210 protein-coding genes, 2 tRNA genes and 1 other RNA gene (2 of these 213 running past the window's edge) are annotated in these 224,618 nt (G+C 65.0%); 102 read left to right on the top strand and 111 right to left on the bottom strand.

The annotated features are described in order from the left end of the window. On the top strand, nt 1-160 hold the 3' end of the coding sequence (locus AC1RKI_RS02075; protein ID WP_492794027.1) for an SCO family protein. It extends 455 nt beyond the left edge of the window; the window shows 160 of its 615 coding nt (coding positions 456-615); its start codon lies off the left edge, out of view; it ends in the stop codon at nt 158-160. 176 nt (nt 161-336) lie between these two features. Here AC1RKI_RS02075 and rpoH read toward each other — a convergent pair whose 3' ends face one another. Next, a complete protein-coding gene (gene rpoH, locus AC1RKI_RS02070; protein ID WP_150982479.1) occupies nt 337-1,272 on the bottom strand; it encodes an RNA polymerase sigma factor RpoH in 936 nt (311 codons plus the stop codon). Nucleotides 1,273-1,616: 344 nt separating this feature from the next. On the opposite strand from rpoH, the gene AC1RKI_RS02065 reads away from it, so the two are divergent. Beyond that, nucleotides 1,617-2,489: a pirin family protein gene (locus AC1RKI_RS02065; protein ID WP_061957233.1), complete on the top strand. Its 873-nt coding sequence runs from the start codon at nt 1,617-1,619 to the stop codon at nt 2,487-2,489. Nucleotides 2,490-2,554: 65 nt separating this feature from the next. Here the strand turns inward: AC1RKI_RS02065 and ybiB are convergent, their stop codons facing one another. The 5 genes from ybiB to AC1RKI_RS02040 form a co-directional block, all read right to left on the bottom strand. Continuing rightward, a complete protein-coding gene (ybiB, locus tag AC1RKI_RS02060; RefSeq protein ID WP_244786601.1) occupies nt 2,555-3,544 on the bottom strand; it encodes a DNA-binding protein YbiB in 990 nt (329 codons plus the stop codon). 115 nt (nt 3,545-3,659) lie between these two features. Continuing rightward, entirely contained in the window at nt 3,660-4,463 is an 804-nt protein-coding gene (locus tag AC1RKI_RS02055; RefSeq protein ID WP_061957269.1) for an ABC transporter ATP-binding protein, read from the bottom strand. 14 nt (nt 4,464-4,477) lie between these two features. Continuing rightward, nucleotides 4,478-5,398 (bottom strand): nitrate ABC transporter permease, encoded by a 921-nt coding sequence (gene ntrB / locus AC1RKI_RS02050; RefSeq protein WP_061957231.1) that lies wholly within the window; start codon nt 5,396-5,398, stop codon nt 4,478-4,480. A 73-nt stretch (nt 5,399-5,471) separates the two neighbouring features. Further along, nucleotides 5,472-6,773 (bottom strand): CmpA/NrtA family ABC transporter substrate-binding protein, encoded by a 1,302-nt coding sequence (locus AC1RKI_RS02045; protein WP_061957230.1) that lies wholly within the window; start codon nt 6,771-6,773, stop codon nt 5,472-5,474. A gap of 404 nt (nt 6,774-7,177) precedes the next feature. Further along, entirely contained in the window at nt 7,178-7,813 is a 636-nt protein-coding gene (locus AC1RKI_RS02040; RefSeq protein WP_150982480.1) for an ANTAR domain-containing response regulator, read from the bottom strand. Between the two features lie 163 nt (nt 7,814-7,976). On the opposite strand from AC1RKI_RS02040, the gene AC1RKI_RS02035 reads away from it, so the two are divergent. Both AC1RKI_RS02035 and maiA read left to right on the top strand, forming a co-directional pair. After that, nucleotides 7,977-8,678 (top strand): fumarylacetoacetate hydrolase family protein, encoded by a 702-nt coding sequence (locus AC1RKI_RS02035; RefSeq protein ID WP_492794031.1) that lies wholly within the window; start codon nt 7,977-7,979, stop codon nt 8,676-8,678. A gap of 7 nt (nt 8,679-8,685) precedes the next feature. After that, a complete protein-coding gene (gene maiA / locus AC1RKI_RS02030; RefSeq protein ID WP_492794334.1) occupies nt 8,686-9,330 on the top strand; it encodes a maleylacetoacetate isomerase in 645 nt (214 codons plus the stop codon). A gap of 65 nt (nt 9,331-9,395) precedes the next feature. On the opposite strand, the gene AC1RKI_RS02025 is transcribed toward maiA, so the two are convergent. The 3 genes from AC1RKI_RS02025 to ftsY form a co-directional block, all read right to left on the bottom strand. Next, nucleotides 9,396-9,998 (bottom strand): hypothetical protein, encoded by a 603-nt coding sequence (locus AC1RKI_RS02025; protein ID WP_150982483.1) that lies wholly within the window; start codon nt 9,996-9,998, stop codon nt 9,396-9,398. A 228-nt stretch (nt 9,999-10,226) separates the two neighbouring features. Then, the gene (locus tag AC1RKI_RS02020; protein WP_244786607.1) at nt 10,227-10,922 is read right to left on the bottom strand and encodes a hypothetical protein; all 696 of its coding nucleotides are present in this window, start codon (nt 10,920-10,922) and stop codon (nt 10,227-10,229) included. 85 nt (nt 10,923-11,007) lie between these two features. Continuing rightward, on the bottom strand, nt 11,008-12,261 hold the full coding sequence (gene ftsY / locus AC1RKI_RS02015; protein ID WP_492794034.1) for a signal recognition particle-docking protein FtsY: 1,254 nt from the start codon (nt 12,259-12,261) through the stop codon (nt 11,008-11,010). 192 nt (nt 12,262-12,453) lie between these two features. Here ftsY and AC1RKI_RS02010 point away from each other — a divergent pair, with 192 nt between their 5' ends. The 5 genes from AC1RKI_RS02010 (at nt 12,454) to AC1RKI_RS01990 (ending at nt 16,976) form a co-directional block, all read left to right on the top strand. Continuing rightward, nucleotides 12,454-13,869: a M16 family metallopeptidase gene (locus tag AC1RKI_RS02010; RefSeq protein ID WP_407648868.1), complete on the top strand. Its 1,416-nt coding sequence runs from the start codon at nt 12,454-12,456 to the stop codon at nt 13,867-13,869. A 9-nt stretch (nt 13,870-13,878) separates the two neighbouring features. Then, nucleotides 13,879-15,243, top strand: coding sequence for a M16 family metallopeptidase (locus tag AC1RKI_RS02005; protein ID WP_492794036.1), 1,365 nt, complete (start codon nt 13,879-13,881; stop codon nt 15,241-15,243). Nucleotides 15,244-15,317: 74 nt separating this feature from the next. Continuing rightward, a complete protein-coding gene (gene rsmD, locus AC1RKI_RS02000; protein ID WP_222156656.1) occupies nt 15,318-15,950 on the top strand; it encodes a 16S rRNA (guanine(966)-N(2))-methyltransferase RsmD in 633 nt (210 codons plus the stop codon). A 213-nt stretch (nt 15,951-16,163) separates the two neighbouring features. After that, entirely contained in the window at nt 16,164-16,649 is a 486-nt protein-coding gene (gene coaD, locus AC1RKI_RS01995) for a pantetheine-phosphate adenylyltransferase (protein WP_011515175.1), read from the top strand. 66 nt (nt 16,650-16,715) lie between these two features. Then, entirely contained in the window at nt 16,716-16,976 is a 261-nt protein-coding gene (locus tag AC1RKI_RS01990) for a YfhL family 4Fe-4S dicluster ferredoxin (protein ID WP_101679986.1), read from the top strand. Between the two features lie 110 nt (nt 16,977-17,086). Here the strand turns inward: AC1RKI_RS01990 and pth are convergent, their stop codons facing one another. From pth to AC1RKI_RS01955, 7 genes are all read right to left on the bottom strand, one after another. Continuing rightward, nucleotides 17,087-17,683, bottom strand: coding sequence for an aminoacyl-tRNA hydrolase (gene pth, locus AC1RKI_RS01985; protein ID WP_061957263.1), 597 nt, complete (start codon nt 17,681-17,683; stop codon nt 17,087-17,089). 162 nt (nt 17,684-17,845) lie between these two features. Further along, entirely contained in the window at nt 17,846-18,463 is a 618-nt protein-coding gene (locus AC1RKI_RS01980; RefSeq protein ID WP_061957224.1) for a 50S ribosomal protein L25/general stress protein Ctc, read from the bottom strand. Between the two features lie 178 nt (nt 18,464-18,641). Further along, nucleotides 18,642-19,595 (bottom strand): ribose-phosphate pyrophosphokinase, encoded by a 954-nt coding sequence (locus tag AC1RKI_RS01975; protein ID WP_061957223.1) that lies wholly within the window; start codon nt 19,593-19,595, stop codon nt 18,642-18,644. A 94-nt stretch (nt 19,596-19,689) separates the two neighbouring features. Continuing rightward, a tRNA-Gln gene (locus tag AC1RKI_RS01970) sits at nt 19,690-19,766 on the bottom strand. A gap of 63 nt (nt 19,767-19,829) precedes the next feature. Beyond that, the gene (ispE, locus tag AC1RKI_RS01965) at nt 19,830-20,708 is read right to left on the bottom strand and encodes a 4-(cytidine 5'-diphospho)-2-C-methyl-D-erythritol kinase (RefSeq protein ID WP_244786613.1); all 879 of its coding nucleotides are present in this window, start codon (nt 20,706-20,708) and stop codon (nt 19,830-19,832) included. After that, a complete protein-coding gene (gene lolB / locus AC1RKI_RS01960) occupies nt 20,705-21,319 on the bottom strand; it encodes a lipoprotein insertase outer membrane protein LolB (protein WP_150980165.1) in 615 nt (204 codons plus the stop codon). The genes ispE and lolB overlap by 4 nt, the downstream gene beginning before the upstream one ends. Before the next feature lie 102 nt (nt 21,320-21,421). Beyond that, nucleotides 21,422-23,281 (bottom strand): tetratricopeptide repeat protein, encoded by a 1,860-nt coding sequence (locus AC1RKI_RS01955; RefSeq protein ID WP_227458299.1) that lies wholly within the window; start codon nt 23,279-23,281, stop codon nt 21,422-21,424. Between the two features lie 285 nt (nt 23,282-23,566). On the opposite strand from AC1RKI_RS01955, the gene mutM reads away from it, so the two are divergent. The 3 genes from mutM to mutY all read left to right on the top strand — a co-directional run bounded on the left by mutM (nt 23,567) and on the right by mutY (nt 28,129). Beyond that, nucleotides 23,567-24,511, top strand: a complete 945-nt coding sequence (gene mutM, locus AC1RKI_RS01950; RefSeq protein WP_492794041.1) for a bifunctional DNA-formamidopyrimidine glycosylase/DNA-(apurinic or apyrimidinic site) lyase — start codon at nt 23,567-23,569, stop codon at nt 24,509-24,511. 375 nt (nt 24,512-24,886) lie between these two features. Then, entirely contained in the window at nt 24,887-26,830 is a 1,944-nt protein-coding gene (locus tag AC1RKI_RS01945; protein WP_061957220.1) for a dynamin family protein, read from the top strand. Nucleotides 26,831-26,977: 147 nt separating this feature from the next. Next, nucleotides 26,978-28,129 (top strand): A/G-specific adenine glycosylase, encoded by a 1,152-nt coding sequence (gene mutY / locus AC1RKI_RS01940; RefSeq protein ID WP_492794044.1) that lies wholly within the window; start codon nt 26,978-26,980, stop codon nt 28,127-28,129. Nucleotides 28,130-28,164: 35 nt separating this feature from the next. On the opposite strand, the gene AC1RKI_RS01935 is transcribed toward mutY, so the two are convergent. From AC1RKI_RS01935 to AC1RKI_RS01885, 11 genes are all read right to left on the bottom strand, one after another. Further along, on the bottom strand, nt 28,165-28,818 hold the full coding sequence (locus tag AC1RKI_RS01935; protein WP_150980147.1) for an LON peptidase substrate-binding domain-containing protein: 654 nt from the start codon (nt 28,816-28,818) through the stop codon (nt 28,165-28,167). A gap of 58 nt (nt 28,819-28,876) precedes the next feature. Further along, a complete protein-coding gene (gene rapZ, locus AC1RKI_RS01930; RefSeq protein WP_061957217.1) occupies nt 28,877-29,752 on the bottom strand; it encodes an RNase adapter RapZ in 876 nt (291 codons plus the stop codon). A 119-nt stretch (nt 29,753-29,871) separates the two neighbouring features. Continuing rightward, nucleotides 29,872-30,204, bottom strand: coding sequence for a PsiF family protein (locus tag AC1RKI_RS01925; protein ID WP_061957216.1), 333 nt, complete (start codon nt 30,202-30,204; stop codon nt 29,872-29,874). 212 nt (nt 30,205-30,416) lie between these two features. After that, the gene (gene hprK / locus AC1RKI_RS01920) at nt 30,417-31,388 is read right to left on the bottom strand and encodes an HPr(Ser) kinase/phosphatase (RefSeq protein ID WP_008650955.1); all 972 of its coding nucleotides are present in this window, start codon (nt 31,386-31,388) and stop codon (nt 30,417-30,419) included. 61 nt (nt 31,389-31,449) lie between these two features. After that, entirely contained in the window at nt 31,450-31,905 is a 456-nt protein-coding gene (gene ptsN / locus AC1RKI_RS01915; RefSeq protein WP_061957260.1) for a PTS IIA-like nitrogen regulatory protein PtsN, read from the bottom strand. A 482-nt stretch (nt 31,906-32,387) separates the two neighbouring features. After that, entirely contained in the window at nt 32,388-32,741 is a 354-nt protein-coding gene (hpf, locus tag AC1RKI_RS01910) for a ribosome hibernation-promoting factor, HPF/YfiA family (protein ID WP_019449655.1), read from the bottom strand. Between the two features lie 50 nt (nt 32,742-32,791). After that, a complete protein-coding gene (locus AC1RKI_RS01905; protein WP_061957215.1) occupies nt 32,792-34,273 on the bottom strand; it encodes an RNA polymerase factor sigma-54 in 1,482 nt (493 codons plus the stop codon). A 132-nt stretch (nt 34,274-34,405) separates the two neighbouring features. Next, entirely contained in the window at nt 34,406-35,206 is an 801-nt protein-coding gene (lptB, locus tag AC1RKI_RS01900) for an LPS export ABC transporter ATP-binding protein (RefSeq protein WP_150980146.1), read from the bottom strand. A gap of 19 nt (nt 35,207-35,225) precedes the next feature. Continuing rightward, entirely contained in the window at nt 35,226-35,873 is a 648-nt protein-coding gene (lptA, locus tag AC1RKI_RS01895; RefSeq protein ID WP_061957213.1) for a lipopolysaccharide transport periplasmic protein LptA, read from the bottom strand. A gap of 65 nt (nt 35,874-35,938) precedes the next feature. Continuing rightward, on the bottom strand, nt 35,939-36,565 hold the full coding sequence (gene lptC, locus AC1RKI_RS01890) for an LPS export ABC transporter periplasmic protein LptC (RefSeq protein ID WP_061957212.1): 627 nt from the start codon (nt 36,563-36,565) through the stop codon (nt 35,939-35,941). A 3-nt stretch (nt 36,566-36,568) separates the two neighbouring features. Further along, nucleotides 36,569-37,552, bottom strand: coding sequence for a KpsF/GutQ family sugar-phosphate isomerase (locus tag AC1RKI_RS01885; protein WP_061957211.1), 984 nt, complete (start codon nt 37,550-37,552; stop codon nt 36,569-36,571). Nucleotides 37,553-37,712: 160 nt separating this feature from the next. Between AC1RKI_RS01885 and AC1RKI_RS01880 the strand changes: the two genes are divergently transcribed. Then, a complete protein-coding gene (locus AC1RKI_RS01880) occupies nt 37,713-39,689 on the top strand; it encodes a monovalent cation:proton antiporter family protein (RefSeq protein ID WP_061957210.1) in 1,977 nt (658 codons plus the stop codon). Between the two features lie 93 nt (nt 39,690-39,782). Here the strand turns inward: AC1RKI_RS01880 and AC1RKI_RS01875 are convergent, their stop codons facing one another. After that, a complete protein-coding gene (locus tag AC1RKI_RS01875) occupies nt 39,783-40,205 on the bottom strand; it encodes a ribbon-helix-helix domain-containing protein (RefSeq protein WP_061957209.1) in 423 nt (140 codons plus the stop codon). Between the two features lie 45 nt (nt 40,206-40,250). Then, a complete protein-coding gene (locus AC1RKI_RS01870) occupies nt 40,251-40,829 on the bottom strand; it encodes a DJ-1/PfpI family protein (protein ID WP_061957208.1) in 579 nt (192 codons plus the stop codon). Between the two features lie 129 nt (nt 40,830-40,958). On the opposite strand from AC1RKI_RS01870, the gene AC1RKI_RS01865 reads away from it, so the two are divergent. After that, on the top strand, nt 40,959-41,531 hold the full coding sequence (locus AC1RKI_RS01865) for an adenine phosphoribosyltransferase (RefSeq protein WP_061957207.1): 573 nt from the start codon (nt 40,959-40,961) through the stop codon (nt 41,529-41,531). Between the two features lie 128 nt (nt 41,532-41,659). Next, a complete protein-coding gene (locus AC1RKI_RS01860) occupies nt 41,660-43,336 on the top strand; it encodes a Na/Pi cotransporter family protein (RefSeq protein ID WP_492794051.1) in 1,677 nt (558 codons plus the stop codon). A 46-nt stretch (nt 43,337-43,382) separates the two neighbouring features. On the opposite strand, the gene uvrA is transcribed toward AC1RKI_RS01860, so the two are convergent. Then, entirely contained in the window at nt 43,383-46,250 is a 2,868-nt protein-coding gene (gene uvrA, locus AC1RKI_RS01855) for an excinuclease ABC subunit UvrA (RefSeq protein ID WP_492794053.1), read from the bottom strand. Nucleotides 46,251-46,624: 374 nt separating this feature from the next. Between uvrA and AC1RKI_RS01850 the strand changes: the two genes are divergently transcribed. Together AC1RKI_RS01850 and AC1RKI_RS01845 are read left to right on the top strand one after the other, a co-directional pair. Beyond that, nucleotides 46,625-47,905 carry an MFS transporter gene (locus AC1RKI_RS01850; protein ID WP_227458281.1) on the top strand — a complete coding sequence of 427 codons (1,281 nt, stop codon included), beginning with the start codon at nt 46,625-46,627 and terminating at the stop codon, nt 47,903-47,905. 235 nt (nt 47,906-48,140) lie between these two features. Then, on the top strand, nt 48,141-48,674 hold the full coding sequence (locus AC1RKI_RS01845) for a single-stranded DNA-binding protein (protein ID WP_061957203.1): 534 nt from the start codon (nt 48,141-48,143) through the stop codon (nt 48,672-48,674). 106 nt (nt 48,675-48,780) lie between these two features. Here the strand turns inward: AC1RKI_RS01845 and arsH are convergent, their stop codons facing one another. The 6 genes from arsH to AC1RKI_RS01815 form a co-directional block, all read right to left on the bottom strand. After that, entirely contained in the window at nt 48,781-49,545 is a 765-nt protein-coding gene (gene arsH / locus AC1RKI_RS01840) for an arsenical resistance protein ArsH (RefSeq protein ID WP_492794056.1), read from the bottom strand. Further along, on the bottom strand, nt 49,542-49,964 hold the full coding sequence (gene arsC / locus AC1RKI_RS01835) for an arsenate reductase (glutaredoxin) (protein ID WP_150980140.1): 423 nt from the start codon (nt 49,962-49,964) through the stop codon (nt 49,542-49,544). The genes arsH and arsC overlap by 4 nt, the downstream gene beginning before the upstream one ends. A gap of 9 nt (nt 49,965-49,973) precedes the next feature. After that, complete coding sequence (gene arsB / locus AC1RKI_RS01830; protein WP_492794058.1) at nt 49,974-51,047, bottom strand: ACR3 family arsenite efflux transporter; 1,074 nt, start codon at nt 51,045-51,047, stop codon at nt 49,974-49,976. 121 nt (nt 51,048-51,168) lie between these two features. Beyond that, a complete protein-coding gene (locus tag AC1RKI_RS01825; protein ID WP_150980138.1) occupies nt 51,169-51,498 on the bottom strand; it encodes an ArsR/SmtB family transcription factor in 330 nt (109 codons plus the stop codon). Nucleotides 51,499-51,553: 55 nt separating this feature from the next. Then, a complete protein-coding gene (locus AC1RKI_RS01820; protein WP_061957198.1) occupies nt 51,554-52,348 on the bottom strand; it encodes an IclR family transcriptional regulator in 795 nt (264 codons plus the stop codon). Next, on the bottom strand, nt 52,345-53,124 hold the full coding sequence (locus AC1RKI_RS01815; protein ID WP_061957197.1) for an IclR family transcriptional regulator: 780 nt from the start codon (nt 53,122-53,124) through the stop codon (nt 52,345-52,347). The genes AC1RKI_RS01820 and AC1RKI_RS01815 overlap by 4 nt, the downstream gene beginning before the upstream one ends. A gap of 257 nt (nt 53,125-53,381) precedes the next feature. Here AC1RKI_RS01815 and AC1RKI_RS01810 point away from each other — a divergent pair, with 257 nt between their 5' ends. From AC1RKI_RS01810 to AC1RKI_RS01795, 4 genes are all read left to right on the top strand, one after another. Continuing rightward, nucleotides 53,382-54,341, top strand: coding sequence for an MBL fold metallo-hydrolase (locus tag AC1RKI_RS01810; protein WP_150980136.1), 960 nt, complete (start codon nt 53,382-53,384; stop codon nt 54,339-54,341). Nucleotides 54,342-54,438: 97 nt separating this feature from the next. After that, nucleotides 54,439-56,187: an FAD-dependent oxidoreductase gene (locus tag AC1RKI_RS01805; protein WP_492794061.1), complete on the top strand. Its 1,749-nt coding sequence runs from the start codon at nt 54,439-54,441 to the stop codon at nt 56,185-56,187. A 17-nt stretch (nt 56,188-56,204) separates the two neighbouring features. Further along, nucleotides 56,205-56,420, top strand: a complete 216-nt coding sequence (locus AC1RKI_RS01800; protein WP_492794063.1) for a DUF2783 domain-containing protein — start codon at nt 56,205-56,207, stop codon at nt 56,418-56,420. Nucleotides 56,421-56,654: 234 nt separating this feature from the next. After that, on the top strand, nt 56,655-57,563 hold the full coding sequence (locus AC1RKI_RS01795) for a glutamate/aspartate ABC transporter substrate-binding protein (protein WP_061958671.1): 909 nt from the start codon (nt 56,655-56,657) through the stop codon (nt 57,561-57,563). Nucleotides 57,564-57,585: 22 nt separating this feature from the next. Here the strand turns inward: AC1RKI_RS01795 and AC1RKI_RS01790 are convergent, their stop codons facing one another. Then, a complete protein-coding gene (locus AC1RKI_RS01790; protein WP_227458266.1) occupies nt 57,586-58,482 on the bottom strand; it encodes a MurR/RpiR family transcriptional regulator in 897 nt (298 codons plus the stop codon). Nucleotides 58,483-58,678: 196 nt separating this feature from the next. Here AC1RKI_RS01790 and AC1RKI_RS01785 point away from each other — a divergent pair, with 196 nt between their 5' ends. From AC1RKI_RS01785 to AC1RKI_RS01775, 3 genes are all read left to right on the top strand, one after another. Continuing rightward, the gene (locus AC1RKI_RS01785; protein ID WP_244786641.1) at nt 58,679-60,004 is read left to right on the top strand and encodes an aspartate aminotransferase family protein; all 1,326 of its coding nucleotides are present in this window, start codon (nt 58,679-58,681) and stop codon (nt 60,002-60,004) included. Between the two features lie 10 nt (nt 60,005-60,014). After that, nucleotides 60,015-60,860, top strand: coding sequence for a beta-keto acid cleavage family enzyme (locus AC1RKI_RS01780; RefSeq protein WP_227458264.1), 846 nt, complete (start codon nt 60,015-60,017; stop codon nt 60,858-60,860). Nucleotides 60,861-60,930: 70 nt separating this feature from the next. Next, a complete protein-coding gene (locus AC1RKI_RS01775) occupies nt 60,931-62,130 on the top strand; it encodes a pyridoxal phosphate-dependent aminotransferase (protein ID WP_150980130.1) in 1,200 nt (399 codons plus the stop codon). Between the two features lie 17 nt (nt 62,131-62,147). Here AC1RKI_RS01775 and AC1RKI_RS01770 read toward each other — a convergent pair whose 3' ends face one another. The 5 genes from AC1RKI_RS01770 to AC1RKI_RS01750 are packed head-to-tail and all read right to left on the bottom strand — an operon-like array spanning nt 62,148 to nt 67,482. After that, nucleotides 62,148-63,632, bottom strand: coding sequence for an efflux transporter outer membrane subunit (locus AC1RKI_RS01770; protein WP_492794067.1), 1,485 nt, complete (start codon nt 63,630-63,632; stop codon nt 62,148-62,150). Nucleotides 63,633-63,647: 15 nt separating this feature from the next. After that, entirely contained in the window at nt 63,648-64,811 is a 1,164-nt protein-coding gene (locus AC1RKI_RS01765; protein WP_150980129.1) for an ABC transporter permease, read from the bottom strand. Next, entirely contained in the window at nt 64,808-65,818 is a 1,011-nt protein-coding gene (locus AC1RKI_RS01760; RefSeq protein ID WP_061958664.1) for an ABC transporter ATP-binding protein, read from the bottom strand. Before AC1RKI_RS01760 ends, AC1RKI_RS01765 begins: the two co-directional genes overlap by 4 nt. Beyond that, complete coding sequence (locus tag AC1RKI_RS01755) at nt 65,815-66,786, bottom strand: HlyD family secretion protein (RefSeq protein WP_061958663.1); 972 nt, start codon at nt 66,784-66,786, stop codon at nt 65,815-65,817. The genes AC1RKI_RS01760 and AC1RKI_RS01755 overlap by 4 nt, the downstream gene beginning before the upstream one ends. A 21-nt stretch (nt 66,787-66,807) precedes the next feature. Then, nucleotides 66,808-67,482, bottom strand: coding sequence for a TetR/AcrR family transcriptional regulator (locus tag AC1RKI_RS01750; protein WP_061958662.1), 675 nt, complete (start codon nt 67,480-67,482; stop codon nt 66,808-66,810). 265 nt (nt 67,483-67,747) lie between these two features. Between AC1RKI_RS01750 and AC1RKI_RS01745 the strand changes: the two genes are divergently transcribed. Continuing rightward, entirely contained in the window at nt 67,748-69,127 is a 1,380-nt protein-coding gene (locus AC1RKI_RS01745) for a carbohydrate porin (protein ID WP_492794335.1), read from the top strand. A gap of 75 nt (nt 69,128-69,202) precedes the next feature. Here AC1RKI_RS01745 and queF read toward each other — a convergent pair whose 3' ends face one another. Both queF and ilvA read right to left on the bottom strand, forming a co-directional pair. Next, entirely contained in the window at nt 69,203-70,036 is an 834-nt protein-coding gene (gene queF, locus AC1RKI_RS01740; RefSeq protein ID WP_061958659.1) for an NADPH-dependent 7-cyano-7-deazaguanine reductase QueF, read from the bottom strand. Between the two features lie 8 nt (nt 70,037-70,044). Next, nucleotides 70,045-71,580, bottom strand: a complete 1,536-nt coding sequence (gene ilvA, locus AC1RKI_RS01735) for a threonine ammonia-lyase, biosynthetic (protein WP_061958679.1) — start codon at nt 71,578-71,580, stop codon at nt 70,045-70,047. Nucleotides 71,581-71,766: 186 nt separating this feature from the next. Here ilvA and otsB point away from each other — a divergent pair, with 186 nt between their 5' ends. Genes otsB through AC1RKI_RS01720 form a run of 3 tightly spaced genes read left to right on the top strand, consistent with a single transcriptional unit; the run spans nt 71,767 to nt 75,851 of the window. Next, entirely contained in the window at nt 71,767-72,561 is a 795-nt protein-coding gene (gene otsB, locus AC1RKI_RS01730) for a trehalose-phosphatase (protein WP_150980162.1), read from the top strand. Nucleotides 72,562-72,611: 50 nt separating this feature from the next. Continuing rightward, nucleotides 72,612-74,426: a glycoside hydrolase family 15 protein gene (locus AC1RKI_RS01725; protein ID WP_061958678.1), complete on the top strand. Its 1,815-nt coding sequence runs from the start codon at nt 72,612-72,614 to the stop codon at nt 74,424-74,426. Nucleotides 74,427-74,456: 30 nt separating this feature from the next. Continuing rightward, on the top strand, nt 74,457-75,851 hold the full coding sequence (locus tag AC1RKI_RS01720; RefSeq protein ID WP_061958657.1) for an alpha,alpha-trehalose-phosphate synthase (UDP-forming): 1,395 nt from the start codon (nt 74,457-74,459) through the stop codon (nt 75,849-75,851). 105 nt (nt 75,852-75,956) lie between these two features. On the opposite strand, the gene AC1RKI_RS01715 is transcribed toward AC1RKI_RS01720, so the two are convergent. The 8 genes from AC1RKI_RS01715 to AC1RKI_RS01680 all read right to left on the bottom strand — a co-directional run bounded on the left by AC1RKI_RS01715 (nt 75,957) and on the right by AC1RKI_RS01680 (nt 84,177). Next, the gene (locus tag AC1RKI_RS01715; RefSeq protein ID WP_244786651.1) at nt 75,957-76,577 is read right to left on the bottom strand and encodes a nucleotidyltransferase family protein; all 621 of its coding nucleotides are present in this window, start codon (nt 76,575-76,577) and stop codon (nt 75,957-75,959) included. After that, entirely contained in the window at nt 76,574-77,641 is a 1,068-nt protein-coding gene (locus AC1RKI_RS01710) for an XdhC family protein (RefSeq protein WP_492794071.1), read from the bottom strand. The genes AC1RKI_RS01715 and AC1RKI_RS01710 overlap by 4 nt, the downstream gene beginning before the upstream one ends. Continuing rightward, nucleotides 77,614-78,207, bottom strand: coding sequence for an SRPBCC family protein (locus AC1RKI_RS01705; protein ID WP_492794073.1), 594 nt, complete (start codon nt 78,205-78,207; stop codon nt 77,614-77,616). Before AC1RKI_RS01705 ends, AC1RKI_RS01710 begins: the two co-directional genes overlap by 28 nt. After that, entirely contained in the window at nt 78,198-79,457 is a 1,260-nt protein-coding gene (locus AC1RKI_RS01700) for a vWA domain-containing protein (RefSeq protein ID WP_492794075.1), read from the bottom strand. The genes AC1RKI_RS01705 and AC1RKI_RS01700 overlap by 10 nt, the downstream gene beginning before the upstream one ends. A gap of 1 nt (nt 79,458) precedes the next feature. Continuing rightward, nucleotides 79,459-80,355, bottom strand: a complete 897-nt coding sequence (locus tag AC1RKI_RS01695; protein WP_061958653.1) for an AAA family ATPase — start codon at nt 80,353-80,355, stop codon at nt 79,459-79,461. Between the two features lie 94 nt (nt 80,356-80,449). Then, the gene (locus AC1RKI_RS01690) at nt 80,450-81,250 is read right to left on the bottom strand and encodes an FAD binding domain-containing protein (RefSeq protein WP_227458249.1); all 801 of its coding nucleotides are present in this window, start codon (nt 81,248-81,250) and stop codon (nt 80,450-80,452) included. A gap of 14 nt (nt 81,251-81,264) precedes the next feature. Beyond that, nucleotides 81,265-83,649, bottom strand: a complete 2,385-nt coding sequence (locus tag AC1RKI_RS01685) for a xanthine dehydrogenase family protein molybdopterin-binding subunit (RefSeq protein WP_492794078.1) — start codon at nt 83,647-83,649, stop codon at nt 81,265-81,267. Between the two features lie 12 nt (nt 83,650-83,661). Beyond that, nucleotides 83,662-84,177, bottom strand: coding sequence for a (2Fe-2S)-binding protein (locus tag AC1RKI_RS01680; RefSeq protein ID WP_061958676.1), 516 nt, complete (start codon nt 84,175-84,177; stop codon nt 83,662-83,664). A 255-nt stretch (nt 84,178-84,432) separates the two neighbouring features. On the opposite strand from AC1RKI_RS01680, the gene AC1RKI_RS01675 reads away from it, so the two are divergent. The 16 genes from AC1RKI_RS01675 to AC1RKI_RS01600 all read left to right on the top strand — a co-directional run bounded on the left by AC1RKI_RS01675 (nt 84,433) and on the right by AC1RKI_RS01600 (nt 103,863). Next, a complete protein-coding gene (locus AC1RKI_RS01675) occupies nt 84,433-85,011 on the top strand; it encodes a YqaA family protein (protein WP_150980121.1) in 579 nt (192 codons plus the stop codon). Nucleotides 85,012-85,190: 179 nt separating this feature from the next. Then, complete coding sequence (locus AC1RKI_RS01670; RefSeq protein WP_492794080.1) at nt 85,191-89,165, top strand: DUF3683 domain-containing protein; 3,975 nt, start codon at nt 85,191-85,193, stop codon at nt 89,163-89,165. 102 nt (nt 89,166-89,267) lie between these two features. Further along, nucleotides 89,268-89,702, top strand: a complete 435-nt coding sequence (locus AC1RKI_RS01665; RefSeq protein WP_227458245.1) for an HIT family protein — start codon at nt 89,268-89,270, stop codon at nt 89,700-89,702. Nucleotides 89,703-89,870: 168 nt separating this feature from the next. Continuing rightward, nucleotides 89,871-91,781, top strand: a complete 1,911-nt coding sequence (locus AC1RKI_RS01660; protein WP_492794082.1) for an ABC transporter ATP-binding protein/permease — start codon at nt 89,871-89,873, stop codon at nt 91,779-91,781. 70 nt (nt 91,782-91,851) lie between these two features. Further along, nucleotides 91,852-92,268, top strand: a complete 417-nt coding sequence (locus AC1RKI_RS01655) for a gamma-butyrobetaine hydroxylase family protein (protein ID WP_150980118.1) — start codon at nt 91,852-91,854, stop codon at nt 92,266-92,268. Between the two features lie 21 nt (nt 92,269-92,289). Further along, complete coding sequence (gene ubiE, locus AC1RKI_RS01650; protein WP_061958646.1) at nt 92,290-93,021, top strand: bifunctional demethylmenaquinone methyltransferase/2-methoxy-6-polyprenyl-1,4-benzoquinol methylase UbiE; 732 nt, start codon at nt 92,290-92,292, stop codon at nt 93,019-93,021. A gap of 50 nt (nt 93,022-93,071) precedes the next feature. Continuing rightward, nucleotides 93,072-94,058 carry a Tim44 domain-containing protein gene (locus AC1RKI_RS01645; RefSeq protein WP_492794084.1) on the top strand — a complete coding sequence of 329 codons (987 nt, stop codon included), beginning with the start codon at nt 93,072-93,074 and terminating at the stop codon, nt 94,056-94,058. A gap of 102 nt (nt 94,059-94,160) precedes the next feature. Beyond that, nucleotides 94,161-94,844, top strand: a complete 684-nt coding sequence (locus AC1RKI_RS01640; RefSeq protein WP_061958645.1) for a ubiquinone biosynthesis accessory factor UbiJ — start codon at nt 94,161-94,163, stop codon at nt 94,842-94,844. A gap of 74 nt (nt 94,845-94,918) precedes the next feature. After that, nucleotides 94,919-96,496 (top strand): ubiquinone biosynthesis regulatory protein kinase UbiB, encoded by a 1,578-nt coding sequence (gene ubiB, locus AC1RKI_RS01635; RefSeq protein ID WP_061958644.1) that lies wholly within the window; start codon nt 94,919-94,921, stop codon nt 96,494-96,496. A gap of 278 nt (nt 96,497-96,774) precedes the next feature. After that, the gene (locus AC1RKI_RS01630) at nt 96,775-98,211 is read left to right on the top strand and encodes a high affinity choline transporter 1 (protein WP_061958673.1); all 1,437 of its coding nucleotides are present in this window, start codon (nt 96,775-96,777) and stop codon (nt 98,209-98,211) included. A 249-nt stretch (nt 98,212-98,460) separates the two neighbouring features. Then, nucleotides 98,461-98,802: an FmdB family zinc ribbon protein gene (locus tag AC1RKI_RS01625; protein WP_150980114.1), complete on the top strand. Its 342-nt coding sequence runs from the start codon at nt 98,461-98,463 to the stop codon at nt 98,800-98,802. Nucleotides 98,803-98,816: 14 nt separating this feature from the next. Next, nucleotides 98,817-99,521, top strand: a complete 705-nt coding sequence (locus AC1RKI_RS01620; RefSeq protein ID WP_061958643.1) for a DUF502 domain-containing protein — start codon at nt 98,817-98,819, stop codon at nt 99,519-99,521. A 48-nt stretch (nt 99,522-99,569) separates the two neighbouring features. Then, on the top strand, nt 99,570-101,378 hold the full coding sequence (gene aspS / locus AC1RKI_RS01615) for an aspartate--tRNA ligase (protein WP_061958642.1): 1,809 nt from the start codon (nt 99,570-99,572) through the stop codon (nt 101,376-101,378). A gap of 196 nt (nt 101,379-101,574) precedes the next feature. Next, the gene (locus AC1RKI_RS01610) at nt 101,575-102,528 is read left to right on the top strand and encodes a hypothetical protein (RefSeq protein WP_490713997.1); all 954 of its coding nucleotides are present in this window, start codon (nt 101,575-101,577) and stop codon (nt 102,526-102,528) included. A gap of 106 nt (nt 102,529-102,634) precedes the next feature. Beyond that, nucleotides 102,635-103,111 carry a dihydroneopterin triphosphate diphosphatase gene (nudB, locus tag AC1RKI_RS01605; protein WP_492794087.1) on the top strand — a complete coding sequence of 159 codons (477 nt, stop codon included), beginning with the start codon at nt 102,635-102,637 and terminating at the stop codon, nt 103,109-103,111. Next, nucleotides 103,108-103,863 (top strand): endonuclease/exonuclease/phosphatase family protein, encoded by a 756-nt coding sequence (locus AC1RKI_RS01600; RefSeq protein ID WP_061958639.1) that lies wholly within the window; start codon nt 103,108-103,110, stop codon nt 103,861-103,863. The genes nudB and AC1RKI_RS01600 overlap by 4 nt, the downstream gene beginning before the upstream one ends. Nucleotides 103,864-103,878: 15 nt before the next feature. On the opposite strand, the gene mobB is transcribed toward AC1RKI_RS01600, so the two are convergent. Then, on the bottom strand, nt 103,879-104,391 hold the full coding sequence (mobB, locus tag AC1RKI_RS01595; RefSeq protein ID WP_492794089.1) for a molybdopterin-guanine dinucleotide biosynthesis protein B: 513 nt from the start codon (nt 104,389-104,391) through the stop codon (nt 103,879-103,881). 94 nt (nt 104,392-104,485) lie between these two features. On the opposite strand from mobB, the gene clsB reads away from it, so the two are divergent. From clsB to AC1RKI_RS01560, 7 genes are all read left to right on the top strand, one after another. Beyond that, nucleotides 104,486-105,835 (top strand): cardiolipin synthase ClsB, encoded by a 1,350-nt coding sequence (gene clsB / locus AC1RKI_RS01590; RefSeq protein ID WP_492794091.1) that lies wholly within the window; start codon nt 104,486-104,488, stop codon nt 105,833-105,835. 388 nt (nt 105,836-106,223) lie between these two features. Then, complete coding sequence (locus AC1RKI_RS01585; protein ID WP_008645958.1) at nt 106,224-106,814, top strand: TetR/AcrR family transcriptional regulator; 591 nt, start codon at nt 106,224-106,226, stop codon at nt 106,812-106,814. 86 nt (nt 106,815-106,900) lie between these two features. Next, entirely contained in the window at nt 106,901-108,688 is a 1,788-nt protein-coding gene (locus AC1RKI_RS01580) for an acyl-CoA dehydrogenase C-terminal domain-containing protein (RefSeq protein ID WP_492794093.1), read from the top strand. Nucleotides 108,689-108,856: 168 nt separating this feature from the next. After that, complete coding sequence (locus AC1RKI_RS01575; RefSeq protein ID WP_492794095.1) at nt 108,857-111,283, top strand: 3-hydroxyacyl-CoA dehydrogenase/enoyl-CoA hydratase family protein; 2,427 nt, start codon at nt 108,857-108,859, stop codon at nt 111,281-111,283. Between the two features lie 21 nt (nt 111,284-111,304). Next, nucleotides 111,305-112,504: an acetyl-CoA C-acyltransferase gene (locus tag AC1RKI_RS01570; RefSeq protein ID WP_061954707.1), complete on the top strand. Its 1,200-nt coding sequence runs from the start codon at nt 111,305-111,307 to the stop codon at nt 112,502-112,504. Nucleotides 112,505-112,627: 123 nt separating this feature from the next. After that, nucleotides 112,628-113,584, top strand: a complete 957-nt coding sequence (locus AC1RKI_RS01565) for a DegV family protein (protein WP_227458229.1) — start codon at nt 112,628-112,630, stop codon at nt 113,582-113,584. A 38-nt stretch (nt 113,585-113,622) separates the two neighbouring features. Then, complete coding sequence (locus AC1RKI_RS01560) at nt 113,623-114,399, top strand: enoyl-CoA hydratase (protein WP_150980107.1); 777 nt, start codon at nt 113,623-113,625, stop codon at nt 114,397-114,399. Between the two features lie 78 nt (nt 114,400-114,477). Here AC1RKI_RS01560 and AC1RKI_RS01555 read toward each other — a convergent pair whose 3' ends face one another. Next, nucleotides 114,478-114,882, bottom strand: coding sequence for an acyl-CoA thioesterase (locus AC1RKI_RS01555; RefSeq protein ID WP_061954713.1), 405 nt, complete (start codon nt 114,880-114,882; stop codon nt 114,478-114,480). 113 nt (nt 114,883-114,995) lie between these two features. Here AC1RKI_RS01555 and AC1RKI_RS01550 point away from each other — a divergent pair, with 113 nt between their 5' ends. The 4 genes from AC1RKI_RS01550 to AC1RKI_RS01535 all read left to right on the top strand — a co-directional run bounded on the left by AC1RKI_RS01550 (nt 114,996) and on the right by AC1RKI_RS01535 (nt 119,802). Further along, entirely contained in the window at nt 114,996-116,888 is a 1,893-nt protein-coding gene (locus AC1RKI_RS01550) for an ABCB family ABC transporter ATP-binding protein/permease (protein ID WP_492794097.1), read from the top strand. Nucleotides 116,889-117,080: 192 nt separating this feature from the next. After that, entirely contained in the window at nt 117,081-118,139 is a 1,059-nt protein-coding gene (locus AC1RKI_RS01545; protein WP_150980105.1) for an ABC transporter substrate-binding protein, read from the top strand. Then, nucleotides 118,136-119,026 carry an ABC transporter ATP-binding protein gene (locus AC1RKI_RS01540; RefSeq protein WP_084003889.1) on the top strand — a complete coding sequence of 297 codons (891 nt, stop codon included), beginning with the start codon at nt 118,136-118,138 and terminating at the stop codon, nt 119,024-119,026. The genes AC1RKI_RS01545 and AC1RKI_RS01540 overlap by 4 nt, the downstream gene beginning before the upstream one ends. Before the next feature lie 2 nt (nt 119,027-119,028). Next, the gene (locus AC1RKI_RS01535) at nt 119,029-119,802 is read left to right on the top strand and encodes an ABC transporter permease (RefSeq protein WP_061954719.1); all 774 of its coding nucleotides are present in this window, start codon (nt 119,029-119,031) and stop codon (nt 119,800-119,802) included. A 19-nt stretch (nt 119,803-119,821) separates the two neighbouring features. Here the strand turns inward: AC1RKI_RS01535 and AC1RKI_RS01530 are convergent, their stop codons facing one another. Next, nucleotides 119,822-120,280, bottom strand: coding sequence for an Lrp/AsnC family transcriptional regulator (locus tag AC1RKI_RS01530; protein ID WP_061954721.1), 459 nt, complete (start codon nt 120,278-120,280; stop codon nt 119,822-119,824). 60 nt (nt 120,281-120,340) lie between these two features. Beyond that, the gene (locus AC1RKI_RS01525; protein ID WP_061954723.1) at nt 120,341-120,877 is read right to left on the bottom strand and encodes a cysteine dioxygenase family protein; all 537 of its coding nucleotides are present in this window, start codon (nt 120,875-120,877) and stop codon (nt 120,341-120,343) included. Nucleotides 120,878-121,057: 180 nt separating this feature from the next. On the opposite strand from AC1RKI_RS01525, the gene AC1RKI_RS01520 reads away from it, so the two are divergent. From AC1RKI_RS01520 to AC1RKI_RS01495, 6 genes are all read left to right on the top strand, one after another. After that, entirely contained in the window at nt 121,058-122,017 is a 960-nt protein-coding gene (locus AC1RKI_RS01520; protein ID WP_492794101.1) for a LysR family transcriptional regulator, read from the top strand. A gap of 129 nt (nt 122,018-122,146) precedes the next feature. After that, nucleotides 122,147-123,454: a Glu/Leu/Phe/Val family dehydrogenase gene (locus tag AC1RKI_RS01515; protein ID WP_061954727.1), complete on the top strand. Its 1,308-nt coding sequence runs from the start codon at nt 122,147-122,149 to the stop codon at nt 123,452-123,454. A 319-nt stretch (nt 123,455-123,773) separates the two neighbouring features. Beyond that, complete coding sequence (locus AC1RKI_RS01510; RefSeq protein ID WP_061954729.1) at nt 123,774-124,673, top strand: glutamate/aspartate ABC transporter substrate-binding protein; 900 nt, start codon at nt 123,774-123,776, stop codon at nt 124,671-124,673. Between the two features lie 65 nt (nt 124,674-124,738). After that, nucleotides 124,739-125,467, top strand: a complete 729-nt coding sequence (locus AC1RKI_RS01505; RefSeq protein WP_061954731.1) for an amino acid ABC transporter permease — start codon at nt 124,739-124,741, stop codon at nt 125,465-125,467. Nucleotides 125,468-125,478: 11 nt separating this feature from the next. Further along, a complete protein-coding gene (gltK, locus tag AC1RKI_RS01500) occupies nt 125,479-126,162 on the top strand; it encodes a glutamate/aspartate ABC transporter permease GltK (protein ID WP_061954733.1) in 684 nt (227 codons plus the stop codon). Next, complete coding sequence (locus tag AC1RKI_RS01495; protein WP_061954735.1) at nt 126,159-126,893, top strand: amino acid ABC transporter ATP-binding protein; 735 nt, start codon at nt 126,159-126,161, stop codon at nt 126,891-126,893. The genes gltK and AC1RKI_RS01495 overlap by 4 nt, the downstream gene beginning before the upstream one ends. A 181-nt stretch (nt 126,894-127,074) precedes the next feature. On the opposite strand, the gene AC1RKI_RS01490 is transcribed toward AC1RKI_RS01495, so the two are convergent. Continuing rightward, nucleotides 127,075-127,905 (bottom strand): class II glutamine amidotransferase, encoded by an 831-nt coding sequence (locus AC1RKI_RS01490; RefSeq protein ID WP_061954944.1) that lies wholly within the window; start codon nt 127,903-127,905, stop codon nt 127,075-127,077. 128 nt (nt 127,906-128,033) lie between these two features. On the opposite strand from AC1RKI_RS01490, the gene AC1RKI_RS01485 reads away from it, so the two are divergent. The 5 genes from AC1RKI_RS01485 to rnpB all read left to right on the top strand — a co-directional run bounded on the left by AC1RKI_RS01485 (nt 128,034) and on the right by rnpB (nt 132,653). Continuing rightward, nucleotides 128,034-129,107, top strand: a complete 1,074-nt coding sequence (locus AC1RKI_RS01485) for a tartrate dehydrogenase (protein WP_492794105.1) — start codon at nt 128,034-128,036, stop codon at nt 129,105-129,107. Continuing rightward, nucleotides 129,104-130,399 (top strand): glycerate kinase type-2 family protein, encoded by a 1,296-nt coding sequence (locus tag AC1RKI_RS01480; RefSeq protein ID WP_150980103.1) that lies wholly within the window; start codon nt 129,104-129,106, stop codon nt 130,397-130,399. Before AC1RKI_RS01485 ends, AC1RKI_RS01480 begins: the two co-directional genes overlap by 4 nt. Before the next feature lie 56 nt (nt 130,400-130,455). Then, nucleotides 130,456-131,490: a dihydroorotase gene (gene pyrC / locus AC1RKI_RS01475; protein WP_492794106.1), complete on the top strand. Its 1,035-nt coding sequence runs from the start codon at nt 130,456-130,458 to the stop codon at nt 131,488-131,490. Nucleotides 131,491-131,495: 5 nt separating this feature from the next. Further along, the gene (locus tag AC1RKI_RS01470) at nt 131,496-132,299 is read left to right on the top strand and encodes a DUF3025 domain-containing protein (RefSeq protein ID WP_492794108.1); all 804 of its coding nucleotides are present in this window, start codon (nt 131,496-131,498) and stop codon (nt 132,297-132,299) included. A gap of 12 nt (nt 132,300-132,311) precedes the next feature. Beyond that, an RNA gene (gene rnpB / locus AC1RKI_RS01465) (RNase P RNA component class A) lies at nt 132,312-132,653 on the top strand. 63 nt (nt 132,654-132,716) lie between these two features. On the opposite strand, the gene AC1RKI_RS01460 is transcribed toward rnpB, so the two are convergent. Then, nucleotides 132,717-133,139 (bottom strand): OsmC family protein, encoded by a 423-nt coding sequence (locus tag AC1RKI_RS01460; RefSeq protein ID WP_061954946.1) that lies wholly within the window; start codon nt 133,137-133,139, stop codon nt 132,717-132,719. Between the two features lie 778 nt (nt 133,140-133,917). On the opposite strand from AC1RKI_RS01460, the gene rplM reads away from it, so the two are divergent. The 5 genes from rplM (at nt 133,918) to erpA (ending at nt 136,813) form a co-directional block, all read left to right on the top strand. After that, entirely contained in the window at nt 133,918-134,346 is a 429-nt protein-coding gene (gene rplM, locus AC1RKI_RS01455) for a 50S ribosomal protein L13 (RefSeq protein ID WP_061954745.1), read from the top strand. Nucleotides 134,347-134,358: 12 nt separating this feature from the next. Then, the gene (gene rpsI / locus AC1RKI_RS01450; RefSeq protein ID WP_061954747.1) at nt 134,359-134,751 is read left to right on the top strand and encodes a 30S ribosomal protein S9; all 393 of its coding nucleotides are present in this window, start codon (nt 134,359-134,361) and stop codon (nt 134,749-134,751) included. A gap of 332 nt (nt 134,752-135,083) precedes the next feature. Continuing rightward, the gene (locus AC1RKI_RS01445) at nt 135,084-135,773 is read left to right on the top strand and encodes a DUF6776 family protein (protein WP_223505650.1); all 690 of its coding nucleotides are present in this window, start codon (nt 135,084-135,086) and stop codon (nt 135,771-135,773) included. A gap of 19 nt (nt 135,774-135,792) precedes the next feature. Beyond that, the gene (locus AC1RKI_RS01440) at nt 135,793-136,374 is read left to right on the top strand and encodes a bactofilin family protein (protein ID WP_492794111.1); all 582 of its coding nucleotides are present in this window, start codon (nt 135,793-135,795) and stop codon (nt 136,372-136,374) included. A 70-nt stretch (nt 136,375-136,444) separates the two neighbouring features. Next, nucleotides 136,445-136,813, top strand: coding sequence for an iron-sulfur cluster insertion protein ErpA (gene erpA, locus AC1RKI_RS01435; protein WP_061954753.1), 369 nt, complete (start codon nt 136,445-136,447; stop codon nt 136,811-136,813). A 66-nt stretch (nt 136,814-136,879) separates the two neighbouring features. On the opposite strand, the gene AC1RKI_RS01430 is transcribed toward erpA, so the two are convergent. Both AC1RKI_RS01430 and AC1RKI_RS01425 read right to left on the bottom strand, forming a co-directional pair. Further along, nucleotides 136,880-138,034 (bottom strand): anhydro-N-acetylmuramic acid kinase, encoded by a 1,155-nt coding sequence (locus AC1RKI_RS01430; protein WP_492794113.1) that lies wholly within the window; start codon nt 138,032-138,034, stop codon nt 136,880-136,882. Between the two features lie 4 nt (nt 138,035-138,038). After that, nucleotides 138,039-139,433, bottom strand: a complete 1,395-nt coding sequence (locus AC1RKI_RS01425) for a M23 family metallopeptidase (protein WP_061954757.1) — start codon at nt 139,431-139,433, stop codon at nt 138,039-138,041. A gap of 215 nt (nt 139,434-139,648) precedes the next feature. On the opposite strand from AC1RKI_RS01425, the gene tyrS reads away from it, so the two are divergent. Genes tyrS through AC1RKI_RS01405 form a run of 4 tightly spaced genes read left to right on the top strand, consistent with a single transcriptional unit; the run spans nt 139,649 to nt 142,781 of the window. Then, nucleotides 139,649-140,890, top strand: a complete 1,242-nt coding sequence (gene tyrS / locus AC1RKI_RS01420) for a tyrosine--tRNA ligase (protein WP_061954760.1) — start codon at nt 139,649-139,651, stop codon at nt 140,888-140,890. A gap of 10 nt (nt 140,891-140,900) precedes the next feature. Then, a complete protein-coding gene (gene dtd / locus AC1RKI_RS01415) occupies nt 140,901-141,371 on the top strand; it encodes a D-aminoacyl-tRNA deacylase (RefSeq protein WP_061954761.1) in 471 nt (156 codons plus the stop codon). 35 nt (nt 141,372-141,406) lie between these two features. Next, nucleotides 141,407-142,054 (top strand): YbhB/YbcL family Raf kinase inhibitor-like protein, encoded by a 648-nt coding sequence (locus tag AC1RKI_RS01410; protein ID WP_061954948.1) that lies wholly within the window; start codon nt 141,407-141,409, stop codon nt 142,052-142,054. A gap of 52 nt (nt 142,055-142,106) precedes the next feature. Continuing rightward, a complete protein-coding gene (locus tag AC1RKI_RS01405) occupies nt 142,107-142,781 on the top strand; it encodes a histidine phosphatase family protein (RefSeq protein ID WP_492794116.1) in 675 nt (224 codons plus the stop codon). A 9-nt stretch (nt 142,782-142,790) separates the two neighbouring features. Here the strand turns inward: AC1RKI_RS01405 and AC1RKI_RS01400 are convergent, their stop codons facing one another. The 17 genes from AC1RKI_RS01400 to AC1RKI_RS01320 form a co-directional block, all read right to left on the bottom strand. Beyond that, nucleotides 142,791-143,528, bottom strand: a complete 738-nt coding sequence (locus tag AC1RKI_RS01400; RefSeq protein WP_061954766.1) for a queuosine precursor transporter — start codon at nt 143,526-143,528, stop codon at nt 142,791-142,793. Between the two features lie 125 nt (nt 143,529-143,653). Further along, the gene (locus tag AC1RKI_RS01395) at nt 143,654-144,241 is read right to left on the bottom strand and encodes a BPSL1445 family SYLF domain-containing lipoprotein (protein ID WP_061954768.1); all 588 of its coding nucleotides are present in this window, start codon (nt 144,239-144,241) and stop codon (nt 143,654-143,656) included. Nucleotides 144,242-144,300: 59 nt separating this feature from the next. Further along, on the bottom strand, nt 144,301-144,933 hold the full coding sequence (locus AC1RKI_RS01390; protein ID WP_492794118.1) for a hypothetical protein: 633 nt from the start codon (nt 144,931-144,933) through the stop codon (nt 144,301-144,303). A gap of 162 nt (nt 144,934-145,095) precedes the next feature. Then, on the bottom strand, nt 145,096-146,163 hold the full coding sequence (gene ruvB, locus AC1RKI_RS01385) for a Holliday junction branch migration DNA helicase RuvB (RefSeq protein ID WP_150980095.1): 1,068 nt from the start codon (nt 146,161-146,163) through the stop codon (nt 145,096-145,098). Between the two features lie 60 nt (nt 146,164-146,223). Further along, complete coding sequence (gene ruvA, locus AC1RKI_RS01380; RefSeq protein ID WP_061954774.1) at nt 146,224-146,805, bottom strand: Holliday junction branch migration protein RuvA; 582 nt, start codon at nt 146,803-146,805, stop codon at nt 146,224-146,226. A 52-nt stretch (nt 146,806-146,857) separates the two neighbouring features. Beyond that, entirely contained in the window at nt 146,858-148,027 is a 1,170-nt protein-coding gene (locus AC1RKI_RS01375) for a glycerophosphodiester phosphodiesterase (protein ID WP_227458194.1), read from the bottom strand. A gap of 91 nt (nt 148,028-148,118) precedes the next feature. Continuing rightward, entirely contained in the window at nt 148,119-148,664 is a 546-nt protein-coding gene (gene ruvC / locus AC1RKI_RS01370) for a crossover junction endodeoxyribonuclease RuvC (RefSeq protein WP_061954778.1), read from the bottom strand. A 108-nt stretch (nt 148,665-148,772) separates the two neighbouring features. Then, nucleotides 148,773-150,347, bottom strand: a complete 1,575-nt coding sequence (gene purH / locus AC1RKI_RS01365) for a bifunctional phosphoribosylaminoimidazolecarboxamide formyltransferase/IMP cyclohydrolase (RefSeq protein ID WP_492794121.1) — start codon at nt 150,345-150,347, stop codon at nt 148,773-148,775. Nucleotides 150,348-150,363: 16 nt separating this feature from the next. Continuing rightward, nucleotides 150,364-150,597 (bottom strand): Fis family transcriptional regulator, encoded by a 234-nt coding sequence (locus tag AC1RKI_RS01360; protein WP_061954782.1) that lies wholly within the window; start codon nt 150,595-150,597, stop codon nt 150,364-150,366. Next, nucleotides 150,594-151,661 carry a tRNA dihydrouridine synthase DusB gene (gene dusB / locus AC1RKI_RS01355; RefSeq protein ID WP_061954784.1) on the bottom strand — a complete coding sequence of 356 codons (1,068 nt, stop codon included), beginning with the start codon at nt 151,659-151,661 and terminating at the stop codon, nt 150,594-150,596. The genes AC1RKI_RS01360 and dusB overlap by 4 nt, the downstream gene beginning before the upstream one ends. Nucleotides 151,662-151,851: 190 nt before the next feature. Next, the gene (locus AC1RKI_RS01350) at nt 151,852-153,099 is read right to left on the bottom strand and encodes a UbiH/UbiF/VisC/COQ6 family ubiquinone biosynthesis hydroxylase (protein WP_492794123.1); all 1,248 of its coding nucleotides are present in this window, start codon (nt 153,097-153,099) and stop codon (nt 151,852-151,854) included. After that, nucleotides 153,077-153,553, bottom strand: a complete 477-nt coding sequence (locus tag AC1RKI_RS01345; RefSeq protein WP_150980091.1) for a hypothetical protein — start codon at nt 153,551-153,553, stop codon at nt 153,077-153,079. The genes AC1RKI_RS01350 and AC1RKI_RS01345 overlap by 23 nt, the downstream gene beginning before the upstream one ends. After that, entirely contained in the window at nt 153,550-154,947 is a 1,398-nt protein-coding gene (locus tag AC1RKI_RS01340) for an aminopeptidase P N-terminal domain-containing protein (RefSeq protein ID WP_492794125.1), read from the bottom strand. Before AC1RKI_RS01340 ends, AC1RKI_RS01345 begins: the two co-directional genes overlap by 4 nt. A gap of 95 nt (nt 154,948-155,042) precedes the next feature. Beyond that, complete coding sequence (gene murU, locus AC1RKI_RS01335; protein WP_492794127.1) at nt 155,043-155,750, bottom strand: N-acetylmuramate alpha-1-phosphate uridylyltransferase MurU; 708 nt, start codon at nt 155,748-155,750, stop codon at nt 155,043-155,045. Further along, entirely contained in the window at nt 155,747-156,070 is a 324-nt protein-coding gene (locus AC1RKI_RS01330) for an AzlD domain-containing protein (protein ID WP_492794129.1), read from the bottom strand. The genes murU and AC1RKI_RS01330 overlap by 4 nt, the downstream gene beginning before the upstream one ends. Beyond that, nucleotides 156,067-156,759, bottom strand: coding sequence for an AzlC family ABC transporter permease (locus AC1RKI_RS01325; RefSeq protein WP_211922722.1), 693 nt, complete (start codon nt 156,757-156,759; stop codon nt 156,067-156,069). Before AC1RKI_RS01325 ends, AC1RKI_RS01330 begins: the two co-directional genes overlap by 4 nt. Before the next feature lie 87 nt (nt 156,760-156,846). Continuing rightward, on the bottom strand, nt 156,847-157,905 hold the full coding sequence (locus tag AC1RKI_RS01320) for an aminoglycoside phosphotransferase family protein (protein WP_492794131.1): 1,059 nt from the start codon (nt 157,903-157,905) through the stop codon (nt 156,847-156,849). Between the two features lie 182 nt (nt 157,906-158,087). On the opposite strand from AC1RKI_RS01320, the gene AC1RKI_RS01315 reads away from it, so the two are divergent. The 5 genes from AC1RKI_RS01315 to trpS are packed head-to-tail and all read left to right on the top strand — an operon-like array spanning nt 158,088 to nt 165,074. Beyond that, nucleotides 158,088-160,565, top strand: a complete 2,478-nt coding sequence (locus AC1RKI_RS01315; protein WP_244786697.1) for an LPS-assembly protein LptD — start codon at nt 158,088-158,090, stop codon at nt 160,563-160,565. 9 nt (nt 160,566-160,574) lie between these two features. Further along, a complete protein-coding gene (locus tag AC1RKI_RS01310) occupies nt 160,575-162,047 on the top strand; it encodes a peptidylprolyl isomerase (RefSeq protein ID WP_061954801.1) in 1,473 nt (490 codons plus the stop codon). 18 nt (nt 162,048-162,065) lie between these two features. Beyond that, the gene (gene pdxA, locus AC1RKI_RS01305) at nt 162,066-163,154 is read left to right on the top strand and encodes a 4-hydroxythreonine-4-phosphate dehydrogenase PdxA (RefSeq protein ID WP_061954803.1); all 1,089 of its coding nucleotides are present in this window, start codon (nt 162,066-162,068) and stop codon (nt 163,152-163,154) included. Between the two features lie 3 nt (nt 163,155-163,157). Continuing rightward, on the top strand, nt 163,158-164,000 hold the full coding sequence (gene rsmA, locus AC1RKI_RS01300) for a 16S rRNA (adenine(1518)-N(6)/adenine(1519)-N(6))-dimethyltransferase RsmA (protein WP_061954806.1): 843 nt from the start codon (nt 163,158-163,160) through the stop codon (nt 163,998-164,000). A 45-nt stretch (nt 164,001-164,045) separates the two neighbouring features. Beyond that, on the top strand, nt 164,046-165,074 hold the full coding sequence (trpS, locus tag AC1RKI_RS01295) for a tryptophan--tRNA ligase (RefSeq protein ID WP_061954808.1): 1,029 nt from the start codon (nt 164,046-164,048) through the stop codon (nt 165,072-165,074). Nucleotides 165,075-165,148: 74 nt separating this feature from the next. Here the strand turns inward: trpS and AC1RKI_RS01290 are convergent, their stop codons facing one another. The 10 genes from AC1RKI_RS01290 to AC1RKI_RS01245 all read right to left on the bottom strand — a co-directional run bounded on the left by AC1RKI_RS01290 (nt 165,149) and on the right by AC1RKI_RS01245 (nt 175,637). Next, the gene (locus tag AC1RKI_RS01290) at nt 165,149-166,054 is read right to left on the bottom strand and encodes a DMT family transporter (RefSeq protein ID WP_244786699.1); all 906 of its coding nucleotides are present in this window, start codon (nt 166,052-166,054) and stop codon (nt 165,149-165,151) included. Nucleotides 166,055-166,065: 11 nt separating this feature from the next. Then, nucleotides 166,066-166,473, bottom strand: coding sequence for a lactoylglutathione lyase (gloA, locus tag AC1RKI_RS01285; RefSeq protein ID WP_061954812.1), 408 nt, complete (start codon nt 166,471-166,473; stop codon nt 166,066-166,068). A 182-nt stretch (nt 166,474-166,655) separates the two neighbouring features. Beyond that, complete coding sequence (locus AC1RKI_RS01280) at nt 166,656-167,528, bottom strand: M48 family metallopeptidase (RefSeq protein ID WP_492794135.1); 873 nt, start codon at nt 167,526-167,528, stop codon at nt 166,656-166,658. Next, on the bottom strand, nt 167,525-168,286 hold the full coding sequence (locus AC1RKI_RS01275) for a lysophospholipid acyltransferase family protein (RefSeq protein WP_150980082.1): 762 nt from the start codon (nt 168,284-168,286) through the stop codon (nt 167,525-167,527). Before AC1RKI_RS01275 ends, AC1RKI_RS01280 begins: the two co-directional genes overlap by 4 nt. Continuing rightward, nucleotides 168,283-168,897, bottom strand: coding sequence for a D-glycero-beta-D-manno-heptose 1,7-bisphosphate 7-phosphatase (gene gmhB / locus AC1RKI_RS01270; RefSeq protein WP_061954818.1), 615 nt, complete (start codon nt 168,895-168,897; stop codon nt 168,283-168,285). The genes AC1RKI_RS01275 and gmhB overlap by 4 nt, the downstream gene beginning before the upstream one ends. 29 nt (nt 168,898-168,926) lie before the next feature. Then, on the bottom strand, nt 168,927-171,050 hold the full coding sequence (gene glyS / locus AC1RKI_RS01265) for a glycine--tRNA ligase subunit beta (RefSeq protein WP_492794137.1): 2,124 nt from the start codon (nt 171,048-171,050) through the stop codon (nt 168,927-168,929). Between the two features lie 30 nt (nt 171,051-171,080). After that, the gene (locus AC1RKI_RS01260; protein ID WP_341247830.1) at nt 171,081-171,713 is read right to left on the bottom strand and encodes a hypothetical protein; all 633 of its coding nucleotides are present in this window, start codon (nt 171,711-171,713) and stop codon (nt 171,081-171,083) included. Continuing rightward, nucleotides 171,710-172,657 carry a glycine--tRNA ligase subunit alpha gene (gene glyQ / locus AC1RKI_RS01255; protein WP_061954823.1) on the bottom strand — a complete coding sequence of 316 codons (948 nt, stop codon included), beginning with the start codon at nt 172,655-172,657 and terminating at the stop codon, nt 171,710-171,712. Before glyQ ends, AC1RKI_RS01260 begins: the two co-directional genes overlap by 4 nt. Nucleotides 172,658-173,103: 446 nt before the next feature. Further along, on the bottom strand, nt 173,104-174,753 hold the full coding sequence (gene lnt, locus AC1RKI_RS01250) for an apolipoprotein N-acyltransferase (RefSeq protein WP_492794139.1): 1,650 nt from the start codon (nt 174,751-174,753) through the stop codon (nt 173,104-173,106). After that, nucleotides 174,750-175,637 (bottom strand): CorC family transporter, encoded by an 888-nt coding sequence (locus AC1RKI_RS01245; RefSeq protein ID WP_061954826.1) that lies wholly within the window; start codon nt 175,635-175,637, stop codon nt 174,750-174,752. Before AC1RKI_RS01245 ends, lnt begins: the two co-directional genes overlap by 4 nt. Nucleotides 175,638-175,822: 185 nt before the next feature. Between AC1RKI_RS01245 and AC1RKI_RS01240 the strand changes: the two genes are divergently transcribed. The 4 genes from AC1RKI_RS01240 to AC1RKI_RS01225 all read left to right on the top strand — a co-directional run bounded on the left by AC1RKI_RS01240 (nt 175,823) and on the right by AC1RKI_RS01225 (nt 178,321). Further along, complete coding sequence (locus tag AC1RKI_RS01240; protein ID WP_492880736.1) at nt 175,823-176,419, top strand: PAAR domain-containing protein; 597 nt, start codon at nt 175,823-175,825, stop codon at nt 176,417-176,419. Next, nucleotides 176,416-177,279: a DUF6402 family protein gene (locus tag AC1RKI_RS01235; protein WP_492794144.1), complete on the top strand. Its 864-nt coding sequence runs from the start codon at nt 176,416-176,418 to the stop codon at nt 177,277-177,279. The genes AC1RKI_RS01240 and AC1RKI_RS01235 overlap by 4 nt, the downstream gene beginning before the upstream one ends. A 44-nt stretch (nt 177,280-177,323) precedes the next feature. Continuing rightward, entirely contained in the window at nt 177,324-177,722 is a 399-nt protein-coding gene (locus AC1RKI_RS01230) for a hypothetical protein (protein WP_492794146.1), read from the top strand. Nucleotides 177,723-177,919: 197 nt separating this feature from the next. Then, a complete protein-coding gene (locus AC1RKI_RS01225; RefSeq protein ID WP_227458149.1) occupies nt 177,920-178,321 on the top strand; it encodes a hypothetical protein in 402 nt (133 codons plus the stop codon). A 113-nt stretch (nt 178,322-178,434) separates the two neighbouring features. Here the strand turns inward: AC1RKI_RS01225 and ybeY are convergent, their stop codons facing one another. The 5 genes from ybeY to AC1RKI_RS01200 form a co-directional block, all read right to left on the bottom strand. Further along, nucleotides 178,435-179,178, bottom strand: a complete 744-nt coding sequence (gene ybeY, locus AC1RKI_RS01220) for an rRNA maturation RNase YbeY (RefSeq protein ID WP_150980075.1) — start codon at nt 179,176-179,178, stop codon at nt 178,435-178,437. A 2-nt stretch (nt 179,179-179,180) separates the two neighbouring features. Beyond that, a complete protein-coding gene (locus AC1RKI_RS01215) occupies nt 179,181-180,176 on the bottom strand; it encodes a PhoH family protein (protein ID WP_061954834.1) in 996 nt (331 codons plus the stop codon). 6 nt (nt 180,177-180,182) lie between these two features. Next, a complete protein-coding gene (gene miaB / locus AC1RKI_RS01210; RefSeq protein WP_492794149.1) occupies nt 180,183-181,535 on the bottom strand; it encodes a tRNA (N6-isopentenyl adenosine(37)-C2)-methylthiotransferase MiaB in 1,353 nt (450 codons plus the stop codon). 66 nt (nt 181,536-181,601) lie between these two features. Further along, nucleotides 181,602-181,997: a hypothetical protein gene (locus AC1RKI_RS01205; protein WP_061954838.1), complete on the bottom strand. Its 396-nt coding sequence runs from the start codon at nt 181,995-181,997 to the stop codon at nt 181,602-181,604. A gap of 234 nt (nt 181,998-182,231) precedes the next feature. After that, nucleotides 182,232-183,920 carry a ClcB-like voltage-gated chloride channel protein gene (locus AC1RKI_RS01200; RefSeq protein WP_492794150.1) on the bottom strand — a complete coding sequence of 563 codons (1,689 nt, stop codon included), beginning with the start codon at nt 183,918-183,920 and terminating at the stop codon, nt 182,232-182,234. A gap of 239 nt (nt 183,921-184,159) precedes the next feature. On the opposite strand from AC1RKI_RS01200, the gene AC1RKI_RS01195 reads away from it, so the two are divergent. Together AC1RKI_RS01195 and AC1RKI_RS01190 are read left to right on the top strand one after the other, a co-directional pair. Further along, entirely contained in the window at nt 184,160-185,821 is a 1,662-nt protein-coding gene (locus AC1RKI_RS01195; protein WP_492794152.1) for a DEAD/DEAH box helicase, read from the top strand. A gap of 24 nt (nt 185,822-185,845) precedes the next feature. Continuing rightward, nucleotides 185,846-186,892, top strand: a complete 1,047-nt coding sequence (locus AC1RKI_RS01190; protein ID WP_061954844.1) for a serine/threonine protein kinase — start codon at nt 185,846-185,848, stop codon at nt 186,890-186,892. Nucleotides 186,893-186,977: 85 nt separating this feature from the next. Here AC1RKI_RS01190 and AC1RKI_RS01185 read toward each other — a convergent pair whose 3' ends face one another. The 8 genes from AC1RKI_RS01185 to AC1RKI_RS01150 form a co-directional block, all read right to left on the bottom strand. Continuing rightward, entirely contained in the window at nt 186,978-187,424 is a 447-nt protein-coding gene (locus tag AC1RKI_RS01185; RefSeq protein ID WP_150980070.1) for a universal stress protein, read from the bottom strand. A gap of 211 nt (nt 187,425-187,635) precedes the next feature. Further along, nucleotides 187,636-189,303 (bottom strand): pyridoxal-dependent aspartate 1-decarboxylase PanP, encoded by a 1,668-nt coding sequence (panP, locus tag AC1RKI_RS01180; RefSeq protein ID WP_492919034.1) that lies wholly within the window; start codon nt 189,301-189,303, stop codon nt 187,636-187,638. Between the two features lie 112 nt (nt 189,304-189,415). Further along, on the bottom strand, nt 189,416-190,036 hold the full coding sequence (locus tag AC1RKI_RS01175) for a response regulator transcription factor (RefSeq protein ID WP_150980069.1): 621 nt from the start codon (nt 190,034-190,036) through the stop codon (nt 189,416-189,418). A gap of 242 nt (nt 190,037-190,278) precedes the next feature. Next, nucleotides 190,279-190,355 (bottom strand) — tRNA-Met (locus AC1RKI_RS01170). 195 nt (nt 190,356-190,550) lie between these two features. Continuing rightward, nucleotides 190,551-192,248 carry an MFS transporter gene (locus tag AC1RKI_RS01165; RefSeq protein ID WP_061954856.1) on the bottom strand — a complete coding sequence of 566 codons (1,698 nt, stop codon included), beginning with the start codon at nt 192,246-192,248 and terminating at the stop codon, nt 190,551-190,553. 317 nt (nt 192,249-192,565) lie between these two features. After that, entirely contained in the window at nt 192,566-192,898 is a 333-nt protein-coding gene (locus AC1RKI_RS01160) for a DUF4212 domain-containing protein (protein WP_061954858.1), read from the bottom strand. Continuing rightward, on the bottom strand, nt 192,895-194,469 hold the full coding sequence (locus AC1RKI_RS01155) for a sensor histidine kinase (protein WP_150980067.1): 1,575 nt from the start codon (nt 194,467-194,469) through the stop codon (nt 192,895-192,897). The genes AC1RKI_RS01160 and AC1RKI_RS01155 overlap by 4 nt, the downstream gene beginning before the upstream one ends. Before the next feature lie 12 nt (nt 194,470-194,481). Then, nucleotides 194,482-195,171, bottom strand: coding sequence for a response regulator (locus tag AC1RKI_RS01150; protein ID WP_061954862.1), 690 nt, complete (start codon nt 195,169-195,171; stop codon nt 194,482-194,484). A 245-nt stretch (nt 195,172-195,416) separates the two neighbouring features. Between AC1RKI_RS01150 and recA the strand changes: the two genes are divergently transcribed. The 8 genes from recA (at nt 195,417) to AC1RKI_RS01110 (ending at nt 203,985) form a co-directional block, all read left to right on the top strand. After that, nucleotides 195,417-196,478, top strand: a complete 1,062-nt coding sequence (gene recA / locus AC1RKI_RS01145; RefSeq protein WP_061954864.1) for a recombinase RecA — start codon at nt 195,417-195,419, stop codon at nt 196,476-196,478. 79 nt (nt 196,479-196,557) lie between these two features. Further along, complete coding sequence (recX, locus tag AC1RKI_RS01140; RefSeq protein ID WP_492794157.1) at nt 196,558-197,043, top strand: recombination regulator RecX; 486 nt, start codon at nt 196,558-196,560, stop codon at nt 197,041-197,043. 328 nt (nt 197,044-197,371) lie between these two features. Further along, a complete protein-coding gene (locus AC1RKI_RS01135; RefSeq protein WP_061954868.1) occupies nt 197,372-198,043 on the top strand; it encodes a DUF2889 domain-containing protein in 672 nt (223 codons plus the stop codon). Between the two features lie 87 nt (nt 198,044-198,130). Beyond that, the gene (gene sucC / locus AC1RKI_RS01130; RefSeq protein WP_061954869.1) at nt 198,131-199,297 is read left to right on the top strand and encodes an ADP-forming succinate--CoA ligase subunit beta; all 1,167 of its coding nucleotides are present in this window, start codon (nt 198,131-198,133) and stop codon (nt 199,295-199,297) included. 58 nt (nt 199,298-199,355) lie between these two features. Further along, nucleotides 199,356-200,237 carry a succinate--CoA ligase subunit alpha gene (gene sucD, locus AC1RKI_RS01125; RefSeq protein WP_061954871.1) on the top strand — a complete coding sequence of 294 codons (882 nt, stop codon included), beginning with the start codon at nt 199,356-199,358 and terminating at the stop codon, nt 200,235-200,237. A gap of 316 nt (nt 200,238-200,553) precedes the next feature. Beyond that, nucleotides 200,554-201,249, top strand: coding sequence for a TerC family protein (locus tag AC1RKI_RS01120; protein WP_061954873.1), 696 nt, complete (start codon nt 200,554-200,556; stop codon nt 201,247-201,249). A 274-nt stretch (nt 201,250-201,523) separates the two neighbouring features. Next, complete coding sequence (locus AC1RKI_RS01115; RefSeq protein WP_084003891.1) at nt 201,524-202,054, top strand: pilin; 531 nt, start codon at nt 201,524-201,526, stop codon at nt 202,052-202,054. A 131-nt stretch (nt 202,055-202,185) separates the two neighbouring features. Beyond that, nucleotides 202,186-203,985, top strand: coding sequence for a PglL family O-oligosaccharyltransferase (locus AC1RKI_RS01110; protein WP_492794161.1), 1,800 nt, complete (start codon nt 202,186-202,188; stop codon nt 203,983-203,985). A 107-nt stretch (nt 203,986-204,092) separates the two neighbouring features. On the opposite strand, the gene AC1RKI_RS01105 is transcribed toward AC1RKI_RS01110, so the two are convergent. The 3 genes from AC1RKI_RS01105 to moaC form a co-directional block, all read right to left on the bottom strand. After that, nucleotides 204,093-204,614: a glycine zipper family protein gene (locus tag AC1RKI_RS01105; RefSeq protein WP_061954878.1), complete on the bottom strand. Its 522-nt coding sequence runs from the start codon at nt 204,612-204,614 to the stop codon at nt 204,093-204,095. A gap of 640 nt (nt 204,615-205,254) precedes the next feature. Next, nucleotides 205,255-205,680 (bottom strand): hypothetical protein, encoded by a 426-nt coding sequence (locus AC1RKI_RS01100; RefSeq protein WP_150980063.1) that lies wholly within the window; start codon nt 205,678-205,680, stop codon nt 205,255-205,257. A gap of 228 nt (nt 205,681-205,908) precedes the next feature. Then, the gene (gene moaC, locus AC1RKI_RS01095) at nt 205,909-206,388 is read right to left on the bottom strand and encodes a cyclic pyranopterin monophosphate synthase MoaC (protein WP_492794163.1); all 480 of its coding nucleotides are present in this window, start codon (nt 206,386-206,388) and stop codon (nt 205,909-205,911) included. Nucleotides 206,389-206,593: 205 nt separating this feature from the next. Here moaC and AC1RKI_RS01090 point away from each other — a divergent pair, with 205 nt between their 5' ends. Next, nucleotides 206,594-208,330: a beta-barrel assembly-enhancing protease gene (locus AC1RKI_RS01090; RefSeq protein WP_492794336.1), complete on the top strand. Its 1,737-nt coding sequence runs from the start codon at nt 206,594-206,596 to the stop codon at nt 208,328-208,330. A 52-nt stretch (nt 208,331-208,382) separates the two neighbouring features. Here AC1RKI_RS01090 and AC1RKI_RS01085 read toward each other — a convergent pair whose 3' ends face one another. The 6 genes from AC1RKI_RS01085 to AC1RKI_RS01060 all read right to left on the bottom strand — a co-directional run bounded on the left by AC1RKI_RS01085 (nt 208,383) and on the right by AC1RKI_RS01060 (nt 212,757). Beyond that, nucleotides 208,383-208,952 (bottom strand): DUF2946 family protein, encoded by a 570-nt coding sequence (locus tag AC1RKI_RS01085; protein ID WP_150980060.1) that lies wholly within the window; start codon nt 208,950-208,952, stop codon nt 208,383-208,385. 12 nt (nt 208,953-208,964) lie between these two features. Continuing rightward, nucleotides 208,965-209,981, bottom strand: a complete 1,017-nt coding sequence (locus tag AC1RKI_RS01080; protein ID WP_061954890.1) for a hydrolase — start codon at nt 209,979-209,981, stop codon at nt 208,965-208,967. Between the two features lie 17 nt (nt 209,982-209,998). Further along, nucleotides 209,999-210,439, bottom strand: coding sequence for a YybH family protein (locus AC1RKI_RS01075; protein WP_061954892.1), 441 nt, complete (start codon nt 210,437-210,439; stop codon nt 209,999-210,001). Between the two features lie 9 nt (nt 210,440-210,448). Then, complete coding sequence (gene waaF / locus AC1RKI_RS01070) at nt 210,449-211,471, bottom strand: lipopolysaccharide heptosyltransferase II (RefSeq protein WP_150980059.1); 1,023 nt, start codon at nt 211,469-211,471, stop codon at nt 210,449-210,451. A 115-nt stretch (nt 211,472-211,586) separates the two neighbouring features. After that, the gene (locus tag AC1RKI_RS01065; protein WP_061954896.1) at nt 211,587-211,781 is read right to left on the bottom strand and encodes a zinc-finger domain-containing protein; all 195 of its coding nucleotides are present in this window, start codon (nt 211,779-211,781) and stop codon (nt 211,587-211,589) included. A 55-nt stretch (nt 211,782-211,836) separates the two neighbouring features. After that, entirely contained in the window at nt 211,837-212,757 is a 921-nt protein-coding gene (locus AC1RKI_RS01060) for a branched-chain amino acid transaminase (RefSeq protein WP_061954898.1), read from the bottom strand. Between the two features lie 128 nt (nt 212,758-212,885). Between AC1RKI_RS01060 and AC1RKI_RS01055 the strand changes: the two genes are divergently transcribed. The 5 genes from AC1RKI_RS01055 (at nt 212,886) to AC1RKI_RS01035 (ending at nt 220,278) form a co-directional block, all read left to right on the top strand. Continuing rightward, nucleotides 212,886-215,813, top strand: coding sequence for a DEAD/DEAH box helicase (locus tag AC1RKI_RS01055; protein WP_492794167.1), 2,928 nt, complete (start codon nt 212,886-212,888; stop codon nt 215,811-215,813). 258 nt (nt 215,814-216,071) lie between these two features. After that, on the top strand, nt 216,072-217,580 hold the full coding sequence (locus AC1RKI_RS01050; protein ID WP_244786732.1) for an amidase: 1,509 nt from the start codon (nt 216,072-216,074) through the stop codon (nt 217,578-217,580). A 42-nt stretch (nt 217,581-217,622) separates the two neighbouring features. Next, nucleotides 217,623-218,945, top strand: a complete 1,323-nt coding sequence (locus AC1RKI_RS01045) for an MFS transporter (protein WP_244786734.1) — start codon at nt 217,623-217,625, stop codon at nt 218,943-218,945. Between the two features lie 212 nt (nt 218,946-219,157). Continuing rightward, nucleotides 219,158-219,958 carry an AzlC family ABC transporter permease gene (locus AC1RKI_RS01040; RefSeq protein ID WP_061954904.1) on the top strand — a complete coding sequence of 267 codons (801 nt, stop codon included), beginning with the start codon at nt 219,158-219,160 and terminating at the stop codon, nt 219,956-219,958. Beyond that, entirely contained in the window at nt 219,955-220,278 is a 324-nt protein-coding gene (locus AC1RKI_RS01035; protein ID WP_061954906.1) for an AzlD domain-containing protein, read from the top strand. Before AC1RKI_RS01040 ends, AC1RKI_RS01035 begins: the two co-directional genes overlap by 4 nt. Here AC1RKI_RS01035 and AC1RKI_RS01030 read toward each other — a convergent pair. Continuing rightward, nucleotides 220,275-221,450, bottom strand: coding sequence for a helix-turn-helix transcriptional regulator (locus AC1RKI_RS01030; protein WP_492794170.1), 1,176 nt, complete (start codon nt 221,448-221,450; stop codon nt 220,275-220,277). The two genes, AC1RKI_RS01035 and AC1RKI_RS01030, sit on opposite strands and share 4 nt — an antisense overlap. Nucleotides 221,451-221,572: 122 nt before the next feature. After that, nucleotides 221,573-222,679 carry a helix-turn-helix transcriptional regulator gene (locus AC1RKI_RS01025; RefSeq protein WP_061954908.1) on the bottom strand — a complete coding sequence of 369 codons (1,107 nt, stop codon included), beginning with the start codon at nt 222,677-222,679 and terminating at the stop codon, nt 221,573-221,575. 382 nt (nt 222,680-223,061) lie between these two features. Between AC1RKI_RS01025 and AC1RKI_RS01020 the strand changes: the two genes are divergently transcribed. Then, entirely contained in the window at nt 223,062-224,258 is a 1,197-nt protein-coding gene (locus tag AC1RKI_RS01020) for a phosphoglycerate kinase (protein ID WP_061954910.1), read from the top strand. An 89-nt stretch (nt 224,259-224,347) separates the two neighbouring features. After that, nucleotides 224,348-224,618, top strand: partial view of a pyruvate kinase gene (gene pyk / locus AC1RKI_RS01015; protein ID WP_061954912.1) — the 5' portion only. 1,172 nt of this gene lie beyond the right edge of the window; 271 of the gene's 1,443 nt are visible here — the first part of the coding sequence; the start codon lies at nt 224,348-224,350; its stop codon lies beyond the right edge, outside the window.

Genomic DNA, 224,618 nt, shown 5'->3' with positions numbered 1-224,618 from the left:
CTACTACGCCAAGGTGCCCGGCACGTCTCCCGAAAACTATACGGTGGACCACTCCGCCGGCAGCTACGTGTTCGACCAGAACGGTCAGTTGCGCCTGTTCCTGCGCCACGGCCAGGGCCCCGAGCCGATCGCGCATGACCTCAAGGCGCTGATGTCCTGAAGCGGCCGGCAGGCGGGTGCGGAGCCGCCGGCAAGCGGCTTGCACGCTCCGACGCCCGTTGAGCGCCGAGGCCCGCGATGTCCAGCCCAGCGCCCGATGAGCGGCCCCATACGCCGCCTCACAAAGCAAAAACGCCGGTCGATCGACCGGCGTTTTTCGTCTGGCAAGGGCAAGGATCAGGCAAAAGCGGCCAGCGCACCCTTCATCTTCTTCATCGCAGCCGATTCGATCTGGCGGATCCGTTCGGCCGATACGCCGAATTCGTCGGCCAGTTCATGCAGCGTGGCGCCGCCCGAGCCGTCGTCGTTCACGTCCAGCCAGCGGGCCTCGATGATGCGGCGGCTGCGCGGGTCCAGCTTGGTGAGCGCTTCCTCCAGGCCTTCTACCTGCAGACGGTCCTGGCGCTTGGCCTCGAGCACCTTGGTAGGCTCGTTGTGGTTGTCCGCGAGATAGGCGATGGGAGCGAATTCTTCCTCGCCGTCGTCGATCTGGCCCTCAAGCGCCATATCGCCACCCGACATGCGGGTCTCCATCTCCATCACTTCTTCGGGCTTCACATTGAGCTCGCGCGCCACGGCTTCAATCTGCTCGGGCGTGAAAGTGTGGGCGCCCTGCTTGTGACTGCGCAGGTTGAAGAACAGCTTGCGCTGGGCCTTGGTGGTCGCCACCTTGACCATGCGCCAGTTCTTCAGCACGTACTCGTGGATCTCGGCCTTGATCCAGTGCATGGCATACGACACCAGCCGCACGCCCTGTTCCGGGTCGAAGCGCTTCACGGCCTTCATCAGGCCGATATTGCCTTCCTGGATCAGGTCCGCGTGGGGCAGGCCATAGCCCAGGTACTGGCGGGCGATCGACACCACCAGGCGCAGGTGGGACATCACCAGACGGCGGGCTGCATCGACCGAATCGTTGTCGCGCAGATCGCGCGCAAGGCGAAGCTCTTCCTCGGCGGTGAGCATCGGAATACGATGGACGGCCTGGATATAGCTGTCCAAATTGCCCAGCGTGCCCGGAAACGTCAGCGCAAAGCTGTTCGCGGCAGCACTCTTGGGCGCCGTCGGCAGACGGCGGGAAACCTGGGTTTGATCGGCAGACATGACTGCGTTCACTATGACTCCTTTCGCATCCGGCGGTGGGTTGCCGGTGTGCCCCCTCTGGGACACGCATTGCAACGCATATTAGCACTCGAACCGGACGAGTGCTAAGTTAGAGGAGCTACAAGGTTGATAGTTCCAGCTCATCGAAATCTATTTTCGCATAGCTTCTCACATAGCCCTCCCAAAGTCGGATTCCAGATCCCATAAGGGCTGGCGGGCCACAGCCGGTCAACAGGAAGTTTAGAGGGCCAATCCGTCCATCGGTTTCATACGAATTCACGTCAAATTCGGGATGAAGAATTGCTGGATTCGCTACACTGAAGTTGTTTCGCCGCCTCATTTCCGGAGATGCCTTCATGTCTGCTATCGAACACTTGCTAAAGCCGCATGTGCGGGACATTGGCGAGTTCACAGTTCGCCGCCTGTTGCCCGCCGCCACCACCCAGACGGTCGGTCCGTTTATTTTTTTCGATCATATGGGGCCCGTCGCGATGGAGCCGGGACAGGGCATGGATGTGCGCCCGCATCCGCATATCGGTCTGGCGACGGTCACATACCTGTTCGAGGGCGAAATCATGCATCGCGACAGCCTGGGCAGCGAACAGGTGATCCGTCCCGGCGACGTGAACTGGATGACGGCGGGGCGCGGCATCACCCACTCCGAACGCTCGCCGACGGCTGCGCGCGAGGCGGGACCGCGCTTGCATGGCATCCAGACCTGGGTGGCGCTGCCGAAGGCGCATGAGAACGATCCGCCGTCGTTTCACCACCATCCTGGCGCCACGCTGCCCAAGCTGGAACTGCCGGGCGTGCGCATGACGGTGATCGCCGGCGATGCATTTGGCGCCGAGTCGCCGGTGCGCGTGTACAGCCGCACGCTCTATGTCGCCATCGAGATGGATGCCGGGGCGAGCCTGGTGATCCCGCCCGAACACGTGCAGCGCGGCGTGTACCCGGTGGACGGCAATCTCGAGCTCGATGGCGAAACGCTGCCCGCCGAACACCTCGTGGTGCTCACGCCGGGCGAGCAGGTGACGCTTACGGCGACCATTCCGTCGCGCGTGATGTTGCTGGGCGGCGATCCCACGGACGGCCGGCGCTTCATCTTCTGGAACTTCGTGGCCAGCAGCAAGGAAGCGATCGAGGAAGCCAGCCAGCGCTGGCAGGACGACCAGTTTCCCCACGTGCCGGGCGAGACCGAGCGGATTCCGCTGCCGGTCCGCAAATAGCGCCAGATCCACCGCGCGGCGGACGGCCGCCGGGGCCGACCGGAAAGCCTGGGCGCGACGCGACGCTAGACCGGGCTGGCCCAGGCCACGCGGGTGGCCTGCTTCAGGCATTCCTTGATCGTGTCGATCTGCGTGACGATGGGCGCGGGCACAGGCACCGTGCCGTCGAGCACCTTGCGGATCCACGCCGCGGTGTCTGCCACATCGGTGCCCGCGGGAAGTTCGGGGACCTCGCCGATCGATCCGCTGGTCGGGTCGACCATGGTCCGCTGGTGCCCATCGTGCAGCCAGTCGATGCGGCCGCTGCGGCGCGCATCGGCGACCACTTCGCCCTCGGTGCCGCGCGCAAGCAGCACGTTGGCGGGCTCGTGCGAAAAATAATCGGTGAGCGTTTCGCGATATTCGGGGTGCGTGTAGCTGTAGAGCCGCAGCGCCTCGGCCGGCGTGTGCGCGCCCACCGGCTGCAACATCTTGACGATCGTGTGCGACGAATTGCGCAGGCCGATGATCGCGCGCTTGTCGAGCAGCGTCGACAGCGCCGGCGACAACACATCGATCGGCAACACCGCCAGCGGATGCGAGGCATCGCGCAACTGGTCCTGCGCGGCGCGCGTGGTGGCGCACAACGGCACGCCCAATGCCTCGAACAGCGCCATGCTGGTCACGCGGCCATGAAACGCGCGCGAGCCGTGCACCAGCGTCGGCACCCCGTCGCGCGCCAGCAGCAGCGCCAGCAGCGGCACCAGGTTGGGCTGCTTGCGTGCGCCGTTATAGCTGGGGATCACCACCACGGGGCGGTCGGGCGGGGCGGCAAGCGGCAGGCAATGCCGATGCGCCGCCTCGAGCATCCCGGCCAGCTCGTGCGGTGCTTCGCCCTTGATGCGGTACGCCATCAGCACGGCGCCCAGTTCGATATCGGACACGCGGCCCGCCAGCATCGCGTCGAACAAGGTCTGCGCTTCTTCGCGCGGCAGCGCGCGGGCGCCATTGACGCCGCGTCCGATTTCCTTGATGTACCTGGCGGCCGAAAATGGCGCGGCGGGGGTGGTGGTCATGATGGTGCGGGATTCGTGGGGTTGGGGTTCATGATAGCGCCAGCCGCATTGCTTCGGCCAACGCCACCGCTCCGCACCGCCGGGCATGCATGGCCCGGACCCCGCCCGGACGAGCTCAGGCCGCTTCCTGCAACGCCGGATTGCGCTGCTTGCGATACAGGAAGTCCAGCACGGCGGTGCGGCACGCGTGATACGTCCGGTCGTCGGCAAGTGCCACGCGATCGCGCGGCCGCGCAATATCGACGCTGAGGATTTCCCCGATCGTGGCCGCGGGGCCGTTGGTCATCATGACGATGCGGTCCGCCAGCAGCACGGCTTCATCGACATCGTGCGTGACCATCACCACCGTGCTGCGCGTGCGGGCGACAATCTTGATCAGTTCGTCCTGCAGATGAGCGCGCGTCAGCGCATCGAGCGCGCCGAACGGCTCATCCATCAGCAGCACCTTCGGCTGCATGGCCAGTGCGCGCGCGATGCCCACGCGCTGCTTCATGCCGCCCGAGATTTCATGCGGATATTTGTTCTCGGCATGGGTCAATCCCACCAGCGACAACGTGTCATGCGTGCGCGCCTTCAGCTGCGCCTTGCTTTCGGTGGCGCCAAATACGCGCTCGACGCCCAGGTGAACGTTCTCGAAGCATGTCATCCACGGCAACAGCGAATGGTTCTGAAACACCACCGCGCGTTCCGGCCCGGGCCCGGAGATTTCGCGCCCCGCGCAGATCAGCGCGCCGGTGCTTGGCGTGGTCAGCCCCGCAAGCAGATTCAGCAGCGTGGACTTGCCGCAGCCCGAGTGTCCGATCAGCGTGATGAACTCGCCTTCGGCAATCGACAGGTTGATGTCGCGCAGCGCAACAAATGGGCCCTTGCGGGTCTTGAAGGTTTGCCCGACGTCTTCGATGCAGACGAATTTTTCCATGATGTCCATCCCGCTCAGGAGTTGCCGTAGCTGAAGCGGCGCGCCAGCGCCAGCAGCAGATGTTCGAGCACCAGGCCAACCACGCCGATGATGAAAATGGCGATGACGATGTGCTCGACCTTGAGGTTGTTCCACTCGTCCCACAGCCAGAAACCGATGCCGGTGCCGCCGGTCAGCATCTCGGCCGCGACGATCACCAGCCACGCGGTGCCAATCGACAGCCGCACGCCGGTCAGCATGTAGGGCAGCACGGCCGGGAACAGCACGCTGCGGAAGATCTTCCACTCCGAAAGATCGAGCACGCGCGCCACGTTCAGGTAGTCCTGCGGCACGCGCGTGACGCCCACCGCGGTGTTGATGATCATTGGCCAGATCGAGCAGATGAAGATGGCCCAGATCGCCGCGGGATTGGCGGCCTTGAACAGCAGCAGGCCGATCGGCAGCCATGCCAGCGGAGACACCGGACGCAGCAGGCTGATGACCGGCGCGGCCATCGCGTTCAGGAATGCGAAGCGCCCCAGCAGGAATCCCGCGGGAATGCCGATCACCGCAGCCAGGCCGAAGCCCGCGGCCACGCGCGCCAGCGACGCCAGGATGTTCCATCCCACGCCCTGGTCGTTGGGGCCGTTGCGATAGAACGGATCGGCAAACAATGGCACCGCGGCATCCCAGGTGGCGCCTGGCGTCGGCAATGACGGGATCAGCGTGGCGATGCCGTGCCACACCAGCAGGAACAGCACGAAGCCGACCAGCGGCGGCACGCATTTCAGCACCATGGCGGCCAGCGCGGCGCGGCGCGCGGCCTGCTTTTCCTGCGCCGCCAGCTCGACCGCGCGGCGGCGCGTCTGTTCCTTGGCGTCGGTGTCGATCATTTCCACGGGGGTGTCGGCACGCATGGCAGGACCTTCCGAAGAAGTTTGGGCGATGGCATTCACGGCAAGCTCCGGTAATGGGGAGTGGCCCGTCGCGCCCACGCAGGGCGTCGATGGGCCACGATGAACCGATGGGTCAGGCCTTGATCTTGAAACCGTCGGCGTAGGCCTTCGGGTCGCGGGTTGCGTCCCAGGTCACGCCGTCGATCAGTTTGGCGCTACGGAAATCGCTCTTGGGCAGCGGCACCTGCGCGGCGGCGGCGGCCTGCTTGTACACGTCGATGCGGTTCACCTGCCTGGCCACGGCGAGGTAGTCCGGATGCTCCTTGAGCAGCCCCCAACGCTTCTGCTGCGTCAGGAACCACATGCCGTCCGACAGGAACGGATAATTCGCCGCGCCGTCCTGGTAGAACTTCATGGCATCCGGGTCGTCCCAGGTCTTGCCCAGGCCATTGCTGTAGCGGCCCAGCATGCGGTCCAGGATGATGTCCATATCGGTGTTGACATACGATTTCGCGGCGATCGTCTCGGCGGTCTTGCGGCGATTCGATGCAGAGGCGTCGATGAATTTCGACGCTTCGAGGACTGCCGCGGTCATCGCGCGCGCCGTGTTGGGATTTTTCTGCACGAAATCTGCGGTGGTGCCGAGCACCTTTTCCGGGTGGTCCTTCCAGATCGCCTGGGTGGTTTCCGCCGTGAAGCCGATCTTGTCGGCAATCGCGCGCGCGCCCCAGGGCTCGCCCACACAAAACCCGTCCATGTTGCCCACACGCATGTTCGCCACCATTTGCGGCGGCGGCACGGTGATCGCCTTGGCGTCCTGCATCGGATTGATGCCGTTGGCGGCCAGCCAGTAGTAGAGCCACATCGCGTGCGTACCGGTCGGGAAGGTCTGCGCGAACACGTACTCGCGCTTTTCCTTTGCCATCAGCGCTTTCAGGCTGGCGCCGTCGCGCACACCCTTTTCGGCCAGTTTCGACGACAGCGTGATGGCCTGGCCGTTGTGATTCAGGTTCATCAGCACCGCCATGTCCTTCTTCGGGCCGCCGATGCCGAGCTGCACGCCGTACACCAGCCCGTACAACACATGCGCGCCGTCGAGTTCGCCATTGACGAGCTTGTCTCGCACGGCGGCCCACGACGCTTCCTTGCTCGGCGTGATCTTGATGCCGTACTTCTTGTCGAGCCCGAGTGTAGACGCCATGACCACGGATGCGCAGTCGGTCAGCGGAATGAAGCCGATCTTCACCTCGGTCTTCTCGGGCGCATCGGAGCCGGCAGCCCATGCGCCGCTGCGTACCAGCGGATCGACCAGCGTCATCACGCTGGCGCCGGCGAGGGTCGCCAGCGCGCGCCGGCGGCCGTGGCTCGCGGGCGTGACGTCGGCCGCAGCCTGCTCGGCGGCGGTGGGCTTGGCAACTTTGAGGCGAGAGGGCATTGCGATGGCTCCGAAAAAGAAAAGCGTCCCGAGCCGCGGCCCACCTTCGCCAGAAAGTAGGGTGCGATTCAGGACGCCGTTGTCCGATGCATCGCGCTCATCGTTGAGCGCGTGCACACAAGTTGTTGGTTCCAGTCACTGCGCGGCCGTCGTTGGCCGTGTCCTGCCTAACGCAAGCGTTGTGCCATGCGCGTGGCGGTGCACAATGCGCGCGCCGCGAAGGCGAATTCCCACTTGGAAGGCGCAAAGCTTGTCGACGGTGCCGACGCGGACCCGGGCCGGGGCATGCACCGATCCAGTCCTTTCCGAAAACGTGCGTCCGGCGGCGGCGGCCTCGCGCCAGAGTTGTGCACTGCACCGGGCGCGTGCGCACGCGCCGAGGCGCGTAGCCGCTTACTGCGAGATCAGCCCATCACATCGATCACGCGCTGGGCGGCTTCCACGAGCTTGATGCCGCGTTCCATGGCCATCGACCGCAGCCGCTTGTACGCCTCGTCCTCGCTGATTTCGCGGGTCTGCATCAGCAGGCCCTTGGCGCGCTCAACCGTCTTGCGCTCGGCCAGTTTGAGCTTGGTGGCATCGAGTTCGGCGCGCAGCTGCTGGTCGAGCTCGAAGCGCGCATAGGCGACGTCCAGAACCGTCTTGACGCGCTCGGCGCGCAGGCCGTCGACGATATAGGCCGTGATGCCGGCCGACAGCGCCGCCTTGATGCGTTGCGCGTCGTCGTTGTCGGTAAACAGCACGATCGGCCGCGGCGCGTGCTGGGTGGAAACGCAGACATGCTCGATCGTGTCGCGCGCCGCCGACTCCGACGCGATGATCACCAGATCGGGCTGCGAGGCCGCGATCACGTCTGGCAGGCGCAGATCGGCGTCGACGGTCTGCACTTCGGTGAAGCCGGCGCGCGCCAGCCCCGCGCGGATCGTTTCCATGTTGAGCGGATCGACGTCATGCGGGTCCCGCACGAGCAGGATCCGCAGCGTGCGGGACGCGGCGGCCGGCGGTGCGCTGGGCGAGGGGGGCGGATGGCGGCGGGTCATGGCGGTCGCTTGTTTGCGATGCAACACGCAAGATTCGCGCCGGGTTTGCCTCCCCTGTATGCCGCCGTATTCAAGGTGTATGCTTTGGCCCTGCCGCGTCTCACCCCCCCCCCGAATGCGCAGGCGCGGCATCCCATCGAAAAAGAGAAAGCTGGAGATTTGGATGACCGAGTTCGTATTTGCCCCACAAGCCCCCGTTGGTGTGCCGGTGCGAGGCAGCAACGCAAGCTTCCCCGTGCGTCGCGTCTATTGTGTGGGCCGCAATTACGCCGCGCACGCCCGTGAAATGGGCTCGGACCCCGATCGCGAACCGCCGTTCTTCTTCTGCAAGCCGTCTGACGCGGTCAGCTATGTCGCCGACAACACCGAAGGCGCATTTCCCTACCCGCCGGGCACCAGCAACTGCCACTACGAAGTGGAACTGGTGGTTGCCATCGGCAAGGGCGGCAAGGACATTCCGGTGGAACAGGCCGCCAGCCATGTGTACGGCTATGCGATCGGCCTGGACATGACGCGCCGCGACCTGCAGAACGAATCGAAGAAGACTGGCCGCCCCTGGGAAACCGGCAAGGCCTTTGACAAGTCCGCGCCGATCGGTCCGATCGTGCCGGTGTCCGCGATTGGCCATCCAGAGAAAGGCGCCGTGACGCTGGCAGTCAATGGTGTGGAAAAGCAGCGCGGCGATCTGTCCGATCTGATCTGGTCCGTGCCGGAAATGGTGTCCTATCTGTCCAGGTTGTTCGAGCTGCAGCCGGGCGACCTGATCTACAGCGGCACGCCCGAGGGCGTTGGCCCGGTGGTGAAGGGCGACGTCATGCAGTGTCACATCGCCGGTGTGGGCGACCTGACCGTGAAGGTGGTGTGACGCGATGCTGGAGCTCTACAGCTACTTCCGTAGCTCGGCATCGTTTCGCGTACGGATCGCGCTGAACCTGAAGGGCCTGCCCTACACGTACAAGGGCGTGCATCTGCTCAAGGATGGCGGCATGCAGTTGAAGCCGGCGTACCGCGCACTCAACGCCGACGGCGTGGTGCCGACGCTGGCGGTCGACGGCAAGCCGCTGATCCAGTCGATGGCGATCATCGAATATCTGGACGAAACGCATCCGGAGCCGGCGCTGCTGCCGAAGGATCCGTTCGATCGCGCCGTGGTGCGCGGCCTCGCGCAGGAAATCGCGTGCGAAATCCATCCGCTGAACAATCTGCGCGTGCTGAAGTATCTGAAGCACGAACTGAAGGTTGCGGAGGAGGCCAAGGACGCCTGGTATCGTCACTGGATCGAACAGGGCTTTGCATCGCTGGAGGTCAATCTGGCACAGCTTGGCCGTGTGGGACGCTACGCGTTTGGCGACACGCCGACGCTGATCGACCTGTGTCTGGTGCCGCAGGTGTTCAATGCGCAGCGTTTCAACATCGACGTGGGTGCCTACCCGACGATTGCGAAGATCCATGCCGCGTGCATGGAGCTGGACGCCTTCCAGAACGCGGCGCCCGGCGCGCAGCCCGATAGCGAGTAGCAATAGATCGTAATGCGCGCGGCGCTTGCGTGCTTCGGCAGCGATGTATCGAAGGATGCAAGCGCCTATTGGCGATGCGTGCGGGCAGGAGCGACGCGCCGTCCGATCGGCGCCACAGGCAACGTCTGGTACAGCCGAATGCGTTTTGGCGCGATGGGGCCTCGGACAATGACTTCCTCTGTATAGCGGGCGCAATGCATGGCATAGCTGGCGCGCGCCTCGCAGAAAAAGTATCGCTCCGAAGGGTGGATCGCTTTCAGGTATTCGGCAATTAGCGGCGACTTCAGATTCATATCCGTCCACCGATCGAAGCTTTCATAATGCATGTTGGCACTGAGCCTGGGATAAGTGAATCCAAGGCTGGTTGTGACCTCGATGTGCTCGAGCTTTCGGATGTCGATCTGGTAGGCGTAGACAGGACAGTCACGGAACAGCTCGTCGTCCGGGAATATTGAATGTTGATACGACGGCTGCTCGACGCGTTCGCCACTGCGCCCAAGAATTCTCTCCATCGCATAGGAAATCAGGCCGAGCACCGACTTCGCTGTGTAAACCGTATTGTGGCCATATATCTGATTGTCCCAGTCGTTGGGGCTGCCGGTGATGCCGTCGCGAAGAATGATCTCCGGGCCTCTGGTGTCCAGCCGATATACGTTGTGAATTGCCATCGTTGATACAGACTCCGCAAATAATCAAATATCAGCAATTTCCGAATTGAATAAGCCGTGAAATTGCCCTTGTTGCGTAAAGCGGATCCGCTGTCGCGCAACGCGGGAGATGATTGGTTGCGCGGGTCATCATGGCAATGACCGTTTTCCTAATTTGCGCGGCAGTGCAGCGACGTGCGACGGATTCAAACGTTGGCGGTATGGCGAGCGACCGCGCGCCAGGTTGCGTTATCCGACGCGATGCGCGGATTGGCCGACGCGTCGACCGATCGGCATTACCGGCAATGTCTGGTACAGGCGAATGCGCTTTGGCGAAATTGGGCCGCGAACGATCACTTCCTCGGTATAACGGGCAGCCTGCAGTGCATAGCTGGCACGCTCGCGGCAGAAGTCCCGCCTGTCGGATAATGGAATATTGGGAAGGAGCTTGGCAATGGCCGGCGACTTCAGATTGACGTCCTGCCATCGTTCCGTGTTCTCGTAGTGCATCTCCGCGTTCAGGGTCGGATAGCTAAATCCCAGGCTTGTTGTCACCTCCACGTACTCAAGCTTGCGGATATCGATTTCGTACGCAAAGACGGGGCGGTCACGGAACAGATCCGCCGCTTGAAACACTGCGCTCTTGTCCCATGGATCCTCCACGCGCTCGCCGCTTCGGCCGAGAATCCGCTCCATGGCATAGGAGATCATGCCCAGCACCGATCGCGATGCGAAAACGGTGTTGTGCCCGTACAGGGCATTGGTCCAGACGTCGTTGGTTCCCACGAAGCCTTCGCGGAGAATGATCTTTGGATCCCTGGTGTCAAGTCGATATACGCGTTCGAGTGTCATGGTCTGAAAGCCTTCGCAACAAATGGCCAATATCAGCATCTTCAATATCAAACGGATACTGAAAATGCGCTCGTTGCGGAAGGCGATCACCATGCATTGCGCAACCAATCGAATGATTGGTCGCGGGGGTCGTCATTGCAATGACCCTTTTACTAATTTGCGCGTCTACCGTGTCGGCTTACCCTAGCAGTGCCTCAGCGAATTCTTCGGCATTGAAAGGCTGCAGGTCTTCCACCTTTTCGCCCACGCCGATGAAGTACACGGGCACTGGACGTTGCCGTGCGATGGCCGCCAGGATGCCGCCCTTCGCGGTGCCATCCAGCTTGGTCACGATCAGGCCGGTCAGGCCCAGCGCGTCGTCGAACGCGCGCGTTTGCGACAGCGCGTTCTGGCCAGTGTTGGCGTCGATCACGAGCAGGCACTCGTGCGGCGCGGTTGGCATGGCTTTGCCGATCACGCGCTTGACCTTCTTTAACTCTTCCATCAGGTGCAGTTGCGTCGGCAGCCTGCCGGCGGTGTCCGCCATAACGATGTCGATCTTGCGCGCGCGTGCGGCATTCACGGCGTCGAAGATCACGGCGGCCGGGTCGCCGCTTTCCTGCGCCACCACGGTCACGTTGTTGCGCTCGCCCCAAATCGTCAGCTGTTCGCGCGCGGCGGCGCGAAACGTGTCGCCAGCGGCCAGCAGCACGGACTGGTGGTACGACTGGAAGTGCTTGCAGAGCTTGCCGATGCTGGTGGTCTTGCCCGCGCCGTTCACGCCCGCAATCATCATCACCAGCGGTTGCTCGCGGCCAAGCTCCATGGTCTTCTCGAGCGGCTTGAGCAGTTGGACCAGCAGATCCTTCAGCGCGCTCTTCACGCCGTCGGCGGTTTCGATGCGTTCGGCCTTCACACGGCGGCGCAATTCGCCCAGCAGATACTCGGTGGCCTCGACGCCGGCGTCGGACATCAGCAGCGCGGTTTCCAGTTCCTCGAAAAGCGCCTCGTCCACCTTCACGCCGACGAACAGCACGCCAATGTTGCGGCTGGTCTTCGACAGGCCGGCCTTCAGCCGCGACATCCAGCCACGCTTGGCTTCGGCCGAGGGCGGCGGCGGCGGCGTCAGTTCCATTTCCTCGATCACCGGCGGTACATAGGCTACCGGCGCGGGCGGGGGCGGTGGAACCTGGGCCGGCACCGGCACCGGTGTTGGTACCGGCACCGGCGTTGGCACTGGAACCGGCGTGGGTGCCGGAGTTGGAACGGGGGCCGGGGCAGGCGCAGGGATCGGCGCCGGCGACGGAACTGGCGCGAGCACAGGTGTCGCGGCGGGAAGTGCTGCAGGGGCGGCGGTCGGCGTCGCCTCGGCCGCGGGAGCGGGTGTGGCTGCCGGCGGCTCGGCGGGCGCAGGAGCCGGGTCGGCCTTGCGCTTCTTCCAGAAACTAAACATTGGGAAAGGGGTCAATACCCCGGTAGAATCAATCGCCAAAATTCTAGCAGACGGGGTCGCATGAACCATTGCGCTGACTTGTCCGGGCCGGACGCCAACCGCGCCGAGCCGATTTGCACAAACGCCGGTTTTTTTTCGCGGCGCATGATTTCTACAGTTGCCGCCGTCCTGTTTGCCGGTCCATTGGCTGGCATGGCCGTCGCGCAGACATCGGCGCAAGGCGCCGCGCAGCCCACGCGCGCCACCACGCCGCAGGGGCCGCCCACGGGCATGGCCAGCGCCGGACAGGTGGGCCAGACCGAGGCCAACACTACGGAATTCCGGCTGTCCAACGGCATGCGGGTCATCGTCAAGGAAGACCATCGCGCGCCGACCGTCGCGCATCAGATCTATTACCGCGCTGGCGGCACCGATGAAGTCAGCGGCACCACCGGCGTCGCCCACATGCTCGAACACATGATGTTCAAGGGCACGCCGAAAGTGCCCGTGGGCGAGTTCTCGCGCCAGATCGCATTGCTGGGCGGACGGGAAAATGCGCTGACCAACCGCGACTTCACGCTTTACTACCAGCAGATCGCCAAGCAATACCTGCCGAAGATGATGGAGCTGGAGGCCGACCGCATGGCCAACCTCATCATCAAGAAGGAAGAATTCGAACGCGAGATGAAGGTGGTGATGGAGGAGCGGCGGCTGCGCACCGACGACTCCCCCCGCGGCACCGTCTATGAGCAGTTGTTGGCCACGGTCTACACGGCCATGCCGTACCGCCATCCGGTGATCGGCTGGATGGACGACCTCGTCAACATGCGCGTCGAGGATGTGCAGAACTGGTACAAGACCTGGTACGTGCCCAACAACGCGCTGCTGATCGTGACCGGCGACGTCAAGGCTGCCGAGGTGCGGGCGATGGCCGAGCACTACTACGGCAAGCTCAAGCCGCGGCCGCTGCCGCTGCGCAAGACGCAACTCGAAGCCGAGCAGAAGGGCATTCGCCGCATCTGGGTGAAGGCGCCAGCGGAAAACCCGTACATGGTGATGGCCTACAAGGTGCCGCGCCTGCACGATGTCGAAAAGGACGTCGATCCGTACGCGCTGGAAGTCCTGTCGGCCGTACTCAACGGTTACGACAATGCACGCCTGACGCGCGAACTGGTGCGCGAGCAGCGCCTGGCCGACGATGTCAACGTGGGCTACGACAGCATCAATCGCAACGAATCGATCTTCGTGCTCGATGGCACGCCGGCCAACGGCCATACCACCGATGAAATCGAGAAGGCGTTGCGCGAGGAGATCCAGCGCATCGCCAGAAACGGCGTTTCGGAGGAAGAGCTCAAGCGCGTCAAGGCGCAGGTGGTGGCCGGCCAGATCTACAAGCGCGACTCGGTATTCGGACAGGGCATGGAGATCGGCGTGGCCGAGATCTCGGGCATTTCCTGGCGGCAGATCGATCGCATGCTCGACAAGATCAAGGAAGTCACGCCCGCCCAGGTGCAGGCCGTCGCCAACAAGTATTTCAACGACGACAACCTCACCGTGGCGACGCTGCTGCCGCAACCGATCGATCCCAACAAGCCCAAGACCGCAGCGCCCGAAGGCCTGCGTCACTGAGGAGCAACGATGTCCCTGTCCGTCATGACGATTGCGTCCCCACGCCTGTTGCGCCGCCTGGCCGGCGCCGCCTGCGCGGCGGCCGCTTTGCTGGCCGGCACCGTTGCGCACGCCGCCATTCCGATCGAAAGCTGGACGGCTTCCACGGGCGCCAAGGTGTTCTTCGTGCCGAGCCCATCGATCCCGATGCTCGACGTCAATCTCGATTTCGACGCCGGCAGCCGCTACGACCCACCCGGCAAAGCCGGACTTGCCACGCTGGCCGCCGCGCTGCTGGACAAGGGCGCCGGCGCGCAGGATGGCCAGCCGGCGCGCAATGAAGCGCAGATTGCCGACGCCTTTGCCGATACCGGCGCCGATTTCGGCGGCGCGGCGGGCGGCGATCGCGGCGGCATCGGCTTGCGAACGCTGACCGCATCGCCCGAACGTGAGCAGTCGCTCCGTCTGGCCGGGCAGCTGATCAAGGCGCCGACGTACCCGGAAGCGGTGGTGGCGCGCGAGAAGCAGCGGCTGATCACGGCGATCCGCGAGGGCGATACGCGCCCCGGCGTGATTGCCGACAAAACGCTGTCCAAAGCCATCTATCCGTCGCATCCGTACGGCATTTCGGCCACGCCGGAATCGGTCGGATCGATCACGCGCGATGACCTGGTCAAGTTCTGGCGCGACAACTATTCCGCCAAGCGCGCCGTGATCACGTTGATCGGCGCGATCGATCGCAAGCAGGCCGAGCAGATTGCCGAGGATCTGACGCGCGGTTTGCCGGAGGGCGTCGCGTCGCCGAAGCTGCCGGACGTGCAGATGTCGATCCCGGCCAGCGAAAAGCGTATTCCCCACCCCGCGCAGCAGGCCAGCGTGGCGCTTGGGCAGCCTTCCATCGCCCGTGGCGATCCCGATTACTTTGCGCTGCTGGTCGGCAACTACGTGTTGGGCGGCGGCGGCTTCAGTTCGCGGCTAACCGATCAGGTGCGCGAGAAGCGCGGACTCACCTACGGCGTGGACAGCTATTTCGCGCCGTCCAAGCAGCCGGGGCCGTTCAGCATCACGCTGCAGACGAAGAAGGAAAACACCGATGAGGCGCTTGGCCTGGTGCGCAAGATCCTGGCCCAGTTCGTCGCCGACGGCCCGACCGACACCGAGCTGCGCGCCGCCAAGGACAACCTGATCAACGGTTTTCCGCTGCGCATCGATAGCAACCGCAAATTGCTGACCAACGTCGCGAATATTGGCTGGTACGGCCTGCCGCTCGACTATCTGGACACCTGGACCGCGCAGATCAACAAGGTCACCCGGGATCAGGTCCGGGCTGCGTTCCAGCGTCATGTGCACCCTGAGGCCATGGCCACGGTCATTGTCGGCGGCCCGGAAAAGTGACGATTACTACCTGACTGTGGGCCCGGCCACGCCGCTTTGCTGTATCGCGGCGTGGCAGGCTCTACAATCACGGCATGAATTCGCAATCCCGACCTTCGCCCGCACCGCGCGGGCGAACTTCTGTGCCCCGCCAGGCGCCTGCGCAGGTGCGTATCATCGGCGGCCGCTGGAAACGCTCGCTGCTTCCCGTACTGGAAGCCGAAGGGCTGCGCCCGACGCCCGATCGCGTGCGCGAGACGCTGTTCAACTGGCTTGGCCAGGATCTGACCGGTTTGACCTGTCTGGATCTGTTTGCCGGCTCCGGTGCGCTGGGCATCGAAGCCGCGTCGCGCGGCGCGGCCGCGGTGACGCTCGTCGAAGCCAATCCCCGCGTAGTGCGCCAACTGCGCGACAACCTGTACCGGCTCGACGCATCGCAGGTGAAGATCATGCAGGCCGATGCGTTTGCCGCTGCGGCGCAAATGCCGGCAAACAGTGTTGACGTGGTGTTTCTCGATCCTCCCTTCGCGGAAGACTGGATCGGCCCCGCGCTCGAGCATGCGGCGCGGCTGACGCGGCCAGGTGGGGTGGTCTATGTCGAATCCGACAAGCCGTTGATCGGCGCCGATGCTCCTGTGCCGGCCTCGCTCGAAATCATCCGCCACGCGCGTGCCGGCGCCGTTCATTTCCATCTGCTACAGCACCGGAGTGCAAACGGCGCGGATTGAGGCCGAGTCGTATGATGACCGCCAGGCGGTTTGCCGCGCCGGCCAAGCGTTTGCGGGTCTGCTGCATTGCCGCAAGCAAGCCATCGCGCGGCCTTCCAAATACTGCATTTGGGGTTACACTACGCCGCTGCTGATTGTCCAACGCCCGTCACGCAAGCACTTGAAAGCGGCCCCGTTTGCGGGCCGGCAACGGGCAGCCCCTAAGGAGGAAACATGGTCGTCGCCGTCTATCCCGGTACTTTTGATCCCATGACCCGGGGACACGAGGATCTCGTTCGTCGTGCGTCGAACATCTTCGATGAACTCGTGGTCGGCGTGGCGCACAGCCCCAACAAGCGCCCGTTCTTCTCGCTTGAGGAACGCATCGGCATTGCGCGCGAAGTGCTGGGCCACTATCCGAATGTCCGAGTCGAAGGTTTCTCAGGGCTGCTAAAGGATTTCGTCCGCAAGAACAATGCGCGCGTGATTGTGCGTGGGTTGCGTGCAGTGTCGGATTTCGAATACGAGTTCCAGATGGCCGGCATGAACCGCTACCTGCTGCCCGACGTCGAGACGATGTTCCTCACGCCGTCGGACCAGTATCAGTTCATTTCGGGCACCTTCGTGCGCGAGATTGCGGTGCTCGGCGGCGACGTCAGCAAATTTGTCTTTCCCTCCGTGGAGCGCTGGCTTCAGGAGAAGATTGGCAAAGCGGAATAAAATAGAGCCTTCGACTCCGTCGACGTGGCCAGTCCGGGCGCGGGCGGGTTGCAGGAAGGAAATATCATGGCGCTACTGATCACCGACGACTGCATCAATTGCGACGTTTGTGAACCCGAGTGCCCGAACGAAGCCATTTCGATGGGGCCCGAGATCTACGAGATCGACCCCAACAAGTGCACCGAGTGCGTCGGTCACTTCGATGAACCGCAATGCCAGCAGGTTTGCCCGGTGGCATGCATTCCGAAGGATCCGAACCGCATCGAGTCGCATGAGGTGCTGATGCAACGCTATCGGCTACTCACCGCGGCCAAGCACGCGGCCTGACGTCGCGAACGGTTGCGGCGCTTCGTTCCGGCCCCCCACAAGCAAGCAGAAACAAAAAACCCCGCGAGACCGAGCGTCTCAGCGGGGTTTTTTCATGCCGCCAGCGGCGCCTAGCGGCCCGTGTGCAGCTCCATCATCGCGCGCTCGCTCTCGCCGCGTGCCAGCAAGCCGAGCGGCCCGATGGTGCGGTCGATGGCTTCGTCGATCGCCTGCTGTTCTTCCTTGCGCGGCGGCTTCAGCACAAAATTGACCACGTCTTCACGTCCGCCGGCGGCGCCGCCCGGTGCATTGCGCGGATGCCCCACGCCGATGCGCAGGCGCCAGAAATCCTGGGTTGTCAGGTGTGCGGCAATGTCCTTGAGACCATTGTGGCCGCCCGAGCCCCCGCCACGCTTGAGCTTGACCGATCCCGCAGGCAGGTCCATTTCGTCGTGGGCCACCAGGATCTCGTCAGGCAGGATTTTGTAGAAGCGCGCCAGCGAGACGACGGAGAGGCCGGAGCGATTCATGAAGGTGGACGGCTTGAGCAGCCATACGTCCTGATCCCACAGCCTTGCCCGGCCGGCCAGACCATGAAATCGGCCTTCCACGCGCAGTGTGGTGCTGCCCATGCGGGCGAGCTGGTCGACCAGCCAGAAACCGGCATTGTGCCGGGTGGCTTCGTATTCCGCCCCGGGATTGCCGAGGCCGACGATAAGCTTGATCATGCGTGCAAAACGGAAGTCGGGTCGCGAGAGCCGCGACGCAGGCGACACAGGATACGCGAAAAATCCGCGCCAATGCCGGTGCGAAAAAAAACCGCCGGCGAACCGGCGGTTTCTATCGATGCACAAGCGGCGAGGCCGCTACGGCATCTGCTGCGGTGAAGCTTAAGCAGCCGGCGTTTCGCCAGCTTCGCCACCTTCGGCGGCTTCCGACGACTGGGCGCCGGCCGGCAACGAGATGTTGGCGATGGCGGGGTTGTCGTCGCCATGGGTGATGGCGGTGACGCCCTTCGGCAGCTTCAGGTCCGACAGGTGGATCGTCTGGTTCAGTTCGGCGTTGCCCAGATCCACTTCGATGAACTCGGGCAGGTCGGCCGGCAGGCACGACACTTCCAGGTCGTTCAGGATGTGGTTGACGATACCGTGGCCCAGCTTCACGCCAGGAGCGCTTTCCTGGTTCATGAAGTGCAGCGGCACCTTCACGTGGATCTTGTCCGAAGCCGACACGCGCTGGAAATCAACGTGCAGGACCAGCGGCTTGAACGGGTGCAGTTGGAATGCGCGCAGCAGAGCCTTTTCGCTCGTGCCACCCACTTCCAGATCCAGGATCGACGAGTGGAACGCTTCCTTCTTCAGGGCGTGCCACAGGGCGTTGTGATCCAGTTCGATCATCTTCGGCTCGGCGGCGCCGCCGTAGATGATGCCAGGCGTCTTGCCCGAATTGCGCAGGCGGCGGCTCGCACCCGTTCCCTGTACGCTACGCTCGAAAGCGATAACTTTCATGTTCAACTCCAGATGTGAATAAGGCTGTCCGCGACCAGACAGCCTTGACGGAAGCAATACGGCACATAGGCCGTACCGCTTGAATCACATTGGCCACCCGAAGGCGGCCAATGCGGTAAAGCCCAAAATTCTAGCAGAAATTTGCCTGAACCGGACCCGAGGGCCCGGTCGTGCCTTGTCAGGCGTCGGCAAACAGCGACATGATCGAGTCGCCCTTCACGATCCGTGTGAAGGTCTCGGCCAGCAGCGGTGCGGTGGATACTTGGCGGATCTTGCCGGACTGGCGGGCTTCGTCGGACAGCGGAATCGTGTCGCAGACCACCACTTCGTCCAGCGCCGAGGCGGCGATACGTGCCGCCGCGCCGCCCGACAGCACGGGGTGCGTGCAGTATGCGAACACCTTCAGCGCACCGCGTTCCTTGAGCACCTGGGCAGCCTTGCACAGCGTGCCGCCGGTGTCGATCATGTCGTCCATGATGACGCAGTTGCGGCCGGCCACTTCACCGATGATGTTCATCACCTCGGAAACATTGGCCTTGGGACGACGCTTGTCGATGATGGCCAGGTCGCAGTCGAGTTGCTTGGCAAGCGCGCGCGCGCGCACCACGCCGCCGACGTCCGGCGAAACCACCAGCAGGTCGCCGTAGTTCTTCTCGCGCAGATCGCCCAGCAGCACTGGCGAAGCGTAGATGTTGTCGACCGGGATATCGAAGAAGCCCTGGATCTGGTCCGCGTGCAGGTCCATCGTCAGGACGCGTTCCACACCGGCCACTTCCAGCATGTTGGCTACGATCTTTGCCGAGATGGCGACGCGCGCCGAACGCGGGCGACGATCCTGGCGGGCATAGCCGAAATAGGGCATGGCGGCGGTGATGCTACGTGCCGACGCGCGCTTGAGCGCATCGACCATCACCATCAGTTCCATGAGGTTGTCGTTGGTCGGCGCGCAGGTGGACTGCAGCACGATGACGTGCTTGCCGCGAACGTTTTCCTGGATTTCTACCTGGACTTCACCGTCGGAGAAACGGCCGACCAGAGCTTTGCCCAGCGGAATGCCGAGGTGCTGTACGACAGCCTCCGCGAGTTTGGGGTTGGCATTGCCGGTAAATACCATCAAGCCTTCGACGCTCATTCGGGGCACCTGTCTTGCTGCTGGGGGAGCTTTGCGCCATCGGCAATTGCCGATGACGAATTTTTGCATGTCGCTAGGACACTATAGGAAGTAATGGCAGGGGAGGAAGGATTCGAACCCTCGCATGCCGGAATCAAAATCCGGTGCCTTGACCAGCTTGGCGACTCCCCTACACAACCTTTATCGTCTGTCGCCGCACCGAACTTTACTTCAGGACTGCGCCAAACGAAAACCTTAAGCGAACGCTGCGAGCGGGTGATGCGACAGACTTCTCACACACCTGCCATCCCATTCGGGCGGCAACCTTTCCATCACTCTCTGCGCATCCTGCTCGTGTTCGAAACGGGCAAATACGCAGGCTCCGGAACCGGTCATCCTTGCATGCGGACTATATTCTGTCAGCCATTCAAGGGCTCGGGCAACTTCGCCGAATTTCGCTGTTGCTATCGCTTGCAAGTCGTTGCGACCGAAAGCGAATTTGTTTGTGCAAGCAGCGAAGTCCGCAACTATAAAGACCGGCGAATTCCTTGTCAAGCGGTGGTCCGAAAAAATTGCTGCAGTCGGTACATGCTGGCGCGGGTGGATCACGACGAACCAGCTTTGCGGCAGGTCAACCGCCGTCAGTTCTTCGCCCACGCCCTCGGCAAACGCATTCTGTCCGAAAACGAACACCGGCACGTCGGCGCCCAGCGTCAGGCCCAGCCGCATCAGTTGCTCGCGCGGCAGGTTCACGCCCCACAGACGGTTCAGCGCCAGCAGCGTAGTGGCGGCATCGGACGACCCGCCGCCGATGCCGCCGCCCATCGGGAGAATTTTCTCGATCTCGATATCCACGCCGAATGGCGTGCCGCTGGCCCGCTGAAGCGCCCGCGCCGCCCGCACTACGAGGTCGGTATCGGCCGGCACGCCGGGAATGTCGGTGGTGCGCGCGATCATGCCGTCGTCGCGCCGGCGAAAGTGCAGGGTGTCCGACCAGTCGATCAGTTGGAACACGGTTTGCAGCGTGTGATAGCCGTCGGGGCGGCGGCCCGTGACATGCAGGAACAGATTCAGCTTGGCGGGCGCGGGGCAGTCGCGCAGTTCCGCGGGCGGCAGATCGATGACGGCGGTCATGGCTTGTTCTCCGGATCGATCACGAGCCGCACCGACAGCGGGGCGTCGTTGCCGTCGCGCGCCATGTCGATACGCCGCGGCAGTGTGGATGGCGCTGCGCTGCCTTCGGGCGCGTCCTGCCAGGCCACGTAGCGCACGGTCCAGCCGTTCTGGCGCAGTGTGTCGGGGCGCCCGCTGGCATCGCGCGTGACCTGCGCCGGCGTGCCGGACGCGGCGCGGCCGTGCAGCCAGTCGCGCATCCCCGAAACGGGCAGGGAAAAGCCGAGCGACTGCTCCATCAGGCTGTCCACCTCGGGGGCGTTGCGGGGTTTTTCGTTGGGCAGATCGAGCGTCGCGCCGGACGGCGTGCTGGTGACGATGGCCAGCGTCTGCCCCAGCGGCGACACGAGATCGAGCCGCACATTGCGGCCTTGCTCTTCCCAGCGGAAGTTGCCTTGCACGCCTTCGCTGCGGCCATAGCGCGTGTAGTTGGCGGCGAAGCGCCCGGTGTACTGCTCGTTGCGCGCCGATTCAGTGGCCTCGAAGCCGCGGGTCGGGGTGATGCTGGCGCAGCCGGCAAGCCAGAGCGGCGCAGCCACGCAAAGCAGGGCCAGGCGTCGTGATCGGAGCATGGTCATGGAGCGGTGGATAAAGGGGAGTATTGCGGCGCCATAGCGATGGAACGAAGCGCCCGGGCATGTAGCCCGGGCGTGCGCATGATACGCAAGGCGCGATTACTTCGACAGCAGCAGGTTCTGGTTGTACCGACGCAGCGTGTCCATCAGCGTCTGGTTGTCGGGCTCGACCTTGGCGGCTTCGGTCCAGGTCTTGCGCGCTTCTTCCTGGTTGCCCATTTGCCATAGCACTTCGCCCAGATGCGCGCCGATTTCGGCCTCGGGCGCCTTGGCGAAAGCGCTCTTGAGCAAGTCCGCGGCGGGCTGCAGTTCGCCCTGGCGGTACTTGACCCAGGCCAGGCTGTCCATGATGTAGGGGTCGTCCGGGCCGAGTTCGGAGGCGCGCTCGAGCAGCTTGCGGGCCTCGGGCAGGCGTTCATTGCGGTCGGCCAGCGAATAGCCAAGCGCGTTGTAGCCCTGCTTTTGCTCGGGTTGCAGCGCGATGACCTTGCGCAGCCCGCGTTCCATGCTGTCGTAGCGCTTTTCGCGTTCGTCGAGCATTGCGAGTTCGTAGATCCAGTCGGCGTTGTCGGGCTCCGCGTTGACGCGTTCGTCGAGCAGCTTGCGCGCGCGGTCGTAGGCCTTGCCTTCGAGCAGCGCGCCGACTTCCGCCTGGCGTATCGCGGTCATGCGCTGGCTGCGCTGGTCGGGATCGGAGATGTCCTCGGCGTCGGCAAGCAGTTCGCCGAACACGGCCTGCGCGTCGTCGAGCTTGCCCATGCGAGCCAGTAATTGGCCGCGTTTGGCCTGCGCCGCGAGCGCCAGTCGGCTGTCGTCGATCCGGTCGAGCCAGTCGATCGCGGTCGGGTAATCCTTTCTTTCCTCGGCGATCTGCGCCAGATACTGAAATGCAACGTCCGGATTGGCGGCCGGCGACTTCTCGGCCATCTGCAGGTATTCCTTCAGATAGCGCTCGGCATCGTCGTAGTTGCGCGCCTGCAGGCTGGTCAAGCCCAATGCCAGCGGCACGCGCGGATCGGTGGGCGCCACCTTGCGCAGCGATTCGAATTCCGCGCGCGCGGCCTGCATGTCGTTCTTCTGCAGATACAGCCGCGCCAGCGTGATATGGCCGTTGACCGACGACGGCGACTTGGCCAGGAACCGCTTCATGACCTCGATCGATTTATCCGGTGCGGACTCGGCCTGCAATTCGGCCGACATCAGCGCGGCGGGTTCGAGATCGGGCTTGATGCGCAGCGCCTGTTCGAGCTCCGTCAGCGCCCCCGCGTTGTCGCCCGCGGCCTCGCGCGCACGCGCCAGGGCCAGGTGCGTATCGGCCAGCTTGGTGTCGTTGGCCGTGATGCGCTGGAGCACGCCCACCGCGCCGGTGGGATCGCTGGTGCGCGACAACTGTTGCTGCATGAGAAGGATTGCGTCGCCGCGATGGCCCGCCGGGGCGGCGGCCAGTTGCTGGATCAGCAGCGGTTCGGCCTCTTCCCATCGGGCGTTGAGCACCAGCAGCGTCGACAGGACCTGTCTGGCGGCTGGCGATTTCGGCGCCAGTTCCGCCCACAGTCGCGCGGCGTCGAGCGCCTGCTGCGAGACGCGCGCATTGAATGCGATCTCCGTGGCGCGCTGGGCCATGCGCGGATCGCGCGTCTCGCGCGCCAGATCCATGTAGGTGCGGTACGACGGGCCGACCAGCCCGCGCTGCAACGAGATTTCCGCGGCCAGCACGCGATAGAGGATATCGGGCGTCAGCGCGACGTTGGGCAGCGGCGTACGCGCCGACTTGGCGGACTGCGAGGGCGCCGGAACGTCGATGACTTCGTCATCGTTCTGGGCCACCTTCGCCGGTGCCGCGTGGGCCAGCGACAGCGAAGCCATGGCCAGGCACGCAGCCACACCCAAGGCGCGCGCATGGCGCCGGAAACGGGCCGCGGGCGAAGCCGTCGGGCCGAGGGCAAAAAAAACTTTCATCGGCGAAGATTCCGGGCGCGTGGCCTGAGGGGACAAATAGTGGTCCAGCATGAAATCGATGCTCCGGCGCACGAGGGCGTAGAACTGGATGGAGGCATTGTAGCCTGCCGCTACAATGCGCTGCTTGCCCCGCAAGGCGCTTACGTATGGGAACCCGCACAATGCGGACCGCCCGGCAGGAAATTCCCTGCCATCTTGGAGCGTGCCAGCGGGCGATAGGTTCTGTCAGGTTCAGTCGGAGCATCCGCACGCGAGGTCGGATGCACGCCGGGAGACACGGGCGCGATGCCAGAATTGCCGGAAGTCGAAGTCACGCGGCGCGGGTTGCTGCCGCATGTGGTGGGTCGCCGCATTGCCCAGGTGACGGTGCGTCATCGCGGCTTGCGATGGCCCGTGGAGCCCGAACTCGAAGCGCGCCTGATCGGCCGCCTGATTGGGCGGATCGAACGGCGCGGAAAATATCTGCTGCTGGAATGCCTGCCCGCGCCCGCGCTGGCAGCCGAACCGGAACGGCCGGCCGACGCGTCCGCTGCGCCCGATGGGGGTGACTCCGCAGCCGGCGCCACCGGCTGGCTATTGGTGCATCTGGGCATGACAGGCACGCTGCGCGTCTATCCGGACCCGCCGGCAGCCGGCGCACACGATCATCTGGACCTGTTGCTGGCTGCCGATGAACGCGCGGGCCGCGGCGACACCGCCGCCGGGGCTGCCACGCTGCGTTTCCGCGATCCGCGCCGCTTTGGCGCCATCATCTGGACCCCGCTCGCGGAGTCGGCCCTTTCCGAACATCCGCTGCTGCGCCGGCTGGGCGTCGAGCCCTTCGATCCGCGCTTTGACGGCGCGTGGTTCCACCGGCTCACGCGCGGCCGTACGGTGGCCATCAAGCAGGCGCTGCTGGCCGGCGACATTGTGGTCGGCGTGGGCAATATCTATTGCTCGGAAAGCCTGTTCCGCGCGGGAATTCGACCGACCACGCCGGCCGGCCGCATCAGCCTGCCGCGTTACGAGCGGCTGGCATCTGCCGTGCGCGAGACGCTGGCCGAGGCCATCGCACGGGGCGGCAGCACATTGCGCGATTTTGTCGGCAGCGACGGCAGCAGCGGCTATTTCCAGCTCGACTGTTTCGTCTACGACCGCGCCGGCGAGCCGTGCCGCGTGTGCGGCACGCCAATCCGCCAGATCGTGCAAGGGCAGCGCTCGACCTTCTATTGCCCGCACTGCCAGCGCTGACCAGCGCGGTTTTACCAAGCCGCATATGGCCCCGCACACCACGATCGGGAGCAGGAGCGGCGGCGCTTCGTCGCGAGGCCGGGGCGTACTCCGCGATGGCGATTGCGTGAAGAAATATGGCAGCTTCGTGCCGCCGATGGCTCGGCGCAACACTCTCGATACATCAACGCGACAAGGGGCGTGAATTCCACAAAATCCGCCCGGAAACCTGTATCGTGTGCGCAGTCATAAAAAGTTACAAAAAGTGCCGGATCGATCAATTCGACAAGGATTTCCGGCACGGCGACCGGCTTCGGGTCCGATGGGTCAACGGATGCGCCCGCAGCCGGCCGCGCGATACGCGCCCAAAACCATAATCCGAACAGCGAATCCCTCATGACGAGCCTCGCCCACCAATTCGAACAATATGGCGCCTGGAGAACCGGGGTCCTTCAGTCGCTTGCCGAATTCCAGTCCTGGCTGCAACAGTGCGATCTGCATGACGCCACCGCGGACGACCGCGCGCAACGCATCCAGAGCGTGCTCAAGAGCGACCGTCTCAAGGTGGCCTTCATTGCCGAGTTTTCGCGCGGCAAGAGCGAGCTGATCAACGCCATCTTCTTCGCCGATTATGGTCGCCGTATTCTGCCGTCTTCCGCAGGCCGTACGACGATGTGTCCGACCGAGCTGCGCTACGACGAGAACGAGCCGCCGTGCATCCGCCTGCTGCCGATCGAAACACGCCTGCAGGACGCCTCGACGGCCGATTTCATGGAGCCGGGCTCGCCCAATTCGCACTGGACCACCGTGCCGCTGGACCCATCCTCACCCGAGGGCATGCTGGCGGCGTTCCAGCATGTGGTGGAAACGACGCGCGTGACGCCCGCGATGGCCGAGTCGCTGGGCCTTTACAACGAGAACGATCCCGATGCCGCGTATTCGGTCGATGCCGACGGCATGGTCGAAATTTCGCGCTGGCGTCATGCCGTCATCAATTTTCCGCACCCGCTGCTGCGCCAGGGGCTCGTCATTCTCGATACGCCGGGCCTCAATGCGATCGGTACCGAGCCTGAACTGACGCTGCGGCTGATTCCCGATGCCCATGTGGTGGTGTTCGTGCTGGCCGCCGATGCCGGAGTGACCAAGAGCGATCTGGCGCTGTGGCGCAGTCATGTCGGCGCCGGGCATCGGCGCGGTTGCCTGGCGGTGCTCAACAAGATCGACGGCCTGTGGGATCCCCTGAAGTCGTCGCCCGAGATCGCCGCCGAAATCGAGCGGCAGGTGCGCAGCACGGCGCAGACCCTGGGCATCGAGGAACGGCGCGTGTATCCGGTGTCCGCGCAAAAGGGGCTGGTAGCCAAGGTCACGCACGATCCGGCGATGCTGGTGCGCAGCAACCTGATGCAGTTCGAGCACGTGCTGTCCGATCAGTTGATTCCGCAGCGTCGCGAGATCGTCGCCGATCAGGTGCAGCGTCTGGTGCAGGACATGTCGCGCGGCGCGCAGCAACTGCTGCAAAGCCGCCGCCGCGATATCGTCGAGCAACTGTTCGAATTGCGCGGCCTGCGTGGCAAGAACCACGCGATGGTCAAGCACATGCTGATGCGCGTGCAAAGCGAGAAGGAAGAATTCGAGCAGAGCATCGCCAAATTCCAGGCCCTGCGCCTGGTGTTTGGCCGGCATAGCGCCGACATCATCAAGAGCCTGCAGTTACGCGACGTGCGCCGCACCATGCGGGACAAGCGCGAGCAGATGAAGGAGCGCTTTTTCTCGCGCGGCCTGCGTGAGGACATGGAGGCGCTGTTCGCGCAACTCACCGCTCTTATCCGCGATGCCGACCAGAAGATCGCCGGCCTGCATCAACTGGTGGACAGCATGTATCGGCGCTTCAATGCCGAGCACGGTTTCACGCTGCCTTCGCCGATGCATTTCGTGACCGCGCGCTACGCCAGCGAATTGCAGGAAACGCTGGCGCTGGTGAACGCGCATTTCGGCACCGTGAACATGCTCACGCGCTCGCGCCCGCAACTGGTACAAAACGCGTTCGCCACGATGGCCAGCCGGGTGCTCGACAATTTTCGCGATCTCAATCGCGATATCGAAATCTGGTTGAAATCGGTGATGACGCCGCTGGAAGCGCAGGTGCGCGAACACCAGAAGCAACTGCGTCGTCGTGTGGATTCGATCGAACGCATCCACGAGGCAACCGACACGCTGGAAAGCCGTATCGCCGAGTTGGAGGAAGTGCTCAACGGACTGGACGAGCGCAGCACGAAGATCGAATCGTTCACGCGCAAGCTGATCGAGCAGCCGGTGGAATCCGCGGCGCGCGCGGCGTGAGTGCGACGGGCGGATATTGCCGCCCATTGCCCATATGCCTGTAGCCGAAGCGCTTGTGGCTTGCCCGCGCGCGGATCGCGCAACGGTAGTTGGTATCATGTGGCGCCGCCGTGCGAGCGGCGCCTTTTCTTTTCCCCGATCCCCGCAATGCCCCGCAAGTCTGCCGCTGTTCCCGTGGTCAACGAAGAGTCCGCCGTGCCGGCCGATTTCGGCATGCGCGTGGTTGCCTGGCAGCGCCAGCATGGCCGGCATGATCTGCCGTGGCAAAACACGCGCGATCCGTATCGCATCTGGCTGTCGGAGATCATGCTCCAGCAGACGCAGGTCGCGGCGGTGATCGAGTATTTCCAGCGGTTTATCGCGGCGCTGCCGACCGTCGCCGCGCTGGCGCAAGCCCCGGCTGATCAGGTCATGGCGCTATGGGCGGGCCTTGGCTACTACTCGCGCGCGCGCAATCTGCATCGCTGCGCCAAGGCTGTGATGGACGACCATGGCGGCGTTTTTCCTACCGATCCGGCGGTGCTCGTGACATTGCCCGGGATTGGGCGGTCCACGGCTGCCGCGATCGCGGCCTTCAGCGCAGGCGTGCGCACGCCGATCCTCGATGGCAACGTCAAACGCGTATTTGCGCGCGTGTTTGGGATCCACGGCTATCCCGGCGAAAGGGCGATCGAGACGCGCATGTGGGCGCTGGCCGAACAGGCGCTGCCGCCTGCGGGGCCAACCCAGGCCGAAGACATGGTGGCCTACACGCAGGGTTTGATGGATCTGGGCGCGACGATTTGCTCGCGCGGCAAACCGCAGTGCCTTGCAGATCCCGACGCGTGCCCGCTGTCGTCCGATTGCGTGGCGCGCCGCGACGGCCTCACCGCCGTGTTGCCCACGCCGAAGCCGCGCGCCGCCATCCCCGAACGCAGCACGGTGATGGTGATCGTGCGCCACGACAGGAACGTGCTGGTGCAGTTGCGTCCCGACAGCGGCATCTGGGGTGGGCTGTGGAGCCTCCCGGAAATCGCCGTGAACGCCGTGCCGTTCGATCCCGAGCTGGCCGAGGACGCCGCGCTGGCCATGGCGCAGCGCTTCGGCAACGCGGCGCGGGCCTATCTGGCTGGCGAGCTGACGCACGTCTTCACGCATTTCCGCCTGCTGATTCGCGCGATTCGCGTGGATCTCGATTCGGCCGCGCCGCATATTGGGAGCGACATTCGCTGGCTGTCGCTCGACGATCTCGATGCGCTTGGCACGCCCGCGCCGGTGCGACGTCTGCTCGAGGATCAGGCCAGGATCGGTTTGTTCTGAGCGTCGTCCGCACCCTGCGTGGCGGGCTTCGCCGCTCAGACGATATGGTGCTGGCGCATGAAGCGGTGGACGATTTCGATGCGCATGCCCGCGTCCGGCAATTCCATCAGCATCTGCTTGGCCTTGAGCGGGACGGGCAATAGTTCGCACAAGCGGTTGGCGACCCAGCTCGGATCGTCCCACAGGTACGGTTCGGCGAATGGCAGCCGCGACTTGTCCGGGAATTCGCTATGCATCGATGTAACGATGCGCCGCAGCGCCGCCAGGCATTCGCCTAGCAGTTCGAGCTTGCAGTCGATGACATCGTCGGCAAGAAGTTCCGCTTCGGCCACCAGCAGGCCGTCGTCGCGCGTGACATGCGACAGCACGCGAAACCGCTGGCGGCCGCGTGTTTCGATCAGCAGAACGCCAAGCTGCTCCATGTTGCAATCGACGATTTCCGCCAGGCAACCAACTGGCTCTGGCTGCGTCGGGTGGCCCGGCCGCGCCACTTCCTCGCCGCTGGCGATCAGGCAGACGCCGAACGGAGCGCCATCGCGCATGCAATTGCGCACCATGTCCACATAGCGCTTCTCGAAGACGCGCAGCGGCAGGCGGCCGTCCGGGAACAGGACAGTGTTGAGGGGGAACAGCGGCAGCGCATCCAGATTGGATGGAATCGGTGCGGTGTCGGCGCCAGGTTTCGACATGCTATGCCACTCCGGTGGCGGGACGGCGCAGGCGCGCCATCCTTCTCAGGTACGCGAATCAGCCGCTGTGGGCCATCTCGCGGTGTCTGACCAGCACATTACCATGCGCCCGGAAATAGTTGGCGAGTCTTTCGGCGATGAATACGGAGCGATGCTGACCGCCCGTGCAGCCGATGGCCACGGTCAGGTAGCTGCGGTTGTCGGCGATGAAACTCGGCAGCCACTTCTCCACGTAGGCGCGGATATCGTCGGCCATGGCAAGCACCATCGGCTGGCTCTGCAGGAAATCGATCACCGGCGCGTCGCGGCCCGTGAGCGGGCGCAGCGCAAGGTCGTAGTACGGGTTGGGCAGCGATCGAACATCGAAAACGAGGTCGGCGTCGCTCGGCACGCCGTGCTTGAAGCCGAACGACTCGAATAGCAGCGTCAGCGGCTGGCTGTCGTTCTGCAGCAGTTCCTTGATCCAGCTGCGCAGCACATTTGTGCGGACATTACTGGTGTCGATGCGGTGCGCCGATTCCGCCAGCGGGCTCAGCAGCGTGCGCTCCATCTCGATGGCTTCGATCAGCGACGTATCGTTGGGCGTGCCCGGCTGGCTGGCCGATTCGACGCGCGTGGAAAGCGGATGGCGGCGGCGCGTTTCGGAATAGCGCTGCACCAGCGCATCGGTGTTGGCGGTCAGGAACAGCACCTGCACCTGGTGATTTGCGGAAAGCTCGCGCACGGTGTCAGGCAGGCGGGCCAGCGATTCGCGGCTGCGAATATCGGTGGCGACGCCCAGATGCGTGTAGCCCTGGTCGGCCAGATAGGTCGTCAGATCGGGGATGAACTGTGCCGGCAGGTTATCGACGCAGTAGTAGCCCGCATCTTCCAGGACGTTCAGGGCGACCGACTTGCCGGAGCCGGAAATTCCGGTGATAAGAATGATCCGCATAGCGACGCAAGGATAGCACCGCGACGTGGCTGCGTCATGACAGTCTGTTGGAAGCAATCATGGCGAATCGCACAGGATTCGCCATGGTTACTAGAGAAAACTGCCAGTTTTGCCAGAAATCATGCAGCTGGCTTCGCGGACAGGCAGTCGCTCATGCTCTTCTTGTAATCGTCGCCTTTCTTGCCCTTGTTCTGCTTGCTGCAGGCGGACATCTTTTCCTGCTGGGTCTTAGGCTCGGCGGCGGCCGGGGCGCTACCCGACAGACAATTGCTCATGCTTTTCTTGTAGTCGTCGCCCTTCTTGCCCTTGTTCTCCTTGCTGCAGGCCGACATCTTTTCCTGCTGCGCCGTCTTTGCGGATTTTTCGGCGGCCGGAGCGGAAGCGCTCTGGGCAAACGCGCCCGTGGCGAACAGCGGGGTCACCAGCACACACATCGCGATCAGTTTTTTCATGCTTCTCTCCTGGCTGTGGAAACACATCGTGGCCGCGCGCCATGGTCGTGAGGGCTGGCTGGCGGTATCGGACTGGACTCGCGCCCATTACAGCACACAACGGCGCGCATCCCCAGGCCGTTGACGCGCGGCCCGCCAGGCCTTGTAAGCAAATGAAAACGCCCGCGTGGAGCGGGCGTATGAAAGATGCCGACGAGCGGATCGGCGCGGCCTCAGAGCAGTCTGCCCTGGCCGCGCGACACCACGTCGGCCTGCATGGCGGCGCGCTGGCGGTCCATGAAATCGCGCAATGTGTCGATGCCGCGCAGGCGCAGGATCGTGTTGCGGACTGCAGCTTCGACCAGCACGGCGAGATTTCGACCGGCCGCCACCTGGATCTTCACCATGTGGATCGGCAGGCCAAGCACGTCAAGGTACTGGGAATCGAGCGGCAGCCGCTCGAATTCGCCGTCGTTGCGGCGCACCAGCTGCACGACCAGCTTCAGCTTCATTTTCCGGCGCACCGCCGTTTCACCAAAGATCGTCTTGATATCGAGCAGGCCCAGGCCGCGCACCTCGAGCAGGTTCTGCAGCAGCGGCGGGCAGCGGCCTTCGATGAAATCGGGGCCCAGTCGCACGAAATCCACCGCGTCGTCGGCCACGAGGCCGTGCCCGCGCGAGATCAGTTCCAGCCCGAGTTCGCTCTTGCCGAGCCCGGATTCGCCCATGATCAGCACGCCCATTCCCAGAATGTCCAGGAATACGCCGTGCATCGTCACGCGCGGTGCGGAAATGCGCGACAGATACAGGCGCAGATGGTCGATCACGGCCGCCGACGACACCGGCGTCGTGAACAACGGCGTGGACGAGCGCGTGCAGCGCAATTCCAGGTCCGGCGGTGGCTCCATGCCATCGGCCACCACCAGGAACGGCGGCTCCAGCAGGATCAGTTCGCCCATCTGGCGCTTGCGCGGCTCGTCGTCAAGCCGCTGGTAATAAAGGATTTCGGGTTTGCCAAGCACCTGGATCCGGTTCGGGTGGATCAGGTTCAAGTGGCCGACCAGATCGGCCGCAGAGGTGGCTTCGCGGGCAAATTCGACGTCAAAGGCGCGATCGGCTCCTTCCAGTCCGGCGACCCACGAGAGTTTGATGTCGGCTGCGTTGTCGTCAAAGATCGACTGCGAGGTGACGCCGGTGAGTTCCATGCGGGATGACTTTCTGGAAGGGGACGGTGTGCTCAGGGAGCCGGAACGGCGAGCCGCGGGATCAGGGGTGCCATTCGGTAAGCAACTGGTGAACGGCCTCCGGCGTCGGCAATGTCGCCAGGCCCTCGCGCATTTCGCGGTCCGATAACAACTGGGCAATTTCCGAGAGGATTTCGAGGTGCTGCTGGGTGGCCTGTTCCGGCACCAACAGGAAAATCAGCAGCGATACCGGCTTGCCGTCGGGCGATTCGAATGGAATGGGCTCGGCCAGCCGCATGAATCCTGCCAGCGGTTGCTTCAGACCCTTGATGCGGCCGTGCGGAATGGCCACGCCCGCGCCGAGGCCGGTGGAACCGAGCGATTCGCGAGCGAAGAGATTATCCGTGACGGTGGCCCGGGCCACGCCATGGTTGTTCTCGAACAGGAGCCCGGCTTGCTCGAAGACGCGCTTCTTGCTGGTGACGGTGACGTCAAGGTTGATATTGCCGGGTGGCAACAATTTGGCCAAACGATTCATGGGCGATGCACGAGAAGTCAGGGTGGCGAACCGGCGCGCATGAACCGTCCCGCCGAATTGGGCAAACAGGATATCGAGTGCTATGGAATAGACGCCCGCATTGGAGCGTCCGGCCATTATAGAGCAGGGCTGCAGCGCACTTGTGCGATGCAGTGCCGGCGTCGCGTGTGGTGCCGCGATATTGCCAGCCGGTTTGCCCACCCGTTGGGTGCCGGCACATCGCAGGGTCATTCGCCTTGCGCTTTTCGCCGGACAGCCATCGGGACCGTTCTGCCGTTGTATTTGTATGGCGCAGCATACACCGAGCCGCGCGAGATGCGAACACCCCGGATGCATCAAATGCTGCTGGCCGTGGTTTCGCGGTAACGGACCGAATTTCTGCCTCGCCGAAACCCGGGAATCAAAAAAGCCGCGCAGATGCGCGGCTTTGCTCTCTTCCTATCGATCCTCTAAGGGGCAACTTTTAGTGCGTTGCCGCCGCTTTATTGTTGCTGTAGTTGCGCGGCTGCCATTTGGTACTTGACCGCCTCACGGTCGTGGCCTTGCACGCGGTCCTTGTAGCGGATCACTTGCCGATCGAGCTTGTCGACCAGACAGTCGATGGCCGCGTACAGGTCTTCGTGATGCGCTTCGACAAAGATGTCCTTGCCCTTGAGATGCAGGTTGATTTCCGCGTACTGACGCCGGTCCTTTTCCTTATGGTTATCGACAGATAGCAGCACACTCACGCCAATGACCTGATCGAAATGCCTGACAATTCGCTCCAGTTTCGTTTCCACGTACTCACGCAACGGCGGCGTGATGTCGAGGTGGTGTCCACTGATCTTGAAGTTCATAGCGCTTCTCCTTCTGAAAGAGCCGCACCAGGCAGGCGGTTGCGGCTCGGCTACAAAGACTTGCGGAGATTGACTGCGGGGATCTTCAGCGCTTCGCGGTATTTGGCCACAGTGCGGCGTGCAACCACGAAACCCTGCTCGCCCAGCAATTCGGCGATGCGGCTGTCGGAAAGGGGATTCCTGGGGTCTTCGGCTCCTATCAGTTGCTTGATCAGCGCGCGGATCGCCGTGGAGGAGGCCGCACCGCCCGTCTCGGTGGAGACGTGGCTGCCAAAGAAGTACTTCAACTCGAAAGTACCCATTGGTGTGGCCATGTATTTGTTCGTAGTCACCCGGGAAATGGTCGACTCATGTAAACCGAGTGTATCGGCAATTTCCCGCAAAACCAAGGGGCGCATTGCGATTTCCCCGTGCGAGAAAAAGTTCTTTTGACGCTCTACGATTGCCTGCGCCACACGCAGGATCGTATCGAAACGCTGCTGGATGTTCTTGATGAGCCACCGCGCCTCCTGGAGCTTCTGCTGCAGTCCCGCCGCACCCGCTTCGCCTTTTGCACCGCGCAAGATTTGCGCGTACATGTCGTTGATGCGCAGACGCGGCATGACATCGGGATTCAGGTGCGCAATCCACCCGTTTCCACTTTTGCGCACAAATACGTCCGGCACCACAAAATCCGCTTCCGGGCGGCTATAAGCATGCCCCGGATACGGCGCAAGCGACCGAATCAACTCATGCGCGGCCTTTAATGCAATTTCGTCAACCTGGAGCGCTTTCTTGAGCCGCGTGTAGTCGCGCACGGCCAGCAGTTCCAGGTGATGATTGACGATAGACAACGCCAACTCGCGCTGCGGATGCTTCAAACGCCGCAACTGCAGACTCAGACACTCAGCCGCGTTGCGCGCGCCCACGCCGGGCGGATCAAAGCTCTGCAGCAACGTCAGCATGGCGTGCACTTCATCGACTTCGAATTCGAGTTCCTCGGGGAGTTCCCCGCAGATTTCCTCGAGCGACGCGCTCAGGTAGCCGTCGTCGTCGAGCGATTCGATCAGGAAGATAGCCAGGCCCTTGTCGCGTACCGAGATTTTCAGCGGCGTTAGCTGCTCCATCAGGAATTCGCGCAGCGTGGGATCGGCCTCGCGCAATTGCATCGGCGTTTTTTCGTCATCGTCACCCTGCGGACGTCGCGCGAAATCGTCGAGGCTCCAGTCGCTGCCGTAGTCTTCGCCGCCGGAATCGCCGTAACTGTCGTCCTCACCACTTGCCTGGCTGTCCTGCCGATCGTCGCCATTGGCCTTGGGCTCCGAGGGAGCCGGCGCGGGTGCGCTCTGCAGGTTCACGGAGCCATCGGCCGACACCCGCAAGGGGCTTTCGATCCAGTCGTTTTCGCGTTCCAGCAGGGGGTTTTCCGTGAGGGCCTGCTCGACCTCTTGCTGGAGTTCCAGCGTGGAAAGCTGCAGCAGCCGGATCGACTGCTGCAGTTGCGGTGTCAGGGCAAGATGCTGTGAAAGGCGAAGCTGAAGCGAAGGTTTCATGCGACCTATTCTATGCGCATCTTTCCGATGTTGGAACGGAAATTGCTGTCGTCTATCGCTTCGACTTCGTGATCGCCAACGGCTAGTTGACGAAAGCGCGGGAAGATTTTCCGCGCTGTCGGACAACCGGCATTACATGCGGAAGTTTTCGCCCAGGTAGACGCGCCGCACGGACTCGTTGGCGATGATTTCCTCGGGCTGCCCGGCGGCCAGCACCGTACCTTCGCTGATGATGTACGCGTGGTCGCAGATACCGAGCGTTTCGCGCACATTGTGGTCTGTGATCAGCACGCCGATATTGCGTGCCTTGAGGAAACTGACGATGCGCTGGATTTCGCCCACGGCGATCGGGTCCACGCCGGCAAACGGCTCGTCGAGCAGGATGAAGCGCGGCGCGGAGGCCAGCGCACGCGCGATTTCCACGCGGCGGCGTTCGCCCCCGGACAGCGACAGCGCCGGATTATTGCGCAGATGCGCAATCTGGAGATCATCGAGCAGCGAATCCAGCCGGCGGTCGATCTCGGCTTTCGAGAGGGGCTTGCCGTTTTCGCGCTGCAGTTCCAGCACGGCGCGGATGTTTTCTTCCACGTTCAGCTTGCGGAACACCGACGCTTCCTGCGGCAGATAGGACAGCCCCATGCGCGCACGCTCGTGAATCGCCAGGCCGCTGATGTGCTCGTCGTCGAGCACGATATCGCCTTCATCCAGCGCCACCAGGCCGACGATCATGTAGAACGATGTGGTCTTGCCGGCGCCGTTCGGCCCCAGCAGTCCCACCACCTCGCCGCTCTTGACGTCGAGCGACACGTCCTTGACCACCGTGCGCGAGCCGTAGCGCTTTTTCAGGTGGCGCACGATCAGCGTGCTGCTGTCGGCGCGGACGGCGGATGCGGAAGACGGGGCAGAGGCGGCGAGCGTGGCGGTATCGTTCATCTGGGGCTGTCTGGGGCGTTCAGGGCTTGGCTGGCGTGTCGGAGGGCTTCAGGTTCAGCGGCGCGCCGGCCGCGGCGGGTGCGCTGGCGTCGGAGCGGGGCGAAAGCACGGCGCGTACGCGGCCCGACGAATTGCCGGCCGCGGTGTTGCTGTCGCCGCCCGTGGCGGTATAGAACTCGTTGCGGCTGTCGTACGTGATCACGGCGCCGCGGATTTCGTCGATGATCTTCGCGCCCACGCCCGACACGCGGGCCGCGCGCGCATGGCCTATCAGCTTGTTGATTTCCGACTTGCCGTCGTATTCGATGCGATCGCCCCAGCCGTCGATGTATTCGTCCACGCCGTCGCGCTTTTGCCGGATATAGGCCTGACGGCCGGGCTTGGCGGTGGCGATCGCGTACTGATACCCCTCGGGGTCGGTGCGCAACTCCGCGGCGTCCGACTTCAGGACCATGGTGCCCTTGGTCAGCACTACGTTGCCGGTGAGCGTGTAGATCTGCTTGACGTCATCGTAGCTGGCGTTGTCGGCTTCGAGCACCAGCGGCTTGCCCTGGTCGGCGCGTTCGGCTAACGCCGGCATGGCCAGCGTCAGGCCAAGGGCGGCGATTGCCGCCACCAGGGCGGGCGCGATGCGGCGACAGGACGATGTCGTCAAGGGAGCGGTCATGTTAGGGCGAGTGGTGAGATAAGGACGGCGGCGACCCTGCGGCGACGAAGCGCGGCGCCTGCGGATCATTGGGCCGGCGGCCGTCCCGGCGAATTCATGATGATGGTGCCGTGCACGTTACCCAGCAATTGTACTTCGCGGGTGACGTTGTTGAAGATCAGGCCGTTGGCCGTCATCACCGAGGGCCCGCGCGTCAACTGCACGGCCTTGTCGGTCTTGACGATGTCGTCGTTGACCAGCAATTGAAAATATTGCGACGCGGCGGTCATGCGCGGGTCCTTGGCCGGATCCACGCCGGCCTGGCGCACGATGAACGCATCGCCGTACAGGTCGATGATGGACCCTTCGGCGTTCATGACGCCGCGCTTTGCATTGGCCGTGACCGGCGGGCGATCGGGCTGGTACGCACGCATGGCCGGTGTGGTGACGTCGTAGGTCTGGTCGTCCTCGTAATGGATCATCTTCACGCCCGTGAAGCGTATCTTGGTGGAACCGTCCACGGCCAGTTCGGTCGCGGAGAAGTTTTCCATCCAGTAGTCGGGCTCGTGGCGCTTGATGCGCGACTGCTCGACATCCTCGCGTGGCGAATTCAGCTGTACCAACCAGAACGTGGCGCCCGCGACGATGGCCATCAGCAACAGCGGCAACAGCCGCAGGATCATGCCGGTGAGTCGGGACAGGAAGTCCTGCATTGCCTAGATGACCTTTGCGCGCGTCAGGTCATGAATATGAAGCGCTCCCACCAGGCGGCCGTCGCCATCGACGACCAGCAGCTGGTTGATGCGGTTCGTTTCCATGATCTGTACGGCTTCCACGGCGAGCTGGTCCTGATGCACTGTGCGCGGATTGCGATGCATGACCTCGCCGATCGGCACGGTCTTCCAGTCGCACGAAGTTTCCAGCAGGCGGCGCAGGTCGCCGTCGGTGAAGACGCCCACGGCGCGGCCGTCAGGATCCACCACGGCGGTCATGGCCATGCCCTTGCGCGTGATTTCCATCAGCGCCTGCGCCAGCGGCGTGCTTTCTCGCACTTCCGGCACGGCGTTGCCGCTACGCATGACGTCGCGGACATGGGTCAGCAGCTTACGGCCCAGCGCGCCGCCCGGGTGGGAACGCGCGAAGTCTTCCTCGCCAAAGCCGCGTGCGTCGAGCACCGCCACCGCGAGCGCGTCGCCCAGCGCCAGGGCGGCCGTGGTGCTGGCCGTCGGCGCCAGATTCAGCGGACATGCCTCCTGGGCCACGGCGCCGTCCAGGTGAGCGTCGGACAGCTTGGCCAGATTCGAAGCCGGATTGCCGGTAATCGAGATCAGCCCCGCGCCGATACGCTTGACGATCGGGATGATCGACAGCAGCTCGGCGGTTTCGCCGGAATTCGAGAACGCGATCAGCACGTCGTCACGCGTGATCATGCCGAGGTCGCCATGGCTGGCCTCAGCCGGGTGCACGAAGAACGATGGCGTACCGGTGGAGGCGAGCGTGGCCGCCACCTTGCGGCCGATGTGGCCCGATTTGCCGATACCCGAAACGACCACGCGGCCGGTGCAGGCAAGGATCAACTCGACGGCTTTGGTAAATGCAGGCGTCAGGCGTCCGGCCAGCGCGGAAACCGCGTCGGCCTCGATCTGAAGAGTGTGGCGGGCGAGCCGGAGTGCTCGATCCGCATCGAAATTGGCTATCATGGCGCTGGAGTATACCAACGAATGCGATGGCGTCTGACCGCGGCAATCCGACGCGCGGACCGCGACGACCGCCGTGCTTGCCGTCTTTTGCCGGCGGGGCGCAGATGCCGGCTCGGCGCGCGTGCCCGGCTGGTTCTTTCAAAGCTGCCGAACCCGCCGAATGCATTCTCCGCTGGAACTGACCCTTGTGCTGCTGGCCGCCGCCGTTTTCGGCGTGGTGGCCTTCCGCATGCTGCAACTGCCGCCGATGCTCGGATATCTGGCGGTGGGCATTCTGATCGGCCCTCACGCGCTGGGCCTGGCCAGCGACTCCGGGCAGACCAAATATCTGGCGGAATTCGGCGTGGTTTTCCTGATGTTCTCGATCGGGCTCGAATTCAGCCTGACCAAGCTGCGCGCCATGAAGCGCCTGGTGTTCGGGCTAGGCGCGTCGCAGGTCGCGCTGTCGATGCTGGCGGTGATCCCGGCCAGCTGGATGTTCAACTGGCTGTTTCCTCTGTCCTGGCAGGCTTCAGTGGCGCTGGGCGGCGCGCTGGCGATGTCGTCCACGGCGATCGTCGTGAAAATGCTGTCCGAGCGCGTTGAACTGGAAAGCGAACACGGCCGCAATATCATCAGCGTGCTGCTGTTCCAGGATCTGGCGGTGGTGCCGCTGCTGATCATCATCCCGGCACTTTCGCGCGATCCGGGCGACCTCGCCTATGCGCTGGGGCTCGCCACGATCAAGATCGTGGTGGCGCTCGGCGTCATTTTCTTCCTCGGCCAGCGCCTGATGAGCCGCTGGTTCCATGTCGTGGCCGCGCGCCGCTCGCAAGAGCTGTTCATGCTGAACCTGCTGCTGGTGACGCTGGGCATGGCCGCGCTGACCGAGCGGCTGGGGCTGTCGATGGCGCTGGGCGCGTTCATGGCCGGCATGCTGATTTCGGAAACGCCTTACCGCCATCAGGTGGAAGAGGACATCAAGCCGTTCCGCGACGTGCTGCTGGGGCTGTTCTTCGTCACCATCGGCATGTTGCTCAATATCCGCGTGGTGGTCGATCACATCTGGCTCGTGCTGGGCCTGCTGGTGCTGCCGATCCTGTTCAAGCTGCTGATGATCGCGGGGCTGGCGCGACTGTTCGGCTCGCGCCAGGGCGTGGCGATCCGCACCGGCCTCGGATTGGCGCAGGCGGGCGAATTCGGCTTCGTGCTGCTGAACCAGATCGATGGCATGGGGCTGGTCGATCCAGTGCTGATCCAGGTGATCCTGGCGTCGATGCTGTTGTCGATGCTGGCCGCGCCGTTCCTGATCCAATACAGCGATGCCATCGTGCTGCGCTTTGCCGCCAACGAATGGCTGATGCAGTCACTGAACATGACGCGCATCGCGGCCCAGAGCCTGCAGACCGAAAAGCACGCGATTATCTGCGGCTACGGCCGCTGCGGGCAGAACCTGGCGCATATGCTCGAGCGCGAAGGCATCACCTATGTCGCGCTCGATCTCGACCCGGATCGCGTGCGCGACGCCGCCGCCGCGGGCGACACGGTCGTGTATGGCGACGCCGGCCGCCGAGAATCGCTGATCGCCGCAGGCATCCATCGCGCCGCGCTGGTCGTGATCACCTATGCCAACACGCCGTCGGCCATAAAAGTGCTTCATCACGTACAGGAACTGGAGCCGGCAATGCCCGTGATCGTGCGCACGGTGGACGATTCCGAGCTCGACGCGTTGCAGAAGGCCGGCGCTACCGAAGTTGTGCCCGAAATTATCGAAGGCAGCCTGATGCTGGCGTCGCACGCGCTGGTACTGCTTGGCGTGCCGATGCGGCGCGTGGTGCGCGGCGTCCAGCAGGCGCGCGATGCGCGCTACAGCCTGTTGCGCGGCTACTTCCACGGGCGCGACGACGAGGAAGACATGATCGAGCGCGAATCGGTGCGCCTGCACGCGGTATCGCTGGGGGCCGAGCACACCGCGGTGGGGCGGCGGCTTGGCGCGCTGGCGCTGGAGCGGATTGGCGTCGAGGTGACGGCTGTGCGCCGCCGGGGCATTCCGGCCTTCGATCCGCAGCCGGAAACGGTGCTGGAACCGGGCGATATCGTCGTCATGCGGGGCACGCCGGAAGCGCTCGAGTCGGCCGAACAGCGGCTGATCGGCTGAACCGGGCGGGCCAAAACACGCGACCTGAATACGTGAACCCCGGCCAAGCGCGCCGGACCTGCGGCGCCGATGCGATCCACTGCGACGTCCGGATCAGGCGTTGCGAGTTTGCCGGGCAGATCGTTCGGATGGGATCTTGCGCCGCGGGCTCGCGCCGTCGACCCACGACGGCGGTAGGCTGTCGAGCACCGCGCGCGCGTCGAGTGACCGGATCGGCACCCCTGTATCTGACGGGATACGCCCCTCGTTCTGCAGCAGCAAATAGCGCATGCAGCACACACGAAGGAACGACGCGAAGTTGGCCGACAGCGACGCTTCACCGCGATGTTCGGCCAGTTCGTCATGCAGGCGCGTCAGCAACTGGTTGACGCTCATGCCGTCGCGCTGGGCCAGTTCCTCAAGCACTTCCCAGAACAGCGTTTCCAGCCGGATGCTGGTCGCCACGCCGTGCAGCCGCAGCGAGCGCGACTGCGTCTGGTAGGACTCGGGATTGGCCCGGATAAAGATTTCACACATGGAAACTCCCGTGCGTCGCGGCCGGCCGGCCGCGATCGGAAGCCTCTACTCTACGATCCGCGTTCCCAGCACGGCAAGAAATTGCGCCAGCCAAGCGGGATGCGCGGGCCACGCCGGCGCGGATACCAGATTGCCGTCCGTGTAGGCCTGGTCCACCGGAATGTCGGCGTACTTGCCGCCGGCCAGCCGCACTTCGGGCGCACAGGCGGGATAGGCCGAACAGGTGCGGCCTTCGAGCACGTCGGCGGCGGCCAGCAGCTGGGCGCCGTGACACACCGCGGCGATCGGCTTGTTGGCCTTCGCGAAGTGACGCACGATCTCGATCACGCGGTCGTTCAGGCGCAGGTATTCCGGCGCGCGGCCGCCCGGGATGACCAACGCGTCGTAGCTGGCCGGGTCGATGTCGGCAAACGTGGCGTTCAGCGTGAAGTTGTGGCCGCGTTTCTCGGTATAGGTCTGGTCGCCTTCGAAATCGTGGATCGCCGTGGCGCAATGATCGCCAGCCTTTTTGTCGGGGCAGACCGCGTGGACCGTGTGGCCCACCATCTGCAGCGCCTGGAACGGCACCATGGTTTCGTAGTCCTCGGCGAAATCGCCAACCAGCATGAGAATCTTCTTTGCCATTGCGGTCTCCTGTATGGTTACGGGTTGCGGGCGTGGCCCGCAGCCAGACCATTGTGCGGCGCTGATGCGGCGCGCGGGTGGTAACCCGTTACCGCATCAGGCACGACTTTTTCTTCGACAGATTCCCCCATGGCAGATTCCATTATCCAGTCCCCCGAGCTCGGCGATGTCACCGGCTACCTGCGTGACCGCATCCGTACGGTGCCGGACTGGCCGCAGCCGGGTGTGCAGTTCCGCGACATCACGCCGTTGCTTCAGAACCCCAAGACGCTGCGCGTGCTGATCGACGTGTTCGTGCATCGCTACATGGACCAGCAACTCGATCTGGTGGCCGGCATCGACGCGCGCGGTTTCATCCTGGGTTCGATCATCGCGTACGAACTGAACCTCGGCTTCGTGCCGATCCGCAAGAAGGGCAAGCTGCCATTCCAGACCGTGGCCGAGGAATACGAACTCGAATACGGCAGCGCTACCGTCGAGATCCACGCCGACGCCTGCAAGCCCGGCGACCGCGTGCTGCTGATCGACGACCTGATCGCCACCGGCGGCACGATGATGGCAGGCCGCAAGCTGCTGGAGCGCCTGGGCGCCACGGTGGTGGAGGGCGCCGCGATTGTCGATCTGCCCGAGCTGGGCGGCTCGCGGCTGCTGCACGCCAGCGGGCTGCCGCTGTTCACCGTCTGTAATTTCGGCGGTCACTGATTGCGCCCGTTTGCGTCCGTTTGCCCGGTGTGACAGGGGGGCGCATAATGCCCGCTTGATAACAACGCGATGACCGGGCTGCACGCCTCGCGCCTGCCCTGCCGGCACCGGTCACAAAGGGACGCACAATGGGCGTATTGCTTCATCTTCTGTCTGGCGTGGCGCTCCTGGTCTGGGGCACCAATATCGTCAAGGTCGGCATTCTGCGCGTGTACGGCGCTAACCTGCGCCACGTACTCTCCGTCAGCGTATCGAACCGGTTCACGGCGTTTGCCGCCGGGCTGGGCGTGACGGGGCTCGTGCAGAGCAGCAATGCCACCGCCGTCATCGTCAGTTCATTCGTCGGCCAGGGCCTGATCGCCGTGGCGCCGGCGCTCGCCATCATGCTCGGCGCCAACGTCGGCACCGCCATGATGGTGCAGGTGTTCTCGCTCGATCTGTCGTGGCTGTCGCCGCTGCTGATCTTCGTCGGCGTGATCCTGCACCTGACGTGGAAGGGCAGCAAGGCCGGACACGTGGGCCGCGTGCTGATCGGGCTGGGCCTGATTACGCTGGCGCTGGAACTGATTTCGATCGCCACGCGCCCCGTGGTGCAGGCGGCCGGCGTGAAGGTGCTGTTCGGTACGCTGACCGGCGACGCCGCGCTCGACATGCTGATCGGCGCGTTCCTGACAATCCTCTGCTATTCCAGTCTGGCCGTGGTGTTGTTCTGCGGTGCGCTGGCATCGGCCGGCGTGGTGTCGATCCACGTGGCGCTGGCGCTGGTGCTGGGCGCGAATCTCGGCTCGGGGATTTCCGCGCTGCTGACCACGTCGGGAAACAACCAGCCGGGCAAGCGCGTAACGCTGGGCAACCTGCTGTCGCGACTGCTGGGATGCGTGATCGCCTTGCCGCTGCTGAACCAGGCTGAAGACCTGCTGGCGCTGATCGGCGGAGAGCCGCAGCGCCTGATCGTCAATTTCCACCTGCTGTTCAACGTGGCGCTCGCGGTGCTGCTGATTGGCGCCACGGCGCCGCTGGCGCGCCTGTGCGAGGCGATTCTGCCGGGCCGCAACACAGGCGACAGCCAGGTCACGCCGCGCCATCTCGATGCCGCCGCGCTGTCCACGCCGACGCTGGCCCTGTCGAACGCCGCGCGCGAAGTGCTGCGCATCGGCGATCGTGTCGAACAGATGCTCGACAACATGCTGCGCGTGCTGCGCACCAACGATGTCAAGCTGGCCAACGCCACGTGCCGCATCGACAACGAGGTGGACGATCTGTACACCGCCATCAAGCTCTACCTCACGCAGATCAGCACAGAGGCGCTCGACGAGCAGGACGGCCAGCGCTGGACCGAAATCATCTCGCTGACCATCAACCTTGAACATGCGGGCGACCTGATCGAGCGCGTGATCGTCGACGCCAAGGAAAAGAAGATCGCGCACAACCTGGCGTTTTCCGAGGCGGGCATGCAGGAAATCGCCGAGATGCACAGCCGCGTCGTCGCCAATCTGCGCCTGGGCCTGTCGGTGTTCCTGACCGGCGATATTCGCAGCGCGCAGCAATTGATGGCGGAAAAGGCCAACTTTCGCGATCTGGAGCGCCAGTACGCGCGCTCGCACCTGCGGCGCGTGGCAGTGCAGACGGTGGAAAGCATCGAGACCAGCTCGCTGCACCTGGACGTGATCAGCGAGCTGAAACGGCTCAATTCGCTGTTCTGCGCGACCGCGTATCCGGTGCTGGAAAAGGCGGGCATGATGAATCGCAGCCGCATGAAGGACGAGCCGGACGCCAAGCTGGGCAGCGTGGCGCAAGCGCGCTGATGGCGGAGGGCGTGTTGAACGCGCGGCGTGCCCCGGCGTGCGGCGCTTACTTCTTGCGCTTGAGCAGCGGCGCCAGATATTTGCCGGTGAAGCTCGCCTTGCTGGCCGCCACGGTTTCCGGCGTGCCCTTGGCGATCACCAGGCCGCCGCCGGCGCCGCCTTCCGGGCCCATGTCGATCAGCCAGTCGGCCGTCTTGATGACGTCGAGATTGTGCTCGATGATCACGACCGTGTTGCCGTGGTCGCGCAGTTTCTGGATGACCTTGAGCAGCAGCTCGATATCGTGGAAGTGCAGGCCGGTGGTCGGCTCGTCCAGGATGTACAGCGTGCGTCCGGTATCGCGTTTGGACAACTCCAGCGACAGCTTCACGCGCTGGGCCTCGCCGCCCGACAGCGTGGTGGCCGACTGCCCCAGGCGGATGTAGCCCAGCCCCACGTCTAGCAGCGTCTGCAGCTTGCGGCGCACCATCGGCACGGCGCTGAAGAATTCATGCGCCTGTTCGACGGTCAGGTCGAGCACCTCGGAAATCGCCTTGCCCTTGTACAGCACTTCCAGCGTTTCGCGGTTGTAGCGCTGGCCATGGCATACGTCGCACGGTACGTAGACGTCAGGCAGGAAATGCATTTCCACCTTGATGACGCCGTCGCCCTGGCAGGCCTCGCAGCGGCCGCCCTTCACGTTGAACGAGAAACGGCCCGGATCGTAGCCGCGCTCCTTGGCCGCAGGCACGCCGGCAAACAGTTCGCGGATCGGCGTGAACAGCCCCGTATAGGTGGCGGGGTTCGAGCGCGGCGTGCGTCCGATCGGGCTTTGGTCGACGTTGATGACCTTGTCGAAATGTTCGAGTCCTTCGATGCGGTCGTGCGGCGCCGGTTCGGCGGTCGATCCATACAGATGCCGCGCCACCGCGTTGTACAGCGTGTCGTTGATCAGCGTGGACTTGCCCGAACCCGATACGCCGGTGATGCACGTCAGCAGCCCGACGGGAATCTCGGCCGACACATTGCGCAGGTTGTTGCCCGTGGCGTTGACGATGCGCAGCAGCTTTTCCGGGTCGGGCGCGGTGCGTTTGGCCGGCACTTCGATGCGGCGCTGGCCAGACAGATACTGGCCCGTCAGCGACGCCGGCGACGCCTCGATCTGGTCGGGCGTGCCTTCGGCCACGATCATGCCGCCATGCACGCCCGCGCCGGGGCCGATGTCGACCACGTAGTCGCAGGCGCGGATCATGTCTTCGTCGTGCTCCACCACCAGCACCGAGTTGCCGATGTCGCGCAGATGCTTGAGCGTGCCGATCAGCCGGTCGTTGTCGCGCTGGTGCAGCCCGATCGACGGTTCGTCCAGCACGTACATCACGCCGGTCAGTCCCGAGCCGATCTGCGAGGCCAGGCGGATGCGCTGCGCCTCGCCGCCCGACAGCGTATCGGCGCTGCGCTCCAGCGACAGATAGTCGAGCCCCACGTTGTTCAGGAAATTCAGCCGCGCGGTGATTTCCTTGACGATCTTGTCGGCAATCTCGCGCTTGGCGCCATGCATGTTCAGCGTGAGGAACCACGTCAGCGCGTCGCGCAGCGGCCAGCCGTTGACCTCGTAGATCGCGCGCGCGTGCTCGTCCTCGCCGATCTTGACGTGGCGCGCTTCGGTGCGCAGCCGCGTGCCATGGCAGGCCGGGCACGCCTGGTTGTTCTGGTACTTGGCCAGTTCCTCGCGCACGGCCACGGAATCGGTTTCGCGGTAGCGCCGTTCCAGGTTCGGGATGATCCCTTCGAACGCGTGCTCGCGGACCGTGGTGCGGCCGCGCTCGTTGATATACGTGAAAGGAATCTCGGTCTCGCCCGATCCGTGCAGCACTACCTGCTGCACTTCGGCCGGCAGGTCCTCGAACGCGGTTTCGGTGTCGAAATCGTAGAACGCAGCCAGGCTTTGCAGCATCTGGAAATAGAACTGGTTGCGGCGATCCCAGCCCTTGATCGCGCCCGATGCCAGCGACAGGTTCGGAAAGGCCACCACGCGCTTCGGATCGAAGAACGTGATCTGCCCCAGACCATCGCAGCTAGGGCACGCGCCCATCGGATTGTTGAACGAGAACAGGCGCGGCTCCAGTTCCTGCAGGGAATAGGAGCAGATCGGGCAGGCAAAGCGCGAACTGAAAACATGTTCGTGGCCCGTGTCCATTTCGAGCGCGATCGCGCGGCCATCGGCCAGCCGAAGCGCGGTTTCGAACGATTCGGCCAGGCGCTGCTTGATGTCGGCACGCACTTTGACGCGGTCGACCACCACTTCGATCGAGTGTTTTTCGGTCTTCTTGAGCTTGGGCAGCGCGTCGACTTCGTAGACCTTGGCCTGCGCCTCGTGCGCGGTGCCGCCGCCCGAGCGGATGCGAAACCGCACGAAGCCCTGCGCCTGCATCGAATCGAACAGGTCGGAATGCTCGCCCTTGCGGTCGGACACCACCGGCGCCAGGATCATCAGCCGCGTGTCTTCCGGCAGCGCCAGCGCGGCGTCCACCATTTGCGACACGCTCTGGGCCTGCAACGGGATGTTGTGGTCGGGGCAGTAAGGCGTACCGGCGCGCGCGTACAGCAGGCGCAGGTAATCGTGGATCTCGGTGACCGTGCCCACCGTGGAGCGCGGATTGTGGCTGGTGGCCTTCTGCTCGATCGAGATGGCCGGCGACAACCCTTCGATCAGGTCGACGTCGGGCTTTTCCATCAGTTGCAGAAACTGGCGGGCGTAGGCGGACAGCGATTCCACGTAGCGCCGCTGACCCTCGGCGTACAGCGTGTCGAACGCCAGCGACGACTTGCCGGAACCGGACAGGCCCGTGATCACCACAAGCTTGTTGCGCGGCAGGTCCAGGTTGATGTTCTTCAGGTTGTGGGTACGTGCCCCACGGATCTTGATTTCTTCCATATCCCGTTCGTTTGCCCGGTGTCCCGCGGCCTGCCGAATGCAGGGCGGTCCACGGCAACCTAAAAGTGCCGTACGCAACGCCTGGAGTGCCCACGAAGGGCGCCACGCCTGCCGCTGCGCGCCTTGGCGGCCGCCCGCAGCGTTCACGGGTGACCAGGGAGGCGCGAGAAGCAAACCTGCTAATATACCGAACTTCGGTTTCCGGGGTTGCCCGGCACCAGGCAGACTTGAGATAACGCGATGCCGCCAGTGTTGCGGACATCACCGCAGACTCTGCCGAATGGGTGTCTGCCCGGTCTGACAAGGCAACTTCCAGGCGGCAGGGCTTTGCCCAGCATCCGGGCCGAACGCGCCAGAATTCACTCACGACCGCAATGCCGTCGATCCCCCCTTCCTCGCAGCCTCCATCGCCCGCCAACGGGTCCGTTCATGCGTCCGCCCATGCGGAACCCGTGCGCGACCGCATGACCCGCGGCGAACTGCGCGCCAGTCTGTCGCTGGCCAGCATCTTTGCCCTGCGCATGCTGGGCCTGTTCCTGATCCTGCCCGTGTTCGCGGAATTCGCGCGCACGCTGCCCGACGGACACGACGCGCAGCGGGTGGGCATCGCCATGGGTATCTATGGCCTGATGCAGGCGTTTCTCCACATTCCGCTGGGCTGGCTGTCCGATCGCATCGGGCGCAAGCCGGTGATGGTGGGCGGGCTGCTGCTGTTCGTCGCCGGTGCGCTGGTCGCGGCGTTCTCCGACACGCTGACCGGCATCACAGTTGGCCGCGCCATGCAGGGCATGGGCGCCATTTCGGCAGCCATTACCGCATGCATTGCCGACCTCACGCGGGAACGGCACCGCACCAAGGCGATGGCGATGGTCGGCGGCAGTATCGGGCTGACTTTCGCGCTGTCGCTCGTGATTGCGTCGCCGCTACTGCATGGCATCGGCATGTCCGGCATTTTCGGGCTGATGGCGGTGCTCGGCCTGGTGGCCATCGGCGTGACGATTTTCCTGGTGCCGACACCGCCGCCGCCGCATCCGGTGCAATTGCCGTTCCGCAGCGTGCTGCTCAATCCGGACCTGATCCGCATGAACGTCGGGGTGCTGGCGTTGCACTCGAGCCAGGTGGCGATGTTCATGGTGGTGCCGGCCATGCTGCGCGACGCAGGCATGCCGCTGGACCAGCATTGGAAGGTCTATCTGCCGGTGGTGCTGGTGTCGTTCGTGCTGATGCTGGCGCCCATGATGGCGGCCGAGCGCCACGGCAAGGTGCGCCCGGTGCTGCTGGCCTCGGTGGCGCTGATGACCGCCGTCCAGCTGCTGTTTGCCACCGTGCATGGGCTGTGGCCGATCGTCGGCGTCCTGCTGCTGTTTTTCGTCGCGTTCAACGTGCTGGAAGCCATGCAGCCGTCGCTGGTGTCGCGCTATGCCGCGTCCAGTCGTGGCGCTGCGCTGGGCGTCTATAACACCACGCAATCGCTCGGCCTGGCGCTGGGCGGCGTGGCCGGCGGCTGGCTGCTCAAGCACGAAGGCCGCCCCGCAGTGTTCGTGGGCTGCGCCGTGGTGCTGATGCTGTGGCTTATAATCGCGTGGAGCATGAAGGCGCCGCCGGCTCGTGCCAGTGGCGAAAAAAGCGGTGGCACCTCGGCAGTTGCGGCTTAGACACAACTTTCCACATCTCCGCAAAAATCCGAAACGCTTTTTCCCGATATCGGCGGTAGCATTCCACACGCGCCCAACGGATCTTCCGAACGGCGCGTGATGTCGTTTACGGTGGTCGTTCCGTGGCGCCTGCGGCCTTTCGGCTTCCCCCATTTTTTGCGAATCCTGTATTGCTGCAGGTTCGCGTTACGTTTAACGCCGCGCTGAAAGGGCGCGGTCCCTGGAGAACTTCTACATGGCATCGGTCAACAAAGTCATTCTCGTCGGTAACCTGGGCGCCGACCCGGAAACCCGCTACATGCCCAGCGGCGACGCTGTGACCAATATCCGACTGGCGACGACCGACCGCTACAAGGACAAGCAGAGCGGCGAGTTCAAGGAAGCCACCGAATGGCACCGCATCGCCTTCTTCGGCAAGCTGGCCGAGATTGCCGGCCAGTACCTGCGCAAGGGTTCCTCCGTCTACATCGAAGGCCGCATCCGCACGCGCAAGTGGCAGGATCAGTCCGGCCAGGAAAAGTACAGCACCGAAATCGTGGCGGACCAGATGCAGATGCTGGGTGGCCGGCAGAGCGGCGGTGGCGGTGGCGGCGATGAAGGCGGTTACGGCGGTGGCGCGGGCGGTGGTGGCGGATACAGCCGCGAATCGCAGGGCGGCGGCCGTGCCCCGGCCGGCGGCGCGCAGGGCGCCCAGGGCGGCGGTCAGCGCCGCCAGCAACCGGCGCCGTCGAACGGTTTCGAAGACATGGACGACGACATTCCGTTTTAACCGTTCTGAAACCTGGTTAGCTAACCAAACCTGCAAACAAAAACCCCGCCTGGTGTGCGGGGTTTTTTGTTTCTTGATGGGGTGCCTGGGAGCGGCGGTACGTGTGTTATTCCACTTCGCCGCTATCGCTGTCCCCGGTCTGGGCGTCGCGTTCGTGATGCATGGCTGCGGCGGCCAATGCCGTGGCGTTGGCGGGTGCGGCCTCTTTGCGCTCGCTGTAGCGGTCGGTCAGATAGTCGCTGCGATCGCGCAGCAGCAGCGTGAACTTGTAAAGCTCCTCCATGACGTCGACCACACGGTCGTAGTAGGACGACGGCTTCATCCGGCCGCTGTCGTCGAACTCCTGATAGGCCTTGGCAACCGACGACTGGTTCGGGATCGTCACCATGCGCATCCAGCGTCCCAGCACGCGTAGCGCATTGACGGCGTTGAACGATTGCGACCCGCCGCACACTTGCATCACGGCCAGCGTGCGGCCCTGGGTCGGCCGGATCCCGCCGATTTCGAGCGGCAGCCAGTCGATCTGGTTCTTGAACACGGCGGTCAGCGTGCCGTGGCGCTCAGGGCTGCACCAGACCTGTCCTTCGGACCACTCCGACAGCTTGCGCAACTCCACCACCTTCGGATGATCGGCCGGCACGCTGTCCGTCATCGGCAGGCCGTGCGGATCGAACACGCGGGTCTGCGCGCCGAAGTGTTGCAGGATCCGTTCGGCTTCCAGGACAAGCAACCGGCTGTAGGAAGTCTCGCGCAGCGATCCGTAGAGCAGCAGGATGCGGGGCGGGTGAGTGCTCACGCGCGCCGGTTCCAGCTTGCGAAGGTCGGGCGTGTCGAGCACCGCGGGCACGACATTCGGCAGCTCGGCGATCATCGGATTCTCCGGCCTTGCGCGTCGATCACGGCCTCGCCGTCTTCCTTGGTATAGGCGCCCTGTTGCGGCGCCGGCAGGATGTCCAGCACGCGCTCCGAAGGCCGGCACAGGCGCACGCCCAGTTCGGTGACCACGAACGGCCGGTTGATCAGGATCGGGTGGGCAAGCATCGCGTCCAGCAACGCCTCATCGTCCAGTGCCGGGTCCCCGAGACCCAGTTCGGCATAGGGCGTGCCTTTCTCGCGGATCGCTTCTCGCACGGTGAGCCCTGCGTCGCGGATCAATGCCTGCAGCGTCGGCCGGTCGGGCGGCGCGCTCAGATACTCGATGACGATGGGTTCGATGCCCGCGTTGCGGATCATGGCTAGCGTGTTGCGCGACGTGCCGCACGCGGGGTTGTGATAGATGGTGACGGTCATGAGGATGCCTCAACGCGATTCGTACGATTCATACCAGTGCTGCGACCGGTTGACGACACCGACGACAAACAGCATCACCGGTACTTCGATTAGCACGCCGACGACGGTGGCCAGCGCCGCGCCCGATTGAAAGCCGAACAGGCTGATGGCGGTAGCCACGGCCAGCTCGAAAAAGTTGCTTGCGCCGATCAGCGCCGACGGACCGGCCACGCAGTGGGCCACGCCGAGCTTGCGGTTGAGCAGATACGCCATGCCGGAGTTCAGCAGCACCTGGATCAGGATCGGCACGGCCAGCAGCACGATGATCAGCGGCTGCTCCACGATCGCGTCGCCCTGGAAGCCGAACAGCAGGACCAGCGTCGCAAGCAGCGCGGTGATCGAATACGGGCCCAGCGCGCCGACCACGCGCCGGTATGTGGCGTCGCCGCGCGCCAGCAGCGCCTTGCGGATGACCTGCGCGATCAACACCGGCACGACGATATAGAGCGCGACCGAGGTGATCAGCGTGTCCCACGGCACGGTGATCGACGACAGGCCAAGCAGCAGCGCCACCACCGGCGCGAACGCCACGACCATGATCGCGTCGTTGAGAGCCACCTGCGAGAGCGTGAAATACGGGTCGCCCTTGCAGAGCTGCGACCAGACAAAGACCATTGCCGTGCACGGCGCCGCTGCCAGCAGGATCAGGCCGGCGATGTAGCTGTCGATCTGGTCGGCCGGCAGCCAGCCCGCGAACAGATGGCGCACGAAGATCCAGCCCAGCAGCGCCATCGAAAACGGTTTGACCAGCCAGTTCACGAACAGCGTCACGCCGATGCCGCGCCAGTGGCCCGCCACCTGTCCCATCGCGCCGAAATCGATCTTAATCAGCATCGGAATGATCATGATCCAGATCAGCACCCCAACCGGCAGGTTCACCTGAGCCACTTCCATTGCGCCGATTGCGTGAAAAACGCCGGGCAGCCATTGGCCGAACAGAATCCCGGCGACGATGCACAGCGCAACCCAGACCGTCAGATAGCGCTCGAAGAATCCGATGGCGCTCGGTTGCGCCATCCCGGCGGCTCGCTCGGCCGTGCTCATCGCGCCGGCTCCACGCCGTTATTGCGCCTCTCCTTCAGGATGGCGTTGCGATCGCGTCCATGCAGCGGAAGTTTCACAAACTGGCTGCAAGTCTGGTTGGACATGGGCATGGGGGCGATCATCAGGACTCCGCGCCAACGGAGCAGCGCGATATCGGCGAGCACGGATTGCCGCCGCAGCAGTTTTCCGTGAGATAGCCAAGCAGGTCGTTCATGGTCTCGAAGCGCGCCATGTAGATGATCGATCGCCCTTCCTGGCGACTGGCAAGCAGCCCGGCGCGGTGCAGTTCCTTGAGGTGGAACGACAGCGACGAGGCCGGCGTCTCCATCAGTTCGGCGATGCGGCCCGCGGGCAGCCCATCGGGACCTGCCTGCACGAGCAAACGAAAGACAGCCAGCCGGACGGCGTGGGCAAGCGCGGCAAGCGCTTCAAGGGCGTGATCGGTTTCCATTATTCGAATATATTCGAATAATGGAAACGTTGCAATCGCGGGTTTGTGACGCGGTTCAGGAGGTGGGGGCCGCCGCGCCGAAACGCCATGACAGCCGTTGCGCTGATTGCCTGAGCAGGCGCGCCACATCGCCATCGAGCGTGCTGTCGAAACTGCCACTGCTGCCCATCACGGCGATTACAAGCGCCACGGCACCGGTGTGATCGAACACCGGCGCGGCCAGCGTGTCGATGCCGGGGACCGGTCGGCTTTCGGCGTTGTCGACGCCATGGGCGCGAATCCGCGCCATGCGCGCCGCCAGTTCTGCCCGGGCGGTCGCATCGGCGCGCACGCCTGCCATGCGGATGGCGTCCTGTGCCAGCGCCTGCTTCAGCGCATCTTCGCCGAGGTGCGCGGCAAAGGTGCGGCCCATCGCCGTGTTGACCATCGACAAGACCGTACCGACGCGCAGGCTGACATGCTGCGGCCGCAGTGCTTCTTCGAGCCGGATCACGGTGGGCCCCAGCGGGCCCAGAACGGCAATGGCCGCGGACAGGCCCGTGGCGTGCGCCAGGGCGACGATCTCGGGCTCGGCCTCGCGTGCGGGCGATAGCCGTTGCAGGGCGATCAGGCCAAGGTCGAGGCCCAGCGTGCCCGCTTCGAAATCGCCATCGGCATTGCGCGACAACAGGCCGATCTTCTGCAGGCTGACAAGATGGGGAAACGCCTTGGCCGGCACCATGCCTGCGGCGCGCGCCAGTTCGCCAAGCGAGAGCGGTCGCGCCGCATCGGCCAGCGCGGCCAGCAGTTGTCCGGTGTTGTCGAGCGACTGAATGCCGCGCCGGGATTTGTTGTCGACGAACTCGCTCATGTTTGATCCATCGCATGCGCGATCTCGTCGCGCACCGCCAGCAGCGCGCGCGCCACCGGGCCTTCCCAGTCGACATCGATCACCCCGGTCGACCCGATCACCGTCAAGACCAGTCGCAAGCTGCCCGAGGTGTCCATCAGCGGCGCTGCCAGGCTGCTGACGGCGGGGCTCGGCGAATCGATGCTCCGCTCGATCCCGCGTGCGGCGATGATCTCTACGCTTCTGCGAAACGCGGACAGCGGCTGCGGCGACGCCGCGGTCCATTGCTGCTGCCACAGCGCCAGCCATTGCGATTCGGGCTGAAACGCGCAATAGGTGCGTCCCGTTGCGGTGGCGGCCAGCGCCATCACGGTGCCCACGTGCAGATTCACATGGAGCGGACTGCCGGCTGCGGCGTAATGGACGATGGTCGGCCCCTGCGGCGTGGGCAGGCTTATGGCGACATTGCAGCCCGTTTGCGCGGCCAGCGCCTGCACGCGTGGCACCGCAGCGCGCCACGCCGGGTCATGTTCCAGATGCAGCATGCCCAGCCGTAACGCCAGCGGACCGGGCTCGTAGCCGCCATCGATGTGATCGCGCTTGATGAGCCCCAGGCGGGTCAGGCTGACCAGATAGGTGTGCGCCTGTGCGGGCGCCAGTTGCGCCGCACTGGCCAGTTCGGCCAGCGCCAGTGGGCGGCGTGCATCGGCCAACGCCTGCAGCAGCCGGCCGCTCACTTCCACGCTCTGGATGCCGCGTTGGGTTTTGCCGGCGGGTTCGCCTGGGGGTCGTGCCATAGCGTGCGTCGTGCCTCGGAAAGAGTGCCGGGCGAGTCGGAAAAGTCCAGATGGTAATCGAACCCTCCGGGGGGCGAGTCGCGTCCGGCGCATATCGATGCGAACCGCTTGAGGGTTTTCCCCGGGGCCTTGACGAAACGAGGGGTCTCGCTTCCGATATTTATCCAATGGCAAGATCGTTTGTCATTGACTAAAAATAGCACTCTTCCTAAGATTCCTCTACGCCGATCCCCAACCACGACAATTACGAGACAGACATGGCAAAAGCGTTTGCGTCCCAGGCCGACCTGGAAGCCAAGCAGATCACTTTCACCCAACTATCCGAAAACGCCTATGCCTACACGGCCGAGGGCGATCCCAATTCCGGCGTGATCGTCGGCGACGACGGCGTGATGATCATCGACACCACCGCGACGCCGGCGATGGCCCGCGACCTGATCGCGCGCATCCGCACGGTCACGGACAAGCCGATCAAGTACGTGGTGCTGTCGCACTACCACGCGGTGCGCGTGTTGGGCGCGTCGGCGTACTTCGCCGAGGGCGCGCAGCAGATCATCGCCAGCCGCGGCACCTACGAGATGATCCTGGAGCGCGGCGAAGCCGACATGAAATCGGAAATCGAACGCTTTCCGCGCCTGTTCGCCGGCGTGGAAACGGTGCCCGGCCTGACGTGGCCTACGCTTGTATTCGATCGCGAGATCACGCTGTTCATGGGCAAGCTGGAAGTGCGTATCGCCCATCTGGGCGCAGGCCATACCAAGGGCGATACAGTGGTCTGGCTTCCGCAGCAAAAGGTGCTGTTTTCCGGCGATCTCGTCGAATACGACGCCGCGTGCTATTGCGGCGACGCGCAGCTCGAACAATGGCCAGCCACGCTCGACGCGCTGGCCGCGCTGCAGCCCGAAAAGCTGGTGCCCGGCCGCGGCCCCGCGCTGACCACGCGCGCCGACGTGGCCAAGGGACTCGCCTACACCAAGGATTTCGTCACCACGCTGCTGCAGGCCGGGCGCGAGGCGGTGGCTGCAAAGATGGATCTGAAGGCCGCCATGGCGCATACGCGCAAGGCGATGGATCCGAAATTCGGTCAGGTATTCATCTACGAACATTGCCTGCCGTTCGATGTGTCGCGCGCGTATGACGAGGCGTCGGGCGTTACCCATCCGCGGATCTGGACGGCCCAGCGCGACCAGGAAATGTGGACAGCGCTGCAGCAATAGCGCGACCGTTTGTCGATCCCGTTCCGCAACGTACGGAACGGGCGCCAGCGCACCACGCGCACCACGCGCGCCAGAACGAACGTGGACCGGAGACACCATGAGCAGCACCGAAGCCGATATCGACTATCAGCGGCAGACCTACGATTACGCGCCCTGTGCGGAACAACGCGCGGACCACGTCGCCGCCGACCCGCATCCGGTCGTCGTGGTTGGCGCGGGGCCGGTGGGGCTCGCTACGGCCATCGACCTGGCCCGGCACGATGTGCCGGTGGTGCTCGTCGATGACGACTGCGCGCTGTCCACCGGCTCGCGTGCGATCTGCTTTGCCAAGCGCACGCTCGACATTTTCGATCGGCTTGGCTGCGGCGACCGCATGGTCGACAAGGGTGTGCGCTGGCATCTGGGCAAGGTTTTCATGCGCGACCGCCAGGTCTACGCGTTCGACCTGCTGCCCGAATCGGGTCATCAGCGTCCCGCCTTTATCAATCTGCAGCAGTACTACGTCGAGGGCTATCTGCTCGATGTGGCGCGCGGCATGCCCAATATCGAGATCCGCTGGAAGAGCCGTGCCGTGGCCGTGCAGCAACATGCCGATCATGTCGCGCTGACGATCGAGACGCCCGATGGCGACTACGTGCTGCGCGGCCGCTACGTGGTTGCGGCGGACGGGTCGCGCAGTGCGCTGCGCAAGCTGCTCGGGCAGGAAAGCCACGGCCACACGTTTCGCGATCGCTTCCTGATTGCCGATGTGAAGATGGACGCGCCATTCCCGGCCGAGCGCTGGTTCTGGTTCGATCCGCCGTTTCATCCGAATCAATCAGTGCTGCTGCATCGCCAGCCCGACAACGTCTGGCGCATCGATTTCCAGCTCGGTTGGGACGCCGACCCGGCGCTCGAGAAAGCGCCGGAACGCGTGAAGGCGCGCGTGCAGGCGCTGTTGGGGGCGGACGTGAAGTTCGAGCTGGAATGGGTCAGCGTCTACACGTTTTCATGCGTGCGCATGGACACCTTCCGGCATGGCCGCGTGCTGTTCGCGGGCGATGCGGCGCACTGCGTGTCGCCGTTCGGGGCGCGCGGCGCCAATAGCGGCATACAGGACGCCGAAAATCTCGCATGGAAACTGGCCTACGTGCTGCAAGGCAAGGCGCCTGACAGCCTGCTCGACAGCTACGCCAGCGAACGCGAGTTTGCCGCCGACGAGAACATCCGCAACTCGACGCGCTCCACCGATTTCATCACGCCGAAAAGTGCGGTCAGCCGCGTGTTCCGCGACGCGGTGCTGACGCTGGCGCGCGACCATGCCTTTGCGCGGCAACTGGTCAACAGCGGGCGCTTGTCAGTGCCCGCGGTGCTGCATGATTCGCCGCTCAATACCGCCGATGCGGACGGATTCTCGGGCGCGATGGCGCCAGGCGCCGCATGCGTCGACGCGCCGGTTGCCGGCGAGGAAGGCAAGCCGTGGCTGCTGCCGCATCTCGGCGATGGGTTTGTCGCGCTGATCTTCGGCGCGCCGGCCGGGCTCGATGCGTCGGCCACAGAAGCCTTGCGCCAGCTGCAGCACGGCGATATTCCGCTGCGCGTGGTGTTCGTCACCGACGCGGCCATTCAGGCATCGGCGCAGGCGTGGCCCGGCGCCGTGGTGCTGCGCGATGTCGAAGGCCTGGCTGCGCGGCGTTATGACGCGCGCGCTGGCACGTGTTATCTGATCCGACCCGATCAGCACGTGTGCGCGCGCTGGCGCGGCGTCGACGCGCGGCGCGTGGCCGAGGCGCTGGCCCGCGCCACCGGCAACGCGGCCTCGGCGGCGCGGCAGTCTGCCCAGGCGCCAGCACCGGCGTTGGCCTGATTGCAAGGAGACCGGCCATGCCGCTGAATACCGCCCCCAATCTGTCCCGTCCCGACGACTTCTACGAAGCACTGATCGACATGCATCGCGATCTCGACGATGCGCAGAGTCAGGCCGTCAACGCGCGGCTGATCCTGCTGCTGGCCAATCACATTGGCGACTTCGATACGCTGCGCGAAGCGATGCAACTGACGCGCGACGCCGCCGCCGAACCCGTCACCGCCGCGCCCTGAAACGGCCGCGGCAGTCCCGTCCCAGATCCCGTTCCCACCCGCCGCCGCCGCACCTTGGCGGCGCACCATCGCGCCGCGCCTTCCAACATATTCCCCAAAGCCGGGCGTGCATGCTCGCGGGCAGGGCGCGCGCCGGGAAAAACCATTTGTTTCATGGTTATCCATGATGGAACACTTGTTGCTCGATGACTAGCATTGCAACAGCTGATGCTTTCATTCAACAGGAGTCTTTCCATGAAGCAGTCCGTTTCGATCCGTGTCGCCGCGCTGATGGCGATGTCGTTGGGCGCCGGGTCCGCCCTGGCCGTCGATGTGGCTGCGAGCCCCACGCTCAGCAAGATCAAGTCGTCCGGGGCCATTTCGATCGGGCATCGCACCTCGTCGATTCCGTTTTCGTACTACGACGCCAACCAGAAGGTGATCGGTTTCGCCCAGGATATTTGCGATCGCGTGGTCGACGCCGTGAAGAAGGAAACCGCCACGCCGAACCTGCAAGTGCGCATGGTGCCGGTCACGTCGCAAAACCGCATGTCGCTGGTGCAGAACGGCACTGTCGATCTCGAATGCGGCGTCACCACCAACCTGAAGGCGCGCCAGCAGCAGGTGGCGTTCTCGACCACGTATTTCGTTGCCGGTACGCGCCTGCTCGTGAAGAAGGGCAGTCCGGTGCACGATTTCGGCGATCTCTCGGGCAAGAACGTGGTGACCAACGCGGGCACCACGTCGGAGCGCATCCTGCGCAGGCTGAACGACGAAAAGGGCGCGAATATCACGATCCAGAGCGCCAAGGACTATGGCGAATCGTTCCTGATTCTGCAGTCGGGCCGCGTGGCGGCGTTCATGATGGACGACGTGCTGTTGTCCGGTTCCCGCACGCTGGCGCCGAATCCGAACGACTGGCAGGTGGTCGGCACGCCGCAATCGTTCGAGGCCTATGGCTTCATGATGCGTCGCGACGATCCCGGCTTCAAACAGGTGGTCGACGGCGCAATGAGCGGTCTGATGCGCAGCGGCGAAATCAACACGCTGTACGCGAAGTGGTTCCAGAAACCGGTGCCGCCGAAGAACCTGTCGTTCGACCTGCCGCAGAGCGAGCAGATCAAAAAGGCCTACGCCACTCCGAACGACGAGGCGTTCGAATAAGCGAATAGACGAACAAGCGCGGTCAGCGACGGCCTTCGGGCAAATAGGCGCCGGTGCGGTGGAGCTGACCCTCGGTCTGCTCCAGCGCGCGGATCGCGCCCTTGCCCTTGCGCGCCAGCAGCTGTTCGACCAGCGCTTCCACCATCGTCACGCCCGAGGTGATCGACGGAAAGAACGACGGGCTGTCGATCGCGAACAGCAGCGTGCAGTCGGCCTCGAGCGCGATCGGCGCCACCGTGCTGTCGGTTAGCGCGATCACCTTGCATCCCGCGTCGCGTGCGGCGGTGGCCACGCGCAGGCTTTCCTGCGAATACGGCGCGAAGCCTGCCACCAACACCGCGTCCTTGGCGCCGAGCGCGCGCAGTTCCATTTCCAGCGTGCCGGCGTCGCCGCGAATCAGCCTGACGGAACTGCGGAACAGCCCGTAGATATAGTGAAACGTGAACGCAATCGGAAAGCACGAGCGGAAGCCGGCCACGTGCACGGTGGGCGCGGCGGCCAGCAGATCGGCAGCGCGCGGCAGCGCGTCGGCATTGTTGGCCAGCAGCGTGTCGAGGTTGTGGTGCTGAACCTCGATCATCTCCGCAAGCATCTTGCTCGATCCGCTTTCCTTAACCACCTTGCGCGCGCGCCGCGCATAAGGCTGGCTGCCGTTTTCGCGCACGGCCGCGACGAACAGCTCACGCAACGCTTGCCATCCCTCGAATCCGAGCGATTGCGACAGCCGCACCAGCGTGGCGGGCTGCACGCCGGCGCTTGCCGCCACCTTGCGCATCGACTGGATGGCGATATCGCGCGGATGATCGAGCAGATATCGCGCGCCGCCCTGAAATTGCGCGCTGAGATTGGGAAACTCGGCCCGAAGCTGGCTCATCAGCGCATCGAGGGACTGCGGCGGGGTGGCGAAATCGGCGGACATCGGCGTTTGCGAAAGATGGAATGAAACGATTGTTGCACAGGTTGCCGCCCGCTTCACGCCAACGGCGGTCGGCGCATATGTTTCTTTGAATCAGCAAAATGAAACAATTGTTGCGTACCCGAAAGGTTGTTCCTATACTCGCACCTGTCTGGCGTAGTGCTGCATTCCGGCTGCGCCCTAGTTGCCTCTCCAAACCATGACGCACGTATTCCACCGTAATCCCAAGCAAACCATGCCGGTCGCCGTTGGCGGCAGCGGTATCGAACTGATCGACAGCAATGGGCGCCGCTATCTGGACGCTTCGGGCGGCGCGGCAGTGTCGTGTCTCGGACACGGGCATCCGCGCGTAATCGAGGCGATCAAGGCGCAGGTCGATACGCTTGCGTACGCCCACACGTCGTTCTTCACCACGGAAGTGTCCGAGACGTTGGCACGCACCCTGGCCGAGGCCGCGCCCGGCGATCTGAATCACGTCTACTTCGTCTCGGGCGGATCCGAGGCGGTTGAGGCGGCGCTGAAGCTGGCGCGCCAGTATTTCGTGGAGATCGGCCAGCCGCAGCGGCGTCACTTTATCGCGCGCCGCCAGAGCTATCACGGCAACACGCTCGGTGCGCTGGCCATCGGCGGCAACGCGTGGCGACGCGAGCCGTTCCTGCCGCTGCTGGTGCCCGCCTATCACGTGTCGCCGTGCTACGCCTATCGCGACCAGGCCGCGGGCGAGACCGACGCCCAATACGCGCAGCGCCTTGCTGACGAACTGGAAGCCAAGATCCTCGAACTGGGACCGGACGCCGTGGCCGGCTTCGTCGCCGAGACAGTGGTCGGCGCCACGGCGGGCGCGCTGCCCCCGGTGGGCGATTACCTCAAGCGCATCCGCGCCGTGTGCGACAAGTACGGCGTGCTGCTGATCCTTGACGAGGTGATGTCGGGCATGGGCCGTACCGGCTACCTGTTCGCGTGCGAAGAGGACGGCGTGACGCCCGATATCGTCACCATTGCCAAGGGTCTGGCCGCGGGCTATCAGCCGATCGGCGCGATGTTGTCGACGTCGCGCATCTTCGATGCCATTGTCGGCGGCAGCGGCTTCTTCCAGCACGGCCACACCTATATCGGCCACGCCACGGCGTGCGCGGCAGCGCTGGCCGTACAGCGCGTGATTGCCGAGGACAGATTGCTCGACAACGTGCGGGCGCGTGGCGAGCAACTGCGCGCGCGTCTGCGCGAAGCGCTCGGCGCGCATCCCAATGTCGGCGACGTGCGGGGCCGCGGCCTGTTTGTCGGCGTGGAATTCGTGGCGGACCGCGCCAGCAAGGCGACGCTCGACCCAGCCCGCAAGACGCACGCGGCACTCAAGCGCACCTGCATGGAAAACGGTCTGCTCGTCTATCCGATGGGCGGCACCGTCGATGGCGTTCATGGCGATCATGTCTTGTTTGCACCGCCGTTTATCTGCACGCCGGCCGATATCGACAACATCGTCGACCGCTTCGTGCAGTCGGTGAACCAGGTCCTGCCAGGCTGAGGATCGTTCCATGCAAAGCGAAACCCTGCGCCGGCCGTTTGCGCTGGCTGTGGCGCCCAATGGCGCACGCAAGACGCATGTCGATCATCCACGGCTGCCTGTCACGCCCGACGAGCTGGCGCAGTGCGCACGCGAATGCGTCGACGCCGGCGCGGCCATGATCCATCTGCACGTGCGCAAGGCTGACGCCACGCACAGCCTGGAAGTGGCCGACTACGTGCCCGCCATCGCGGCGGTGCGCAAGGCAGTCGGCGATCGACTGGTGCTGCAGCTCACTACCGAAGCCGTGGGCATCTATCGGCCGGCACAGCAGATCGCAACGGTGCAGGCATTGCGCCCGGAGGCCGCGTCGGTTGCCGTGCGCGAGCTGGCGCCCGACGACGCGGCATTGCCTGCCGCTGCGCAGTTCTTCCAGTGGATGCATCGGGAACACGTCGTGGCGCAATACATCCTGTACGACGCCGACGACGTGCGCCGTTACGCCGCGCTGCGCGCCAGCGGTGCGATTCCCGAAGGACGCCACTGGGTGCTGTTCGTGCTGGGGCGGTATTCGGCGGGTCAGAAATCGTCGCCGTCCGATTTGCTGCCGTTCCTGGCGGCCTGGACCGAAGCGGGTCTCGACCGCAGTGGCACGCAATGGGCCGTGTGCGCGTTCGGCAGGCAGGAGGCCGATTGTGCGGCCGCTGCGGTGATGCTGGGCGGCCACGCGCGCATCGGCTTCGAAAACAACATGACGCTGCCCGACGGATCGATGGCGCCCGACAACGCCGGGCTGCTGCGCGCGGTGCGGGCACCGCTGCAAAGCCTTGGCTATGCTGCGATGACGGCCGACGAGCTGCGCGGCGCGTTGGCGTAGCGCAAGGCAGCGGGAGCGGCTGGAATCCGGTACGCTTGGCGCTTCATCCGTTTTCCGCCCAGGAGTGCCGATGTCCGTCAGCCCGTCCCGCCAGTCTTCCACCACCGAGGCCGCGCCGCTGGCGCGCGATATCGTGCACGGCTTGCGCGCCTCGCGCATCCGCGAGGTCGCCAACGCCGGCATCGGCCTGCCCGATGTGCTGCCCTTCTGGTTTGGCGAATCGGATCAGGTCACGCCGCAGTTCATCCGCGATGCGGCCGCCCAGGCGCTTGCCGGCGGCGCGACGTTCTATACGCACAACCTCGGGATCGCCCCGCTGCGCGCCGCGTTGTCCGACTACGTGAGCCGCCTGCACGGCGCGACGCCGGTCGACCACATTGCCGTGACCAGCGCGGGCGTGAATGCACTGATGCTGGCTGCGCAGCTGGTAGCGGGACCAGGCGACCGCGTGGTGGCAGTCACGCCGCTGTGGCCGAATCTGGTGGAGATTCCGCGCATTCTCGGTGCCACAGTGGAAACGGTCACGCTCGACTTCGGCGCCGACGGCTGGACGCTCGACGTCGACAAGCTGCTGCGCGCGCTGACGCCTGGCACGCGCGCGGTGATGATCAATTCGCCGAACAATCCGACCGGCTGGGTGATGTCGCGCGCGCAGCAGCAGGCCGTGCTCGACCATTGCCGCCGCCACGGTATCTGGATCATCGCGGACGAAGTCTACGAGCGCCTCTACTACGGGCGCGAGGGCGGCGTTGCGCCGTCTTTCCTCGATATCGCCAGCCGCGATGAGCGTGTGATCGCCGTGAACTCGTTTTCCAAGGCGTGGCTGATGACGGGCTGGCGGCTTGGCTGGATGGTGCTGCCCGCATCGTTGCTCGACGATCTCGGCAAACTGGTCGAGTACAACACCTCGTGCGCGCCTTCGTTCGTGCAGGAAGCGGGCGTCGTTGCCGTGCGCGATGGTGAGGCCTTTACGCAGGATCTGGTGCAGCGGCTGCGCACGGCGCGCGATCATCTGGTGGCCGCGCTGTCGGCGCTGCCCGGCGTCGAGGCGCACGCGCCGGACGGCGCGATGTACGTGTTCTTCCGCCTCGCCGGTGCGGCCGACAGCCTGTCGCTATGCAAGCAGCTGGTGCGCGACGCCCGGCTGGGCCTCGCGCCGGGCAGCGCATTCGGCGATGAGGGCGAAGGCTTCGTGCGATGGTGCTACGCCTGCGACGTGGCGCGCCTCGACGAAGGCGTGCGCCGCTTGCGCGCGTTTCTGGCCGGCTGAAGGCGACCCACGCGCACCTACTCGATCGCGCCCGGCGTTTCCTGCGTGTTCCACCATCCGCCGCCCAGCGCCTGCATCAATGCGGCGGAATCGGCCAGCCGCGCGGCGCGGGCCTGCGACAGATCGAGCGCGGCCTGGCGCGCCTGCCGTTCCGCATCGATGACGGTGAACTGGCTGACGCCGCCCAGCCGGTATTGCGCGCTGACGATGGCCAATGTGTCGCGCGTCTGCCGGGCGTTGTCGGCGCGGGCCTGCAGCGTCTGCGCATCGGCGTCGAGCGCGCGCAGCGTGTCCGCCACGTTCTGCAGGCCCTGCAATACCGCTTGTCGATATGCGCCCAGCGATTGTTCGTATGCCGCTTCCTTGGCGCGCTTTTGCGCGCGCAACTCGCCACCATGAAACACCGGCTGCACCACCCCGGCGGCGAGGCTCCAGATGTTCATGCTGTTGAACAAATCGCGCGCGCGCATTTCCTGCGTGCCGCCGCTGGCAGTCAGCGTGATCTGCGGATAGAGATTCGCCGTGGCCACGCCGATATTGGCCGATGCCTGATGTAGCAGCGCTTCGGCCGCGCGAATGTCCGGCCGGCGGCGCGCCAGTTCGGACGGCAGGCTAAGCGGCAGCGTGTCCGGCAGGTGCAGGTCTTCGAGCGTGAATGCGGGCAGTTGCGCGCTGGCCGGCGTCTGTCCCGCGTAGACGGCCAGTTGATGGCGCGTGGCATCGAGCTGCTGCGCAAGCGCCGGAATCAGCGCCTGTGTCTGCGCCAGTTCCGCTTGCTGGCGTTGCACGTCGACGCGCGCCACGCCGCCCGCTTCGAGTCGCGCCTGAAGGATGCCGAGTTGCCGCTGTTGCGCCTGTGCGATGGCGGTCGTGTCGGCCAGTTGCGCGCGCAGGCTGGCCTCGCGGATCGCCGCGGTGGCCACATTCGCGGCCAGCGAAAGGCGCGCGGCTTCGAGTTCGAAGCGTTGGTAATCGACCGTCGCCTGCAAGCCCTCCAGTTCGCGGCGCTGTCCGCCGAACAGGTCGAGCGCATAGGAAACCTGCACGCTGGCATTGAACAGCGTGAACGGCCCGGGGCTGGGAAACTGCGTGATGCCGACCGACGTCAGATCCACCTGCTGGCGCGTGGCGTTGAGCTTGGCGTCGACCTGCGGAAACTGCGTCGCACCCGTGCGCGCGGCCAGGTTTTCCTGGGCCTCGCGCAAGCGCGCCTGCGCCTGGGCCAGTGTCGGACTATTTGCCAGCGCGACGCGGATCGTCTCGTCCAACTGCGGATTGCGGAACAACGCCCACCATTGCCGCGGAATATCGGCCGTGGCCAGCGTCTGCGTGGGATATCCGGCCGCGCTCATCTGCGCGGGCTGGGTGCTGGCCGTGTAGCGCGCGTCCGTGGTCGGTTCGGGCGTGCGGAAATCGGGGCCCACCGTGCAGCCGCCGAGCAACAGCGCCATCGCCGCCGCAATCGTCGCCATCGACATGTTCAAGGTTGGATGAGTGCGCATGCCAGGGCTCTCCCGTCAGTCGAGCGTGCGCTTGTAGAAGCGCACCGCAATCGCCATGATGAGCACCGTGAACAATGCCACGGGCCATACGTTGGGCCACAGTTCCGTCCAACCGCTGCCCTTGAGCATGATGCTGCGGATCATGCGGTTGAAATACGTCATCGGCAGCACGTTGCCGATCCATTGCGCCCAGCGCGGCATACCCGCGAACGGAAACATGAAGCCCGAGAGCAGGATGTTGGGGAGGAAATAGAAGAACGTGAGCTGCACCGCCTGCAACTGATTGCTGGCCAGCGACGAGAGCGTGATGCCCACGGTCAGGTTGGCCGCGATGAACAGCAGCGCAGCCAGATACACCGCGACTACCGAACCCAGGAACGGCACGTCGAAGACGAAGTGCGCGGCCAGCACGATGATGGTGGCCTGCACCAGCCCGATGAAGATGTACGGCACGATCTTGCCCGAGATGACCTCGATCGGCTGCACCGGCGTGGCCAGCAGGTTTTCCATCGTGCCGCGCTCGCGTTCGCGCGTCATCGCCAGGCCGGTCATCATCACCATCGTCATGGTCAGGATGGTGCCCATCAGGCCCGGCACGATGTTGTATTGCGTGATGCCTTCCGGGTTGTAGAGCCGCTGCACATTGACATCGAACGCGGGCTTGCCGCCTGCCAGCGGTGCCAGCGCGCCTTTCAGGTCGATCCGCGCGACGGTGCCCGGCAATTGCGCCAGCGCCGCGATCGCCGGGCCGGTGGCGGACGGATCGGTAGCGTCGGCTTCCACCAGGATCGATGGCCGGTCGCCGTGCAGCAGCCGACGCGAAAAATCGGCCGGGATGCTGACCACGAACTGCACATCGCCGCGCAACAGCGCCTCGCGGCCGGATTGCTCGTCGGGCATTGTGCGGACGATCTTGAAGTACGTGGTGTTCTCCATCGCGGCGAGGAACGTGCGCGAGAAATCGCTGTGCTCGGCCACGATCACTGCTGTCGGCATATGGCGCGGATCGCTGTTGATGGCAAAGCCGAACAGCAGCAACTGCACGATCGGCAGGCCGACGATCATGCCGAACGTCACGCGGTCGCGGCGCAGTTGCAGGAATTCCTTGAGCACGATGCTCCACCAGCGCTGCACGGAAAACGCGGAATGCCAGCGCGATGGCTGCCGTGGCGCGTTCATGACGGCTCCCGGGTGTCGTGCGGCCGGCTCCGCCCAGCCCGCGCGGCCGGCTTGCCGGCGCCCGCAGTGGCCATGTTGTCCTGTGCGCCGCCCATCATGTAGATGAACACGTCTTCGAGGCTGGTCTGCGCTGGCGTGATCCGATGATTGGCGCCCGCGGCCTGCCTGAGCGTCTGTTCGAGCAGCGCGGGGTCCTTGCCGGTGACGTGCAGCGCGGTGCCGAACGCCACGGTCTGGTCGACGCCGGGCTTGCCTTGCAGTTGCGCGGACAGCGCGGCCAGGTTTTCGCCTTCCACGCTCCATGTGCTCAGATGCTGGCTGGCGACCACCTCGTCCGATGTGCCTTGCGCCAGCAGCTTGCCGTACGCGATATAGGCAAGCTTGTGGCAGCGCTCGGCCTCGTCCATGTAGTGCGTGCTGACCAGCACCGAGATGCCTTGCGCCGCCAACTGATGCAGCTGTTCCCAGAAGTCGCGGCGCGCTTTCGGGTCCACGCCCGCCGTGGGCTCATCGAGCAGCAACAGCTGCGGCTTGTGCAGCAGGCACGCGGCCAGCGCCAGCCGCTGCTTCCAGCCGCCCGACAGCGAGCCCGCCAGCTGTTCGGCGCGAGACTGCAGCCCCAGGTCTTCCAGCGCACGATCCACGACGTCGCGGCGGTTGGCCATGCCGTAGACGCGCGCGACAAAATCGAGGTTCTCGCGGATCGACAGATCTTCCCAGTAGGAAAAGCGCTGCGTCATGTAGCCGACGTTGCGCTTGATCTGCGCCGCTTCCTTGATGATGTCGAATCCTAGGCAGGTGCCCGACCCCGAATCGGGGGTCAGCAGGCCGCACATCATGCGGATCGACGTGGTCTTGCCGCTGCCGTTGGGGCCAAGGAAGCCGAAGATCTCGCCGCGCGCCACCTGCATGGTCAGATCGTTGACCACGTGCTTGTCACCGAAGTGCTTGTTCAGGTTGTGCACATCGATCGCCAGGCCGCCCTGGCCGTTTGCCGCGGCCGTCATGATGACGCCACCTCTACCGGCTGGCCCGGACGCAGTTTCGGGGCGTCGGCCGTGGCGGGGCGGGCCTCGATCAGGAATACCAGTTTGCGCCGCGTTTCGTTGCTATAGATGACCGGGGGCGTGAACTCGGCTTCGTTCGACACGTAGGTGATCGTGGCAGCGACGGGTGCCGCGCAACCGTCGCAGCGGATGCTGACCGCCTGGCCATTGCGCAGCGATCCCACCACAGCCTCCGGCACATAGAAGCGCACCTTGACGTTGCCCGGCGGCAGCATGCGCACTACGGCGCTGCCGGCCGGCACCCATTCGCCGGGGCGAAACGGCACGTCGTAGACCAGGCCCGCCACGGTGGCGTTGACCGATTTGCGCGACAGCTTCCATTCGGCCTGCGCCAGCGCTGCGCGCGCGGCCTCCACTTGCGCGCTTTGCGCGGCCAGTTGGTCCTTGCGGCCGGGCAGGCGCGCGACGTCAATATCGCGCTGCAGTTCGCGCACGCGTGCCGCGTCGGCGTCGGCGGTGGCGCGGCTTTCGTCGAGCTGCGCTTTCGAGATGCCGCCGATCTCGAACTGCGCTTCGTCGCGCTTGCGCTGCGCGGCGCTGCGATTGGCCTGCGCCTGCGCCTGCAGCAGTTGCGCGCGATTGACGTCGACTTCCACCGGGCGCTTGCCGGTCTGGATGTCGGCCAGTTGTGCCTGCGCCACGCGCACCTGCTCGGCGGCCTGCTGGCGCGCGGCGCGTTCGTCATCCGATTCCAGCGTGAACAGCGGCGCGCCATTGTCGACCTGCTGGCCTCGGTCGACGGCAAGCTTTTCGAGCCGGCCCGCGAACGGCGACGCCACCGCGACGAATTCCCCTTCGACATAGCCCTGCCAGGTCGTGGTCTTGTCGTTGCTGCAGGCAGCGAGTAGCGGCACGGTCATCGCGGCCAGAAGCAGGGGCCAGGCGCGGTTCGGGACGGGAAGCATCATGCGGGCTCCGGGATACCAGGTTCAGGCAGGGTTCTTGGGCGGCGCGGACAGGCCGTGGCCCAGCAGGGCGGTGACGTGGCGCACCAGCGTGTCGGTGTCGATGTCAGCGGCGCCGGGCAAAGCACGCCAGATATGCGTGGTGGCCAGCGGCAACAGCGTCAGTCCGATCAGCGACACCATCACCAGCGCGGGCTCCAGGTCGGGATTTAGGCGGCCCTGCGCATGGGCGGCCGCCAGCGGATTGATGATCAACTGCGCGCGTTGCAGGGCCACCCGCTGCAACAGCCGCTCGCGCAACTGGCCCTCGGTGCCGACGATCTCGCGGATCCACAGGCCCGGAAACCATGGCGTGGCCGACGCGGTGCGGATCAACTGACCGGCCAGCGCCTGGATGCGTGCGACGGGGTCGGGCGGACCGGCCTGGAGCGTCCCGAAGACATGCTCGATCAGCGGCTGCAGCCGTTCTTCGAAGATCGCGTCGAGCAGCGCGTCGCGGTCGCCAAAGTAGTAATGGACCAGCGCGGGCGTGACGCCAGCCCCGGCGGCGATGGCCTTGGTCGACGTCGCCGCCACGCCGTGGCGGGCAAACAGCGTGACGGCGGCGTCGATCAGGCGGTCGCGCTGGCCGGCGTCGGCTGCCTGCGCGGCAGGGCGGCCAGGGCGGCGCGGTGGATCGGGTGGCGTGCGAGCAGGCATCGGAACCGGTTCAGATACGTCGAAGTCAGCGAATTCCGCTCAATATTAATTTTCGAATTAATTAATACAAGATCCGTTACAACGTCGGCTTGGCTTCACCGGCACGTGTTGATAAAGCAAGCGTTGGAGGAATGCTGCAACGCAGCAAAGCGAGGTAGACATGTCATGTGGGCTTGGCTATGCTCGCGCCTGTCCAGAAGGGTGCCCGTGGTTGGTGCATCCGCATCCCGGGTTTCCTATGCTGCGTTTCCGTTTCCTGGCCGCCATGCCGCGGCCGCGCCCTCGCTTTGTCCGTCACCTCGCCGCCTGCATCGTCGCGAGTACGGCATTGCCGTGGGCGGCCCAGGCGCAGGAAACGACGGCCGTGAACCCGCCTGCGGCCAGCGTGCCGCTCGTCAACGATCTGGAAAGCCCGTTCGCTTTCCACGGCCAGACCACCTACATCTGGCAGCGCAAGCCGTCGTTCGGCGCCGCGTACTCCGGGGAAAACAGCCTGACGCCGAATCGTGCCAAGAGCTATTCGTTCACCGCCACGTTTGACCTGGGCCTGCGGCTCTGGAAGGGAGCCGAATTCCACCTCAACCCCGAGGTGGCACAGGGCGTGCCATTTTCCGAGTTGCACGGCATGGGCGGCCTGTCCAATGGCGAACTGGCCAAGACGGCCAGCACGAGCCCCAAGGTCTATCGCGCCCGCGCCTTTATCCGGCAGTACTGGGGCATGGGCGGCGGCGAGGAAACGCTTGAGGCCGATTTCAACCAGTTCGCGCGTACCGTCGACAAGCAGCGCGTCGTGCTGACCGCCGGCAACTTCGGCGTGATCGATGTGTTCGACGTGAATCCCTATGGGTCGGACCCGCGCACGCAATTCATGAACTGGTCGTTCATGACGCACGGCTCCTGGGATTACCCGGCCGATTCGCGCGGCTACGACTGGGGCGCGGCCATCGAATACATCGGCGATGGCTGGTCGGCGCGCTTCGGGCATTTCCTGCAGCCGCAGGAATCGAACGGCCGCGCGCTCGACACGCGGCTGTTCGAGCACTACGGCCAGATGCTGGAACTGGAAAAGCGCTATGCCATCGCAGGCCGCCCAGGGCAGGCGCGGCTGCTGCTGTGGCGGAACAAGGCCAACATGGGCGCCTTCAACGATGCGATCGCATTCGGCCAGGCCAACGGCGTGACCCCCGATGTGGGCGAAGTCCGCCGCGAGCACACCAAGACGGGGGTGGGCGTTGCGCTGCTGCAGGAAGTGGCCGACGGCGCCGGCGTGTTCGTGCGCGCCAACTGGTCCGATGACAAGACAGAAACTTACGCGTTCACGGAAATCGGCCGGCAGGTGTCGGGCGGCGGCACGCTCAAGGGCGCGTCATGGGGCCGTCCCAATGACGAACTGGGCATTGCGGTGGCGGTGAACATGCTGGGATCATCGCACCGCAGCTACCTGGCCGCCGGCGGACTGGGCGCGTTCCTTGGCGATGGCGCGCTGCGCTATGGGCCAGAACAGGTCTTCGAGATCTACTACAGCATTGCCGTGTGGAAGACGCTGAGCCTGAGCCCGGATTTCCAGTATGTGCGAAACCCCGGCTACAACCGCGATCGCGGACCGGCCAAATTCATCGGCATCCGCGCGCACGCGGAGTTCTGAGCGACGCGCGTTGCGCGGGATCCCGCGCAACGCAGTGACGGCGAGGGCGGCAGGAAACGCCTGCCGGTGCGGTGCTTACTGCCGCGCGTTGCGCCGGTTATCGGGCCACGGCGTGTTGAAGTTGGTGCGGAACGGGTTGATGTCGAGCCCGCCGCGACGTGTGTAGCGCGCGTAGACCGCAAGTTTTACCGGCTTGCACATGCGCATCACGTCGGTGAAGATCCGCTCGACGCATTGCTCGTGAAACTCGTTGTGGTTGCGGAACGAGATCAGATACTTGAGTAGGCCTTCCTGGTCGATCGGTGCGCCCACGTAGCGGATCTGCACGCTGCCCCAGTCGGGTTGCCCCGTCACCAGGCAGTTCGACTTCAGCAGATGCGACACCAGCGATTCCTCCACGGGCGACTCTTCCTGATCGGCCTTGAGCAGCGTCGGGTCCGGCTCGTAGATGTCGGTCTCGATGTCGAGCCGGTCCAGCAGCAGGCCGTCCAGTTCGCCCATCTTCTGCGTGCCCAGATCGGCCTCGGTCACCAGCCGCACCTGCACCGTGCCGCCCGTGGCCGCCGAGACATCGCGCTGGAGCATCTGCTGCAGCGCTTCGGCCGATGCCAGCTTGGTCTGGTTGAACGAATTCAGATACAGCTTGAACGACTTCGATTCGACGATATTCGGCGTATCGGCCGGAATGATGAACGTGGCCAGCGCCACCTGCGGCTTGCCCTTGAGATTGAGCCAGGACACCTCGTAGGCATTCCAGATGTCGACGCCAAAAAACGGCAGCGCCTTGCCTTCATCGAGGCCGATTTCCGTGCGCTTGGCCTGGCGCGGAATCGGAAACAGCAGGGTGGGATCGTATTCGGTCTTGTAGGCCGAGGCCTTGCCTAGCGGCGAGTGCTCAGGAAGCGTCATGATTCGATTCAGGACAGGAACAGCTTGTAGACGGGATTGTCGGTCTCGTCCCAGTGTACGTAACCGAGCGTGGAAAGGAAGCTGCGGAATGCGCGCTTCTCGTTTTTCGGCACCTGGATGCCGACCAGGATGTTCGAGGTGTCGGCGCCCTGGTTGCGGTAGTGGAACAGGCTGATGTTCCAGTTCGGGCTCATGCTCGACAGGAAACGCATCAGCGCGCCCGGCCGCTCGGGGAATTCGAAGCGATACAGCAGCTCGTCGTGCGCCAGCGGCGAATGGCCGCCGACCATGTAGCGGATGTGCTGCTTGGCCAGCTCGTCATTGGACAGGTCCAGCGTGTCGAAGCCGTGGCGGCGGAAATTGGCGGCGATCTTGTCGCTTTCCGCGCGGCTGGCGATCTGCACGCCCACAAAGATATGCGCCACGCCGGTGTCGGCGATGCGGTAGTTGAACTCGGTCACGCTGCGCGTGCCAACCTGCTCGCAGAAGCGCTTGAAGCTGCCGCGTTCCTCGGGGATCGTCACGGCGAAGATCGCCTCGCGCGCTTCGCCCACCTCGGCGCGTTCGGCCACGAAGCGCAGGCGGTCGAAGTTCATGTTGGCGCCGCAGGCGATCGCCACGAGGTGCTGGTTCTTGAGCTTTTCGCGCGCGGCGTAGGCCTTCAGGCCCGCCACGGCCAGCGCGCCGGCCGGTTCCAGGATGCTGCGCGTGTCCTGGAAGACATCCTTGAGGCCCGCGCAGATTGCGTCGGTGTCGACCAGGATGATGTCGTCGACCAGCTCGCGCGTAATGCGGAAGGTTTCCTTGCCGACCAGCTTCACGGCGGTGCCGTCGGAGAACAGGCCCACGTCCTTCAACTCGACGCGCTTGCCGGCGTCGATCGAACGCTTCATCGCGTCCGAATCGTAGGTCTGCACGCCAATCACCTTGATCTCCGGGCGCACGGCCTTGACGTACGACGCGATGCCGGAAATCAGGCCGCCGCCGCCGATCGCGACGAAGATCGCGTGGATCGGGCCCGGATGCTGGCGCAGGATTTCCATCGCGATGGTGCCCTGGCCGGCAATCACGTCGGGATCGTCGAACGGATGGATAAAGGTCAGCTTGTGCTTCTTTTCCAGCTCGGCCGCGTGCAGGTAGGCGTCGCTGTACGAATCGCCGTGCAACACGATCTGCACCCATTCGCCGCCGCGCTCGCGCACCGCGTCGATCTTCACCTGCGGCGTGGTGGTGGGCATCGCGATGATCGCCTTGCACTGCAGCCGCGCGGCCGAGAGGGCCACCCCCTGCGCATGGTTGCCGGCCGATGCCGCGATCACGCCGCGCTTGAGCTCTTCCGGCGCGAGGGACGCCATCTTGTTGTACGCGCCCCGCAGCTTGAACGAGAACACGGGCTGGGTGTCCTCGCGCTTGAACCACACCGCATTATTGGTGCGCGCCGACAGCGCGCTCGCATAGGTAAGCTCGGTTTCCTGGGCCACGTCGTACACCTTGGCGGTCAGGATCTTCTTCAAATAGTCGGGCTGGGCTGGGGTGCGGGTCATGTCTGCGGTTGCCACGGCGCGGTGGCAAAAAAAGCCGGAAAAATCGGCGGAAAGCGCCAATGATAATGGATGGCGCACGGGCGGCCCCGGCCAACGGGTCCGCAACGCAAACGTGCCGCAAAGGCCACTGTTGTAGGACAGCGCCCGGTGGACGCTCGTCAAATCGACGTGTTACGGTTTCACGCGATGCCCCCGCTACCTCTTATCGAACCCAATACCGCGCTGTTTCTGGACTTCGACGGCACGCTGGCGGACCTCGCGCCGCGCCCCGAGCTGGTGCAGGTCGAACCGGAACTGGTCGGCACGCTGCGTGCGCTGCATGTCTGCCTCGATGGCGCGCTGGCGATTGTCTCCGGCCGGCCCGTGGCCGAGCTCGATCACTTCCTGCAGCCGTTGCGCCTGCCTGCCGCGGGCGTGCACGGCGCGGAATTCCGTAACGGCGCCGAGCGCATCGTGCGCCCGCCGGCGCCCGGCATCGGCCCGCTACTGCCCCATCTGGAGGCACTTGTGGCGCGCCATCCGGGGCTGCAGCTCGAACGAAAATCGGTCGCCGTGGCGATTCATTACCGGCAGGTTCCGGAACTCGAACCGCTGGTGCGCGCGGCCGTGGCCGACGTGCTGCGCGATGCGGTCGGCCTGGAAGCGCTGCCCGGCAAGATGGTGGTGGAAATCAAGCCGGCCGGCGTCGACAAGGGCGGTGCGATTGCCACGTTCATGCGTTCGCCGCCGTTTGCCGGCCGCCTGCCCGTGTTCGCCGGCGATGACGTCACCGACGAAGCCGGCTTCAGCGTGGTACGCGAACTTGGCGGCATCGGCGTGCTGGTCGGCCAGCGCGCCACCGCCGCATCGGTCAGCGTGACAGGGCCTGCCGCCCTGCGCAGCTGGCTGCACCGTTGTGCGCATGCACTGACTCAGCAGATGGCGCAGCGCAACGGTCAGCATTCCCTCTCACCCCCATCGCCAGACAGGGAGGACCTGTAGTGAGTGAACCTGCCAACCTCAACCCCACGGTTGCCACCGAGGCGCCCGCGATCAACACCGATTCGGACGATTCCTGTCGCCAGGCCGAACCGTCGCTGTCGCTGGGCATGATCGGCAACTGTGCGTTTTCCGCGCTGGTGGATGGGCGCGGACGCATCGTGTGGTGCTGCATGCCGCGCTTCGACGGCGATCCGGTGTTCAACGCGTTGCTGGACACCAGCGAGAACGCCGGGCATTTCAACATCGAGATCGAAGACTTTCATGAGGCCACGCAGTGGTACGAGCCGAACACCGCCGTGCTGCGCACGCGGCTGATCGACCGCCATGGCGGCTGCCTCGAGATCACCGATTTCTGCCCGCGCTTTTTCCGGCTCGGCCGCTACTTCCGGCCGCTGACGCTGGTGCGGCGCATCCGGCCGATCCACGGCGCGCCGCGCGTGCGCGTGACCGTCGCGCCGCGTTTCAACTGGGGACGCACCAAGCCGCAGGTCACGCGCGGCAGCAGCCACGTGCGCTACGTCGGCGAGGACATGACACTGCGCATGACCACCGATGCGCCGCTGGCCTACGTGCTGTCGCAGACGCCGTTCCTGGTCACGCGCGGCTACAACTTCATCCTCGGGCCCGATGAAACGCTGACGCACAGCGTGGAAGACATCGCGCGCGATTTCGAACAGGAAACCACCGCGTACTGGCGCCTGTGGAGCCGCCGGCTCGCGGTGCCGCGCGAGTGGCAGGAAGCGGTGATCCGCGCTGCCATCACGCTGAAAATGTCGCTCTACGAGGAAACGGGCGCGATCGTGGCGGCGATGACCACCAGCATTCCCGAGGCGCCGGGCAGCGGACGCAACTGGGACTACCGCTACTGCTGGCTGCGCGACGCGTTTTTCGTGGTACGCGCGCTGAACAGCCTGTCCGAAGTCGGCACGATGGAAGACTATCTGCGCTGGCTCTCGAACGTGGTGATGCAGTCGCAGGACGGCCATATCCAGCCCCTCTACGGCATCGGGCTGGAGCGCGAACTGCCCGAAAGCATCCTCGACCACTTGGGCGGTTATCGCGGTATGGGCCCGGTGCGCGTCGGCAATCAGGCGCAGGAACACTTTCAGCACGATGTCTACGGCAACGTGGTGCTGGCCGCTGCGCAGGCGTTTCACGACCACCGCCTGCTGTTTCGCGGCGGTCCCGCCGAATTCCGCAGGCTCGAGGACGTGGGCGAGCAGGCGGTGCGCGTGTTCGGCACGCCCGACGCGGGCATGTGGGAATTGCGCACGCGTGCGCGCATTCACACCTCGTCGGCGCTGATGAGCTGGGTGGCGTGCGACCGCCTGGCCAAGATCGCCGTCAAGCTCGAACAGCCCGCGCGCGCCGCGTACTGGCACGACCACGCGCATCGCATGAAGACGCGCATTCTTGAGGAATCGTGGAACGAGCAGCGGCAGGCCTTCGCCGAGAGCTTCGGCGGCAAGGAACTGGACGCCAGCGTGCTGCTGATGGCCGAGGTCAACTTCATCGACCCGAAGGATCCGCGCTTCGTCTCGACCGTGAAGGCGCTCGAGGAATCGCTGTGCGATGGGCCATACATGCGGCGCTACGAGGCACCGGACGATTTCGGCAAGCCCGAGACGGCCTTCAATATCTGCACCTTCTGGCGTATCGACGCGCTGGCCCGCATTGGCCGGCGCGAAGAGGCGCGCGAGATCTTCGAGGCCATGCTGGCCGCGCGCAATCCGCTTGGATTGCTCTCGGAGGACACACACCCGATCACCGGAGAGATGTGGGGCAACTTCCCGCAGACCTATTCGATGGTCGGCCTGATCAACGGTGCCATGCGGCTGTCGGCACCCTGGGACACCGTGATCTGAAGAAAGGATTGGCAACCACACAACGTACATATGGGCAGACTAGTAGCGGTATCGAACCGGGTCGCGGATCCGCGCAACCATGCGGCGGGTGGGCTTGCAGTGGCGCTCTCCGAGGCGCTCAACAAGACTGGCGGCCTGTGGTTCGGCTGGAGCGGAAAGGTGGTGGACGCGGCGCACGGCGGCACGCCAGGCGAAGGTGAACTGCATCAGACGCAGGCTGGCAACGTGACGCTGGCCACCGTGGACCTGAGCCGCGAGGATCACGATTCGTATTACCTCGGCTATAGCAACGGCGTGCTCTGGCCGGTGCTCCACTATCGCGTGGACCTGGCCGATTTCGATTCGGGCGGCAACCTGAACGCCTATCGGCGCGTGAACCAGCTGTTCGCGCGCAAGCTGGCGCCGCTGCTCAAGCCCGACGACGTGATCTGGATCCACGATTACCACCTGATCCCGCTGGCTTCGGAACTACGCGCCATCGGCTGCGGCCAGCGCATCGGATTCTTCCTGCACGTCCCGTTGCCGCCGCCGCTGATCCTGGCAGCCATTCCGCAGCACGAATGGCTGATGCGCGCGTTGTTCGCGTACGACCTGCTGGGTTTCCAGAGCCAGGCCGATCTCGATCATTTCTCGCGCTATGTGCAAGGCGAGGCGGGCGCCGAGCCGATGGGCGAATATCGCTTCCGCGCTTTTCATCGCACCGTGCGCGCACAGGCGTTTCCGATCGGCATCGATGTGGACGAATTCATCGAGCTGGGCCGCGAATCGGACGCGACCGAAACCTACGAGATGATGCGCGGCCAGTACTCGACGCGGCGTCTGCTGCTGGGGATCGACCGGCTCGATTATTCCAAGGGCCTGCCGCAGCGGCTCAAGGCGTTCCAGACCCTGCTGGCCGAGTATCCCGAGAACCGGTCCAGCGCCACGCTGATCCAGATCGCCGCACCGTCGCGCGAATCGGTCGATGCGTATGCTGACCTGCGGCGCGACATGGAAGGCATCACGGGCGCGATCAACAGCGAATACGGCGAACTGGACTGGATGCCGGTGCGGTATATCCACCGCTCGACCTCCCGGCGCCGGCTGCCGGGGCTTTGCCGCGCCAGCAGCGTGGCGCTGGTGACGCCGCTGCGCGATGGCATGAATCTGGTGGCCAAGGAATATATCGCCGCGCAGGATCCCGACGATCCGGGCGTGCTGGTGCTGTCGCGCTTCGCCGGCGCCGCCGAACAGCTCAAGGAAGCGCTGCTGGTCAATCCGTACGACACGCGCGCCACGGCGCAGGCGATTCAGCAGGCGCTGCACATGCCGCTGTCGGAACGCCGCGCGCGTCATCAGAAATTGCTGGAACGGATTCGCCAGCAGGATGTGCACTGGTGGAGCAGCGAATACCTGCGCGCGTTGATGGATACGGACGGGGGTTGACCGGTCGCTGAACGCAGGCTAAGGGCGCCTTGGGCCAAGGTGCAGTCGCGTCGCTTGATGAGCGCGTTGCCGGCGCCTGTGGCTCCGGCAGGCGTTCGCTGCCGCCTAGCGCAGTGGACTGGGCGTCAGATCCGCCGGTGTGTCGATATCGCGGAACGCGCCGTCGTCCTCGGTCAGCACGCGCGTGACCGGCTGCGTTTTGAGCAGCGCGCGAGCGCCTTCGTCGCCATCGAGCCGCAGCAGTTCGTCGCGCCACGCCGCGCCGAAACCGACCGGATGGCCGCGCTGTCCGTTGCGCCACGGCGCGGCAATGGTGTCGCGCGCGGCGATCGTCAGCGCCACTGCGCGCACCAGTTCCATCGACAGCCATGGCATGTCAGCCAGCGCCACCACCCAGCCGCGTGCATCGGCGCTGGCCGCCACGCCGGCCCGCAACGCCGCGCCCATGCCTGCCTCGGCTGCGGCGGACTCGATGACCTGGCAGCCGCCGCGTCGCAATTCTTCCGCCAGTTCCGGCTGTCCGGGACGCACCACCGCAATCGAGTTCGGCAGTCCGGCCGCCAGCGTGCGCGCGCTGCGCCAGGCCACCGTGCGGCCGTCCGGCATTTTCTCCAGGAGCTTGTTGCGCAAGCCCTGCGGATCAAAGCGGCGACCGAATCCGGCGGCCAGCAGGATGCCGGTTGGCAGGTCGGTCTGCGTCAGCGCGGGGCGGGCGGGTTTGCTCATGACGACGTCGCGGAAGTGGTTGTCGCAGTAGGCGACGCCTGCGACGGGATCGGGCATTCGGCCTCGCCCGCCGCGATCTCGCGTGCGGCCTTGGCGCCTTCCACCTGCAGGATGTCCGGCAGCGATACGTGGTTCTTCGCGGCGATCACTTCGGCCAGCACCGAGATGGCGATCTCGGGCGGCGTGCGGCTGCCGATATAGATGCCGACGGGACCATGCAGGCGCGCCAGCTGCTGGTCGGTCAGATCGAATTCCTTGAGGCGTTCGCGCCGCGCCTGGTTGTTGCGGCGCGAACCCAGCGCGCCGACATAGAACGCGGGCGTGCGCAGCGCTTCCATCAGCGCCAGATCGTCGAGCTTGGGATCGTGCGTGAGGGCGATGACCGCGCAGCGTTCGTCGAGCTTCATTTCCATCACGGTGTCGTCGGGCATCGTGCGCACCATGGTCACGCCGGGGATATCCCAAGTTTCCGTGTATTCCTCGCGCGGGTCGCACACGGTGACCTGGAATCCCAGCCCCACCGCGATCTGGCACAGATACTTCGACAACTGGCCCGCGCCGATCACAAGCATGCGATAGCGGGGGCCGTGAATCGTCAGCAGCGTCTTGCCGTCGAACGACAGGCCATCGGCCGCTTCGGCATGCGCGAGCGTGGCGCGCCCGCTGGCCATGTCGAGCGAGCGCGCGACCAGCCGGCCGCCTTCCACGGCTGCGAGCAATTCGGCAATGCCGCTGTGCGCCGCCAGCGGCTCGGCCACGAGTTCGATCGTGCCGCCGCAGGGCAGGCCGAAGCGGTGCGCTTCCTCGGCGCTGATGCCGTATTTCATCGCTTCCGGGCGTGTGGCCCGGATGCCTTCGCGATGCACGCGATAGATGATGTCGTCCTCGATGCAGCCGCCCGATACCGAGCCGACCACCAGGCCGTCGTCACGCACCGCCAGCATGGCGCCTTCCGGACGTGGCGACGAGCCCCACGTTCTAACCACCGTTACCAGCAATACGCCATGTCCTTCTTGCTGCCACTTGACGCTGCTCTTCAGGACTTCGAGATCCACGCTGTCCATGATCGTTTCCGCTTCTTTTCCTGATTCTCTTCGCCGCCCGCGTCACTGTCGCCGGCGGCCCCGTTGCTCTGGGTATCGTTGTTGTCACTGTGCGGCGCTTCGCTGTCGCCGTCGTTGCCACTATCGTTGCCGCCCACCGCTTCGGTGAAGCGCGCAAAGAACGCGTCGGCCATCTTGCGCGCAGCGGCATCCACCAGGCGCGAGCCGATCTGGGCGATCTTGCCGCCCACCTGCGCCTGCACGACGTAGGTCAGCAGCGTCTCGTCGCCTTCGGGCGCCAGCGTCACGTTCGCAGAGCCCTTGCCGAATCCGGCCGCGCCGCCCTGTCCGTCGAACTGGATGGTGTAGCTGTCGGGCGCGTGGATGTCCTGCAACGCCATGCGTCCCTTGAAGCGCGCCTTGACCGGCCCGACCGCCGCGGTCAGCACCAGTTGATAGGCGTTTTCGCCATCGGGCTCGATGCTCTCACATCCGGGGATACATTGCTTGAGCAGCGCCGGGTCGTTCAGCGCTTCCCATGCCACCTGTTGCGGCACCGGCAGGCGTTGGGTCTGGGTCATTTCCATGGCGGGATTCCTTTGCCGAGGCTGGTTTGTCTCACGGGTGGAACGGCGCGCCGGGTGCCGGGGTCTGCCAGCAGCGATTCCAGCGCGAAAAGACTTTCGAGGTTGTGCGCCGGCCGCAGCGCATCGACATGCGGCAGGATGGCCTGCATGCCGCGCGCCTGTGGCGAAAACCCCGCATAGCGCAGCAGCGGATTGAGCCACACGATGCGATGGGCGAAGCGGCGCAGCCGCGCCATTTCCTGATCGAGCAATTCGATATGTTCGAGATCGATGCCATCGCTGACCAGCAGCACCGTGGCGCGGCCCGACAGCGTGCGGCGCGCCCACTGGCGGTTGAACGCGGCGAGTGCGGCGCCGATGCGGGTGCCGCCGGCCCAATCGCGTACCTGTTCGGTGATCAGCGTCACGGCCTCGTCGGGATCGCGTTCGCGCAATGCGCGCGTCACGTTGGTGAGCCGGGTGCCGAACAGGAACACATGCATGCGTTCACGCGATTGCATCAGCGCATGGCAGAAGTACAGCACCGCGCGCGAGTATTGGCTCATCGATCCGGAAATATCGAGCAGCAGCACGACCGGCGGCTTGCGTTCGGCATGCTTGCGGAATTTCCAGCGCAGCCATTCGCCGTGCTGACGCACCGCCAGTCGTGCGCTCGCGCGCAGGTCGGCGTGCGTGCCGCTGGCGGCCGCGCGCAGGCGCCGGGTGCGCTGCAGCGCCAGGTGCGCGCGGCGTGTGCGCACCAGATGCTGCAGCGCGCGCCATTCTTCGGCGCCCAGCGTTTCGAAATCGCGGCTGGCCAAGCGTTCCTGGCCGGAAAAGGTCAGCGGCGCGGTGAAGTGTTCCTCGCGCGGCGGCTGGGCCGGTTTCGGCGTCGACGGCTGCCGTGCGGCCAGCGCATCGGCCAGGCGATTGCTGCGTTTGGGCGGCGGCGCGCCCGCATCCACGCGCGGCAGCAGCATCGCGCGCAGCTTGCCTTCCCAGTCGGGATCGCGCCAGAACAGGTCGAAGGCCGCGTCGAACAACGGCCGTTGCTCGGGCCCGGACAGCACCAGCGCGGCCAGCGCGGCGCGTACTTCGGCGCGCGTGCCGATGTCGACATGCCGCAGCGCGTCGAGCGCATCCACGGCATGCGCGGGCGACAGGCCGAAGCCCGCACCGCGCAGCAGCCGCATGAAATGCGCGACATTGCGCGCCAGCATCGGCAGCGCGTGCGGCGCGGCCTGGCGGACGATCGGTGCGGCGTGCGCCATATCAGGCAGAAGCCGGCGCGGCGGCAAGCAGTTCGGCGATCGTGGGTCCATCTGCGCGCGCCAGGTCGTCCTGGTACTTGAGCAGCACGCCGAGCGTGTCGCGCACCGATTGCGGATCGAGTTCGGTCACGCCGAGCGCCGACAGCGCGCGGCACCAGTCGATCGCTTCGGCGATACCGGGCGCCTTGAACAGGTCGATGCCGCGCAGCCGATGGATGAAATCGACCGCCTGGCGCTGCAGCGCAGCCGCCGCTTCGGGCGCGCGCGCGGCCACGATCTGCAGCTCGCGATCGCGCTCCGGATAGCCCATCCATTGATAGAGGCAGCGGCGCTTGAGCGCGTCATGCACCTCGCGCGTGCGGTTCGACGTGATCACGATCAGCGGCGGCCGTTCCGCGCGCACCACGCCGACTTCGGGAATCGACACCTGGTATTCGGACAGCACTTCGAGCAGGAAGGCCTCGAACGGTTCGTCGGCGCGATCGATTTCGTCGATCAACAGCACGCGTGGCATGCCCGGCGCGGCCGGGTCGGGCAGCAGCGCTTCGAGCAAAGGCCGTTTGAGCAGAAAGTCGTCGTGATAGAGCGACTGCTGTTCGGGCCGCTCGCCGCGTGCTTCAGCGAGCCGCAGCGCCATGATCTGGCGCGGATAGTCCCATTCGTACAGCGCGCTGGCGGCATCGAGCCCTTCGTAGCATTGCAGCCGCAGCAACCGCGTGCCAAGCATGCCGGACATCGCGTGGGCCAGCGCGGTCTTGCCGACGCCGGGTTCGCCTTCCAGGAACAGCGGGCGCTGCATGCGCAACGCGAGATACAGCACCGTGGCGGTCTCGCGATCCGCGAAATACTGCTGCCGGGCCAGCAGCGCGAGGGTATGGTCGATCGAGGTGGGAAGCATTGAGTCCGAGGTTCGCGATGACGGCTGTGAAGCGCGCCCGCGCCCTTTTTCCGAACGGCGCCTGGAAAAAGGGCGCAGGGCGCGGCGCGGCTGGCTACCCCTTCGATGCCTGCTCCACCGCGCGCGACGCCAGCACCGGAATCAGATGCGCGCGATACGCCGCGGACGCATGCAGATCCGCATTAAGCCCGGCAGGATCGATCTTCACTGCGCGCGCCGCCGCCGGCGTGAAACTGGCCGCGAGCGCCTGTTCCAGTGCAGTCGAGCGAAATACGCTGTCGGCCGCGCCGGTGACAGCCACGCGCACCGTGCCGCCAGTGCGCGCCACCATCACACCAACCAGCGCGAAGCGCGACGCCGGATTGCGGAACTTGATGTAGGCGGCCTGATCGGGCGATGGAAAGCGCACCGCCGTGATCAGTTCGTCGGGTGCCAGCGCGGTTTCGTAGAGGCCCTTGAAGAAGTCATCGGCGGCGATCTCGCGACGGTCGGTGACCACCGTGGCGTTCAGCGCCAGCACCGCGGCGGGATAGTCGGCGGCCGGATCATCGTTGGCCAGCGATCCGCCGATCGTGCCCATCGCCCGGACCTGGCGGTCGCCGATACCGTTGGCCAGCACCGCCAGCGACGGAATGCGCCGGCGGACCTCGGCATTGGCCGCGACGTCGGCATGGCGTGCGGCGCCGCCGACCACCAGTGCGTCGCCTTCCACGCGGATGTCGGCCATGCCGGGAATGCGCGCCACATCGACCAGCATCGACGGAGCGGCCAGCCGCAGCTTCATCGCCGCGAGCAGGCTCTGGCCGCCAGCCAGGAATTTCGCATCGCCATCGGCCTTGAGGCGGGCCACGGCGGACTTGGCATCGGCGGGCCGTTCAAACTGAAATGCGTACATGTCGATCTCCCCGGTTACGACGCACTGGATTGCGCGGCCTGGATGGCCTGCCACACGCGGTGGGGCGTGGCGGGCATCTGTATGTCATGCACGCCAAGCGGCGACAACGCGTCCACCAGCGCGTTGATGAACGCGGGCGGCGACCCGATGGCGCCTGCTTCGCCGCAGCCCTTTACGCCCAGCGGATTGTGCGTGCATGGCGTGCCTTGAGAGGTTTCCACCGTGAAGTCGGGCAGGTCGCCCGCGCGCGGCATCGCGTAGTCCATGTACGAGCCGGTCAGCAACTGGCCGCTGTCGGGATCGTAGATGCATTGTTCGAGCATCGCCTGTCCGAGGCCCTGGCCGATGCCGCCGTGCACCTGTCCTTCCACGATCATCGGATTGATGATGTTGCCGAAATCGTCGACCGCCACGAACTTGACCACCTGCGATTCGCCGGTATCGGGATCGACTTCGACTTCGCAGATGTAGGCGCCGGACGGATAGGTGAAGTTGGTCGGATCGTAGAAGGCGTTTTCGTTCAGGCCCGGTTCGAGCTTGTCGAGCGGGTAGTTGTGCGGCACGTAGGCGGTCAGCGCCACTTCGCCAAAGGTCTTGGTGCGGTCGGTGCCGGCCACGCGGAACACACCATCGCTGAATTCGATGTCGGTGTCGGACGCTTCCAGCAAATGCGCCGCAATCTTCTTGGCCTTGGTCTCGATCTTGTCGAGCGCTTTCATGATGGCCGATCCGCCCACCGCCAGCGAGCGCGATCCGTACGTGCCCATGCCGAACGGCACGCGTCCCGTATCGCCGTGCACGACCTCCACCGCATCCAGCGCAATGCCGAGGCGGTCTGCCACGATCTGCGCGAAGGTGGTCTCGTGGCCCTGGCCGTGGCTGTGCGATCCCGTGAACACCGTCACCGTTCCGGTCGGATGCACGCGGATCTCGCCCACTTCGAACAGCCCCGCGCGCGCGCCGAGCGCGCCGGCAATATTGGAAGGCGCCAGCCCGCAGGCTTCGATGTAGCAGGAATAGCCCAGACCGCGCAGCTTGCCGCGCTGGCGGGCGGCGTCGCGCCGGGCGGGAAAGCCGGCCACGTCGGCCAGTTCCTCGGCGCGCGCCAGGCAGGGCTCGTAGTCGCCCGTGTCGTAGGTCAGGCCGACCGGCGTGGCGTACGGGAAGGTGCGGATGAAGTTCTTGCGGCGCAGCGCGGCCGGGTCGGTGTTGGTTTCGCGCGCGGCGGCCTCGACCAGCCGTTCGACCACATAGGTGGCCTCGGGCCGGCCCGCGCCGCGATATGCGTCGACCGGTGCCGTATTGGTGAACACGGCCTGCACTTCCGCATAGATCGCGGGTGTGGCGTACTGGCCCGCGAGCAGCGTGGCGTAGAGGATGGTCGGCACGCTGCTGGCGAAGGTGGACAGGTACGCGCCCATGTTGGCGACCGTATGCACGCGCATCGCCAGGAACTTGCCGACCGCATCGAGCGCCAGTTCGGCACGGGTCACGTGATCGCGCCCGTGGGCGTCGGTCAGGAACGACTCGGACCGCTCGGCCGTCCACTTGACCGGGCGGCCGACCTTCTTCGACGCCCAGGTCAGCGCGACGTCTTCAGGGTAGAGAAAGATCTTCGAGCCGAAGCCGCCGCCGACGTCGGGCGCGATGATGCGCAACCGCGATTCGGGCAGCCCCAGCACGAACGCGCCCATCAGCAGGCGTTCCACATGCGGGTTCTGGTTCGACACGTACACGGTGTAGGCGTCGTCCTGGCGCGTGTAGCTGGCGTTGACCGCGCGCGGCTCGATCGCATTCGGGATCAGCCGGTTGTTGACGATCTCCAGCGTGGTCACATGCGCGGCCTTGGCGAACGCCGCGTCGGTGGCGGCCTTGTCGCCGTGACCCCAGGTATAGCAGGTGTTGGCGGGCACATCGTCGTGCACCAGCGTCGAAGCCGCGGCGGCCTCGGCGGGGTTCACCACGGCGGGCAGTTCCTCGTAGTCGACGTCGATCTTTTCCGCGGCGTCGCGTGCCTGCTGCACCGATTCGGCGATCACCAGCGCCACCTGGTCGCCCACGTGGCGTGCCTTGCCGTGCGCCAGCGCGGGGTGCGGCGGCTCCTTCATCGGCGAGCCGTCGATGCTGTGGATCAGCCAGCCGCAGGGCAGGCCGCCGACCTTGTCGGCCGCCATGTCCTCGCCAGTCAGCACGGCGATCACGCCGGGCGAGGCGAGCGCTTCTTTGGTATCGATCGAACGAATGCGCGCGTGAGCGTGCGGCGAGCGCACGAAATACGCGTAGCTCTGGTGCGGCAGCGTGACGTCGTCGGTGTACTGGCCGTTGCCGGTGAGGAAGCGATAGTCTTCCTTGCGGCGCACGGATGCGCCGATCAGCGCCTGTTTGTCGGGTGCGTTCATGACGGGCCTCCCTTATTCGGCGCTGACCGCGGCGCGCTCGCCGCGCTGCGCGGCGCCACCAGCCTGCATCGCGGCCTGCCCCTGCTGCACGGCGCGCACGATGTTGTGATAGCCGGTGCAGCGGCACAGGTTGCCGTCGAGCTGCTCGCGGATCGCCTGCGCATCGGCATTGGGCTGCTGCGCCAGCAGCGACGTGGCCGCCATCACCATGCCGGGCGTGCAAAAGCCGCATTGCAGGCCGTGGCACTCGCGGAATGCCTGTTGCATCGGGTGCATTTCGCCATTGGCGGCAAGGCCCTCGATGGTGGTCACGCTGGCGCCATCCGCCTGGAGCGCGAGCATGTTGCAGGACTTCACCGCGCGGCCGTCCAGATGCACGGTGCAGGCGCCGCACTGGGCGGTGTCGCATCCCACATGGGTGCCGGTCAGGCGAAGCTGCTCGCGCAGAAACTGAACCAGAAGGGTGTTGGGTTCGACCTGGGCGTCAACGGGCTTGCCATTGACCGTCAGGCGGATGGGAATTGCCATGCTTGTCTCCATGTGGGTGGTGCGCGCATGGCCAGCTCCGCCGATCCCGATAATGACGACTGCGCGGGACAGGCCACGACGCGGTACTGCCGCTTGGTTGAGACGGCTATTTCGTGATATTGGTGCTGCCGGGTTTGCCCCATCGACGCGGCGCGATGAACGAATCGCCGCAACAGGCTCTAACAGTTAATCACAAAACCTGGGGTGTCGCCATGCGGGTTACTCTGCGCTTCGCCGCCCTCTGTTATCCGACGCATGGAAGCCTTTATCGACTGGCTGTTCGACACGATTGCACTGCCCAAGGTAGGGCTGCCGGCCATTTTCGTGGTCAGCCTGGTGTCGGCCACGTTGCTGCCGCTGGGGTCCGAGCCGGCCGTGTTCGGCTATGTGAAGCTGAACCCGCAGATGTTCTGGCCCGCCGTGATCGTGGCCACGGCCGGCAATACGCTGGGCGGCGCGATCGACTGGTGGCTGGGCTACGCGGCCAAGCTGGCGCTGGTGCGCTACCGCCAACGGCGCCAGCATCACCAGCATGAACTGGAACACGCCGCGCACCGCCCGCATCCGCGCAAGCGCCAAAAGCCCAAGCTGGACGCGAAATATTTCCGCTGGATGCGCCGCTATGGCCCGCCGACCATGCTGCTGTCGTGGCTGCCCGGCATTGGTGATCCTTTGTGCACGTTGGCCGGTTGGTTGCGCATGCCGTTCTGGCAAAGCCTGGGCTACATGGCGATCGGCAAGTTCCTGCGCTACCTGATCATGACCGGGAGTTTGCTGTGGATTCCCGACTCGTTCTGGCACGGCGTGGGGGAGGCGATCCGCCAGTGGTTCTAGAAGATTCGCCAACAGCATGAATTGCATGCAAAGCGCGAAGATCCCGGATCGATTCAGGGGTTATTCGGGCAAAAGGCGAATGGTGCGGTGCAGCGAAACAGGGCGTTGCAGTACAATCGCCCTTTAATGACGAAAATCCGCGCACTGTCCCCGTGCGCAGCTTCGAAGCGGTCCCGCCCATGAACGCCCCACTCGTGCTCGACGCCAAGCTCGCAGCGCAGGACGCCCCGCCGCGCCTGCGCGAGATCCCCTATAACTACACGTCGTTTTCGGATCGCGAGATTGTTATCCGGCTGCTGGGCGAAGAAGCCTGGCGCATTCTCGACGAATTGCGCGGCGAACGCCGCACCGGCCGTTCGGCCCGCATGCTGTACGAAGTGCTGGGCGACATCTGGGTGGTGCGCCGCAATCCGTATCTGCAGGACGACCTGCTCGAAAATCCCAAGCGCCGCCAGATGCTGGTCGGCGCGCTGCACCATCGCCTGAGCGAAATCGAAAAGCGCCGCGCCGCCGATCGCGCCGAGCACGCCGAGCCCGCCGCCGAAGACCGCTCGCACCGCGTTGAGCAACTGGTGGCGTTCGCCAAGCAGGCGATCGAATCGTTCAAGACCGAATTCGCCGAAGCCTATGCGTTGCGCAAGCGCGCGCAGCGCGTGCTGGGCAAGGTTACGCAGAAGGACAACATCAAGTTCGACGGACTGTCGCGCGTGTCGCATGTGACCGACGCCACCGACTGGCGCGTCGAATATCCGTTCGTGGTGCTGACCCCGGACACCGAGGAAGAGATCGCCGGGCTGGTCAAAGGCTGCTTCGAACTGGGCCTGACCATCATCCCGCGCGGAGGCGGCACCGGTTACACCGGCGGCGCCGTGCCGCTGACGCCGTTCTCGGCCGTCATCAACACCGAAAAGCTCGAACAGCTCGATCCGGTCGAGATGTCCGACCTGCCCGGCGTTGCGCACAAGGTGGCGACGATCTTCTCGGGCGCCGGCGTGGTGACGCGCCGCGTGGCCGACGCGGCCGACAAGGCTGGCCTGGTGTTCGCGGTCGATCCCACGTCGATCGATGCTTCGTGCATCGGCGGCAACGTGGCGATGAACGCGGGCGGCAAGAAGGCCGTGCTGTGGGGCACGGCGCTCGACAACCTGGCGTGGTGGCGCATGGTCGATCCCGAGGGCAACTGGCTCGAGATCACGCGCATGGACCACAACCTGGGCAAGATCCACGATGTGCCGGTCGCCACGTTCGAACTGAAGTGGTCGGACGGCAATCGCAAGCCGGGCGAGAAGGTGCTGCGCACCGAAACGCTGGCCATCGAGGGCCGCAAGTTCCGCAAGGAAGGGCTGGGCAAGGACGTCACGGACAAATTCCTCGCGGGCCTGCCGGGCGTGCAGAAGGAAGGTTGCGACGGCATCATCACCAGCGCGCGCTGGATCCTGCACCGCATGCCGCGCCATGTTCGCACGGTGTGCCTCGAATTCTTCGGCCAGCCGCGCGACGCGATTCCAAGCATCGTCGAAATCAAGGACTACCTCGACGCCGAATCGAAGCGCGAAGGCGGCGCGATCCTGGCGGGGCTGGAGCATCTGGACGAACGCTATCTGCGCGCGGTGGGATACGCCACGAAGAGCAAGCGCAATGCGTTTCCGAAGATGGTGCTGATCGGCGATATCGTCGGCGACGATGAAGACGCCGTGGCGCGCGCCACCTCGGAAGTGATCCGCATGGCCAACGGCAAGAGCGGCGAAGGCTTTATCGCCGTCAGCCCCGAGGCGCGCAAGAAGTTCTGGCTCGATCGCTCGCGCACCGCGGCCATCGCGCGCCACACCAACGCCTTCAAGATCAACGAAGACGTGGTGATTCCGCTGCCGCGCATGGGCGAATACACCGACGGCATCGAGCGCATCAACATCGAGCTGTCGATCAAGAACAAGCTCAAGCTCACCGACGAACTCGAAGCGTTCTTCGCGCGCGGCAACCTGCCGCTTGGCCGCAGCGACGACGCCAACGAGATTCCCAGCGCCGAACTGCTGGAAGACCGCGTGCAGCACGCGCTGACGCTGCTGCGCGAAATCCGCGCGCGCTGGCGCTATCTGCAGGATCATCTCGATACGCCGCTGGCGGCGGCGCGCGCGTCGCTGATCGGGCACGGTTTGGGCCTGCTCGGCCCCGCGTTCGAACAACGCCTGCAGGTGCAGCCCGATGCGGCGGTGTTCCATCTGCTGCAGGACCGCACCATTCGCGTGAGCTGGAAAACCGAGATCCGCGCCGAGCTGCGCAAGATCTTCAACGGCGGCGAATTCAAGCCGATCCTCGACGAAGCGCAGAAGATCCACAAGCAGGTGCTGCGCGGCCGGGTGTTCGTCGCGCTGCACATGCATGCTGGCGACGGCAACGTTCACACCAACATTCCCGTCAACTCCGACGACTACGACATGCTGCAGGACGCGCACCGCGCGGTGGCCCGCATCATGGCGCTGGCCCGTTCGCTCGATGGCGTGATTTCCGGCGAGCATGGCATCGGCATCACCAAGCTCGAATTCCTGACCGAAGCCGAGATCGGCGAATTCCGCGACTACAAGCAGCGCGTCGATCCGCAAGGCCGCTTCAACAAGGGCAAGCTGCTGCCCGGCGCGGACCTGCGCAACGCGTACACGCCGTCGTTCGGCCTGATGGGGCACGAGTCCATCATCATGCAGCAGAGCGATATCGGCGCGATTGCCGATAGCGTCAAGGACTGCCTGCGCTGCGGCAAGTGCAAGCCGGTGTGTGCTACGCACGTGCCGCGCGCCAACCTCCTGTACAGCCCGCGCAACAAGATCCTGGCGACGTCGTTGCTGGTGGAGGCGTTCCTGTACGAGGAACAGACGCGCCGCGGCGTGTCGATCAAGCACTGGGACGAATTTTCCGACGTGGCCGATCACTGCACCGTGTGCCACAAGTGCGTGACGCCGTGCCCGGTCAAGATCGACTTCGGCGACGTGTCGATGAACATGCGCAATCTGCTGCGCAAGATGGGTCAGAAGAAATTCAACCCGGGCACCGCCGCGTCGATGTTCTTCCTGAACGCGACCAACCCGCAGACCATCAATCTGGCGCGCACGGCCATGATGGGCGTAGGCTACAAGGCGCAGCGCCTGGGCAACGAACTGCTCAAGAAGCTGGCCAGGAAGCAGACCCAGCATCCGCCCGCCACGGTCGGCAAGCCGCCCGTGCAGGAGCAGGTGATCCACTTCATCAACAAGAAGATGCCGGGCAACCTGCCCAAGAAGACGGCGCGCGCGCTGCTGGACATCGAGGACAACGAGATCGTTCCGATCATCCGCAATCCGAAGACGACCACGGCCGAAACCGAGGCCGTGTTCTACTTCCCGGGCTGCGGGTCGGAGCGATTGTTCTCGCAGGTGGGGCTCGCCACGCAGGCCATGCTCTGGCACGTGGGCGTGCAGACCGTGCTGCCGCCGGGTTACCTGTGCTGCGGCTATCCGCAGCGCGGCAACGGCCAGTACGACAAGGCCGAGAAGATGGTCAGCGACAACCGCGTACTGTTCCACCGCGTGGCCAATACGCTGAACTATCTCGACATCAAGACCGTGGTGGTGAGCTGCGGCACCTGCTACGACCAACTTGCCGGCTACGAATTCGACAAGATCTTCCCGGGCTGCCGCATCATCGACATCCACGAGTATCTGCTCGAAAAGGGCGTGAAGCTCGAAGGTGTCACGGGTACGCGCTACATGTATCACGATCCGTGCCACACCCCGATCAAGACCATGGACCCGACCAAGCTGGTGAACGACCTGATGGGCGGCAACCAGGGCGGCGGCAAGATCGAGAAGAACGAACGCTGCTGCGGCGAATCGGGCACGCTGGCGGTGACGCGGCCGGACATCTCCACGCAGGTCCGTTTCCGCAAGGAAGAGGAAATGCGCAAGGGCGCCGACAAGCTGCGTGCCGACGACTTTGGCGGCGATGTGAAGATTCTCACCAGCTGCCCGTCGTGCCTGCAGGGCCTGTCGCGTTATAACGAGGATGCGTCGGTGACAGCCGACTACATCGTCGTGGAGATGGCCAAGCATCTGCTGGGGCCGGACTGGATGCCCGATTACGTGGCCAAGGCAAATGCCGGCGGCATCGAGCGGGTGCTGGTGTAACCGACCGCGGACGGCGGCGCCCAGCGTGCCGCCGCTCGCGATGCGCATCCCGTTCTGCGGCGCGGGAGCGTGCGCGGCAGCTTCGCCCTTTCAGATATCTCGATGAAACGAATTCCCAATTGTCCGTTGTGCGAAGCCGATGGCGGCGAGCTGGTCTGGATGGGGGACCGCGCGCGCGTGATCCTGGTCGAGCGCGACCGTTTTCCGGGATTCTGCCGCGTGGTGTGGAACGACCACGCCGCTGAACTGACCGATCTCGACGATGCTGACCAGGCCTGGCTGATGCGGCTGGTGGCGCGCGTCGAGCGGCTGGTGCGCGAGGTCATGACGCCGGACAAGGTCAACCTCGCCGCGCTGGGCAACATGGTGCCGCATCTGCATTGGCACATCATTCCGCGCTATCGCTGGGATTCGCATTTCCCCGAGGCCGTCTGGGCCGCGCCGCAACGCGCCGCCGATCCGGCGCGGATCGCCGAGCTGGCCAGCCGGCTGCCGGCGCTGCGCACCGCGCTCGCGGCGCTCGACACCGCCGATTGACCGGCCCGCGCAGCGCGCTTGTCCTCCCTCCTGCAAGATTCCCCGCGGCCTTGGTAAAGTGCCGTTGCAGTCTGGTACGGAACCCGCCATCGTGGTGGCGCGTCTGACACCGGTCGAACAACAACACGCCCGCCGGCGCACCGTGCGGCGGGCCAAACCGCTGGCGCCATGTCTTCCACACCGTCGTCCGTTATCGTGCCCGGCCCCGCAGTCCCAGCCGAGGCACTCAAGAACCAGAGCCGGCTGCGCCTGGCCGCTACCTGGGCGCTGATCAAGCCCTACTGGAAATCCGATGACCGCAAGGCGGGCGTCGGCCTGCTGCTGTTGGTGGTGGCGCTGAACCTGGGCATCGTCTATATCAACGTGCTGCTCAACGAGTGGAACCGCGTGTTCTACAACGCCATCGAGCAGCGCGACTACGCGTCGTTCAAGCTGTTGCTGGTGCGGTTTTCCTGGATCGCCGCGGCCTTCATCGTGCTGGCCATCTCGCGCCAGTATTACCAGATGATGCTGCAGATGCGCTGGCGGACGTGGATGACCGGCACGTTCCTGCAGCGTTGGCTCGGCCACCAGGCGTACTACCGCATCGAGCAGACCCATGCCACCGACAACCCCGACCAGCGGCTGGCCGACGATCTGCGCCAGTTCACCGATGGCGCGTTGTCGCTGTCGATGGGCCTGCTCAATTCGGTCGTGACGCTGGTGTCGTTCATCGGCATTCTGTGGACCGTGTCCGGGCCGATCAGCCTGGCGCTGGGCGGCGTCGATCTGACTATTCCCGGCTACATGGTGTGGTTTGCCATTGCCTATGCGGTGGTTGGCTCGCTGATTGCCCACTTCGTGGGGCGTCCGCTGATCGGCCTGTCGTTCCAGCAGGAACAGTACGAGGCAAATTTCCGTTTCATGCTGGTCCGGCTGCGCGAAAACAGCGAGCCGGTGGCGCTGTATCGCGGCGAGCCGACGGAGGAAGCAGGGCTGCGCGCGCGGTTTGAACGCATCCGCGCCAACTGGAACCAGTTGATGCGCTATACGCGCCGCCTGACATTCGTGAATTCGGGCTATGGGCAGTTCGCGATCATCTTCCCGCTGCTGGTTGCCGCGCCGCGGTATTTCTCCGGCAAGCTCACGCTGGGCGGCCTTATGCAGATCAATTCGGCCTTCAGGGAGGTGCAAGGGGCGCTGTCGTGGTTCGTGGACAGTTACGCGACGCTGGTGGGATGGAAGGCGGCGGCCAACCGGTTGATCGATTTCCAGGAAGCCATTCGTGTGGCCGAACGCCAGGATCTGACACCCGAAGGCCCCGGCGACGTCGAGGTCGTGCCGGCCGCCGATCCGGCGCAAGGCGACGTGACGGTCAGCGGCCTGGCCCTGGCGCTGCCGGTGCGAGGCGGCACGGACGTGGACGCAGAAGGCGTCGACCCGCTCCATCATCCGGGAGTGCGGCCGTTGGTCGCGCCGTTCTCGCTGTCGATCGCCCCGGGCGAGCGCTGGCTCGTGAACGGGCCGTCGGGGTGCGGCAAGAGCGTGCTGTTCCGCGCGCTGGCGGGCATCTGGCCCTATGGCAGCGGGCGTATCACCGTGCCGCATCGGCGCATGCTGTTTCTGCCGCAGCGCAGCTACCTGCCGATCGGCACGCTTGCCGACGCGTTGTCGTATCCCGACGCCGGCAATGTTCATTCGCGCGAGACGATGGTCAACGTGTTACACCAGGCGCGGCTGGGCATGCTGGCGCGACACCTGGACGTGTTCGACAACTGGTCGCTGCGGCTGTCGCCCGGCGAACAGCAACGGCTGGCCTTTGCGCGCGCGCTGCTGCAGAAGCCCGATTTCCTCTTCCTCGACGAAGCCACCAGCGCGCTCGACGAGGACACCGAACGCGCGATGTACCAGCTGATGGTGCAGGCGCTGCCCGATGCGGCGATCGTCAGCATTGCGCACCGCAGCACCGTTGCGGCCTTCCATGACCGCAGGCTGCGCTACGTGCCGGTCGGCGATGGCGCGGACGAAAGCGGCGCGGGGCCGCGGGATGGGCAAGGCGAGGGCGGTGGAGTAAGCTATCGGGTCGTACAAGACGCGTGACGGCGACCGTTCTGCCCCCAGTCGCTCCCATGGCACAGAGCGGCGCGCGGACGGCGCCGCGCCCCTGATCATGGCTGGCCTGGAAAAAGACACCCCACACCCCACCGCGCTGACCGTCCACACGCAATCGCGCGTGCTGGAAATCGGCTTCGACAACGGCCGCGCCTGGCGCCTGCCGTTCGAGTTGCTGCGCGTATACTCGCCCTCCGCGGAAGTGCAGGGCCACGGCCCTGGCCAGGAGACGCTGCAGACCGGCAAGCGCGGCGTCGGCATCGCGGCGGTGGAACCGGTAGGCAACTACGCCATCCTGATTCGCTTCGACGACGGCCATGACACCGGCATCTACAGCTGGGAACTGCTGTACCGCCTGGGCGACCAGCAGGATGCGTTGTGGGCGGACTATCTGAAGCGGCTCGAAGTCGCCGGCCTGAACCGCGATGATCCGATGCCCGCCGCGGGCGGCCATGGTTGCGGTCATCACCACTAAATTCAGCCCTGGAGTTTGAGAATGAGCGAGACCCACTTCGGGTTCGAGAAAGTCGACGAAGCGGAAAAGGCCGGCAAGGTTGCCGGCGTATTCCATTCGGTGGCTGCCAAATACGATGTGATGAACGACCTGATGTCCGGCGGCATGCACCGGCTCTGGAAGATGTTCACTATTGCGCAGGCCAACGTGCGACCCGGCCAGAAGGTACTCGATATCGCCGGCGGCACCGGTGATTTGGCCAAGGCGTTCGCCCGGCAGGCGGGCCCGACCGGCGAGGTCTGGCTTACCGATATCAACGAGTCGATGCTGCGCGTGGGACGCGACCGCTTGCTGGACAAGGGCGTCGTGACACCGGTGGCGCTTTGCGACGCTGAAAAGATCCCGTTCCCGGACAACTATTTCGATCTGGTGACCGTGGCGTTCGGGCTCCGGAACATGACGCACAAGGACCGCGCGCTGGCCGAGATGCGCCGCGTGGTCAAGCCGGGCGGCAAGGTGATGGTGCTGGAATTCTCCAAAGTCTGGAAACCGCTCGAAAAAATCTACGACGTCTATTCTTTCAAGGTGCTGCCGTGGCTGGGCGAGCGCGTCGCCGGGGATGCCCCTAGCTATCGCTATCTGGCGGAATCGATCAGAATGCATCCGGACCAGGGTTCACTTGTACGCATAATGGAACAAGTTGGACTGGAAAAGGTCGAATACTTCAATCTGACGGGCGGAGTAGTGGCGCTCCACGTTGGAAGAAAGTATTAATTCGCCATGTTCGGCTAATAATGGCCGAAAATGACAGGGGATCGCAGATAATGTCTTCTTTTCGTGGAAAATTCCTGGCTATTGCGCTGATGGCGACAATTGCCCTCGGGGCGGCGGTCGACGCCAATGCGAAGCGCCTTGGCGGCTCGCGCAGCATCGGCAAGCAATCGTCGTCGGTGACGCAGCAGCGCCAGAGCGCGCCGCCGCAGCAGAACACCACGCCGGCCCAGCCGGCACAACAGGCCGCGCCTGCCGCGGCCGGTGCTGCGGGCACTGCCGCCGCGGCGGCGCCCAAGCGCAACTGGGGCGGCATGCTGGGCGGTCTGGCGGCCGGTCTGGGCCTTGGCTACCTGCTGTCGCACTTCGGTCTGGGTGGCGCAGCGGCCAGCTTCCTGGCCAACGTGATCATGATTGGCGTGATCGCCCTGATCGCACTGTGGCTCTACCGCAAGTTCCGTGGCGGTTCGGCCCGTTCGCAGACGCCCGCTTACGCCGGCATGGGTAACGGCAGCGCGTCGAACGCAGGCTATGGCGGCGCCAGCCGCCAGGCCGAGCCGACCTTGCGCCAGGCGGAAACCCCGGTCTTCAACGGGGCGGCATCCAATCCCGTGATGGGCGGGGCGGCTGCCGGTGCTGCGGCTTCCGTTGCGCAGCCATGGGGCGTTCCGGCCGATTTCGATACCGAAGCCTTCCTGCGCAACGCCAAGGTGCACTATGTTCGGCTGCAGGCCGCGTGGGACGCCGGCAATCTGGACGACATCCGCGAATTCACCACGCCCGAGATGTTCGCCGAGATCAAGATGGATCTGACCGAGCGCGGTGCGCAGCCCAACAAGACCGATGTCGTGACGCTCGATGCGCAATTGCTTGGCATCGAATCGACGCCGACGCAGCATATCGCCAGCGTGCGTTTCTCGGGCATGATCCGCGAGAACGCGGGCGAGGCCGCGCAGCCGTTCGGCGAGGTCTGGAACCTGGCCAAGTCGACGTCCGGGGACGGCGGCTGGCTGCTGGCCGGGATCCAGCAGGAATCCTGAAGCGGGCCCGTCCTGCCGCGACATGGATGACATGAAGCGGCGGGCGAGTAGCTTAGAATGGAGGCCCACGTGCGCGTGGGCCTTTTTTTGTTACCGGACGCCATGAACGCTTTGCCGACACCGCTGGCCGCGCCAATCGTCGCCGCACTGAATCACCTGATCGAACAGGAACCATGGGCCTGCAGCCTGCTGGCGCCGTTTGCGGGCCGGGTCGTCCGCTACGACGCGGCGGCATTTTCACTGTCGCTCAACGTGACCGCGCAGGGCGGTGTCGAGCAGGCGCCAGCGGGATCGGAAGCGGCCGTCACGTTGATCGTGCCGCTGCAGCAGTGGCCGCTGGTGGCAGCCGACGTGGCCGAAGGCGGTCAGGCCGCGGCCATGCGTCATGTGCGCATCGAAGGCGATGCCGAACTGGCCAACGTGGTGTCGACGCTGGCGCGCAACCTGCGTTGGGATGCCGCCGAAGACCTGTCGCGCGCGTTGCGCGGTGTGATGGGCGGCCCAGTCAGCGACAGCGTGGCGCAGCGCGTGGTCGAGGGCGCACGCCAGGTGCACGAAAGCGCCACGCGGGTGGGCCGCGCGCTGATCGACAACGTCACCGAATACCTGCTCGACGAGCAGCCGACGCTGGTGCGGCATGCCGCACTGGACGAATTCAGCAGCGATGTGGCGCGTCTGCGCGACGATCTGGCGCGGCTGGAAAAGCGGCTCGAACGCCTGGAGCGGTCGGCAAGCCAGACGCCGGGAGCGGGTTCCCCGGGGTCGCTGCCATCGGCCCACCGCTGAACGCCGGCCGATGATTGCCGCCATGTTGCTTTCCGTCGCCGCGTCGCGCGGCGTTGTCTTCTGAAGATCCCCGCATGACCCGCCTGCTGCGCCTCTGCAAGATTATTTTCATCGTTCTCTACTACGGGCTCGATGAACTCGTGCTGTCCGGTTTCAAGAGCCGGCGCATCAAGTTTCTGGTGCGCGTCATCACCATCGGCCGCAAGCTCGAATTGCCACGCGGCGAGCGTCTGCGCCTTGCCCTGACCGCGCTGGGGCCGATCTTCGTCAAGTTCGGCCAGGTGCTGTCGACGCGCCGCGACCTGATGCCTCCCGACATTGCCGACGAACTGGCCAAGCTGCAGGATCAGGTGCCGCCGTTCGATTCGGCCCTGGCGGTCCGGATCATCGAGAAGTCGCTGGGCAGGCCGCTCGATTACCTGTTTGACAACTTCGAGCACCAGCCGGTGGCCAGCGCGTCGATCGCACAGGTGCACTTTGCCACGCTGCGCGGCGGGCCCAACCACGGCCGCGAGGTGGCCGTGAAGGTGCTGCGGCCCGGCATGCTGCCGATCATCGACAGCGATCTGGCGCTGATGCGCGACATGGCCACGTGGCTGGAGCGCGTCTGGGTCGACGGCCGCCGGCTGAAGCCGCGCGAGGTGGTGGCCGAGTTCGACAAGTACCTGCATGACGAACTCGACCTGATGATCGAGGCAGCCAACGCCAGCCAGCTGCGCCGCAACTTTGCCGACAGCAACCTGCTGTGCGTGCCGGAGGTGTTCTGGGACTGGTGCACGAGCAGCGTGTTCACGATGGAGCGGATGCACGGCATCCCGATTTCCCGTACCGAATCGCTGAAGGCGGCTGGCGTCGACATGCACAAGCTGGCCGAGGAGGGCGTGGAAATCTTCTTCACGCAGGTGTTCCGCGACGGCTTTTTCCACGCCGACATGCACCCGGGCAACATCCTCGTGTCGGTGCAGCCGGAGACGTTCGGGCGCTATATCGCGCTCGATTTCGGCATCGTCGGCGCGCTGTCGGAATTCGACAAGAACTACCTGGCGCAGAATTTCATCGCATTCTTCCGGCGCGACTATCACCGCGTGGCGCTGCTGCATGTGGAATCAGGCTGGGTGCCGCCCGAGACGCGTGTCGAGGAACTGGAATCGGCCGTGCGCGCGTGCTGCGAACCCTATTTCGACAAGCCGCTGCGCGAAATTTCGCTGGGCATGGTGCTGATGCGCCTGTTCCAGACGTCGCGCCGCTTCAATGTGGAAATCCAGCCGCAACTGGTGCTGTTGCAGAAGACGCTGCTCAATATCGAAGGACTGGGACGCCAGCTCGATCCCGATCTCGATCTCTGGAAAACCGCCAAGCCGTTCCTGGAACGCTGGATGTACGAACAGGTGGGTTGGCAGGGCGCGTGGGAGCGGATCAAGGTCGAGGCGCCGCAATGGGCCAAGATGCTGCCCGATTTTCCGCGGCTGGCGCATCAGTTCCTGGAGCGCCGCGCGCTGCAGAACAACGCCGAGCAGGAGCGCCTGCTGGCGCTGCTGGTGCTCGAGCAGCGCCGCACCAATCGCCGGCTGTCCACCGCGCTGCTGCTGGTCGGGGGCTTCCTGGCCGGCATCGTGATCGTGCAAGCGCTGGCCTGGGCGGGTTACTGGTAAGCGCTGCGCCGCGCCGATGCGCCCGATGCCGCACCGACGCGGCGCCACTGTGGGGAATTGACCGCGCCGGCGGGAATTTTTTCCTCCCGCACGGGTCTGCGTCGCTATAATCCGCGGTTTGATTCGGCTACGACCGCTTATGCCCGCCCGGGCGCCCGCGGCCCCGACCGATGAATTGGACTCCGGCCGGAGTCATCCTGGGCAAGCGCCAGGGCCCCGGCCGGCATTCGGTTTTTCGCCACCAGGGCATTTCTGGCTATTTGGGATGGGGCAGCGGCATGCTGATCTGGTTTGTCATCGTCTATTGGATTATCTCGGTCGGCATCGGCCTGTGGGCGGCACTGCGCGTCAAGGGCACCGCCGACTTCGCCGTCGCGGGCCGCAGCCTGCCGTTCTATATCGTCACCGCCACGGTGTTCGCCACCTGGTTCGGCTCCGAGACGGTGCTGGGCATTCCCGCCGTGTTCCTCAAGGAAGGGCTTTCGGGCGTGGTGTCCGATCCCTTCGGCTCATCGTTGTGCCTGATCCTGGTAGGTCTGTTCTTCGCCCGGCCGCTGTACCGGATGAACCTGCTCACCATCGGCGACTACTACCATAACCGCTACGGGCGACTGGCCGAAGTGCTGACCACGCTGTGCATCGTGGTGTCGTATCTGGGCTGGGTGGCCGCGCAGATCAAGGCGCTTGGCCTGGTGTTCTACACGGTGTCCGACGGCGCGCTGTCGCAGGACGCGGGCATGATGATCGGGGCGGCCAGCGTGCTGGTCTACACGTTGTTCGGCGGCATGTGGTCGGTGGCCGTGACCGATTTCATCCAGATGATCATCATCGTGGTCGGCATGCTCTACATCGGCTACGAGGTCAGCGGCCAGGCCGGCGGCGTCGCCGCGGTGGTGTCCCACGCTGCCGCGGCCGGCAAGTTCGAATTCCTGCCTTCGCTCGATCTGGTGCAGATCATCGGGTTTGCAGCGGCACTGTTCACGATGATGCTCGGGTCGATTCCGCAGCAGGACGTATTCCAGCGCGTGACATCGTCCAAGACGGAGAAAATCGCCGGGCGCGCATCGGTGCTGGGCGGCGTGCTGTATTTCTTCTTCGCCTTCATTCCGATGTTCCTGGCCTATTCGGCCACGCTGATCGACCCAGGCATGGTCGAGAAATACATCAACGCCGATTCGCAACTGATCCTGCCGAAACTGATCCTGACCCACGCACCGATGTTCGCGCAGGTAATGTTCTTCGGTGCGCTGCTTTCGGCGATCAAGAGTTGCGCTTCGGCGACGTTGCTGGCGCCGTCGGTGACCTTCGCCGAAAACATCATGCGGCCGTATTTCCGCCATCTCAGCGACAAGCAGTTCCTGCGCGTGATGCAGGCGGTGGTGCTGGTCTTCACGACCCTGGTCACGTTGTTCGCGCTCAATTCGCACCTGTCGATTTTCCATATGGTGGAAAACGCCTACAAGGTGACGCTGGTGTCGTCGTTCGTGCCGCTGGCCTTCGGTCTGTTCTGGAAGCCCGCCACGCGGCAAGGCGGGCTGCTGGCGATTCTGCTCGGCCTGGTATCGTGGTTGACCTGCGAGGTGGCCTTTGCCGATGCCGCGATGCCCCCTCAAATGGTTGGCCTGCTGTTTTCGATTTCAGGCATGATCTTCGGGTCGCTGCTCCCGCAATGGATCAGCGATCGGCCGTCGGTCCGGGAAGTGCACATCGCTTAACTTTTCATGCGGGAACGCCGTGCCGGGCGGGTCCAGCGCGACGCGGCGATGTGTCGACGACGTTTGCGACCGCGATTGGCCGCTATTCGTGACGGCCTGTCGAACTCCGACGGTTTATAATCCAAAGCTTTGCATCGCCGCACGCCCTCTTGTTGCGACATTGGCCCGCCCCGTTTGGCTGCCTTGTCAAAACCGCGTGGCGCCGCCATTTATCCGCTTTACGTTCCTGAATCCCGCGAAAAAACCATCATGCCGATCTATGCCTACCGTTGCGACGCCTGTGGCCACGGGCGCGATGTGCTGCAGAAGATGAGCGATTCCCCGCTCACGGACTGCCCATCCTGCGGCGCCGCCGGCACCTTCAAGAAGCAGCTCACCGCCGCCGGCTTCCAGCTCAAGGGCTCGGGCTGGTATGTGACGGACTTCCGTGGCGGCAGCGGCGGCGCGACCGGCGCCGCGGCCACGTCCGCTGCGCCGGCCTCCGGCGCATCGGGCGCATCGGGCGACTCGTCGGGTTCGACGGGCTCGAGCGCCAGCGCTTCGGCCGCGCCGGCAGCTGGCGGTAACGCCGGCTCCAGCGCCAGCCACTGATCGTCAGGCGCGCCGTGGCCACCAACAAGACTTCCGCTCTCAAGACCTGGTTCCTGACCGGGCTGCTCGTGCTGGTGCCGCTGGGCATCACGCTATGGGTGCTCAACCTGATCATCGGCACGATGGATCAGAGCATGGCGCTGCTGCCGCTGGCGTGGCAGCCCGAGAACCTGTTCGGGCGGCGCATTCCCGGCCTGGGCGCGATTCTGACGCTGCTGTTCATCCTGCTGGTGGGCGTGCTGGCCCACAACTTCATCGGCCAGCGCCTGGTGCGCTGGTGGGAGGCGCTGCTGGGCCACATCCCCGTTGTCGGTCCGATCTACACCAGCGTGAAGCAGGTTTCGGACACGCTGCTGTCCTCGTCCGGCAACGCGTTTCGCAAGGCGCTGCTGGTGCAGTATCCGCGCGAAGGATCGTGGACGATTGCGTTTCTGACCGGGCGCCCGGGCGGAGACGTGCAGAATCACCTCCAGGGCGAATACGTCAGCGTCTATGTGCCGACCACGCCCAATCCGACTTCGGGCTTCTTCCTGATGATGCCCAAGGCCGACACCATCGAGCTGGACATGACCGTCGACGCGGCGCTGAAGTACATCGTGTCGATGGGCGTGGTGGCCCCCGCCGACCTGCCACGCAAGCATGGCGCGCAGCCCGCGACGGCCGGCGCGCTGGCGATCGGCGCCGATGACGACGAGATCGTCGACACCCATACCAATTGATTGCGCGCGGCCGCGCCTTGCGGCCTCGCTTTACAGGGAATTCCTCCTATGTCCTCCATGCGTACTCACTACTGCGGTCTGGTGACCGAACAACTGATCGGCCAGGAAGTGGCCCTGACCGGCTGGGTGCAGCGCCGCCGCGACCACGGCGGCGTGATTTTCGTCGACCTGCGCGATCGCGAGGGCCTGGTGCAGGTGGTGTGCGATCCGGATCGTCCGGAAATGTTCAAGGCCGCCGAAGAGATCCGCAATGAGTTCTGCATCCGCGTGGTCGGCAAGGTCCGCCCGCGTCCGGCCGGCACCGAAAACAGCAACCTGACCTCGGGCAAGATCGAGGTGCTGTGCCACGAGCTGACCGTGCTGAACCCGTCGGTCACGCCGCCGTTCCAGCTCGACGACGACAACCTGTCGGAAACCACGCGTCTCACGCATCGCGTGCTCGACCTGCGCCGCCCGCAGATGCAGTACAACCTGCGCCTGCGCTACAAGGTGGCGATGGAAGTGCGCAAGTACCTGGATGCACAGGGCTTCATCGACATCGAAACGCCGATGCTGGGCAAGAGCACGCCCGAAGGCGCGCGCGACTATCTCGTTCCGTCGCGTGTGAATCCGGGCCACTTCTTCGCGCTGCCGCAGTCGCCGCAGATCTTCAAGCAGATGCTGATGGTGTCCGGTTTCGACCGTTACTACCAGATCACCAAGTGCTTCCGCGACGAAGACCTGCGCGCCGATCGCCAGCCCGAATTCACGCAGATCGACTGCGAAACGTCGTTCCTGACCGAACAGGAAATCCGTGACCTGTTCGAGGACATGATGCGCACCGTGTTCAAGAACGCCATCGATGTGGACCTCGACGCCAAGTTCCCGGTGATGGAGTTCCGCGAGGCCATGGCGCGCTTCGGTTCGGACAAGCCCGACCTGCGCGTGAAGCTGGAATTCACCGAGCTGACCGACGTGATGAAGGACGTCGACTTCAAGGTGTTCTCGGGTCCGGCCAACAGCGACAACGGTCGCGTGGTCGGCCTGCGCGTGCCCGGCGGCGGCGCCATCTCGCGCGGCGAGATCGATGCGTACACGCAGTTCGTCGCCATCTACGGCGCGAAGGGTCTGGCGTGGATCAAGGTCAACGAAGTGGCCAAGGGCCGCGACGGCCTGCAGTCGCCGATCGTGAAGAACCTGCACGACGCCGCGATTGCCGAGATCCTGAAGCGCACGCAAGCCCAGGACGGCGACATCATTTTCTTTGGCGCGGACAAGGCAAAGATCGTCAACGACGCCATCGGCGCGCTGCGCCTGAAGATCGGCCATTCGGAATTCGGCAAGAGCACGGGCCTGTTCGAGGACACCTGGAAGCCGCTGTGGGTGATCGACTTCCCGATGTTCGAGTACGACGAGGACGACGCTCGCTGGGTGGCCATGCATCACCCGTTCACCAGCCCGAAGGACGAGCATCTGCAATATCTGGAAACCGATCCGGGCAAGTGCATCGCCAAGGCCTACGACATGGTGCTCAACGGCTGGGAAATGGGCGGCGGCTCGGTGCGGATCTACCGCGAGGACGTGCAGAGCAAGGTGTTCCGCGCGCTGAAGATCAACGACGAGGAAGCGCGCGCCAAGTTCGGCTACCTGCTCGACGCGCTGCAGTATGGCGCGCCGCCGCACGGCGGCCTGGCTTTCGGCCTGGACCGTATCGTGACGATGATGGCCGGCGCCGATTCGATTCGTGACGTGATCGCCTTCCCGAAGACGCAACGCGCGCAGGATCTGCTGACGCAGGCGCCGAGCACGGTCGACGAGAAGCAACTGCGCGAGCTGCATATCCGCCTGCGCGCGCAGGAGCCGAAAACCACGGCCTGATCGCCTCGACCGATCATTTCGACCGCAAGCAGGAAAGCCGCGCCAGTGCGCGGCTTTTTTGTTTTGGTCGCAAGGATGCGTTTCTATTTGTTACCAGCCGGAACGAAGCGCTGGCCGGCAAGGTCTTCCTGCCTGATGCGCGATGTGAACCCCGAGGACATCCGAAGGGCGATCGCGACGAGGGAGGATAAGACCAATGAACTTCGAGCTCGATACCGAATTGATCCGCACCTTTGTGCTGGCCCATGCGGAAACCATTCTGACCTGGCTGGTGGCCGGTCTGGTGATGATGATGCTGGCGCGCTTCGAACTGCGCCGCGCGGTGCGCAAGTCCGCGAAGGCGATGTCCGAATCGGTCGCCACCACGGTGGCCGCGTGCGTGCCCGATGTCGCCCATGCGGTGCAGAACGCGTCGCCGCTGTATGCCGACGGTTCGCAGGGCGCCACGTCGATGGCCGCACAGCGTGCCGAGGCGCTGCGCAAGCTGGCGCTCGATACGGTGGCCACGGTTATGGCGCGGGGCCGCTGGCTCGAAGACGTCGGCAATCTGCGGCTGCCCGAGGATGCGTTGCTGTCCGGGCGCCGCGCCGGCGGGGCCGATCCGCTGCTGGTCGTTGCGCCGCAGCCGGTGGTGCAGGCCTACCTGAGCGCCCAGCGCACGTTCGACGACGAGGCGTCGCGGCTGCAGACCCATCGCCGCGAGGCCTTGCGCCTGCAGGAGGCGTTGCAGGCGTTGAACACCGAGGTGGCGCATGTCGAACAGGAAACCGCCAGCATCGTGATGCGTTTCGAGCAGGTCAACGCGCAGGCCGCGCAAGGCGTGGAGGCCGGCGACTACCAGCGCTTCCTGATCCAGAAATACAACCAGCTGGGCATTCGCGAAAAGGAGATCGCACACGAGCGCGCCGAACTGGCGGCGCAGGTGCGCGAAAGCACCGATGCGCTGGCCGAGCACGCGCATGTGGCGTCCCGACGATATACCGAGGCGCTGGCACCGCTGATGCAGCAGCTGCGTGCCGCGTGGGGACACGGCGATTCGCCCGAGGTGTTCGACACCTGGCTGCGCAATGCCCCGGCGTCGGCCCAGGCCGAGCCGTCCGGCAGCCACTATTTGCCGCCCAAGCAACCCGGCACGCACACACTGGCATGAGGCGGTGGCTGCGCGCCGCCTGATTCCGCATTGCGGTAAATCGGCCCGGCGCGCGCCAGCGGCGCCCCGCTGCGCTATGCTTGGGTCTGTCCATTCCCACGCCCCCATGCGCTACAAGATTCCAGAATCGGTGCTGGTTGTGATCCACACACCAGACCTGCAAGTCCTGTTGATCGAACGAGCCGACCGGCCCGGCTACTGGCAGTCGGTCACCGGCAGTCTCGACGCCGAGGATGAACCGCTGGCGGTCACCGCGGCGCGCGAGGTGGCCGAGGAAACCGGCATTGTTGCCAGCCGCTTTGCGCTGACCGACTGGCGGCACACGATCGACTACGAAATCTATCCCCAGTGGCGTCACCGTTACGCGCCCGGCGTCATCCGCAATACCGAACACTGGTTCGGGTTGTGTGTGCCGGAGCCGCTGCCGGTCACGCTGGCACCGCGCGAACATTTGCACTTCGAATGGCTGCCCTGGCAGGCTGCCGCCGAGCGCTGCTTTTCAGCGAGCAATGCCGAAGCCGTGCGACAGCTGGTATGGCGCACGGCTGCGCGGCAGGCTGTGACTGCGGGAGTCGCGCAATGAAGCTGCGCGTGGTGACCTACAACATTCACAAGGGCGTCAAGGGCTTCACAGGAAAGCCGCGTATCCAGAGCGTGCGCACCGGGCTGCAGGCGATGAACGCGGATATCGTCTTCCTGCAGGAAGTGCAGGATCGCAATGACCGCCTGATTGCCGCCGAATTGTTCGATCCGGACCACACCCAGCTCAACTATCTGGCGACCGACGCCTATCCGCACTCGGTCTACGGGCGCAACGCGGTCTATGAGCACGGGCATCACGGCAACGCGATACTGTCGCGCCATCCGATCGTGATGTCGGAAAACCTCGACATCTCCGATCATCGCTTCGAACAGCGCGGGCTATTGCACGCGGTGGCCGATATCCATGGCGTGGAAGCGCACTTGATCTGCGTGCACTTCGGTCTGTTCGCGCGCAGCCGCGTGCGTCAGGCCAGCGCGCTGGTCGATCGCGTGCGCGCCGTGGTGCCGGCCGATGCGCCGCTGGTGATCGCCGGGGATTTCAACGACTGGAACCACAAACTCGACGCGCGCATCTGCAACACGCTCGGCGCGGTGGAATCGGCGCATGCGCGCAACGGGCGCATTCATACTTTTCCGAGCCACATGCCGTGGTGGCAGCTCGACCGCATCTACGTGCGCGGCTTCGAGATCGAACGCTCGCAGGCGCTGACCGGGCGCGAATGGGCCGAGCGCTCCGATCACGTGCCGCTGATGGCCGAACTGGCGCATCGCGTGGCCATTCCCGAGGCCTGAGACTGGCTGCGCAGGTCAGTGGGACGCCAGGTAGTCGCGAATCCACGCGTAGATCGACTCGATATCGGCCAGGTCCAGCACCGGCAGCGCCGTCTGGCCGGCCACCTCGGCCACCGCGTCGCTGGCCACCGCCACCACGCCCGGCACTTCGGGCCACAGCGGGCCCTTGCCATGGGCCGGGCGATAGATCTCCAACTTCGGAAAATCGCTCCACTTGTAGCCTTCCACCACCACCAGATCGGTGTCGGGCGGCAGCACCGCCAACGCGTCAACGAGTTCCGGCGACTGCGCATGTTCCGGATAGTGTCGCATCAGCGTGAGATGGCGCGCGCCCACCAGCACCACGTTTTCGCAACCGCCTTGCCGCATGCGCCAGGAATCCTTGCCGGGGGTGTCGGGATCGAAGCCATGGTGGGTGTGCTTGATGCCGGCCACGCGCATGCCGGTGGCCACAAAGCGGGGAATCAGCTGGTCCAGCAGCGTGGTCTTGCCGCTTCCCGATGAACCGGTGATGCCGAATACCTTCACAATGCTATCCCTGTTGGGCGTCAGAATGCGCTGACGATAGCAGAGTTGGTCCGGGCGATGTGCACAAGCCGCCCGTTGGCCGATAATCGAGTCCATGTCACGCCCCTACGACCGCGCAGAAGATCGTCCGCCCAATCCGCCCGACGTCGCGGCGGCGCCCGACCCGGCCGCCGGCCACGCCCGGACCGCATGGCCGCAGGGCGCCGGCGCCCAGGCAAAGGCGCGCCTGATGCGTTGGGTGCGGCGCCGCGGCAGCCCGGTGCCCGGCAACCGCGTCGATCTGCTGCGCAACGGCCAGGAGTTCTTCCCCGCGCTGATCGAGGCGATCGACAGTGCGCAGGTCCATGTCGTCGTCGAGACGTACATCTACGCCGACGACGCCGTCGGCGCGCGCGTGAGCGATGCGCTGATTGCGGCGGCGCAGCGCGGCGTCGACGTGCGGCTGGTGATCGACGGATTCGGCGCGGGCGATATCCCCGTCGCACTCGTGGAGCGCCTGCGCGCGGGCGGCGTGCAGCTGGAAATCTATCGGCCGCTGCGCGGCTTCAAGCTGGCGCGCCGGCATCTGCGCCGCCTGCACCGCAAGATTGCGGTGATCGATGGCAAAGTGGCCTTCGTCGGCGGCATCAACATCATCGACGATCACAACCACGGCCCGGTCGAGCTGCCCGAACTGGGCCCGCGCTACGATTTCGCGGTGCGCGTGCGCGGCCCGCTGGTGGCGCAGATTGCCTTGGCGTCGGCGCGGCTGTGGTTTCGCATTGCCCAGCGGCGCAGCCTGAGCGAGACGGCCACGGCCTTTGCCGAGGTGGAAACGCTGACCCGCGCCGCGCGTCAGGCGCGCAACGATATCCATGCCGACGGGGTGCCCGCCGCCTTGCTGCTGCGCGACAACCTGCGCAATCGCCGCACCATCGAACGCGAATACCTGTACGCGCTGGGCGCCGCGCGCAGCGACGTGATCCTGGCCAACGCGTATTTCCTGCCCGGACACAAGATGCGCCGCGCGCTGCTGGCCTGCCGCGAGCGCGGCGTGCGCGTGCGGCTGCTGCTGCAGGGGATGGTCGAGTACAAGCTCCAGCATTACGCCACCCATGCGCTCTATGCGCGCCTGCTGGAAGCCGGCGTCGAGATCTTCGAGTACGAAGCGAGCTTCCTGCATGCGAAGGTGGCGGTGGTGGACGACACGTGGGCGACCGTTGGCTCCAGCAACATGGATCCGTTCAGTCTGCTGCTGGCGCGCGAGGCCAATGTGGCGGTCTACGATGCGACCTTCGCCAATACGCTGCGCGCGCGCCTGGAACGCGCGATGGATCAGCGCAGCGCCCGCGTGATTCCGGAAGTCCACGCAAAGCTGCCGCGTTTGCGCCGTTTTGCCAATTGGGCCGCGTACTACGTGTTGCGTATGGGCGTCGTGATCGCGGGCGTGACCGGCCGCTACTGAACGCGCCGGAGGAGGCCACGGTAAGATGCTGGCCGGCCGGCGCTGCGACGCCGCACCAGACCCGCGCGAACCAGCGCGCAGGGCGCGATTTCACGCGGTTTTTAAGCCGATGCTGCATTGCGCCGCAAACGGGCCGTGCCGCGCCGCCCGTTTAGAAACACGGGTCTAATTAAAAGCTTGATGCAGATCGGCCCCGCCAGAATAATCTGAACGACCGTTCTTTTTTGGCTTAGACTTCGTGCATTTACGATGGCTTTTTGCTGTCGAATGTGCCTGCCGAAAGCAGCGTCAGGCCAGCAAACGCCCCTGTTTCGGGGGCGCAAGGAACGGAGAGAAAACCATGCGACACCAGTCAGTCCGTCTTGAATCCGCCGCCGCACCTACGCCCTTGCGCAAGGGCGAGATGACGCGCGTGGCGATTCTCGATGCCGCACTGGAACTGTCGTCCCGCGACGGGCTTGAAGGGCTGACCATCGGCCTGCTCGCGGAACGCATGCAGATGAGCAAGAGCGGCGTGTTCGCGCATTTTGGTTCGCGCGAAGACCTGCAGGTGGAAGTGGTGCGCGAGTATCACCGCCGGTTCGAGCAGGAGGTGTTCTACCCCTCGCTGCAGGAGCCGCGCGGTCTGCCTCGCCTGTGGTCGATGGTGCGGCGCTGGATGGAAAAGCGCATCCAGGAAGTGACCACCGGCTGCATCTACATCAGCGGGGCGGTCGAGTACGACGATCGCGCGGAAAGCCCGGTACGTGACGAACTCGTCAAGAGCGTGACGATCTGGCGGGCCGCGCTGATGCGTGCCATCGACCAGGCAAAGGAAGAGGGGCACCTGCGCGCGGATTGCGATCCGCGCCTGATGCTGTTCGAAATGTACAGCCTTGAACTAGGCTTGCATCACGACGCCCGTTTCTTGCGCCTGCCGGACAGTGCCGAGCTTGCCATGGTCGCGCTCAACAAACTGATTCAGTCTTACCGTACCTGAGCCGTCCGGCAACGGCCGCACCATGCCCCGGCAGGGGCGTGCGGCACGCGCGTGTGGCGGCATTGAAAACCTCCAAGGAGTCTTTGATGGGCCAGTACACCGCACCGTTGCGCGACATGCAGTTCGTGCTCCACGAACTGCTCGGCGCAGAAGCCGAACTCAAGGCGATGCCGCAGCACGCGGACATCGACGCGGACACCATCAACCAGGTCATCGAAGAAGCCGGCAAGTTCTGCGCGGACGTGGTGTTCCCGCTGAACCAGCCGGGCGACCGCGAAGGCTGCACCTACGTCGGCGATGGCGTGGTGCACGCGCCCAAGGGCTTCAAGGAAGCCTACCAGCAGTACGTGGAAGCCGGCTGGCCGGCGCTGGCGTGCGATCCCGAATTCGGCGGCCAGGGCCTGCCGATCGTCGTCAACAACGCGCTGTACGAGATGCTGAACTCGGCCGGCCAGGCGTGGACGATGTACCCGGGCCTGTCGCACGGCGCGTATGAAGCGCTGCACGCACATGGCACGCCGGAACTGAAGCAGACCTACCTGCCCAAGCTGGTGTCGGGCGTGTGGACCGGCACGATGTGCCTGACCGAGCCGCATTGCGGCACCGACCTTGGCATCCTGCGCACCAAGGCCGAACCGCAGGCCGACGGCTCGTACGCCATCACGGGCACCAAGATCTTCATCTCCGCCGGCGAACACGACCTGGCCGAGAACATCATCCACCTGGTGCTGGCCCGCCTGCCGGACGCCCCGCAAGGCACCAAGGGCATCTCGCTGTTCGTCGTGCCGAAGTTCATCCCCGATGCCAGCGGCAATCCGGGCGAGCGCAACGGCATCAAGTGCGGCTCGATCGAGCACAAGATGGGCATCCACGGCAATGCCACCTGCGTGATGAACCTGGACGGCGCGCGCGGCTGGCTGGTCGGCGAGGCCAACAAGGGCCTGAACGCGATGTTCGTGATGATGAACGCCGCGCGCCTGGGCGTCGGCGCGCAAGGCCTGGGCCTGACCGAAGTGGCGTACCAGAATTCGGTCGCCTATGCGAAGGATCGCCTGCAGATGCGCGCGCTGACCGGCCCGAAGGCGCCGGACAAGCCGGCCGACCCGATCATCGTGCACCCGGATGTGCGCCGCATGTTGCTCACGCAGAAGGCCTATGCCGAGGGCGGCCGCGCCTTCAGCTACTGGACCGCGCTGCAGATCGACCGCGAGCTGTCGCATCCCGATGAAGCGGTGCGCAAGGAAGCCGCCGACCTGGTGGCGCTGCTCACGCCGGTGATCAAGGCATTCCTGACCGACAACGCGTTCACGTCGACCAACGAAGGCATGCAGGTGTTCGGCGGCCACGGCTACATCGCCGAGTGGGGCATGGAGCAATATGTGCGCGACGCCCGCATCAACATGATCTACGAAGGCACCAACACGATTCAGGCGCTGGATCTGCTGGGCCGCAAGATCCTCGGCGACATGGGCGCCAAGTTGAAGGCCTTTGGCAAGATCGTGCAGGAATTCGTCGAGGCCGAGGGCACCAACGAGGCGATGCAGGAGTTCGTCAACCCGCTGGCCGACATCGGCGACAAGGTCCAGAAGCTGACGATGGAAATCGGCATGAAGGCGATGGGCAACCCCGACGAAGTCGGCGCCGCGGCCGTGCCTTACCTGCGCGTCGTGGGTCACCTGGTGTTCTCGTACTTCTGGGCGCGCATGGCCAAGATCGCGCTGGAAAAGCAGGACAGCGGCGACAAGTTCTACGTCAGCAAGCTGGCTACCGCGCGTTTCTACTTTGCCAAGCTGCTGCCGGAAACCGCGGCGGAAATCCGCAAGGCGCGCGCCGGCAGTGCCACGCTGATGGCACTCGACGCCGACCTGTTCTGATCTGAACGACCGACGGCCGGCAGGGGTGGAGCGGTTGGCGGGCCATGCGTGGCGCGCCGTAACCCGAAGCCCTTGCCGCAACTGCCCTGCCGCCCGGACGGCAGGGGCGCGAGCACACCGAACGCTCGAATACTTCTCTCCCAAACGCTCACTCTCCAAGGAGCGCGCATGTCCAATTTCATCGTCAAGAAGGTCGCCGTGCTGGGTGCCGGCGTCATGGGCGCGCAGATCGCCGCCCACCTCGTCAACGCCCGAGTGCCTGTGGTGCTGTTCGACCTGCCGGCCAAGGAAGGCCCGAAGAGCGGCATCGCGCTGCGGGCCATCGAAAACCTGAAGAAGCTGTCGCCCGCGCCGCTCGGCATCAAGGACGAAGCGGGCCTGATCCGCGCCGCCAACTACGAGGACGACATCGAGCTGCTCAAGGATTGCGACCTGGTGATCGAGGCGATCGCCGAGCGCATGGACTGGAAGCACGACCTGTACAGAAAGGTGGCGCCGCATCTGGCGCCTAATGCGATTTTCGCGACCAATACGTCGGGCCTGTCGATCACGGCGCTGTCCGATGGTTTCGACGACAACCTCAAGGCGCGCTTCTGCGGCGTGCACTTCTTCAATCCGCCGCGCTACATGCATCTGGTGGAACTGATCCCCACCGCCACCACGCAGCCCGAGATCCTCGACCGCCTGGAAGCCTTCCTGACCACGTCGCTGGGCAAGGGCGTGGTGCGCGCCAAGGATACGCCGAACTTCATCGCCAATCGCGTCGGCATCTTCTCGATCCTGGCCGTGTTTGCCGAAGCCGAGAAATTCGGCATTCCGTTCGATATCGTCGACGACCTGACCGGCACCAAGCTGGGCCGCGCCAAATCGGCCACGTTCCGCACCGCCGACGTGGTGGGGCTGGACACCATGGCGCACGTGATCAAGACCATGCAGGACGGGCTGGCCAACGACCCGTTCGCGCCGGTGTACAAGACGCCGGCCGTGCTCAAGGGGCTGGTCGACGCCGGCGCGCTGGGCCAGAAGACCGGTGCCGGCTTCTACAAGAAGGAAGGCAAGCTGATCAAGGTGCTGGACGCCAAGACCGGCCAGTACGTGGAATCGGGCAAGAAAGCCGACGAGATCGTCGTGCGCATGCTCAAGAAGGATCCGGCCGAACGCATCAAGCTGCTGCGCGAATCGACCAATCCGCAGGCGCAGTTCCTGTGGGGGGTGTTCCGCGACGTGTTCCACTACATCGCCGTGTATCTGGAGCAGATCGCCGGTTCGGCGGCCGACATCGACCTGGCGATCCGCTGGGGCTTCGGCTGGAATTCCGGCCCGTTCGAAGACTGGCAGGCGGCGGGCTGGAAGCAGGTGGCCGAGTGGGTCAAGGAAGATATCGACGCTGGGCGCGCGCTGGCGAACGTGCCGCTGCCCGCGTGGGTGTTTGATGGCGCGGTGGCCGAGAACGGCGGCGTGCATGGCGCGCAGGGTTCGTGGTCGCCGGCCGCCAGCGCGTTCGTCAAGCGCGCCGAGCTGCCGGTCTACGCGCGCCAGGTTTTCCGGGCCGCACTCAAGGGCACCGAAGCGGCCGATCCGCGCCGTGCCGGCAAGGCCATCGAAGAGAACGACGGCGCGCGCATCTGGACCAGCGATGGCGCCGACGATGTGCTGATCATCTCGTTCAAGGGCAAGATGAACACGATCGGCCCCGACGTGCTCGACACCATCGTGCGCGCCGTGGAACTGGCCGAAGCCGAATACAAGGGACTGGTGGTGTGGCAGCCGACATCGCTGCAGCTGGGCGCGCCCGGTGGTCCGTTCTCGGCGGGCGCCAACCTCGAGGCCGCCATGCCGGCCTTCATGATGGGCGGGGCCAAGGGCATCGAGCCGTTCGTGAAGAAGTTCCAGGACACCATGATGCGCGTGAAGTACGCCGCGGTACCGGTGGTGCCGGCGGTGTCCGGCATCGCGCTGGGCGGCGGCTGCGAACTGATGCTGCATTCGGCCCGGCGCGTGGTCGCGTTGGAAAGCTACGTGGGCCTGGTCGAAGTGGGCGTCGGCCTGGTGCCTGCCGGCGGCGGCCTCAAGGAAGCCGCGATTGCCGCCGCGCGGGCCGCACAGGCCGCCGGCAGCACCAACTACCTGAACTTCGTCACCAACCGCTTCCAGGCCGCGGCCATGGCGCGCGTGTCGACTTCGGCGCTGGAGGCGCAGCAGATCGGCTATGTCCAGCCGACCGATACGATCGTCTACAACGTCCACGAACTGCTGTACGTGGCGCAGAGCGAAGTGCGCGCGCTGGCCAACGCCGGCTATCGCGCGCCGCTGCCGGGCCAGCTGATTCCGGTGGCCGGCCGCTCGGGCATCGCCACGATCAAGGCGTCGCTGGTGAACATGCGCGACGGCAACTTCATCTCGGCGCACGATTTCCTGATCGCCACGCGCATTGCCGAAGTGGTCTGCGGCGGCGACGTGGAGGCAGGCTCGCTGGTCAGCGAGGACTGGCTGCTGGCGCTGGAACGCAAGGCATTCATCGACCTGCTGGGCAACGGCAAGACGCAGGAGCGCATCATGGGCATGCTGCAGACGGGCAAGCCGGTGCGCAACTGATCAGGCCAACGAGGAACCGACATCATGAAACAACTGCAAGACGCCTACATCGTCGCGGCCACGCGTTCGCCGATCGGCAAAGCCCCGAAGGGCGCGTTCAAGAACACCCGTCCCGACGATCTGCTGGCGACGATCCTGAAGGCCGCCGTGGCCCAGGTGCCGAGCCTGGACCCGGCGCTGATCGAGGACGCGATCGTTGGCTGCGCGATTCCCGAAGCCCAGCAGGGCCTGAACGTGGCGCGCATCGGCGCGCTGCTGGCGGGTTTGCCGAATACCGTCGGCGGCATCACGGTGAACCGTTTCTGCGCCTCGGGCCTGTCCGCGGTGGCCATGGCGGCCGACCGCATCCGCGTCGGCGAATCGGATGTGATGATCGCCGCGGGCGTGGAATCGATGAGCATGGTGCCGATGATGGGCAACTCGCCGTCGATGTCGCCGTCGATTTTCGAGCGCGACGAGAACGTCGGGATTGCCTATGGCATGGGCCTGACCGCCGAAAAGGTGGCCACGCAGTGGAAGGTGAGCCGCGAAGACCAGGACGCGTTTTCGCTGGCGTCGCACCAGAAGGCCATCGCTGCCCAGCAGGCCGGTGAATTCGGCGACGAGATCACCCCGATCGAAGTCGTCGAGAAATTTCCCGATCTCGCCACGGGGCAGGTCAGCGTCAAGACGCGCACCATCTCGCTTGACGAAGGGCCGCGCCCGGATACGTCGGCCGAAGGACTGGGCAAGCTGCGCGCGGTGTTCGCCAACAAGGGCAGCGTGACGGCCGGCAACAGCTCGCAAACCTCGGATGGCGCCGGCGCGCTGATCCTCGTTTCGGAAAAGATCCTCAAGCAGTTCAACCTGGTGCCGCTCGCGCGCTTTGTCTCGTTTGCGGTGCGCGGCGTGCCGCCGGAGATCATGGGGATCGGTCCGAAGGTGGCGATTCCCGCCGCGCTGAAGGCCGGAGGGTTGACGCAGGACCAGATCGAATGGATCGAACTGAACGAGGCATTTGCTGCGCAGTCGCTGGCGGTGATGCGCGATCTCGATCTCGATCCGTCGCGTGTGAACCGCATGGGCGGCGCGATTGCGCTGGGCCATCCGCTCGGCGCGACGGGCGCGATCCGCTCGGCAACCGTGGTGCACGCGCTGCGTCGCCACAACATGAAGTACGGCATGGTGACCATGTGCGTGGGAACGGGCATGGGCGCCGCTGGAATCTTCGAGCGCGTATAACAAAAACGCGCCGCAGGGACGGCCGCCTCACGGGCGAGCCGTCCCGACCTTCGATCAGATGAAGAAATGTATGGACACGAAGATGCCAACACGTTGACGCACTGACCCGGAGGAGAACAAGAAATGCAGGAGACAGCCATTCTGGCCGACGCGGCATGCGACATGCCGCGCACGCTGATGGACGCGTTGGGCGTCCGCACCATTCCGTTCCGGATTCGCGCTGGCGATCGCTTTGTCGCCGATACGCGCGACGAGGCGGCCTTGCCCGATCTCTATCAGCAGTATCTGGTCGGCAAGCAGGATCATTACGCCGAATCGATTCCGCTGCTCGAACGCGAACTCGAAGACCATCTGCTCAGGAACGTGGTGGCGCAATGCGACCGCGCGATCCTGCTGACCATCGCCAGCAGCCGCAGCAAGCTGTATGCGAACGCCACCGGCGCGGTGGTGGGCACGGTCGCGCGCAGTTTCAAGCTGCGCAAGGACGCGGGGCGCAGCGGGCTGTTCGATCTCACCGTGATCGACACCGGCGCGATCGGCCCGGGCCAGGCGCTGATCGTGCGCGAGGCCGCGCGCATGCTGGCAGGCGGGGCCAGCGCGGCAGCGGTGGTCGATGCGGTGGAAAATCGCCTGCGCGATGCGGCGCATATGTTCCTGATTCCCGACGAGCTGTTGTACATGTACACGCGCGCCAAGCTCAAGGGCGAGCACAGCATCACGTGGGGCCGCTATATGCTGGGCAGCGCATTCAATATCCGCCCGGTGATCCGCATGCATCGCGGCGCAACCGAGGCGATTGCCAAGGCGCGCGGCACCGACGAAGGCATCCGTCGCCTGTTGGGTCATGCCGAAGCGTGCATCCGCGCCGGATGCCTGATGACACCGACGATCGCAGCCGCCTATGCGGGCGACGTCGATGACGTGACGGCGTGGCCGGCCTGGCAATCGCTGGCCGATGCGGCCGCCGCGCATGACGTGGAGCTGATGCTCGCGCCCATGAGCCTGACCGTCGCGCTCAATGTTGGCGCGGGCGCGTTCGGCTTGAGTTATCTTTCCGAGACGCCGCCACCGTTTGCGTGAGCGGCAAACATCGAATTCCCACTGGAGACGAGGAAGACATGAGCATTACCACCCGCATCGAGCAGGGCGTGCTGACCATTGGTTTCGATCGCATCGACAAGAAGAACGCCATCACCGCGGCGATGTACCAGACCATGGCCGATGCGCTGCGCGACGCCGAAGGCGACAACGCCGTGCGCGTGATCGTGATCGAGGGCAAGCCGGAAATCTTCACGGCCGGCAACGACCTCGAAGACTTCATGAAGCGTCCGCCCACCCATGAAGAAGGCGGCGCGCCCGCGCCGGTGTTTCAGTTTCTCCACGCCATCAGCCACGCCACCAAGCCTGTGGTTGCGTCGGTCAGCGGCGCGGCGGTGGGCATCGGCACCACGCTGCTGCTGCATTGCGATCTGGTCTACGCGTCGGACACCGCGCGGCTGTCGCTGCCGTTCGTGCAGTTGGGGCTGTGCCCGGAAGCCGCGTCGAGCCTGCTGCTGCCGCGCCTGGTCGGCTATCAGCGCGCCGCCGAGAAACTGCTGCTGGGCGAGGCGTTCAGCGCGCAGGAAGCGCACGCCATGGGACTGGTGACGAAGGTGCTGCCCGCTGCCGAACTGGCGGACCACGTGCGTCAGCAGGCGGCCAAGCTGGCGGCGCTGCCGGCGTCTTCGCTGCGTGAAACCAAGCGTCTGATGAAGGGCGACGACACGCCGGCCGTCGAGAAGAAGATGGCGGAGGAAGGCGAGGTGTTCCGCCGCATGCTGCTGGCCGCCGAAGCGAAGGAGGCGTTCACCGCATTCTTCGAAAAGCGCAAGCCGGACTTCTCGAAGTTCGACTAAGCGTGCGGCCTTGCGCCGCAGGCAGCGCTGCGTCCCTGGCCCGCTCGGGCGAGGGACGCCTGCCGATCGGCGCGTTGCTCAGGCCGTCGGCAATTCGCGCGGCGAGCGGCTTTCGTCGGTGGCCACATAGGTCAGCGTGGCTTCGGTCACCTTGACGATCTCATGGCTGTGGCGCATGCGCTGGGCGTAGACTTCGACCGACACCGTGATCGAGGTGCGTCCGGTCTTGACGATGTCCGCGTAGAAGCTGACCAGATCGCCCACAAACACCGGGTGCTTGAACAGGAACGAGTTGACCGCCACCGTGGCCACGCGGCCCTGTGCGCGCTCGACCGCGGGGATCGAGCCGGCAATATCGACCTGCGCCATGATCCAGCCACCGAACACGTCGCCGTGCACGTTGGCATCGGCGGGCATCGGCACCACGCGCAATGCGGGGTTCTTGCCGCGAGGAAGTTCGGAGATGGGGGCGGATGTGGACATGGTGTCGATCGAGGAGAGGGGGAAATACGGGGCATTCATGGGGCGGGCGGGGCACGGTCTGCCGGACCTGGCGTTCTCTGCGACAATCGCGGCATTGGCCTGAATTCTAACGTATGCGCCGCTACTCCACGACCGCCGAGCCCGTCCCCACGCCGCCGGCAAACACGCTGTTCAAAGACGCGGGCGCTCCCCGCAGCGACTGGCAGACCGTCCGCAACCTGCTGCCCTATGTGTGGCACTACAAGTGGCGTGTGATGCTGGCGCTGGCGTGCCTGGTGGCCGCCAAGGTGGCCAATCTGGGCGTGCCGGTGCTGATGAAGAAGCTTGTCGACAGCATGGACGTGAAGGCCGGCGACGCCGCCGCGCTGCTGGTGGTGCCGGTGGGCCTGATCGTCGCCTACGGCGTGCTGCGCCTTTCCGGCTCGCTGTTCACGGAGTTGCGCGAGATCCTCTTTTCGAAGGTCACGCAAAGCGCGGTCAGGGAGATCGCGCTGCAGGTGTTTCGCCATCTGCATGCATTGTCGCTGCGCTTTCATCTGGATCGACAGACCGGCGGCATGAGCCGCGATATCGAACGTGGCACGCGCGGCATCCAGTCGCTGATCTCGTATTCGCTGTACAGCATCCTGCCCACGCTGGTGGAAATGTCGCTGGTGATCGGCTTCTTCGTCCTGCACTACGACATCTGGTTTGCCGCGATCACGCTGTGCGCGCTGGCCAGCTATATCGGCTTCACGATCGTGGTGACCGAGTGGCGCACGCATTTCCGGCGCAAGATGAACGAACTCGATTCGCGCGCCAACCAGAAGGCGATCGATTCGCTGCTCAATTTCGAGACGGTCAAATACTTCGGCAACGAGGAATACGAAGCGCGCCGCTACGACGAGAACCTGCGCACCTACCGCGCCGCCGCGATTCGGTCGCAGAATTCGCTTTCGCTGCTCAATTTCGGCCAGCAGGCGATCATCGCGGTCGGGCTGATCCTGATCCTGTGGCGCGCCACGGTTGGCGTGGCCGCCGGCAAGCTCACGCTCGGCGATCTCGTGCTGGTCAACACGCTGATGATCCAGCTCTATATCCCGCTGAATTTCCTCGGCGTGATCTATCGCGAAATCAAGCAGGCGACCACCGACATGGACCGCATGTTCGTGCTGCTGGGCACCAACCAGGAAGTGGCCGACGCACCCGGTGCGCCCGCGTTGCGCGTCGACGGCGCCCAGGTGCGATTCCGCCATGTCGGCTTCGGCTACGAAACCAATCGCGTTATCCTTGACGATGTCGATTTCACGATCGCCGCCGGCACCACGACCGCGGTGGTCGGGCACAGCGGATCGGGCAAGTCGACGCTGGCGCGTCTGCTGTTCCGCTTCTACGACGTGACCACGGGCAGCATCGAAATCGACGGCCAGGATATCCGGCGCGTGCGCCAGGCCGACTTGCGCGCGTCGATCGGCATCGTGCCGCAGGATACGGTGCTGTTCAACGACAGCATCTACTACAACATCGCCTATGGCCGGCCCGACGCCTCGCGCGAGGAAGTCATCGAGGCCGCGCGCGCCGCGCAGATCGACCACTTCATTCGCGAACTGCCGCAGGGCTACGACACGCCGGTGGGCGAGCGCGGGCTGAAGCTGTCGGGCGGCGAGAAGCAGCGCGTGGCCATCGCGCGCACGCTGCTCAAAAATCCCGCGATCCTGGTGTTCGACGAAGCCACCTCGGCGCTCGATTCGCGCACCGAGCAGGCCATCCAGGCCGAACTGATGCGGCTGGCGCAGAATCGAACCACGCTGCTGATCGCGCACCGGCTTTCCACGGTGGTGCATGCCGATCAGATTCTCGTGATGGATCACGGCCGCATCATCGAACGCGGCACGCACGCAGACCTGATGCGCGCCAACGGCCGCTACGCCGAAATGTGGCACATCCAGGCGCGCAACGCCGCCAAGGGCGCGCCTGATGCGGAAGCGCTGGCGGTCGACGTCGGCGACGCCACGCAGGACGCCTGATCCGCAAAAAACGCCGCCTCGGATTGTCGACAATCCTGGGCGGCAAGTCGCGCTGACACGGGTGCGCGCACAATCGTGGTTCGTCAATGCACCGCGCGCACGCCTCGCTTCGGTGCGCGATTGCCCCATGCGGGGCTGGCACGGCCCTTGCGAAAAGTCCTTCCCAGAGAGATCAACTACTGGAGAAGGTTCATGCCGCAATCCCCTGTGCGCCGTCATCTGCTGAAGCTGTGCACCGCATTGAGCACCACGATGGTGCTGTCGACACTCTGCGCTGGCACCGCGCAGGCGCAAGCTGCGACGAAGATCCGCTTCCAGCTCGACTGGCGTTTCGAAGGTCCGTCCGCGCTGTTTCTGCTCGGCGAACAGAAGGGCTACTACAAGGCCGAAAAGCTCGACGTATCGATCGACGCCGGCAACGGCTCCGGCAACGTGGTCAACCGCGTGGCGTCGGGCACCTATGACATGGGCTTTGCCGACCTGGCGTCCGTGATGGAGTTCTACGGCAACAACCCGGACGCGAAGAACAAGCCGGTAGCCGTGATGATGGTCTACAACAACACGCCGGCGGCCGTGCTGGCGCTGAAGAAGTCGGGCATCAAGTCGCCGCGCGACCTGGCCGGCAAGAAGCTCGGCGCACCGGTGTTCGACGCGGGCCGCCGCGCCTTCCCGATCTTTGCCAAGGCCAACGGCCTGCAGGCCGCGTCGTTCAACTGGCAGGCGATGGATCCGACGCTGCGCGAAACCATGCTCACGCGCGGCGATCTCGATGCGATCACCGGCTTCTCGTTCACGTCGATCCTGAACCTGAACGCACGCGGCGTGAAGGACGAGGACATCGTGGTGCTGCCGTATCCGCAGTACGGCGTGAAGCTGTACGGCAACGCAGTCATCGCGTCCGAGCAATTTCTCAAGAGCAATCCCGAAGCGGTGAAGGCGTTCCTGCGCGCCTTTGCCAAGTCCGCAAAGGACGTGATCGCCAATCCCGAGGAAGGCATCAAGGCCGTAAAGGCGCGCGACGGCATCATCGACGAGAAGCTGGAAGTGCGCCGCCTGAAGATCGCGCTCGACAGCGTGGTGAAGTCGCCCGACGCCAAGGCCGAAGGGTTTGGCCGTGTCAACAAGCCGCGTCTGTCGCTGATGGCGTCGCAAGTGGCCGATGCCTTCGCCACCAAGGGACGCATCAACCCCGATACGCTGTGGACCGACGCCTACCTGCCGTCGGCCGCCGAACTGGATGTGTTGCGATGATGGCAAGAGAAGCACTGATTGGCGCATCGGGCGGCGTGCCGGCCGACGCCGCGCCGGCCCGTGGCGTTGCCGACAGCGCGGGCGCGCCTGCCGGCAAGCCGTTCGTCGATTTCAACCGCGTGTGGCTGGCCTATGACGACGAGCTGGCACGGCGCGGCGAGTTCGCGGTCGAGGACATTTCGCTGCAGGCGGCCGAGGGCGAGTTCATCGCCATCGTCGGGCCGTCGGGCTGCGGCAAGTCGACCTTCATGAAGCTGGCCACCGGCCTGCGCCAGGCCACGCGCGGCGTGGTCAGCATCAACGGCGCGAAGGTGACTGGGCCACTCAAGCAGGTCGGCATGGCATTCCAGGCACCGACGTTGCTGCCGTGGCGCACCACGCTCGACAACGTGATGCTGCCGCTGGAGATCGTCGAGCCGTACCGGTCGACCATGCGCAAGAAGCGCGACGAGTACGTGGCGCGCGCGCGCGATCTGCTCAAGACGGTCGGTCTGGCCGGTTACGAGGACAAATATCCGTGGCAGCTGTCGGGCGGCATGCAGCAGCGCGCCTCGATCTGCCGCGCGCTGATCCACCAGCCGCGCATGCTGCTGCTGGACGAGCCGTTCGGCGCGCTCGACGCCTTCACGCGCGAGGAACTGTGGTGCGTGCTGCGCGATCTCTGGCAGGCGCAACGCTTCAACGTGATTCTGGTCACGCACGATCTGCGCGAAGCGGTGTTCCTGGCCGATACCGTGTACGTGATGAGCGCGCGGCCGGGACGGCTGCTGCTGCGCAAGGAAATCGACCTGCCGCGCCCGCGTCCGCTCGACGTTACCTACACCGAACCATTTGCCGAACGCGTGCACGAGTTGCGCGAGAAGATCGGCCACGTCAGGCAGCATTGATCATGGCGACGATGACCTCACTTCAGGCGAAGCGCGTGCAGCGCGTCGCCCCCTGGATCCTGTTGGGCGCGTGCCTGCTGCTGTGGCAAGGCGCGTGTCTGGTCTTCAATGTCTCGGACTTCATCCTGCCGAGCCCGTCGGCCATCGTGGCGTCGTTGGCCGAATACGGCGGCGTGATCGCCGGGCATGCGTGGCGTACGTTCTGGACCACGATGGTCGGCTTCGGCCTGGCGATCGTCGTCGGCGTGGTGCTGGGCATGCTGATGGGATCGTCGCGGCTGGCCTATGCGGCCACTTATCCGCTGATGACCGCGTTCAACGCGCTGCCCAAGGCCGCATTCGTGCCGATCCTGGTCGTGTGGCTGGGCCTGGGCGCGGGCCCGGCGATCCTGACCGCATTCCTGATCTCGTTCTTCCCGATCATGGTCAATATCGCCACCGGGCTGGCCACGCTGGAGCCGGAACTGGAAGACGTGCTGCGCGTGCTGGGCGCCAAGCGGCGCGACGTGCTGATCAAGGTTGGCCTGCCGCGCGCCATGCCGTTCTTCTTTGCCTCGCTCAAAGTGGCCATCACGCTCGCCTTCGTCGGCACGACCGTTTCCGAGATGAACGCCGCCAACGAAGGCATCGGCTATCTGCTGGTGTCGGCCGGTTCGGCGATGAAGATGCCGCTGGCTTTTGCCGGGCTGGTCGTTATCGCGGCGATGGCGATGGGCATGTACGAGCTGTTCGCCGTGCTGGAAAAACGCATGACCAGCTGGGCGCATCGCGGCTGACGCGCGCCGGTGCAGTCGCCTACGCGTAGTCCAGCGGCAGCGCCGTGGTGTACTTGATCTGCTCCATCGCGAAACTCGAGCTGACATCGGCCAGCTCGGCGCCCTGGATCAGCTTCTTGTACACCGCGTCGTAGGCGGCGATATCGGGCACCACCACGCGCAGCAGATAGTCGGTATCGCCGGCCATGCGGTAGAACTCGGTCACCTCGGGGATCGACGCCACCAGGCCGTGGAAGGCCTTGAGCCATTTCACGTTGTGCTGGTTGGTGCGGATCGACACGAAGACCGTGACGCCGACATTGAGTTTCGCCGCGTCGAGCAGCGCCACGCGCTTGCGGATCACGCCCGCTTCTTCCAGTTTCTGGACGCGCCGCCAGCAAGGGGTGGAAGTCAGGCCGACCTGCTCGCCGATATCGGCAACGGGCACGGTGGCATCCTCTTGCAGGATGCCAAGGATCTGGCGGTCATAGCGGTCCATCGAAGTTCTCGGACAGGGGTGTGATGGCGTCGGCCGTTCGCAGTCCCTGCCGGGCGCGAACTAGCTGACGATGGTGTCCACCAGCAAATTGACGCCGGTGGCAATGCGATCCTGGTCCACGCCGTAGATATGCAGCGATACGGCAACCGCATCGCTGTCGTTGCCCAGCGCGTGGATATGCTGCAGGCCGGCCGGCACGCTGAAGGTGTCGCCTTCGCCGCGCGTGACGGCGCCAACCTGCGTGGCGGTGCGATTGTCGGGATTCCAGCGGTAATGCCGCTCCGACAGCGTGCCGCGCAATACCCGGTACGCGCACCATGTGCGATGGCCGTGCACCGGACTGTGCTGGCCCGGCCGCCAGACCAGCAGCATCACCGAGTAGCGCTCGAACGGATCGGCATGCACCAGGTGACGCGTATAGGTGGCGGGGCTGCCGTCGAGCGCGCCGGGCGGCAGGCTGGCCAGCAGCGTGTCCGTATCGGGCAGGCTCGCCGCGACATGGGCGGCTACCATGCGCGCGCTCTGCGCCAACGTGGCTTCCATGCCGGAGGCCAGCAGGTTCAGGGACAGACGGGAAGACGGCGCGGCTTGCTGCATGGATGGCTCGATCGGGTTGGCGTGCAATGGCAGTCATCTTAAAAGCGCCTCGTGAGCACAAACATGCAAAATCTGGTCCGGAATGCCGTGAAAGTGTAATCCTGTTCTATTAATCTGCAAATATATGGAACGATTTTGCGCGCCGTGCGCGGATCGGGCCGGCGGGCGATAATCCGCGCCATGGAAATCAAATGGCTTGAAGACTTTGTCAGTCTGGCGGAGACGCACAGCTTCTCGCGCTCGGCCGAGCTGCGCCACGTGACGCAGCCAGCGTTCTCGCGTCGCATCCAGTCGCTGGAAGCGTGGGTCGGCACCGAACTGATCGATCGGTCCAGCTATCCCACTAGCCTGACCGCCGCCGGCAAGGTGTTCTACGAACAGGCGCTGGCGATGCTGGCGCAGGTTAGCGAGACGCGCGCGCTGATGCGCGGCCAGCGCTCTGCCAATGCGCAGGTGCTGGAATTCGCCGTGCCGCACACGCTGTCGCTGACCTTTTTCCCCGAATGGCTCAAGGGCGTCGAACGCCTGGTCGGCACGCTGCCGTGCCGGCTGCGCGCGCTCAATGTCCATGACGCCGTGCTGATGCTGGTCGAAGGCGGCTGCGATTTGGTCATGGTCTACCACCATGCCCGACAGGCGATCCAGCTCGACCCGGCGCATTACGACATGCTCGTGCTGGGCACCGAGCGGCTGTCGCCGTACAGCGTGCCCGACGCGACTGGCCGGCCGCTGTTCCGGTTGCCGGGGACCGACAAGAAGCCGGTGCCGTTCCTCAGTTACACGCCCAATGCGTTCCTCGGCCGCATGGTCGACATGCTGCTGGCCGAATCGCCGGAAACGCTCAAGCTCGACAAATGCTACGAGACCGATATGGCCGAGGCGCTCAAGGTCATGGCGCTGGCCGGGCACGGCATGGCCTTCCTGCCCGAAAGCACGGTGCGCGAGGACGTGGCCGCGGGCCGTCTGGTCCGGGCCGAATCGGCGCGCAGCCTGCCGCAGTCGATCGACATGGAAATCCGGCTCTATCGCGAGCGGCCGACCGACAATGGCGGCGAGCGCCGCGGCAGCCAGTTGCGCCGCAAACGCCAACTGGTGGACAAGGTGTGGGCCGCGGTGGCGGCTCCGCCGGCGGGCAACTAAGCCGGCGGTAGCGCGTTCGAAGGTTATGCATGACTTGCATAACGGCGGTGGGGCGGATGATCAATCGGCATTGGATTCAGAACAGGGGGCGCCGATATCCTGCGGGTCACCTTCACTCGGAACTCTACGATGTCTTCCGCAGCACCGACGCAAAACGTCTCCAACGCTCACGCCCTGCCTTCGTACCTGAACGCCGACAATCTCGGCCCGTGGGGCATCTACCTGCAGCAAGTCGACCGTGTCACGCCTTACCTGGGTTCGCTGGCACGCTGGGTGGAAACGCTCAAGCGCCCCAAGCGCGCGTTGATCGTCGACGTACCGATCGAACTCGATAACGGCACCATTGCCCATTTCGAGGGCTATCGCGTGCAGCACAATCTGTCGCGCGGCCCGGGCAAGGGCGGTATCCGTTTTCACCAGGACGTCACGCTGTCCGAAGTGATGGCGCTGTCGGCGTGGATGTCGGTGAAAAACGCCGCGGTGAACGTGCCCTATGGCGGCGCCAAGGGCGGCATCCGCGTCGATCCGCGCACGCTGTCGATGCCGGAACTGGAACGCCTGACGCGCCGCTACACCAGCGAGATCAACCTGATCATCGGTCCGACCAAGGACATTCCCGCGCCGGACGTCAATACCAACGCCCAGGTCATGGCCTGGATGATGGATACGTATTCGATGAACTCGGGCAGCACGGCCACCGGCGTGGTGACCGGCAAGCCGATCTCGCTGGGCGGATCGCTGGGACGCCATGAAGCCACCGGCCGTGGCGTGTTCGTGGTCGGCTCCGAGGCCGCGCGCAATCTCGGCATGGACGTCAAGGGCGCCCGCGTGGCCGTGCAGGGCTTCGGCAATGTCGGCGCGGTGGCGGCCAAGCTGTTCCATGAAGCCGGCGCCAAGGTGGTGGCCGTGCAGGATCACCGCACCACGCTGTACAACCCGGCCGGGCTGGACGTGCCGGCGATGATGGAATATGCCTCGCACAGCGGCACCATCGACGGCTTCCAGGGCGAAGTCCTGTCGACGGAACGGTTCTGGGAAGTCGATTGCGACATCCTGATTCCCGCCGCACTGGAAGGCCAGATCACCGTGCAGAACGCGCCGAAGATCACCGCCAAGCTGGTCATCGAGGGCGCCAACGGCCCGACCACGCCGCAGGCCGACGACATCCTGCGCGAGCGCAACATCCTCGTCTGCCCGGACGTGATCGCCAACGCTGGCGGCGTGACGGTGTCCTATTTCGAATGGGTACAGGATTTTTCCAGCTTCTTCTGGACCGAAGAGGAAATCAACGAGCGCCTGGTACGAATCATGCAAGAAGCCTTCCGGGCGATCTGGCAGGTTGCCCAGGACAACAAGGTCACCCTGCGTACGGCTGCGTTCATCGTGGCTTGCACGCGGATCCTGCAGGCGCGCGAGATGCGTGGTCTGTATCCATGATACGGACGGTCATGAATCGGGGATCGCGCATTGCTGCGTCGCAGCAATGCTTCCCGCTTTCGTGAGGCATCGAAAAAACGGCGACCGGTTTGTTCCGGCCGCCGTTCTTCTTTTTGGGGCCGATGCAGGCGGCCGCCGGTACGTGAAAGGTGGGTTGGCAGATGTGTCTCATTTTGGCGCATCGCCGCGAAACCATGCCCGATTCGGCACCACTTAGGGGAAAAACCCGTTGTCTTGGGTGACGAGCTAAGCAATACTGTTTCGCCGATGGGACAGTCTGATACAGTCCCGTCTTTCTCTTCATGGTCAAGGAGATGTTATGAATTTTGCCAAGCTGGCTGGCCTGATGATCGCGGCAGGCACGCTGTGCGCAAGTGCCCAAGCGGCCGAACCGCTGACGGGTACGCTGCAGAAAATCAAGGACACGGGTGTCATCACGCTGGGTGTGCGGGATTCTTCGATTCCGTTCAACTACAACCTGGGCGGCGTGCGCCAGGTGGGCTATTCCTACGATATCAACATGAAGATCGTGGAAGCCATCAAGGATCAGCTGAAGCTGCCGAACCTGCAGGTCAAGGAAATCCCGATCACGTCGCAGAACCGCATCACGCTGCTGCAGAACGGCACGATCGATATCGAGTGCGGATCGACCACGAACAACCTGGAACGCCAGAAGCAGGCATCGTTCACCACCAGCATCTTCATCATCGGCACGCGCATCATGGTGAAGAAGGATGGCGGCATCAAGGACTGGGCCGACCTGAAGGGCAAGAACGTGGTGACCACCGCTGGCACGACGTCCGAGCGCCTGCTGCGCAAAATGAACGATGACCAGAAGCTGGGCATGAACATCATCAGCACCAAGGATCATGGCCAGTCGTTCCTGACGCTGGAATCGGGCCGTGCCGTGGCGTTCATGATGGACGACGCGCTGCTCTACGGCGAACGCGCCAAGGCCAAGAACCCGAACGACTGGATCGTGGTGGGCAAGCCGCAATCGCGTGAATCGTATGGCTGCATGATCCGCAAGGACGACGCGCCGTTCAAGAAGCTGGCGGACCACGTCATCACCGGCCTGATGAAGGACGGCCAGATCAACACGATGTACACCAAGTGGTTCATGCAACCGGTGCCGCCGAAGGGTCTGAACCTGGACTTCCCGCTGTCCGAAGACATGAAGGCGCTCTTCAAGAATCCGAACGACAAGGCACTCGACTGATTCTCGCGATCGGAGCAGTGCGAAACGGAAGGATGAGTCCTTCCGTTTCTTTTTGAGGACGCAACATGGATTACATATTTCACTGGGGAGTCTTCCTCGAACAGGCGGCCGCCAACGAGACGTACCTGGACTGGATGATTTCCGGTCTCAAGGTGACGATCGCGCTGGGCCTCAGTTCGTGGATCATCGCTCTGGTCATCGGATCGGTGCTGGGCGTGCTGCGCACCGTGCCGAACAAGTGGCTGTCGGGGTTTGCGGCCACCTACGTCGAGATCTTCCGGAACATTCCGCTGCTGGTGCAACTGTTCATCTGGTATTTCGTCGGCCCGGAGCTGTTGCCCGGCGGCGAGGCGATCAAGCAGATGAATCCGTTCACGCAGCAATTCCTGGCCGCCATGATCTGCCTGGGCACGTTTACCGCCGCCCGGGTCTGCGAACAGGTGCGCTCGGGTATCAATTCGCTGCCGCGCGGCCAGAAGAACGCCGGGCTGGCGATGGGCTTCACGCTCACGCAGACCTATCGCCACGTGTTGCTGCCGATGGCGTTTCGCGTGATCGTGCCGCCGCTGACCTCCGAATTCCTGAATATCTTCAAGAATTCCGCCGTCGCGTCGACGATCGGCCTGCTGGAGTTGGCCGCGCAGGGGCGCCAACTGGTGGACTACACCGCGCGTCCCTATGAGTCGTTCATCGCGGTCACCGTGCTGTACGCGCTGATCAATTTCACGGTGATGCTGCTGATGCGCTGGGTGGAACGCCGCACCCGCGTGCCCGGCTTTATCGGCGGCAAGTAAGGAGCTGGAACATGGCATACGAATTCGATTTCAGCTCGATCAACCCGTCGACGCTGCATGTGCTGGGCGAGGGCATGATGGTGTCGCTGAAGATCACCGTGACCGCGGTGATCGTCGGCATCGTCTGGGGCACGATCCTGGCGATGATGCGGCTGTCGTCGAGCAGGGTGCTGAACCTGTTCGCGCAGGGGTACGTCACGCTCTTTCGCTCGATCCCGCTGGTGATGGTGCTGCTGTGGTTCTTCCTGATCATCCCGCAGCTGCTGCAGAAGGTATTCAATCTGAACGCCGCGTCCGACTTGCGCATGACGTCCGCGCTGATCGCGTTCTCGCTGTTCGAGGCCGCGTATTACTCGGAAATCATCCGCGCCGGCATCCAGAGCGTGTCGCGCGGGCAGATGTTCGCCGCGCAGGCGATGGGCATGACCTATGGCCAGACCATGCGTCTGGTGATCCTGCCGCAGGCGTTCCGCAACATGGTGCCGCTGCTGCTGACGCAGGGCATCATCCTGTTCCAGGATACGTCGCTGGTCTACGTCAGCGCGCTGGCGGATTTCTTCGGCCAGGCCTACGGCATTGGCGAGCGTGACGGCCGTATCGTCGAGATGCTGCTGTTCGCGGGCCTCGTGTACTTCATCATTTGTTTCTCCGCTTCACTGCTGGTCAAGCGTTATCAGAAAAAGGTGGCCGTATGATCGAAATTAATAACGTTTCCAAGTGGTACGGCGCCTTCCAGGTGCTGACGGACTGCACCACCAAGGTCGCCAAGGGCGAAGTGGTGGTGGTGTGCGGTCCGTCGGGGTCCGGCAAATCGACGCTGATCAAGACCGTGAATGCGCTGGAACCATTCCAGAAGGGCGACATCCTGGTGGACGGCACCTCGGTGGGTAATCCGAAGACCAACCTGCCGAAACTGCGTTCGCGCGTTGGCATGGTGTTCCAGAACTTCGAGCTGTTTCCGCACCTGTCGATCACCGAGAACCTGACCATCGCGCAGATGAAGGTGCTGGGCCGTTCGAAGGAAGAGGCCACCGCCAAGGGGCTGAAGTACCTGGAGCGCGTGGGTCTGAAGAACCAGGCGGCGAAGTATCCGGGCCAGCTGTCGGGCGGCCAGCAGCAGCGCGTGGCGATCGCCCGCGCGCTGGCGATGGATCCGATCTGCATGCTGTTCGATGAGCCGACCTCGGCGCTCGACCCGGAAATGGTCAACGAGGTGCTGGACGTGATGGTGCAGCTGGCGCAGGAAGGCATGACCATGATGTGCGTGACCCACGAAATGGGCTTCGCACGCAAGGTGGCCAACCGCGTGATCTTCATGGACGCCGGCAAGATCGTGGAAGACTGCCCGAAGGAAGAGTTCTTCGGCAATATCGAGGCGCGCTCCGAGCGGGCCCGCCAGTTCCTCTCGAAGATCCTGCATCACTGATCGACCGCCGCCGCGGGCGCCGCACGCAACGCGTGCCGGCGGTCGCGGCGCGTTGCCTCGCGGCGCGATCCCCCGCGCCCGTCCCGCATCCCGCTTGACCTTCCCGCAGTTCCTCGACTGTATCTTCGACAGTATCCCCGGCCGTTCGCCTTCAGCGGCTTTCAACCGCCTGACGCGGCGCTCAGGTGCACGCGGTGTTGGCGGCGTTCTTGGCCTGCACCTCGGGCGGGATCGGCACCGTCCAGGTCATAGTCGGCCTGCCGTGTTCGAACATGATCAACTCGCCAGGCGCAAATTGTGTCCAGGTTTCGTTGTCGGTCAGCGGCGCCGTGGCAATCACCGCGACGCGGTCGTCCGGGGTAGTCACCTGCGCGAAATCGATCGACAGATCCGCGTCGATCAGATGCGCCTTCGAGAACGGCCATTGCCTGACGATGTAGTACAGCCGCGTCGAGCAGTGCGCAAATAGCGCCTGGCCATTGCACAGCAGAAAGTTGAACACCCCATGCAGCGTGATGTCGCGCGTGATGTCGGCCAGCGCGTGGCCCAGTTCGTTCAGCGGCGGCTGCGATCCGGGAAAGCGCTTGCGCAGGCCTTGCATCAGCGCGCAGAACGCCAGTTCGCTGTCGGTGTCGCCCACTGGCTGGTAGACGCCGGACAGGTACGGGTTGAAGCCGATCAGATCGCCATTGTGGGCAAAGATCCAGTGCCGGCCCCACAGTTCACGCATGAACGGGTGGCAGTTTTCCAGCCGCACCGTGCCCTGCGTGGCCTTGCGGATGTGGGAGATCACATTTTTGGACTTGATCGGATACCGCTTGATCAGTTCCGCCACCGGCGACGTACCGGCCGACTGGTTGTCGATGAACAGCCGGCAGGCCTTGTCCTCGAAGAACGCCACACCAAAGCCGTCGGCATGATGGTCCGTGACGCCGCCGCGGGCGGCAAAGCCGGTAAAGGAAAACGTCACGTCGGTCGGCGTGGCGCAGTTCATGCCTAGAAGCTGGCACATGGCGGAGGCACCGTGCGGCAGGGGGCTGCCGCTTTGCAATAGAATGCGGTCATTATCCTGCGCGTGCCCGGTGCTGCCAAGAGACCGTCTGCGCGCGCCGCAGATTTCCCGCCAGCCCCTTCCCAGCCATGAGCCAATACAAGATCGCTGTCATTCCCGGAGACGGAATCGGAACGGAAGTGATGCCCGAGGGCATCCGTGTCATGGATGCCGCCGCGCGGCGCTTCGGCATCGACTTCCAGTGGGATCACTTCGATTTCTCGAGCTACGCCTACTACGAGCGCCACGGCAAGATGCTGCCGGACGACTGGTTCGACACACTGACCCGCTACGACGCGATCTACTTCGGCGCCGTGGGCTGGCCGGCGAAGATTCCCGACCATGTGTCGCTGTGGGGGTCGTTGCTGCAGTTTCGCCGCTCGTTCGACCAGTACGTGAACCTGCGCCCGGTGCGGCTGATGCCCGGCATCAAGAGCCCGCTGGCCGATCGCAAGCCCGGCGACATCGACTTTTACGTCGTGCGCGAAAACACCGAAGGCGAGTATTCGAGCATCGGCGGCCGCATGTTTCCCAACACGGAGCGCGAGATCGTGGTCCAGGAGACAGTGATGAGCCGCCATGGCGTCGACCGGATCCTGAAATTCGCGTTCGAACTGGCGCAGAAACGCCCGAAGAAGCACCTGACGTCGGCGACCAAGTCCAACGGCATTTCGATCACGATGCCGTACTGGGACGAGCGCGTCGAGGCGATGGCCGCCAGCTATCCGGACATCAACGTCGACAAGTACCACATCGACATCCTGACCGCGCATTTCGTGCAGCATCCGGACTGGTTCGACGTGGTGGTCGCCAGCAACCTGTTCGGCGACATCCTGTCCGATCTGGGGCCCGCATGCACGGGCACCATCGGCGTGGCGCCGTCGGGCAATATCAATCCGGACAAGATCTATCCAAGCCTGTTCGAGCCGGTGCACGGCTCCGCGCCAGACATTGCCGGCAAGGGCATCGCCAATCCGATCGGCCAGATCTGGTGTGGCGCCATGATGCTCGAACATCTGGGCCACGCCGACGCAGGCGCCGCCGTGCTGCAGACCATCGAGAAGGTCCTGGCCGCCGGGCCGGGCCACGCGCCGCTCACGCGCGATATCGGCGGCAGCGCATCCACGTCCGATCTGGGCCGAGCCATTGCGGAGGCACTGTGAAATTCCAGGGATGTCCTCGCACCTTGCTGCTGGAAAGCTTCCGCGCAGCCGTGGCGGCCGCCGATCCGCTGGAAATCGTCGCCGACCATCTTCCGCCGCCTCACGCCGGCGGCCGCACGCTAGTGGTGGGCGCCGGCAAGGCCGCGGCGTCGATGGCCCTGGCGGTCGAGCGCGCCTATCGCGGTCAGGCCTCGCTGGAAGGCGTGGTTGTGACGCGCTATGCGCACGGGCTGCCCACCGAGCATATTCGCGTGATCGAGGCCGGCCATCCGGTGCCCGACGAAGCCGGTGAAAAAGCCGCCGCCGACATCCTCGCGCAGGTGCAGTCGCTCGGTCCCGACGACCGACTGATCGTGCTGGTGTCGGGCGGCGGATCGAGTCTGCTGTCGCTGCCCGCCGAAGGCATTCCGATGGCAGACCTGAAGGCCACCACGCGGGAACTGCTGCGTTGTGGCGCGCCGATCACGGACATGAACATCGTCCGCAAGCATATCTCGCGTATCCAGGGCGGCCGGCTGGCCCAGGCCAGCCGCGCGCCGGTGACCACGCTGATCGTGTCGGACGTGGCGGGCGACGATCCAAGCGCGATCGCGTCGGGCCCCACGGTGCCCGATCCCAGCACCTACGCCGACGCGCTGGCAATCCTGAAGCGCTTTGGCGCAGCGGTGCCCGCGTCGGTGCAATCGCATCTGGAACGCGGCGCCCGCGGCGAGATTCCCGAGACGCCGAAACCCGGCGACGCGCTGTTCCGCCGTGTGGACAACCGGATGATCGCCACGGCGCACGGCAGCCTGGAAGCCGCTGCGGCGCTGTTCCGCCGCCAGGGAATCGAACCGGTTCTGCTGGGCGACACCGTGACCGGCGAAGCCCAGGAAGTGGCGCGCGTCTACGCCGCCTTGGTGCGCGAGATTCGCAAGTACAATGCCCCGTTCTCGGCGCCTGTGGTGCTGGTGTCCGGCGGTGAATGCACGGTCACATTGCCCAGCAACGCGGAGGCGGCGCGCGGCGGGCGCTGTTCGGAGTTCCTGCTGTCGCTGGCGATCGAGCTTGAAGGCGCGGCCGATGTGCACGCCATCGCGGCCGACACCGACGGCATCGACGGTTCCGAAGACAATGCCGGCGCGCTGCTGACGCCCGACTCGCTGGCGCGTGCGCAGGCGGCGGGCGTATCGGCGCGCCACAAGCTAGATGCACACGATGCCTGGGGATTCTTCGACACCCTGGGCGATCTGGTGGTGACTGGTCCCACACGCACCAATGTGAACGACTACCGCGCCATCCTGATTCTCTGATTCTCGATTGTTCCTGCAGGCCGGCGTCCCGCGACGACCGGCCGATGATTTCAGCCATGACCCAGAAGCTTACGATTACCCGCCCCGACGACTGGCACCTGCATCTGCGCGATGGCGCCGCGCTGTCGGCGGTGCTGCCCGACACGGCGCGCCAGTTTGCGCGCGCGATCATCATGCCGAACCTGAAGCCGCCCGTGACCACGGTGGCGCAGGCCAGCGCCTATCGCGACCGCATCCTGGCCGCGCTGCCGGCCGGCATGGCGTTCGAGCCGCTGATGACGCTCTATCTGACCGACAACCTGCCGGCCGAGGAAATCGTCGCCGCCAAGGCCAGCGGCTTGGTCCATGCCGTGAAGCTGTATCCGGCGGGCGCCACCACAAACAGCGATGCCGGTGTGACCGATATCCGCCGCTGCGCCGCCACGCTCGAAGCGATGCAGCGCGTGGGCCTGCCGCTGCTGGTGCATGGCGAGGTGACCGACGGCGATATCGACATCTTCGATCGGGAGGCGGTCTTCATCGATCGCGTGATGAAGCCGCTGCGCAAGGATTTTCCGGAGCTGAAAGTGGTGTTCGAGCACATCACGACGCGCGATGCGGCGCAGTATGTGGCCGAAGCGGAAGGCCCGGTCGGGGCGACCATCACGGCGCACCATCTGCTGTACAACCGCAACGCCATCTTCACCGGCGGGATCCGCCCGCATTACTACTGCCTGCCGGTGCTCAAGCGCGAGATCCATCGCGAGGCACTGGTCAAGGCGGCGACCTCCGGCAGCGCGCGATTCTTCCTCGGCACGGACAGCGCTCCGCACGCGCGCGGCCTCAAGGAACACGCGTGCGGCTGCGCCGGCTGCTACACGGCACTGCACGCGATGGAACTGTACGCCGAAGCCTTCGACAACGCGGGCGCGCTGGACAAGCTCGAAGCGTTTGCCAGCTTCAACGGCCCGGCGTTCTACGGCATGCCGCGCAACACCGGCACGCTGACACTCACGCGCGAGGACTGGCAACTGCCGGCCGAACTGCCGTACGGCGATGCCACGCTGGTGCCGCTGCGCGCCGGCGAGACGCTGCGCTGGAAGGCCAGCTGAATCGATTGCTGTCGACCATCGATTGGACGCGGCCGTGGTTCCTGCCATTTGCCGCGTCGGCGTCAACTTTGACGCGCGCCTTGCAGGGCGGCGACGATCTGCGCGCCGCGCTGAACGGCATGAGTGCCGGGGCGCTGCGCAATGCGCGCGGACTGCCGCTGCGCTTCATCGCCCAATCCGCGTTGCCCGACGGCGTCGCGTATGAATCGCATATCGACGCCACGGGCCAGGTGCCGACCCGCGACAATCTGCACGACGCCTTCAACGCGCTGATGTGGCTGCATTATCCGCAGACCAAGCAGTTGCTCAACCGGCTTCAGGCCGAAGCGATCGCGCGCGACGGCGTGCAGCGCATGCGCGGCGGCCTGCGCGACGCGGCAACGCTGTTCGACGAGAACGGTGCACTGCTGGTAACCGAGGACGCGGGCCTTGCGCAAGCGCTGCGCGGATTTTCCTGGCACGAACTGTTTTTATCACGCCGTGATGCATGGGCTGGCGCCTGCACGGTATTGCCGTTCGGTCACGCGCTGCTCGAAAAACTGGTGAACCCGTACAAGGCGATCACCGCGCATGTGTGGTGGATCGCCGCGTCTCCGGGCCTTGCGATGGCGCAGATCGACGGCCTGCTGGCGGCATCGCTGACCAGCGCGGCGCAGCAGGGCGCACTGGCCGGCGGCCGCGGCTTTGCGCCGCTACCCGTAATGGGCGTGCCGGGATGGAGCGCCGACAATGCCGATCCGGCGTTCTATGACGACGCCGGCGTGTTTCGCGCGGGGCGCCGTGCTGACCCGACCGCGCATCGGTGTTAGACTGCGGCCCGCAAAGCAGGCCAGACAATCGCTGCTTGCATCGCAAGGTGCAAGGGGAGGAAAGTCCGGACTCCACAGGGCAGGGTGTTGGCTAACAGCCATCCACGGCAACGTGCGGAATAGGGCCACAGAGACGAGTCTTGCCACCGGTTTCGGCCGGTGGGAAGGGTGAAACGCGGTAACCTCCACCCGGAGCAATCCCAAATAGGCAGACGATGAAGCGGCCCGCCGAGTCTGCGGGTAGGGAGCTGGAACCGTCCGGTAACGGCCGGTCTAGAGGAATGGTTGTCACGCGACGTGCGCCGCAAGGCGTGCGACGCGCACAGAATCCGGCTTATCGGCCTGTCTTTGCTTCCGATATTTCCGATATGAAAACGCCCGGCTGCGCCGGGCGTTTTTGCATCTGCGGCGGCCGGATCAGCCTTCGACGATTTCCATCGTGTGCGTAATCTCGGCGGTCTTCGCCAGCATGATCGACGCCGAGCAGTATTTCTCGTGCGACAGCTCGATGGCGCGTTCCACCTTGGCCGGGTCGAGGTTCCGGCCAGTCACGGTGAAATGGAAGTTGATCTTCGTGAACACCTTCGGGTCGGCATCGGCACGCGCCGCTTCCAGCTTGACCGAGCAGCCGCGCACATCCTGCCGGCCGCGCTTGAGAATCAGCACCACGTCATAGGCAGTGCAGCCGCCGGTGCCGAGCAGCACCATTTCCATCGGACGGGGGGCGAGGTTATTGCCGCCGCCGTCGGGCGCGCCGTCCATGGCGACGATGTGACCGCTGCCGGTCTGGGCGATGAAACTCATGCCTTCCGGGCCCATCCATGTCACTTTGCATTCCATTTTTTTGTTTCCTCGGTTCCTGGGTGTCTGTTTGCGCGCATATTCGCACAATGCCGCGCCTTGCATTTCGCCAGTATATGGCATCAAAACGATTGCATCCGGATGCGGGATATCCCCTAGAAAGTTGAGGGTATCCTCTAATGTGGTCTGCAAGCATCGGTGCGAGATAGCAATTAACTCATTGATTTAAAAAGAGTTTGTTGTAAATTTTGTGGATTAAAAGACATTCCGTATTGTGGTATCGAATTTCGTAGTGCAAATTTTCTTGCATCGCAGGGGGCCATATGTATAATCCAATCCATCGAACGACGGCGCATGAGAGCGCGCTGAAGTGCGAAAGCGAAAGCCGGTAACGTACCCCTGATCGCTTGCCGCACCGCCCGCCATGACCGGCCCCGTCGATCGCCCGGTGTCTCCTCCACCCTCCTCCTTTGGTGGATTCGAACCCAAGTCCAAACCGACTTGGGTTTTTTTTCGCCAGTTTTCCGCGCGCGTTTCCGCCATTTGCCCGAAGTGCCGCGCATCAGGACCGGCAAGGTGGCGTCAACCGCATATCCTCACGCGCCCACCGCAACCCGCTTGACGAAAAGCCACAACTTTGCTTGTGCGAAAGCGATGCTGCCCAGTATAATCGTCGGCTTTCCGGTCGTTGCCCCCGGAAAAAATCAGGGAGAGCCTGCAAACACAAGCAGGAAGGTCAGGTCCAAAGGGCCGGCCGATCGACAGGACGCTAAAACGGCGACCGTCACAAGGGCAGATTTCTCATTCAGGAAAAATCATGAAGACCTTTTCCGCCAAGCCTGCAGAGGTAAAGCGCGACTGGTACGTGATTGACGCGACGGACAAGGTCCTCGGCCGTGTTGCCAGCGAAGTGGCACGCCGACTGCGCGGCAAGCACAAGCCGGAATTCACTCCTCACGTCGACACTGGTGATTTCATCATCATCGTCAATGCGGCCAAGATCCGCGTGACGGGTACGAAAGAACAGGACAAGAAGTACTACCGCCACTCGGGCTACCCGGGCGGTATCTACGAAACCACTTTCGGCAAGATGCAGCAGCGCTTCCCGGGCCGTGCCCTGGAAAAGGCTGTCAAGGGCATGCTGCCGAAGGGTCCGCTGGGCTATGCGATGATCAAGAAGCTGAAGGTTTATGCCGAAGCCGAGCATCCGCATGGCGCACAGCAGCCCAAGGTGCTGGAAATCTAAGGGGGCCAATCCATGATCGGTAACTGGAATTACGGTACTGGCCGCCGCAAGAGCGCTGTGGCACGTGTCTTCATCAAGTCGGGCAAGGGCGACATCATCGTCAACGGCAAGCCCATCAACGAATATTTCGCTCGCGAAACCTCGCTGATGATCGTGCGCCAGCCGCTGGAGCTGACCGCTCACGCCGAAACGTTCGATATCAAGGTCAACGTGACCGGTGGTGGTGAAACCGGCCAGGCCGGCGCTGTTCGCCACGGCATCACGCGCGCCCTGATCGACTACGACGCCACGCTGAAGTCCGCCCTGTCGAAGGCCGGCTACGTTACGCGTGACGCTCGTGAAGTTGAGCGTAAGAAGGTCGGTCTGCACAAGGCACGTCGCCGCAAGCAGTTCTCGAAGCGCTAATGCGCCTTTGCCAGGCGCTTCGCACGCCTGGCAAATCCAGAAAAGCCGCACGATTCGTCGTGCGGTTTTTTTTTGGTCGATGATTTGTGTGCTGTCGCGTTATGTGGTGTTTTGTGCGCTTTCCGCCAGGGTCTTGCTCAGGATCGACATCGCTGCCGATTTGCCGACTTTTCATTCGCGCAATGATCGCTCGGAGATACAATCACGGGCCTGCAGAAACGAGGATTTCCAGCGATGGACCGAGCGCATTCCGTCGGGGTGTCACGATGGGCCTGAAGTATCGCCCCTTGCGTCCGCGTCGCCCGCCCAGGTCAGGCCGCGCGGTTATTCGCATGCAGCATCCGTGGCGCGGCCGGGTGATCGGCGGGCTGACTTTCGTGCTGATCTGTGGGGCGGCATGCATGGGCGGCTATAAGCTGGGGCGGCAATCGGTAGGTCCGTTCGCGCCGAACCCTGACCTGCTGGCTGCCAACGCGCGGCTCCGGCAACAACTGGATGAAGTCTTGGCGGAAAGAAGCCGGCTGCGCGCCAGTGTCGACACGGCCGCAGCCGAGATGAGCATGGCGCGCGCCGCACAGGACAGCCTGGGCCAGCAGGTGAAATCGGCCGAAACGGAAATCGCGCAGCTCAAGGAGGATCTCGGATTCTTCGAATCGCTACTGCCCGCGTCGGGCGACACATCTGGCATCCATGTCCGGAGTTTCCGTGTCTCGCAAAGCGTTCCGCACGCCCGTCTTGTGCATTATCGTTTGCTTGTGATGCAGGGCGGCTCCAAAGCCTTTGTCGAACAGCCGGAATTCAAGGGGGAACTCCAGTTTGCGATCTCGGCAATCCGGGGAGGCAAGCCGTTAACCCTGACATTGCCGCAGTCGGGCGATCGGCCGTTGCCCGCGGTCCGACTGACGCATTACCAACGCATTGAAGGGGATCTGGCGCTCCCGCCGGATGTGGAAGTCCGCGCCGTTCTGGTCCGCATCATGCAAGGCGGCCAGACTCGCGCGTCGCAATCGGCAACGCCATAGCGCGTCAAAGGAGAAAAACATGCTGTTTTCGAAGAAGAAAGGCTTGTCCATCGATACGTTGATCGGCCATTCCGCCGCCGTCGAAGGCGATGTGACATTTTCCGGGGGATTGCGGCTGGACGGTCGGGTGCGCGGTAATGTGACCGCCGAGACGGGCAAGTCCAGCATGCTAGTGATTAGTGAAAAGGGTGTCGTGGAGGGCGAAATCCGCGTCGACCACCTGATTCTCAACGGCACGGTGACGGGTCCGGTACATGCGAATGAGCTGCTGGAACTGCAGCCGCACGCGCGCGTCTACGGTGAAGTCCGCTACGCCGCGCTCGAGATGCACCAGGGCGCGATTGTCGAGGGACGACTGGTGCCGCTCATCCAGGGCGAAGTGCGAGCGTTGCCTAATCATGTGCCCGCCGCCGAAGCCCACGACGTCACGGACAGCGGGCACGCTTCTCCGCCGGAAAAGGTCGAAACCGCCGGAAAGGCCGAAGACCCGGAGGATACAGCGGACGCAGAGGACTCCGACGTTGTCGAAGACGCCGAACGGAAGCCCCAAGGCGCCGGCGTGCAATCGTTGCGTCGCTTTCGCTCATCCAGCGCCCCTTGAAAACAAAGGGTTTCGGCACGATTTTTGAGTAGCGCTTAGAATACGGGCGTATCTAACCAGGAGAATCCCCATGAACGCAGTCGCTGAGGCACCCGTTACCGAGGACGTGCCGGCACCGTTCGTCTTTACCGACAGCGCAGCCGACAAGGTCAAGCAGTTGATCGAGGAAGAGGGCAATGCCGAGCTGAAGCTGCGCGTGTTCGTGCAGGGCGGCGGTTGCTCCGGCTTCCAGTACGGCTTCACATTCGATGAAGACGTCAACGAAGACGACACCTCGATGGTCAAAAACGGCGTGACGTTGCTGATCGACTCGATGAGCTACCAATATCTGGTCGGCGCCGAGATCGACTATAAGGAAGACATCAACGGTGCGCAGTTCGTGATCAAGAATCCGAACGCATCGACCACCTGCGGTTGCGGCTCGTCTTTCTCGGTCTGATCGACAGCTTTACCGCAAAGAAAAAGCGCACCTCGGTGCGCTTTTTTTATTCCGACCGCGCGCGCGTCAGCGCGGGTAGATCGCGCCCAGTACGCGCGGCCCTTTTGCGCCGGTCACGGCCGTAACGTTTCCGGGGGCGCGCCGCACGCATTGACGAGCCAGCCATGCGAAGGCAATGGCTTCCACCTGCGACACCGGGACGCCAAAGTCGTCGCTGGCCTGCACCTCGACACCCGGCAGCATGTCGCGCAGCGTGGCCATGAGATGGTCGTTTCGGGCGCCCCCGCCGCAGACGATCAGCCGCGCCGCATCGGCGGCGTACTTTCGGATATCGTCCGCGATGGCCGTGGCAGTGAGCCTCGCCAGCGTCGCGAGTACGTCTTGCCACGACGGTTGCTGGTCGCCCCGGCTGTCCAGGATGCGCTGCAGCCAACCCGGGTGAAACAGGTCCCGCCCGGTGCTTTTCGGCGGCGGCATTTGGAAATAGGGATCGGCCAGCAATCTCGATAGCAACTGCGCATCGACGATGCCGGACGCCGCGCACTGGCCGCGATCGTCGTACGGCACGCCTTGATGACGCTGGATCCAGTCGTCCATCAACGCATTGCCCGGACCGCAGTCGAAGCCGAGGACCGGCGTTCCCGCGCTGGCGGCCGGAAGAACGCTGATATTGGAAATGCCGCCGATATTGCAAACCACGCGCGTCTCGTCACGCACGCCGAACAGCGCGAGATGGACGTCGGGCACCAACGGCGCGCCTTGTCCCCCGGCCGCGATGTCGCGGCTGCGAAAGTCGGCCACCACGTCGATGCCGGCAAGTTCGGCCAGCAGCGCCGGATGCTGGGTCTGGCGCGTATAGCCGATGCCGTCATACTGGCGCGGCCGGTGGCGGATCGTTTGCCCATGCGCGCCGATCGCGGCAACCTGGGCGGCATCCGTGCCGGACGCGCGCAACAATTCCGCAACGCACTCCGCATACACGCGGGCCAGGCCGTTTGCGGCCAGCGCCTCGCGGTGAATCTCATCATCGCCCGGCTGCTGCAAAGCGCCGAACGCCTCGCGCAGTGCGTCGGGAAACGGCACGTGCGCGGCCGCCCGGACCACCGGCTGCGGGCCGGAAAAATCCACCAGCACGCCGTCCACGCCGTCCATGCTGGTGCCGGACATCAGGCCGATATAGCAGTCGTCGGAGCAGTCTTTGGGCGCCGTGGAAGGGGGCATGGGCTCAGTTGCTGGCGGTCAGCACGTTGTAGGTGCGCAGCATGTTGATGCGGCTCAGCATGGCGCTCGAATAGGTCAGGAAATCCGCGCGCGACTTGCCGGTCAAGGTGGGCGCTTCCATCAGCGTCGTGGTCAGCGGATTCTGGGGGACATCGTTGTAGCGGAATTCGTAATGCAGATGCGGCCCGGTGGCCCAGCCCGTCGACCCCACATAGCCGATCACCTGGCCCTGGCTGATGTGCTGGCCTTCGCGGATGCCGGCAAAACCGGACAAGTGCGCGTAGTAGGTGGAATAACCGCCCGCGTGTTGCAGCACGATGATGTTGCCGTAGCCGTTCTGCTGGCCGACGAAATCGACCACGCCCTCGCCCGACGCAAACACCTTGGTGCCTTGCGGCGCGGCGAAATCCACGCCCTTGTGCTGCGCCCACTTGTGATGGAGCGGATGGTCGCGACCGCCAAAGCCCGACGACACGCGCGAAAATTCCACCGGCGAACGCAGGAACGGGCGCTTCATGCTGCGGCCGTCGAAGGTGTAATACGCGCCAGGCTCGCCGTCGTTCGGGGCGTACCAGAGCGCCTGGTAAAGCGTGTTGCGATTGATCAGTTCGACGGCCACCACGCGGCCATTGCGCACGAATGCGCCGTCGCGGAAGCCGGCCTCGTAGACGATGCGGAAGCGATCGCCCCGCGCGATGTCGTGATGAAAATCAATGACGCCCGAAAAGATCGAGATCATCTGGCTGACCACTTCGTCGGGCACGCTGGCCGCGTCCATCGATTTGAAGAATCCATTGGCCTCGATCGCGCCGGACGCCATTTCGTAGTGCAGATCGTTGTCGACCGTCGCCACGCGGGCGCGGTACGTATAGTCGTCGCCGTCCTTCTTTGGCGCCACGCGTTCGATCACCAGCTCGCGCGATGCGCCCGCGTCGCCGCCGAGATTGGCTTGCAGCGACACCAGCAGGTTGCGCTCGTCGATCTCGGCCTGCACGCTCTGGCCGGGATTCAGGTTGAACAGGCCGCGCGCGGTGGGGTTCTTGACGATGAACGCCTGGGCGTCCGGATCGTCGATGCCGAGACGGCGCAACAGCGCCGCGATGGTGTCGCCACGCTGCATGCGTTCCTCGCGCACGTACACGCTGCCGTCTTCCGATTCGGCGAGCTTGTCGAGCTGCTCGCGAACGTCGGGCATGCGCAGCGGCTGGAGCACGCGGGGCGCAAGCGGATCATCGAAGGCGTTGCGGGGGGCAACGCCCATCGCGGCGGCCATGCCGAGCGTGAAGACCGTGCCGACGGCGACGGTCAACTGCTTGCGGCGGCGGGCATGCTGGGGATTCGTAGGGTCAACAAGGACCACCAGCTCGCGCGCGAAAACTTCGCGGAGACTAGACCACATCACGTAGAATTCAAGCTTTCTGTATTGCCAGGGCCGCTGCCGCGACGATATTTCTCGTCTGCCTTCCTCCCCCGAGGTGCGGCGCGGGCGTTGTATGTTTCCGCCTGCAAGGCGGTTGGGCCGACGGATGACCCGTCTGGCGCAAAGCGCGGATTATACCAGAACCATGCTGGCCCTCCGTCGTGGTTTCCCTATAGATTTCAAAGACTTACGTCATGACTGAAGTGTCCCCGGCCGCCGCGGCCAAATATCCACTTACGCCGTCGGTGATGCGCGCATTGGAGATCACCAAGCGCGGCTGCGACGAACTCCTGGTCGAATCCGAGTGGCTGCAAAAGCTCGCACGCAGCGAAGCGACGGGCGTGCCGCTTCGCATCAAGCTCGGGCTCGATCCCACCGCGCCGGACATCCACCTCGGTCACACCGTGGTGTTGAACAAGCTGCGCCAGTTGCAGGATCTGGGCCACCAGGTGATCTTTCTGATCGGCGACTTCACCTCGACGATCGGTGATCCATCGGGGCGCAATTCCACGCGACCTCCGCTGACTCGCGAACAGATCGAAGCCAACGCGCAGACGTACTACAAGCAGGCGAGCCTGGTGCTCGATCCGGCCAGGACCGAAATCCGCTACAACAGCGAGTGGTGCGATCCGCTGGGCGCGCGCGGCATGATCCAACTGGCGGCCAAGTACACCGTGGCCCGCATGATGGAGCGCGACGACTTCACCAAACGGTTCCGGTCTGGGATTCCTATTTCAGTCCATGAGTTCCTTTATCCGTTGATGCAGGGCTACGATTCCGTGGCTCTGCAGTCCGATCTGGAACTCGGCGGCACCGACCAGAAGTTCAATCTGCTGGTGGGACGCGAGCTGCAAAAGGAATACGGCCAGGAATCGCAGTGCATCTTGACCATGCCGCTGCTGGTGGGGCTGGACGGCGTCGAGAAGATGTCGAAGTCCAAGAACAACTACATCGGCGTGACCGAGGCCCCGAACGACATGTTCGGCAAGCTGATGAGCATCTCGGACGACCTGATGTGGCAGTACTTCACGCTGCTGTCGTTCCGGCCGATGAGCGAGATCGACCTGATGAAGGAAGAAGTGGCGCTGGGCCGCAATCCGCGCGACTGCAAGGTGGCGCTGGCACAGGAAATCGTCACGCGCTTCCACAGCCAGGCCGCAGCCGAAGCTGCGCTCGAGGCATTCAACCACCGCGCGCGCGGCGGCGTGCCCGACGACATTCCCGCGGTGAGCCTCGAAGGCGCGCCGATGGGCATCGCGCAACTGCTCAAGCAGGCCAACCTCGTGCCGTCCACGTCGGAGGCCAACCGCAATATCGAGCAGGGCGGTGTCAAGATCGATGGCGCCGTGGTGGCCGACAAGGCCACCAAGGTGGCCGCCGGCACCTATGTAGTTCAGGTCGGCAAGCGCCGCTTTGCGCGCGTGACGCTGCGCTGATACCGGCGCCATGATCGCACTGATTCAGCGTGTCTCGCAGGCGCGCGTCACCGTGGAAGGCCGCACCGCCGGCGAAATCGGCGCGGGTTTGCTGGCGCTGGTTTGCGCCGAGCGTGGCGACGCCGAAGCACAGGCCGATCGGCTGCTGGCCAAGCTGCTGTCGTACCGTGTCTTTTCCGATGCCGAAGGCAAGATGAACCTGCCCGTGCAGAATATCGACGGTCACGGCACGGCAGGCGGCTTGTTGGTGGTTTCGCAGTTCACACTGGCAGCCGACACCAACAGCGGCACCCGTCCCAGCTTCACGCCTGCGGCGTCGCCCGAAGACGGGCGCCGTCTTTACGATTACTTCGTGACCCGCGCGCGCGCCACGCATCCGCTGGTGCAGACCGGCGAATTCGGCGCGATGATGCAGGTCAGCCTGACCAACGATGGCCCCGTGACGTTCTGGCTGCGCGTACCGCCAGCCGGTAACGCGTGACATCGCAAGTCGAAATCCAAGCCAAGGAGATCCTCATGAAACTCTGGAGCAAGGCATTTGCCGACAACGCGCCGATTCCCGGCGAATTTGCGTTCTGTGTGCCCGATGCGGCCAACCACGTGACGCTGTCGAGCAATCGCAACCCGGACCTGCACTGGGACGATTTTCCGCCGGCCACGCGCTCGTTTGTGCTGATCTGTCACGACCGCGACGTGCCCAGCAAGGGCGACGACGTGAACCAGGAGGGCCGCGAAGTGCCCGCGTCGCTGCCGCGCGTGGACTTCTTCCATTGGGTGCTGATCGACATTCCGCCGGGGCTGAACAGCATCTCGGCGGCCTCGCACAGCGACGGCGTGATCGCACGCGGCAAGCCCGGGCCCGAGGCGCTGGTGGGCACGGCCACGGCTGGCGGCCTGCGCCACGGCCTGAACGACTACACCGGATGGTTTGCCGGCGACGCCGACATGAAGGGCGACTACTTCGGCTACGACGGCCCGTGCCCGCCGTGGAACGATTCGATCGTTCACCACTATGTCTTCACGGTGTACGCGCTCGATATCGAACGCGTGCCGGTGGAAGGCAAGTTCACGGGCGCCGAGGTGCGCGCCGCGATCCAGGGCCACGTTCTCGCCGAAGCGAGCATCACCGGCACCTACACGCTCAACCCGCGGCTCGTGAAGTAATCGTTCTAAATCGTTTTAAAAAACGCCTATCCGCAGCCCCCAAGGAATCGGCATGTTGCAAAGCACTGGCCCGCAATCGCTGGCCTACACCCATCTGATCGTGATTCGTCACGGCGAGACAGCCTGGAATCGCGAGCGGCGGCTGCAGGGCCAGCTCGACATACCGCTCAACGAAGCGGGCCACGCGCAGGCGCGCGCGTTGGCCGAGGCGCTGGCGGGCGAGCCGATCGACGCGGTGTACACCAGCGACCTGAGCCGCGCCGCGCAGACCGCCGCGCCGCTGGCGCAGGCGTTGGGCTTGAATGCGCGTGCGGAGCCGCGCCTGCGCGAGCGTTGCTATGGCGATCTCCAAGGCATGACGTACGCCGAGGTGGCGCAACAGCGTCCCGAGGATTTCGCGCGCTGGCAGGCGCGCATTCCCGATTACGCGCCGCCTGGAGGCGAATCGCTGCGCGAATTCCATGAGCGTGCCGTCGAAGTGGCGCTGTCCTTATCGCGGCGTCATCCGGGCGAACGGATCGCGCTGGTCGCCCACGGCGGCGTGCTCGATTGCCTGTATCGCGAGGCGACGGGCATGACGCTCGAAGCCCCGCGCGAGCACGAACTGCTCAATGCCAGCGTCAACCGGCTGCGCTGCGACAGCGTCAATCTGACGATGCTGCAATGGGCCGACGTGAGCCATCTGGAGGCGCTGACGCTCGATGAGGTGGATCGCCGCGTTCCCTGAATCGTCGGCTTAGACTTTCAACCGGAACGGCGTGAAATTGGTGTTCCGGTCATACCAGTCCTCGCGTTCGGCGCGCTTCAGAAAGCCCACCACCTTGTAGGTCACGGGCGTCATCACGATCTCCCAGCCGGTCTTCAGTACGTATTGGGCAATGGCGACCTGGATGACTTTTTCCAGCGGCCAGATGCCGTAGAACGCAATCACGTAGAACAGCGACGAGTCGACGAGCTCGCCGGCCAGTGTCGAGCCGATGGTGCGCGTCCACAGCCAGCGGCCGTTGGTCCACAGCTTCATCTTGGCCAGCGTGTAGCTGTTGGTGAAGCTGCCGCAGCAGAACGCGATCAGCGACCCCAGTGCGATGCGCCAGGTATTGCCGAATACGTCTTCCAGGCTTTTCTGATAGTCGATCATGAACGGCGCCACCGGCATGCGCAGCACCACGAACGCCATGAACGTGGCAAACGCCAGCGCCGCGAAACCCGCCCACACCACGCGGCGGTCGCGGCCATAGCCGTAGACCTCGGTCAGCACGTCGCCAAAGATGTAGGAAACCGGAAAGAACAGCACGCCGGCGCCGAACGTGACGGGCCCGATCCACGGCAGCGTAACCTGCGCCGCCTTGGCCGCCCCGATCAGGTTCGAGCACAGCAATACCGTGACGAAGGCCACCATCACGAGATCGTAGTAGCGGTACACGCGTCCGCTGTGTGCTGCGGCGGGGGCGGAGGCGGCGATGGGTTCGTGCATGGTGACGTCCGGGGCGCGGGATTGGCGCGATTATGCCAGCGAAGCCGCGCCCGCACCGGCGCAAAAAAAAGCTCCCGGCCGAAGCGGGGAGCGATCCATTTGCAACCCGGAGAGGGTCGGTGCGGCTACAGGTCCAGCTTGCTGATCTTGGAGCCGTCCAGCGAGACATCGAACATCAGGCCGGCGTTGGTCTGCACGAAAGCGATCACCGGCTGCTGCGCGGTGACGGTGTCCACCTTGCCATTGGCGCCAACCTTGGCCAGCGCCACGCTCGCGTCCACGCCTGCCGTCCAGCCCTTCGACTGCACGAATTTGTTGTACGCGTCGGGCGTCATGAACATGATGACGACCGAGCGCGACTGGCCGCCGGCGGTCAGCCCGACCGACGCGGCGATCGTCCGATAGTAGCCTTGCGTCGCGCCCTTGGTGCGCAGCGCGCCGTCGCCATACTCGCCGCCCACCACCAGGCCACCGGCCAGCACGCGCGGAAACACCAGCAGGCCCTGTGCGCGGCTGCCCAGGTCGCGCGCGCCGTCCACCGATGCATAGAGACGGTTCAGCGCGCCGTCGACGCCGGCATCGATCTCCTTGCGTTTCGCCGCTACATCGGTGGGCGAACTGCTGCCTGTCGTGGTGCAGCCTGCCGCCAGGCCGGCGGTGGCTACCAGCAGTCCAGACCCGGCGACCCGGGCAACAAACTGACGTCGATCCATGTGGGATTCTCCTCTGATTGGGAAAGGAACTGCGACCGGCGGCTCTCCGATTCGTGCGATCAGCCTGCCTTGGGTGCTTCGATCGTGATGACGACCATTTCGCGTACCACGATCTTGGCCATTTGGCCGGGCCTGACTGCGGCCAGGTCGATACTCGGATCAACGACCTTCACGGTGCGTACCGATTCGCGCGGGCCCGAGAATGTCAGCAGGCGCTGGGAGACGTCCACGCGCGTGACTTGCGCGGTGATCGTGGTGGTGACTTCGCGCACCACGCCGGGTTTGCCGCCAGCGGGCGCACGCGCGACGCGCTCGGTCTGCTCGATCATCGCCACGTCCTTGGTGCCGAGCGGCTCGAGCCCCGCCACGACAGCGGCCTCACGGCGGATCGTGACGATATCGCCCGGGCTTACGTTGCCGAAATTCTGGGCTTCGTCGCCGCCCACCAGTTCGACGACGTTGCCGCCCTCGCCTTGCACGATGATCGCCTTGGTCTGCGGGTCGACGGAGACCACCTTGCCCCTCGCGACATCCTCTTCGGCGAAAGCTTCCGGCCGGGGCGGCGCAACGTTGGGCAACGGCGACGTGGGGCCGGCGGGCGCGGGCGCCATCTGGGCGGTGGCCGTGCCCATGGCCAGCATGGCGAGGCAGGCGGCTAGTGTCGAAGTGGTGAGGCTGGCTCGGCGTTTCATGGCTGTCCTGTTGCGACGTGCGCGTTTGTAAAAAAGGATGCAGCCATTGTGGGCAACTGCTCAGGGCCCAGCAATGCACTTCGAAAAAACTTGGGGACGCCGCGAAAACGTTTAAATGGCGTCCGCAAGGGGCGCCAGCGTCTCTTTGTAATAGCGGGCGATCTACGGCGCGTCGAAGATATCGCCGTCGCGGCTGCCTTGCGGCGAGGCCAGGCCGAAATGCCGGTATGCAGCCGCCGTGGCAACACGTCCGCGCGGCGTGCGTTGCAGATAGCCCTGCTGGATCAGATACGGCTCCAGCACGTCCTCGATGGTGTCGCGCGCTTCGCCGATCGCCGCGGCGAGGTTGTCCACGCCAACCGGACCGCCGTCGAACTTGTGCAGCACCGCTTCCAGCAGCTTGCGGTCCATCAGGTCGAAGCCGACGGTGTCGACATCGAGCATTGCGAGCGCGGCGTCGGCGAGGTCGCGTGTGATCGTGCCGTCGCTCTTGACCTCGGCAAAATCGCGCACGCGCCGCAGCAGCCGGTTGGCGATACGCGGCGTGCCGCGTGCCCGGCGCGCAATTTCCAGTGCGCCGGCAGGATCGATCGTCGCATTGAGCAACTGCGCCGATCGCGCGACGATACGCGCCAGTTCTTCAGGCGTGTAGAACTCCAGCCGCGCCACGATGCCAAAGCGGTCGCGCAGCGGATTGGTCAACATGCCGGCGCGCGTGGTGGCGCCCACCAGCGTGAACGGCTGCAGGTCGAGCTTGACCGAGCGGGCCGCCGGGCCTTCGCCGATCATGATGTCGATCTGGTAATCCTCCAGCGCCGGATACAGGATTTCTTCCACCACGGGCGACAGCCGGTGGATTTCGTCGATAAACAGGACGTCGTTGGCTTCGAGATTGGTCAGCAGCGCGGCGAGGTCGCCGGGGCGCTCGAGCACCGGGCCGGAAGTCTGGCGCAGATTGACGCCCATCTCGCGCGCGATGATGTGGGCCAGCGTGGTCTTGCCCAGCCCCGGCGGCCCGAACAGCAGCACATGGTCCAGCGCTTCGCGGCGATTGCGCGCCGCGTGCATGAAGATGTCGAGCTGGCCGCGCACCTTTTCCTGGCCGACGTATTCGTCGAGCAGCTTCGGACGCAGCGCACGCTCGAACGCCTCCTCCTGGTTGGAAGCCGGCGTGGCGGAAATCACGCGGTCGGGCAGGCGTTCGCCGGTCAGCTTGTCGGTTTCTATCATGGCAGTCGGAAGCAATTTGCCGCCATTCTACGCTGCCCGTCGCGGCTTCCCGCCAAGTGGTCAGCCCTTGGACAGGGCCTTGAGCGCCAGCTTGATGCCCTCCGACACACCGGTTGCGGCCGGCACCTGCTTGATCGCCTGTGCGGCTTCCTTTTCCGAGTAGCCAAGCGCCAGCAGGGCGTTGAGCACATCGACGGCGGTGTCCGACAACGGCTGCGCGCCGGGCACATGCCCCAGATCGGCGCCCAGCTTGCCCTTGAGTTCGAGCAGCAGCCGCTCGGCCGTCTTCTTGCCGATGCCGGGAATCCGCGTCAGCCGGCCCGCCTCCTGCATCGTTACGGCCTGCGCCAGTTCCGGTACCGACAGGCCGGACAGGACTGCCAGCGCCATGCGCGCCCCGATGCCGGTGATCTTGATCAGCTCGCGAAACGTGTTGCGCTCGGTGGCCGAGCCAAAGCCGAACAGCAGGTGCGCGTCCTCGCGGATGATCTGCTGCGTGAGCAGCGTCACCGGCTGGCCGACGGCGGGCAGGTTGTAGAAGGTGCTCATCGGCACATCGATCTCGTAGCCGACGCCATGGCAGTCGACCAGCAGATGCGGGGGATTCTTTTCAAGCAGGGTGCCGGCGATGCGTCCGATCATGGTGTGTGCGATGGGGTGAGAAAGCTGGCCGCAAGTGTAGCGGCCCACGTGTCTATTGTGCTGGCGGCGTATCGACGGCGCGCCGGCCCAGCGCCGGATCGTCGGTGAAAAATCCATCGATGCCGGCGCCGATAAAGGCGCGCACTTCGCGTTCCATGCCGGCGGGATTGCGCGTGGCATCGTCGCCGGGCGCGCGTAGCGAGCGCGGCAGGAAACTGTTTTCGGGCCGGAACGTATAGGGATGGACGACCAGCCCCGCGGCGTGCGCGTTACCGACCAGCGCGGTGGGCGCGCCGAGATTGCCGCGCGCATCGCGCGGGATCACGAGATTCTTCTCGGGGCCGATGCCGTTGGCGTAAGCCGCCACTTCGCGCAGCCCCAGCGGCGTCAGCATCGATGCGTATGTGCGGCTGTCGCCGGCCAGCCCCCAGTCCGCGGGACGGCTGCGGGCGTTGCCGATCAACTGGACGATGCGCACGTTCGGCATCGACGGCCCCAGCAGCCGCTTCATGGTGCGCAGCGGTGCGACTTCGAACGACTGCACGTAGATCGGCGCGCGCCTTGCGTAGTCGTTGCCGCGCAGCGCCGTGGCGAGTTTTTCCTCCAGCGGCAGGCCGATGCCGCGGAAGTAGCTGGGATGCTTCAGTTCGGGATAGATGCCGATGGCGGCCCCGCGCTTGCCGGCAGCCTGTGCGACCAGTTTCAGGATCTCGTCGAAAGTCGGGATCTCGAACTGGTCGTTGAGCTTGGCGTTGTAGGGACGCAGCTTGGGAATCCGTTCACGCGCCCGCATCGTCTTCAGTTCGGCCAGCGTGAAATCCTCGGTGAACCAGCCGTCGATACGCTCGCCGTCTATCACCTTGATGCGCCGGCGATCGGCAAACTCGGGCAGCTCGGCGACGTTGGTAGTGCCGGTGATGTCGTTTTCGTGGCGCGCCACCAGTACGCCGTCCTTGGTCGATACCAGATCCGGTTCGATGATGTCCGCGCCGTCGTCGATGGCCTTCTGGTAGGACGCGAGCGTGTGTTCGGGCCGCAGCGCGCTGGCACCGCGATGGCCGATCACCAGCGCTTTCTGTGCAGGCGCGGCCGGTGGCGGCGTCGGGACCGCGGCGGGGGCCGGCGCAGTGGCCACGGGCGCGCGCGGTGGCGCGACGCAGCCTGCCATCAAGGCGGGTACGGCCAGTGCGAGCGATATGCGAAAGACGAGGGGATGCGACATCGGGGCGTTCCTGAGGGCTTGCTTTCGAACGCCGATTGTATGCGAGCGGCCGATGCGGCCGCGCCGGATTGAGCCGCGCGCAGCGTCGAGGTCAGCCCACCAGCCGGCCGCGCCGCACGCGCATGCCTTTGCGCGCCAGATCCGGCGCCAGGCCAGCCAGAGCGCCAAGCGTGTCGCCGCCATTGGCATGGCAGATCGCCACCCCCAGCGCATCGGCCGCGTCGCTGCTGGGCCGTCCGGACAGCGCCAGCAGCCGCATCACCATCTCCTGCACCTGCTCCTTGTTGGCGCGGCCATAGCCGACCACCGCCACCTTGAGTTGCAGCGCGGTGTATTCGAACACGGGCAGGCCCTGTCCAACCAGCCCGCAAATGGCGGCGCCGCGCGCCTGGCCCAGCATCAGCGTGGATTGCGGATTGACGTTGACAAAGACCTTTTCGATGGCGGCGCAATCGGGCGCGTAGGTGCGCGCCACTTCGGCGATGCCGTCATACAGCGTCTTCAGGCGCTGCGGCAGGCTCTGGTCGCCATTGCTGCGGATCGTGCCGGAGGCGATGTAGGCAAGCTTGCTGCCGTGCTTTTCGAGCACGCCAAAGCCGGTGGTCCGCAGACCAGGGTCGATGCCGAGGATGCGCATGAAGCGGGCAGTGGGAAGGGATGGGCGTAGTGTAGAGGATTACGCCCGGTGGGAGGACAGCAGGCAGACCCGTGGCAGACGCGGGCGCGCCTGCCACGGGGTCATGCATCAATGACGGAAGTGGCGCGTGCCGGTCAGTACCATGGCAATGCCGCGCTCGTCGGCGGCGGCGATCACTTCGTCATCGCGCATCGAACCGCCCGGCTGGATCACCACGGTCGCGCCCGCATCCACCACCACGTCCAGACCGTCGCGGAACGGGAAGAACGCATCCGACGCCACGGCCGAGCCAGCCAGCGTCAGGCCGGCGTTCTGGGCCTTGATGCTGGCGATGCGCGCCGAATCGACGCGGCTCATCTGGCCGGCGCCGACACCGAGCGTCATGCCGTTGCCGCAGAACACGATGGCGTTCGACTTCACGAACTTGGCCACGCGCCAGGCGAACATCAGGTCGTCCATTTCCTTCGGCGTGGGATGACGGCGCGTTACCACGCGCAGTTCCGACGGCTGCACGTTGCGTGCGTCCGGGCCTTGCACCAGCAGCCCGCCGCCCACGCGCTTCAGGTCGTACTGGTTCACACCGCGGCCGAGCGGGATTTCCAGCAGGCGTACGTTCTGCTTGGAGGCGAACACGTTGCGCGCCGCGGTGCTGAACGACGGCGCGATCAGCACTTCCACAAACTGCTTGGCCACGGCTTGCGCCGCGGCTTCGTCCACTTCGACGTTGAAGGCGATGATGCCGCCGAAGGCCGAGGTCGAATCGGTCTTGAAAGCCTTTTCGTAGGCTTCCAGCGCGTTGGCGCCAACCGCCACGCCGCACGGATTGGCGTGCTTGATGATCACGCAGGCGGCGGCCGCGGTGGCGTCGAACGACTTCACGCATTCCCACGCGGCGTCGGCGTCGGCGATGTTGTTGTACGACAGTTCCTTGCCCTGCAACTGCACGTAGTTGGCCAGCGCGCCATCGACGGTCTTCAGGTCGCGGTAGAACGCCGCCGACTGGTGCGGATTCTCGCCGTAGCGCATCTCCTGCACTTTCTCGAACGCCAGGTTCAGCGTCTGCGGATAGTTGCTGCGTGCCTGGTGCGACTTGTCCGCGCCAAGGCTGGTCAGGTAGTTGGTGATCGCGCCATCGTACTGGGCGGTGTGCGCAAATACCTTGGTGGCCAGGCGGAAGTTGGTGTCGTAGCCGACCGTGTTGCCATTGCCGCGCATTTCGTCGAGCACCACGGCGTAGTCGGCCGGATCGACGATGACGGTGACATCGCGGTGGTTCTTGGCCGCCGAACGCAGCATGGTCGGGCCGCCGATGTCGATGTTCTCGATCGCGTCGGGCAGCGTGCAGTCGTCCTTGGCCACCGTCTGCTGGAACGGATACAGGTTCACCACCAGCAGGTCGATGGTCGGGATGTCGTGCTCGGCCAGCGCGGCCATGTGCTCGGGCAGATCGCGGCGCGCCAGGATGCCGCCGTGCACTTTCGGGTGCAGCGTTTTCACGCGGCCGTCGAGCATTTCCGGAAAGCCGGTGTAGTCGGCCACTTCCGTGACGGGCAGGCCGGCATCGGCCAGGAGCTTGGCGGTGCCGCCGGTGGAAAGCAGCGTGACGCCGAGCGCGTTCAGTTCACGCGCGAAATCGACGATGCCGGTTTTGTCGGAAACGGAGAGAAGGGCTTGCTTGATCATGGCTTGGTGGAACGCTTCAAAGTAATCCGTGTTGCTGCAGCTTCTTGCGCAGGGTGTTTCGGTTGATGCCCAGATAGGCGGCCGCCAGTGACTGGTTGCGCTCGGCGCGCACCATCACGGCTTCCAGCAGCGGCCGTTCCACGGCCTCCAGCACCATGTTGTACATGTTGGACGGCACTTCGCCGTCCAGGTCGCGAAAGTAGGTATCCAGGCTGTCCCGGATACATTGATCGATGGCGTTGCGGCTCATGCGGCAAGCAATTCCCGTTTTTTGTTGTTGTTGATATCTTGTTCTTCGTCCGATGCGCCGCTTTCGTCGACATAGACCAGGCGATCGGAAATCGCCGCCTGTTCGTCGAAGAAAGCGTTGACCGCGTCGAGCTGGGCGTCGGTCGATTCCAGCGTGTTCATGCGATGGCGGAACAGGTTCGCGCCCTTGAGCCCGCGCGTGTACCAGGCGATGTGCTTGCGCGCCGTGCGCACGCCGGTGAACTCGCCGTAGAAGGCGTAGTGGTCCGCCAGATGGTGATTCATGATGGCGCGGATCTCGGCCACCTCGGGCGACGGCAGCAGCTCGCCCGTCTTCAGGTAATGCTCGATCTCGCGGAACAGCCACGGGCGGCCCTGCGCGGCGCGACCGATCATGATCGCGTCGGCGCCAGTCACGGCCAGCACGTGCCTGGCTTTTTCGGGCGACGTGATGTCGCCGTTGGCCACCACCGGGATACGCAGCGCCGCTTTGACCGCCGCGATGGTCTCGTACTCCGCCTCGCCGTGATACAGGTCGGCGCGCGTGCGGCCGTGGATCGTCAGCATGCTGATGCCGGCGTCTTCGGCCATGCGCGCCACGCGCAATGCGTTCTTGTGTTCGCGGTCCCAGCCGGTGCGGATTTTCAGCGTGACCGGCACGCGGTCGCCCACGGCGCCCACCACGGCCTCGACGATGCGCACCACCAGCGGCTCGTTCTGCAGCAGCGCCGACCCGGCCGCCACATTGCAGACCTTCTTGGCCGGGCAACCCATGTTGATGTCGATGATCTGCGCGCCGCGGTCCACGTTGTAGCGGGCCGCCTCGGCCATCATCGACGGCTCCGCGCCGGCGATCTGCACCGAGATCGGCTCGACCTCGCCCGCGTGATTGGCGCGGCGCATGGTCTTCTCGCTTTTCCAGAGCTGCGCATTCGACGCCACCATTTCTGAGACGGCATATCCCGCGCCCAACTGCTTGCACAGCTGGCGGAACGGCCGATCCGTCACGCCCGCCATGGGGGCGACAAAAAGGTTGTTGCGAAGTTGATGCGGACCGATCTGCACGATGGCGGGCTGGAATGAAGCGGTGACGATGCAAAAACATGCCCCTGCCGAATCAGTTGCCGGCGAAGTCTGGGGTCATGTGCGAGGGCGGGATTTTACCGCCAAACCGGTACGGTTGCCCAATAAATGAGCAAATATCATTAGGGCCGGCCCTGGGCGGGCCGGCCGGCGCAAATTCTGGCCGGGGCGCTCAGCGGCGGGCGCCGTACATCATCTGCCGCGCCAACGCGTGTTTGAGTGGCGCCAGGCAGGCCAGCGCAGCTAGCGATGCGCCGCGCGCATGCGCCGCGAACGGGCCGCCCACCGCGAACACGCGCGGCAACAGGTCGGTAATGCCGATCGTCAGCGCCCGGTCCACGCGATGCCGGCCCGCAAAGGCCTGCAGCGCCTGGGGTGTGCAGCCGGCACGCAGCGAATCGGCCAGCGCAAATGCATCACGCAAGCCAAGGTTCAATCCTTGGCCCGCCACCGGATGCAACGTCTGCGCCGCATTGCCGACAGCGACCACACGTCGGTCGACAGTGACCGGCGCGGCATTCAGGCCGAGCGGAAACGCGTGGCGCTTGCCCACCAGCGTGAAGCGCCCCATGCGCGTGCCGAATGCCTGGCCCAGATCTTCGGCAAACTCGGCCTCGGGCAGCGCCAGGCGCCGTTGGGCCTGCTCGGGCGCGCAGCACCAGACCAGCGCGTAGCCAGTTGTACCGTGCTCTTCGTGCGGCAACAGCGCGAGGGGGCCCTCTTCGGTGAAGCGTTCCCAGGCCCAGCCCGGCTGCGGCTGCGTGCAGGTCACGTGACCGATGATCGCGGTCTGGCCGTAGTCGCGCCGCCGCGTGGCTTCGGTGCCGCGCGCCAGCCGCTGGGCCTGCTGATGGAACAGGCCGCCTTCTGCCTGCACTGCGATGCGCGCGGCGTAGGCCACCGGCAAGCCGTCGTGATCGGCATGGGCGGCGCCACCAAGTCGCACCGGCGCGTCCGGATGGCGATCGTCCTGGTCGATATGGTCGATGCGCGTCTCGAACGCGCGTGCGAGGCGTCCCGGCGCGGCTTCCGCGGCCCTGGCCAACGCGCGTTCGAGCGTCTGGCACAGGTCGCCGTAGCGGACCACGTAGCCAAGCGCCGGCACGCCATAGTCGTCATGGTGCAGCTTCAGATGGCCCAGGCGGCCGCGCTGCGACACATGGATATGTTCGATCTGCTGCGCCGGCACCGGCCAGGCGCCGATCTGCTCGAGCAACTGGCGGCTGCCATGCGACAGCGCGATGGCGCGTGGATCGCGCGCCGCGCGCGCGGGCGTGGCGGCGTCGATCAGCGTGATGCGCCACGGCGTGGTGCGTAACAGTTGTCCGGCCAGCGCGAGGCCCACCGGACCGCTGCCGACGATCGCGATGTCGCACGGATCTGTGCCGAATGCGGCGTCAGGGCTGTCCGGACGGGTCATGGCTGGCCTCCTGCTGCGGGCGCGCGTCGGCGAGCGCAGCCTGCGCTTCGCCGCGCTTCCACAAGTTGGCGTCGGTGCGGGTCTTTCCGGCCGCCGCATCGCGCATCGCGTTTTCCAGTTTCTGCTGGTGAAAGCCCGGCAATTGCTGGAGTCGCTCAAGCAGCGCATCGTGATTGGCCGCGGTCATCGGCACCACGCAGCCCTGCTGGCTCTGCGCGTCGCCGGCCAGAATCAGCCATGGCGTGCCGGCCCACGGCGCGCGGTCGGACACGCGCACCACCACGCGTTCCAGGGCGTCCCATTCCAGTTCTTCGCGCTGCCCGTCGGGGCGATGCACGACCACGCGGTCGTCGAAGATATTCACCACGAACGGCACGTTGGGATCCACGTAAGGGGCGTGGGGGCGATGCTTCGGGGTGCCCACGCCAAACAGCTTGCTCAATAACGCCTTCATCGCGACGCGTCCTTTCCGTTGTCGCGCATCAGTGCCTCGATCTCGTCGGCCTTCACAGGCACGCCGCGCGTGATCAGTTCACATTCGCCCGCGGTCACCACGGCGTCATCCTCGATGCGGATGCCGATATGCCAGTAGTGCTCGGGCACGTCTTCGGCCGGGCGCACGTAGATGCCCGGCTCGATGGTCAGCACCATGCCAGGCTCGAGCGGACGCCACGGACGCTCGCCCTGCTGGCCGGCCGGCCAGCAGGGCACGCGATACTCGCCCACGTCGTGCACATCCATGCCGAGCCAGTGGCCGGTGCGGTGCATGTAGAAGCGGCGATAACTGCCGCTGGCCAGCACGTCGTCCAACGTGCCTTCCTTGTTGCGATCGAGCAGGCCCGTATCGAGCATGCCCTGCGCCAGCACCTTGACGGCGGCGTCGTGCGGCACGTTGTACGGCACGCCTGCGCGCGTCTCGGCGATGGCGGCTTCCTGCGCGGCCAGCACGAGGTCGTAGAGTTCGCGCTGTGCGGGCGTGAAGCGGCCGGAAACCGGGAAGGTGCGCGTGATGTCCGAGGCGTAGCCGTCGAGTTCGCAGCCGGCGTCGATCAGGCACAAATCGCCGTCGCGCAGTTCCGCCGGGCCGGCGCGATAGTGCAGCACGCAGGCATTGGCGCCGCCCGCCACGATCGAGTTGTAGGCCACGCTCTGCGCGCCATGGCGGCGGAATTCATAGAGCAGTTCCGCCTCGAGGTGATATTCGCGCAGTCCGGCGCGCGACGCTCGCATGGCGCGCACGTGCGCCTCGGCCGAGATCTGCGCCGCGCGCCGCATGGTGGCCAGCTCGCCGGCATCCTTGAACAGCCGCATTTCATCGAGCCAGGTCCGCACGTCCACGGCAACCGCCGGTGACGATACGCCGGCGCGGCCCTGCATGCGCACGGCATCGAGCCAGCGCCGCACGCTCGCGTCGATCTCGGCCGTGGCGCCAAGCGGGTAGGCAAGCTGTGCGCGATTGGCGAGCAACGGCGGCAGCAGCTTGTCGATGTCCTCGACCGAATGCGCCTCATCGAAGCCGAAGGTCGCGCGCGCGCCTTCGGGGCCATGACGGAAGCCGTCCCAGATTTCCCGCTCTTCGTGCTTGGGCCGGCAAAACAGGATGCTGCGGTCGGCCTCGCCGCCGGGCGCGCCGGCCACCAGCACCAGCACGGCCTCAGGTTCGGCGAAACCGGTCAGGTAATAGAAATAGCTGTCATGCCGGTACGGATAGTCGCTGTCGCGATTGCGCATGGCTTCGGGCGCGGTCGGCACGATGGCCACGCCGCCGCCGTTGTCGCGCAGATGTTGCAGCACGCGAGCACGGCGGTCGCGGCACGAACCAAGGAGAGCGGAGTCGGGTGCGGACATGAGGAGAAACCGGTGTGGGGAATGTGCCGATTCTAAACCCGTCGGCGCGTGATGCGGGCGGCGCGCAAGCGCCGCGCCATCGTGGGGCGGTGCAACTACGTGCGCAGTGAACGATCCAGCGCGGCCAGCTGTTCGGGCGTGCCGACATTTTCCCAGCGGCCGTCGAAGCGTTCGCCGCTGGCGCAGCCCGTGGCGATGGCCTCGCGGTAATACGGCGACATCGCCACCTTGCGGCCCGGCTCGATATCGCGAAACAGGCGCGTGTCGTACAGGCCGATGTTGCCGAACGTGAGCGCCTGGCCCGCCGTGGCGTCCGACGGCAGCGCCAGCCGGCCGTCGGCGCCCAGGCAGAAATCGCCGCGCGGATGGAAGGGCGGATTCGGCACCATCACCAGATGCATTTGCGGCCGCGCGGCTGCGCGCATTGCGTCGGCGCGCGGCAGCAGCGTGCGGTAATCGAAATCGCAGAATATGTCGCCCGACACGGCCAGGAAGACGTCGTCGCCGTGGTCGGCCAGCAGCGGCAGCGCCTTGGCAATGCCGCCCGCCGTTTCCAGCGCCGTGTCTTCGGCCGACCAGTGGATGCGCACGCCAAACGCCGCGCCGCTGCCGAGCGCGTCTTCCAGCTGCGCGCCCAGCCAGGCGTGATTGATGACGATCTCGCTCAGGCCGGCGCGCGCCAGTGCCTCGATCTGCCAGACGATCAACGGCTTGCCGCCGACCGCCAGCAGGGGCTTCGGGCACGCATCGGTGAGCGGGCGCATACGGTCGCCACGCCCGGCGGCGAAGATCATCGCTTTCAAATCAGAGTCTCCAGGGCAAGCAGCGTGGCCATGCCGCCGGCAATGGTCCAGCCCACGCTGCGCGTGCGCGCGGCGATCGCAATCGCCACCAGTCCGGCAATCAGTCGCGCGTTATATGGGCTCACGAACACCGCGCCGTCGCGCATCAGCAGATCGGGTGCGATCAGCGCCGACAGCATCGCCGCCGGCACGAACTGCAAGGCGGTGCGGAACCACGCCGGCAGCCGCACGCGGCCTTCCACGGCGATGAACGACAGGCGGATCAGGAACGTGGCCATGCCCGCGCCGATGAACACCCAGAGCAAGGTCATCTGGCTCATGCCGCATGCTCCTGGCTGTCGGACCGGGCGGCCGCGCGCTGGCCGCTGCCGCGGTTGTTGCGCCCAAGCAGCAGCATGCCCGCCGCGATTCCGCCCAGCGCCGCCACCATGATGCCCAGCTTGTGCGGCATCGCGTAGCAAACCACGGCCAGCGCCGTGGCAACCAGTGCGGCAGCCACCTGAGCGCGATGCTTGAGGTTCGGGACGATGATCGCGATGAAGGTCAGCGGCAGGAAGAAATCGAGCGGCCAGTCGCGCGGTACTTGTGCGCCAACCAGCACGCCGAGTAGCGTGGAAAGCTGCCAGCTCGACCACAGCGCTATGCCGGCGCCGAAATAGAACCAGTGGCGATAGCGCGCACGCGGGCCCTCGTCGCCGAGCCGGCGCGTCATGGCCGCGAATGCTTCGTCAGTGAGCAGGTAGGCGATCAGCGCCTTCCAACGGCGCGGCAGTGGCGCCATCGACGCGGCGATCGTGGCGGAATACAGCGCGTGACGCAGGTTGACCATCGCCACGGTGAAGGCAATGATCAGCGCCGGCGTGCCGGCGGACCACAATTGGGTCAGGATCATCTGCGACGCGCCGCCAAAGACCACGGCGCTCATCGCGCAGGCCAGCCACGCCGGCATACCGGCATTGACCGCCAGCACGCCATAGATCAGGCCAAACGGCACCACGCCAAGCAGCATCGGCGCAAGCGCCCGCACACCCGCCCACCATTCGCCGCGGCGCGTGATGAGTGGATCGTTGAGTGTTTCGGAACGATGGGTCACGGCTCAGAATGTGAGCCCGGTGGGGCGTTCAGTGCCTTCCAGCGCGTCGAGCAGGCGCACCAGCTTGCGCATTTCCGAATAGCGGCCGGCCACATTGCGCGTGTACTTCAGCACCAGCGGCAGGTTGGCGAGATAGCCATCCTTGCCGTCGCGATGGTACAGGCGCGCAAAGATGCCCAGCACCTTGAGGTGCCGCTGCAGGCCCATCCATTCGAAATCGCGATAGAAGTCGCCGAAATCGGCCGTCACCGGCAGCCCGGCGCGGCGCGCGCGTTCCCAATAGCGGATCAGCCAATCGAGCTGCTGTTCTTCTTCCCACTCGATATAGGCGTCGCGCCACAGCGATACGGCGTCATAGGTGATCGGACCGATCACGGCGTCCTGGAAATCGAGGATGCCCGGGTTGGGCCCCACGCTGGCGCCTTCGGGCAGCACCATCAGGTTGCGCGAGTGGTAGTCCCGGTGCACGTAGACCTGCGGCTGGGCCAGGTTGTTGGCCAGGATCGCGTCGAAGACCTCGCGCAGGTCGGCCTGCTGGCGCTCGTCGAGGGTCACGCCGAGATGCTTTGCCACATACCACTGCGGGAACAGGTCCAGTTCGCGCGTCAGCAGCGCGCGGTCGTACGCGGGCAGTTCGCCGGGGCGCGTGGCCAGCTGGATCTGCACCAGCGCTGCCGCGGCGTCCGCGTACAGCTGGCGCGCCGACGGCTCGTCCAGGCGCGAAAGATACGTCTGGCTGCCCAGATCGGCCAGCAGCAGGAAGCCTTGCGCCAGATCCTGGGCCAGCACCGTCGGCACGGTCACACCGGCGTCGCCAAACAGTTTGGCGACATGGATGAACGGGCGGCAGTCCTCGTGCGCCGGCGGGGCGTCCATGACGATCGCGGTCGGGTGCGCCGGATGCCCGGTGCGCACGCGGAAATAGCGTCGAAAGCTCGCGTCGGCCGATGCGGGAGCGCACGAATCCGGGTCGATCGACCAGGCCGCGCCAAGTCCGGCGACCCACGTTTTGAGTTGTTCGATGCGCGGGTCGTGGCCCGGGTCGAGAATAAGTGCTGCCATGCCGGAAAGGGAGAATACGATGCCCCGTATAATACCCGACCAGACCCGGGCGCCGGGTGGCCCTCGGGAGGGGCCTTTGTCGCTCCGCAGCCCGCTTTGGCATTGGGCTTTGGAGCTGCCGGCAGCCGTTTTCCGTGCCGCCGCACAAGCGCCCGCCGCCGAGCCGACCGATAACCGTTTGCATGACCGAACAACGACGATCACCGCATCATCCGGCCACCCGACCGCCTGCGCTGGCGGGCCAGCCCCGTCGCGCGTGCGCGCCAGCCAGCGCCTTGCGGCCGCTCGTGCTGGCCATGGCGGGACTTTCGGTCAGTGCGCACGCGCAGTATGGCGCGGGATCCGCGATTCCGAATATCGATCTGGCCGAACCGGTCGTGACGCAGAGCGCCGAGCCGCCCCCGCCGCCGCCCGAATCGGGCGAACTGGTGCCGCGCCTGGCCGAGCCCAAGCCGCGTCCGGCCACTGGCGGCAGCACCCTGGGCGTCACGCCCTCGTCCACGCCGTCGAATCCCAATGCGCCGGCCTATGTGTCCGGCGACCGCATGACCGGCTACAACGAGAAGGGCGTCGAACTCGAAGGCAATGCGGCGCTGCGCCGCGATGGCGCCGTGGTCAAGGGCGACAAGCTGACCTACGACCAGGACACCGACGAAGCCCACGCCACCGGCAATGTGCGCCTGTCCAAGGGCGGCACGCTGGCGGTCGGGCCGGAAGCGCGCATGCGCATCCAGGCCAACGAGGGCTACATGCTGTCGCCGGACTACTATTTCCAGCAGACCGGCGGCTCCGGCAGCGCGGAGCGCGTGGATTTCCTGGATCCGGATCGCAGCACGCTCAAGAAGGCCACCTACACCACGTGTTCGCCCGATAACGCCGACTGGTACTTCAGCTCGCGCAAGCTCGACCTGGACAGCGACCGCGAAGTGGGCGTCGCGTATGGCGGCGTGCTGCACTTCTTTGGCGTGCCCGTGGCCGGCGCGCCCGCGTTCTCGTTCCCGCTCAACGACGAACGCCGCAGCGGCGTGCTGCCCCCGCTGATCGGCTACGGGTCGAAGTCGGGGCTGGACATGACGGTCCCGTATTACTTCAACCTGGCGCCGAACCGCGACCTGACGCTGTATCCGCGCATCCTGTCGTCGCGCGGCGTGCAACTGGGCGGCGATTACCGTTATATCGGCGACGGCTACGCCGGACGGATCCGCGCCGAGCTGCTGCCCGACGACAAGAAGGCCGACCGCGACCGCTGGGCCTACTCGATCCAGCATTCGCAGCGGATCATTCCGGGCATGACGGCGTATGCCAACGTCAGCAAAGTTTCGGACGACCAGTATCCCGACGACCTGACGCGTAGCGTGTCGCAATCGACGTTGCGGCAGTACACGCAGGAAGGCGGCGTAATCTACAGCTGGCAGGATTTCACGTTCATGGCGCGGGTGCAGAAGTTCCAGACGCTGCGCCCCAGCGATCCGTCCTACGAGCGTGAACCGCAGTTGAATGCGAAGTACACGCGCTACGACCTGGGCGGTTTCGACATCTCGGTCGACACCGACTACACGCGCTTCAAGATTCCGCTGCTGAATTCGTCCGGCGCCCAATTGCCGGAAGGCAGTCGCGCCTATTTCCAGCCGACGATCAGCTATCCGGTGATTCGTCCGGGCTGGTACGTGACGCCGAAGGTGATCTTCAACGCGGCGCAGTACAACATGGATGCGGGCACCAACACCCCCGGTGCGCCGAATACCCTGAGCCGCACGATTCCAACGGTCAGCCTCGATTCGGGGATGACGTTCGAGCGCGACGCACCGGGCATCAGCAAGCTGTTCGGCGTGAACTACACCCAGACGCTGGAACCGCGCCTGTTCTATGTCTACACGCCGTTCCGCGACCAGAGCGCATTCCCGCTGTTTGACACGGTGCAGTCAGATTTCAGCTACGGGCAGATTTTCAGCGAGAATCCGTTCAGCGGGAATGACCGGATTGCGGACAACAACAAGCTGACCGCCGGCCTGACCACGCGCCTGATCGAATCCGAGACCGGTGTCGAGCGTTTCCGCGGCACGATCGCGCAGCGCATCGATTTCACCGGCCAGCGCGTGCAGATCAACGGCACCTTGCAGGACACCAAGCCGACATATTCCGACTTGCTGGCCGCCACGACGATCCAGATGTTCCGCGGCTATTATCTCGACGCCGGCATCCAGTGGAATCCGGATCAGAATCGTGTCAATTACTCGAACGTCGCATTCGCATGGCGGCCGGAATCGCGCAAGCTGCTGAACGTCGGCTATCGTTATCGCAGGCCGACTTCGGTGACCGATAACACCGCCATCGACCAGTTCGAGATGTCCGGCCAGTGGCCGATCACCCAGCGCACCTACGGCATTGGCCGTGTGGCGTTCGACAAATCGGCCAACCAGCTCGTGGATGCGCTGGCCGGTCTGGAATACGCGGCCGATTGCTGGGTGGGCCGCGTTGTTTACCAGCGCTTCCGCAACACCACCAACGGATACACCGGCCGGATCTTCCTGCAGGTGGAATTCCGCGGCCTGTCCAAGGTGGGTTCCAATCCGCTGGACATGCTGCGGTTGAACGTACCGGGCTACGAACCGGTCACGGCACGTCCTGTGCCTACGTCTCCGTACGATCACTATGAATGACGGACCAAGATGAAACGTCAAGCCTTTTCCGGGTTGTCCCGCCTGAATTCCTGGCAGCCGCTGCTGCTTTCGGCGCTCCTCGTCACGCTGGCGGCGCCGGCTTCCGCGCAGCTGCGCGCGCCGGGAGGCAGCTCCCGCACGCAGGGCATCTTCCTGCCGCAATCGGGCCAGAGCAGCACCGTGGCGCCCAGCCAGCCGCAGCTTGGCGTGCCCCAGCCGGCGCAGAAGCGCTCGCAACTGGTGGACGAAGTCGTGGCGGTGGTCAACAACAGCGTGATCACGCGCCGCGAGCTGCTCGATCGCGCCGACGAGCTTGAAAACCAGATGCGCGCGGCCAACCGGCCGATCCCCGAGCGCGCAGATCTGCTTGGCGAAGTGCTCGAACGCCTGGTGATGGAACGCGTGCAGACGCAGGCCGCGCAAGAGGCCGGCATCAAGGTGACCGATCAGGAAGTGGATCGCGCGATCGAATCGGTGGCGCAGCAGAACAAGATGTCGGCCACCGAACTGCGCAGCCGCGTCGAGGCAAGCGGCATGACGTGGACGAAGTATCGCGACGAGCTGCGCAAGCAGGTGCAGGTGATCCGGCTGCGCGAGCGCGAAGTCGATTCGAAGGTGCAGGTCTACGACGGCGAGATCGACAACTTCCTGGCCGCGCGCAGCGGGCAGTCGGCTGCCGTCGGCCCGGCGGAATACAACGTTCAGCAGATTCTGGTGCGGGTGCCCGAGGACGCCTCCGACGCGCAGAAGGCGCAGTTGAAGGCCAAGGCCGAGGGGCTGCTCAAGCAGGCCCAGGGCGGCGCCGATTTCAGCGAGCTGGCCAAGTCGAATTCCGAGGCGCCCGAAGCCGCGCAGGGCGGCTCGCTGGGCTTTCGCGAGATCGGCCGCCTGCCGGCCGTGTTCGCCAATGCCGTGGTCGATCTGCAGCAGGGCGCCATTGCGCCCGAAGTGGTGGAATCCGCCAACGGCTATCACGTGATCAAGCTGGCCGCCAAGCGCACCGCGCCCGCCGCGCAGTCGGCCGCAACCGACCACATCACCCAGACGCAGGTGCGCCATATCCTGATCCGCACCGGCCCGAACATGCCGGAAGCCGAAGCGCGCCGCCAGATGGCGACGATCCGCGACCGCATCACGCATGGCGGCGACTTTGCCGATGCGGCGCGCCGCTATTCGCAGGACGGCTCGGCGTCGCAGGGTGGCGAGCTGGGGTGGGTGTCGCCGGGCGAGCTGGTGCCCGAGTTCGAACAGGCGATGAACCGCCTGCGTCCGGGCGAAATCTCCGATCCCGTGGTCTCGCAGTTCGGCGTGCACCTGATCCAGGTGGAAAACCGCCGCGAGACGGAAGTCTCCGCGGAGAAGCAGCGTGATTTCGCACGTCAGGAAGTGCGCGAACAAAAGCTGCGCGCCGCCTATGATGACTGGGTGCGTCAGCTGCGCAGCGCGGCGTACGTGGAATACCGTATCAACCGCCAGCGCTGATCCGCTGCCGACTTCGCCATGCCCGACCCTTCACCTGCCGCCGCGCCGCTGTCCCTGGCCATCACCACCGGCGAGCCCGCCGGCATCGGCCCCGATATCACGATCGGGGCGCTGCTGCAGCTTGCCGGCCATCATGGCGCGCCGGGCGCGGGCAACCAGGGGCGCGGCAACGGCTGCCGCTTCCATGTGATCGGCGATGCGCGGCTGCTGTCGCAGCGCGCCGAGGCGCTGGGCGTGGCGCATGCGTGGAACCGGCGCATTGCCGATGGCGATGTGATCGTCGAGGACATCGCGCTGGGCGTGGACTGCGAGGCGGGGCATCTGGACGCGCGCAACGGCCGCTATGTGCTGGCGCTGCTCGACGCCGCCATCGACGGCCTGCAGGCGGGCCGCTATGCGGCGATGATCACGGCGCCAGTGCAGAAAAGCACGATCAACGATGCCGGCGTGCCATTCACGGGCCACACCGAATACCTGGCCGAACGCGCCGCCGTGCCGCGCGTGGTGATGATGCTGGCCGGGCCGCAGCCCGCGCACGACAACGCCATGCTGCGCGTGGCGCTGGCCACCACGCACCTGCCGCTGCGCGCGGTGCCCGATGCGCTGACCATTCCGATGCTGGTGGAAACGCTGCGGATCGTCGATCACGATCTGCGCCGCCATTTCGGCATCGCGCGGCCGCGCATCCTGGTCACCGGCCTCAATCCGCATGCCGGAGAAGCAGGCCACATGGGCCGCGAGGAAATCGACGTCATCATGCCCGCGCTGGCGCAGGCGTGCGATGCCGATATCGACGCACGCGGCCCTTATCCGGCCGACACGCTGTTCCAGCCGCGCCACCTGCGCGATGCCGATTGCGTGCTGGCGATGTACCATGATCAGGGCCTGGGCCCGCTCAAGTACGGCACTTTCGGTCACGGCGTCAATGTCACGCTGGGCCTGCCCTTCATCCGCACATCGGTGGACCATGGCACCGCGCTAGATCTGGCCGGCACCGGCCAGGCCGAGCACGGCAGCATGATAGAAGCCATCCGCTGTGCCATTACCATGGCCGGTCATGCCAGCGGGCGCCACGACAACGGCGCGTCCGCCAACGGCCGCCACTGACTTATGCGTTCAAATGTGCACCAGGGCCACGTCGCCCGCAAACGATTCGGGCAGAACTTCCTGGTCGATGACGGCATCATCTACGGCATCGTCAATGCGATCGATCCGCAGCCAGACGACATCGTGGTCGAAATCGGCCCGGGGCTCGGCGCGCTGACCGATCCGCTGCTGGAGCGCCTGCCGAGCTTGCAGGTGGTCGAGCTCGACCGCGATCTGGTCGAGCGCCTGCGCCGCCGCTACAGCGAGCGCATCACGGTGCATGCCGGTGATGCGCTCGCGTTCGATTTCGCCCGGCTGCAGCAACCGGGCCGCGCGCTGCGCATCGTCGGCAACCTGCCGTACAACATCTCGAGTCCGCTGCTGTTCCACCTGATGGACTTTGCCGATCACGTCCGCGACCAGCATTTCATGTTGCAGAAGGAAGTTGTGGAGCGCATGGTCGCCGGGCCGGGCAGCAAGTCGTTCGGCCGCCTGTCGATCATGCTGCAGGTTCGTTATCACATGGAACACGTGCTCGATGTTCCGCCCGCGTCGTTCAACCCGCCGCCCAAGGTCGATTCCGCTGTGGTGCGGATGATTCCGTGGCCGCGCGCCGAAGACGGCTCGCTGCGCTCGCCGTATCCCGCGTGCGACGCCAGCGTGCTGGGCGATGTGGTGACCGCCGCGTTTTCGCAGCGCCGCAAGGTGTTGCGCAATACGCTGTCCTTTCTGCGCGATCAGGTCGATTTCGACGCGCTTGGCTTCGACCTTGGCCGCCGCGCCGAGGAAGTGGCCGTGGCCGAATACGTCGAACTGGCGCGCATCGTTGGCAAGAATGCCGTGCCGCCCGCGCTCGGCGCGGCGTGATGGCCGAAACCGTTTCCTGAATACCCTGAAGTCTTAGCGACGCTCATGACAGACCAGACAAAGACCGATACGCGTCCCGTCATCCTGACGGGAGATCGTCCCACCGGACCGCTGCACCTGGGCCACTACGTTGGCTCGTTGAAGAGCCGCGTGAGCCTGCAGGATTCGCACAAGCAATATGTGCTGCTGGCCGACACGCAGGCAATGACCGACAACGCACACGATCCGGACAAGGTCCGGCGCAATGTGCTGGAGGTCGCGCTGGATTACCTGGCCGTCGGCATCGACCCGGCCAAGACCACGATCACGGTGCAGTCGCATCTGCCGGCGCTGGCCGAGCTGACGCTGATGTATCTGAATTTCGTTACCGTGTCGCGCCTAGAACGGAATCCGACGATCAAGGAAGAAATCCAGGCGCGCGGGTTTGGCCGCGATATCCCGGCCGGCTTCCTCTGCTATCCGGCGTCGCAGGCGGCTGACATCACCGGCTTCAAGGCCGTGCTGGTGCCGGTGGGCGAAGACCAGGCGCCGCTGATCGAGCAGACCAACGAGATCGTGCGCCGTATCAATCATCAGGTGGGCCGCGATGTGCTGCCCGAAGCCGCCGCGCTGATCCCCAAGCACGGGCGCCTGCCCGGCGTCGACGGCAAGGCCAAGATGAGCAAGTCCCAGGGCAACGCGATTCCGCTCGGCGCGTCGCCCGACCAGATCCGCGAGGCCGTGCACAAGATGTACACCGACCCGAATCACCTGAAGGTGTCCGATCCCGGCCAGGTGGAAGGCAACGTGGTGTTCACGTACCTGGATGCGTTCGATCCGAATGTCGAGGAAGTGCAGGCGCTGAAGGAACACTACCAGCGCGGCGGTCTGGGCGATATGGTGCTCAAGCGCCGCGTCGAAGGCGTGCTGCAGGAACTGCTGCGGCCGATCCGCGAGCGCCGCGAACAACTGGCGCAAGATCCGGGCTATGTGTTCGACATCCTGAAGAAGGGTACGGCCGAGGCGCGCGAACTGACCCAGCAGACGCTGGACGAAGTGCGCGGCGCGCTGGGCATGTTCTCGTTCCCGAAGTAACGCGCGGCGCGTGGCCGCCATCCCCGCTCTTGCGTGCACGCCAGAGCGGGGCGCACGCAAGGCGGGGCACCCGCTTACGCCTTGCGGTTCACCAGCACGATTCCCAGCAGCACCAGCACGGCCGCCACGGCAAACCGCACGCCGACCTGATCGTGCATCAGCAACACGCCGAATGCCACGCCGAACAGCGGCGTGAGAAACGAAAATACCGATAGGCGCGACGCCAGATACTGGCGCAATAGCCAGAACCAGATCAGATAACTGGCAAAGGCGATCAGCACCGATTGGTAGAACAGACTCGCTACCACGATCCCGGTGATTTCCACGCGATGCGCCTGCCCCGCGGCCAATGCCATCACGAGCAGCAATAGCGCCGACACCCCCAACTGATATAGCAGCGTCTTGCTGGCCGGCGCATGCGACAGTTTGCTGCCGCGCACGACGATGGTGGTGGCGGCCCACAGCGCGCCCGCTACCACGCCCAATGCATCGCCCAACAGGGTGCTGCCGTGCGTGGAGGTTGCAACGATGCCGTCGGCGAACGCCAGCGCCATGCCGAAGAACGCCAGCACCACGCCCAGCCACTGGCCGCGATGCAGGTGCTCGCCGGGCACGAACAGATGCAGGCCCAGTGCGGTGAAGATCGGCGCGGTATAGAGGAAGACGGCCATCCGCGATGCGGTGGTGTGGCCCAGTCCGACAAAGATGCAGAAGAATTCCGCGCCGAACAGCACGCCGGCAATGAGCCCCGCGCGCAGCGTGCCGTCACGTTCCCAAAGCGGCGTGCCGCGCCATGCGGCGAAACCGAACACCAGCAACGCCGCGATCGCGGAGCGCACGCCGGCCTGCAGCACGGCGCCCATCAACGGGGCGGTGACCTTGATCACCACCTGCTGGAGTCCCCATGCGGCGCACAGCAGCACCATCAGTCCGATGGCCGTGCCGTCCAGCGGGCGCCTTGTTATGGTTTGCGTGCTCATTACCCGTCCGTTCAGGGACGAGCAGCGTCGCGCGTGGAATGACGTTCGATGAGTTCGATCTTGTAGCCGTCCGGATCTTCCACGAACGCGATCACGGTCGTGCCGCCCTTGACGGGACCCGCTTCGCGCGTGACCTTGCCGCCCGCGGCGCGGATGCGCTCGCAGGCCTCGGCCGCATTCGGCACTTCCAGCGCGATATGGCCGTAGGCCGTGCCCAGTTCGTACTTGTCGACGCCGTAGTTGTAGGTCAGCTCCAGCACGGCGGTTTCCGATTCCGGTCCGTAGCCGACAAAGGCCAGCCGGTACTTGTATTCGGGATTGTCGCTTTCGCGCAGCAGTTGCATGCCCAGCACGCGCGTGTAGAAATCGATCGAGCGCTGGTAGTCGCCAACGCGCAGCATGGTGTGGAGAAGTCGCATATGGGGCCTTTACCTTTACCTGAGTCAGGTTGTGATGACTGCGAAGGCCAGTATTCTATTCCGCTTGGCGTGAACGCGCCGCGACAGCCGCCGCGTGCGATCCGGGCGGCCCATGCGCATCGATCGGCCGCCGCCTTGCGGCGTGCGGCGAGCGCGCCCGGAAGCCAGCTAGCCGGGGAAGCTCAGAAGGTGGGAAGCAGTTCGGGCGGATGCGCACGCAGCTGGGCGCGCGCGTCGCGGAATTCGGGGAAGATCGATTCCACGGTTTCCCAGAAGCGCGGGCCGTGGTTCATTTCCTTCAGATGCGCCAGTTCATGCGCGGCCACGTAGTCGATCATCGATAAGGGGAAATGCATCAGGCGCCAATTCAGCCGGATCTTGCCATCGGCGGTGCAACTGCCCCAGCGCGTGGCGGCCGACGTCAGCGCGAAGCCCGTATGGCGCACGCCAAGCTTGCTCGCATAGAGTTCGAGCCGTTCGGACAGCAGGCGGCGCGCCTGGTGTTGCAGCCATCCCTGCACGCGATCCTTGATCTGCTGCTCGTCGGCATGGCCAGGCAGCGCGAGGTGCAACACGCGCGTATCGGCCTGGAACAGCAATGCGCCGACCGGCGAATCGAGCTGCAGCGTGATCGGTTTGCCCAGGAAAGGCAGCGTCGCGCCGTCGCGCCATTGCACGGTGGGCAACACACGGCGCGCTTCGCGATGGCGCCATTCGCCTAGCTTGGCGAAGATCCAGCGCTGTTTTTCGACGATGGCCGCCTCGACATCGGCCAGCGTGACCCAGCGCGGCGCGGTGATCGACAGCCCACGATCGTCGACGGTGAAGCCGATGGTGCGCCGCGACGAGCGCTTGAGCGCGTAATGGAGCGTGCGTTCACCGATCTGCAGCATGCGGCCGTTGGGCAGCGCCGGCGGCCACACGTCGGCGCTGGGCGCGGCCGGATCGGCCTGGGGCGCGAGCAGGTTTTGCGGCGCCTGTGCGGGCGGCGCGGGCTCCGCCAGCGGCAGTTCGAGCTGCGCGTTGGGGTCGGCGGTGGGGCGCAGCAGCTTCATGCGGTGGTCTGGCTTCTTGCGTGACGATAGCTTTCCGGATCGATGCGCCGCATTTCGGCCTCGATCCACGCCTCGACTTCCTGGTTCAGCACATCGGCGGTCTTGTTGGCCGACGGAATTGCGTCGCCGATCGAAATCGTGATGGTGCCGGGATACTTCAGGAACGAGTTGCGCGGCCAGTAGCGGCCCGAATTGACCGCCATCGGAAAGACCCACGCGCCGGTTTCCACCGCGAGCCGCGCGCCGCCGCTTTTGTAGCGTGGATTCTCCGCGCCCGAGCGCGTGCGCGTGCCTTCCGGAAACATGATGATCCACGCACCTTCGTTGAGCCGTTCGCGCCCCTGGCGCGCGGCCGAGGCGAACGCGCGCGTGCCGTCCTTGCGGTTGATGTGGACCATCTTGAGCATGCCCAACGCCCAGCCGAAGAACGGCACGAGCAGCAGTTCGCGCTTGAACACAAAGCACAGCGGCTTGGGCATCAGCGCGACGTAGGCGATCGTTTCCCATGCCGACTGATGCTTGGACAGCAGCACCACGGGCTTGTCCAGCATCGCCATCATCTTTTCCATGCCCTCGATGCGGTAGCGGATGCCGCAGATCAGGCGGGCGGCCCCGATCACCAGGCGCGGCCAGCCGCGCACGAAGCGAAAGCGGTTTTCCGCGTTCATGAACGGGAAAACGATGAAGCACGCGCATGCGTAAGGCGGCGTCAGGATCAGCAGGTACAGCGCGAACAGCAGGGAGCGGATAAAGGTCATCGGTCGGGACCGGAATTCATGGAATGGGCGCCGGCGTTGGCTGCTGGCGCCTTATGGGCGCTCTCTGCAATCAGCCATCGTGCGAAGGCGGCCAGATCGTCATGCACGCGCGTGCCGGCGGGCAGTCCGCCCTGGGCCAGCGTCTTCGCGCCCTTGCCGGTGCGCACCAGGTGCGGAATGCAGCCGACCGCCACGCCGGCGTCGAGGTCGCGCAGCGAATCGCCGACCACCGGCACCATGCGCAGCTCGATGCCAAAGCGTTCGCCGATCTGCTCGAACAGGCCCGACTTGGGCTTGCGGCAGTCGCAGTTGTCGGCGGCGGTGTGCGGGCAGAAAAAAACCGCCTCGACGCGCCCGCCCAGATTGGCCAGCGCCTTGTACATCTTCTCGTGCATGGCGTTGAGCGCGCTCATCTCGAACAGCCCACGGCCGATGCCCGACTGGTTGCTGGCGATCGCGACGCGATAGCCGGCCTGGTTCAGCATGGCGATGGCTTCGAGGCTGCCCTCGATCGGCACCCATTCATCGGGCGTCTTGATGAACTGGTCGCTGTCCAGGTTGATCACCCCGTCGCGATCGAGGATGACGAACTTCGGTTGGGCCTGTGGCATGGTGCGCTCCGATGCGGCGTGATGACAGCTTAGGACGCCAGCTTCGAAATGTCTGCCACGCGATTGGCCAGACCGTGCAGCGTGGCCAGCAGCGCCAGCCGGTTGGCGCGCAGCCGTGCGTCCTCGGCCATCACCATGACGTCGTTGAAGAAGCGGTCCACGGCGTCGCGCAGCTGGGCCAGGTCGCGCAGCGCGGCGGTGAAGTCGCCGCCCGCAAAGGCCGCTTCCACGCCCGGGCGCACGCGCTCGATGGCTTCGTACAGCGCGCCTTCGGCGGCTTCCTGGAACAACGACGCATCGACCTGGCCGATCGCCTCGTCGGTCTTCTTCAGGATATTGGTGATGCGCTTGTTGGCCGCGGCCAGCGCTTCGGCCGCGGGCAGCGCGGCGAACGTGCGCACGGCTTCCATGCGCGCCAGCACGTCGTGCAGCGATTGCGGACGCAGGCTGACAACCGCTTCCACCTCATTGGTGGTGTAGCCCTTTTCCTTCAGGTAGCCGCGCAGGCGGTCGTAGAGGAAGTCGGCGATGGCGTCGCGCGACGGCTTCACGGCGGCGATGCCGGCGAACGCCTGGCCGGTCAGATCGAGCAGCGTGTCGATCGACACGGCCAGCGGCTTTTCGATCAGCATGCGCAGGATGCCCAGCGCGTGGCGGCGCAGCGCGAACGGGTCTTTCTCGCCCGTGGGCTGCAGGCCGATGCCCCAGATGCCGACCAGCGTTTCGAGCTTGTCCGCCAGTGCTACGGCCGTGCTGACGTTGCCTTGCGGCAGTGCGTCGCCGGCAAAGCGCGGACGGTAGTGTTCGGAGCAGGCCAGCGCCACGTCCTCGGCCTCGTCGTCATGGCGCGCGTAGTAGGTGCCCATCGTGCCTTGCAGCTCGGGGAATTCTCCCACCATGTCGGTCAGCAGATCGGCCTTGGCCAGTTCCGCGCCGCGCATTGCGGCGGCCTTGTCGGTCGCGGCGCCGGCGGCGTTCATCGCATCGGCAATATGGCCGGCGATCTGCTGCAGGCGCTGCACGCGGTCCAGCTGGGTGCCGATCTTGTTGTGATAGACCACGTTGGCCAGCAGCGGCACGCGCGATGCCAGCGTCTTCTTGCGATCCTGGTCGAAGAAGAACTTGGCGTCGGCCAGGCGCGGACGCACCACGCGCTCGTTGCCGGAGATGATCGATTCCGGCGTGTCGGTGGCCAGGTTCGAGACGATCAGGAAGCGGTTGCGCAGATGGCCGGCGGCGTCGGTCAGCGCGAAGTACTTCTGGTTGGTCTGCATGGTCAGGATCAGGCATTCCTGCGGCACGGCGAGGAACGCTTCCTCGAAGTGGCACGGGTACACCACCGGCCATTCGACCAGGGAATTCACTTCGTCGAGCAGCGCGTCCGGCATCACCACCTGATCCGCGCCAGCTTCCTTGAGCAGTGCGCTGCGGATGCGCTCGCGGCGCTCGGCGTAGCTGGCCACTACGTGGCCTTGCGATTCGAGCTGCGCGGCGTATTCGGCGGCATCGGCGATCTCGATCGCGCCCTGCGACAGAAAGCGGTGGCCTTGCGTGACGTTGCTGGCCGGCAGGCCGAGCACCGATACCGGCACGATTTCCGCGCCATGCAGCGCGATCAGGCTGTGGGCCGGACGCACGAAATGCACGGTCGTGCCGTCCGGGCGCTGATAGCTCATGACCTTCGGAATCGGCAGCTTGCCAAGCGTATCGTCCAGCGCTGCCTGCAGGCCGTCGGCCAGCGTCGCGCCGCGCGCGGTGTAGCGGTAGAAGAACGCATCGGCCTTGCCGTCCGAGGCGCGCTCCAGCGTTTGCCAGTCGATCTCGGCCACGCCGACGGACTTGGCCAGTGCCGCGAGCTTCTTGGCCAGCGGGGCGGTGGGTGCGCCGCTGGCGTCGAGCGCCACGGTCACGGGCAGCACCTTCTCGCGTTGCTCGCGGTCCGGCGCGGTCTTGCGCACGCCGGTGACCAGCGCGGCCAGCCGGCGAGGCGTGGCGTACGGCGTCACGGCGGCGCCGGCGTCGAGCAGGTCGCGTGCGCCGAGGCCATCGAACAGACCTTGCGCGAAGGCCTCGCCCAGACGGGCCAGCGCCTTGGGCGGCAGTTCTTCGGTGAACAGTTCGATCAGCAGCGAATCGGTCATGGGTTGCGACATGAATCTATCCAACAGGTATGGGCGCGCGCGTCAGCAGCGCGGCGCGAGATTGGGTTCCACGCCAGACAGCAGCCACAGGCCGTTCTGCTGGCGGAATTGCAGCGTGGTGTAGGCGCATTGCGCCACCGCGCCGGAAGCGCCGCGGGAGCCCGCGGCTGGAAAACGTGCGTCGATGCGCTGCGCGCGGCGGTCGTAGCGGATTTCGTCGATCCGTCCGCCGACAAAGAAATCGATTTTCTGCGGTAACTGCGACGCCGAATAGTAGGTGCGCACGGAGCGGCGCGGGCGGCCGTTATGCTCCTGCCACTCGACCCACTGCAGCGGATAACGGATCGCGCTTTCGTACGCACGCAGCGGCACGCGGTGCCAGCCGATATCGCGCGAGCCGGACAGATCGCACGAGAACGAGCGCACCAGCTGCGTCCATTGATCGATCGCGTTGAGCGACGGGCGCCAATGCCGCGTGATGGCCTGCTGCAGCGCCTGCGAGTCGGCCTCGCAGATATTGGTCAGATCCGCCGGCAGGTAGAGCGCCTGGGGCGCGGGCGCGGCTGCCGCGCGCGCCGCCGCATGGGCTGCGCCCGCCAGCGGCAGGCCCGCCGGTACGGCCAGCGGCAACACAAACGCGGCGAGCGCGAACGCGCCGCGCACGCGCGCCATCATGAACGGGCTCCGCACATCGGGAAGCCAAGCGCCTCGCGTGAATCGTAATAGGCTTGCGCCACCTGGCGCGACAGATTGCGGATGCGGCCGATATATGCGGCGCGCTCGGTGACCGAGATGGCCCCGCGAGCGTCGAGCAGATTGAACGTGTGGGCCGCCTTTAGTACCTGCTCGTAGGCGGGCAGCGCCAGGCGCGTGTCGTTGGTCTTCGGCGTGCCGTCCTCGTTCTTCTCGCCGGTATCGCCCATCAGGCGTTTGGCTTCGCCTTCATGTTCGGCGAAATGGCGGAACAGGATCTCCGTGTTGCTGTGCTCGAAGTTGTAGGTGGATTGTTCCACCTCGTTCTGGTGATAGACGTCGCCGTAGGTAAGCCGGCGCGTGACGCCGTTTTCTTCCCACTCGGTCCACACCAGGTCATAGATGTTCTCGACCTTCTGAAGGTACATCGCCAGGCGCTCGATGCCGTAGGTGATTTCGCCAGTGATCGGCTTGCAGTCGATGCCGCCGACCTGCTGGAAGTACGTGAACTGCGTCACTTCCATGCCGTTGAGCCAGACCTCCCAGCCCAGGCCCCAGGCGCCGAGCGTGGGGTTTTCCCAGTCGTCCTCGACAAAGCGGATGTCGTTCTGCTTCAGGTCCAGCCCCAGCGCTTCGAGCGATCCCAGGTACAGCTCGAGGATGTTCTCGGGCGCGGGCTTGAGCACCACCTGGTACTGGTAGTAGTGCTGCAGCCGGTTGGGATTCTCGCCATAGCGGCCGTCCTTGGGCCGGCGCGACGGCTGCACGTAGGCGGCGCGCCAGGGCTCCGGGCCGATCGCGCGCAGGAACGTGTGCACATGCGACGTCCCCGCGCCGACCTCCAGATCGATCGGTTGCAGCAACGCGCAACCCTGCCGGTCCCAGTAGGCCTGCAGGGTGAGAATCATTTGTTGGAAGGTCAGCATAAGAAGACGAATGAGAAAGCCGGCAGGCAAGTGCGCGATACGTCTCGCGACGGAATTGCCAAACCTTGAATTCTATCGGGTTTTTGCTCCGGCTCAGCCGCGAGGCGGCAGGAAATACATGGGGCAGGGCACGGAATATGCATGCTCGCGGTGTCGGCGCGGCGCAACGGGTCGGGTAAATCCTGACATGGGTTTCAGAACCGTCTGATACGTGCCGATACCATTTTTGGATACAGTGCAAGCATGCAGCCACGCATGAAATTCAAACGGCTGCAAGCCGGATCGCAAGGCCCAGGGGTCCCAGGCGCAAAAACTGCAATGCGATCCGGAGGATTTCGATAACTATTTTTGGGGATTGGTCATGTCGCTGCTGTCTCGCAAACCTTATATCGTCGCCCTCGCAGTGATGGCCGCCGCGGCCGCCGTGTCGCTGGCAAGCTCGCTGGTCAGCTAGGACGCCGCGCCCGGCGCGCGCGCCAGGCCAGCAACAAGACCAGCGCGCTGCCCGCCAGGGCCGGCACGTTTCCCCAGCGGATATACGGTGTCAGCCCCTGCATACCTTGCACGGTGGCGCTCAGCGTGCCGATCTCGAACGTCGGCAGCTTGGCCTGGACGCTGCCGTCCGGCCTGACCACCGCCGTCATGCCCGTATTGGTGGCGCGCAGCATCGGACGGCGCATTTCCAACGCGCGCATGCGCGAGATCTGCAGATGCTGGTCCAGCGCAATGGTGTCGCCAAACCAGGCCAGGTTGGTCACGTTGGCCAGCATATTGGCTGGCGTGGCCTGCTGCCGCAGCGTGGTGGCGATCTCCTCGCCGAACAGATCCTCGTAGCAGATGTTCGGCGCCACATGGATGCCGCGCACCGGTACGGCCGGCTGGTCCAGCGTGCCGCGGCGGAAATCGCCCAGCGGCATCTTCATCATGTCGACGAACCACCGGAAACCAAACGGGATGAATTCGCCGAACGGCACCAGATGATGCTTGTTGTAGCGGTAGAGCTGTTCCTGTTCCGGGCCGATGGCAAACACGCTGTTGGTGAAATCCACCGGTGAATCGGCGCCCGCCGCACCAAAGATGACGGTCGTGCCGGTCCTCTCCATATATGCGCGCACCGCCTTGGCGATGTCGATCGGCAATTCCTGCAGGATCACCGGGAACGCAGTCTCGGGCGTGACCACGAGGTCGGCCGGTTCCGCCGTAATCAGGTCGCGATACAGTTCCAGCGAGCGCTGGATGCCGGCCGGTTCGAACTTGATGTCCTGGGCGACGTTGCCCTGTAAGAGACGCACATGGATCGGTTTGCCAGTCGGCGTCGTGTAGGCGATCGGAGCGAGTGCCGCGCCGCCGCCCAGCACGCCGGCAACGATGACCGCCGACGCGGCGGCCTGGGGCCGGGCGCCGTGGCGCTGGCGCCGCCGCCATGCGCCGATGCCGACAACCAGCAGGCCCGACGCGCTAGCCGCCAGGAACGTAATGCCGTAGACGCCGATCAGCGGCGCAAAGCCGGCGAGCGGACCGTCGGTATGCGCATAGCCGCTACCTAGCCACGGAAAGCCGGTGAAGACCACGCCGCGCAGCCATTCGGACAGCGCCCATGTGGCGCCGAACGCCAGCGCCGCCAGAATGCCGGCGTCTGAGCGTGCGGTCAGCCAGCGCCATGTGCCAGCTGCCAGCGCTGGCCAGATCGACAGGTAGCCGGCAAACAGCACCACCGCCAGCGCAGCCATCCATGCCGGCATTTCGCCATAGACGTGCATGCTGATGTAAAGCCACCAGATACCCGACAGAAACCAGCCCAGCCCGAAGGCAAAACCCGTGGCCGCAGCGGTGCGCGGGCGCGGAGCATCGGCGATCAATGCCACAAGACCGGCCACCGACAGAATCTGCAGCCACCACCAGTCGTGCGGCGCAAAAGCCTGCGTGTGCGCTACGCCCAGCACGGCTGCGATCAGCAGGCGATAGACAAGACCCCTGCGTGAGGCGCTGCCGAGTGGATCGGCGGCCAGCGAGTCCGTGCCAGAGCGTGCTGGAAGGCCAGGCGGTAGATCGGCGCGACGGTTGCCCACGGCGTCGGGCGTGCCGACACGCTTCATGCCTCAGCCAGGCCGTTTGGTTCGGCCGGCGCTTCGCGGCGCACCAGCAGCAGATGGACCTGCCGCGCATCGGCGCGCAACACTTCGAAGCGGATCGGCGGCAGTGTGATCACCTCGCCGCGATGCGGGACGTGGCCAACGTGGTTAGTCAGGAGGCCGCCGACGGTGTCGACATCGTCATCGGGAAAGGCCGTGCCAAACGCTTCGTTGAACTGTTCGATCTCGGTCAGCCCGTGCACGCGCCAGGCGCCGTCGGCGGTGGGCAGGATATTGTCCTGGTCTTCATCGAGGTCGAATTCATCCTCGATATCGCCCACGATCTGTTCCAGCACGTCTTCTATCGTGACAAGCCCCGCCACGCCGCCGTACTCGTCGACAACGATCGCGATGTGGTTGCGGTTGATGCGGAATTCGCGCAGCAGGATGTTCAGGCGCTTGGATTCCGGAATGAACACGGCCGGGCGCAAGGTCTCGCGCAGGTCGAAATTCTCGTCGGTGTAATAGCGCAGCAAATCCTTGGCCAGCAGGATGCCGATGATGTTGTCGCGATTGCCCTCATACACGGGAAAGCGCGAGTGCGCGGTCTGCTGCATGTACGGGATAAAGCTTTCCGGCGCATCGGCGATATTGACCGCGTCCATCTGGGAGCGGGGCACCATGATGTCGCGCGCGGTCAACTCGGAAACCTGGAACACGCCCTCGATCATCGACAGCGAATCTGCGTCGATCAGGTTGCGCTCATGCGCATCCTGCAACACTTCCAGCAGTTCAGCGCGCGTGTCGGGTTCGGGGGAGATGAAATCTGAAAGACGTTCGAGAAGGGATCTGGGGCGATCCGTCTGCTTGTGGTTGGCAGATTTCGAACTGGGGTAAGGGTCGTTCATGTCGCGGCTAGCGCGTGGTGGAGAGTGATTGAAGGATACACGAAAAGGCTCAACTGGCCGGGGTGGGCGGTGGGCGGGTTTCAGGGCCCATTTGCGGGGTATCGGTTACATATTTAATGAAAATGTGATTGGCGCTGCATCGTCAGTTGAGTTGACTGCTGGTTTCCGTATCGACCACGGAGGCGATGGTGGGAATCTACTACGCAGCAGTCGAAGACGATCCGCTGGATAGCGGTGCCGGAAGCCGGGTCTTGCCCGGCGCCTCGCACAGCACCATCGAAGGTGAGGACGGCCGCCCGCGCAGGTTGGCGCTGCTTGGGGATCAGGCATGGTGCGACGCCTGTCGGAGCGCGGGCCCAATCGCCATGGCGCCCGGGTCGCCGCAGAGAAACCGGATGATTGACTTCACCGCAGGAGGAGCGCGCCAGGCGCTGGGCGGCGACCTCGTGCTGTGCAAATGCGCGCGCCATCCCCGGATCATCCCTGTGTACGGGCGGCGTTGGACGGTTAATCCCGATGTCGGAGCAGCGCAGGGTGGCTTTTCGTCCGGTTTCGATCGGGAACGTGCGTCCCAATCAACCGCCTTTGACGAGCATTTCGTCATTCACAGCCGCGAGACCGGGCTGCCTGCGGCGGGCTTTGCATGGTGCGTTCGCACCGCGTCCGGAGATCTCGAAGGTGTCACCCTGGCCGACGGCACGACTGCCGCGGCTTGCGGCAGCGCGCCGGAGGTGGTGTCGCTGATCTATCTGGTGCAAACGGAGATGGGAATTCGGCCATGAGCGTAGCGACTTCGATATTGAGTCCGGTGAGCCATCGGAAAGGAAAGGTGGTCGAGGCGGACGTGATGTATCTCGACGAGATTCCCGTTGCGATGGACAGGATGGGATGGCGGGTGTCCGCGGCCCTGATGCGTCGATGGTTTTCGACGAAGCCGGCTTGGGCGATGCCTGCTCACCTGAGGGGCGAAGACGCAGGGGATCCTCGATTACTACCAGCAAGTCAAGTTGATAGCCAGATAGTAAAGATGAAGTGGCTTCTTGAGTTTCCGCGTGTCGTCCCTGTATTTGAGGATCTTTGCCAGGGTTGGAACACAAAAAATGGACGAGACCAACTTGTTAAGCATTTGAAAAAAGCTGGATGGTCTCCGGGCAAGCAGATCAAGCTAGGGTATGGCCTGGAAAATGCATGGGAGCTCGATAGGACCTGCCAGGTGAATTACAGGACTTTCGGTTCGTATTTCGATACGCTAGACGATCTCTTTGGGTCGATATTCAATGCCACGTTGAAGCTTGCGCTTGTGGGGAAAACATCCCGTGGGATATTTTCGAATAAAAATATATTCGAAATAGAGCGCATGGGCGTCTACGTTCGCGATACCTACGACTTCAATGCGCGAAGATATGAGGATGAATTATTCGGGCTGGGTATCTGGAGTCGAAAACGGTGTCTCACCAAGCTTGAGATAGCGAAATACAAGTCGTACTCCAATGAATTGAGAGCCGGGGAATTTCCAGGCTTTGTTCCAGTGAAAAATACCGATTTTCGTCGGTGGCAGCATGCCAGAAATGAGGGTGGCGATTTCTATGTTTTTTCGGACGTCATGTGGTTGCCGGCTAATGTGAAATACGTTGCGCTCTAGCACACCGCGCGAATAGCGTCGCAGTTAGGGAAGGATTGCAAACGATGGGCGTAAAACAAAAATGGTTAGCGGCTGGTATTTTGTTTTGTGCGGTTGCCTATGGCACTTATTGGTGGTGGAAGCAAGGTGAGCCGTTTGGCGGCCGCTGCTACAGCCCGAATCATGATTACTACGTGCAGCGATATCAGAACCTGAACCTCATCGCGCTGCTTGTTGGCATTGGGATGCCAGGACAAGGCAGCGACAGCTTTGTCGGCTACTCCCGCCTGTATGACAGAAAGGGAAAACTGATGCACGAGATATTTGGCGACCTTGTTCATGGGCCGAGCCCTCTCTGGCTCGATACGGAGGTTACCCTCTATGCCGGCAATGACTACGACGTTGTTCAACTACCGACTACGGTCGGCGAAATTCCCATCGGCTACTACGGCGACTGCTACTAGGACGTGGTATGAATTTCTATTGCGGCTCGGATCGGCTGATTTATTTTGTGATCGCTGCAATCTCATTGCTGCGATGAAAATATTCGGAGCACTTGGAAAAAAGAAGATAGCAGTCACCGCAGCGATGCTCATGCTCGGTTTGTACCTCATCTGGAAACCTGGCACCCCACTCGGCGACCGCTGATATAGCCCAAATCATGGCTATTTTATTCAGCAGTACCAGAACATCAACTTGTGGGCGCTGGCCGTCGGAACGTCCCTATCGCATCATTGGACTGATGCTGCTCTCACTCGTCGGCGCCGTTTGGTGGTGGGGGGCGCCCTATGACGGCCAATGTAATAGTCCTAATGGCGACTACTACATATTGAGCCGCCAGGATTGGCTCTCATATGCATTGCCAAGAACGCTGGGTGAAGATGGCGTGCAGCGACTCTATGACAAGCACCACAAGCACTTGCATACCCACACCGGATCGCTGGATGGTCAGGCCGGGCCATTCTGGTACGGCAAGACTGTTATCTTTCTTGGCGACGACGGGGAGGTGATAGACCTTCCATCTGATGGTGGTGATGGCGAGACGTACAGAAATTGCTATTAAGCGTCTACCTCAGGTGGCCTCAAGCAGTCCCGAGCCCTGCGACGTCCCCACGTCGCAGCGCATACAAAAACGGCCAGCGCAGTGCCCGAATAGCCCCGGGGCTATCGCGACCTTTACTTCACCTGATACGGATCCGGATACCCCAGCGCCTGCATCGTCTCCGTCTCGATCGCCTCCATTTCCTCGGCCTCGGCGTCGTCGTCGTGCTCGTACCCCTGCGCGTGCAGCACGCCATGGACGATCAGGTGCGCATAGTGTGCTTCCAGCGCCTTCTTCTGCTCGCGCGCCTCGGCTTCCACCACCGGGCAGCACAGCACGATATCGCCGCTGACCGGATCGTCGGCGTTTTCCGCGTAGGCGAAGGTCAGCACATTGGTCGCGTAATCCTTGCCGCGGTACGTGCGATTGAGCGTTCGGCCTTCCTCTTCGTCGACAAAGCGCACGGTCAGCGCCGCGTCAGCGTATAGCGCCGACTTGACCCACTTCTGGATCTGCTTGCGTGAAGGCAGTCCCTCGCGCTTTGCCATGCCGTCGCCAATCTGGACATCGAGTTCGAATTCCGGCGGCGTGGCCGGCGTGCCGGTGGTGGTCACGATCGGCGTGGCGGTCACGGCCACCGAGAGCGCATCGGCATTGTCAGGGCGCACCAGCAAGCCGGCCTGCTGATGCGTGTCGGTATGTTCGGCCAGCAGGGCCACCACGCCGTCGCCGGCTTGCGACAGGTCCAGCGTCAGGCTGCGGCCATCGGCAAGCTGGATGCGCAGCGCGTGCGCCGAGGCCTTGCGTGCGCGGCCGTTGCCGTCGAAGAGGACCAGGCTGGCGGTCTGCGGGGTGGTCTTCGGGTGCTTCTTGGTCAAGATCAGGCGTCCTTGTGCTGGGCGTGGAATTCGTCATAGGCCTCGACGATGCGGGCCACCAGCGGATGGCGCACTACGTCGATGCTGGAAAAGCGCGTGAACGACACGCCACGCACGTCGCGCAACACGTGCTGCGCCTCCACCAGACCGCTTTTCTGGCCGCGCGGCAAGTCGATCTGCGTGGTGTCGCCGGTGATCACGGCCTTCGAACCGAAGCCGATCCGGGTCAGGAACATCTTCATCTGTTCCGGCGTGGTGTTCTGGGCTTCGTCGAGGATGATGAACGCGTGGTTGAGCGTGCGGCCGCGCATGTACGCAAGCGGCGCGATCTCGATCATCTGGCGCTCGAACATCTTCTGCGTGCGATCGAATCCGAGCAAATCGTACAGGGCATCGTACAGCGGGCGCAGGTACGGATCGACCTTCTGGGCAAGGTCGCCAGGCAGGAAGCCGAGGCGTTCTCCGGCCTCGACGGCGGGACGCGTCAGCACGATGCGCTTGACAGTGTCGCGCTCCAGGGCGTCCACCGCGCAGGCCACCGCCAGGTAGGTCTTGCCGGTGCCGGCGGGACCGATGCCCAGCGTCAGGTCGTGCGACAGGATGTTGCGCAGATAATCGCGCTGCATCGCCGTGCGGCCCTGCAGGCCGGCGCGGCGGGTGTGCAGCACCGGCGATTCGTCTTCCACGCCCGGCGCGGCATCGTCGTCGTTGTCGGGCAGATAGGCCCCGTGCGCGGCGATCTGGCGCGCTTCCACCAGTCCGAGCTGCACATCGTCGATCGACAGCGCCACGCGCGCGTTGTTGTAGAAACGTTCCAGCGCCAGCGCGGCGTCCTGTGCGCGATCGCCGCGCACGGTCATGCGATGGCCGCGCCGCTGGATCGTCACGTCGAGCGCCTGCTCGATTTGGCGCAGGTTTTCATCGAGCGGCCCGCACAGGTTCTGCAGGCGTGTGTTGTCGTCCCTGGGTGCGACGAATTCTGCGGTTGGAATCTTCATATGGCCTTACTGACGCACGACGAGTTCACCGCGCAGCGAATGCGGGAAAGCCTGCGTGATGTTCACGTCGACCATCTGGCCGATCATGCGGTCCCGCTGCGCTTGTGGCACGCCGGGCAGCGCGAAGTTGACCACCCGGTTGTTCTCGGTGCGGCCGTGCAGTTCGCTCGGGTCCTTGCGCGATGGTCCTTCCACCAGAATGCACTGCACCGTGCCGAGCATGCCCTTGCTGATGCGCACCACGTTTTCTTCGATCGTGGCCTGCAGCGTCTGCAGGCGGCGCAGCTTCACCTCGTGCGGCGTATCGTCGTGCAGGTTGGCGGCCGGCGTGCCGGGGCGCGGACTGAAGATGAACGAGAACGACGTGTCGTAGCCGATCTCGTTGACCATTGCCATCAGCTTGTCGAAATCCGCATCGGTCTCGCCGGGGAAACCGATGATGAAATCGGACGACATCGACATGTCCGGCCGGATCGCGCGCAGCTTGCGGATGATGCTCTTATATTCGAGCACGCTGTAACCGCGCTTCATCGCCATCAGCACGCGGTCGGACGCATGCTGCACGGGCAGGTGCAGATGGTTCACCAGTTTGTCGCAGCGTTCGTACAGCTCGATCAGGCGCGTGGTGAATTCCTTCGGATGGCTGGTTGTGTAGCGAATCCGTTCGATGCCCGGAATTTCGGCAACGTATTCGATCAGCAATGCGAAGTCGGCAATCTCGCTGGTGCCGCCCATCGCGCCGCGATAGGCGTTGACGTTCTGGCCCAGCAGCGTCACTTCGCGCACGCCCTGTTCGGCCAGACCGGCCACTTCGGCCAGCACGTCCTCGAACGGGCGCGACACTTCCTCGCCGCGCGTGTACGGCACCACGCAATAGCTGCAGTACTTCGAGCAACCTTCCATGATCGACACGAAGGCGCTCGGGCCGTCCACGCGCGCCGGCGGCAGGTGATCGAATTTCTCGATTTCGGGGAACGAGATGTCGACCTGCGACACGCCGGTCTGCTGACGGCGGTGGATCAGGTCGGGCAGGCGGTGCAGCGTCTGCGGGCCGAACACGACATCGACATACGGGGCGCGCGACACGATCGACGCGCCTTCCTGGCTGGCCACGCAGCCGCCCACGCCGATCACCAGATCGGGTTTGACGGCCTTCAGCGCCTTCATGCGGCCGAGTTCGGAAAATACCTTCTCCTGGGCCTTTTCGCGGATCGAGCAGGTGTTGAACAGGATCACGTCGGCGTCTTCGACGTTGTCGGTGGGCTCCATGCCCTGCGTGGCGTTCAGCACGTCCACCATCTTGTCCGAGTCGTACTCGTTCATCTGGCAGCCGTACGTTTTGACAAATACCTTCTTCATGGTGCCGGTCTCAGTGGTTTACCTGGGGGCATCAGGGGCACAACAGGTCGATTCAAAAAATTGGCGTCAGTGGGCGGCCTTCCAGGCCTTCACTTCTGCATCGGTCATGACCCAGGCCGTGAGCAACTGGCCGTACAGGTCGAGCTTGTAGCGCACCGGCAGCTTCTTGTTGGCGATGGCCGCGGGATTCACCAGCAGCGTTTCCGTGCTGAAGATGCGCAGGCCGGGCGCTACGCCCACCACCTTGCCGTCGAGCTTGGCCTGCAGCGGATCGGTGGCCGAGGGCCGGGCCAGTTCCATGCGCGCCATCGCGGCGTCGGCCGGAATCACACGCACCGGCGCGCCGGGAATCGCCGTAGCGTCCTGCGTTGACTGTGCGAAAGACGGCGCGGATGCGGCGGCGGCGAGCAGCAGCGTGGCCACGCACGCGGCGCGCGGCAGACGCGAAAACAGCCTGGACATGGGGACTCCCGACAAGAAAGATGCGAGCGTTTTATTGGATACCGCCGGCGCCGGGTGTCGTCATGCTTGCAGCCGCTTCGCGCAGGCAGGCTAACCCGCGATTCTACCCTGATGTCCCGGGTGCAGGGGAGCGCGGGCGCGCCCGTTGTGGCGCAATCCTTACATGGTGCGGATCGCTCCGATCGCTTGGTCGTTCCGGTCGACAAGCCGCCGGGGCGCAGCCAAAACGGCCGCTCAGAACAGGCAGGACGCTTCCTGCAGCACGCGCTGCTTGGACACGGTGCCGAGCAGTTCGCGGTTGGCGGCATCGCGGATCAGCGGAATCCGGTTGATGCCGTGTTCCGAGAAGATCGCCAGTGCGTCGCGCAGCCGCGAATCGGGCGTGAGCGACGGAAAACTGGCGTCGCATAGCGTCAGCAGCGCCGGATCGGCGCCGTCGCGTTGCGCGCGCTGCACCGCGTGGATCGACACCGCGCCCAGCAGCGCGCCGCCAGCGTCGACTACATACAAGTAGCGCGTGCCGGTCTCGGCAAACTTGTCGGCGGTCTGGGCGAGCGTGGCGGAGGGATCGATAACCGTGTCGGTCGGATCGCACAGGCCAGCCAGCCGAAGTCCGCGCGCCCGTTCCGCTGCGGCCGAGGCCTGGGCGCGCTCCACCACCACGCTGTACAGCGACAGCGTCTGGCAGCGCGACGCCGTGTAGAACGCGGCCACCGCGCCGATCATCAGCGGCAGCAGCAGTGTCGGCGCCAGTGTCATTTCGAACACCATCAGGATCGACATCAGCGGCGCCTGGCTGGTGGCCGCAAGAAACGCCGTCATGCCGACCAGTGGCAGCACGGGTGTGGCGGTGCCGTCGGGAATCATCAGCGCCAGCATCTGGCCAAGCGCGGCCCCTACGAACATCGACGGCGTGAACACGCCGCCCACCGCCCCGGACCCCATGCTGATCACGGTGGCCAGCAGCTTGGCCAGCAGCACGCCCCACACGGCCACCGAGAGCGGCTCGTTATGCAGGATCGTCTGGATCGTGTAGTAGCCGTTGCCCACCACCTCAGGCACCACGACCGCCAGCGAGCCCACCAACAGGCCGCCCAGCGCGAGGCGCACGATCGGTCCGCCCGGCACGTGGCCGAAAGCGTTGCGCGCGATCGTGTTGGCGCGCATGAACAGTGCGCCCGACACGCCCGCGATCACGCCAATGCCGGCGGCCGCCAGCATCAGATGCGGCTGTTGCAGCAGATCGGGCGCGATATGGAGGCCGGAGTAGAGCGGCTCCAGTCCGCCGCGCCACTGGCTGACCATGGTGCCGGCGACGGAGGCCAGGAACAGCGGCATCAGACGCTGCACCGCCAGTGCGCCGAACACGACTTCGGCGACAAACACGGCCGCCGAAAGTGGCGTGTGATACGCCGTGGCCAGCCCCGCTGCCGCGCCGCATGCGGTCAGCATCCGCCGCATATTGCTGTCGCCCACGGCCTGATCGGCGCGTGACGACGGAAAGACCGAACCAGTCAGCGCCGCCAGCTGGATCATCGCGCCTTCCTTGCCCACCGAACTGCCCGAAACGATCGAGCAGAACGACGCCAGCGCGCGCAACAGCGTGATTTTTACCGGCAGCCGGCCCGTGCCGCGCGCCACGGCTTCCATGTATTCGCTCGGCAGCGATTCGGTGCGCGCATAGCACTGCGCCGCCACCAGCAACGCGCCGGCCAGCGCGCCGCCCAAGGCGGGAATCACCACGCGCCAGGCCAACGCCAGCCCGGCGAAGATCAGCACGATATCGGCGTCCTTGTGGAACATCACCAGGCCGCTGGCTTCGAGCGCGTCCTTGAACAGCGTGGTGACGATGCCGGCCAGAATGCCGACGGGGATGGCCGCAAAGAGCGTGACTTCCTGGTCTTCGAGAAAGCGGAGCCGCATGGCAGTGGAACCGGGAATGGCGGTGGCGCGGGGAAGGGCGCCATGATAGCGCAGCGCCACCTCGTTGCCGGCGTCGGTACGGTCTGTCGCCAGGCTGGTACACTACGGGCCTTTCCAGCCCGGAGGCGGGGGCAATCGACCCGTCCCGCCGGCCCTGACCCTCAGGTACGGTTTTCTACCCGAGCCGCCCCACGATTGGCGCACTTCTCTTGCGCGACGGGCGGCCGAAGCGTCCTTTCATGTCTTTTTCCGAACTCGGCTTGTCCGACAAGCTGGTGCGTGCCGTGGCCGAACAGGGCTACACCACGCCGACCCCGATTCAGGCGCAAGCCATTCCCGCAATTCTTAAAGGTGGCGATCTTCTCGCCGGCGCCCAGACCGGCACCGGCAAGACGGCAGGCTTTACGCTGCCGATGCTGCAACTGCTGTCCGACACCGCGGGGCGCGATCCGGCGGCGCGCGGCGCCCGCCCGACCGTGCGTGCCCTGGTCCTGACGCCCACGCGCGAGCTGGCGGCGCAGGTCGAGGAAAGCGTGCGCAACTATGGCAAGTACGTGAAGTTGCGCTCGATGGCGATGTTTGGCGGCGTGGGCATCAATCCCCAGATCGATGCCCTCAAGCGCGGCGTCGATATCGTGGTGGCCACGCCCGGCCGTCTGCTCGATCACGTGGCCCAGCGCACGATCGACCTCGCACATGTCGAACTGCTGATCCTCGATGAAGCCGACCGCATGCTCGACATGGGCTTCATCCACGATATCCGCAAGATTCTGAACGTGCTGCCTGCCAAGCGTCAGAACCTGCTGTTCTCGGCCACGTTCTCGGACGAGATCCGCGCGCTGGCCGACCGGCTGCTGAACAATCCGGCGTCGATCGAGGTGGCGCGCCGCAACACCACGGCCGAAACCGTCGCGCAGCGCGTGTTTCCGGTCGATCGCGACCGCAAGCGTGAACTGTTGGCCCATCTGGTGCGCCAGCACGACTGGCACCAGGTGCTGGTGTTCACGCGCACCAAGCACGGCGCCAATCGCCTGGCGGAGCAGCTTACCAAGGACGGCCTGTCGGCGCTGGCGATCCACGGCAACAAGAGCCAGTCGGCGCGCACGCGCGCGCTGGCCGAATTTAAGGCCGGCACGCTGCGCCTGCTGGTGGCGACCGATATCGCGGCACGCGGCATCGACATCGACCAGCTGCCGCACGTGGTCAACTTCGACCTGCCCAACGTGCCCGAGGACTACGTGCACCGGATCGGCCGCACGGGTCGCGCGGGCGCCGAAGGCGAGGCGATCTCGCTGGTATGCGTTGACGAGCATGGCCTGCTGCGCGATATCGAGCGTCTGATCAAGCGCCAGATCGAACAGGTGGTGCTGCCCGGGTTCGAAGTCGACCCGAGTATTGCCCCCGAGCCGATCCAGAAGGGACGTCAGCAGCGCAATGCGGGCGGCGGCCAGAGCCGTGGCGCCCAGCCGCGCGGCAATGGCGGTGGCGGCAATGCGCCGGCCAATGGCGGCGAACGCCGTCAGCCGCGCGCGCCGCAGGGCCAGCGCCAGAACGCCGCGCCGCCGGCCCGCGGTGAAGGCCGCAACGGCGCAGGCAATGGCAAAAGCAACGGCGCAGGCAACGCGCCGCGCAATGGCCAGGGCCAGACCGGGGCACAGACCGGCGCCCAGGGCGACGGCCGCAAGGGACGTGACGGACGTGACGGACGTGATGGTCGTGACGGACGTGACGGTCGGCGCGATGACGGTTACGCCAAGGCCGCGAGTCCGCGCCCGCAGCAGCCGCGTCCGGCCCAGCAGCCGCGTCCGGTGCAGGAACCCGCCGCGGCCGCGCCGGCGCGCAATCGTCGTCCGGCGCCGCAGGCAGCGCTGCTTGGCGGCAATCGCAAGCCGGCGCAGTAACCACGCCACGGAGCGCCCATCGCCATGACCCCCACGGATGAACCCGCGTCGAACGACGTCCCCTATGCGGGACTGACGCCCGAGTGCATTCTCGATGCGCTTGAGTCGGCGGGGTTCTATCCGGATGGTAGGCTGCTGGCGCTCAACAGCTACGAGAACCGCGTATGGCAGGTGGGCATCGAGGATGCGTCGCCGGTAATTGCCAAGTTCTACCGGCCCGGCCGGTGGAGTGACGCGGCAATTCTTGAAGAACACGCGTTCGTGCAGCAACTGGCCGACGCCGAAATCACTGCCGTGCCGGCGCTGTCGGCCGCGACGCAAGGGCAGACACCCGGCACGCTGCTGAAGCACGCCGGATTCCGCTTTGCCGTGTTCCCGCGCTGCGGCGGCCGCGAGCCGGCGCTCGACCAGGCCGACACGCGCACCTGGCTGGGCCGCTTTATCGGCCGCATTCACGCTGTCGGCGCATCGGCGTCATATCAATCACGCCCTACGCTCGATGCCGAGACCTTTGGCGTGGCGTCGCGCGACTACCTGATCGCGCACGACTGCATTCCCGCCGATCTGCTGGCTCCATGGCGTGCCGCCGTGGATCTCGCGCTGGATGCCGTGCGCCGTTGCTATGACCGCGCGGGCGCGGTGCGTACGCTGCGTCTGCATGGCGACTGCCATCGCGGCAATGTGCTGTGGATCGACGAGGCCGACGCGCGCGGCCGTGGCGCGCCCGGTCCGCATTTCGTGGACTTCGACGACAGCCGCATGGGCCCGGCGGTGCAGGACTTGTGGATGCTGCTGGAAGGCGATCGCGCCGCGATGCAGGATCAATTGGCGGACATCGTCGCCGGATACGAGGACTTTGCCGATTTCGATACGCGCGAGCTGTGGCTTGTGGAAGCCCTGCGCACGCTGCGGCTGCTTCACTACAGCGCGTGGCTGGCCAGCCGCTGGCGCGATCCCGCGTTCCCCGCGGCATTCCCGTGGTTCGGCACCGCGCGTTACTGGCAGGATCGCATTCTGGAACTGCGCGAACAGATCGCGCTGATGGACGAGCCGCCGCTCTGGTCAGCCTGACCGAGCGCACGCCAGCGAGGGGACAGCCGCGCGGCATCGGATGAAATCGGGCCGCGCTGTGCCCGCGTCGCGTGGCTCTGCTGATTCAGGCGGGTTTGTCCGCCTTTGGTGCCTTCACTAGGATCACCGGACAGCTGGCTTGCGCCAGCACACGTCCGGCCACCGATCCGATCACCGCATCGAGAAACGTACCGCGTCCGTGCGTGCCCATCACTATGGCGCTCGCTCCGATCGACTTCGCGTGATTGAGAATCCGTTCCGACGCAAACCCATGCATGGCGTGGCGTTCGAACGGAATACGGGCCGCTTCCAGGATCGTGCAGACCGACGCCATCGCTTTCTCGCTGCCCTCGGCGTGCCAGGCATCGATAGTCTCCTTGTTGACGAAGGCGCGCACCTGGCCGGTGACATCGGGCGAGACGTGCACCACATGCACCATGAAACCAGGTTGCAGCAGCTTGCCATCGGCAAGGAAGCGCGCCGCGGCATCGCTGAATTCAGAACCGTCGGTCGCAAGAATGATATGGGGCATGGTTCGATCTCCTGGTTGAAAGCGGGCGGCATCTTTGACGCCATGCTGCCCATCATGGCACGCAAGAGAGTGCCTACACCGTAACCTAGATCAAATTTCGGCCGAAGATTTTAAGGATTTCACGATTGTCATCTTTCGTGCCTTGTGTTGCGGCTTTGGCCGTTGCCCGCGCTTGCACGCGCACGGGGCGGGGTCGATGCGCCCGGTCATGTCAGGCGTCAAGCAGCCCCATCAACGGCGCGAAATGCGGGCTGCGCGGCGCCAGTTCGCGCTGTTCTTCGAGGATATGGCGCAGGATCTCGTGCGTCGTGTCGGGATTGGCCAGCACGACGCGAAACACCGCGATCGCCCGTCCATCCCACTGTGCGGACGTCAGTTGGGTGCGCGACACGAACGAGTGTCCTGCTTCGCGCTGCATTTCCTGGATGCTGATGGTCAGCGCGTCCAGCGCCTGCAACAGTGCCTCACGCTTCGCCGCCGATGCGAGCGGCAACGCGGCGCGCACCGCTGCCGGCACGTATCGATAGGTCAGGATGCAAAGCTGCGGCGCACTGTCGAGTTCGAAATCGGGCTGCTGTGCGATCAGCGCGGCAAAGAACTTGGCGTTGTCGATGCCGGTGTCGATCAGCCGGGCTAGCCCCTTGCGGCCCAGCAGATGCAGATTCGCATACAGCATGAGCGCCGCGGCGCCGCGCGAGCCTTCCAGCGTGTGCCGTCCGAGATCGACCGATCCCTTGCGCACGATGTAGTTGGCGTGCTGGATGATCTCGTGCGTCCAGGCAGGATCGCGGAACAGCACCATGCCGGCGCCCATCGGCACGTAGAACTGCTTATGGGCGTCGATCACGACGGAATCGGCGCGCTCGATGCCGGCGAAGCGGCCGCGCTCGCGCTCGGAAAGCAACGAGGCGCCGCCCCAGGCCGCGTCGACATGGAAATGGCAGCCTTCCTCGCGGGCGACATCGGCGATCTGGTCGAGCGGGTCGACCGCGCCGGTTTCAGTCGTGCCGGCGATGCCGACGATGGCCATCGGGCGGATGTTGCGACGGCGCAGGTCGTCCAGCGCCGCGCGCAGCAGGTCGATACGCATGCGGCCGTCCGCGTCGACGCCGACCGGGATCAGGTTGTCGCGGCCAATCCCAAGCACGTCGGCGGCCTTGCGCAGCGAATAGTGGCCGCGCTCGGAAACCACCACGGCGAGGCCGTCGTAGCCGTAATGGCGCAGCGCCGCCGCCAGGCCCGCCTCGTTGATGCCGGCGAAGCCGTCGCGGGCGCGCAGCGTGTGATTGCGGCTGGCCCACAGCGCGGCAAGATTGGCCGTGGTGCCGCCCGAGCAGAAGGCGCCAAGCGAGTGTTCCGCGCTATGCAGCCATCGCGCGTAGAAATCGCCGTCCTGCCCGAAGACCAGCTTGTGCAGCATGCCGATGACCTGGCGCTCCAGCCCGGTCAGCGCGCCGGACGTTTCCAGCTTGACCACGTTCTGATTCAGGGCCGCGGCAATCTTGGCCAGTGCCGGCATGAACGACGGCAGCGACGAAGTCATATGACCGACGAACCTGGGCGACGCCACCGGCATCACATGGCGGAAGATGTCGTGCAGCAGATGATCGGCGTGCACCTGCGGCGAGGTCGGATTCTCGGGCAGATCCACCGACGCGAACGCGGCTTCGCGCGTGGCGCACGCGCCCACCGGGTCGTAATCGGCGCTGGCGAAAAAGTCTGCGGGATGATCGGCGATGCGCCGCTCGAGATCGTCGAACGCGCCCCGATCCGCATCGAACCAGTGCAGCGGACAATCCGTGTCGCATTGCGTCTCCTGCGGCGTTGTCTCGCGATCGATGTTCGACGTCTGCGTGCTGCGCGCCTTCATTTGCTTCATCCAGTCCAGTGTGCCGCCGCCGGTGGCGGCGATTCGCTGGATTATGCCGGATAAGGCGAGCCCGCCGTCGTTGCGGCTCGCGGCGATGGCGTCGTCCGCTGGCGGCGGGCCGTCACCACGCCAGCTGATGGCGTCGCGCAAACTCCGCCATGTCGATCAACGATTCGCAGCCGAGCTTGGCCATGATGCTGGTCTTGTGCGAGCTGACGGTCTTGTTGCTGATGCCGAGCACATCGGAGATGGCCTTGTTGGAATGGCCGGCGGCCAGAAATCGCATCACGGTCAGTTCCCGACGGCTCAGGATCTGAGTCGGATCGGCGGGATTCATGACCGACCGGCGCAGTCGAGGCAAAGTGGACAGCGGAAACACCGTATAACCGCTCATGATGGCGCGCACGGCCTCCGCCAGGCCGGCAAGCCCCGCGCCCTTGTCCACAAAGCCGTGCGCGCCGCCCAGCAGTGCGCGCTCCGCAACGTGTGGCATCGCGGACAGCACGAGAATGCGCGAGGCCGGGCAGGTGGAGACCAGCTCTTCGAGCACTGCGTCGCCGGGCACGTCCGGCAGTTGCAGGTCGACCATGACCAGCTCGGCAGTCCGCTCGCGCATGGACCGCAACGCGCGCGTGCCATTCTCGGCGACGCGGACTTCGTCGAAGCCAAGGTGGTCGGCAAGCACGCTGCTGACGGCGCGGCAAATGGCGGGATGCGGATCGATGACGAGTGCAGTGGGCATTTCGATTCTCCGTAAGAACGAACTAGCCGCAGCATAGGAGCCTCGATGGTGCGCAGGCTGCAAAACGGTCTGAAAATGCCCCGCGAAAGGTCCGAGTGTTTCGCCGAAATTTCGCCTGTTGAAGATTTGTGTCTGAATACGCTGCGAGCGTGCGCTCGTGGCGAGGATGACACCAGATAGCAACCGGCCGACCCAAAGCAAAAAGCCGCAATCCCGTGAAGGACTGCGGCTTTTCAAATAGATGGTGGCGAATCAGGGACTCGAACCCCGGACCTGCGGATTATGATTCCGTCGCTCTAACCGACTGAGCTAATTCGCCAACGAAGACCGCAATTATACCTGCGTCTTGCGGCCTGTCAACACCTTCGTGACAACTTTCCGCAAGCTTCGGCAGTTGCCCAAAAAAATGGCAGACCCGCGGGTCTGCCTGGAAGGCGGCCGGCCGGATTGGCCAGCCATCCTGAGCGAGGGCTACCGGTCCCTCCGGTGAAATATCCGCCTAGACGTCAGCCTGTTAGTCGTTGGCGTAGATGTCGACATCCTTGGTCTCGCGGATGAACAGCGCACCCAGGATGAAGGTGGCGGCCGCGATGATGATCGGATACCAGAGGCCGTAGTAAATGTTGCCGTTCTGGGCCACCAGTGCGAACGAGATCGTCGGCAGCAGGCCGCCGAACCAGCCGTTGCCGATGTGGTACGGCAGGGACATCGACGAGTAGCGGATGCGCGTCGGGAACATCTCCACCAGCATGGCCGCGATCGGGCCGTAGACCATCGTCACGTAGATCACCAGGATGACCAGGATCACCAGCACCATGATCGTGTTCATCTGCGCCGGGTCGGCCTTGGTCGGATAGCCGTGCGAAGTCATTTCGCTGCTGACGGCTTTCTTGAACTCGGCGATCTGCTTCTTGCTGGCGTCGTCGAACGAGCCGTTGGCGACGCCGGCGTCGAAGGCCTTGATTTCCTTGTCGCCGATCTTTACCGACGCCACCGAGCCGGCCGGCGCCTCCACGACTTCATAGCTGGCCGAAGCCTGCGCCAGCGTGCGCTTGACGATATCGCAGGAGCTGCGGAAGTCGATTTCCCGGGCGATCGGGCTGCCCTGGAACGAGCAGGTCTTCGGATCGGCTGTGACGACGATCTGCGCCGATTGCTGGGCGCGTTCCAGTGCCGGGTTGGCGTAGTGGGTGAGCGCCTTGAACAGCGGGAAGTAGGTCAGCACGGCCAGCGCGCAGCCCAGCATGATGATCCACTTGCGGCCGATCTTGTCCGACAGCGAACCGAAGAAGATGAAGAACGGCGTGCCGATCACCAGTGCGCCGGCGATCAGCAGGTTGGCCGTCTTGGCGTCCACCTTGAGCACCTGCGTGAGGAAGAACAGCGAGTAGAACTGACCCGTGTACCAGACCACCGCCTGGCCCGCGGTCAGCCCGACCAGCGCCAGGATCACGATCTTCAGGTTGCGCCATTGGCCGAAGGCCTCGGTCAGCGGTGCCTTGGAGGTCTTGCCTTCGGCCTTCATCTTCTGGAAGGCCGGCGATTCGCTCATGGACAGGCGGATGTACACCGACATGGCCAGCAGCAGGATCGACACCAGGAACGGAATGCGCCAGCCCCATACTTCGAAGTTCGTGCCGGTGGCCTCGCGGCACAGCAGGATCACGATCAGCGAGAGGAACAGGCCCAGCGTGGCGGTGGTCTGGATCCACGCGGTGTAGGCGCCGCGCTTGCCGTGCGGGGCGTGCTCGGCCACATACGTTGCCGCGCCGCCGTATTCGCCGCCGAGCGCCAGGCCCTGCAGCATGCGCAGCAGGATCAGGATGATCGGCGCGGCCCAGCCGATGGTGGCATAGCCGGGCAGCAGGCCGACGATGAAGGTCGAAAAGCCCATGATCAGGATCGTCACCAGGAAGGTGTACTTGCGACCGATCATGTCGCCGAGGCGACCGAACACCAGTGCGCCGAACGGACGCACGATAAAGCCCGCGGCGAAGGCCAGCAGCGCGAAGATGAATGCAGAGGTCGGGTCCAGGCCGGCAAAGAACTGCTTGGCAATGACTGCCGCCAGCGAACCGTACAGGTAAAAGTCGTACCACTCGAATACCGTGCCGAGGGAAGAGGCCAGAATGACCTTTTTCTCTTCCTTCGTCATCGGCGCATTGTGAGCGGTGCCGCCAGGCACGGCTCCAACGTTATGCGCGTTTGCCATGTTGTTGTCTCCTCCGTTTTCCGGATCGTTGCGTCTGTGCGTCTTCCGTCGAAAAGGTCCCCGTCCGCAGGTCATACGTGTGCACGTACCGACCCATCTGGCAGGGTTGCAACGATTGTGGGAGGCGAAACTTACTGAGTTCTGACAGATGAGCCGCAAATTAAGCGGAAATCGTCGGGGTATACGCTAGGCGGCGAAAGCGCAATAGAGCACGGAATTTTGTTGCGGCGCGATGCTGTCGCAGCCACTTGCGCGCTCACACGCGCGCTGCACGGATCTCGCTATGCAGCATGGCGTAGCGCGATGATGGCAAACCCTTACAGAGACGGCATACCGCGATCGTCAGAATCGGACGCCGCTGCGGCGCTCCCGGCCTGCGCGAGTTCCTCGGCGTGGAGGTCGTCGTCGGCGCGGTTCATGTGCCAGGCATAGAGCGCGGCCATCAGTACATAAAGGATCAACGATCCCTGCGCCGCCATCCAGAATGAAAACGGCCAGCCAAGGAAATCGAAATCGAGTTCACGCGCGAACCAGCTCACGACGAAGGTCGCCGCGAACCACGCGACCAGCAGTGCCCCGATCCAGCGCAGGTTGTGATGCCATGCGCGCCGCTCCACGGGCGTCATGCGGTCGGGCGGCGATTTTTTCATGACGCGCCCGCCTCGCTTTCGGCCAGCCGCAGCGTCACGCGCAAACGCGCGCCGGCCAGCCGCGGCGACGCCTGGTAGACGTGGTCCTCGATGCTGACTTCGCCGCCATGCTGCTGCACGATCTCGCGCACGATGGCCAGACCCAGGCCGCTGCCTTCGGTGTTGGTGCCCAGCACGCGGTAGAAGCGTTCCATCACGCGTTCGCGCTCCCCCGGGGCAATGCCGGGCCCCGTGTCTTCCACGTCGAGATAGGCGAATGGCTCGAACGCGTCGCGCGTCACGCGCACCGTGGCGTGGCCGCCGGCCGGCGTGTAGCGAATGGCGTTGTCGACGAGGTTGTTGAGCATTTCGGTCAGCATCAGCCGGCTGCCCATGACGCGCACCGGATGATCGTCGGCTTCCAGCCCCAGGTCGATCTGGCGCGCCCAGGCTCGCGGTAGCCAGTCCTTGACCACGTCGCGCGCCAGTGCGGTCAGGTCGAGCGGCGTCATGCCGTCCGCGCCGGCAAGGTTTTCCATGCGTGCCAACGACAGTAGCTGCGTCACCAGATGCGCAGTGCGTTCGGAGCTGCCCGCAATCTGCGCCAGCGAGCGGCGCAACTCCTCCGGCGATTGCTCGCGCTGCGCCAGTTCCGCCTGCATTCGCAAACCGGCCAGCGGCGTCTTCATCTGGTGCGCGGCATCGGCGATGAAGCGCTTTTGCGTCTGCACCGATTGATCGAGCTGGGCAAGCAGGCTGTTGAACGAGGCCACCAGCGGCGTGATTTCCTGCGGCGCGGCGCGTTCGTCGATGGGGCTCGTGTCGCCGGGATTGCGCGCGCGGATGCGCTGCTGGATCGCGGTAAGCGGAGCCAGTCCGCGCGTGAGACCGAACCATACCAGCACCACCGCAAGTGGCAGGATCACGAACTGCGGCAGGATCACGCCCTTGATGATCTCGTTGGCCAGCCGCGCGCGCTTGTCCAGCGTTTCGGCCACCTGGACCAGCACCGGCTGCGTGCCGTCGACGCTCTTCAGGTTGACATAGGTATAGGCCACCCGCACATCGTTGCCCGCCACGCGATCGTCGCGCAGCGACACCAGACCCGCGTGCCCTTGCTCGTCCTCGGGCGGCAGCGCCAGGTCATGGTCGCCGGCCACATACTCGCCGTGCTTGCCTACCACCTGGTAATAGATATTGTCGGTTTCATCGGCGCGCAGGATTTCGCGCGCGGACAACGGCAGCTGCAGCGTGACGCGGCCGTTCACCTCGCGTACCTGCTGCGACAGCACGATCGCGCTGGCCTCCAGCGAACGATCGAAGGGACCATTGGCGATCGACTTGGCGACCAGATAGGTCACGGCGATGCTCATCGGCCATAGCAGCAGCAGCGGCGCCAGCATCCAGTCGAGGATTTCGCCAAACAGCGAACGCGGCGCGGCGTTGGCCGCAGTTTCCTCGAGATGGGGCAGGGCGTCGGCCAGCGCCGCGTCCTCGGCAGCGGCGTCCACCAGCGTGGGTCGCACCGGATCGGGCGGGCGCGGGGCGCCTGCGGCGGAATGGCGTCGCCATGGCAATCGCAGCAGGCTCATAGGGGTTCCGGATCAGCCCTGCGCGGCCAGGGCGGGCTGGATTTTCTCGAGACAGTAGCCAAGTCCGCGCACGGTGGCGATGCGGATGCCGCCCACCTCGATCTTCTTGCGCAGCCGGTGCACATAGACCTCGATCGCGTTGTTGCTGACCTCCTCGCCCCATTCGCACAGATGGTCGACCAGCTGTTCCTTCGACACCAGCCGGCCGCTGCGCGTCAGCAGGATTTCCAGCAGGCCGATTTCCCGCGCCGACAGATCGAGCATCTGCTCGTTGAGATAGGCGATGCGTCCCACCTGGTCGAACGCCAGCGGCCCGTGGCGCATCAGCGTGGCGCCGCCGCCCGCGCCGCGCCGCACCAGCGCACGCACGCGCGCCTCCAGTTCGGACAGCGCGAACGGCTTGGCCATGTAGTCGTCGGCGCCCAGGTCCAGGCCCTTGACCCGTTCGTCCACGCCGTCGGCGGCGGTCAGGATCAGCACCGGCAGGCTGGCGCCGCGCGCGCGCAGGCGCTTGAGCACTTCCAGGCCGGGCATGCGCGGCAGGCCCAGGTCCAGGATCAACAGGTCGAAGGTTTGGGTGGACAATGCCGAATCGGCTTCGACGCCGCTGGCGACGTGGTCCACGGCATAGCCGGAATGGCGCAGTGAACGTGTGAGGCCGTCGGCCAGCACATCGTCATCTTCGGCGATCAGAATGCGCATGATTTGTCTCCACCCTAGGCCGGCATTGCCGGCCGCCGGTTGCGGTACCGGTGGGGCTTGCCAAGCATACTGTTTTTTTATACAGTACCCGACATTCCGCGCGTGCTTTCCCAAAAGAGGGCGCGCAGTGCCGGGCCAGGCGCCAGAATCTGCCAAATTTCCCGGAAAATCCCCGGAAATTGGCTTCAGAATCGGGCGCCGCGCCGCATGCGGCCTATTTATACACCATTGAATCAAGGACGACCATGGACGACAAGAAGGCCGGCGCCGGCGTGAGCGCTGAGAAGCAGAAGGCGCTTGCCGCCGCGCTCTCCCAGATCGAGAAGCAGTTTGGCAAGGGCTCGATCATGCGCCTGGGCGATGGTGACATCGAACAGGATATCCAGGTGGTGTCCACCGGGTCGCTGGGTCTGGATATCGCCCTGGGCGTGGGCGGCCTGCCGCGCGGCCGCGTGGTCGAGATCTATGGCCCCGAATCGTCGGGCAAGACCACGCTGACGCTGCAGGTCGTGGCCGAAATGCAGAAGCTGGGCGGCACCTGCGCATTCATCGACGCCGAACATGCGCTCGATGTGCAATACGCCAGCAAGCTGGGCGTGGACGTCGGCAACCTGCTGATCTCGCAGCCGGACACCGGCGAGCAGGCACTGGAAATCACCGATGCGCTGGTGCGCTCGGGCTCGATCGACATGATCGTGATCGACTCGGTGGCCGCGCTGGTGCCGAAGGCCGAAATCGAAGGCGAGATGGGCGATTCCCTGCCAGGTCTGCAGGCCCGCCTGATGAGCCAGGCGCTGCGCAAGCTCACCGGCACGATCAAGCGTACCAATTGCCTGGTGATCTTCATCAACCAGATCCGCATGAAGATCGGTGTGATGTTCGGTTCTCCCGAAACCACCACGGGCGGTAATGCCCTGAAGTTCTACGCTTCGGTGCGCCTCGATATCCGTCGCATCGGCTCCATCAAGAAGGGTGACGAGGTCGTCGGCAACGAGACCAAGGTCAAGGTCGTCAAGAACAAGGTGTCGCCGCCGTTCCGCGAAGCCTTTTTTGACATCCTCTACGGTCAGGGTATTTCGCGTCAGGGCGAAATCATCGATCTGGGCGTGGATGCAAAGATCGTCGAGAAGTCGGGCGCGTGGTACAGCTACAACGGCGAGAAGATCGGCCAGGGCAAGGACAATGCGCGCGAATATCTGCGCGAGAACCCCGATATCGCCGAGGAAATCGAAAACAAGGTGCGCGCGGCGCTGGGCGTGGCCCTGACCAACGCGGCCGTTGGCGCGCCGGCCGAAATCGAAGGCTAAAGGTTGCCGCTCACCGGCACGGAAGGCCGTCGCATGACAGTGCGGCGGCTTTTTTATTGGTAACGCACGATCAAACCTGATGGCCGCTTCTCGACCACCGCTCTCGCTGAAAGCCCGCGCAGTCGGTTACTTGTCCCGCCGCGAGCACAGTCGTGCCGAGTTGGCGCGCAAGCTGGCGCCACATGCCGAATCGCCCGAGCAGGTGGAAGCCCTGCTCGATGCGCTGGAGCGCGAAAACTGGCTGTCGAACGATCGCTTCGTCGATAGTCTGGTGCACCGGCGCGCCAGCCGATATGGCGCGGCGCGCGTGATGCAGGAAGCCAAAACCCATCAGCTGGGCAGCGATCAATTGCGCGATCTGCAGGAGCGCTTGCGCGATTCCGAACTGGGTCGCGCCACGGAGGTCTGGCGCAAGCGCTTTGGCGCGCCGCCGGAAACGCCCGAAGCGCGCGTCAAGCAGATCCGCTTCATGATGGCGCGCGGATTCTCGCGCGCGGTCGTGGCCAAGATCATTCGGCGCGCCGAGGACGACACGCTGGACGATTGGGAAAATTCCGACTCTTGACCTTTGACGTGGGCGGTTGCATACCTGCGTACGCATAAGGGGTATTTGGCTGGACGTCAAGGCAGTTGTCGTACCACTGGTGCAACGCAGCGGGGCGCCTTGCCATGGCGACGCATCCCATATGTGGCGCGGGTTTGCCGGCCGCGCTGGCGCAACAATCCACCCTGGACAGAACGTTGCGCAGGATGTTCCCGGGCAAAGCGACGCGGCATGTTAAACTCCACGAGTTTTCCCGGCCAGGTGGCCGTCCGGCCCGCGCCGGGCCGCCTGCCGCGATGTTTGCCCCCGATTACCGCCACAACTGCCTGCCGCGTCAGCCCCTGGTGTCATGCCGCTTTCCCCGCCAGCCAATCGATCCTTGCGCCACCGCCGTGCCATCACGGCCGAGGCATATTTGCGGGATGACGGCCTGTGGGACATCGAAGCGCGCCTGACGGACACCAAGCCGCGCGACATCGAACTGGCCGGCAACCGCATCCGTCCGGAAGGCCAGCCGTTGCACGATCTGTGGCTGCGCGTGACGATCGACCTGCGCCTCAATATTGTCGATGCCGAGGCGTGCTCCGACTGGGTGCCGTATCCGACTCACTGCGACACGATCGGCCCCGCGTACCGCAAGCTCATCGGCCTGAACCTGATGAAGGGCTTTCGCAAGGCGGTGCGCGAACGGCTGGGCAGCGTGGCCGGATGCACCCATCTCACCGAGCTGGCCGGCGTATTGCCGACCGCCGCAATCCAGGCCTTCGCGGGCGACGTGTTCAAGATTCGCGACGGCCTGGAAGACACCAATCCCGAACCGCCCATGCAGCTTCATGGATGCCACGCGCTCCATTTCGAAGGCGAGGTGGTGCGACAGTTTTACCCGCGCTGGTATGGTCACCAGCCGAAACCGAAAGCCGGCGCTGCGGCGTCGTCCCCCCAGACCGCGTCACGCGCCGATGCCCCTGCATCAGGTGGCGAAGACACCCTGGCCCACCGGCCCAACGGTACGTCGGGCTGACCGTCACGGTCGGCCCTGGAACAGGCGAAAGATCTCGTCTGCGAATTTTTTCCCAATCCCTTTACGCCTACCCGAAAGGAAACACGCATGAATATCCATGAGTACCAAGGCAAGGAAATCCTGCGCAAATACAATGTGCCGGTTCCGCGCGGCATCCCGGCATTCTCGGTCGAAGAGGCCCTGAAGGCGGCTGAACAACTCGGCGGCCCGGTGTGGGTCGTCAAGGCGCAGATCCACGCAGGCGGCCGCGGCAAGGGCGGCGGCGTGAAGGTGGCCAAGAGCATCGACGAAGTCAAGACCTACGCCAGCAACATCCTGGGCATGACCCTGGTGACGCACCAGACCGGTCCGGAAGGCAAGAAGGTCAATCGTCTGCTGATCGAAGAAGGCGCCGACATCAAGAAGGAACTGTACGTTTCGCTGGTGGTGGACCGCGTGTCGCAGAAGGTGGCCCTGATGGCATCGAGCGAAGGCGGCATGGACATCGAGGAAGTCGCTGCCCACACCCCGGAAAAGATCCATACGCTGATCGTCGATCCGGCCGAAGGCCTGAAGGACGCCGACGCGGACGACATCGCCCGCAAGATCGGCGTGCCCGACGCCAGCGTGCCGCAGGCGCGCCAGGCGCTGCAAGGCCTGTACAAGGCCTTCTGGGAAACCGACGCTTCGCTGGCTGAAATCAACCCGCTGATCCTGACCGGCGACGGCAAGGTGATCGCGCTGGACGCCAAGTTCAACTTCGATTCGAACGCGCTGTTCCGTCACCCGGAAATCGTCGCCTACCGCGATCTGGACGAGGAAGACGCCAACGAAATCGAAGCCTCGAAGTTCGATCTGGCCTACATCTCGCTGGATGGCAACATCGGCTGCCTGGTGAACGGTGCGGGCCTCGCCATGGCCACGATGGACACGATCAAGCTGTTCGGCGGCGAGCCGGCCAACTTCCTGGACGTTGGCGGCGGCGCCACGACCGAGAAGGTGACCGAAGCCTTCAAGCTGATGCTGAAGAACCCGAATGTGCAGGCCATCCTGGTCAACATCTTCGGCGGCATCATGCGCTGCGACGTGATCGCCGAAGGCGTGATCACCGCGTCGAAGGCCGTGCAGCTGGGCGTGCCGCTGGTCGTCCGCATGAAGGGCACCAACGAGGAACTGGGCCGCAAGATGCTCGCCGATTCCGGTCTGCCGATCATTTCGGCCGACACGATGGAAGAAGCCGCCCAGAAGGTCGTGGCCGCGGTCGCTGGCAAGTAAGGACAACTTTCGTTGCCGCCCGGCCACAGCTGGGCGGGGCGACTAAAAGGACTAGCAAATGAGCATTCTGATCAACAAGGACACGAAGGTCATCACCCAGGGCATCACCGGCAAGACCGGCCAGTTCCACACCCGTGGCTGCCGCGACTATGCCAACGGCAAGAACGCGTTCGTTGCCGGCGTGAACCCGAAGAAGGCCGGCGAAGACTTCGAAGGCATCCCCATCTACGCCAGCGTGAAGGACGCCAAGGAACAAACCGGCGCCACCGTTTCGGTGATCTACGTGCCGCCCGCTGGCGCTGCCGCCGCCATCTGGGAAGCCGTCGACGCTGACCTGGACCTGGTGGTCTGCATCACCGAAGGCATTCCTGTTCGCGACATGATGGAAGTCAAGGACAAGATGCGTAAGCAGAACAAGAAGACCCTGCTGCTGGGTCCGAACTGCCCGGGTCTGATCACGCCGGACGAAATCAAGATCGGCATCATGCCGGGCCACATCCACCGCAAGGGCCGCATCGGCGTGGTGTCGCGCTCGGGCACGCTGACGTACGAAGCCGTGGGCCAGCTGACCGCGCTGGGCCTGGGCCAGTCGTCGGCCGTGGGTATCGGCGGCGACCCGATCAACGGTCTGAAGCACATCGACGTGATGAAGATGTTCAACGACGATCCGGATACGGACGCCGTGGTCATGATCGGTGAGATTGGTGGTCCGGACGAGGCCAACGCGGCCTACTGGATCAAGGAAAACATGAAGAAGCCGGTGGTTGGCTTCATCGCCGGCGTGACCGCGCCTCCGGGCAAGCGCATGGGCCATGCTGGTGCGCTGATCTCGGGCGGTGCCGACACGGCGCAGGCCAAGCTGGAAATCATGGAAGCCTGTGGCATCAAGGTCACCAAGAACCCGTCGGAAATGGGCCGCCTGCTGAAGGCAATGCTGTAAGCAGACCCACCCGACGTCATGTGGCCGGTGACCGTTCCGGCGCCCGCCCCATGACTGCTTCGCCGCTGCCCGCGCAACGTCCACGCGACGGTGCACGGGCCGCAAGACATTGCCCCCGCCTTACCTGCGGGGGCAATGTCGTTATGGCGCCGCGCCCCCTAGGGTATATCCCGACATCAGTACGGCCGCCATTGAAACCGAATCGAAAGGTTCGTACGATAAATCTTCATGTCTGGTAATTCAGACATCCGAAAGCAGGCAGTAGGGCATCTGCTGCATGCACGGAACATAACTTTGGAATTCGAGGAGTCTTGCCGTGGAATTGTTGTCCAGCAGCACGTTCTGGATTGCGCTGGGGTCGATCATCCTGACCAATATCGTCCTGTCGGGCGATAACGCCGTGGTGATCGCGCTCGCATCGCGCAACCTGCCCCCCGCCCAGCAAAAGAAGGCGATTTTCTGGGGCAGCGCCGCCGCCATCATCATGCGGGTGGTACTGACCGTCGCCGCAGTCAAGCTGTTGAGCCTGCCGTACCTGAAGATCGTGGGCGCCATCCTGCTGGTCTACATCGGCGTGCAACTGCTGACCGGCGAAGACGACGAAGACGGGCATGACGCCAAGGACAATATCTGGGCCGCGATCCGAACTATCCTGATCGCCGACCTGGTGATGTCGCTGGACAACGTGGTGGCCGTAGCCGCCGCCGCGCAGAAGGGCCCCGAGGGCAGCCAGCTGATGCTGCTGATCATCGGTCTGGGCCTGTCGATTCCGCTGATCGTCTTTGGCAGCACGCTGCTGCTCAAGGTGATGGAGCGCTTCCCGATCATCATCGTGCTGGGTGCCGCGCTGCTCGGCTACCTGGCTGGCGAAATGCTGGTCAGCGACCCGGTCGATGCCGCGTGGTTCCAGGTGCATGTGCCGCACGCCCATGTGGTCTTCGGCGTCGTGGGCGCCGTACTGGTGGTACTGATCGGCAAGCTGCTGCAACGACGGTCCGCACAGACGGCCTGAGCACCGCGCCGATTTCATCGCGAGCCTGAACGGGCGGCCCAAACGGGTCGCCCGTTTTGTTTTTACGGCGTCAAATCGCGGCATCCGCACCACGGATTCCTGTGAATTTCCAAGCAATTTCCAAGAGCCCGGCGGAGTTGTCCGAGGTCATTTGCGCTTCGCCGGTGTTTTCCGATGATGACCCCTGTGCCTCGCGTGGCCGCCGCGCCATCCGCAAGGCACGCAACCTTCCACATCGAAGACAAACGCAAGCAAAACGCAAAGGGATCAATCCATGCAATCCAAACTCATCGCCAGCCGCAGCACATCGTCGATACCGCGCGGCTTTCCGCGCCAGCAAGCTGGTTTTACGCTGATCGAGCTGATGATCGTCGTGGCCATCATCGGCATCCTCGCCGGCATCGCCATCCCGCAATATCAGTCCTACATCACGCGGTCACAGTTGTCCGAAGGCATCAGCCTGGCATCCGGGCAGAAGCCCGCGGTGACCGAGGCGTTCTCGTACAACGGCACATGTCCCGACAACGCCGTCGGCGCCAGCGACGGGATCCCGCTCGCCACGGAGATCGTCGGCAACTACGTCAAGAGCGTGGAGGTGGGCGGCACCGCCACCGACGAAGGCGGCTGCACGATCACCGCCAATTTCAAGGACGCGGACATCGCCAGCGGACTGCTCGGCAAGTATGTGCGGTTGACCATGAGTAACGCGGACAAGGGCTCGCTAGTGTGGCTGTGCGAATCGTCGGCAGACGAGAAGTACTTGCCACAGTCGTGCGCACCGGCCGGGAGCGAAGCCGGCGCCTGAGCGGCATGCAGGCCGGCGCTGACCGGACATGCATCATGCCTCGCCCAGGAAGCGTCAGCATTTTTCGCCGGCGCTTCTTGGTTGGTTACGGGCCACGCTATCATGGCGCCTTTGTCCTCATACTCGTGCGCATGCCAGCACATAGAGCCACGATTCCGGCGACGATGATCGTCGTCGCATTTACCCTGCCGCTGCTGGTGTCCAAACACACGCTGCCGTTGGCCACGTTCTATGGCGAATGGACGGCAGCGGTGCTCGCGGTCATGCTGGTCGTTGCGATGGCATTCGCGAGTGGTACGGCAGCGCCCGCCCGGGATCGCAAAGGGTATCCATGGGTAGCGTTGTTGCCGGTCTGGCTGATCGTCACCACCATTCTGCAGGCGGCATCGGGAATGGCCGACATCACCGGAAGCCGGCTGACGACCCAACTGGTGCTGGCGCTGGGCGGCGTGCTGATGTGCATGGCGTGGCGGATGGGGCAATCGATGTCCACCGATCAGCGCGCAGGCGTGGTCGACGCGCTCGCCATTGCATTCCTGATTGCCGGATTGCTTGGCACGCTGGCGCAGTGGGTTCAGGTGTTCCACATGGAAGACCAGATGTTCGGTCTGGTGTCGGAGTACTTCTACGACACCAACCGGCGATTGTGGGGCAACCTGAACCAGCCGAATCACCAGGCTACGGTCAATGGCCTGGCGCTGGTGGCGGCGGTGTGGCTGGCCACCCGTGGCTGGCTGCGCTTTCCCAGTTGGCTCGTGGCCACGGTGCTGCTCGAAAGCGGCATTGTCCTGACGGGCTCGCGGACGGGGCTGGTACATGTCGGGCTGGCTGCCGTGTGCGCACTGCTGGCAGCATGGATGGCGCGCGGCACGCCGCGCGGCGCGGGCTCGCCGATGCATCGCGCGCCAGGGTTGGTCGCCGCTGCACTGATCCTGATGATCGGCGTCGTGGTGCTGCAACCGGCCATCAAGATGGCGGGGCAGGTATTCGACTGGCGGCTGTTCGACACGGTCCAGCAATTGAAATCGGGAAACCAGATTTCGTATCGCAGCGCGTTATGGGCGCAGGCCCTGTCGATGTTCCGCGTGCATCCGCTGTTCGGCGTCGGCTATGGCGAATTCGGCTGGGGACAGTTCCAGGAAGCGGCGCACGTCCGGGTCGTCGCCGAGATGTCATTGCATGCCCACAACGCCGTCCTCGATCTAATGGCCAAGACTGGCCTGGTCGGCACCATTGGCGCAGCGGTCGTGCTGCTGGCGTGGCTATGGCGCGTGGTGCGCGACCGTGTATGGCTCGCGACGCCGTCCGAACGCGCCATGGCCGTGCCGATGCTGGCGTGGCTGGCAATGCTGGGCGCGCATTCGATGCTCGAGTATCCGCTGCATTACCTCTACCTTTTCTTGCCGTTCTGCTTCCTGCTAGCGTGGCTTGAGCCAAGCGGCTTTGGCCGGGCCTTGCCGCGACCGGTACTGGCAGCGCTCGGCGTTTTTTTTGTCGCGGCGTCGGCTGCGGTGCTGGTCACGCAGTGGCAGGACTACAGGCGGGTCGAAGCGCGCGAATACGCCAGTGAGGAACATCGCGACAGTTTGCCGATGCCCCGGTATTGGTTCCGCGCGCATGCGGAATCGGACGCCGCCGAGCACGTTGTCATCACGGCAACCAATGCGGCGAGCCTGCTGCCTGCGCATGTCTCGGCGCTGCATTTGTTGCCGACGCCGACGATGATTCGCCGCAGCGCGTGGCTGCTGGCGCTGATAGGCGAGCCGGCGCGCGCGCGCTTATGGATGGAGCGCTTGGCCTTCTACTATCAAGGCGACGAGAGCGCGCAGTTCAATGCGCTGGTTCAGGACTGCGACGCGATGGACGCGGCGCATCGCCCGAAGGAATTCTGCGCGTGGGCAAAAATCCGCGCCCGGCAAATACACGACTGACACGCGAATGACGCCCGAATGACGCCCGAATGACGCGCGGCGGATGGCCGGCAGGCAAGTCGGTCGGATGCTTCGCTGGTCGACTCGCACAGGCGGCGCCGGATTTGTCAGCGCACGTATCCGGGCGGCGGTGGGGGCGGATAGTAAGGCTGATAGTTGGCCGGCGGCATCGCAGCCCGGACCGGCGGATTCGCGACCATCTGGCCATACACGGGCACGCGGTTTCCGCTCGCATACATGCACTGGACATAGGCTGCATCGTATTGTCGCTGCGTGCCGTATCCCGCGTTATAGGAATTGCCGGCTCCGACCGCAGCGCCGGTCAGCAGCCCCACGCCGGCACCCACTGCGGCGCCGGACCCGCCATTAAAGGCAGCGCCCGCAGCGGCACCCAGCGCCGTACCAACTGCGGCACTGCCTACGGCCGCGGCGTTGGCATTTTGCTGCGGGGTCGAGCCGCCCACTTGCCCGAAGGCAAACTGGCGGCAGTTGTAGTCGTCGCCGCGGAACTGGTCGAAGGTCTTGTTGGTGCCCGGCAGCGCCATGACGCTCGGGCCGGACGGGATGACCGCGCAGGCGCCAAGCGCAAGCGACGCGGACATCAGCAGGCAAAATGAACGCAGTCTCATGAGGTGGCTCCGGGCATGGGGTTCGCGGGCGCCGAAGAAGACGGCGCGTGGGGCTGTTCGCGTTGCCAGCCGCCGGGGCATTCCCTCACGTAAGGGTAATAGCCTTCCGGCTGGGCGCAGCGATACCACCAGGCATTCGGAGAGGAGCCGTCGGTGGCTGTTGGATTGCCATCGGTGCCTTGCTCGATATATTGGGGCGGATTTGCGGGCGGAACCGCAACTACGGCCGGCCCCGGATAGTAGCCCGGATAGTAATAAGGCCCGTAGGGATACCAGCCTGGTCCCCACCCCGGACCCCAGCCCCATCCGGGCCCGACATAAACGCCCACGCCGACGCGTGCACGCGAGTGGTAATAACCGTGGGCCAGCGCGGTGGTGCTGACCGCAGCCGCGCTTGCCGCGGCCAACGCCAGAGCTATCTGGCAGAGCTTGCGCCCGTTCATGATGTGTACCCCAAGTTGCTGCCTGTCCAAAACGTTTGAGGCGCCGGTTCGGCGGACCGATCGGCTGGCACGTCTTGTATTGAATATCAATTTGCCTCAGACAGCGGCACTTGGGGCGGTGCGAAATGTGGCGTTACCTTTATTACGGACGCGACAATGAGAGAAATGTGACGCTACGGATCACCCCGCCGCAGCGGCTACCAGGTCCAGGGACGCTTGGTGTCCATATGCTCACGTACGCCGCTCAGCATCATGCCGGCGAGATTGGCGACAGCACCCACCGCGCCATCCATGGCTGTGTTGGTCTGTCCGTTCCATGCGGAGACAAACGCCTGCCTGCCGAACGTGGTGGCCTCGGCGACGTGCGCCGCGGTCGGGCCGCGATCGCCGTCGCCCACCTTGGCGATACTGTCCCGAATCCGCGCGTGGGAATCCGGCAACAGCGGCACGCCTTCGATATCGAGTTGCGTGTTCACCATGTCGACAGCGGCCAGGTAAATCTTTGAGCCCCTGTCGAGCGAGTCCGCCTTGATTGCTGCAATCTGCCCACGCAACTCCGCGCGTTTGGGATCGGCAAAGACGTGGGGCGGCAGCGTTCCGGGCGGCCGGATCGGGCTGAGCACGCTTCGGAAGAGGGCGTTTGCCGCGGGCAACACGCCGAAAAAGGGACTGCGATGGGGATCTGACGGATTTGGCATGACGATGTCCCGGAGATGTTGATCGATAGGATGCTGAGGTTGTCCGGATCAGAAAAGTCCTGATCGGCAACTGAAACATCCTAAAGCCGCCACGCCATGTGCTCTTATGACCTCACGCAAGAATCAGTCCGATCTTTGCCCGGGCACGCACTGTCAAGTCCCCGCCACCCAATCCCCCGACTTTCCCCCGTGCTTTTCCAGCAACTTCACGTTGCCCATCACCATCCCCCGGTCCACCGCCTTGCACATGTCGTAGATGGTCAGCAGGGCGACCTGCACGCCGGTCAGCGCCTCCATTTCCACGCCGGTCTGGCCGTGCGTTTCGGTGCGCACCACGCAGGCGATGGTCGAACTCGGTTCGTCCAGTGCGAAATCCACGGCCACCTTGGTGAGTCCGATCGGATGGCAGAGCGGAATCAGGTCCGACGTGCGCTTGGTTGCCATGATGGCGGCCACGCGCGCAATGCCCAGGACGTCGCCTTTCTTCGCATTGCCGTCGCGCACCAGTGCAAAGGTGCCGGGCTGCATGGTGATGGTGCCGGTTGCCACGGCCACCCGGTGGGTGCTGGCCTTGTTGCCGACGTCGACCATATGGGCCTGTCCGGCGGTATCGAAATGGGTGAGCTGACTCATGGGCGGAAGTGAGGGAACAGGGCAAACAGGGCTGAACGTGGCGGCGCATCGGGCTGGGGCTTGCCCGATGGGAACGCCATCCGGAGGCCGCTATCATAGCAATATGCCCAAGAATCCATGGCCTCGCCGCCTGCCCGACCGGTTGAGCGCCCCAGTTGTCCAACCCGGCACGCCTGCCGCCCGCACGCCGCATTTCACGCGGGCGATGGCGGCCGTGCTCGTCCTGACTATGGCCGCGCCGGCGTGGCCGCAAGGCACGCCCGCCGCGACCGGCGCGAGCGCCATTTCCGCATCGAAGCCCAGTCCGGCGGCGGGCGTCAGCACCCGCCTGCCGGCGACGCCGGCGACATCGCAGGCGGCCGTGCCGACGCCGGGCCTCACCGGCGACGTGAGCGATCAGGTCTACGACAACCTCAGCCGCAGCGTGCGTGCGGGCCAGAAATCGGATTTCGGCCTGCGCAGCGGCAACACGGTGGTGGAAAGCGCGGGCATCCAGTTGCCCGACATGGGCGACCCGTCTACCGCGTCGTTATCTCCCGACATGGAAAAGCGCTTGGGCGATCGCATCATGCGGAGCATTCGGCGCGATCCCGACTATGTGTCCGACCCGCTGCTCAATGATTACCTGAACGCGCTTGGCTATCGCCTGGTCCAGGCCGCGCGCCGCCAGAATCTGGCGGGATCGAACGGCGCCGGCACCTTTGCGACGGGATTCGAGCTGTTCGGCGTGCGCGACCGATCGATCAACGCCTTCGCCATGCCGGGCGGCTATATCGGCGTGCACACGGGGCTGTTGGTTCAGTCGGAAAGCGAATCGGAGCTGGCGTCGGTGCTTGGCCACGAAATCGGCCACGTCACGCAACGTCACATCGCGCGCGGCATCACCAGCCAGGACCAGTCGATGTGGATCGCGTTGGCGTCGATGGTGCTTGCCGGGCTGGCCGCCACCAAGAGTGGTGACGCGGCCGCCGCGTTGGCCATGGGCGGGCAGGGCGCGGCAATTGCCAACCAGTTGTCCTTCTCGCGCGGCGCAGAGCGCGAAGCCGATCGCGTTGGTTTTCAGATCATGACGGCCGCCGGATTCGATCCCCAGGGCATGCCCGATTTCTTCCAGCGGCTGCAGCGGGTGATGGGCATCTCCGACAATTCGGTCCCCGCCTACGTGCGGACTCACCCGCTGACATCCGAACGTATCGCCGACATGCAGGATCGCGTGCGCCACGTTGCCGCGCGCAAGGTCGGCAATACGCCTGACTATGAATTCGCACGGGCGCGCGCGCGCGTGTTGCAGGAGCCGACGCCGAATGACCTGCGCAATACGTTACAGGTGTTCCAGGCGCAAATTGCCGGCGCGTCGCCGGTGCGGTTGCCGGCGATCTACTACGGTATGGCATTCGCCAATCAAAAGCTCGGCCGTTTTCCCGATGCGGAACGGGCGCTGGCCGAAGCCCGGCGGCTCTACGGCAACATTCCCGGCGCCACGTCGGGAACGCCGATGCTGGACGTGATGGCGGTGGAACTGGCGCGGGGCGAAGGCCGGATGCAGGACGCGATGAACCAGGCGAGCGCCACCCTGAAAGCATTTCCGTTATCGCACGCCGCCGCCCTGGCGTACGCCGACACACTGCTGGCCGCCAATCGCCTTGACGAGGCCGTGGCGTTCCTGCGCTCACGCACGCGCGAAGAATCGGGTCGCTCGGAATGGTGGGAAATGCTGGCGAAAGCGTACGCGGCGCAGGGCAAGCGTCTGCAACAGCATCAGGCGATGGCGGAAAAATACGCGATGGACGGTGCGTACCAGGCCGCGATCGAGCAGTTGCAGATTGCCCGCAAGGCGGGCGACGGCGATTTCTACACGCTGTCCGAAGTCGACGCGCGCCTGCACCAGCTTCAACTGCAATTCAAGGAAGATCGCCAGGACAACAAGGGCATGCCGAACTGAACCGTGGCACGCCGGGCACGATACGATCGTGCGCCGCGCGCCCGGTTGCCGATCATGGCGCCGCCGGCGCCCGCACGAATCCGAAGCGAGCCGGCACTTCGGCCTCGGCGATCGGTTCGATGTCGATGTCGCGGCCGTCGTGATGGAATACGCCCAGAGCCGCGCCGCAGGCATCGCCGTGCCAATCGCATGCGCCGCTGAAACCGTCGAGGTCGTGATCGTGCAGCAGCGCGGCTTGCACGCCGTCCACGCCTTCGATGCAGCCGGCCAGCACGACGTTGCCGTGTTCATCCGCGAAGCACGCGTCGACCGCGAATGCCCTGCCCGTTGAGGTTTCGAATGCGCCATCGTGCAGCCGCACGATCCACGGCGCATACATCAGCGAGACAAAGACCCGTTGCGGACCATTCTGGAAGTACCACGCGCCATGCGCATCGCGCGTGTAGTTGCGCTCGATGAATCCGATCAGCGCCTCGTGCCGGATGGGGTCGCCCGACAGGCCGTGCTGCTGAGCGTATTCGTTGCGCATGCGCCATTGGCCGCGCCGATCCAGCAATAGCCAGCCGTAGCAGTTAGGCACGTTCGGCCAGCGTGCCATGGCTTGCTTGACTACCTCGTCCATGGTCTGTCTCCTTTATTTGCCCACGCTATCGAAGAAGTCGAGTATGCGCGCGGGCAGCCATTCGATGTGGCCGGCCACGGGTAGCAACGGGAGCTGGCCCAGCAGCCCGCCGCGCGGCGTCATGAAGCCGACATGCCCGCCGTGCTCCGGCTGTTCCAGCAGGACGTCGGCGCTCACCTCGGCCGGGCCGGGCAGATGGCGCGCCGGCAAAAACGGATCGTTGCGCGCATTGAGCACCAGCGTGGGAATGCGGATCTCGCCAAGGATCGGCTTGCTCGAAGCGCGCGTCCAGTAGTCGTCGGTATCGCGAAAACCGTGCAGCGGCGCCGTCACCACATTGTCGAACGCGTACAGGTCGCGGCTGGACAGCATCGACTGGCGGTCGAACAGGCCGGGAAACTGCTCCAGCTTGGCCAGCGACTTGCGCTTGAGCGTTTGCAGGAACATGCGCGTGTAGATCATGTTGAAGCCGCTCGACAACGCCGCGCCGCCGGCTGCGAGATCGAGCGGGGCGGAGACCGACGCGGCTGCGCGCAGGAAATTTGCGTCGCGCCCGTCCTCGCCCAGAAAGCGCAGCAGCGCGTTGCCGCCGAGCGAAATGCCGACAGCCAGCATCGGCCGCATCGGCGCCGTCGCGCGCAACTGGTCGCGCAGGCGATGCAGTACCCAGCGGATCTCGGCCGAATCGCCGGAATGGTAGAAACGCGGCGCCTGGTTGAGCTGTCCCGAGCAGCCGCGAAAATGCGGGATCACGCCCTGCCAGCCGCGCTCGCGCAGCGCCACCATCAGCGTTTGCGCGTAATGGCTGCGGGAATCGCCTTCCAGTCCGTGGAACATGACCACCAGTGGCGCGTCGGGCGCGGCGGCGTGCGTGGTCCAGTCGAGGTCGATGAAATCACCATCGGGCGTGTCCCAGCGTTCGCGGCGGAACGTGATGCGGCGATGGCGCGTGAAGCGGGCCGGCAGGATGGTCTGCGCGTGTCCGCCGCGCAGCCACCAGGGCGTGTCGAAAGCGTTGCCGAACTGCATCGCCGGAATGGGACGGCTCAGTGCAGCGCCTGTCCCGGTGCAACGGCCACTGCGGCCACCTGCACCGCGTTGGCGGGGCTGCAGTGAATGTGGGCCAGGCGCCAGCCTTCGTGGTTCTGCATCAGCACGTAGGTGGTATGCACGAAAAGATCGGCTTCGACCCGTCCTTCGCCAAAGCGCAGGGCCTCGGTCACGTCGAAGATCGATACGCCCAGCGATGCGTGGCTGCTGGTCTCGATCGCGTCGATCAGCACCGGCTGTTCTTCCAGCAACTGCGCAAACGCCTGGCGCAGGTTTTCATGGCCGATCAGACGCTGGCCATCGGGCATCACGCAGGTCACGGAATCTTCATCGAGCCAGAGCCGCAGCGCGCCATCGGCATCGCGCAATTTCATGGCTTCGCGGAAGGCATCGACGATGTCTTCTGCGGAATCGAACAGGCGGGCGAAACGGGGCATGTTGTGTGATCAGGGACGGTGCAGGAGCTTGCGCAACTCGACGAACACCATTTCGGGTTCGATCTCCTTCAGGCAGCGCAGATGGCCGAGCGGGCACTCGCGTTTGAAGCAAGGGCTGCACTCGAGTTGAAGCCACATGATACTCGCAGCCTGTGACAGCGGGGGCGTGTGGCGCGGGTCGCTCGAACCGAACACGGCCACTTGCGGCCGGTTCAGCGCGGCGGTCACGTGCATGAGCCCGGAATCGTTGCAGACCGCGGCCTCCGACAGCGCCAGCAGATCGACCGCATCGTCCAGCGAGGTCTGGCCGCACAGGTTGCGCACGAACGGCGCGCCCTGGACGATCTCGTCGGCAATTTCGGCGTCCTTGGCGGACCCCAGCGTCACCATCTGCGCGTATGGGTAGGAGCGGCGCAGCATCTGCGCCAGCGCCGCGAAATGCGCGGCCGGCCAGCGCTTGGCCGGGCCGAATTCGGCGCCGGGGCAAAACGCGATCAGCCGTGTGCCGGGCGCGATGCCGAAGCGCTCGGCCGTGGCGGCCATGCGCGCGGGATCCACCTTGAGCCGGGGGTCGGGAATCGACTCGGGAAGGCGCGCGCCGGGCTTGAGCGCCAGGCGAGCATAGTGCTCCACCATCGGCGGACGATTGTCGCGCGGCGGATTGGCATGGCGAATATTGAGCATGCCGAAGCGCGCTTCGCCGCGATAGCCGATGCGCAGCGGAATGCCGGCCAGGAACGGGATCAGTGCCGATTTCAGCGAATTGGGCAGCACGTAGGCCACATCGTAGCCTTCGTGCTTGAGCTGCTGCGCGAACATCAGGCGCGCGCTCAGCTGCAGCTTGCCGTGGGCGAGATCGCTCGGAAACACCTTGCTGATCTCAGGCATGCGCGCCAGCACGGGCGCGACCCATTTGGGCGCGAGCGCGTCGATCATCAGGCGCGGATGCCGGGCCTTGATCAGCGCAAAGAGCGGCTGCGCCATCAGGGCGTCGCCGATCCAGTTGGGGGCAATGACGAGGGCTTTTCTCATTTTGTGGGGATTGCGTGGCCCTGTTTCACGATGCCCGGGCGTGTCAACGCCCCGGGGCGCTGGGCGGCCCGGGGCGTCAGATCGAAACGCAGGCGAGGGACGGGGGCCGCGCGGGTCAGTGGTGGCCCTTCAGCACGGTGCCCGGCTTGAGCTTGTACACGGTGCCGCAGTACGGGCATTTCACTTCGCCGGTGTCCGCCACGTCCAGGAAAACACGAGGATGATAGTTCCAGGCCGGGGTGTTTCCGGTGGGGCAATGCAGCGGAATGTCTTCTGCGCCGATTTCGACGACGGTTGCGGTTTGCGTCATGGTGTAGCGGTTGTCTTGCGGGGAATTGAGTTCGCTCGGGGGCTTGGGCGCCGGATCAGACCAGCGTCAGCCACTTCCTGTATTTTTCGTCGGTGCCGCCGACGGCGGCGAAGAACGCGTCCTGCACGCGCTTGGTGATCGGGCCACGACGGCCTTCGCCAATGACGCGGTCGTCCAGTTCGCGGATCGGCGTGACTTCGGCGGCCGTGCCGGTGAAAAACGCTTCGTCGGCGCAATACATCTCGTCGCGGGTGATGCGCTTTTCGCGGACTTCGATGCCGAGGTCGCGGGCGATGGTCAGCGTGGCGTCGCGGGTGATGCCGTCCAGGCACGAGGCCAGATCCGGGGTGTAGATCACGCCATTGCGCACGATGAACACATTCTCGCCCGAGCCTTCGCTGACGTAGCCGTCGGTATCGAGCAGCAGCGCTTCGTCATAGCCCAGCCCGGTGGCTTCCTGGTTGGCCAGGATCGAGTTGATGTAGTAGCCGCTGGCCTTGGCGCGCACCAGAGACACATTGACGTGATGGCGCGTGAAGGACGATGTCTTGACGCGGATGCCGCGCTCCAGGCCTTCCTCGCCCAGATAGGCGCCCCACGGCCAGGCGGCGATGGCCACGTGGATCGTGTTGCCCTTGGCCGACACGCCAAGCTTTTCGGACCCGATCCACACCAGCGGGCGGATGTAGCACGACTCCAGGTTGTTGGCGCGTACCACCTCGCGTTGCGCGGCTTCGAGCGTCGCCTCGTCGAACGGCATGGCCATCTGGAAGATCTTGGCCGAGTTGAACAGGCGGCGCGTGTGCTCTTTCAGGCGGAAGATCGCGGTGCCTTCCGGGGTCTTGTAGGCACGCACGCCTTCGAATACGCCCATGCCGTAGTGCAGGGTGTGCGTCAGCACGTGAATCTTGGCGTCGCGCCATTCAATCAGCTTGCCATCCATCCAGATCTTGCCGTCGCGATCTGCCATCGACATGGTTGTCTCCCTGAGCACCAACAAAAGTCGTAAAGGCTGCATTGTAAGCCGCGGGGCCTTGTGTGCCAACGCGAAGGCCGGACGCACCGTTCTACAATCGCACCTTCAGCCCAGCCCCGATTGAGTGCGTGCCACAGACCGATCCGACCCCTGATCCCCTTGCCGCCGCCGCGGACGCGCCCTGGCAGGACGCGCTTGGCGCACTCGAGGCGCTGGCCGGCGGCGCGACGCCGGCCGACGACGCGCAGCCCGGGCGACGGCTGTTGTGGGCGATCACCGTCGACGCCGACGGCGAGCCAGGCACCATCGAGGTGCTGGAGCAGACCCGCGGCCCGCGCGGCTGGAGCAAGCCGCGTCCGGTGCCCCTGGCGCGCGTGGCCGCCGACGAAACCCTGGCGCCCTGTGACGTGCGCGTGGCGCGCGCCATCCGGCGCGACAGCTCGCGTAATCGCCGCCACGTGCTCGATCGCGCCGCCGCCATGATGGCGCTGGTCGGCCATCCCGGCGTGGTGCTGGCGCATGCGCCGACTATTCCGATGGAAGTGGTGGAATCGTCCCCCGCGCTGGAAGCGTTGCGCGAGGGCGACCGCTTCGTGCTGCGCATCGTGCCGCCGCTGCGCGCACCGAAATCGATGGAGGATTTTCTGCCCCCAGCGGCGCGCGAGGAAGCCGAGGCACTGCGCCAGATCACCGTTCTGCAGGACGGTGCGCGCCGCTTGCGCGTGGTCCGCTTCACGGCCGCCCAGCAGAGCGCGGCCAAACTGATTGCCGATGGCCTCACCGTGCCAGCCGATGCGGAGGCGCGGCTGGACAGTACGCTGCGCGCGCTGGCCGGGCACTTCCAGATCCATGCCGATCATGCCGGCGAGGCGCGCGAGCGCGCCGCCGAGTCGCGGCTGCGCGCCGAAGTGGCGCCGGTTGGGCGCGGCATCAGCCTGCGTCTGGTGGTCACGCCGTTCGGCGCGGCCGGCCCGCGGCTGGCGCCCGGTCATGGCCGCGCAACGTTGATGGCGACGATTGGCGGGCAAACGCTGGTCACCCAGCGCGATCCCGATGCCGAACTGGCGCATGTGGCACAGGTCTTCGATGCGCTGCCGTTCCTGGTGCGGCAGTCGCCGGCCAGTGGCGAATATCACTGGACGCTCGACGACCCGGAAGATGCGTTGACGGCCATCGAAGTGCTGCCGGGGCTTGACGCCGTGATCGATCTGGAATGGCCGCGCGGGCGCGAGCTGCGCGTGGTGCCCGCCGATCTGCCGCAATTGTCGGTCAGCGTGACCACCGGCGACGAATGGTTCAAGCTGGTCGGCCAGCTTCAGGTTGCCGAGGGCCTGGTGTTGTCGCTGGAAAAGCTCGTGGCCTGGGCGCACGGCCACGCCGGCCGGTTCATCCCGATGGAGCATGGCGTCTACGTGGCGCTGACGCGGCAGTTGCGCGACCGGCTGCGCGATCTGGCTTGCGTCGGCGACGGCGTGCGCGACGGCATCCGCGTGCCGCTGGTAGCCACGCCGTGGCTCGACGATGTGTTGGCCGGCGTGGGCGTCGATCCCGATGCGCATTTCCGCACGCGCGTGAAGCGGCTGCGTGACGCGCGCCAGACCGATGCGGCGCTGCCGGCCACGCTCGCCGCCGATCTGCGGCCATATCAGGTCGAAGGCTTTCGCTGGATGATGTCGCTGGCCGAGGCGGGATTTGGCGCGTGCCTGGCCGACGACATGGGCCTGGGCAAGACGCTGCAGGCGCTGGCGTTGCTGCTGGCGCGTGCGGGCGGCGGCGCGGCGCTGGTGGTGGCGCCCACGTCGGTCTGCGGCAACTGGGCGGCCGAAGCGCGCCGCTTTGCGCCCGCGCTGCGCGTGCTGTCCTACGCTGAGGGCGACCGCGACGCGATCGTCGGCCAGGCGGGCGCTGGCGATCTGGTCATCGTCTCCTACAACCTGCTGCAACAGGAGCGCAAGGCGTTCTGCGAGCGCGTCTGGCATACCGTGGTCGCCGACGAAGCGCAGTCGTTCAAGAATCCGGCGTCGCGGCGCGCCCAGGCGATGTTTGCGCTGCAGGCCAACTGCCGGATCGCGTTGTCGGGCACGCCCGTGGAAAACCGGTTGGCCGAACTGTGGGCCGTGATGCGCTTCTGCAATCCCGGATTGCTGGGGTCGCTGGCGCGCTTCAACGAGCATTTCGCCAATCCGATCGAACGCAACGGCGCGCGCGATCCGCGCGTGCGTTTGCGCCGCATGATTGCACCGTTCGTGCTGCGGCGGACCAAATCCCAGGTTCTCGACGAACTGCCGCCGCGCACCGAACTCGTGATCCGCGTCGCGCCCGAGCCGGCCGAGGCGGCGCACTACGAGGCGCTGCGCCGCCAGGCGCTGTCCGAAGCCGAACGCGCGCTGCTGCGCCCGCAGCGGGACAAGCGCGCGCCTGCCGCATTGCCGGAAGCCGAGGCGCGCATCCACGTGCTGGCGCAACTGATGCGCATGCGCCGCGCCGCCTGCGATGCGCGCCTCGTGACGCCTGAAGTGGGGCAGCCCGGCGCAAAGGTGCGCGCATTTGCCGAACTGGCCGCCACTCTCGCCGCCAATGGCCACAAGACGCTGGTGTTCAGCCAGTTCGTCGATTTCCTGCAACTGCTGCGCCAGTCGCTCGACGACGCCGGCCTGGCGTGGCAATACCTTGACGGGGCGACGCCCGCGGCCGAGCGCACGCGGCGCGTGGCCGCCTTCCAGGCAGGCGAGGGCGATATCTTCCTGATCAGCCTGAAGGCCGGCGGGTTTGGGCTGAACCTGACCGCGGCGGATTACGTGGTGATTGCCGATCCGTGGTGGAACCCGGCCGCCGAAGACCAGGCGATGGGCCGTGCGCACCGCATCGGCCAGCAACGGCCTGTCACGGTCTATCGGCTGATTGCCGCCGGCACGATCGAGGAACGCATTGTCGACCTGCATCAGGGCAAGCGGGCCCTGGCCGAGGGCGTGCTGGACGCGCAAGCGGGCGAGGCGGTCGGCCGCGAGGCGGTGCTTCCGGACATCGACGATCTGGTTGGTCTGCTGCGGCGCTAGCCGTCCCATTTCGTCGGGCGGGGTTTGGCACCAAACGGTATACAAAATCGTCCGCATTTTGGTGCGCCGCGTGGCATTGGGGCCTCACCATCTGCCTGAAGAGTGGCTATTTTCCTTGTTGCGGTGCATCCAACCCTGGCATAAATACTGCCTTGTTATTCGAATAAGTATGAATATAGTATACCGATCGATGCACTGAGATCGTGACAGACCCGGCTGCGTACCGCCCAGCCGGCCCATGACAATATCGGAGCCCCCGTGACCCAGCCTGACCTGAAACCGGCCGATTCGCCCCGGCCGGAGGCCCGTTTTCTTCCAGCGCATGTCGCGGCCGCGCAGCTGGCGCGCGGGGAAACCACCGCGCTGGCGTTGGTGGAGGCGTGTCAGGCGGCATGGTCAGCGCACAACGGGCAAGTCAATGCGCTGGTGCTGGCCGATTTCGACGCCGCGCGCGAGGCCGCTGCGCAGAGCGACGCGCGCCGTCGCGCGGGCCGGCTGCATGGGCCGCTCGACGGCATTCCATTCTCGATCAAGGAATCGTTCGATGTCGGCGGCTGGCCCACCACGTGCGGCGCGCCGGCGCGCCTCGCGCACCGCGCAACCGCGGACGCCGTGGTGGTCGAACGACTGCGCGCGCATGGGGCGGTGCTGCTCGGCAAGACCAATGTGCCGCTGGGCCTGCGCGACTGGCAAAGCTACAACGCGATCTACGGCACCACGCGCAATCCGCACGATCTGACGCGCACGCCGGGCGGATCGTCGGGAGGCAGCGCGGCGGCGGTTTGCGCGGGCATGAGTTTTTTCGATGTCGGTTCCGATATCGGCTCGTCGCTGCGCAATCCCGCGCACTACTGCGGCGTGTTTTCGCACAAGAGCAGCCACGGCATCGTGCCGCTGCGCGGGCACGGCAATGGCGCGGACAGCTTTGCCGAGCAGGACATCAACGTGGCGGGCCCCATCGCGCGCAGCGCGCGGGATCTGGAACTGGTGCTGCGCGCGATCGCCGGTCCCGATGCGGGTCACGCCAGCGCGTGGCAACTCGATCTGCCGCCTTGCGAGCGCGCGCATCTTGCCGATTTCCGCGTGGCCGTGCTGCCCACGCACCCGCTGGCCGAAGCCGATGCCGCCGTCAGCGACGCCATCGCCGGTCTTGGGGAATGGCTCGCGCGGCAGGGCGCGGCGGTCGCCTGGAACGTCCGCCCCGATTTCGACGCCGCATCGCTGTGGCGCACCTACGTGCTGCTGCTGCGCGCCACCACATCGTTGCATATGGATGACGCTGCGTTTGCCGATGCCATGGCACGTGCCGCCGGCGCCGATCCGGCCGATGCGACCTACGCCACGCTGCAGTTCACCGGCGCCACGCTGAGCCATCGCCAGTGGCTGTTGCTGCAGCACACGCGCGAAACGTTTGCGCGGGCATGGAGCCGCTTCTTCTGCGACTACGACGTGCTGTTGTGCCCGGCGGCGTCCACCACCGCGTTTCCGATCGACGAGGCCGGCGAGCCCTGGCAGCGCTCGATCCGCGTGAACGGCCAGCCCTTGCCGCTCACGTCGCAGCTGTTCTGGGCCGGCCATTCGGGACTGTGCGGCCTGCCGTCGACGGTGGCGCCGATCGGACCGGCGCGCGACGGGCTGCCGGTCGGGGTGCAGATCGTGGCGCGGCGCTTTGGCGACCTGACGTCGCTGCGCTTCGCGCAATTGCTGGAAGACGCCGGCCATGCATTCCGGCCGCCCGCCGGGCTGCCCGCGTCGACACATATCTGAAGAATCTGAAGACCCAAAACAGGAACAGGGGAGGAATCGATCATGCTGGACTGGTTCAGGGAGTTATCGCGCGCCGAGCGCAAGGGCTTTTACGGAGCGTTCCTCGGCCATGCGGTCGATGTGTTCGACTTCATGATCTATTCGTTTCTGATTTCGACGCTGCTGGCGCAGTGGGGCATGAGCAAGTCGATGGCCGGCGCCATCGTCACGTGGACGCTGGTGTCGTCGCTGGTGGGCGCCATCGGCGCGGGTCTGTTGGCCGACCGCTTTGGCCGCGTGCGCGTGCTGCGCTGGACGATCCTGGTGTTTGCCGTGTCGTGCTTCCTGTGCGGCATCGCCAACTCGCCCGAGCAGTTGATGGTGTTCCGCATGCTGCAGGGGCTCGGCTTCGGCGGGGAATCGTCGCTGTGCATGGTGCTGGTGACCGAGCTGATCCGCAATCCGGCCCACCGCGGCAAGTATTCGGGTTTCACGGCCAGCAGCTATTCGTTTGGCTGGGGCGGCGCGGCGATTGCCTACGCCATCACGTTCAACCTGTTCGAGCCCGAAATGGCGTGGCGCGTCTGCTTCTTCCTGGGCATCCTGCCTGCGCTCGTGGTGGTGTACCTGCGCCGAAACCTGCAGGAGCCCGAAGTGTTCCTGAAGAGCCGCGCGGAGCGGGGCAACGCGTCGCCCGCAGCCGATCTGGCGCGCGTGTTCCGGCGTCCGCTGCTGCGCAAGACCGTGCTGTGCAGCCTGCTGTCGGGCGGCATGCTGGGCGCCTACTACGCGATCGCCACATGGCTGCCGACGTTTCTGAAGACCGAGCGCGGTCTGTCGGTATTCGGCACCAGTTCCTACCTGGCCGTGACGATCCTCGGATCGCTGGTCGGATACGTGGCCGGCGCCTATGCCACCGACCGCTGGGGACGCCGCCTCACCTATATGGCGTTTGCCGCCGGCGCGTTCGTGATGGCGATGATCTACATGGTGATCCCGGTGTCGAACACCTCGATGCTGTTCCTCGGTTTCCCGCTGGGCGTGCTGATGCAGGGCGTGTTTTCGGGGATCGGCGCGACGATTTCCGAGTCGTATCCCAGCAGCGTGCGCGCCACCGGCTACGGTGTGTCGTACAACCTCGGCCGCGTGATCGGCTCGTTCTTCCCGCTGGCGGTCGGCTGGCTCAATAGCGGACGCACCACGCTGGCGTTGGCGATCGCCATGGTGGCCGGCGTCGGCTATGCGCTGGTGATGGTGTCCGCAGCGCTGCTGCCGGAAACGTCGGGCATCGATCTCGGGCAGGCGGGCGGCGGGGACGACGGCGACGAGCCCACGACCGCCGCGGCGGCGCCGTTGCTTGCGCCGGCGCCGGGCAAGCCGGCCTGAAGCCGGCCGGAAGCCACCAAAAGCCGCCCGACGCTCGCGCATTGGTCGCGAAACAACAGTCAGTTCCTCACTTTTAAGCTGCTGCTTACCTGCGGCTGTCCCACGCCTATAATGGCTGCTTTGCTTCCCGGTTGCGCCTGGCGCGGCTGGGAAGTCCCCCGACGGCCACGCCGCGCAAGACGGCCTGCCGTGTCTTCTCTTCTCATTTCGCCATGACACCCCGACAGTCGTCTCCGGTGTGGTTGCGCCTCTGGCATCGCTTTGCCGAGGTGGAACGCAACGCCTTTCTCGACGGCGCGCGATTCTTCGCGCCGTCCTTGCCCGCGGTTTTTGCCTGGGGGCTGGTGACCGGGGTGGCCATGAGCAAATCGGCGCTGACCGTGCCGGAAGCCATCGGCATGTCGCTGCTGGTGTATGCCGGATCGGCGCAACTGGCCGTGCTGCCGTTGTTTGCCGCGGGCATGCCGATCTGGACCGTGTGGCTGACCGCCGCGGTGGTCAACCTGCGCTTCGTGATCTTCAGCGCCGCGCTGCAGCCCCACTTCAATTACCTGCCGACGCGCCGCCGTACGCTGCTGGGCTTTTTCAACGGCGACCTGCATTTCGTGTATTTCATGCAGCGTTATGTCGAGCCCGGTTATGTGCCCGGCAAGGAAGGTTTTTTCTGGGGCATGGCGCTGATCAATTGCGCCACGTGGCAGGTGTCGTCGATCGTCGGCATCCTGCTGGCCAGCCTGTTTCCCGATAGCTGGGGACTGGCGCTGGCTGGCACGCTGGCGTTGATTCCGCTGATGATCGCGACGATCAACTCGCGCTCGATGCTGATGGCCGTGGTGGTGTCGGCCGTGGTGGCGCTGCTGTGCTTCGACCTGCCGTACCGTCTGTCGCTGGTGATCGCGGTCATGGCGGCGATCGCGGCGGGCATGGCCAGCGACGAATTCGCGGCACGCGCCGCATTGCGCGGCATCCGCGCCCGCAAGGAACGCCATGTGCAGTCGGGAGACCAGGCATGAGCCACCTGGAAACCTGGATCGCCATCGTCGGTATGACCGTGGTCACGGTGCTTACGCGCGCGCTGTTCCTGATGGCGGGCGAGCGCGTCACGGTGCCGGACCGCATCCAGCGCGCCTTGCGCTACGCGCCGGCTGCGGCGCTGGCGGCAATCATCCTGCCAGACCTGCTGACATTCGAAGGCCACTTCACGATCGCGCCCAGCAACGACAAACTGATGGCCGGCATCGCCGCCACCGTCTGCTATCTGCTGACGCGCCGCATGGTCGGCATGATCGTGGTGGGGATGGGCGTCTACACTGCGCTGCGCTTTCTGGGCTAGTTGTGCTGCCACCTGGCGGGCTCGGCCATCACGCTGCCGAGCCGCGTCAGCAGATGCGACAACTGCGCCTGCGTGCCGGTGTTGGTCTTGGTGAAGATCGATTTCAGCTGGGAGCGGCTGGTTTCGCGCTTGATGCCCAGGTGCGCGCATGCGTCCGGCAGGCCCATGCCCTGCGTCAGCAGCATAGCCAGACGGTTTTCTGCGGGCGTCAGTCCGTACAGGTCGCGCAGTACGGCCGGCGCGGCGCGGGGCCCGTCGTGGCTCTCGTGGATGCTTGCCAGGATCGGCCGGCCCGGCCATGTTGACGGCAGGGAGTTGGTCGGCGTCAGTCCCACCGCCACGATCTGCGTGGAGCGTCCGTCGGCACCGACTGCCTGCACGGCCTGGATGGGGAGATGCGCGGCCGGATTGGACAGCGCGCGCAGCACGTCCGTAAATGGGCGCGACAACTGCCAGCCGCCGAGGTCCGGCGATGTCGAGGCCGCGGCGCCGCCCGCGCTGGCGGCGAGATCGCCGACCGTCACCGCCGGCAACAACCGCTGCGCCCATGGGGCGCCCGCATCGTTGGCAAGCAGCACCTTGCCCGATTCGGCGAAGACGATCACGCCGAATGGCAGGCGGTTGAAGAGGTCGGTGGACACCCGTTCGTGGGTGGCGGTGACGAACGTCCGGTCGGACAGCGATATGGCTTCGCGTAGATGCGGGATGACCCAGTCCAGCGCGTATGCATCGTGCTCGGAATAGCCCGCCTCTCCAGGCATGCGCTGCAGCGTCAGATAGACGTCGTACGAAGGCTTGCGATCGACCAGATAAGTCAGGGCTGGCGGCTGGGCGCTTTCGCCGGACGACGGCTCGTCGTGCAGGTCGCGACTGTCGGCTGCGACGGGCGCCAGCTTGCGGCGTTCAATGTGCCAGCCACCGATCGGCAAGCTACTGGCGCGCGGCAGGCCAAGGTGCCGACGAGGCCACGGCGGCTCCGGCGCACCTTCCACCGTCCGGTTCGCGCTGGCGCGTACGTGCACCGTCCCGAGACCGGTGTCTACGAACAGAAGGGATGCCTGGGCGCTGTCGCTGAGCAGGCACAGCGCGTGCAAGCCGCGCTGCCAGGCCTGGGGCTCGACGACCCCCTTATAGAGGGCGCGAATGGTGTCGTGCTTTGCTCTGTCTTCCATGGGGTTGTCCTTCATGTCTCTGATGCCACGCGCGTGCAAAGGCGGACGATGCGCGTATCGATAAGCATTTCGGAACGGGCTGGCTGAGCAGCCGTTGGAGGCGCAATGATGCGGGCGGAATCTCAGCCGCTGTTGAGCGTGGAAGCCAGCCTGGTGAGCAGGTGCGTCAACTGTGACTGGCTTGTGCAGCCGGTCTTGAGGAATATCGACTTGAGCTGCGTGCGCGCCGTCTCATGGCGGATGCGCATCTGACGGCTGGCTTCGGGCAGACCCTCGCCAGTGGCCAGCCGCGAGACCAGACGGCTCTCCGCCGGCGTCAGGCCGTACAGAGTGCGCATCACCGTGTCGAGCAGCACCGACGGCGCGGCGGCTTCGTGCACGATGACCAGCGCCGCCGGCTGCTGCCATTGCGACGCCAGCATGTGCGCGGCGGGCAGCGGCAGCACCAGCACTTCAGCCTGGTTGCCGGCGTTGTCGATCGCCCGGGCGGCCTGGGCACCCAGCGGATTGAGCGGGTCGCAGGCGGCCTGCAGCATGTCGGCGAAATGGCGTGAGAGCTGCCACTCCGATGTCTTGCCGGCCGGTTCCAGCCGCCGCACCCAGCGTTCGCCCGCCGTATTGGCAAGCAGCAGCCGGCGGTCGCTGCTGTAGACGGCCACGGCAAACGACAGGCGCTCGAGCAGCCGCGCCGACAGCGACGCCATGGTCGACAAGGCCAGCGTGCGGTCGCGCATCGCCATGGCGGTGCGCATGTGCGGGATCACCCAGTCGAGCTTGCGGGTGTCCTCGCCGCTGAACGCGTCCTGCGACAGCGCCCGCTGCATCGAGAAATAGACCTCGTAGCGCGGCTGTCTTTCCACCAGGCAAGCCACATACGAGCGCAGGCCGAATCGATGGAAGAAATCGCAGTAAAAGGGATGGCGTGCCATCGCCTGTGGGCCCAGGTCGCGCGCATCGACATACCAAGCGCCGGGCACCAGCCGCGGCGCGAACGCCTTGGCCGGATCGATCGGCTGGAAATCGTTTTCATAGGCGGCGAAGAGTTCTTCGACTGGATTCACGATCTCGTTGACCGTGATCTGGTCGTTGACCGTGTCCCACACCATCATCGAGGCGTGCGAGGTGTCCGCAATCTCGGTCAGTGCACGCAGGCTCTGTTGCCACGCTCCTGGGTCCAGGATGCCTTCGTAAAGACCACGGATAGCGCCGTGGATCGTCGCTTGGTCCATTACTTACCCCCCTCATTGCGGCAGCTTCCAGAATCCCGAGATACCCGACGAGCGTGACTCGTCGTGGTCCCGGGAATTGTTGTGTCATAACTCCGATCTTTGTCGGACTCGGCAATGATGTACCAATTTTGTCAAACTAGGCTAAGTGTCTGACTATGCATACGTTTAGTACATTACTGGCTACCTTACAGCAAACCCAGAACAGAAATTACGGAAACTTAACCCCCTCTAAGGAGGGGTAATGCATTGCCATCAAATGTGGTCGATAGGGCGTGTACTAGGCGAATGCGCGAAACCCCAACAGTGATCGGGTAAAATGCCGGTTTTTCCGACAATCACGGACGGGCTTGCCCATGCCGTTCGCGTCTCCGCTCTTACCTCCATGACTTCTGTCCTGCGTCTTTCCGATCTCATTTCCCAAGGCAAAATTTCCGGCAAACGCGTCTTTATCCGCGCCGACCTGAACGTGCCCCAAGACGACGCGGGCAACATCACCGAGGACACGCGCATCCGCGCCTCGGTGCCCGCCATCCAGGCCTGTCTGGACGCCGGCGCCGCGGTGATGGTGACGTCCCATCTGGGCCGACCGACCGAGGGCGAGTTCAAGCCCGAGGATTCGCTGGCTCCCATCGCTGCGCGCCTGTCGGAATTGCTCGCCAGGCCGGTGAAGCTGGTACAGAACTGGGTCGACGGCGTGGAAGTGGCGCCCGGTCAGGTGGTGCTGCTGGAAAACTGCCGCGTCAACAAGGGCGAGAAGAAGAACAGCGACGAGCTGGCGCAGAAGATGGCCAAGCTCTGCGATGTGTATGTCAACGATGCATTCGGCACTGCGCACCGCGCCGAAGCCACCACGCACGGCATTGCAAAGTTTGCGCCGGTGGCTTGCGCCGGCCCGCTGCTGGCCGCTGAAATCGACGCGCTGGGCCGCGCGCTGGGCCAGCCGGCCCGCCCGCTGGTGGCCATCGTCGCCGGTTCGAAGGTTTCCACCAAGCTGACCATCCTGAAAGCACTGGCCGACAAGGTCGACAACCTGATCGTGGGCGGCGGCATTGCCAACACGTTCATGCTGGCTGCCGGCCTGAAGATCGGCAAGTCGCTGGCGGAAGCCGATCTCGCCGGCGACGCCAAGGCAATCATCGACATCATGGCCGCGCGCGGCGCATCGGTACCCATCCCCGTCGATGTGGTGTGCGCCAAGGCGTTCAGCGCCACGGCCGAAGCCACGGTCAAGGACGTCAAGGACGTGGCCGACGACGACATGATCCTGGACATCGGGCCGAAGACCGCGGCGATGCTGGCTGACCAGCTCAAGGCCGCTGGCACGATCGTCTGGAACGGCCCGGTGGGCGTGTTCGAGTTCGACCAGTTCGGCAACGGCACCAAGGTGCTGGCCGAAGCCATCGCCTCGTCCAAGGCCTTCTCGATCGCCGGCGGCGGCGACACGCTGGCCGCCATCGCCAAGTACAACATCGCCGACCGGATCGGCTATATCTCCACCGGCGGCGGCGCCTTCCTGGAATTCCTGGAAGGCAAGAAGCTGCCGGCTTTCGAAGTGCTGGAGCAACGCGCCGCAGGTTGAGCGCCAGCCCGCGGCGTCGGCGCAAGACGCCGCAAGGGCCGGAACCCGTTGAGAGTGGCTCCAGAGTCCCGAACCAGGAAACCGTCCGAATGACCCGTTCCACCAAGATCGTCGCCACCATCGGCCCCGCCTCCAGTTCCCTGGACATGCTGACCCGCATGATTGCGGCCGGTGTCGACGTGGTGCGCCTGAACTTCTCCCACGGCACGGCGCAGGATCACATCGATCGCGCCGCGCTGGTGCGCGAAGCAGCCGCTGCGTGCGGCCGCGAGGTGGCCATCATGGCCGACCTGCAAGGCCCCAAGATCCGCGTCGGCAAGTTTGAAAACGGCAAGGTCACGCTACGCCCGGGCGACGCGT

This window comes from Cupriavidus sp. GW822-FHT06G04 (genome assembly GCF_058799075.1).
This window is presented reverse-complemented; position numbering and strand designations above follow the sequence as displayed.

What these genes read in the sequence shown, in the direction of transcription:
- AC1RKI_RS01085 (WP_150980060.1), bottom strand. Translation starts at nt 208,952, where the DNA reads ATGGACGAGGTAGTCAAGCAAGCCATGGCACGCTGGCCGAACGTGCCT.
- panP (WP_492919034.1), bottom strand. Translation starts at nt 189,303, where the DNA reads ATGAAGCAAATGAAGGCGCGCAGCACGCAGACGTCGAACATCGATCGC.
- AC1RKI_RS01350 (WP_492794123.1), bottom strand. Translation starts at nt 153,099, where the DNA reads ATGACCCGTCCGGACAGCCCTGACGCCGCATTCGGCACAGATCCGTGC.
- AC1RKI_RS01600 (WP_061958639.1), top strand. Translation starts at nt 103,108, where the DNA reads ATGAAGCTGCGCGTGGTGACCTACAACATTCACAAGGGCGTCAAGGGC.
- ftsY (WP_492794034.1), bottom strand. Translation starts at nt 12,261, where the DNA reads ATGTTTAGTTTCTGGAAGAAGCGCAAGGCCGACCCGGCTCCTGCGCCC.
- queF (WP_061958659.1), bottom strand. Translation starts at nt 70,036, where the DNA reads ATGACGCTTCCTGAGCACTCGCCGCTAGGCAAGGCCTCGGCCTACAAG.
- AC1RKI_RS01715 (WP_244786651.1), bottom strand. Translation starts at nt 76,577, where the DNA reads ATGAGCAAACCCGCCCGCCCCGCGCTGACGCAGACCGACCTGCCAACC.
- AC1RKI_RS01785 (WP_244786641.1), top strand. Translation starts at nt 58,679, where the DNA reads ATGACGCACGTATTCCACCGTAATCCCAAGCAAACCATGCCGGTCGCC.
- otsB (WP_150980162.1), top strand. Translation starts at nt 71,767, where the DNA reads ATGCCCCCGCTACCTCTTATCGAACCCAATACCGCGCTGTTTCTGGAC.
- AC1RKI_RS01720 (WP_061958657.1), top strand. Translation starts at nt 74,457, where the DNA reads ATGGGCAGACTAGTAGCGGTATCGAACCGGGTCGCGGATCCGCGCAAC.
- AC1RKI_RS01200 (WP_492794150.1), bottom strand. Translation starts at nt 183,920, where the DNA reads ATGCGGCTCCGCTTTCTCGAAGACCAGGAAGTCACGCTCTTTGCGGCC.
- AC1RKI_RS01185 (WP_150980070.1), bottom strand. Translation starts at nt 187,424, where the DNA reads ATGCCCCATATCATTCTTGCGACCGACGGTTCTGAATTCAGCGATGCC.
- AC1RKI_RS01045 (WP_244786734.1), top strand. Translation starts at nt 217,623, where the DNA reads ATGCTGGACTGGTTCAGGGAGTTATCGCGCGCCGAGCGCAAGGGCTTT.
- AC1RKI_RS01800 (WP_492794063.1), top strand. Translation starts at nt 56,205, where the DNA reads ATGCCGCTGAATACCGCCCCCAATCTGTCCCGTCCCGACGACTTCTAC.
- rplM (WP_061954745.1), top strand. Translation starts at nt 133,918, where the DNA reads ATGAAGACCTTTTCCGCCAAGCCTGCAGAGGTAAAGCGCGACTGGTAC.
- AC1RKI_RS02020 (WP_244786607.1), bottom strand. Translation starts at nt 10,922, where the DNA reads ATGGTGATCGCCTTCCGCAACGAGCGCATTTTCAGTATCCGTTTGATA.
- AC1RKI_RS01410 (WP_061954948.1), top strand. Translation starts at nt 141,407, where the DNA reads ATGAAACTCTGGAGCAAGGCATTTGCCGACAACGCGCCGATTCCCGGC.
- AC1RKI_RS01805 (WP_492794061.1), top strand. Translation starts at nt 54,439, where the DNA reads ATGAGCAGCACCGAAGCCGATATCGACTATCAGCGGCAGACCTACGAT.
- AC1RKI_RS01215 (WP_061954834.1), bottom strand. Translation starts at nt 180,176, where the DNA reads ATGAAGATTCCAACCGCAGAATTCGTCGCACCCAGGGACGACAACACA.
- aspS (WP_061958642.1), top strand. Translation starts at nt 99,570, where the DNA reads ATGTCCTCCATGCGTACTCACTACTGCGGTCTGGTGACCGAACAACTG.
- AC1RKI_RS01225 (WP_227458149.1), top strand. Translation starts at nt 177,920, where the DNA reads ATGGCTATTTTATTCAGCAGTACCAGAACATCAACTTGTGGGCGCTGG.
- AC1RKI_RS01875 (WP_061957209.1), bottom strand. Translation starts at nt 40,205, where the DNA reads ATGTGTGAAATCTTTATCCGGGCCAATCCCGAGTCCTACCAGACGCAG.
- sucD (WP_061954871.1), top strand. Translation starts at nt 199,356, where the DNA reads ATGAGCATTCTGATCAACAAGGACACGAAGGTCATCACCCAGGGCATC.
- purH (WP_492794121.1), bottom strand. Translation starts at nt 150,347, where the DNA reads ATGATCAAGCAAGCCCTTCTCTCCGTTTCCGACAAAACCGGCATCGTC.
- AC1RKI_RS01205 (WP_061954838.1), bottom strand. Translation starts at nt 181,997, where the DNA reads ATGTCCAGGCTGTTTTCGCGTCTGCCGCGCGCCGCGTGCGTGGCCACG.
- pdxA (WP_061954803.1), top strand. Translation starts at nt 162,066, where the DNA reads ATGCCCGACCCTTCACCTGCCGCCGCGCCGCTGTCCCTGGCCATCACC.
- gloA (WP_061954812.1), bottom strand. Translation starts at nt 166,473, where the DNA reads ATGCGACTTCTCCACACCATGCTGCGCGTTGGCGACTACCAGCGCTCG.
- ubiB (WP_061958644.1), top strand. Translation starts at nt 94,919, where the DNA reads ATGACCCGCCTGCTGCGCCTCTGCAAGATTATTTTCATCGTTCTCTAC.
- AC1RKI_RS01815 (WP_061957197.1), bottom strand. Translation starts at nt 53,124, where the DNA reads ATGGCACGACCCCCAGGCGAACCCGCCGGCAAAACCCAACGCGGCATC.
- AC1RKI_RS01760 (WP_061958664.1), bottom strand. Translation starts at nt 65,818, where the DNA reads ATGACGGCCGCGGCAAACGGCCAGGGCGGCCTGGCGATCGATGTGCAC.
- AC1RKI_RS01680 (WP_061958676.1), bottom strand. Translation starts at nt 84,177, where the DNA reads ATGGCAATTCCCATCCGCCTGACGGTCAATGGCAAGCCCGTTGACGCC.
- AC1RKI_RS01660 (WP_492794082.1), top strand. Translation starts at nt 89,871, where the DNA reads ATGTCTTCCACACCGTCGTCCGTTATCGTGCCCGGCCCCGCAGTCCCA.
- AC1RKI_RS01065 (WP_061954896.1), bottom strand. Translation starts at nt 211,781, where the DNA reads ATGACGCAAACCGCAACCGTCGTCGAAATCGGCGCAGAAGACATTCCG.
- glyQ (WP_061954823.1), bottom strand. Translation starts at nt 172,657, where the DNA reads ATGCTGACCTTCCAACAAATGATTCTCACCCTGCAGGCCTACTGGGAC.
- AC1RKI_RS01905 (WP_061957215.1), bottom strand. Translation starts at nt 34,273, where the DNA reads ATGAAACCTTCGCTTCAGCTTCGCCTTTCACAGCATCTTGCCCTGACA.
- AC1RKI_RS01560 (WP_150980107.1), top strand. Translation starts at nt 113,623, where the DNA reads ATGAGCATTACCACCCGCATCGAGCAGGGCGTGCTGACCATTGGTTTC.
- AC1RKI_RS01540 (WP_084003889.1), top strand. Translation starts at nt 118,136, where the DNA reads ATGATGGCAAGAGAAGCACTGATTGGCGCATCGGGCGGCGTGCCGGCC.
- AC1RKI_RS01485 (WP_492794105.1), top strand. Translation starts at nt 128,034, where the DNA reads ATGAGCCAATACAAGATCGCTGTCATTCCCGGAGACGGAATCGGAACG.
- uvrA (WP_492794053.1), bottom strand. Translation starts at nt 46,250, where the DNA reads ATGGAAGAAATCAAGATCCGTGGGGCACGTACCCACAACCTGAAGAAC.
- AC1RKI_RS02045 (WP_061957230.1), bottom strand. Translation starts at nt 6,773, where the DNA reads ATGCCCTCTCGCCTCAAAGTTGCCAAGCCCACCGCCGCCGAGCAGGCT.
- AC1RKI_RS01545 (WP_150980105.1), top strand. Translation starts at nt 117,081, where the DNA reads ATGCCGCAATCCCCTGTGCGCCGTCATCTGCTGAAGCTGTGCACCGCA.
- hprK (WP_008650955.1), bottom strand. Translation starts at nt 31,388, where the DNA reads ATGGAACTCACCGGCGTCACCTCGCAGTCGATCTTTGACGACAACGCA.
- gltK (WP_061954733.1), top strand. Translation starts at nt 125,479, where the DNA reads ATGGCATACGAATTCGATTTCAGCTCGATCAACCCGTCGACGCTGCAT.
- moaC (WP_492794163.1), bottom strand. Translation starts at nt 206,388, where the DNA reads ATGAGTCAGCTCACCCATTTCGATACCGCCGGACAGGCCCATATGGTC.
- AC1RKI_RS01290 (WP_244786699.1), bottom strand. Translation starts at nt 166,054, where the DNA reads ATGAGCACGCAAACCATAACAAGGCGCCCGCTGGACGGCACGGCCATC.
- AC1RKI_RS01330 (WP_492794129.1), bottom strand. Translation starts at nt 156,070, where the DNA reads ATGAGCCAGATGACCTTGCTCTGGGTGTTCATCGGCGCGGGCATGGCC.
- AC1RKI_RS01630 (WP_061958673.1), top strand. Translation starts at nt 96,775, where the DNA reads ATGCTGATCTGGTTTGTCATCGTCTATTGGATTATCTCGGTCGGCATC.
- AC1RKI_RS01155 (WP_150980067.1), bottom strand. Translation starts at nt 194,469, where the DNA reads ATGAGCCTGCTGCGATTGCCATGGCGACGCCATTCCGCCGCAGGCGCC.
- AC1RKI_RS01935 (WP_150980147.1), bottom strand. Translation starts at nt 28,818, where the DNA reads ATGTCGAAACCTGGCGCCGACACCGCACCGATTCCATCCAATCTGGAT.
- AC1RKI_RS01460 (WP_061954946.1), bottom strand. Translation starts at nt 133,139, where the DNA reads ATGGAATGCAAAGTGACATGGATGGGCCCGGAAGGCATGAGTTTCATC.
- pyrC (WP_492794106.1), top strand. Translation starts at nt 130,456, where the DNA reads ATGACCCAGAAGCTTACGATTACCCGCCCCGACGACTGGCACCTGCAT.
- AC1RKI_RS02005 (WP_492794036.1), top strand. Translation starts at nt 13,879, where the DNA reads ATGTCCCTGTCCGTCATGACGATTGCGTCCCCACGCCTGTTGCGCCGC.
- trpS (WP_061954808.1), top strand. Translation starts at nt 164,046, where the DNA reads ATGACAGACCAGACAAAGACCGATACGCGTCCCGTCATCCTGACGGGA.
- recA (WP_061954864.1), top strand. Translation starts at nt 195,417, where the DNA reads ATGGACGACAAGAAGGCCGGCGCCGGCGTGAGCGCTGAGAAGCAGAAG.
- lnt (WP_492794139.1), bottom strand. Translation starts at nt 174,753, where the DNA reads ATGAAGCGTGTCGGCACGCCCGACGCCGTGGGCAACCGTCGCGCCGAT.
- AC1RKI_RS01865 (WP_061957207.1), top strand. Translation starts at nt 40,959, where the DNA reads ATGGCAGATTCCATTATCCAGTCCCCCGAGCTCGGCGATGTCACCGGC.
- AC1RKI_RS01390 (WP_492794118.1), bottom strand. Translation starts at nt 144,933, where the DNA reads ATGAAACGCCGAGCCAGCCTCACCACTTCGACACTAGCCGCCTGCCTC.
- AC1RKI_RS01845 (WP_061957203.1), top strand. Translation starts at nt 48,141, where the DNA reads ATGGCATCGGTCAACAAAGTCATTCTCGTCGGTAACCTGGGCGCCGAC.
- AC1RKI_RS01240 (WP_492880736.1), top strand. Translation starts at nt 175,823, where the DNA reads ATGGTGGGAATCTACTACGCAGCAGTCGAAGACGATCCGCTGGATAGC.
- AC1RKI_RS01670 (WP_492794080.1), top strand. Translation starts at nt 85,191, where the DNA reads ATGAACGCCCCACTCGTGCTCGACGCCAAGCTCGCAGCGCAGGACGCC.
- AC1RKI_RS01245 (WP_061954826.1), bottom strand. Translation starts at nt 175,637, where the DNA reads ATGAACGACCCTTACCCCAGTTCGAAATCTGCCAACCACAAGCAGACG.
- AC1RKI_RS01440 (WP_492794111.1), top strand. Translation starts at nt 135,793, where the DNA reads ATGCTGTTTTCGAAGAAGAAAGGCTTGTCCATCGATACGTTGATCGGC.
- AC1RKI_RS01395 (WP_061954768.1), bottom strand. Translation starts at nt 144,241, where the DNA reads ATGGATCGACGTCAGTTTGTTGCCCGGGTCGCCGGGTCTGGACTGCTG.
- AC1RKI_RS01755 (WP_061958663.1), bottom strand. Translation starts at nt 66,786, where the DNA reads ATGATGCTTCCCGTCCCGAACCGCGCCTGGCCCCTGCTTCTGGCCGCG.
- AC1RKI_RS01425 (WP_061954757.1), bottom strand. Translation starts at nt 139,433, where the DNA reads ATGTGGTCTAGTCTCCGCGAAGTTTTCGCGCGCGAGCTGGTGGTCCTT.
- AC1RKI_RS01810 (WP_150980136.1), top strand. Translation starts at nt 53,382, where the DNA reads ATGGCAAAAGCGTTTGCGTCCCAGGCCGACCTGGAAGCCAAGCAGATC.
- hpf (WP_019449655.1), bottom strand. Translation starts at nt 32,741, where the DNA reads ATGAACTTCAAGATCAGTGGACACCACCTCGACATCACGCCGCCGTTG.
- miaB (WP_492794149.1), bottom strand. Translation starts at nt 181,535, where the DNA reads ATGAAGAAGGTATTTGTCAAAACGTACGGCTGCCAGATGAACGAGTAC.
- lolB (WP_150980165.1), bottom strand. Translation starts at nt 21,319, where the DNA reads ATGCTCCGATCACGACGCCTGGCCCTGCTTTGCGTGGCTGCGCCGCTC.
- AC1RKI_RS01080 (WP_061954890.1), bottom strand. Translation starts at nt 209,981, where the DNA reads ATGCAGTTCGGCAACGCTTTCGACACGCCCTGGTGGCTGCGCGGCGGA.
- lptA (WP_061957213.1), bottom strand. Translation starts at nt 35,873, where the DNA reads ATGACCGCTCCCTTGACGACATCGTCCTGTCGCCGCATCGCGCCCGCC.
- AC1RKI_RS01610 (WP_490713997.1), top strand. Translation starts at nt 101,575, where the DNA reads ATGAACTTCGAGCTCGATACCGAATTGATCCGCACCTTTGTGCTGGCC.
- AC1RKI_RS01195 (WP_492794152.1), top strand. Translation starts at nt 184,160, where the DNA reads ATGTCTTTTTCCGAACTCGGCTTGTCCGACAAGCTGGTGCGTGCCGTG.
- AC1RKI_RS01230 (WP_492794146.1), top strand. Translation starts at nt 177,324, where the DNA reads ATGGGCGTAAAACAAAAATGGTTAGCGGCTGGTATTTTGTTTTGTGCG.
- AC1RKI_RS01750 (WP_061958662.1), bottom strand. Translation starts at nt 67,482, where the DNA reads ATGCCTGCTCGCACGCCACCCGATCCACCGCGCCGCCCTGGCCGCCCT.
- AC1RKI_RS01090 (WP_492794336.1), top strand. Translation starts at nt 206,594, where the DNA reads ATGGCGGCCGTGCTCGTCCTGACTATGGCCGCGCCGGCGTGGCCGCAA.
- AC1RKI_RS01575 (WP_492794095.1), top strand. Translation starts at nt 108,857, where the DNA reads ATGTCCAATTTCATCGTCAAGAAGGTCGCCGTGCTGGGTGCCGGCGTC.
- AC1RKI_RS01375 (WP_227458194.1), bottom strand. Translation starts at nt 148,027, where the DNA reads ATGTCGCATCCCCTCGTCTTTCGCATATCGCTCGCACTGGCCGTACCC.
- arsH (WP_492794056.1), bottom strand. Translation starts at nt 49,545, where the DNA reads ATGATCGCCGAGCTGCCGAATGTCGTGCCCGCGGTGCTCGACACGCCC.
- erpA (WP_061954753.1), top strand. Translation starts at nt 136,445, where the DNA reads ATGAACGCAGTCGCTGAGGCACCCGTTACCGAGGACGTGCCGGCACCG.
- AC1RKI_RS01490 (WP_061954944.1), bottom strand. Translation starts at nt 127,905, where the DNA reads ATGTGCCAGCTTCTAGGCATGAACTGCGCCACGCCGACCGACGTGACG.
- AC1RKI_RS01780 (WP_227458264.1), top strand. Translation starts at nt 60,015, where the DNA reads ATGCAAAGCGAAACCCTGCGCCGGCCGTTTGCGCTGGCTGTGGCGCCC.
- AC1RKI_RS01980 (WP_061957224.1), bottom strand. Translation starts at nt 18,463, where the DNA reads ATGAAAGTTATCGCTTTCGAGCGTAGCGTACAGGGAACGGGTGCGAGC.
- AC1RKI_RS01040 (WP_061954904.1), top strand. Translation starts at nt 219,158, where the DNA reads ATGACACCCCGACAGTCGTCTCCGGTGTGGTTGCGCCTCTGGCATCGC.
- AC1RKI_RS01645 (WP_492794084.1), top strand. Translation starts at nt 93,072, where the DNA reads ATGTCTTCTTTTCGTGGAAAATTCCTGGCTATTGCGCTGATGGCGACA.
- AC1RKI_RS01345 (WP_150980091.1), bottom strand. Translation starts at nt 153,553, where the DNA reads ATGAAGGCGTTATTGAGCAAGCTGTTTGGCGTGGGCACCCCGAAGCAT.
- AC1RKI_RS01510 (WP_061954729.1), top strand. Translation starts at nt 123,774, where the DNA reads ATGAATTTTGCCAAGCTGGCTGGCCTGATGATCGCGGCAGGCACGCTG.
- AC1RKI_RS01850 (WP_227458281.1), top strand. Translation starts at nt 46,625, where the DNA reads ATGCCGTCGATCCCCCCTTCCTCGCAGCCTCCATCGCCCGCCAACGGG.
- AC1RKI_RS01320 (WP_492794131.1), bottom strand. Translation starts at nt 157,905, where the DNA reads ATGGCAGCACTTATTCTCGACCCGGGCCACGACCCGCGCATCGAACAA.
- dtd (WP_061954761.1), top strand. Translation starts at nt 140,901, where the DNA reads ATGATCGCACTGATTCAGCGTGTCTCGCAGGCGCGCGTCACCGTGGAA.
- AC1RKI_RS01035 (WP_061954906.1), top strand. Translation starts at nt 219,955, where the DNA reads ATGAGCCACCTGGAAACCTGGATCGCCATCGTCGGTATGACCGTGGTC.
- AC1RKI_RS01110 (WP_492794161.1), top strand. Translation starts at nt 202,186, where the DNA reads ATGCCAGCACATAGAGCCACGATTCCGGCGACGATGATCGTCGTCGCA.
- AC1RKI_RS01325 (WP_211922722.1), bottom strand. Translation starts at nt 156,759, where the DNA reads ATGCTGCTTGGCGTGGTGCCGTTTGGCCTGATCTATGGCGTGCTGGCG.
- AC1RKI_RS01675 (WP_150980121.1), top strand. Translation starts at nt 84,433, where the DNA reads ATGGAAGCCTTTATCGACTGGCTGTTCGACACGATTGCACTGCCCAAG.
- waaF (WP_150980059.1), bottom strand. Translation starts at nt 211,471, where the DNA reads ATGAGAAAAGCCCTCGTCATTGCCCCCAACTGGATCGGCGACGCCCTG.
- AC1RKI_RS01690 (WP_227458249.1), bottom strand. Translation starts at nt 81,250, where the DNA reads ATGTACGCATTTCAGTTTGAACGGCCCGCCGATGCCAAGTCCGCCGTG.
- AC1RKI_RS01765 (WP_150980129.1), bottom strand. Translation starts at nt 64,811, where the DNA reads ATGAACGCGCCACGGCAGCCATCGCGCTGGCATTCCGCGTTTTCCGTG.
- glyS (WP_492794137.1), bottom strand. Translation starts at nt 171,050, where the DNA reads ATGTCGCAACCCATGACCGATTCGCTGCTGATCGAACTGTTCACCGAA.
- ubiE (WP_061958646.1), top strand. Translation starts at nt 92,290, where the DNA reads ATGAGCGAGACCCACTTCGGGTTCGAGAAAGTCGACGAAGCGGAAAAG.
- AC1RKI_RS02010 (WP_407648868.1), top strand. Translation starts at nt 12,454, where the DNA reads ATGGCCGTCGCGCAGACATCGGCGCAAGGCGCCGCGCAGCCCACGCGC.
- ilvA (WP_061958679.1), bottom strand. Translation starts at nt 71,580, where the DNA reads ATGACCCGCACCCCAGCCCAGCCCGACTATTTGAAGAAGATCCTGACC.
- nudB (WP_492794087.1), top strand. Translation starts at nt 102,635, where the DNA reads ATGCGCTACAAGATTCCAGAATCGGTGCTGGTTGTGATCCACACACCA.
- AC1RKI_RS01505 (WP_061954731.1), top strand. Translation starts at nt 124,739, where the DNA reads ATGGATTACATATTTCACTGGGGAGTCTTCCTCGAACAGGCGGCCGCC.
- lptC (WP_061957212.1), bottom strand. Translation starts at nt 36,565, where the DNA reads ATGCAGGACTTCCTGTCCCGACTCACCGGCATGATCCTGCGGCTGTTG.
- AC1RKI_RS01885 (WP_061957211.1), bottom strand. Translation starts at nt 37,552, where the DNA reads ATGATAGCCAATTTCGATGCGGATCGAGCACTCCGGCTCGCCCGCCAC.
- lptB (WP_150980146.1), bottom strand. Translation starts at nt 35,206, where the DNA reads ATGAACGATACCGCCACGCTCGCCGCCTCTGCCCCGTCTTCCGCATCC.
- AC1RKI_RS01175 (WP_150980069.1), bottom strand. Translation starts at nt 190,036, where the DNA reads ATGCCCACTGCACTCGTCATCGATCCGCATCCCGCCATTTGCCGCGCC.
- AC1RKI_RS01515 (WP_061954727.1), top strand. Translation starts at nt 122,147, where the DNA reads ATGTCTTCCGCAGCACCGACGCAAAACGTCTCCAACGCTCACGCCCTG.
- AC1RKI_RS01825 (WP_150980138.1), bottom strand. Translation starts at nt 51,498, where the DNA reads ATGGAAACCGATCACGCCCTTGAAGCGCTTGCCGCGCTTGCCCACGCC.
- AC1RKI_RS01115 (WP_084003891.1), top strand. Translation starts at nt 201,524, where the DNA reads ATGCAATCCAAACTCATCGCCAGCCGCAGCACATCGTCGATACCGCGC.
- AC1RKI_RS01880 (WP_061957210.1), top strand. Translation starts at nt 37,713, where the DNA reads ATGCATTCTCCGCTGGAACTGACCCTTGTGCTGCTGGCCGCCGCCGTT.
- AC1RKI_RS01135 (WP_061954868.1), top strand. Translation starts at nt 197,372, where the DNA reads ATGCCGCTTTCCCCGCCAGCCAATCGATCCTTGCGCCACCGCCGTGCC.
- coaD (WP_011515175.1), top strand. Translation starts at nt 16,164, where the DNA reads ATGGTCGTCGCCGTCTATCCCGGTACTTTTGATCCCATGACCCGGGGA.
- AC1RKI_RS01580 (WP_492794093.1), top strand. Translation starts at nt 106,901, where the DNA reads ATGGGCCAGTACACCGCACCGTTGCGCGACATGCAGTTCGTGCTCCAC.
- AC1RKI_RS01025 (WP_061954908.1), bottom strand. Translation starts at nt 222,679, where the DNA reads ATGGACCAAGCGACGATCCACGGCGCTATCCGTGGTCTTTACGAAGGC.
- rpsI (WP_061954747.1), top strand. Translation starts at nt 134,359, where the DNA reads ATGATCGGTAACTGGAATTACGGTACTGGCCGCCGCAAGAGCGCTGTG.
- arsB (WP_492794058.1), bottom strand. Translation starts at nt 51,047, where the DNA reads ATGAGCACGGCCGAGCGAGCCGCCGGGATGGCGCAACCGAGCGCCATC.
- ptsN (WP_061957260.1), bottom strand. Translation starts at nt 31,905, where the DNA reads ATGAATCGTTTGGCCAAATTGTTGCCACCCGGCAATATCAACCTTGAC.
- AC1RKI_RS01075 (WP_061954892.1), bottom strand. Translation starts at nt 210,439, where the DNA reads ATGCCCCGTTTCGCCCGCCTGTTCGATTCCGCAGAAGACATCGTCGAT.
- AC1RKI_RS01705 (WP_492794073.1), bottom strand. Translation starts at nt 78,207, where the DNA reads ATGGAAATGACCCAGACCCAACGCCTGCCGGTGCCGCAACAGGTGGCA.
- ruvC (WP_061954778.1), bottom strand. Translation starts at nt 148,664, where the DNA reads ATGCGCATCCTCGGCATCGACCCTGGTCTGCGGACCACCGGCTTTGGC.
- AC1RKI_RS01625 (WP_150980114.1), top strand. Translation starts at nt 98,461, where the DNA reads ATGCCGATCTATGCCTACCGTTGCGACGCCTGTGGCCACGGGCGCGAT.
- mutY (WP_492794044.1), top strand. Translation starts at nt 26,978, where the DNA reads ATGCCCCGCAAGTCTGCCGCTGTTCCCGTGGTCAACGAAGAGTCCGCC.
- AC1RKI_RS01405 (WP_492794116.1), top strand. Translation starts at nt 142,107, where the DNA reads ATGTTGCAAAGCACTGGCCCGCAATCGCTGGCCTACACCCATCTGATC.
- AC1RKI_RS01955 (WP_227458299.1), bottom strand. Translation starts at nt 23,281, where the DNA reads ATGAAAGTTTTTTTTGCCCTCGGCCCGACGGCTTCGCCCGCGGCCCGT.
- AC1RKI_RS01340 (WP_492794125.1), bottom strand. Translation starts at nt 154,947, where the DNA reads ATGTCCGCACCCGACTCCGCTCTCCTTGGTTCGTGCCGCGACCGCCGT.
- AC1RKI_RS01695 (WP_061958653.1), bottom strand. Translation starts at nt 80,355, where the DNA reads ATGCTTCCCACCTCGATCGACCATACCCTCGCGCTGCTGGCCCGGCAG.
- AC1RKI_RS01150 (WP_061954862.1), bottom strand. Translation starts at nt 195,171, where the DNA reads ATGCGCATTCTGATCGCCGAAGATGACGATGTGCTGGCCGACGGCCTC.
- AC1RKI_RS01555 (WP_061954713.1), bottom strand. Translation starts at nt 114,882, where the DNA reads ATGTCCACATCCGCCCCCATCTCCGAACTTCCTCGCGGCAAGAACCCC.
- AC1RKI_RS01945 (WP_061957220.1), top strand. Translation starts at nt 24,887, where the DNA reads ATGACGAGCCTCGCCCACCAATTCGAACAATATGGCGCCTGGAGAACC.
- AC1RKI_RS01360 (WP_061954782.1), bottom strand. Translation starts at nt 150,597, where the DNA reads ATGAGCCGCAACGCCATCGATCAATGTATCCGGGACAGCCTGGATACC.
- AC1RKI_RS01790 (WP_227458266.1), bottom strand. Translation starts at nt 58,482, where the DNA reads ATGTCCGCCGATTTCGCCACCCCGCCGCAGTCCCTCGATGCGCTGATG.
- AC1RKI_RS01315 (WP_244786697.1), top strand. Translation starts at nt 158,088, where the DNA reads ATGACCGAACAACGACGATCACCGCATCATCCGGCCACCCGACCGCCT.
- pth (WP_061957263.1), bottom strand. Translation starts at nt 17,683, where the DNA reads ATGATCAAGCTTATCGTCGGCCTCGGCAATCCCGGGGCGGAATACGAA.
- AC1RKI_RS01260 (WP_341247830.1), bottom strand. Translation starts at nt 171,713, where the DNA reads ATGATGGCGCGCGTGCGCGGCGCGTTCGCGCTCGCCGCGTTTGTGTTG.
- AC1RKI_RS01445 (WP_223505650.1), top strand. Translation starts at nt 135,084, where the DNA reads ATGCAGCATCCGTGGCGCGGCCGGGTGATCGGCGGGCTGACTTTCGTG.
- AC1RKI_RS02035 (WP_492794031.1), top strand. Translation starts at nt 7,977, where the DNA reads ATGACCGAGTTCGTATTTGCCCCACAAGCCCCCGTTGGTGTGCCGGTG.
- ybiB (WP_244786601.1), bottom strand. Translation starts at nt 3,544, where the DNA reads ATGACCACCACCCCCGCCGCGCCATTTTCGGCCGCCAGGTACATCAAG.
- rsmD (WP_222156656.1), top strand. Translation starts at nt 15,318, where the DNA reads ATGAATTCGCAATCCCGACCTTCGCCCGCACCGCGCGGGCGAACTTCT.
- AC1RKI_RS01665 (WP_227458245.1), top strand. Translation starts at nt 89,268, where the DNA reads ATGAAACGAATTCCCAATTGTCCGTTGTGCGAAGCCGATGGCGGCGAG.
- AC1RKI_RS01870 (WP_061957208.1), bottom strand. Translation starts at nt 40,829, where the DNA reads ATGGCAAAGAAGATTCTCATGCTGGTTGGCGATTTCGCCGAGGACTAC.
- AC1RKI_RS01495 (WP_061954735.1), top strand. Translation starts at nt 126,159, where the DNA reads ATGATCGAAATTAATAACGTTTCCAAGTGGTACGGCGCCTTCCAGGTG.
- AC1RKI_RS01235 (WP_492794144.1), top strand. Translation starts at nt 176,416, where the DNA reads ATGAGCGTAGCGACTTCGATATTGAGTCCGGTGAGCCATCGGAAAGGA.
- AC1RKI_RS01795 (WP_061958671.1), top strand. Translation starts at nt 56,655, where the DNA reads ATGAAGCAGTCCGTTTCGATCCGTGTCGCCGCGCTGATGGCGATGTCG.
- AC1RKI_RS01310 (WP_061954801.1), top strand. Translation starts at nt 160,575, where the DNA reads ATGAAACGTCAAGCCTTTTCCGGGTTGTCCCGCCTGAATTCCTGGCAG.
- AC1RKI_RS01275 (WP_150980082.1), bottom strand. Translation starts at nt 168,286, where the DNA reads ATGACCTTTATCCGCTCCCTGCTGTTCGCGCTGTACCTGCTGATCCTG.
- rapZ (WP_061957217.1), bottom strand. Translation starts at nt 29,752, where the DNA reads ATGCGGATCATTCTTATCACCGGAATTTCCGGCTCCGGCAAGTCGGTC.
- AC1RKI_RS02025 (WP_150982483.1), bottom strand. Translation starts at nt 9,998, where the DNA reads ATGGCAATTCACAACGTATATCGGCTGGACACCAGAGGCCCGGAGATC.
- AC1RKI_RS02040 (WP_150982480.1), bottom strand. Translation starts at nt 7,813, where the DNA reads ATGACCCGCCGCCATCCGCCCCCCTCGCCCAGCGCACCGCCGGCCGCC.
- AC1RKI_RS01685 (WP_492794078.1), bottom strand. Translation starts at nt 83,649, where the DNA reads ATGAACGCACCCGACAAACAGGCGCTGATCGGCGCATCCGTGCGCCGC.
- AC1RKI_RS01700 (WP_492794075.1), bottom strand. Translation starts at nt 79,457, where the DNA reads ATGGCGCACGCCGCACCGATCGTCCGCCAGGCCGCGCCGCACGCGCTG.
- AC1RKI_RS01525 (WP_061954723.1), bottom strand. Translation starts at nt 120,877, where the DNA reads ATGCAGCAAGCCGCGCCGTCTTCCCGTCTGTCCCTGAACCTGCTGGCC.
- AC1RKI_RS01165 (WP_061954856.1), bottom strand. Translation starts at nt 192,248, where the DNA reads ATGGCAAACGCGCATAACGTTGGAGCCGTGCCTGGCGGCACCGCTCAC.
- AC1RKI_RS01535 (WP_061954719.1), top strand. Translation starts at nt 119,029, where the DNA reads ATGGCGACGATGACCTCACTTCAGGCGAAGCGCGTGCAGCGCGTCGCC.
- AC1RKI_RS01990 (WP_101679986.1), top strand. Translation starts at nt 16,716, where the DNA reads ATGGCGCTACTGATCACCGACGACTGCATCAATTGCGACGTTTGTGAA.
- ispE (WP_244786613.1), bottom strand. Translation starts at nt 20,708, where the DNA reads ATGACCGCCGTCATCGATCTGCCGCCCGCGGAACTGCGCGACTGCCCC.
- AC1RKI_RS01520 (WP_492794101.1), top strand. Translation starts at nt 121,058, where the DNA reads ATGGAAATCAAATGGCTTGAAGACTTTGTCAGTCTGGCGGAGACGCAC.
- AC1RKI_RS02065 (WP_061957233.1), top strand. Translation starts at nt 1,617, where the DNA reads ATGTCTGCTATCGAACACTTGCTAAAGCCGCATGTGCGGGACATTGGC.
- AC1RKI_RS01655 (WP_150980118.1), top strand. Translation starts at nt 91,852, where the DNA reads ATGGCTGGCCTGGAAAAAGACACCCCACACCCCACCGCGCTGACCGTC.
- AC1RKI_RS01060 (WP_061954898.1), bottom strand. Translation starts at nt 212,757, where the DNA reads ATGTCGATGGCAGATCGCGACGGCAAGATCTGGATGGATGGCAAGCTG.
- AC1RKI_RS01160 (WP_061954858.1), bottom strand. Translation starts at nt 192,898, where the DNA reads ATGAAAAAATCGCCGCCCGACCGCATGACGCCCGTGGAGCGGCGCGCA.
- sucC (WP_061954869.1), top strand. Translation starts at nt 198,131, where the DNA reads ATGAATATCCATGAGTACCAAGGCAAGGAAATCCTGCGCAAATACAAT.
- AC1RKI_RS01565 (WP_227458229.1), top strand. Translation starts at nt 112,628, where the DNA reads ATGCAGGAGACAGCCATTCTGGCCGACGCGGCATGCGACATGCCGCGC.
- recX (WP_492794157.1), top strand. Translation starts at nt 196,558, where the DNA reads ATGGCCGCTTCTCGACCACCGCTCTCGCTGAAAGCCCGCGCAGTCGGT.
- AC1RKI_RS01975 (WP_061957223.1), bottom strand. Translation starts at nt 19,595, where the DNA reads ATGAGCGTCGAAGGCTTGATGGTATTTACCGGCAATGCCAACCCCAAA.
- AC1RKI_RS01860 (WP_492794051.1), top strand. Translation starts at nt 41,660, where the DNA reads ATGGGCGTATTGCTTCATCTTCTGTCTGGCGTGGCGCTCCTGGTCTGG.
- AC1RKI_RS01640 (WP_061958645.1), top strand. Translation starts at nt 94,161, where the DNA reads ATGAACGCTTTGCCGACACCGCTGGCCGCGCCAATCGTCGCCGCACTG.
- rsmA (WP_061954806.1), top strand. Translation starts at nt 163,158, where the DNA reads ATGCGTTCAAATGTGCACCAGGGCCACGTCGCCCGCAAACGATTCGGG.
- AC1RKI_RS01105 (WP_061954878.1), bottom strand. Translation starts at nt 204,614, where the DNA reads ATGAGACTGCGTTCATTTTGCCTGCTGATGTCCGCGTCGCTTGCGCTT.
- ruvA (WP_061954774.1), bottom strand. Translation starts at nt 146,805, where the DNA reads ATGATCGGACGCATCGCCGGCACCCTGCTTGAAAAGAATCCCCCGCAT.
- AC1RKI_RS01775 (WP_150980130.1), top strand. Translation starts at nt 60,931, where the DNA reads ATGTCCGTCAGCCCGTCCCGCCAGTCTTCCACCACCGAGGCCGCGCCG.
- AC1RKI_RS01770 (WP_492794067.1), bottom strand. Translation starts at nt 63,632, where the DNA reads ATGCGCACTCATCCAACCTTGAACATGTCGATGGCGACGATTGCGGCG.
- AC1RKI_RS01925 (WP_061957216.1), bottom strand. Translation starts at nt 30,204, where the DNA reads ATGAAAAAACTGATCGCGATGTGTGTGCTGGTGACCCCGCTGTTCGCC.
- AC1RKI_RS01030 (WP_492794170.1), bottom strand. Translation starts at nt 221,450, where the DNA reads ATGGAAGACAGAGCAAAGCACGACACCATTCGCGCCCTCTATAAGGGG.
- AC1RKI_RS01430 (WP_492794113.1), bottom strand. Translation starts at nt 138,034, where the DNA reads ATGCCCCCTTCCACGGCGCCCAAAGACTGCTCCGACGACTGCTATATC.
- gmhB (WP_061954818.1), bottom strand. Translation starts at nt 168,897, where the DNA reads ATGCCACAGGCCCAACCGAAGTTCGTCATCCTCGATCGCGACGGGGTG.
- AC1RKI_RS01550 (WP_492794097.1), top strand. Translation starts at nt 114,996, where the DNA reads ATGCGCCGCTACTCCACGACCGCCGAGCCCGTCCCCACGCCGCCGGCA.
- mutM (WP_492794041.1), top strand. Translation starts at nt 23,567, where the DNA reads ATGCCAGAATTGCCGGAAGTCGAAGTCACGCGGCGCGGGTTGCTGCCG.
- AC1RKI_RS01820 (WP_061957198.1), bottom strand. Translation starts at nt 52,348, where the DNA reads ATGAGCGAGTTCGTCGACAACAAATCCCGGCGCGGCATTCAGTCGCTC.
- AC1RKI_RS01190 (WP_061954844.1), top strand. Translation starts at nt 185,846, where the DNA reads ATGACCCCCACGGATGAACCCGCGTCGAACGACGTCCCCTATGCGGGA.
- AC1RKI_RS01400 (WP_061954766.1), bottom strand. Translation starts at nt 143,528, where the DNA reads ATGCACGAACCCATCGCCGCCTCCGCCCCCGCCGCAGCACACAGCGGA.
- AC1RKI_RS02055 (WP_061957269.1), bottom strand. Translation starts at nt 4,463, where the DNA reads ATGGAAAAATTCGTCTGCATCGAAGACGTCGGGCAAACCTTCAAGACC.
- AC1RKI_RS01020 (WP_061954910.1), top strand. Translation starts at nt 223,062, where the DNA reads ATGACTTCTGTCCTGCGTCTTTCCGATCTCATTTCCCAAGGCAAAATT.
- AC1RKI_RS01710 (WP_492794071.1), bottom strand. Translation starts at nt 77,641, where the DNA reads ATGGACAGCGTGGATCTCGAAGTCCTGAAGAGCAGCGTCAAGTGGCAG.
- AC1RKI_RS01530 (WP_061954721.1), bottom strand. Translation starts at nt 120,280, where the DNA reads ATGGACCGCTATGACCGCCAGATCCTTGGCATCCTGCAAGAGGATGCC.
- AC1RKI_RS01280 (WP_492794135.1), bottom strand. Translation starts at nt 167,528, where the DNA reads ATGAAGCTGCTGCGCCCCACCGCCGACCCCAACGCGCAGCTCGAACTG.
- arsC (WP_150980140.1), bottom strand. Translation starts at nt 49,964, where the DNA reads ATGACCGTCACCATCTATCACAACCCCGCGTGCGGCACGTCGCGCAAC.
- tyrS (WP_061954760.1), top strand. Translation starts at nt 139,649, where the DNA reads ATGACTGAAGTGTCCCCGGCCGCCGCGGCCAAATATCCACTTACGCCG.
- AC1RKI_RS01745 (WP_492794335.1), top strand. Translation starts at nt 67,748, where the DNA reads ATGCCGCGGCCGCGCCCTCGCTTTGTCCGTCACCTCGCCGCCTGCATC.
- ruvB (WP_150980095.1), bottom strand. Translation starts at nt 146,163, where the DNA reads ATGATAGAAACCGACAAGCTGACCGGCGAACGCCTGCCCGACCGCGTG.
- clsB (WP_492794091.1), top strand. Translation starts at nt 104,486, where the DNA reads ATGTCACGCCCCTACGACCGCGCAGAAGATCGTCCGCCCAATCCGCCC.